The 230686-nt window shown below is 60.9% G+C and carries 191 protein-coding genes and 2 tRNA genes (2 of these 193 cut by a window edge); 97 read left to right on the top strand and 96 right to left on the bottom strand.

Annotated elements, in window-relative coordinates; all coding sequences use genetic code 11:
* From AB4072_RS11395 to trpB, 3 genes are all read left to right on the top strand, one after another.
* Positions 1–77 carry the 3' end of an ornithine cyclodeaminase family protein gene (locus AB4072_RS11395; protein ID WP_441968041.1) on the top strand. The gene continues 877 nt to the left of window position 1, outside the view, so 77 of the gene's 954 nt are visible here — the last part of the coding sequence; the start codon falls outside the window, past its left edge; its stop codon occupies positions 75–77.
* A 9-nt stretch (positions 78–86) separates the two neighbouring features.
* A complete protein-coding gene (locus AB4072_RS11390) occupies positions 87–749 on the top strand; it encodes a phosphoribosylanthranilate isomerase (protein WP_441968040.1) in 663 nt (220 codons plus the stop codon).
* Positions 750–823: 74 nt separating this feature from the next.
* Complete coding sequence (trpB, locus tag AB4072_RS11385) at positions 824–2008, top strand: tryptophan synthase subunit beta (RefSeq protein ID WP_441968090.1); 1185 nt, start codon at positions 824–826, stop codon at positions 2006–2008.
* A 195-nt stretch (positions 2009–2203) separates the two neighbouring features.
* Here the strand turns inward: trpB and AB4072_RS11380 are convergent, their stop codons facing one another.
* Positions 2204–2968: an AAA family ATPase gene (locus AB4072_RS11380; protein ID WP_441968039.1), complete on the bottom strand. Its 765-nt coding sequence runs from the start codon at positions 2966–2968 to the stop codon at positions 2204–2206.
* Positions 2969–3104: 136 nt separating this feature from the next.
* Here AB4072_RS11380 and trpA point away from each other — a divergent pair, with 136 nt between their 5' ends.
* From trpA to AB4072_RS11365, 3 genes are all read left to right on the top strand, one after another.
* Positions 3105–3944, top strand: a complete 840-nt coding sequence (trpA, locus tag AB4072_RS11375) for a tryptophan synthase subunit alpha (RefSeq protein ID WP_441968038.1) — start codon at positions 3105–3107, stop codon at positions 3942–3944.
* A gap of 112 nt (positions 3945–4056) precedes the next feature.
* Positions 4057–4917, top strand: a complete 861-nt coding sequence (gene accD / locus AB4072_RS11370; RefSeq protein WP_441968037.1) for an acetyl-CoA carboxylase, carboxyltransferase subunit beta — start codon at positions 4057–4059, stop codon at positions 4915–4917.
* Positions 4918–4988: 71 nt separating this feature from the next.
* A complete protein-coding gene (locus AB4072_RS11365; protein ID WP_441968036.1) occupies positions 4989–6314 on the top strand; it encodes a bifunctional folylpolyglutamate synthase/dihydrofolate synthase in 1326 nt (441 codons plus the stop codon).
* Between the two features lie 206 nt (positions 6315–6520).
* Here AB4072_RS11365 and trxA read toward each other — a convergent pair whose 3' ends face one another.
* The 12 genes from trxA to AB4072_RS11305 all read right to left on the bottom strand — a co-directional run bounded on the left by trxA (position 6521) and on the right by AB4072_RS11305 (position 24476).
* Positions 6521–6841: a thioredoxin gene (gene trxA, locus AB4072_RS11360; RefSeq protein ID WP_441968035.1), complete on the bottom strand. Its 321-nt coding sequence runs from the start codon at positions 6839–6841 to the stop codon at positions 6521–6523.
* Between the two features lie 184 nt (positions 6842–7025).
* The gene (gene addA, locus AB4072_RS11355; RefSeq protein ID WP_441968034.1) at positions 7026–10466 is read right to left on the bottom strand and encodes a double-strand break repair helicase AddA; all 3441 of its coding nucleotides are present in this window, start codon (positions 10464–10466) and stop codon (positions 7026–7028) included.
* Positions 10463–13609: a double-strand break repair protein AddB gene (addB, locus tag AB4072_RS11350; protein ID WP_441968033.1), complete on the bottom strand. Its 3147-nt coding sequence runs from the start codon at positions 13607–13609 to the stop codon at positions 10463–10465. The genes addA and addB overlap by 4 nt, the downstream gene beginning before the upstream one ends.
* A gap of 73 nt (positions 13610–13682) precedes the next feature.
* The gene (locus AB4072_RS11345) at positions 13683–14405 is read right to left on the bottom strand and encodes a nucleotidyltransferase family protein (protein WP_441968032.1); all 723 of its coding nucleotides are present in this window, start codon (positions 14403–14405) and stop codon (positions 13683–13685) included.
* A 9-nt stretch (positions 14406–14414) separates the two neighbouring features.
* On the bottom strand, positions 14415–15998 hold the full coding sequence (gene tsaE, locus AB4072_RS11340; protein ID WP_441968031.1) for a tRNA (adenosine(37)-N6)-threonylcarbamoyltransferase complex ATPase subunit type 1 TsaE: 1584 nt from the start codon (positions 15996–15998) through the stop codon (positions 14415–14417).
* A 15-nt stretch (positions 15999–16013) separates the two neighbouring features.
* Complete coding sequence (locus tag AB4072_RS11335) at positions 16014–18590, bottom strand: ATP-binding protein (RefSeq protein ID WP_441968030.1); 2577 nt, start codon at positions 18588–18590, stop codon at positions 16014–16016.
* A gap of 317 nt (positions 18591–18907) precedes the next feature.
* Positions 18908–20338, bottom strand: coding sequence for an adenosylhomocysteinase (gene ahcY, locus AB4072_RS11330; RefSeq protein WP_441968029.1), 1431 nt, complete (start codon positions 20336–20338; stop codon positions 18908–18910).
* Positions 20339–20645: 307 nt separating this feature from the next.
* Positions 20646–20966 (bottom strand): HPr family phosphocarrier protein, encoded by a 321-nt coding sequence (locus AB4072_RS11325; RefSeq protein WP_441968028.1) that lies wholly within the window; start codon positions 20964–20966, stop codon positions 20646–20648.
* A gap of 6 nt (positions 20967–20972) precedes the next feature.
* A complete protein-coding gene (locus AB4072_RS11320; RefSeq protein WP_441968027.1) occupies positions 20973–21374 on the bottom strand; it encodes a PTS sugar transporter subunit IIA in 402 nt (133 codons plus the stop codon).
* A gap of 97 nt (positions 21375–21471) precedes the next feature.
* Entirely contained in the window at positions 21472–21921 is a 450-nt protein-coding gene (locus AB4072_RS11315; RefSeq protein ID WP_441968026.1) for an HPr kinase/phosphorylase, read from the bottom strand.
* Complete coding sequence (locus AB4072_RS11310; protein ID WP_441968025.1) at positions 21914–23701, bottom strand: stimulus-sensing domain-containing protein; 1788 nt, start codon at positions 23699–23701, stop codon at positions 21914–21916. The genes AB4072_RS11315 and AB4072_RS11310 overlap by 8 nt, the downstream gene beginning before the upstream one ends.
* A 76-nt stretch (positions 23702–23777) precedes the next feature.
* Positions 23778–24476, bottom strand: coding sequence for a response regulator (locus tag AB4072_RS11305; protein WP_441968024.1), 699 nt, complete (start codon positions 24474–24476; stop codon positions 23778–23780).
* Between the two features lie 254 nt (positions 24477–24730).
* Here AB4072_RS11305 and AB4072_RS11300 point away from each other — a divergent pair, with 254 nt between their 5' ends.
* The 3 genes from AB4072_RS11300 (at position 24731) to AB4072_RS11290 (ending at position 28498) form a co-directional block, all read left to right on the top strand.
* Positions 24731–25468: a HugZ family pyridoxamine 5'-phosphate oxidase gene (locus AB4072_RS11300; protein WP_441968023.1), complete on the top strand. Its 738-nt coding sequence runs from the start codon at positions 24731–24733 to the stop codon at positions 25466–25468.
* Between the two features lie 159 nt (positions 25469–25627).
* The gene (locus AB4072_RS11295; protein ID WP_441968022.1) at positions 25628–27238 is read left to right on the top strand and encodes a phosphoenolpyruvate carboxykinase; all 1611 of its coding nucleotides are present in this window, start codon (positions 25628–25630) and stop codon (positions 27236–27238) included.
* A gap of 165 nt (positions 27239–27403) precedes the next feature.
* Entirely contained in the window at positions 27404–28498 is a 1095-nt protein-coding gene (locus AB4072_RS11290) for an NAD(P)/FAD-dependent oxidoreductase (RefSeq protein ID WP_441968021.1), read from the top strand.
* A gap of 111 nt (positions 28499–28609) precedes the next feature.
* On the opposite strand, the gene AB4072_RS11285 is transcribed toward AB4072_RS11290, so the two are convergent.
* Positions 28610–30025, bottom strand: coding sequence for a sodium:proton antiporter (locus AB4072_RS11285; protein ID WP_441968020.1), 1416 nt, complete (start codon positions 30023–30025; stop codon positions 28610–28612).
* Between the two features lie 178 nt (positions 30026–30203).
* On the opposite strand from AB4072_RS11285, the gene AB4072_RS11280 reads away from it, so the two are divergent.
* Both AB4072_RS11280 and AB4072_RS11275 read left to right on the top strand, forming a co-directional pair.
* Positions 30204–30995: a class II glutamine amidotransferase gene (locus tag AB4072_RS11280; RefSeq protein ID WP_441968019.1), complete on the top strand. Its 792-nt coding sequence runs from the start codon at positions 30204–30206 to the stop codon at positions 30993–30995.
* The gene (locus AB4072_RS11275; RefSeq protein WP_441968018.1) at positions 30992–31582 is read left to right on the top strand and encodes a histidine phosphatase family protein; all 591 of its coding nucleotides are present in this window, start codon (positions 30992–30994) and stop codon (positions 31580–31582) included. Before AB4072_RS11280 ends, AB4072_RS11275 begins: the two co-directional genes overlap by 4 nt.
* A 317-nt stretch (positions 31583–31899) precedes the next feature.
* On the opposite strand, the gene AB4072_RS11270 is transcribed toward AB4072_RS11275, so the two are convergent.
* The 3 genes from AB4072_RS11270 to AB4072_RS11260 form a co-directional block, all read right to left on the bottom strand.
* The gene (locus AB4072_RS11270) at positions 31900–32628 is read right to left on the bottom strand and encodes a glutathione S-transferase (RefSeq protein WP_441968017.1); all 729 of its coding nucleotides are present in this window, start codon (positions 32626–32628) and stop codon (positions 31900–31902) included.
* Between the two features lie 207 nt (positions 32629–32835).
* A complete protein-coding gene (polA, locus tag AB4072_RS11265; RefSeq protein ID WP_441968016.1) occupies positions 32836–35820 on the bottom strand; it encodes a DNA polymerase I in 2985 nt (994 codons plus the stop codon).
* Between the two features lie 83 nt (positions 35821–35903).
* Positions 35904–36365: a MarR family winged helix-turn-helix transcriptional regulator gene (locus AB4072_RS11260; RefSeq protein ID WP_441968015.1), complete on the bottom strand. Its 462-nt coding sequence runs from the start codon at positions 36363–36365 to the stop codon at positions 35904–35906.
* Positions 36366–36453: 88 nt separating this feature from the next.
* Here AB4072_RS11260 and AB4072_RS11255 point away from each other — a divergent pair, with 88 nt between their 5' ends.
* Positions 36454–36873: an ester cyclase gene (locus AB4072_RS11255; protein WP_441968014.1), complete on the top strand. Its 420-nt coding sequence runs from the start codon at positions 36454–36456 to the stop codon at positions 36871–36873.
* A gap of 97 nt (positions 36874–36970) precedes the next feature.
* Here the strand turns inward: AB4072_RS11255 and AB4072_RS11250 are convergent, their stop codons facing one another.
* Positions 36971–38179 carry an ROK family protein gene (locus AB4072_RS11250; RefSeq protein ID WP_441968013.1) on the bottom strand — a complete coding sequence of 403 codons (1209 nt, stop codon included), beginning with the start codon at positions 38177–38179 and terminating at the stop codon, positions 36971–36973.
* A 222-nt stretch (positions 38180–38401) separates the two neighbouring features.
* Here AB4072_RS11250 and xylF point away from each other — a divergent pair, with 222 nt between their 5' ends.
* From xylF to AB4072_RS11230, 4 genes are all read left to right on the top strand, one after another.
* Positions 38402–39448: a D-xylose ABC transporter substrate-binding protein gene (gene xylF / locus AB4072_RS11245; RefSeq protein WP_441968012.1), complete on the top strand. Its 1047-nt coding sequence runs from the start codon at positions 38402–38404 to the stop codon at positions 39446–39448.
* Between the two features lie 171 nt (positions 39449–39619).
* Positions 39620–40936, top strand: coding sequence for a sugar ABC transporter permease (locus AB4072_RS11240; RefSeq protein ID WP_441968011.1), 1317 nt, complete (start codon positions 39620–39622; stop codon positions 40934–40936).
* 12 nt (positions 40937–40948) lie between these two features.
* On the top strand, positions 40949–41740 hold the full coding sequence (locus AB4072_RS11235) for an ATP-binding cassette domain-containing protein (protein WP_441968010.1): 792 nt from the start codon (positions 40949–40951) through the stop codon (positions 41738–41740).
* 190 nt (positions 41741–41930) lie between these two features.
* On the top strand, positions 41931–42683 hold the full coding sequence (locus tag AB4072_RS11230) for an SDR family NAD(P)-dependent oxidoreductase (protein WP_441968009.1): 753 nt from the start codon (positions 41931–41933) through the stop codon (positions 42681–42683).
* Positions 42684–42868: 185 nt separating this feature from the next.
* On the opposite strand, the gene AB4072_RS11225 is transcribed toward AB4072_RS11230, so the two are convergent.
* Positions 42869–43702 (bottom strand): SGNH/GDSL hydrolase family protein, encoded by an 834-nt coding sequence (locus AB4072_RS11225; RefSeq protein WP_441968008.1) that lies wholly within the window; start codon positions 43700–43702, stop codon positions 42869–42871.
* Entirely contained in the window at positions 43624–44775 is a 1152-nt protein-coding gene (locus AB4072_RS11220; protein ID WP_441968007.1) for an OpgC family protein, read from the bottom strand. The genes AB4072_RS11225 and AB4072_RS11220 overlap by 79 nt, the downstream gene beginning before the upstream one ends.
* A gap of 301 nt (positions 44776–45076) precedes the next feature.
* Here AB4072_RS11220 and AB4072_RS11215 point away from each other — a divergent pair, with 301 nt between their 5' ends.
* Positions 45077–45649 carry an NUDIX domain-containing protein gene (locus AB4072_RS11215; protein WP_441968006.1) on the top strand — a complete coding sequence of 191 codons (573 nt, stop codon included), beginning with the start codon at positions 45077–45079 and terminating at the stop codon, positions 45647–45649.
* Positions 45650–45652: 3 nt separating this feature from the next.
* Here AB4072_RS11215 and AB4072_RS11210 read toward each other — a convergent pair whose 3' ends face one another.
* The 4 genes from AB4072_RS11210 to AB4072_RS11195 all read right to left on the bottom strand — a co-directional run bounded on the left by AB4072_RS11210 (position 45653) and on the right by AB4072_RS11195 (position 49029).
* A complete protein-coding gene (locus tag AB4072_RS11210; protein ID WP_441968005.1) occupies positions 45653–46510 on the bottom strand; it encodes a tellurite resistance TerB family protein in 858 nt (285 codons plus the stop codon).
* A 173-nt stretch (positions 46511–46683) separates the two neighbouring features.
* Positions 46684–47211, bottom strand: coding sequence for a hypothetical protein (locus tag AB4072_RS11205; RefSeq protein WP_441968004.1), 528 nt, complete (start codon positions 47209–47211; stop codon positions 46684–46686).
* A 140-nt stretch (positions 47212–47351) separates the two neighbouring features.
* The gene (locus AB4072_RS11200; RefSeq protein WP_441968003.1) at positions 47352–48119 is read right to left on the bottom strand and encodes a sulfite exporter TauE/SafE family protein; all 768 of its coding nucleotides are present in this window, start codon (positions 48117–48119) and stop codon (positions 47352–47354) included.
* A 67-nt stretch (positions 48120–48186) separates the two neighbouring features.
* A complete protein-coding gene (locus AB4072_RS11195; RefSeq protein ID WP_441968002.1) occupies positions 48187–49029 on the bottom strand; it encodes a fumarylacetoacetate hydrolase family protein in 843 nt (280 codons plus the stop codon).
* A gap of 179 nt (positions 49030–49208) precedes the next feature.
* Here AB4072_RS11195 and AB4072_RS11190 point away from each other — a divergent pair, with 179 nt between their 5' ends.
* The 5 genes from AB4072_RS11190 (at position 49209) to AB4072_RS11170 (ending at position 52586) form a co-directional block, all read left to right on the top strand.
* Positions 49209–50042 (top strand): aldo/keto reductase, encoded by an 834-nt coding sequence (locus tag AB4072_RS11190; RefSeq protein WP_441968001.1) that lies wholly within the window; start codon positions 49209–49211, stop codon positions 50040–50042.
* Between the two features lie 89 nt (positions 50043–50131).
* On the top strand, positions 50132–50356 hold the full coding sequence (locus AB4072_RS11185; protein WP_441968000.1) for a hypothetical protein: 225 nt from the start codon (positions 50132–50134) through the stop codon (positions 50354–50356).
* Between the two features lie 74 nt (positions 50357–50430).
* Positions 50431–51201 carry an oxygen-dependent tRNA uridine(34) hydroxylase TrhO gene (trhO, locus tag AB4072_RS11180; protein ID WP_441967999.1) on the top strand — a complete coding sequence of 257 codons (771 nt, stop codon included), beginning with the start codon at positions 50431–50433 and terminating at the stop codon, positions 51199–51201.
* A complete protein-coding gene (locus AB4072_RS11175) occupies positions 51194–51415 on the top strand; it encodes a SlyX family protein (RefSeq protein WP_441967998.1) in 222 nt (73 codons plus the stop codon). Before trhO ends, AB4072_RS11175 begins: the two co-directional genes overlap by 8 nt.
* A 94-nt stretch (positions 51416–51509) precedes the next feature.
* The gene (locus AB4072_RS11170) at positions 51510–52586 is read left to right on the top strand and encodes an AI-2E family transporter (RefSeq protein WP_441967997.1); all 1077 of its coding nucleotides are present in this window, start codon (positions 51510–51512) and stop codon (positions 52584–52586) included.
* A gap of 42 nt (positions 52587–52628) precedes the next feature.
* Here the strand turns inward: AB4072_RS11170 and AB4072_RS11165 are convergent, their stop codons facing one another.
* On the bottom strand, positions 52629–53450 hold the full coding sequence (locus AB4072_RS11165; RefSeq protein ID WP_441967996.1) for an alpha/beta fold hydrolase: 822 nt from the start codon (positions 53448–53450) through the stop codon (positions 52629–52631).
* 703 nt (positions 53451–54153) lie between these two features.
* On the opposite strand from AB4072_RS11165, the gene AB4072_RS11160 reads away from it, so the two are divergent.
* Positions 54154–56475 carry a calcium-binding protein gene (locus tag AB4072_RS11160; RefSeq protein WP_441967995.1) on the top strand — a complete coding sequence of 774 codons (2322 nt, stop codon included), beginning with the start codon at positions 54154–54156 and terminating at the stop codon, positions 56473–56475.
* Positions 56476–56689: 214 nt separating this feature from the next.
* The gene (locus tag AB4072_RS11155; protein ID WP_441967994.1) at positions 56690–58675 is read left to right on the top strand and encodes a calcium-binding protein; all 1986 of its coding nucleotides are present in this window, start codon (positions 56690–56692) and stop codon (positions 58673–58675) included.
* A gap of 303 nt (positions 58676–58978) precedes the next feature.
* Here the strand turns inward: AB4072_RS11155 and AB4072_RS11150 are convergent, their stop codons facing one another.
* On the bottom strand, positions 58979–59209 hold the full coding sequence (locus tag AB4072_RS11150; RefSeq protein ID WP_441967993.1) for a hypothetical protein: 231 nt from the start codon (positions 59207–59209) through the stop codon (positions 58979–58981).
* Between the two features lie 134 nt (positions 59210–59343).
* Positions 59344–59417, bottom strand: a tRNA-Arg gene (locus AB4072_RS11145).
* Between the two features lie 64 nt (positions 59418–59481).
* Here AB4072_RS11145 and AB4072_RS11140 point away from each other — a divergent pair.
* Positions 59482–61023, top strand: a complete 1542-nt coding sequence (locus AB4072_RS11140) for a hypothetical protein (protein WP_441967992.1) — start codon at positions 59482–59484, stop codon at positions 61021–61023.
* Positions 61024–61924: 901 nt separating this feature from the next.
* On the opposite strand, the gene AB4072_RS11135 is transcribed toward AB4072_RS11140, so the two are convergent.
* The 3 genes from AB4072_RS11135 to AB4072_RS11125 all read right to left on the bottom strand — a co-directional run bounded on the left by AB4072_RS11135 (position 61925) and on the right by AB4072_RS11125 (position 65626).
* Positions 61925–62527 (bottom strand): recombinase family protein, encoded by a 603-nt coding sequence (locus tag AB4072_RS11135; RefSeq protein ID WP_441967991.1) that lies wholly within the window; start codon positions 62525–62527, stop codon positions 61925–61927.
* A gap of 150 nt (positions 62528–62677) precedes the next feature.
* The gene (locus tag AB4072_RS11130; RefSeq protein ID WP_441967990.1) at positions 62678–63037 is read right to left on the bottom strand and encodes a hypothetical protein; all 360 of its coding nucleotides are present in this window, start codon (positions 63035–63037) and stop codon (positions 62678–62680) included.
* Positions 63038–63049: 12 nt separating this feature from the next.
* A complete protein-coding gene (locus tag AB4072_RS11125) occupies positions 63050–65626 on the bottom strand; it encodes an FG-GAP-like repeat-containing protein (protein WP_441967989.1) in 2577 nt (858 codons plus the stop codon).
* A gap of 121 nt (positions 65627–65747) precedes the next feature.
* Between AB4072_RS11125 and AB4072_RS11120 the strand changes: the two genes are divergently transcribed.
* Positions 65748–66044, top strand: a complete 297-nt coding sequence (locus AB4072_RS11120) for a helix-turn-helix domain-containing protein (RefSeq protein ID WP_441967988.1) — start codon at positions 65748–65750, stop codon at positions 66042–66044.
* A 15-nt stretch (positions 66045–66059) separates the two neighbouring features.
* On the opposite strand, the gene AB4072_RS11115 is transcribed toward AB4072_RS11120, so the two are convergent.
* Complete coding sequence (locus AB4072_RS11115; protein WP_441967987.1) at positions 66060–67124, bottom strand: hypothetical protein; 1065 nt, start codon at positions 67122–67124, stop codon at positions 66060–66062.
* A 323-nt stretch (positions 67125–67447) separates the two neighbouring features.
* A complete protein-coding gene (locus tag AB4072_RS11110) occupies positions 67448–71599 on the bottom strand; it encodes a HigA family addiction module antitoxin (protein ID WP_441967986.1) in 4152 nt (1383 codons plus the stop codon).
* A 107-nt stretch (positions 71600–71706) separates the two neighbouring features.
* On the opposite strand from AB4072_RS11110, the gene AB4072_RS11105 reads away from it, so the two are divergent.
* Positions 71707–73518 carry a DUF4209 domain-containing protein gene (locus AB4072_RS11105; RefSeq protein WP_441967985.1) on the top strand — a complete coding sequence of 604 codons (1812 nt, stop codon included), beginning with the start codon at positions 71707–71709 and terminating at the stop codon, positions 73516–73518.
* Between the two features lie 78 nt (positions 73519–73596).
* Here AB4072_RS11105 and AB4072_RS11100 read toward each other — a convergent pair whose 3' ends face one another.
* Both AB4072_RS11100 and AB4072_RS11095 read right to left on the bottom strand, forming a co-directional pair.
* Positions 73597–74055 carry a hypothetical protein gene (locus AB4072_RS11100; protein ID WP_441967984.1) on the bottom strand — a complete coding sequence of 153 codons (459 nt, stop codon included), beginning with the start codon at positions 74053–74055 and terminating at the stop codon, positions 73597–73599.
* Between the two features lie 357 nt (positions 74056–74412).
* A tRNA-Arg gene (locus AB4072_RS11095) sits at positions 74413–74489 on the bottom strand.
* Between the two features lie 252 nt (positions 74490–74741).
* Here AB4072_RS11095 and AB4072_RS11090 point away from each other — a divergent pair.
* The 5 genes from AB4072_RS11090 to AB4072_RS11070 all read left to right on the top strand — a co-directional run bounded on the left by AB4072_RS11090 (position 74742) and on the right by AB4072_RS11070 (position 79804).
* Positions 74742–75932 (top strand): substrate-binding domain-containing protein, encoded by a 1191-nt coding sequence (locus tag AB4072_RS11090; protein WP_441967983.1) that lies wholly within the window; start codon positions 74742–74744, stop codon positions 75930–75932.
* Between the two features lie 243 nt (positions 75933–76175).
* Positions 76176–76955, top strand: a complete 780-nt coding sequence (locus AB4072_RS11085; RefSeq protein WP_441967982.1) for an ABC transporter ATP-binding protein — start codon at positions 76176–76178, stop codon at positions 76953–76955.
* On the top strand, positions 76948–77673 hold the full coding sequence (locus AB4072_RS11080) for a branched-chain amino acid ABC transporter ATP-binding protein (protein WP_441967981.1): 726 nt from the start codon (positions 76948–76950) through the stop codon (positions 77671–77673). Before AB4072_RS11085 ends, AB4072_RS11080 begins: the two co-directional genes overlap by 8 nt.
* Positions 77670–78695, top strand: a complete 1026-nt coding sequence (locus AB4072_RS11075; protein WP_441967980.1) for a branched-chain amino acid ABC transporter permease — start codon at positions 77670–77672, stop codon at positions 78693–78695. Before AB4072_RS11080 ends, AB4072_RS11075 begins: the two co-directional genes overlap by 4 nt.
* Entirely contained in the window at positions 78692–79804 is a 1113-nt protein-coding gene (locus AB4072_RS11070; RefSeq protein ID WP_441967979.1) for a branched-chain amino acid ABC transporter permease, read from the top strand. Before AB4072_RS11075 ends, AB4072_RS11070 begins: the two co-directional genes overlap by 4 nt.
* Before the next feature lie 14 nt (positions 79805–79818).
* Here AB4072_RS11070 and iolB read toward each other — a convergent pair whose 3' ends face one another.
* The 4 genes from iolB to AB4072_RS11050 form a co-directional block, all read right to left on the bottom strand.
* Complete coding sequence (gene iolB, locus AB4072_RS11065) at positions 79819–80622, bottom strand: 5-deoxy-glucuronate isomerase (protein WP_441967978.1); 804 nt, start codon at positions 80620–80622, stop codon at positions 79819–79821.
* 157 nt (positions 80623–80779) lie between these two features.
* On the bottom strand, positions 80780–81664 hold the full coding sequence (iolE, locus tag AB4072_RS11060; protein ID WP_441967977.1) for a myo-inosose-2 dehydratase: 885 nt from the start codon (positions 81662–81664) through the stop codon (positions 80780–80782).
* 148 nt (positions 81665–81812) lie between these two features.
* Positions 81813–83660 (bottom strand): 3D-(3,5/4)-trihydroxycyclohexane-1,2-dione acylhydrolase (decyclizing), encoded by a 1848-nt coding sequence (gene iolD, locus AB4072_RS11055; RefSeq protein WP_441967976.1) that lies wholly within the window; start codon positions 83658–83660, stop codon positions 81813–81815.
* Between the two features lie 95 nt (positions 83661–83755).
* Positions 83756–85669: a bifunctional 5-dehydro-2-deoxygluconokinase/5-dehydro-2-deoxyphosphogluconate aldolase gene (locus AB4072_RS11050; protein ID WP_441967975.1), complete on the bottom strand. Its 1914-nt coding sequence runs from the start codon at positions 85667–85669 to the stop codon at positions 83756–83758.
* Positions 85670–85818: 149 nt separating this feature from the next.
* On the opposite strand from AB4072_RS11050, the gene iolG reads away from it, so the two are divergent.
* A complete protein-coding gene (gene iolG / locus AB4072_RS11045) occupies positions 85819–86808 on the top strand; it encodes an inositol 2-dehydrogenase (RefSeq protein WP_441967974.1) in 990 nt (329 codons plus the stop codon).
* A 207-nt stretch (positions 86809–87015) separates the two neighbouring features.
* On the opposite strand, the gene AB4072_RS11040 is transcribed toward iolG, so the two are convergent.
* Positions 87016–87846: a MurR/RpiR family transcriptional regulator gene (locus AB4072_RS11040; RefSeq protein WP_441967973.1), complete on the bottom strand. Its 831-nt coding sequence runs from the start codon at positions 87844–87846 to the stop codon at positions 87016–87018.
* Between the two features lie 313 nt (positions 87847–88159).
* On the opposite strand from AB4072_RS11040, the gene AB4072_RS11035 reads away from it, so the two are divergent.
* The 4 genes from AB4072_RS11035 to AB4072_RS11020 all read left to right on the top strand — a co-directional run bounded on the left by AB4072_RS11035 (position 88160) and on the right by AB4072_RS11020 (position 92255).
* A complete protein-coding gene (locus tag AB4072_RS11035) occupies positions 88160–89098 on the top strand; it encodes a sugar ABC transporter substrate-binding protein (protein ID WP_441967972.1) in 939 nt (312 codons plus the stop codon).
* 78 nt (positions 89099–89176) lie between these two features.
* On the top strand, positions 89177–90316 hold the full coding sequence (locus AB4072_RS11030; RefSeq protein WP_441967971.1) for an ABC transporter permease: 1140 nt from the start codon (positions 89177–89179) through the stop codon (positions 90314–90316).
* Positions 90316–91101 (top strand): ATP-binding cassette domain-containing protein, encoded by a 786-nt coding sequence (locus AB4072_RS11025; RefSeq protein WP_441967970.1) that lies wholly within the window; start codon positions 90316–90318, stop codon positions 91099–91101. Before AB4072_RS11030 ends, AB4072_RS11025 begins: the two co-directional genes overlap by 1 nt.
* A 14-nt stretch (positions 91102–91115) precedes the next feature.
* A complete protein-coding gene (locus AB4072_RS11020; RefSeq protein ID WP_441967969.1) occupies positions 91116–92255 on the top strand; it encodes a Gfo/Idh/MocA family protein in 1140 nt (379 codons plus the stop codon).
* A 269-nt stretch (positions 92256–92524) separates the two neighbouring features.
* Here AB4072_RS11020 and recQ read toward each other — a convergent pair whose 3' ends face one another.
* Positions 92525–94327, bottom strand: a complete 1803-nt coding sequence (gene recQ, locus AB4072_RS11015; RefSeq protein ID WP_441967968.1) for a DNA helicase RecQ — start codon at positions 94325–94327, stop codon at positions 92525–92527.
* Positions 94324–95583 carry a TIGR03862 family flavoprotein gene (locus tag AB4072_RS11010; RefSeq protein WP_441967967.1) on the bottom strand — a complete coding sequence of 420 codons (1260 nt, stop codon included), beginning with the start codon at positions 95581–95583 and terminating at the stop codon, positions 94324–94326. The genes recQ and AB4072_RS11010 overlap by 4 nt, the downstream gene beginning before the upstream one ends.
* A 158-nt stretch (positions 95584–95741) precedes the next feature.
* Between AB4072_RS11010 and AB4072_RS11005 the strand changes: the two genes are divergently transcribed.
* From AB4072_RS11005 to AB4072_RS10995, 3 genes are all read left to right on the top strand, one after another.
* Complete coding sequence (locus AB4072_RS11005; RefSeq protein WP_441967966.1) at positions 95742–96209, top strand: CAP domain-containing protein; 468 nt, start codon at positions 95742–95744, stop codon at positions 96207–96209.
* Positions 96210–96288: 79 nt separating this feature from the next.
* On the top strand, positions 96289–98067 hold the full coding sequence (locus tag AB4072_RS11000; protein WP_441967965.1) for an SLC13 family permease: 1779 nt from the start codon (positions 96289–96291) through the stop codon (positions 98065–98067).
* Between the two features lie 58 nt (positions 98068–98125).
* Entirely contained in the window at positions 98126–98326 is a 201-nt protein-coding gene (locus AB4072_RS10995; protein ID WP_441967964.1) for a hypothetical protein, read from the top strand.
* A gap of 3 nt (positions 98327–98329) precedes the next feature.
* On the opposite strand, the gene AB4072_RS10990 is transcribed toward AB4072_RS10995, so the two are convergent.
* Positions 98330–98914 carry an NUDIX domain-containing protein gene (locus tag AB4072_RS10990; RefSeq protein ID WP_441967963.1) on the bottom strand — a complete coding sequence of 195 codons (585 nt, stop codon included), beginning with the start codon at positions 98912–98914 and terminating at the stop codon, positions 98330–98332.
* A gap of 95 nt (positions 98915–99009) precedes the next feature.
* On the bottom strand, positions 99010–99285 hold the full coding sequence (locus AB4072_RS10985) for a hypothetical protein (RefSeq protein ID WP_441967962.1): 276 nt from the start codon (positions 99283–99285) through the stop codon (positions 99010–99012).
* Between the two features lie 184 nt (positions 99286–99469).
* On the opposite strand from AB4072_RS10985, the gene AB4072_RS10980 reads away from it, so the two are divergent.
* Positions 99470–100423: a DMT family transporter gene (locus tag AB4072_RS10980; RefSeq protein WP_441967961.1), complete on the top strand. Its 954-nt coding sequence runs from the start codon at positions 99470–99472 to the stop codon at positions 100421–100423.
* Here AB4072_RS10980 and AB4072_RS10975 read toward each other — a convergent pair.
* Positions 100368–101342 (bottom strand): hypothetical protein, encoded by a 975-nt coding sequence (locus tag AB4072_RS10975; RefSeq protein WP_441967960.1) that lies wholly within the window; start codon positions 101340–101342, stop codon positions 100368–100370. The genes AB4072_RS10980 and AB4072_RS10975 overlap by 56 nt on opposite strands.
* 192 nt (positions 101343–101534) lie before the next feature.
* Here AB4072_RS10975 and ribA point away from each other — a divergent pair, with 192 nt between their 5' ends.
* Positions 101535–102650 carry a GTP cyclohydrolase II RibA gene (gene ribA, locus AB4072_RS10970; protein ID WP_441967959.1) on the top strand — a complete coding sequence of 372 codons (1116 nt, stop codon included), beginning with the start codon at positions 101535–101537 and terminating at the stop codon, positions 102648–102650.
* 112 nt (positions 102651–102762) lie between these two features.
* Positions 102763–104445 (top strand): L-lactate permease, encoded by a 1683-nt coding sequence (locus AB4072_RS10965; protein WP_441968089.1) that lies wholly within the window; start codon positions 102763–102765, stop codon positions 104443–104445.
* A gap of 65 nt (positions 104446–104510) precedes the next feature.
* On the opposite strand, the gene AB4072_RS10960 is transcribed toward AB4072_RS10965, so the two are convergent.
* The 5 genes from AB4072_RS10960 to AB4072_RS10940 form a co-directional block, all read right to left on the bottom strand.
* The gene (locus tag AB4072_RS10960) at positions 104511–105680 is read right to left on the bottom strand and encodes a M20 aminoacylase family protein (RefSeq protein ID WP_441967958.1); all 1170 of its coding nucleotides are present in this window, start codon (positions 105678–105680) and stop codon (positions 104511–104513) included.
* Between the two features lie 172 nt (positions 105681–105852).
* Positions 105853–107070: a peptide ABC transporter permease gene (locus tag AB4072_RS10955; protein ID WP_441967957.1), complete on the bottom strand. Its 1218-nt coding sequence runs from the start codon at positions 107068–107070 to the stop codon at positions 105853–105855.
* A 448-nt stretch (positions 107071–107518) separates the two neighbouring features.
* Positions 107519–108409: a 3-hydroxyisobutyrate dehydrogenase gene (gene mmsB / locus AB4072_RS10950; RefSeq protein WP_441967956.1), complete on the bottom strand. Its 891-nt coding sequence runs from the start codon at positions 108407–108409 to the stop codon at positions 107519–107521.
* 134 nt (positions 108410–108543) lie between these two features.
* Positions 108544–109701 carry an isobutyryl-CoA dehydrogenase gene (locus AB4072_RS10945; RefSeq protein WP_441967955.1) on the bottom strand — a complete coding sequence of 386 codons (1158 nt, stop codon included), beginning with the start codon at positions 109699–109701 and terminating at the stop codon, positions 108544–108546.
* Between the two features lie 98 nt (positions 109702–109799).
* The gene (locus AB4072_RS10940) at positions 109800–111296 is read right to left on the bottom strand and encodes a CoA-acylating methylmalonate-semialdehyde dehydrogenase (protein WP_441967954.1); all 1497 of its coding nucleotides are present in this window, start codon (positions 111294–111296) and stop codon (positions 109800–109802) included.
* A 114-nt stretch (positions 111297–111410) separates the two neighbouring features.
* Between AB4072_RS10940 and AB4072_RS10935 the strand changes: the two genes are divergently transcribed.
* Entirely contained in the window at positions 111411–112301 is an 891-nt protein-coding gene (locus tag AB4072_RS10935) for a LysR family transcriptional regulator (protein ID WP_441967953.1), read from the top strand.
* A gap of 23 nt (positions 112302–112324) precedes the next feature.
* Here AB4072_RS10935 and AB4072_RS10930 read toward each other — a convergent pair whose 3' ends face one another.
* Entirely contained in the window at positions 112325–113113 is a 789-nt protein-coding gene (locus tag AB4072_RS10930) for a bestrophin-like domain (RefSeq protein ID WP_441967952.1), read from the bottom strand.
* A gap of 268 nt (positions 113114–113381) precedes the next feature.
* Between AB4072_RS10930 and tal the strand changes: the two genes are divergently transcribed.
* Together tal and AB4072_RS10920 are read left to right on the top strand one after the other, a co-directional pair.
* Complete coding sequence (tal, locus tag AB4072_RS10925; protein WP_441967951.1) at positions 113382–114353, top strand: transaldolase; 972 nt, start codon at positions 113382–113384, stop codon at positions 114351–114353.
* A 10-nt stretch (positions 114354–114363) separates the two neighbouring features.
* Positions 114364–114933 (top strand): cysteine hydrolase family protein, encoded by a 570-nt coding sequence (locus AB4072_RS10920; RefSeq protein WP_441967950.1) that lies wholly within the window; start codon positions 114364–114366, stop codon positions 114931–114933.
* A gap of 169 nt (positions 114934–115102) precedes the next feature.
* Here AB4072_RS10920 and AB4072_RS10915 read toward each other — a convergent pair whose 3' ends face one another.
* The 3 genes from AB4072_RS10915 to AB4072_RS10905 all read right to left on the bottom strand — a co-directional run bounded on the left by AB4072_RS10915 (position 115103) and on the right by AB4072_RS10905 (position 119791).
* Positions 115103–116782 (bottom strand): thiamine pyrophosphate-binding protein, encoded by a 1680-nt coding sequence (locus AB4072_RS10915; protein WP_441967949.1) that lies wholly within the window; start codon positions 116780–116782, stop codon positions 115103–115105.
* Between the two features lie 134 nt (positions 116783–116916).
* The gene (amaB, locus tag AB4072_RS10910) at positions 116917–118470 is read right to left on the bottom strand and encodes an L-piperidine-6-carboxylate dehydrogenase (RefSeq protein WP_441967948.1); all 1554 of its coding nucleotides are present in this window, start codon (positions 118468–118470) and stop codon (positions 116917–116919) included.
* A gap of 205 nt (positions 118471–118675) precedes the next feature.
* A complete protein-coding gene (locus AB4072_RS10905) occupies positions 118676–119791 on the bottom strand; it encodes a saccharopine dehydrogenase family protein (protein WP_441967947.1) in 1116 nt (371 codons plus the stop codon).
* 117 nt (positions 119792–119908) lie between these two features.
* On the opposite strand from AB4072_RS10905, the gene AB4072_RS10900 reads away from it, so the two are divergent.
* The 8 genes from AB4072_RS10900 (at position 119909) to AB4072_RS10865 (ending at position 128525) form a co-directional block, all read left to right on the top strand.
* Positions 119909–120337 carry an Lrp/AsnC family transcriptional regulator gene (locus AB4072_RS10900; RefSeq protein ID WP_441967946.1) on the top strand — a complete coding sequence of 143 codons (429 nt, stop codon included), beginning with the start codon at positions 119909–119911 and terminating at the stop codon, positions 120335–120337.
* Positions 120334–121542, top strand: coding sequence for an NAD(P)/FAD-dependent oxidoreductase (locus AB4072_RS10895; protein ID WP_441967945.1), 1209 nt, complete (start codon positions 120334–120336; stop codon positions 121540–121542). Before AB4072_RS10900 ends, AB4072_RS10895 begins: the two co-directional genes overlap by 4 nt.
* Positions 121543–121878: 336 nt before the next feature.
* Positions 121879–123189: a sn-glycerol-3-phosphate ABC transporter substrate-binding protein UgpB gene (ugpB, locus tag AB4072_RS10890; RefSeq protein WP_441967944.1), complete on the top strand. Its 1311-nt coding sequence runs from the start codon at positions 121879–121881 to the stop codon at positions 123187–123189.
* 128 nt (positions 123190–123317) lie between these two features.
* The gene (gene ugpA, locus AB4072_RS10885) at positions 123318–124199 is read left to right on the top strand and encodes a sn-glycerol-3-phosphate ABC transporter permease UgpA (protein WP_441967943.1); all 882 of its coding nucleotides are present in this window, start codon (positions 123318–123320) and stop codon (positions 124197–124199) included.
* Positions 124199–125047 carry a sn-glycerol-3-phosphate ABC transporter permease UgpE gene (gene ugpE, locus AB4072_RS10880; RefSeq protein ID WP_441967942.1) on the top strand — a complete coding sequence of 283 codons (849 nt, stop codon included), beginning with the start codon at positions 124199–124201 and terminating at the stop codon, positions 125045–125047. The genes ugpA and ugpE overlap by 1 nt, the downstream gene beginning before the upstream one ends.
* Before the next feature lie 107 nt (positions 125048–125154).
* Positions 125155–126225: a sn-glycerol-3-phosphate import ATP-binding protein UgpC gene (locus AB4072_RS10875; protein WP_441967941.1), complete on the top strand. Its 1071-nt coding sequence runs from the start codon at positions 125155–125157 to the stop codon at positions 126223–126225.
* Between the two features lie 129 nt (positions 126226–126354).
* The gene (locus tag AB4072_RS10870) at positions 126355–127986 is read left to right on the top strand and encodes an HAL/PAL/TAL family ammonia-lyase (protein WP_441967940.1); all 1632 of its coding nucleotides are present in this window, start codon (positions 126355–126357) and stop codon (positions 127984–127986) included.
* 11 nt (positions 127987–127997) lie between these two features.
* Positions 127998–128525 (top strand): GNAT family N-acetyltransferase, encoded by a 528-nt coding sequence (locus AB4072_RS10865; RefSeq protein WP_441967939.1) that lies wholly within the window; start codon positions 127998–128000, stop codon positions 128523–128525.
* A gap of 83 nt (positions 128526–128608) precedes the next feature.
* Here the strand turns inward: AB4072_RS10865 and AB4072_RS10860 are convergent, their stop codons facing one another.
* The 7 genes from AB4072_RS10860 to AB4072_RS10830 form a co-directional block, all read right to left on the bottom strand.
* Positions 128609–129856 (bottom strand): allantoate amidohydrolase, encoded by a 1248-nt coding sequence (locus tag AB4072_RS10860; RefSeq protein ID WP_441967938.1) that lies wholly within the window; start codon positions 129854–129856, stop codon positions 128609–128611.
* Positions 129857–129907: 51 nt separating this feature from the next.
* Entirely contained in the window at positions 129908–130948 is a 1041-nt protein-coding gene (locus AB4072_RS10855; RefSeq protein WP_441967937.1) for an NAD(P)/FAD-dependent oxidoreductase, read from the bottom strand.
* A 69-nt stretch (positions 130949–131017) separates the two neighbouring features.
* Complete coding sequence (locus tag AB4072_RS10850) at positions 131018–131332, bottom strand: 2Fe-2S iron-sulfur cluster-binding protein (RefSeq protein WP_441967936.1); 315 nt, start codon at positions 131330–131332, stop codon at positions 131018–131020.
* A 257-nt stretch (positions 131333–131589) separates the two neighbouring features.
* On the bottom strand, positions 131590–132303 hold the full coding sequence (locus AB4072_RS10845) for an ABC transporter ATP-binding protein (RefSeq protein WP_441967934.1): 714 nt from the start codon (positions 132301–132303) through the stop codon (positions 131590–131592).
* Positions 132300–133061, bottom strand: a complete 762-nt coding sequence (locus tag AB4072_RS10840) for an ABC transporter ATP-binding protein (RefSeq protein WP_441967932.1) — start codon at positions 133059–133061, stop codon at positions 132300–132302. The genes AB4072_RS10845 and AB4072_RS10840 overlap by 4 nt, the downstream gene beginning before the upstream one ends.
* Entirely contained in the window at positions 133058–134905 is a 1848-nt protein-coding gene (locus tag AB4072_RS10835; RefSeq protein ID WP_441967930.1) for an ABC transporter permease, read from the bottom strand. Before AB4072_RS10835 ends, AB4072_RS10840 begins: the two co-directional genes overlap by 4 nt.
* Positions 134906–135314: 409 nt before the next feature.
* Entirely contained in the window at positions 135315–136514 is a 1200-nt protein-coding gene (locus tag AB4072_RS10830; protein ID WP_441967928.1) for an ABC transporter substrate-binding protein, read from the bottom strand.
* A 191-nt stretch (positions 136515–136705) separates the two neighbouring features.
* Here AB4072_RS10830 and AB4072_RS10825 point away from each other — a divergent pair, with 191 nt between their 5' ends.
* From AB4072_RS10825 to AB4072_RS10815, 3 genes are all read left to right on the top strand, one after another.
* On the top strand, positions 136706–137584 hold the full coding sequence (locus tag AB4072_RS10825) for an SMP-30/gluconolactonase/LRE family protein (RefSeq protein ID WP_441967926.1): 879 nt from the start codon (positions 136706–136708) through the stop codon (positions 137582–137584).
* 4 nt (positions 137585–137588) lie between these two features.
* A complete protein-coding gene (locus AB4072_RS10820; RefSeq protein ID WP_441967924.1) occupies positions 137589–138605 on the top strand; it encodes an aldose epimerase family protein in 1017 nt (338 codons plus the stop codon).
* Positions 138606–138683: 78 nt separating this feature from the next.
* Positions 138684–138869, top strand: coding sequence for a hypothetical protein (locus tag AB4072_RS10815; protein WP_441967922.1), 186 nt, complete (start codon positions 138684–138686; stop codon positions 138867–138869).
* A 3-nt stretch (positions 138870–138872) separates the two neighbouring features.
* On the opposite strand, the gene AB4072_RS10810 is transcribed toward AB4072_RS10815, so the two are convergent.
* Together AB4072_RS10810 and AB4072_RS10805 are read right to left on the bottom strand one after the other, a co-directional pair.
* Entirely contained in the window at positions 138873–140939 is a 2067-nt protein-coding gene (locus tag AB4072_RS10810) for a M3 family metallopeptidase (protein WP_441967920.1), read from the bottom strand.
* A gap of 46 nt (positions 140940–140985) precedes the next feature.
* The gene (locus AB4072_RS10805) at positions 140986–141687 is read right to left on the bottom strand and encodes a dienelactone hydrolase family protein (protein ID WP_441967919.1); all 702 of its coding nucleotides are present in this window, start codon (positions 141685–141687) and stop codon (positions 140986–140988) included.
* Positions 141688–141869: 182 nt separating this feature from the next.
* Between AB4072_RS10805 and AB4072_RS10800 the strand changes: the two genes are divergently transcribed.
* Complete coding sequence (locus AB4072_RS10800) at positions 141870–143870, top strand: AI-2E family transporter (protein WP_441967917.1); 2001 nt, start codon at positions 141870–141872, stop codon at positions 143868–143870.
* Here AB4072_RS10800 and AB4072_RS10795 read toward each other — a convergent pair.
* From AB4072_RS10795 to bcsN, 12 genes are all read right to left on the bottom strand, one after another.
* Positions 143834–144817: a peptide ABC transporter ATP-binding protein gene (locus AB4072_RS10795; protein ID WP_441967915.1), complete on the bottom strand. Its 984-nt coding sequence runs from the start codon at positions 144815–144817 to the stop codon at positions 143834–143836. The two genes, AB4072_RS10800 and AB4072_RS10795, sit on opposite strands and share 37 nt — an antisense overlap.
* On the bottom strand, positions 144814–145830 hold the full coding sequence (locus tag AB4072_RS10790) for an ABC transporter ATP-binding protein (RefSeq protein ID WP_441967913.1): 1017 nt from the start codon (positions 145828–145830) through the stop codon (positions 144814–144816). The genes AB4072_RS10795 and AB4072_RS10790 overlap by 4 nt, the downstream gene beginning before the upstream one ends.
* Positions 145831–145832: 2 nt before the next feature.
* On the bottom strand, positions 145833–146744 hold the full coding sequence (locus AB4072_RS10785) for an ABC transporter permease subunit (RefSeq protein ID WP_441967911.1): 912 nt from the start codon (positions 146742–146744) through the stop codon (positions 145833–145835).
* Positions 146741–147751 carry an ABC transporter permease subunit gene (locus AB4072_RS10780; RefSeq protein ID WP_441967909.1) on the bottom strand — a complete coding sequence of 337 codons (1011 nt, stop codon included), beginning with the start codon at positions 147749–147751 and terminating at the stop codon, positions 146741–146743. The genes AB4072_RS10785 and AB4072_RS10780 overlap by 4 nt, the downstream gene beginning before the upstream one ends.
* 65 nt (positions 147752–147816) lie before the next feature.
* A complete protein-coding gene (locus AB4072_RS10775; protein WP_441967907.1) occupies positions 147817–149418 on the bottom strand; it encodes an ABC transporter substrate-binding protein in 1602 nt (533 codons plus the stop codon).
* A gap of 195 nt (positions 149419–149613) precedes the next feature.
* The gene (locus tag AB4072_RS10770) at positions 149614–151518 is read right to left on the bottom strand and encodes a response regulator (protein WP_441967905.1); all 1905 of its coding nucleotides are present in this window, start codon (positions 151516–151518) and stop codon (positions 149614–149616) included.
* Positions 151515–153242: a response regulator gene (locus AB4072_RS10765; protein ID WP_441967903.1), complete on the bottom strand. Its 1728-nt coding sequence runs from the start codon at positions 153240–153242 to the stop codon at positions 151515–151517. The genes AB4072_RS10770 and AB4072_RS10765 overlap by 4 nt, the downstream gene beginning before the upstream one ends.
* Before the next feature lie 210 nt (positions 153243–153452).
* A complete protein-coding gene (locus AB4072_RS10760; protein WP_441967901.1) occupies positions 153453–155621 on the bottom strand; it encodes a tetratricopeptide repeat protein in 2169 nt (722 codons plus the stop codon).
* The gene (locus AB4072_RS10755) at positions 155612–156688 is read right to left on the bottom strand and encodes a glycosyl hydrolase family 8 (protein WP_441967899.1); all 1077 of its coding nucleotides are present in this window, start codon (positions 156686–156688) and stop codon (positions 155612–155614) included. Before AB4072_RS10755 ends, AB4072_RS10760 begins: the two co-directional genes overlap by 10 nt.
* On the bottom strand, positions 156685–159252 hold the full coding sequence (locus AB4072_RS10750; RefSeq protein WP_441967897.1) for a cellulose biosynthesis cyclic di-GMP-binding regulatory protein BcsB: 2568 nt from the start codon (positions 159250–159252) through the stop codon (positions 156685–156687). Before AB4072_RS10750 ends, AB4072_RS10755 begins: the two co-directional genes overlap by 4 nt.
* A 9-nt stretch (positions 159253–159261) precedes the next feature.
* Positions 159262–161469, bottom strand: coding sequence for a UDP-forming cellulose synthase catalytic subunit (gene bcsA, locus AB4072_RS10745; RefSeq protein ID WP_441967895.1), 2208 nt, complete (start codon positions 161467–161469; stop codon positions 159262–159264).
* 163 nt (positions 161470–161632) lie between these two features.
* Entirely contained in the window at positions 161633–162493 is an 861-nt protein-coding gene (gene bcsN / locus AB4072_RS10740; RefSeq protein ID WP_441967893.1) for a cellulose biosynthesis protein BcsN, read from the bottom strand.
* A gap of 612 nt (positions 162494–163105) precedes the next feature.
* Here bcsN and AB4072_RS10735 point away from each other — a divergent pair.
* Entirely contained in the window at positions 163106–164299 is a 1194-nt protein-coding gene (locus AB4072_RS10735) for a multidrug effflux MFS transporter (protein ID WP_441967891.1), read from the top strand.
* A gap of 14 nt (positions 164300–164313) precedes the next feature.
* Here the strand turns inward: AB4072_RS10735 and AB4072_RS10730 are convergent, their stop codons facing one another.
* Complete coding sequence (locus AB4072_RS10730; protein ID WP_441968088.1) at positions 164314–165213, bottom strand: LysR family transcriptional regulator; 900 nt, start codon at positions 165211–165213, stop codon at positions 164314–164316.
* A gap of 137 nt (positions 165214–165350) precedes the next feature.
* Here AB4072_RS10730 and AB4072_RS10725 point away from each other — a divergent pair, with 137 nt between their 5' ends.
* Together AB4072_RS10725 and AB4072_RS10720 are read left to right on the top strand one after the other, a co-directional pair.
* Positions 165351–166541 carry an acyl-CoA dehydrogenase gene (locus AB4072_RS10725; protein ID WP_441967889.1) on the top strand — a complete coding sequence of 397 codons (1191 nt, stop codon included), beginning with the start codon at positions 165351–165353 and terminating at the stop codon, positions 166539–166541.
* Positions 166542–166612: 71 nt separating this feature from the next.
* Entirely contained in the window at positions 166613–167788 is a 1176-nt protein-coding gene (locus AB4072_RS10720; RefSeq protein ID WP_441967887.1) for a CaiB/BaiF CoA transferase family protein, read from the top strand.
* Between the two features lie 6 nt (positions 167789–167794).
* Here the strand turns inward: AB4072_RS10720 and AB4072_RS10715 are convergent, their stop codons facing one another.
* Positions 167795–168358 carry a TetR/AcrR family transcriptional regulator gene (locus AB4072_RS10715; RefSeq protein WP_441967885.1) on the bottom strand — a complete coding sequence of 188 codons (564 nt, stop codon included), beginning with the start codon at positions 168356–168358 and terminating at the stop codon, positions 167795–167797.
* A gap of 143 nt (positions 168359–168501) precedes the next feature.
* Here AB4072_RS10715 and AB4072_RS10710 point away from each other — a divergent pair, with 143 nt between their 5' ends.
* Both AB4072_RS10710 and AB4072_RS10705 read left to right on the top strand, forming a co-directional pair.
* Positions 168502–169635, top strand: a complete 1134-nt coding sequence (locus AB4072_RS10710) for an efflux RND transporter periplasmic adaptor subunit (RefSeq protein ID WP_441967883.1) — start codon at positions 168502–168504, stop codon at positions 169633–169635.
* Between the two features lie 10 nt (positions 169636–169645).
* Positions 169646–172732, top strand: coding sequence for an efflux RND transporter permease subunit (locus AB4072_RS10705; RefSeq protein WP_441967881.1), 3087 nt, complete (start codon positions 169646–169648; stop codon positions 172730–172732).
* 57 nt (positions 172733–172789) lie between these two features.
* Here AB4072_RS10705 and AB4072_RS10700 read toward each other — a convergent pair whose 3' ends face one another.
* The 7 genes from AB4072_RS10700 to AB4072_RS10670 form a co-directional block, all read right to left on the bottom strand.
* Entirely contained in the window at positions 172790–173242 is a 453-nt protein-coding gene (locus AB4072_RS10700; protein ID WP_441967879.1) for a Fur family transcriptional regulator, read from the bottom strand.
* 132 nt (positions 173243–173374) lie between these two features.
* Entirely contained in the window at positions 173375–173782 is a 408-nt protein-coding gene (locus AB4072_RS10695) for a Fur family transcriptional regulator (protein WP_441967877.1), read from the bottom strand.
* 218 nt (positions 173783–174000) lie between these two features.
* Complete coding sequence (locus AB4072_RS10690) at positions 174001–175176, bottom strand: Gfo/Idh/MocA family protein (RefSeq protein WP_441967875.1); 1176 nt, start codon at positions 175174–175176, stop codon at positions 174001–174003.
* Positions 175177–175182: 6 nt separating this feature from the next.
* A complete protein-coding gene (locus tag AB4072_RS10685) occupies positions 175183–176259 on the bottom strand; it encodes a sugar phosphate isomerase/epimerase family protein (protein ID WP_441967873.1) in 1077 nt (358 codons plus the stop codon).
* Between the two features lie 125 nt (positions 176260–176384).
* Entirely contained in the window at positions 176385–177335 is a 951-nt protein-coding gene (locus AB4072_RS10680; RefSeq protein ID WP_441967871.1) for a substrate-binding domain-containing protein, read from the bottom strand.
* 60 nt (positions 177336–177395) lie between these two features.
* Positions 177396–178394, bottom strand: coding sequence for an ABC transporter permease (locus tag AB4072_RS10675; RefSeq protein ID WP_441967869.1), 999 nt, complete (start codon positions 178392–178394; stop codon positions 177396–177398).
* Complete coding sequence (locus AB4072_RS10670) at positions 178391–179911, bottom strand: sugar ABC transporter ATP-binding protein (RefSeq protein ID WP_441967867.1); 1521 nt, start codon at positions 179909–179911, stop codon at positions 178391–178393. The genes AB4072_RS10675 and AB4072_RS10670 overlap by 4 nt, the downstream gene beginning before the upstream one ends.
* A 269-nt stretch (positions 179912–180180) precedes the next feature.
* Between AB4072_RS10670 and AB4072_RS10665 the strand changes: the two genes are divergently transcribed.
* The 15 genes from AB4072_RS10665 to AB4072_RS10595 all read left to right on the top strand — a co-directional run bounded on the left by AB4072_RS10665 (position 180181) and on the right by AB4072_RS10595 (position 195166).
* Entirely contained in the window at positions 180181–181239 is a 1059-nt protein-coding gene (locus tag AB4072_RS10665) for a LacI family DNA-binding transcriptional regulator (RefSeq protein WP_441967865.1), read from the top strand.
* Positions 181240–181379: 140 nt separating this feature from the next.
* Entirely contained in the window at positions 181380–182480 is a 1101-nt protein-coding gene (locus AB4072_RS10660; protein WP_441967862.1) for an ABC transporter ATP-binding protein, read from the top strand.
* Positions 182473–183609 (top strand): ABC transporter substrate-binding protein, encoded by a 1137-nt coding sequence (locus AB4072_RS10655; protein ID WP_441967860.1) that lies wholly within the window; start codon positions 182473–182475, stop codon positions 183607–183609. Before AB4072_RS10660 ends, AB4072_RS10655 begins: the two co-directional genes overlap by 8 nt.
* 86 nt (positions 183610–183695) lie before the next feature.
* Positions 183696–184529, top strand: a complete 834-nt coding sequence (locus AB4072_RS10650; RefSeq protein ID WP_441967858.1) for an ABC transporter permease — start codon at positions 183696–183698, stop codon at positions 184527–184529.
* Entirely contained in the window at positions 184526–185401 is an 876-nt protein-coding gene (locus tag AB4072_RS10645) for an ABC transporter permease (RefSeq protein ID WP_441967856.1), read from the top strand. Before AB4072_RS10650 ends, AB4072_RS10645 begins: the two co-directional genes overlap by 4 nt.
* A gap of 3 nt (positions 185402–185404) precedes the next feature.
* Positions 185405–186247 (top strand): endonuclease/exonuclease/phosphatase family protein, encoded by an 843-nt coding sequence (locus tag AB4072_RS10640; RefSeq protein ID WP_441967854.1) that lies wholly within the window; start codon positions 185405–185407, stop codon positions 186245–186247.
* A 106-nt stretch (positions 186248–186353) separates the two neighbouring features.
* The gene (locus AB4072_RS10635) at positions 186354–187283 is read left to right on the top strand and encodes a LysR family transcriptional regulator (RefSeq protein WP_441967852.1); all 930 of its coding nucleotides are present in this window, start codon (positions 186354–186356) and stop codon (positions 187281–187283) included.
* A 108-nt stretch (positions 187284–187391) separates the two neighbouring features.
* A complete protein-coding gene (locus AB4072_RS10630; protein WP_441967850.1) occupies positions 187392–187868 on the top strand; it encodes a DUF3830 family protein in 477 nt (158 codons plus the stop codon).
* A gap of 138 nt (positions 187869–188006) precedes the next feature.
* A complete protein-coding gene (locus tag AB4072_RS10625) occupies positions 188007–189041 on the top strand; it encodes an ABC transporter substrate-binding protein (RefSeq protein WP_441967848.1) in 1035 nt (344 codons plus the stop codon).
* 21 nt (positions 189042–189062) lie between these two features.
* Positions 189063–189887 carry an ABC transporter permease gene (locus AB4072_RS10620; protein WP_441967846.1) on the top strand — a complete coding sequence of 275 codons (825 nt, stop codon included), beginning with the start codon at positions 189063–189065 and terminating at the stop codon, positions 189885–189887.
* A complete protein-coding gene (locus AB4072_RS10615; RefSeq protein WP_441967844.1) occupies positions 189880–190683 on the top strand; it encodes an ABC transporter permease in 804 nt (267 codons plus the stop codon). The genes AB4072_RS10620 and AB4072_RS10615 overlap by 8 nt, the downstream gene beginning before the upstream one ends.
* A 1-nt stretch (position 190684) precedes the next feature.
* Entirely contained in the window at positions 190685–191740 is a 1056-nt protein-coding gene (locus AB4072_RS10610; RefSeq protein WP_441967842.1) for an ABC transporter ATP-binding protein, read from the top strand.
* Positions 191741–191760: 20 nt separating this feature from the next.
* Positions 191761–192522, top strand: a complete 762-nt coding sequence (locus AB4072_RS10605; RefSeq protein WP_441967840.1) for a gamma-glutamyl-gamma-aminobutyrate hydrolase family protein — start codon at positions 191761–191763, stop codon at positions 192520–192522.
* Between the two features lie 23 nt (positions 192523–192545).
* Complete coding sequence (locus tag AB4072_RS10600) at positions 192546–193979, top strand: gamma-aminobutyraldehyde dehydrogenase (protein ID WP_441967838.1); 1434 nt, start codon at positions 192546–192548, stop codon at positions 193977–193979.
* Between the two features lie 149 nt (positions 193980–194128).
* Positions 194129–195166, top strand: coding sequence for a D-2-hydroxyacid dehydrogenase (locus AB4072_RS10595; RefSeq protein ID WP_441967836.1), 1038 nt, complete (start codon positions 194129–194131; stop codon positions 195164–195166).
* A 101-nt stretch (positions 195167–195267) separates the two neighbouring features.
* Here the strand turns inward: AB4072_RS10595 and AB4072_RS10590 are convergent, their stop codons facing one another.
* The 6 genes from AB4072_RS10590 to AB4072_RS10565 are packed head-to-tail and all read right to left on the bottom strand — an operon-like array spanning position 195268 to position 200756.
* A complete protein-coding gene (locus AB4072_RS10590) occupies positions 195268–196239 on the bottom strand; it encodes an isoaspartyl peptidase/L-asparaginase family protein (protein ID WP_441967834.1) in 972 nt (323 codons plus the stop codon).
* Between the two features lie 50 nt (positions 196240–196289).
* Complete coding sequence (locus tag AB4072_RS10585; protein WP_441967832.1) at positions 196290–197186, bottom strand: polysaccharide deacetylase family protein; 897 nt, start codon at positions 197184–197186, stop codon at positions 196290–196292.
* Positions 197187–197222: 36 nt separating this feature from the next.
* Positions 197223–197978, bottom strand: coding sequence for an SDR family NAD(P)-dependent oxidoreductase (locus tag AB4072_RS10580; protein WP_441967830.1), 756 nt, complete (start codon positions 197976–197978; stop codon positions 197223–197225).
* Complete coding sequence (locus tag AB4072_RS10575) at positions 197975–198988, bottom strand: ketopantoate reductase family protein (protein WP_441967828.1); 1014 nt, start codon at positions 198986–198988, stop codon at positions 197975–197977. The genes AB4072_RS10580 and AB4072_RS10575 overlap by 4 nt, the downstream gene beginning before the upstream one ends.
* Positions 198988–199683, bottom strand: coding sequence for a creatininase family protein (locus AB4072_RS10570; RefSeq protein ID WP_441967826.1), 696 nt, complete (start codon positions 199681–199683; stop codon positions 198988–198990). Before AB4072_RS10570 ends, AB4072_RS10575 begins: the two co-directional genes overlap by 1 nt.
* Complete coding sequence (locus tag AB4072_RS10565; RefSeq protein ID WP_441967823.1) at positions 199680–200756, bottom strand: GntR family transcriptional regulator; 1077 nt, start codon at positions 200754–200756, stop codon at positions 199680–199682. The genes AB4072_RS10570 and AB4072_RS10565 overlap by 4 nt, the downstream gene beginning before the upstream one ends.
* Before the next feature lie 96 nt (positions 200757–200852).
* Here AB4072_RS10565 and AB4072_RS10560 point away from each other — a divergent pair, with 96 nt between their 5' ends.
* The 7 genes from AB4072_RS10560 (at position 200853) to AB4072_RS10530 (ending at position 208800) form a co-directional block, all read left to right on the top strand.
* The gene (locus AB4072_RS10560; protein ID WP_441967821.1) at positions 200853–202433 is read left to right on the top strand and encodes an ABC transporter substrate-binding protein; all 1581 of its coding nucleotides are present in this window, start codon (positions 200853–200855) and stop codon (positions 202431–202433) included.
* Between the two features lie 65 nt (positions 202434–202498).
* The gene (locus tag AB4072_RS10555) at positions 202499–203473 is read left to right on the top strand and encodes an ABC transporter permease (RefSeq protein ID WP_441967819.1); all 975 of its coding nucleotides are present in this window, start codon (positions 202499–202501) and stop codon (positions 203471–203473) included.
* Positions 203470–204366, top strand: a complete 897-nt coding sequence (locus tag AB4072_RS10550) for an ABC transporter permease (protein WP_441967817.1) — start codon at positions 203470–203472, stop codon at positions 204364–204366. Before AB4072_RS10555 ends, AB4072_RS10550 begins: the two co-directional genes overlap by 4 nt.
* Positions 204363–205382 (top strand): ABC transporter ATP-binding protein, encoded by a 1020-nt coding sequence (locus AB4072_RS10545; RefSeq protein ID WP_441967815.1) that lies wholly within the window; start codon positions 204363–204365, stop codon positions 205380–205382. The genes AB4072_RS10550 and AB4072_RS10545 overlap by 4 nt, the downstream gene beginning before the upstream one ends.
* A complete protein-coding gene (locus AB4072_RS10540) occupies positions 205334–206338 on the top strand; it encodes an ABC transporter ATP-binding protein (RefSeq protein WP_441967813.1) in 1005 nt (334 codons plus the stop codon). Before AB4072_RS10545 ends, AB4072_RS10540 begins: the two co-directional genes overlap by 49 nt.
* 18 nt (positions 206339–206356) lie before the next feature.
* A complete protein-coding gene (locus AB4072_RS10535; protein WP_441967811.1) occupies positions 206357–207877 on the top strand; it encodes a carboxypeptidase M32 in 1521 nt (506 codons plus the stop codon).
* Positions 207878–208017: 140 nt separating this feature from the next.
* Complete coding sequence (locus AB4072_RS10530; protein WP_441967809.1) at positions 208018–208800, top strand: LOG family protein; 783 nt, start codon at positions 208018–208020, stop codon at positions 208798–208800.
* Positions 208801–208828: 28 nt separating this feature from the next.
* On the opposite strand, the gene AB4072_RS10525 is transcribed toward AB4072_RS10530, so the two are convergent.
* Positions 208829–209296 (bottom strand): Lrp/AsnC family transcriptional regulator, encoded by a 468-nt coding sequence (locus AB4072_RS10525; protein ID WP_441967807.1) that lies wholly within the window; start codon positions 209294–209296, stop codon positions 208829–208831.
* Positions 209297–209466: 170 nt separating this feature from the next.
* Here AB4072_RS10525 and AB4072_RS10520 point away from each other — a divergent pair, with 170 nt between their 5' ends.
* From AB4072_RS10520 to AB4072_RS10510, 3 genes are read left to right on the top strand one after another with little or no spacing between them, the layout of a single operon-like run.
* Complete coding sequence (locus tag AB4072_RS10520; protein WP_441967805.1) at positions 209467–210492, top strand: ABC transporter substrate-binding protein; 1026 nt, start codon at positions 209467–209469, stop codon at positions 210490–210492.
* Between the two features lie 9 nt (positions 210493–210501).
* The gene (locus tag AB4072_RS10515) at positions 210502–211245 is read left to right on the top strand and encodes an ABC transporter permease (protein ID WP_441967803.1); all 744 of its coding nucleotides are present in this window, start codon (positions 210502–210504) and stop codon (positions 211243–211245) included.
* Positions 211233–212000, top strand: a complete 768-nt coding sequence (locus tag AB4072_RS10510; protein WP_441967801.1) for an ABC transporter ATP-binding protein — start codon at positions 211233–211235, stop codon at positions 211998–212000. Before AB4072_RS10515 ends, AB4072_RS10510 begins: the two co-directional genes overlap by 13 nt.
* Before the next feature lie 16 nt (positions 212001–212016).
* On the opposite strand, the gene AB4072_RS10505 is transcribed toward AB4072_RS10510, so the two are convergent.
* Positions 212017–212463: an OsmC family protein gene (locus tag AB4072_RS10505; RefSeq protein ID WP_441967799.1), complete on the bottom strand. Its 447-nt coding sequence runs from the start codon at positions 212461–212463 to the stop codon at positions 212017–212019.
* 397 nt (positions 212464–212860) lie between these two features.
* On the opposite strand from AB4072_RS10505, the gene kdpF reads away from it, so the two are divergent.
* Genes kdpF through AB4072_RS10475 form a run of 6 tightly spaced genes read left to right on the top strand, consistent with a single transcriptional unit; the run spans position 212861 to position 220784 of the window.
* Positions 212861–212950: a K(+)-transporting ATPase subunit F gene (kdpF, locus tag AB4072_RS10500; protein ID WP_441967797.1), complete on the top strand. Its 90-nt coding sequence runs from the start codon at positions 212861–212863 to the stop codon at positions 212948–212950.
* Positions 212951–212962: 12 nt separating this feature from the next.
* Complete coding sequence (gene kdpA, locus AB4072_RS10495; protein ID WP_441967795.1) at positions 212963–214672, top strand: potassium-transporting ATPase subunit KdpA; 1710 nt, start codon at positions 212963–212965, stop codon at positions 214670–214672.
* 10 nt (positions 214673–214682) lie between these two features.
* Positions 214683–216740: a potassium-transporting ATPase subunit KdpB gene (gene kdpB, locus AB4072_RS10490; RefSeq protein ID WP_441967793.1), complete on the top strand. Its 2058-nt coding sequence runs from the start codon at positions 214683–214685 to the stop codon at positions 216738–216740.
* A 13-nt stretch (positions 216741–216753) separates the two neighbouring features.
* A complete protein-coding gene (kdpC, locus tag AB4072_RS10485) occupies positions 216754–217353 on the top strand; it encodes a potassium-transporting ATPase subunit KdpC (RefSeq protein ID WP_441967791.1) in 600 nt (199 codons plus the stop codon).
* 48 nt (positions 217354–217401) lie between these two features.
* Positions 217402–220080 carry a DUF4118 domain-containing protein gene (locus tag AB4072_RS10480; RefSeq protein ID WP_441967789.1) on the top strand — a complete coding sequence of 893 codons (2679 nt, stop codon included), beginning with the start codon at positions 217402–217404 and terminating at the stop codon, positions 220078–220080.
* A complete protein-coding gene (locus tag AB4072_RS10475; protein WP_441967787.1) occupies positions 220077–220784 on the top strand; it encodes a response regulator in 708 nt (235 codons plus the stop codon). Before AB4072_RS10480 ends, AB4072_RS10475 begins: the two co-directional genes overlap by 4 nt.
* Before the next feature lie 4 nt (positions 220785–220788).
* Here AB4072_RS10475 and AB4072_RS10470 read toward each other — a convergent pair whose 3' ends face one another.
* Genes AB4072_RS10470 through AB4072_RS10460 form a run of 3 tightly spaced genes read right to left on the bottom strand, consistent with a single transcriptional unit; the run spans position 220789 to position 224596 of the window.
* Positions 220789–222366 (bottom strand): ATP-binding protein, encoded by a 1578-nt coding sequence (locus tag AB4072_RS10470; protein WP_441967785.1) that lies wholly within the window; start codon positions 222364–222366, stop codon positions 220789–220791.
* Positions 222367–222385: 19 nt separating this feature from the next.
* Positions 222386–223063 (bottom strand): response regulator transcription factor, encoded by a 678-nt coding sequence (locus AB4072_RS10465; protein ID WP_441967783.1) that lies wholly within the window; start codon positions 223061–223063, stop codon positions 222386–222388.
* Between the two features lie 48 nt (positions 223064–223111).
* Complete coding sequence (locus AB4072_RS10460) at positions 223112–224596, bottom strand: DUF4153 domain-containing protein (RefSeq protein ID WP_441967781.1); 1485 nt, start codon at positions 224594–224596, stop codon at positions 223112–223114.
* Positions 224597–225163: 567 nt separating this feature from the next.
* On the opposite strand from AB4072_RS10460, the gene AB4072_RS10455 reads away from it, so the two are divergent.
* From AB4072_RS10455 to AB4072_RS10445, 3 genes are read left to right on the top strand one after another with little or no spacing between them, the layout of a single operon-like run.
* On the top strand, positions 225164–226321 hold the full coding sequence (locus AB4072_RS10455; protein ID WP_441967779.1) for a PspA/IM30 family protein: 1158 nt from the start codon (positions 225164–225166) through the stop codon (positions 226319–226321).
* A 12-nt stretch (positions 226322–226333) separates the two neighbouring features.
* Positions 226334–226990 (top strand): OB-fold-containig protein, encoded by a 657-nt coding sequence (locus AB4072_RS10450; RefSeq protein ID WP_441967777.1) that lies wholly within the window; start codon positions 226334–226336, stop codon positions 226988–226990.
* Between the two features lie 24 nt (positions 226991–227014).
* Positions 227015–228715 carry a flotillin family protein gene (locus AB4072_RS10445; protein ID WP_441967775.1) on the top strand — a complete coding sequence of 567 codons (1701 nt, stop codon included), beginning with the start codon at positions 227015–227017 and terminating at the stop codon, positions 228713–228715.
* 61 nt (positions 228716–228776) lie between these two features.
* Here AB4072_RS10445 and AB4072_RS10440 read toward each other — a convergent pair whose 3' ends face one another.
* Together AB4072_RS10440 and AB4072_RS10435 are read right to left on the bottom strand one after the other, a co-directional pair.
* Positions 228777–230309 (bottom strand): UxaA family hydrolase, encoded by a 1533-nt coding sequence (locus AB4072_RS10440; protein WP_441967773.1) that lies wholly within the window; start codon positions 230307–230309, stop codon positions 228777–228779.
* Positions 230310–230337: 28 nt separating this feature from the next.
* Positions 230338–230686, bottom strand: the 3' portion of a protein-coding gene (locus tag AB4072_RS10435) for a GntR family transcriptional regulator (RefSeq protein ID WP_441967771.1). 332 nt of this gene lie beyond the right edge of the window; only the last 349 of its 681 coding nucleotides appear in the window; its start codon lies off the right edge, out of view; its stop codon occupies positions 230338–230340.

The raw sequence follows: 230686 nt of genomic DNA, 5'->3' as shown, positions 1-230686 counted from the left end.
TCAAATCGGTGGGCACCGCGCTTGAAGATCTGGCTGCGGCGATGCTGGTGTGGCGCAAGCTGCCACATACGGCGTAGCATCCGGTCATGACGACACTCATCAAGATTTGCGGGCTCTCCACGCCCGAGACTCTCGACGCCGCTCTCGACGCGGGCGCGGATCTCGTCGGCTTCGTACGGTTTGCCAAGAGCCCGCGTCATGTGAACCTCGATCAGGGTCGCGACCTGGCGCGCCGCGCCAAGGGTCGGGCGGGGCGCGTCGCGTTGGTGGTCGATGCGGAGGATGCGGAACTCGCCGATATCGTCGAGGCGCTCGACCCTGACCTGCTGCAATTGCATGGGCACGAGACGCCGGAGCGCGTCGCTGCGATCCGTGCTCGTTTCGGCAGGCCGGTCATGAAAGCGCTTGGCATCGCTGAGGCCGCCGATCTCGAGGCGATTTCAGCCTATCGCGAGGTTGCGGACCGCATTCTGCTCGATGCCAAGCCGCCGCGCACGGCTGATGCTCTGCCCGGTGGCAACGGTCTTCCTTTCGACTGGCGGCTTCTCGGCGGGCTTGACCCCGCCATTGCCTTCATGTTGTCAGGAGGGCTGAACCCGCAGAACGTCGCCGAGGCGATCCGGCTCACCGGAGCCAGGGCCGTCGACGTCTCTTCGGGCGTTGAAAGTCGTCCGGGTCTCAAGGATCCGGCCAAGATCGAGGCCTTCATCAAGGCCGCCAGGGTGGCCTTGGCCGCCCCTGTTTCATAAGGCGCAGAACCGTGTCAGCTCCGGCTCAAACCAATTCCTTCCGTACCGGCCCCGACGAGCGCGGGCATTTCGGCATGTTCGGCGGCCGTTTCGTCGCCGAAACTCTGATGCCGAACATCCTGGAATTGGAAAAGGCCTATGACGAGGCCAAGGCCGATCCGGCCTTCAAGGCCGAGATGGATGGGTACATGACCCATTACATCGGCCGCCCGAGCCCGCTCTATTTCGCCGAGCGCATGACGGAGCATCTTCGCGAGGTTTCGACGGCCTCCGGCCTATCGGGCGGGGCGAAGATCTACTTCAAGCGCGAAGAGCTGAACCATACCGGCGCGCACAAGGTGAACAACGTCCTGGGCCAGATCCTTCTCGCCCGCCGCATGGGCAAGAAGCGCATCATCGCCGAGACGGGCGCAGGCCAGCACGGCGTTGCCACCGCCACGCTCTGCGCGCGGTTCGGCCTGGAATGCATTGTCTATATGGGCGCGGTCGACGTGGAGCGGCAAAAGCCCAACGTGTTCCGCATGAAGATGCTGGGCGCTGAGGTCATCCCCGTGCAATCCGGCACCAAGACCCTGAAAGACGCCATGAACGAGGCGTTGCGCGATTGGGTCACCAACGTCGCCGACACCTTCTATTGCATCGGCACCGTGGCGGGCCCGCATCCTTATCCGGCCATGGTGCGCGATTTCCAATGCGTCATCGGCGACGAGACCCGGGTGCAGATGATGGAAGCCGAAGGCCGCCTGCCGGATTCGCTCGTCGCCTGCATCGGCGGCGGCTCGAACGCTATCGGCCTGTTCCACCCCTTCCTCGATGATCGGGGAATCGAGATCTACGGCGTCGAAGCGGCGGGTCACGGGCTCGATAAGCTCCACGCGGCCTCCCTCACCGGTGGCCGTCCCGGTGTGCTGCATGGCAACCGCACCTACCTCCTCATGAATGAGGACGGCCAGATCCAGGACGCTCACTCCATTTCCGCCGGTCTCGACTATCCCGGCATCGGCCCGGAACACGCCTGGCTGCACGATGTGGGCCGCGTGAACTACATTTCCGCCACCGACGACGAAGCACTGGAAGCTTTCCAGCTCTGCTCGAAGCTCGAAGGCATTCTCCCCGCCCTTGAGCCGAGCCACGCGCTCGCCAAGGTCATGGAACTTGCGCCGAAGAAGCCGAAGGATCACCTGATGGTGGTGAATATCAGCGGTCGCGGCGACAAGGACATTCCGCAGATCGCGGAGATTTTGGGAGCGAAGATTTGAGGGCTAGCTGAGCCCTCCTCCCCACAGATCTCGGGTGTTCCCGAGATCTGCTTTATCCGGCGCAAGTCGGGAACACCCGACTTGCGATGGGGAGGAGTTGGAGGAGGGGGTGCAAGCGCCAACATCTCAAAACGTTGCGCTCACACCCCCACCCTAACCCTCCCCACTAGGGGAGGGAAAAATGTAGCGACAGCATCAGTCGCCCATCATCGCTTCGATGAACAATTCCGGATCGAGGCAGAATTCTCGCAGCAGACGGAAATGTTGCGTCTCTTCGAGCTTGATGGGTTCGAGTCCGTATTTCGTCAGGCTGAGGAGGCGTGCGCCTGGATAGGCCATCAGAATCGGCGAATGCGTCGCCATGATCACCTGGCACAGGCCTGAATCGTCCATTCGGCGCAGCAGTTTCAGGAATTCGATTTGCCGTGCAGGCGAGAGGGCGGATTCAGGCTCGTCGAAAAGATAGAGGCCTTGCGCTCTGCAGCGCTCCTCGAAGAAGCGCAGAAAACCTTCGCCATGCGAGTGCGAGAGAAAATCCGGTGGAGCCCCGCCCCCTTCGATGGCGGCCGTATCGAGATAGCGCGATACGGAAAAGAAGCTCTCGGCTCGAAAGAACCATCCTTGCGTGACCTTGGGCAGCCAGCTCGCGCGAAGCGCCTGAGCCAATTGTCCGCCCATCGCCTCGACAGCACGCGAATGATCGACTGGTTTATAACCCTTTCCACCCCCGGCTTCGTCATAGCCGGCGAGCGCGGCCACTCCTTCGAGAATGGTCGATTTCCCGACGCCGTTCTCTCCGACGATGATCGTGACGGCGCAATCGAAGTCGATGGAAAAAACACCGCTTTTGAAGAGAGGCAAACAGAAAGGATAGCGCGCCCTGTCGCCGATCCTCTCTTCGTCCAGCCACACGCGCTTCAGATATGGGGCTCGCAATTTCGTCAGGGCAGCCTTGGCCATCGTCGTGAATTGCAATCCTGTCGCGGCATTAACGCCTTGGCGTCTCGATCACGGATAATGATATTTTGTTGCGTGACTATGCAGATTTGCGAGATCGATGTCCACATCCCGACTGGACCATGCTAAAGACCCGCCCATGACACAGCGCATCGAAGCCCGTTTTAAAAAGTGCCGCGCGGAAGGCCGTGCGGCTCTCGTCACCTATGTCGTGGCCGGCGACCCGGATCTCGAAACCTCGTTCGAGATCATGCGGAACTTGCCGAAGGCCGGCGCCGATATTGTCGAGTTCGGCATGCCCTTCACCGATCCGATGGCCGACGGTCCTGCCATCCAGGCGGCGGGCCTGCGGGCGCTGAAGGGTGGGCAGAACACCATCAAGACCCTCGAACTCGTGCGCCGTTTTCGCAAGGAAGATTCCGAGACGCCGATCATTCTCATGGGCTATTTCAATCCGATCTATATCTATGGCGTCGATCGCTTCCTTGCCGACGCCAAGGAAGCCGGGGTGGACGGCCTGATCGTGGTCGATCTGCCGCCGGAAGAGGACGACGAGCTGTGCCTGCCCGCACTGAAAGCCGGGCTCGCCTTCATCCGTCTCGCTACCCCGACGACGGACGACAAGCGGCTTCCGGCGGTTCTCGCCAATACGGCCGGGTTCGTTTATTACGTTTCGATCACCGGCATCACCGGCGCGGCGACCCCCGATTTCGGTAAGGTTTCCACGGCGGTGGAGCGCATCAAGCGGCATACGCCTTTGCCTGTCGTCGTGGGTTTCGGCGTCAAGAACGGCGCGCACGCGGCGGCCATCGCCGAGGGTGCCGATGGGGTTGTGGTCGGCTCGGCTCTGATCGATGCCCTCAAGGGCACGCTCGATGGGCAAGAGCGCGCCACCTCGCGTTCCGTCGAGGCCGTCACCACATTGGTGAAGGAATTGAGCGAGGGCGTGCGGTCCGTGTCGAAGCGGGACGCTGCTTGAAGAATTAAAGACGCGTCATGCCCGGACTTGATCCGGGCATCCACGCCTTAACTGCGTGGGAAAGACGTGGATGGCCGGGGCAAGCCCGGCCATGACGAGAGGATTGAGAATCATGAACTGGATCTCCGAAGTCGTTCGACCGAAGATCAAGACGCTGTTCAAGCGGGAATCGCCCGACAATCTCTGGATCAAGTGTCCGGAGACCGGGCAGGTGGTGTTCCACAAGGATGTGGAGGCGAACCAGTGGGTCATTCCCGGTTCCAACCACCACATGCGCGTCTCGGCCGCTCAGCGCCTCGGCCTGATGTTCGATGGCGGCACCTGGCTCGATGTGGCCCTGCCTGATGCGCCGGTCGATCCGCTGAAATTCCGCGACGAGAAGCGCTACACCGACCGCCTGAAGGATGCTCGCACCAAGACGGGTATGCAGGATGTGTTCAAGGTCGGCTACGGCCGTGTCGAGAGCCTGCCGATGACCATCGCGGTGCAGGATTTCGGCTTCATGGGCGGCTCGCTTGGCATGGCCGCGGGCGAGGCGATCGTGAAGGGTGCCGAGACCGCGCTCGAAAAGAAGACGCCGTTCGTGCTCTTCGCGGCTTCCGGTGGCGCGCGCATGCAGGAGGGCATTCTCTCCCTCATGCAACTGCCCCGCACCACAGTCGCCGTGCGTCGCCTGCGCGATGCGAAACTGCCGTATATCGTCGTGCTCACCAACCCGACCACCGGCGGTGTCACGGCGTCTTACGCGATGCTGGGCGATGTCCAGATTGCCGAGCCCGGCGCACTCATCGGCTTTGCGGGTCCGCGCGTGATCGAGCAGACCATCCGCGAGAAGCTGCCCGACGGCTTCCAGCGTTCCGAATACCTGAAGGATCACGGTATGGTGGACATGGTCGTGCATCGTCATGACCTGAAGGCCACCATCGCGCGGCTTTCTCGTCTCCTCACAAAGACCCCGGCGGTCGCGGCTTAAAGTTTTCGTTGCCGCATGATCTTATCGAAAAACCGGATCCCACTTTTTCGGATCATGTTTGGAGCAGGGCGATGGATTCCTCCGATGCGCTGATCGCGCGCTTTCTCGCCCTGCACCCGAAGACCATCGATCTGTCGCTCGGGCGCATTCAGCGGCTTCTCGCCCAGCTCGGGCACCCCGAGCGGCGCCTGCCGCCGACGATTCACGTGGCCGGCACGAACGGCAAGGGTTCCACCATCGCCTTCATGCGCGCGATTCTGGAAAGCGCCGGGCTTGCGGTTCACGTCTACACCTCGCCGCATCTCGTGCGCTTCCACGAGCGCATCCGCCTCGGCCGTTTTGGCGGCGGGCGTTATGTGGAAGAGGATCGTCTTGTCGAAGCGCTGCGCCGCTGCGAGGCGGTGAATGCGGGCGAGCCCATCACCGTGTTCGAGATCACAACCGCCGCTGCGATCCTGCTGTTTGCTGAAGAGCCTGCCGACGTGCTGCTCCTCGAGGTCGGTCTCGGCGGTCGTTATGATGCCACCAACGTGATCGACCGCCCGGCTGCTGCCGTCGTCACCTCCATCGGCCACGATCACGCCGAATATCTCGGCACGACCCTGGAAGGCATTGCCGGCGAGAAGGCCGGCATCTTCAAGCGCGACTGTCCGGCAATCATTGCGCATCAGGATTATCGCGTCGCCGACGACGTCTTGTGCGCGGCGGCGGAAACTGTCGGCGCATCGCCCATTATTGTGGGCGGGCAGGATTTCTCCGTTCACGAGGAGGCCGGGCGGCTCGTCTATCAGGACGAGAAGGGCCTGCTCGATCTACCGCTTCCCAAACTCGTCGGGCGGCATCAATTCATCAATGCGGGCACGGCCATCGCGGCTTTGCGTGCCGCAGGTTTCGAACGGTTCGAGAGTCAGGCTTTCGAGGCCGGATTGCGCCGGGCCGAATGGCCGGGCCGGCTGCAGCGTCTCTCCAACGGCGTGCTGGAGAGCATCGCACCGGAGGGCAGCGAGTTGTGGCTCGATGGCGGGCACAATGCCGATGGCGGGCGCGTGCTCGCCGCAGCGATGGCGGAGCGGGGCGAGCATAGCGAAGCGCCGCTCGTGCTCATCGTCGGGATGCTTGGCACCAAGGATTCGGAAGCCTTCTTCAAGAATTTTCTCGGCCTCGCGCGCGAAGTGATCGCGGTCCCCATCGCGGGCCAGATCGCGGGGCGTCCGGCGGAAGAGACCGCCGACATCGCGGGAAGCGTCGGCCTCATCACGTCGATCCAGGCGAGTGTGGAAACCGCTTTGGCATCGCTCAACAATTTCGTTTGGGAACACCCGCCGCGCATCCTGATCTGCGGCTCGCTCTATCTCGCGGGCGAGGTGCTGGCGGCGAACGGGACGCCGCCGCAGTAGATGCATCGGATGCCGCCCCTCATCCTGCGGAGCGGCGCAGCCGCGTCTGGAAGGAGGGTCGGAATGCTCTGGAGACGCCTCGTCCTTCGAGACGGCCTGACGGCCTCTCAGGATGAGGCTGCGCTTGGATCTACGCTTGGGCTCTGTGGCAATCAACATGAAAAAGGGGCCTTCCGGCCCCTTTCGTCATTCTATCGGAGGTGAACTCAAGCCGAGGCCTGGATCCATTTCGCGAGGTCGCCCTTGGGCGCGGCGCCGACCTTCTGGGCCACGACCTTGCCGCCCTTGAACATCATGAGCGCCGGGATGGAGCGGATGCCGAGCTGGGAGGAGATCTGCGGATTTTCGTCCACATTGAGCTTGGCGATCTTCACCTTGCCGGCCATCTCGTTTGAAATTTCTTCCAGAGCCGGGCCGATCATGCGGCAGGGGCCGCACCATTCCGCCCAGAAATCCACAACGACGGGTTCGGCCGAGTTCAACACATCCTGTGCGAAGCTCGAATCGGTTACCTTAACGGTCGCCATTACAATCACCTTTGCTGGCTCTTGGAGCAGGATAGTGCTCGCAAGTCCTTGTTATCTCGCATGATATTTCCGACGAATGTCCGCCGGACCATGCCCTAAAAGCGCGACTCAAAAGCAGGAATCGCCTGTCTGTCGAGGCAAGTTAAGAAGCCCCCCGTCCGGAATCAAGCGACCGTCTTTGTCATCACGCCGCTTTGATGAGGCTGAGGGCTGAATCAAGCTCCTGCTCTCTCAACTCGTGAATGACCGGACCGGATGTCCAGATCAGGAAGGCCCGCACCCGCCGCCCCGGATAGATTTCGCGCAACAATTGGCGATACAGCGCCAATTGCGCCGCATAAGCCCGTGGCGTCGCCTCGCCGGCTCTCGGTGGGCGGGCGGTGGTCTTGAAATCGGCGACCAACACCTCAGTTTCGAGCACCGCAAGGCGGTCGATCTGGCCGGAGACCATCACATCGCCGGAAGCGGTCGAGACCTTGCCCGCAATCGGCGCTTCGGCGCGGGAATTTGCGCCAAAGAGCGGATGCAGGGCGTTGTGACTGATCACGCTGAGCGCCTGGGCGATGATCGTCTCGGCGAGCTCGGCCTTCAGGCGCGGCGCTTTCGCCTTCACATAGGCGCGGGCGACAGCTTCCCGGTGCTCGGGGCGCTGGTTCGGCAGACGTTCCAACAGTGCGTGCACGAGCGTGCCGCGAAGCCGGGCATCGGGCGCATAGGGTCCATCGCCTGGCCGTGCCAGCCGGTCGGCCGCACCAAGGGCGCTGGAGGGGCGCAGCGGCGGCAGGGGTTCCGGCTCCGGGGCGACCGGTTGCGTCAGCCAGTCGGGGACCGGTGCGGGATCGGCACGCGCCACATCCGAGGCCTTTGCATGGCCTGCCCGCATGTTGCCGTCACGCCAGACTTCGATGGCACCGTAAGGCGCTTCGTCCTGCTCCAGCGCGCCCGCCTTGCCGACGAGTCCGCGCCGGATCATCTCGCTCCAGGCCTCGTCCGGCGGATTTTTTCTGTTGCCGCCGAGATAGGGAGCGATGACGAGCCGGTCCTTGGCGCGGGTCATGGCCACATAGAGAAGGCGATTGTGCTCCTCCAGACCTTTAGCGTGAAGATCGGCGCGCGCTGTGGCCAGCGCGGCACTGTCCTGCCCCTTGCTGGCAGACCAGACGGGAAGCGTGTCACCCGAGGCGGTCGGAAGCTGGATCAGCGGTGGATCGCGGCCCAGAACTTCGCAGCCGTCGATGACGATCACCACAGGCGCTTCAAGACCTTTCGCGCCATGCACGGTCATGACGCGCACCTCATCATGCACGGCGTCGAGATCGCGTTTGATGGTGTGTGACGCGGATTCGAAACGGTTGAGGAAAATCGTGAGAGAAGGCGTCTCCGCCATCTCCGATTGATGCGCGAAGCTCAGGAAAGCATCGATGGCATCGCCTGCTTCGCTGCCGAGCCGTGCAACGAGTTTTGAGCGACCATTCAGCGGCCCGAGCAAGGTCGCGAAAAAGCCGAATGGGCCATGCGCGCGGGCGAGTTTCCGCCATGCATGGAAGGCATCGAGGCCGCGTCTTGCGGCGTCATCCTGCGATGCATGACGTCCCAATGCCGCGATTAGCGATTCATCGGCGCCGCGCGACGCCGCAATGCGGATGAGATCGTCGTCGGTGAGGCCGACGAGAGGCGATTTCAGCGCGGTGGCAAGTGTCAGATCGTCTTCCGGCAAAAGCGCCGCGCGGCCCGCCGCGACAAGATCGAGCACGGCGATGTGTTCGCCGATGTTGAGACGGTCTGCGCCCGCCACAGGCACGCCTGCTTCCTTCAACGCGCGGATCACCGCTTCAAAAGCAGCGCCTCGCTTGCGCACGAGAATGAGGACATCGCCCGCGCCCCACACGCGACCGGTATCGTCGCCGCGCGTGATCCAGCCCTTGACGGCGCGTGCGATGCGCCGGGCGACGACGACCGGCGGCGCATGCTGTTCGGGCTGGTCTATGGGCAGAACCCACGCCTCCGGCTCTTCCTCGTCGCTCGGGCGCTCGATCGGCCAGAGTTCGACATGGCCCGGAGCGTGCGGACGCGCGCTCTCATGCACCGTGCCGACCGCGTGGTCCTCGAAGGAGAGGCCCTTGAAATTCTGCGGCAGCGCGAAGGTCGCGTCCACGGCCGAGAGAACGGCGGTCGCCGAGCGGAACGAGACGGTGAGGCGCACATCTTCGAAGTGCATCGTCGCATCGCGCACTTTCCGCGCCCAGGCCTGACGGCTCGTTTCGAATTCCTGCGGAGCCGCGCCCTGAAAACCATAGATCGATTGCTTTGGATCGCCGACCGCGAACAGGGTGCGCAGGCGCCTGTCCCGCGCGCCGACGCCGGCGGTGAAGTCCTCCGTGATACGACGCAGGATCTCCCATTGTTGCGGGTTCGTATCCTGTGCCTCGTCCACGAGCACGTGATCGATGCCGCGATCGAGCTTGTAGAGAATCCATCCGGAATCGTCGCGGGAGAGAACGCCGAGCGTCTTGTCGATGAGATCCTGAAAATCGAGTGCCCCGAGCCGCGCCTTGGCACGATCCACATTGCGTCCGATCTCGGCGGCGAGCATGAAAAGCGCGACGGTGCGCTCCATCGCTTCGGCGGCCTTGCGTCGGTTGAGAAGGCGGCCGATGCGATGCATCTCGTCGACGAGCTTATCCTTCAGAACGGGGGCAACGGCCTTCGTGACGAAGCGGTCTTCCGAGCGGAGCGCATCCTCCTTGGTCAGGAAGACCGAAAGATACTTGCCCAGTTTCTCGTCATGAGTGACGGCGTTCGCCGCCGCAATGAACGCGTTCGCCCGCTCCTGGTCGGTGGCTTTCCCGGTGAGCAGCTCTTGCGCGATGGCGAGCCATTGCGAGGGTGCAAGGCCGTCCTCGATCATGGCGCGCTCGATGCTCGCCACATCCTCGCCCGGCGACAAGCCGAGTTCATGGCGAAGGCGCGCGAAGCCCGCCTCCAACCCCTCGGGATGATGCAGGAAATCCTTGCAACGAAGCGCTGAACTCAACACCGCTGCGAGAGCATCGCCGGTCGCCTCGACGGTCACGATGCCGAGCGCCTTGTGAAGCACGGAGCCGGGTTCGGCCATGGCGCGCGCCAACACCCTGTCCGTCTCGTTCGCCAGGAGTTCATCGCTCTGGCTTTCATCGAGGACCGTGAAGCGTGCAGGCACATTCGCCTCGAAGGGCGCGAGGTGCAGAAGGCGTTCGCAGAAGGCGTGGATGGTGTCGATCTTCAAGCCGCCCGGTGTCTCGACGGCGCGGGCGAAGAGTGTGCGCGCGAGACGCAAATGCGAGGCGCTTGGGTGCTCGCCTTCCAGTTCCGTCAATTCCGCGATCAGCGCCTCGTCGTCGAGCGTGACCCAGCGGCCGAGGCGCTCGAAAACTCGGATCGCCATATTGGCGGCGGCGGCCTTGGTGAAGGTGAGGCAGAGGATTTTTCCGGGCGGCGATCCGGCGAGCAGAAGCCGCACCACCCGGTCCGTCAGAACTTTGGTTTTGCCCGCGCCTGCATTGGCGGACACCCAGGCGGATGCTCGCGGATCGGCGGCCTTGCGCTGCGAATCCCTGGTGTGGGTCGGGACGACGAGATCGTTCATTCGCCGCCTCCCTCGCCATTGCTCGCCAGCGACCATTCTTTCACCCGCGCGAGATGATCGTATTCGGAAAAGCGGCGCGCATATTTCGGGAAAGGCCGCGAGACGTAAGCCGCATCGCCTCTGGCATAACGCGCTATCATGCCCTCGAAACGATGGCCGTGTTCTCTCACGATCTCGGCAACAGAACGGGTCTCGTCGCGTCCGGGTTTCAAAGGCCTTGGCGTCAACGGTTCTCGCCCGCCAGAGGTATGGATGTAGAGAAGGTCCGGCGTCTCTCTCGCTGTGGACAGCTTGTCGAACGCGCCCTTCATCAGCATCACTGCCTCTAAGGTGAGCTGCGGCGAGAAGCCTGCGAAGACTTCTTTCACGCCGGGCGGTTGGCCCGTCTTGAAGTCCACGATGACGAAGGAGCCGTCGCGGCGTTGCTCGATCCGGTCCGCGCGGGCGCGCAAGGTGAAGATCGAGCCGTCGGCAAGCGTGATCGGCAGGCGGCCGGAATGTTCGGGATGGATGTCGGCGAGAAGCGGACGTCGCTCCTTCTCCCAATCGACATATGCGGCGGCGAGACGTTCGAAACGTGGCCACCAGATCGCGGCGATTTCGGGAAACGCTTTCAGGGTTTCATCGAAGAGTTCTTCGCCGCGTTCCAAAACGCGCGCCAGGGCATCCTCGGGCAATCCTTTCGGAAATGCCTTCGTGAAATCGCCGAACACCGCATGGATGATCGTGCCGCGATCCGCAGCGCCCGGCGCGGTCGCAATCGCTTCGAGCGCGTCGAGCTTGAGAATGTGACGCGCGAAGATCGAATACGGATCGCGCACGAGCGTTTCGATTTCCGTGACGCTGAGGCTTCGCGGAAAGAGTTTCGGATCCGGCTTTGGCTCGGGGCGCTGGAGTGCGGGCGCGGGCTTTGGCGTATCGAGAACACGCACGAGATGGCGATAACGTTCGCCCGCTTTCGTCATGCTGCTCCACACATCCGGCCCGGTGAAAGCTTTCAGCCGTTGCAGGAAACGCGAGGGCACGGTGGGCGATCCGTCGCGTTTCTGCGCGCGGGTGATCAACACATCGTGGGTGCCGAGAGCCTGCACGAAATCGTGCGCTGTCTGGCCGATGCGCCGCTCCGGCGGCATCAGGCCGACGCGGGCGCGCATGGGCCGGTTGAGGAAAGCATCCGTCACCGTGCGCGGCGGCCAGGTGCCCTCGTCGAGTCCACCAAGCACGATCCTGTCGGCGGTGAGAAGGCGCGCTTCGAGAAGACCGAGGATCTTGATGCGACGGTGGGTGGAGCGCGGAGTCGGGCTCAAGGTCCGCTGTTGGGCCAGCGCCTTGAAGAAGGAAGGATAATCGGCGAAGCGGCCTTCCAGCGCGCCGATTTCGGAGAGGTCGAGATCATCGAAGAGCGCCGCGAGCGCTTCGATGGAGGCATCATCCTCGCTCTCACCGTCAGGGAGTGCCATCAGGGCCTCGACCGTGCGCCTGTGGTCTGCCACCAGCGACATGAGATCGAGGGTATCGCCTTCGTGGAACGCGGGACCGAATTCGTCGAAGGCCTGTTCGACGCGCTGCAAGAGTTCGTCGGCGAGCGCCCAATCCTCCTCGCTCAAGCGAAGGCGGGGTCGCGGCGTGCGGTGATCTTTTTTCTCCCCTCGGCGTGCGTCCAAAGCCGCACGAAGGCCTGCGATTCCGGGGGCGGGTTCCGGCCCCCGCAGCACGCCGATTTCAAGCGCGCTCGCGGCGCGCTCCACAATCTCGCGTGCCCAGCCGAGCCGCACCAGCGGATGTGCGAGAAGGGCGAGCAGATGGATCGGGCGAAGGTTGTCCGCAGCCGCCTCCGCCGTCAGGCGCGCGAGACGGCCCGCCGGTGTATCGGGAAGAGCGACCCCTGCGGAATCCTCCACGCTGACGCCCCATCGCCCGAGTTCGGCCGCGACACGGGCGGCAAGCGCGCGATCGGGCGTGATCAGCGCCGCCGTACGCTCGGGCTCGCTCAGGGTTTCCCGCAACGACACTGCGATGGCGAAGGCCTCTTCGCGCTCGTCCGCCGCCTCTACGACGGTCAGGCCCTCGCAGCCGCCGGTGCTGAGGACAAGACGCTCGGCAGCGTTCATCAGCACCCAGCGATCCGTCGTATCCGGCGGGCGCAAGGCTTCCGAGAGCAGGCGATTGCGGGCTCGCGCGTTCGGGGACATGTCGCCGAGAAGCGTGACGGCAGAGCGCGGAACGCGCAAATGCTTATCCACGAGGCGGCGCAGAACCGCCTGCGGATGGCCGTGAACGGGGTCGGTTTCGCCATCGGAAATATTGCCGATGGTGGTCCAGCTCTCGTCATCGAGATCGGTGTCGAGGCCGGGCAGAACCACCGCCCCGTTGGGCAGGCGCGCGATGGCGGCAATCAGGTTGGCGGTTGCCGGAATCGAACCCGTGGAGCCCGCGACGATCATCGGATTTCGGAGCTTGTCGCGCGTCAGACGCTCGGCCTCGGCTTCCAACAACGCGTTGCGGCGCTGGGCCGGGTCGCTTGCCTTCCGATCCTGCAAAATCTTCGGCCAGTTGTCGCTGACGATCTGCACGAAGCGCCGGGTGATTTCGAAATGTTCGGAATAATCCGTATCGACCGCAAGGTTGAGCGCGTGCCAGTCGATCCCTTCCGTGGTGAAGGAATCCATCAGCGCTTCGAGATCTCCCGCGAGATTGACCGCATCGGCGGGAGACGCGGGAACCATGAAGGGCACTTCCGGCCCGAGACGCAGAAGGCTGCGGTCCACTTGCGCCGACCAGCTTTGGACGAGGCGCGTGAGGATCAAGCGGCGTTCGAGCGCAGGGATCGGGGGTTTCAGTGCGGCAGCGTCGCCAAAAGGCGTGCCTTCGAGTCCGGTGAGTTCGAACTCCGCTTCATCCGCTTCGCCGAGCGGAATGATGCGCGGCAGAAGCTGCGCCCTGCCTTCGCCTCGCTCCGCGAGCAGGGTCACGAGCGCCCGCGCGGCGCGGCGCGTCGGCAGGTAGATGGTGAGATCGGCGAGCGCCGTCGGATCATCGGAAAGGGAGCCGATCAGGCGGCCATCGAGCAGCGCATCGACAAGGGTCGGCAGAAAGGCCGAGCCGGGAGAGATGGAAAAGACGCGCGCGTCAGTCGATGTCATTCAACCTCACCGCAAAAGCATGATCAGAACAAGTGGAAACCGGTTGTTCGCCCGGAACATGCGGAATCAAGTTCTAAGAGTTGGCGGCGAGGCATTCTTCCGCTTCAGCAATCGCCTTCGGTTCGCCAACATGAAGCCATTGGCCGTCGAGTCGCAAGCCGTAGAGCCGATTCTTCGCAATGGCGCGGTCGTAGAACAGGTTCGCGGAGAAAGGCCCTTCTGGCGTATCCGTCACGAGATCGGGTTTGACGATGGAGACGCCGGCATAGACGAACGGCGCGCTCGCATCCGTGCCGCGACGGCGCAGACGGCCTGTCTCCTCCAGATGAAAATCGCCGCGCCCATCATAGCCGATGCTGGTGGTCGCTTCCGCGATCAGCATGAGAATGTCCATGCGCTCCGGATCCCACGCGGAGACGAGGCGCTTGAGATTGGGCGTCTTGCCTTCGATCCAGATCGAATCCGAATTGAAGGTGATGAACGGGTTTTGACCCAGCAGGGGCAGCGCTTTCTTCACGCCGCCGCCGGTTTCCAGAACCGCCTCGCGCTCATCGGAGATAACGATCTGCGGGCGGCTTCGTGTGTTCACATGCGCTTCGAGCATATCCGCGAAATGGTGCACGTTGACGACGACAGGCCCGATGCCCGCTTCCGCGAGACTGTCGAGGGCGAAGTCGATGAGCGTGCGTCCGCCCACCTTCACGAGGGGTTTCGGCATCGTCTCGGTGATGGGCAGCATGCGCTTGCCCAATCCGGCGGCGAGAACGATGGCGGTCTTCGGGGCGGTGTGCGGCAAGTGCGGGGCTCAGGTCGAGGGTGGAGTGTCGTCCGCGACGGGGACGAGCCGGGGCAGGTAGTTCGCGTACCAGGCCTTCAGATTGGCGAGGGCCGGGTGCGCGAGATTGCGGGCGAGATAGGCCTCTATCCGCGGCAGATGCTTCAGGTAATGCGGCTTGCCATCGCGGCGGTCGAGTCTTGCGAAAATGCCGAGGATCTTGGTGGCGCGTTGTGCGCCCATGATGGCATAGGCGCGGGCAAAGCCTGCCACGTTGAATGCGGGATCGGCGGCCCGGCGCTCGCGGGCGTAGAGACCGATCAGCTTCAACTCCAGATCCGGCGGCACGGAGATCCGCGCATCCTGCAGAAGCGAGGCGACATCGTAGGCGGGCGAGCCTAGAACCGCGTCCTGAAAATCGATCAGGCCGACGCGAGCCAGACCTTCGCGCTTCGGCAACCAGATCAGGTTCGGCGAATGATAGTCGCGCAGAACCCAGGTCGTCGGGCCCGAGAGAATCTCCTGCAACGCATCTGTCCAGAGATTGACGAATTCCGCGCGGGCCGAGCCCGAGAGCTGGTTGCCCATGATATGCGGCACATACCAATCCGCCAGAAGCTCCACCTCGATCAGGAGCGCTTCCTGATCGTAGGGCGGGATCGCGTGGTCGATGCCGTCTGCGACGGGCAGAACCTGCGGCAGTGTGGTGCCGTGGAGTTGCGCCAGAACGCGGGTCGCTTCCGCATAACGCTCGGGGATCGGGCCGTTGGCGTCGATGACGGGTTCGCTGCCGAGATCCTCCAGAATGAGAAGGCCGGCATCGAGATCTTCGCCGAAGATCTGTGGTGCGCTGAAACCGAGCGCTCGCAGGGCCTTGTCCATGGCGACGAAGGCGTGGACCGTCTCGGCCAGCTTCGCGACCGTGGTGTAAGGTTTGCCGCGCCGTACGGGCGGCCCCACGGGTCGAGGTGGTGAGATCATCAGAAGCGCGGTTTCGCCGGTCGGCTTCCATAGGCGCTCGTAAGAGCGGATGACGGAGGCATCCCCTTGCATGGGCAAACGCGTCGCATCCGCCCAACCGCTGCGTTCCACGATGGTCTGGAAGGCACGCAGGCGGCTCAACCGCGCTGCGAACGCGCCGGAGCCGGTGAGAAAAGCGATGCGCGCGCCGGAATCGCCGGGGGCGAGGTCCAAGCGGATGTCGAGCCGGTCGGACTTCAGTGCGTCCTCGGCATGTTCCGGCCATTCGACGAGAGTGATGGCATTCTCCGTCGCCTCGTCCCAGCCGAGCTCGAACAATTCGTCTCCGCTGCGCAGACGGTAGAAATCGGCGTGCACGATGGTGTTGCGCGCGCCGTCATAGACCTGCATGAGCGTGAAGGTCGGGCTCGGCACCTCCAATGCCGGATCGGCAGCGAGCATACGAATGATCGAGCGCGCGAAGGTCGTCTTGCCGGCCCCGAGATCGCCGGAAAGCGTCACGAGATCGCCAGCCCGCAATTCCTCGGCCACGGCGCGGGCGAGGCGTTCGGTCGCGGCCAAATCGGCCAGCGGCACGGTCCATTGGGGCTGCAAGCGATATTCCTCTCGTTTCAAAGCCAGTCCATTCGCCATCCGCGCGCGAATCCCTTATTCGGCAGCCAGCGGTGGTACCGCATTCTGGCCGGATCGACCATCCTGCGGCGCTTCCCGGCGTTCCATGGGGAATGTGCACATCACGGTCGTGCCTTCACCAGGGGCTGAGATCAGTTCCACCCGCCCGCCATGCAGTTCCACGAAGGAGCGCACGATGGCAAGGCCGAGGCCGACGCCGCGATGACGCGTGCCGAGCGTGTGGCTCTCAAAACGCTCGAACACCTTCGCCTTGATCTCGGGCGGAATGCCGCGTCCCTGGTCCCGGACCTCGAGCACCACCTCGCCGCCTCCCTTTCGGGCGCGGACGTGAATGGTCTGACCCGGCGCGGAGAAACCGACCGCGTTGGAAAGCAGGTTGAACAGAATCTGGCGGATGCGTTTACCGTCGGCGACGAAGGAGCCGATATCGGCGGGGGCGTCGATCCTCACCTCGATCGAGGCTTCCGCCAAGCGATCTTCGAGACCGCGCATGGCAGCGTCGATGGTCGAGCGGATATCGACGATCTCCGGCATCAGCTCCAGCGAGCCCGTATCGATGGAGGCCAGATCGAGAATGTCGTTGAGGATCGCGAGCAGCGAGCCCGATGAGCGCATGATGTGATCGGCATAGTCGCGCTGGCGGTCGTTGAGCGGGCCGACAGTCTCTTCGCTGAGCAGTTGCGCGAAACCGATGACATTGGTGAGCGGCGAGCGCAACTCGTAAGAAACGTGGTGGACGAACTCGTCGCGCAGGCGCGAGGCGCGCTCCAGCGCATCGTTGCGCTCGGTGAGCGCACGCGCCACGTTCACGCTCGCGGTCACGTCGATGAAGGTGAGAAGGGTCGCGCCGTCGGGCAGGGGCTGCGCGGCGCAATCGAGGGACGAGCCGTCCTGCCGATCCATGCGGCAACTCACGCCCATGCGCGCATCGGCAAGACCCGCGACGGCGCCACGGATGTCGATCCACGGCTCTTCCTGTGGGGCGAGCAGACGGCAGGCGCGGATGATCTTGTCGATATGCGGATGATCGGCGAGCGCGTCCGGCGGCAGGTGCCACAATTCGGCGAAGGCGCGGTTGTGCAGTTTCAGGCGCCCGTCCGTGCCGAACACGGCAACGCCTTCCTTCAAGGTGTTCAGCGTTTCGCTTTGCACGCTGGTGAGCGCGTTGACTTGCGATTCCAATTCGATGCGCTCGCTCACGTCGTCGAAGAGATAGGTGACGCCGCCTTGCGGGTTCGGGTTGATGACCACGCGCAGCGAGCGGCGGTCCGGCAGGTGCCACCAGATTTCGCGGGATTCGACGCTTTGGTAGCTCTTGTGAATCTCGGACTTCCACGCACGGAAATCGGCCTGCTCGGGCAGCTTGCGAGCGGAATGGAGCCGGTCCAGGACTTCACCGTCCGTGGGACGCGAGGCGAGAAAGGCCGCATCGAGATTCCACAGGCGTTGATAGGCCTCGTTTGAAAAGACGAGATGCTGCGATCCGTCGAAAATCGCAACCGCCGTCGGCAACTGATCGAGAGTACGCACATTGGCGTCCATCTGCCGCTGCAGGTCGGTGCGAACGGAATCGAGCTCGGACACATCGACCGCGATGCCCGCGCTACCGCCGCCGGTCGGATATTCCACCACATCGAGCACGGAGCGACGTCCGCCGACGACTGCTTTCACGCGCTCATGAAACGGCTTTCCGCTTGCGCGGAGCCGCTGTGCCTCTCCCCGCGCCTGCTCGCCGATCAACTCGAGCGAGCGGTGAGCGGCATCTTCCATGCTGTCCGCTTCCACGGCGCGAAGGTAGGCTTGGTTCGCCCAGACCAAGCGGCCGGTCTCATCGCGAATCCAGAGCGGATGCGCGATGGAATCGATGAGCAGCGTCATGCCGCGAAGATCGCCCTTCGCGGAGACAAGCTCGGCGCGGGCGAGCAGGAGTTCTGTACGGTCGCCCGTCACATCGCGCAGGCGCAGGATGGCGCTTGCGCCGAAGGTGCGGCCTTCCGCTTCGACGAAAGTGTTGAACAGCGTGCGCGCGGTCACGCGGAAACTCTCGCCGCGTTTTTTAAGCTGATCGAGCGCACGCTCGACGGCGGCGGCATCGGCCGGAGCGAGCCAGTGGCCGAAAGCCAGGGCGCGCTTCGTGGTCGCGCCGTCTCCAGCGATCGACGGATCACCCTCGAAATGGGGTTCGCCGTCGCGCGCCACCCAACTGATCAGGAGCTGGCGGTCCGAACCCATGAGAAGAGTCGCGCGGTCGTCCGCCGCCTGAAGATTTGCGATTTCTGCCCGGAATTTTTGCGTGCGCCTGGCGAAACGTCGACGCTCGCGCAGGAGCACGATGGAAGTGGTGGTCGAGAACGCGACAAGACCCATGACCAGCGCGAACGAAGCTGCGTTCTGCGGATCAAGCGCCGGAAGCGAGCCGATAAACGCGTTGATCTTGTCCATGTAGGGCAGTGTGATCGGCGCCGCGAGCGCGGGGGTGGCGGTCGTGCCGAGAAGCAGCGTGCCGAGAGCGATCTTTGGAGGCAGGCAGACGAGACCGGTCGCCATGACCGGATCGGATGTGTAGCCTCGCCATTCTCCGTGCCCGGCCATGCCGCGCCGCCTCCAAAAAGTTTCGCGCCTGTCGATCGGCGCGCAATGAATCGGCTCCGGCGCCAAAACTGCGCTGGGACACCCTCGTCTACGCATGAACGGAACAACCGGCAGACTTCAAAGCCGACGCGCCGGGCGAATCGCCCTCACCATAGACTACCGGCGACTCCGCCAGGAAGAGGGTTAAGGTCTGTTTAAGACTATTGCCGAAACCGTGTGGAGAACTTGTTGACGAAGGCTGGAAAACCGGTGCGCGGATCAAAAGAAAAAGCCCGGCGCGAACCGGGCTTTCTCGAGATTTGGAGCGGAGCAGGCGCTCAGTAGCGGTAGTGATCCGGCTTGAACGGGCCGGTGTCCTTCACGCCGATATAGGAAGCCTGATCCGGGCGCAGCTTGGTGAGCTTCACGCCGATCTTTTCGAGGTGCAGCGAGGCGACCTTCTCGTCCAGGTGCTTCGGCAGGGTGTAGACCTTCTTCTCGTACTTGCCTGCGTTGTTCCAGAGTTCGATCTGGGCCAGCGTCTGGTTGGTGAAGGAGGCCGACATCACGAAGGACGGGTGACCCATGGCGTTGCCGAGGTTCACAAGGCGGCCTTCCGAGAGCAGGATGATGCGGTGACCGTCGGCGAAGGTGATTTCGTCCACCTGCGGCTTGATGTTGTTCCACTTGAGGTTCTTGAGACCCGCGACCTGGATCTCGTTGTCGAAGTGGCCGATGTTGCAGACGATGGCCCGATCCTTCATAGCGCGCATGTGATCGAGGGTGATGACGTCCTTGTTGCCGGTCGCGGTGACGAAGATGTCGGCGCGGGGAGCAGCATCCTCCATCGTGGTCACTTCATAGCCTTCCATGGCGGCCTGGAGCGCGCAGATCGGATCGACTTCCGACACCAGCACGCGGCAGCCGGCCTGACGGAGCGAAGCCGCCGAGCCCTTGCCCACGTCGCCGAAGCCGGCGACCATGGCGACCTTGCCGGCCATCATCACGTCCGTGCCGCGGCGGATGCCGTCGACGAGCGATTCACGGCAGCCATAGAGGTTGTCGAACTTCGACTTGGTGACCGAGTCGTTGACGTTGATGGCGGGGAAGAGCAGCTTGCCTTCCTTGGCCATGATGTAGAGGCGGTGAACGCCCGTGGTGGTCTCTTCCGACACGCCCTTGATGGACTTCGCGACTTCCGCAAACCAGCCCTTCGGCTTTTCCTTGAGCAGGCGCTTGATGAGGGCGAAGAGGACTTCCTCTTCTTCCGCGCCGGGCTTGTCGAGGAAGGCCACGTCGCCCTGCTCGGCGCGAAGACCCAGGTGGACGAGCATGGTGGCGTCGCCGCCGTCGTCCAAAATCATGTTCGGCACACCGCCGCCATGCCAGTCGAACAGCTTGGCGGTGTAGTCCCAATACTCGACGAGCGTTTCGCCCTTATAGGCGAAGACCGGGATGCCGGCGGCAGCAATGGCGGCGGCCGCGTGATCCTGGGTTGAATAGATGTTGCACGATACCCAGCGCACATCCGCGCCGAGAGCCTTCAAGGTCTCGATCAGCACGGCGGTCTGAATGGTCATGTGGAGCGAGCCGGCGATGCGAGCGCCCTTCAAGGGCTGCTTCGGGCCGTATTCTTCGCGGACGGCCATGAGGCCGGGCATCTCGGTTTCGGCGATCGAGATTTCCTTGCGACCGAAATCGGCGAGCGAAATGTCCTTGACGAGGTAGTCCTTGGCGGTTTCAGCGCCCTTCAAAGCGGCCTGGCTCATGGGATGTCTCTTCCATAATCGTTGACTTGCGGTCTCTCTAACAGAGAGTCGCGGAAGAGGCAATCAAGATATAAAGATATCTTTATATGGCCGGGCGATCAGCGGAGAGGCCTGCCCAGTCTGGCGCCGAAAACCCTCCTCCCCGTGCGGGGAGAAGTTGGAGGTGGGGGGTGAGAGCGCCAACCTTGAATAGGCTAGCGCTACCACCTCCACCCTGGCTCCCCACAAGGGGGGAGGAATACGCGAATAGCGCAGCCCTTCGCTGCTCGGACTTGCAGGCCGCTGGATTCAATGCGTGCGCGTTGGATTATTCGTCCTCGCCGAACCTATTAGCCAGGAGATCATCCAGGGCCTGCAGGCAATCCGAGGCGTCCTGGCCTTTGGCGGTGACGGTGATCGTGGTTCCCTGCGCGGCTGCCAGGGTCAGAAGGCCCATGATGGACCGTCCGCCGACGGTCTCCCCGCAACGGGTTACGGTGACGTCCGAGCCGTAGCGCTCGACCATCTGGACGAACTTGGCCGACGCACGGGCATGAAGGCCGCGCCGGTTGATGATGGGCAATTCACGCGCCAATGCGCCGTCGGGAACAGGGGCTGGGGGACAGTCCTGATCGAACGAATCGGCCATAAACGCTTACTTTCCGGACAGAACGCGCGAAGCGACGTTGATGTATTTGCGTCCCGCTTCCTGAGCGTGAGCCACGGCGTCGGTCAACGATTCCTCATCGCGCACGCTGGCCAGCTTGATCAGCATGGGCAGGTTGATGCCGGCGACGACTTCCACCGAGCCGCCATTCATGCACGACAGGGCGAGATTCGACGGCGTTCCGCCGAACATATCGGTCAAAACAACGACGCCCTGGCCCGAATTGACGCGGCACACGGCGGCCATGATGTCCTTGCGCCGGGTTTCCATGTCGTCGTCGGGGCCGATCGTGATCGTTTCGAGCTGCTCTTGCGTTCCCACCACATGCTCCAGCGCGGCCTTGAATTCCGTCGCGAGCTGCCCGTGGGTGACGAGCACCATACCAATCATAATGTCTCTGGTCCGTTCGCTCCTTGGAGCGGAGCCGCTATTTTGTGCATTGCAACGCCAAGCGCAAGAGCATTGAGACGAAATCTTCATCACAGTGTCACGACCACGTCGTAACACCCTTTAGTCTCGCCAGCACTATATCAAATAGGGGGGTTCCGGTTCGACTTGCAAGCCGGGGCAGCAAGAGGCCGCAGAGCGAAACCTCGGTCTCCTCCTGCTCAGGATAACGGATCGGGTCCGCCAGCGACAGGTCGATCACGAGGCGCAGAACGGCTGATTCCTCAAAGGGAACGGGTATAATTCCAAGGCCGCGCACCTCTATTTTCCCCTCGATGGGCTCGACAGGCCGGGCGACGAGGCGGCTTCCGAAAGGGGCGATCCGGGTGCGGTCGTCGCTGACCAGCCGCGCAAACATGCAAGCTTGGTTTGCAAGGAAAATCAGCTCGCGCGCCAGAGTCGACTTGCCCGTTTTGGGGCCGCCGCGAATGAGAATGCCGGATTCGTTCAGGACGATGCAGCCTGCATAGATGGTCTCGGCCCTATCCATGATTTTGGCCGGCGGCGGGGATGCGGATGATGAAACGCGCTCCAAGGCGCGTCGGCTCTCCGTCTTCGCCGGGCGCGCCCACCCGGTTCTCGGCCCGGATCGTACCGCGATGCGCTTCCACGATCTGGCGCGAGATCGACAAGCCAAGGCCGGAATTCTGGCCGAAGCCTTGCTCCGGGCGGTCGGTATAGAAGCGCTCGAAAATTCGGTCGAGGGCATGAGGCTCGATGCCGGGCCCGCTATCCTCCACAGCCACCTCGACCTCGTTGCGGCGGCGGCGCAAAGTCACCTGAACGGTTGCGTCCGGCGGCGAGAAGGAGCGGGCGTTGTCGAACAGGTTGTTGAACACCTGTCCCAGGCGACTATCATGACCGAAGATCAGGAAGTCATTGCGCCGCGAAGCCGAGCGCGCGATCTCGAGGCGGATCAACGGATCGTGCGCGTGCCGCCGCTCGTTGGCGACCGAGACGACCGTTTCCAGAAGGCGCGCCACGTCGACCACTTCCGCATCCGCTCGGGCGAGTTCGGCATCGAGCCGCGACGCGTCGGAGATATCCGTGATCAGGCGATCGAGGCGCTTCACGTCGTGCTGAATGATCGACATGAGACGTTGTTTCGACTCGTCGCTACGGGCGAGCGGCAAGGTTTCGACCGCGCTGCGAAGGGAGGTCAACGGGTTCTTCAATTCGTGCGCCACGTCGGCGGCGAAGCTCTCGATGGCGTCGATACGGTTGTAGAGTGCCCGCGTCATGTCGCGGATCGCACCCGACAGGTGGCCGATTTCGTCCGACCGATTGGTGAAGTCAGGAATTTCTTGGCGCGACTTCGTGCCCCACCGCACCCGCTCGGCGGCTTCCGCCAGACGCCGCACCGGCCCAGCGATGGCGCCCGCGAGAAGCAGCGAAAGTACGATCATGACGATGGCGGCGATCAGGAAGACCTGCAGCAGGGCCATGCGTTCGGAGGCGATGATGGAATCGATGTCGTTGCCCTGCGTGGACAGCAGAAGCACGCCCTGAATGGAGCGGAAGCGCTGGATCGGCACCGCCACGGAGACGATGGTTTCGCCTCGCGCATTGGTTCTCACTTCGTCCGATTGCTTGCCCAGGAAGGCCTGCTGCACTTCCGGCAGGGACTTGCCGTTGACCGGGCCGATTTCTTCCACCCCCGCGCGCCGTTTGCGGCGGAAAAAGGTACGGACGCTGTTCCAGGTGCGTTCGAAGAAATTCGTGTCTTCGTCCGTCACCGGCGGCAGGTCGAGACGCAGGATATCGCCGCGCGAATACAGTGCGCGGGAATCGAGAAGCAGCGCGCCGTCCCGGTCATAGATGCGCGCGCGCGTTCCCGTCGGCGTCACCAGGCGGCGGAGCAGCGGCGCGACGCGTTCGGGGTTGATGGAGAATTCGAGCGGGAAGAGATTTTCCTCGCCGAATTTCTCCGTCTGCCCCGCCTGCATCTGCAGGAGCTTGTCCGGATCGATGGTGATGTTGTCGGTCTCGACGGTCGCCGAACTCGCGATCGCCCCCGCGATGATTTCACCTTGCGTCAGAAGGCTCTGCACCCGCGCTTCGATCAGGCCCTCGCGGAACTGGTTGAGGTAAAGAAAGCCGATGAGGAGCGCCACGAGCCCGGCAAGGTTGAGCACCACGATGCGCCGCGTCAGGCTCGACGACATCTGCAGCCAGAGGAGGCGGCCGAAGCCTTTCAGGCGTGCCAGACCCCCCCGGGGAGCTGGCTGGTCCTCGCCCCCGGCTTCCACATTGATGAAATCAGCTTTCATGAGCCTTCTTGGCGTTCACGGCGGCCTCGATCAAGCGCATTTCCTTCGCAAAACCGGAGTCCGCTTTGCTCCGGTCTCAGTTTTCCTTGAACCGGTATCCTACGCCATAGAGCGTCTCGATCATCTCGAAATTATCATCGACGACCTTGAACTTCTTGCGGAGGCGCTTGATGTGGCTGTCGATGGTGCGGTCATCCACGTAGACCTGATCGTCGTAGGCCGCGTCCATCAGGGCGTTGCGGCTCTTCACGACGCCGGGACGGGTCGCGAGTGCCTGAAGGATCAGGAATTCCGTAACAGTCAGCGTCACGGGCTCGCCCTTCCAGGTGCAGGCGTGACGCTCGGGGTCCATGGATAGCAGGCCGCGTTCGAGAGCCTTGGAATCGGCTTCGCGCGGAGCTGATTGATCTTTCGGCGCGAACCGGCGCAGAACGGCTTTCACGCGCTCCACCAGAAGACGCTGCGAGAACGGTTTGCGGATGAAATCGTCCGCACCCATCTTGAGGCCGAACAACTCGTCGATCTCCTCGTCCTTGGAGGTGAGGAAGATCACCGGCAGATCCGATTTCTGGCGGAGGCGGCGCAGCAATTCCATGCCGTCCATCCGCGGCATCTTGATATCGAAGATCGCCAGATCCGGCGGGGAATGCTTCAGCCCGTCGAGGGCCGATGCGCCGTCGGTGTAGGTCTGGATCCGATATCCTTCCGCTTCGAGAGCGATGGAGACGGAAGTCAGAATGTTGCGATCGTCATCGACGAGAGCAATCGTCGGCATGAACTCATCCTTATCAACTGAGGCGGCCGCATGCTTTTTGCGGCTGGTGGCCAAAGACGCTGAGCGTCCAACTGTGCCTTTCTCGTGGCATATGTATGGTTCGTTGGCCCCAATCGCCAGTGGGGCGGGGTTATCTTAGGATTTTAAGCGCGGTGCGGCGAGGCGGATACCGGTTTGGCGAAAGATCGTGAATGATCGGCTCTTTCTTGAATCGCGATCATTCTCCAAGCTGAAACCTCAATCGGAGATGAACGATGGACGAGCCGAAAGCGCCTGAGATGAATTTCGACGGCGTCAATCTGGGCAGGCTTTTGCTGCGCAGCATTCGGGCCGGTGCCTTGGGCACCCTCGATGCTACCGGTTTTCCCTTTACGACGTTGGTGACGGTCGCGACCGATAGCGATGGATCGCCCTTGATCCTCACATCCCGCCTTGCCGCCCATACGGGAAACATGGAGCGCGATCCCCGCGTCTCCTTGCTTTTGGCGCAGACCGGGCGAGGCGATCCTCTGGCGCATCCCCGCCTCACGATCATGGGGAAGGCTTATCCGACGACGGATCCGCGTGCCCGCACGCGCTTTCTGGCGCGCAATCCGAAATCGCGGCTCTATGCGGATTTTCCCGATTTCTCGTTCTGGCGCATCGAAATCTTGGGCGGCCACCTCAATGGCGGCTTCGCCCGCGCGGCGAGTCTGAGCACGCAAGACCTCAAGACGGATCTCACCGGAGCCGAGGGAGTTGTCGAGGCGGAAGCCGGAGCCGTCGCTCATATGAACCAGGACCACCGGGAGGCTCTCGAACTCTATGCGACCCGGTTGGCTGGCGGCAGCCCCGGCGCCTGGGAGGCGAGCGGCCTCGATCCCGAGGGCATCGACTTGATTCTCGGCGATCAGACGGCGCGGGTGCTCTTTCCCGAGCGGGCGACGGACGCCATATCCTTGCGGCGTATCCTGAAGGATTTAGCCGGGCAGGCTCGGCGACGCGAAAAATAGAACGAAATGGAATGCCCTGGTTGAACGGCAACGCTCCATGACTTAAAGACCGCCCCATATGTTTCGACAGGGCAAGCGTTGTCCGCGTCGCCTGAACGTCAGAGATAGACCCGGATCGGCGTCAGGCCGATGATGCGGGTGGCCACAAGGGAGGTCTTCGTGGAGAATGTCGGCGTCTTCAACAGCAAACAGGGGTCTGAAACCTTCGGGTTCACCGATCTCCAGCGCGTCTTCTGGAATCTCGAGGCGCCTTCGCTCTACGAGCAGGCCCTGAAGCGGAACGAAGCGCGGCTCGCGCGCGGCGGCGCACTGCTCGCCGAGACCGGCATCCACACGGGGCGCTCGCCGAAGGACAAGTTCGTCGTTCGGGACGCGACCACGGAAGAGACGGTCTGGTGGGACAATAACGGTTCGATCACGCCCGGCAATTTCGATCTCCTGCTGCAGGATTTCATTGCCCACGCCAAGGGCAAAGAATTGTTCGCGCAGGATCTCTATGGCGGTGCGGATCCGACCTACCGGGTCAAGGCGCGGGTCTTCACGGAACTCGCCTGGCACTCGCTCTTCATCCGCAATCTCCTGATCCGGCCGGACGAGGGCGAACTCGCTTCTTATGCGCCCGAACTCACCATCGTCGATCTGCCGACCTTCAAGGCCGACCCGGCGCGCCACGGGTGCCGTGGCGAGACGGTCATCGCCTGCGACTTCACCCGCAAGATCGTGCTGATCGGCGGCTCGTCCTACGCGGGCGAGATGAAGAAGTCCGTTTTCACCTATCTCAACTTCGCACTGCCCAAGGTCAACGTGATGCCCATGCATTGCTCCGCCAATGTGGGCGATGCTGGCGATGTCGCCGTGTTCTTCGGCCTCTCCGGAACCGGCAAGACGACGCTGTCCGCCGATCCGAACCGCACGCTCATCGGCGACGACGAGCACGGCTGGGGCCCGAACGGCGTGTTCAACTTCGAAGGCGGCTGCTACGCCAAGACGATCCGCCTGTCGCGTGAAGCCGAGCCCGAGATCTACGCCACGACGGAACGGTTCGGAACGGTGCTCGAGAACGTGGTCATCGACCCGATCACCCGCGTACCGGATTTCGACGATGCATCGCGCACCGAGAATACGCGCTGCGCCTATCCGCTCGATTTCATCGAGAATGCGAGCACCACCGGCCGCGCGGGCATTCCGAAGAACATCGTGATGCTGACCTGCGACGCGTTCGGCGTCCTGCCGCCCATCGCCAAGCTCACACCGGCCGAGGCAATGTATCACTTCCTCTCCGGCTACACCGCCAAGGTCGCCGGAACGGAGAAGGGCGTCAGCGATCCGGAGGCGACCTTCTCGACCTGCTTCGGCGCGCCGTTCATGCCGCGTCATCCCTCCGTTTACGGCAATCTCCTGCGCGATCTCATCGCCAAGCACCATGTGGATTGCTGGCTCGTGAATACGGGCTGGACCGGCGGCAAATACGGTACCGGCCGCCGCATGCCGATCCGCGTGACGCGCCGGCTGCTTTCCGCTGCCCTCGATGGTTCGCTGTCGCGCGCCGATTTCCGCCGCGATCCTTACTTCGGCTTCGCGGTGCCGACTTCGGTGCCCGGCGTCGAGCCGCATATCCTCTATCCGGTCAAGACCTGGGCCGACAAAGCCGCCTTCGCCGAGACCGCGAAGCGCCTCGTGAACATGTTCAACGAGAACTTCAAACGCTTCGAGGCCTACGTGGATGCGGATGTGAAGGCGGCCGCACCGCAAATGTCGATTGCGGCCTGACACACCAGCTCCCTAGAACTTGATCGTGTCTCTTTGAAACATGATCAAATTCTCGATTCCTTATTGCCGCATGATCCGGGCGAACAACCGGTTTTCACTTGTTCTGATCATGCTCTAGATTGAGTGAACGGCGGCCCCGGGGTCGCCGTTTTCACGAGGTCTCCCATGGATGTTCTCGTTATCGGAGCCGGTGTGGTCGGCCTTGCCATTGCCCGCGCGCTGAGCCAACGCGGTCATGCGGTGATCGTGGCGGAGACGACGGGCGGCATAGGCAATGGGATCTCCTCGCGCAACAGCGAGGTCGTTCATGGGGGGATGTATTATCCCAAAGGTTCGCTGAAAGCCCGCCACTGCGTCGCCGGACGGCGGATGCTCTATGCTTTCTGCGAGAGCCACGGGGTGCCGTTTCGAAAATGCGGCAAGCTGATCGTTGCGACGAACGAGCGCGAAGAAGCCAAGATTGCGGGCATCTATCAGCAGGGTCTGACGAATGGTGTCGAAGGGCTCGTCATGCTGAACGCGCGGGAGGTGCAAGCCCTTGAGCCTGCGCTCGCTTGCAGCGCGGCGATCCTCTCGACGGAAACCGGCATCGTCGACACTCATGCCCTGATGGTGGCTTTGCAGGGCGATCTCGAAGCCGCCGGCGGCGTGGTGGCGTTCAACGCACCCCTGGAGCAGGTGTCGCGCCGCGGAAGCGGTTGGGATGTGCACATTGGTGGGGCGGAGCCCGCGACCCTGTCCTTCGATGCGCTCGTCAACGCGGCGGGCCTCGGCGCACAGGCTTTGGCGCGTGCCGTCGACGCCTATCCGCAGGAGCGCGTGCCGCCGCTCTTTCTTGCGAAGGGCAATTATTTCGGCTGCGCGGGAAAGCCCGTCTTCTCGCACCTGATCTATCCCGCGCCCGTCGATGGTGGTCTCGGCACCCACGTCACGCTCGATCTTGCCGGGCGCCTGCGTTTCGGGCCGGACGTGGAATGGGTCGAGAGCGAGGATTACGTCGTCGATCCGCACCGCGCAGAGAGTTTCGTTGCCTCGATCCGCCGCTATTGGCCGAGCCTGCCCGATGATGTGCTCGTACCCGATTATTCCGGCATCCGTCCAAAACTCACAGGCCCCGGCGAACCCGCCGCCGATTTTCTCATCGATGGTCCGCAAGAGCACGGGCTTTCAGGCCTCGTCCAGCTCTTCGGCATCGAAAGCCCCGGCTTCACATCCAGCCTTTCCATCGCCGAGGATGTGGTGAAGCGGCTTGAAGCCTGACCTGACCAAACGTCATCCCGGGGCTGCGAAGCAGAACCCGGGATCGCGGGACGATCGAGGCGCTTCATTCGGACGACGATCCCGGATCGCCTATGGCGTCCGGGATGACGATTAGGCCCTAAAGAACAAAAGCGTTACGAGCAGAAAAGTCGGAATCAACACCGCGCCCGACCAGAGAAGATAAGCAAAGAAGCTCGGCATCTTCACGCCGCCCTCGCGAGCGATGGCGTAGACCATGAAATTGGGCGCATTGCCGATATAGGAGTTTGCGCCCATGAACACGGCGCCGGCCGAAATGGCCGCGAGCGTCAGAGCGCCCTCCGTCATCAAGTGTTGCGCATCGCCGCCCGCCAGTTCGAAGAAGACGAGATAGGTCGGTGCGTTGTCGAGGAAGGATGAGAGGCCGCCCGTCAGCCAGAAATAAGCCGCGTTGTTCGCGCTGCCGTCAGCATTGGTGACAAGTGCGACGAGCGGCGCGAAGGCACCCGCGCTGCCAGCCTTCAGCATGGCGAGCACGGGGATGATGGTGATGAAGATGCCTGCGAACAGCTTCGCCACTTCCTTGATCGGCCCCCACGAGAATCCGTTCTCCGCGTGAGCGGCTTCCGGCGTCGTGGTGAGAGAAATAACGGTCACGACGATCATGATGAGATCGCGCAAGGCGTTCGCCAGTTCGATGTCGATGCCCAGGATCGCGACGCGGCCGAGATCGACCGTCGCGCTCATGAGGATTGCGGCGATGATCACGCCGATGAGCAGGAAGTTGATGCCGCCGGAGATTCGCAGCGGATTGTCAGGTGTCGGATCGGGGCGTGTGCGCCCTTCGAGCTTGTAGATCACGCAATCGAGCACGAAGAACACGAGCAGCACGAGGCCGCTGGCGAACAGGGTCTGGCCGAAAAGATGCTTCGTCGTCCAGAAGAAATCGACCCCCCGCAGGAAGCCGAGGAAAAGCGGTGGATCTCCGAGCGGAGTGAGTGAGCCGCCGATATTCGACACGAGGAAGATGAAGAACACCACCACATGGGCGTTGTGCTTCCGGTCGTCGTTGGCGCGCAGCACGGGGCGGATCATGACCATAGAGGCGCCGGTGGTGCCGATGACGCTCGCGAGCGCCGTGCCGATGCCGAGAAGCAGCGTGTTGGAGACGGGCGCTCCGTGAATGTTGCCCCGGATCAAAATGCCGCCCGCCACCGTGAACAACGCCAGCAGCAGCAGGATGAACGGGATGTATTCCAGGAAGGCGGTATGCGCCAGAACGCCGATGGTGGTTGAAGCCCCTTCGACGAGGGCAATCGGAACCAGCAACAGGAGCGACCAAAGCGCCGCAATCTTGCCCTGATGATGCTCCCAGGTATGCCCCGCAAAAAGCGGAAACAACGCGATCGAGAGGAGGATGCCGGCGAAGGGAAGCGCCCAGGATAAGCCCAGTGTCCGCCCGTCGAGTTCCGTCGCGCCGGCCGCTTCCGGCATGGCAAGCATCGCGGCGACAATCGCGAGAGCGCGGATTTCAGCGCGGATTTTCATGAATGAGCCCCCTCGTTCATCGGGTTCCCCGATGATTATTTTTGCAGCATTATGGAAAGCAATGAAGCGTTGCAATGGGTGACAATGCCTTGGCATTAACCGCCTGTTCAGCTTAACTGAAACATTATGAACAAGATGATGCACGGTGCTCGATAGCGCCTGGGGTTCAACGAAGCCGATGTGCCGCTTTCTTGCCTACCGGGGCGATCCGATCTTTCTGGCCGATCTGGTTTGCGCGCCCGCCCATTCGCTGGTGCACCAATCACTCCACGCCATCGAGGCGAAGACGGAAACGAACGGGGACGGCTTCGGTATCGGCTGGTATCGTGAGCGGCGGGAGCCGGGGCTCTATCGCGAGGTGCGCCCGGCCTGGTCGGACGAGAACCTGCGGAGCCTCTGCGATCAGGTGCGGTCCAGCTTGTTTTTCGCCCATGTGCGCGCTGCCACCGGCACCGCCACCATGCGGGCGAATTGCCATCCCTTCACCCATGGCCCTCATCTCTTCATGCATAACGGCCAGATCGGCGGTTACAAGAAGATCAAGCGCCGCCTCGAGGCGATGATCCCGGACGATCTCTTCGACACGCGTCACGGCACCACCGATTCGGAGGCCATCTTCCTTCTGGCGCTGGCGAACGGTCTTGCGGACGAACCCGTTGCGGCCATGGCGCGCACCTTGAAGACCGTGCGCGGCCTCATGGACGAAGCCGGCATTACCGAGCCGTTCAAGTTCACCGCCGCCTTCACCGACGGCGAGAGCCTGTTCGCCTATCGATGGTCCAGCGACGCGCAGCCCCCCACACTCTATTTCCGCGAGTCCGACAGCAATCTGCTCGTCGTGTCGGAGCCTATCGACGACAAGGCGAAAGGCTGGCGCGAGGTGCCGAAAGGCTGCAGCCTCGTCGCGCGCGCGGGAAGCCCCGTGACGGTCGAGTGCCTGAACGAGGCCATGAGTCGGTTGGCTGCATGATCTATCTCATCCGCCATGGCGAAACGCTGTGGAACGCGGTCGGACGCTACCAGGGTCAGAAGGATTCGCCTTTGAGCGAACGCGGACGTGAACAGGCCGAGCTCATCGGGCGCCTTCTCGCCCACGAGACCATCGATCTCACGTCGCCGCTTCGGGCCCATGTCAGCCCCCTTGGCCGCACGCAGGCGACGGCCGATCTGATCTCGCGCCATGTCGCGCTCGATCGTTCGGATGAGCCGCGCCTCGCTGAAATCTCCATGGGCTCCTGGGACGGCATGACGCGTTATGAAATCTCCATGGAATATCCCGATGCGTTGCACGGAGCCGACGCGTTCGACTGGTATTTCCGCTCCCCCGACGGAGAAACCTTCGATTCCGTTTGCGGGCGTGTGGCCTCGTGGCTCGCGGATCTCGACGGCCCCATCGTCGCCGTTTCGCATGGGGTGACGGGTCGGCTGATCCGCGGGGTGTATCTCGGTCTCTCGAAGCGAGAAATGCTGGAGCTGGCCGTGCCGCAGGATGGTTTCTACAAACTGCAAAACGGCCGGGCCGAATTGATTGGCGCGGCGTCCGGCAGCATGGCCTGAAGGCGGTCCGCCCTGTGGCTCCGCGCAAAAGCGAAAGGCCCTCGCGATATCGCAAGGGCCTTCCGTTTGGAGCATGAGCAGAACAAGTGGAAAACCGGTTGTTCGCCCGGATCATGCGCATCAAAAGAATCGAGAGTTTGATCACGTTTCAATCTGAAACGATCAAACTCTTGGCTCCTGAAAAAATCAGATGATCAGGAAGTCGGCGGAAGTCATCTTGAGCTTCTTCGGCAGGGCGGCGATCACGACTGCCTTGCCCGCGCCTGAACCGTCGGCATCGTAAGACAGCACGCCCTTCTTCGGGCCTGAAGAAAATATCAATCATCCAGTTCCGGATAGCGCCTGAAAATGCCCTCATCGTTGCGGGGAAGGTGCCGCTTGCTGGCGAGATAAGTTTTAATCCGGGGACGCTCCGCCACAGCGTCATGAAGTGCGGCGACGCGCGGCATATCCGGGATAAGCCGTGTCATGGTGTGGGGGAAGGCGTATGTAAGGCCCTCGACGACCTGGAACAGCGAGAGATCGACATAAGTCAGCGAGCGCCCGACCAGATGCCGGTCGCCAGAGGGGTTGCGCGCCAGAATGCGCTCGAACCAGTTCAAGAACTTCGGCATCCGGTTCTCACGAAAATCCTTCGCGCGCCGCAAAGCTTCTTTCTTCTGATCCTCGTAATAGAGCTCGACCGAAATAGGGTGGTGCGTGTCGTGCGCCTCCGCCACGAGATCGGTGATCGTGAGCTGGATCTGGTGCGTCCAGAGCCTGTCCGCCTCATTCTTCGGCGCAAGGTCGATCTTGGGGCCGAGATAGAAAAGAATCGCCGCCGTCTGGCCGACGATGACATCACCATCTTTCAGAAAGGGTGGTGCGAAAGGCGGGCGCTCCACGTTCTCGTCTTCGAGAATGTCCATGAGTGACGAGATACCGAGCCCCTTCGATTTGGGGCCGCGGGCTACATCGATGTATTCGGCACCCGCTTCTTCCAGCGCCAGCCGCACGAATTCGCCCCGTCCCTGGATGCCTGGCCAATAATAAAGCTCGTAGGCCATGGTGCGCTCCTTGCTTTGGTCTTGCTGCAAGCAACGCCCAAAATAGCAGGAGTTCCGCGTCGAGCAGATAAGCCTTCTTTGCCTATCTCTCCCGACGCGAGCGCATGTCTTCGCAAACAGCGTTGCCGCGTCGGGTATTCATGGCCTGATCGGACGTCGTCAGATCACAATAAAGCTTGATCATGTTTCAGAGAGGCATGATCAGCTCTAATGCGCCTCGTCCCAGTTCTGCGCCGCGCGGGATTCGACGGAGAGCGGTACTTTCAGATGGACAGCGGGATAGGCGGCTTGTGTCATCACGCGTGAAATCACCGGCAAGCTCGCTTCCACTTCCTCGTCGGGGACTTCGAACACCAGTTCATCATGCACTTGCAGCAGCATGCGGGCCGAAAGGCGTTCGGCGCGCAGCGCATCCTCCATCCGCACCATGGCGCGGCGGATGATGTCGGCGGCGCTGCCCTGGATCGGCGCGTTGATGGCCTGTCGCTCCACCGCCGCGCGCTCGGACGGATTGCCCGACTTGATCTGCGGATAATGGCAGACGCGGCCGAAGAGCGTCGTCACATAGCCATGCTCGCGGCAGGTCTTGCGGATGTTGTCCATGTAATCCCGGATGCCGGGGAAGCGTTCGAAATATTGCTTGATGAAGGCCGCCGCATCGGCGTTCGGAATGCCGAGGCGCTGCGCGAGGCCGAAGGCGGAGATGCCGTAGATGATGCCGAAATTGATGGTCTTGGCCTGACGGCGCAGATCCGGCGTCATCTGGTCGAGCGGCACACCGAACATGGCCGACGCCGTGGCCGCGTGAATGTCCTGCCCCCTGGCGAACGCCTCCTGCAGTTGCGGGATGTCGGCGATGTGCGCGAGAATCCGTAATTCGATCTGGCTGTAATCCGCCGAGATGATCTTGGAGCCTGGCTGTGCGATGAAAGCCGTGCGGATCTTGCGACCGGCTTCCGTGCGGATCGGAATATTCTGCAGGTTGGGCTCGGAGGAAGACAGGCGACCCGTCGTCGTTGCTGCAAGAGCGAACGAGGTATGAACGCGCCCCGTTCCCGGATTCATGTGATCCTGCAGCGTGTCGGTATAGGTCGATTTCAGCTTGGCGAGCTGCCGCCATTCCAGGATCCGCTCGGGCAGAACGTGCCCCGCCTGCGCGAGCTCGTCGAGAAGCGTCGCGGGTGTCGCCCATTGGCCGGATGGCGTCTTCTTCGCGCCTGGAAGGCCCATTCTGCCGAAGAGGATGTCGCCGATCTGCTTAGGCGAGCTGACGGTGAATTTCTCGCCGGCGATCTCGTGAATCTCGGCCTCCAGCCGCGCGAGCGATTGCGCGAAATCGCCGGAGAGGCGACTGAGGATCTGCCGGTCCACCAGAATGCCGCGCATCTCCATGCGCGCCAGCGTGTCGACCATCGGACGCTCCAGCGTCTCGTAGACGCTGGTGCGACGCTCGGCAGCGAGGCGCGGCTTCAAGACCTGCCAAAGGCGCAAGGTGACATCGGCGTCCTCCGCCGCGTAGATGGTCGCCCTTTCGATGTCGACCTGATCGAACGACACTTGGCTCTTGCCGGTACCCGCCACTTCCGAGAATGGAATCGGCGAATGGCCGAGATGACGGCGCGAGAGTTCGTCCATGCCGTGCGAGCCCTTGCCCGCATCGAGCACGTAGGAAATCAGCATGGTGTCGTCGAATGGGCGCACCTCGATGCCGTGGCGTTTCAGGACGACCCAATCGTATTTGAGGTTCTGCCCGATCTTGAGGACGGACGGATCTTCGAGCAGAGGCTTGATTGCATCGAGCGCATTCGTCATCGGCATCTGCCCCGGCACCACGCCGCCGCCGAAGAGATCGGTACCGCCGCGATGTTTGAGGGGGATGTAGCACGCCTTGTTCGGCGCAAGCGCCAGGGAGAAGCCGACGAGATCCGCAAGGTTGGGATCGAGCGCGCTCGTTTCCGTGTCGATGGCGACATAGCCCTGTTCGCGCGCCTGGCGCACCCATTCCAGCAAAAGCTGGACATCGGTGATCGTCTCGTAGGCGCTGCGGTCGAAGGCCTGCGAGGATCCTTGCATGGCCCAGCGCGCGGCGAGATCGGCGGGCAAGAAGGCCCCGTCCGCATTCGCGACCGGCGCGGCCGCGGCGTCGGGTGTTCCTTCGCCGGTCGACATTTGCGGGCGTCCGTCCCAGGTAATCGCCTCGCCGCCCGGCATGAGGCGCGAATCGGGCTCGATCACCGCCGGATCGGCCTCATAGAGTTCCGCGACGCGGCGCGTCAGCGCGTTGAATTCCATCGCCTTCGTGAAGGCCAGAAGCTTGCGTGCTTCAAGTTCCGGCAAGCCGAGTTCGTCAAGCGAGACCGGGAGCGGCGCTTCGCAATCGAGCGTCACGAGCTTCTTGGAAAGGCGCGCATTGTCGATGTTGGCAAGAAGCGTTTCGCGGCGCTTGGGCTGCTTGATCTCATCGACACGCGCGAGAAGCGTTTCGAGATCGCCGAACTCCTTGATGAGCTGCGCGGCGGTTTTCAGGCCGATGCCGGGAACGCCCGGCACATTGTCCGAGGTGTCGCCCATGAGGGCCAGCACATCGCCGATTTTTTCGGGCGGAATGCCCTCCCATTTCTCGGTAACGGCGGCCTCGTCCAGATTGCGCTCGGGCCGGTAGCCGGGCTTGCCCTTGGCGCCCGATTCGAAATCGTAGAAATCGACCAGCGGGCCGACGAGCTGCATCAGATCCTTGTCGGAGGAGACGATGAGCACCTTCGCGCCACGCGCCTTGGCCTCCTGCGTATAGGTGGCGATGAGGTCGTCCGCCTCGTAGCGGGCCTGCTCGATAGGCTCCAGGCCGAAGGCGCGAATCGCTTCGCGCATCAGGGGCATCTGAACGCGCAGGTCGTCCGGCGGATCGGGGCGGTGGCCCTTGTAATCCTCGTAGAGTTCCTTGCGGAACGAGCCTTCGGACTTGTCGAGCACGATGGCGAGATGGGTCGGCTTGAAGCCCGCTGCGCCGTCCCGCATGAATTGCAGGAGCTTCGTCACGAACAGGCGCACGGCCCCCGTCGGCATGCCGTCCGAGGTCCGGCTGTTGTATTTCGAGTCCTGGTTCATGGACTGGAAGTAGGCTCGGAAGATGAAGGACGAACCGTCGACGAGAAAGACGTGGTCGCCAGCGGAAACAGGACGGGAAGAAGCCATGGGTCTCGATGGTGCGGAATTGACAGCCAACAGATAGTGATTTCAGCACGCTCTGGCTATGGCGTTGCGATGGCGATTGCCGTCTAGCCGCCACTAACGCCCGGAAAGCGAACCAGTATAGTACGCAAGGTTTCATATGGCCCGGCTCCAAGCTCTCGCTTGAGCTCTTCTTCGATTCGGGCCTTTACGGTGGCGGCGTCCCGGAGAAAATTCTGCCCTTGAGGCGTGAAACTGATGAGGGTCGCTCGCTTGTCGCTGAGGTCTTGGGTACGGGCGACATAGCCGGCCTTCTCCAACTCGCCTATGAGCTGGGAGGCGGATTGTTTGCGCATTCCGGCGCGCTCGGCGATCTCGGTCAGCCGCGTTCCATCGGCGTCGATATGCGGCAGAATGGATGCATGGGCGAAGCTGAGCGCCGGATGCCCCGATTCCTGGACCGCCGCCATCGAGCGCTCATTGAACGCGCGCATGGCCCTCAGAAGAAGGCGCCCCGTATTCGTCTGGCGCAGGCCGTGATCGACAGCTTTGTTGTGAGAGGAGGGCATGGGGACAACTCTCTTGACAATATAGTCAGGCAACTGACTATATTGTCAGTCACCTGACTAGCCGATGATTTAACTTTCAGAGAGACCGATGTCCAACCAAAATGCCGAAAGGCTCATTCGCCATTTCATGACCGTCGCCTGGGACGAGGCGCGGATCGACGACGTCGACGCGCTTGTCACGGCGTCTTATACGGATCATGCCTACAGCGGCGGGATTGAAAGCCTGAAGGCCCAAATCGGCCAGGTGAGGGAGGCCTTTCCGAACTGCCGCCATCTCATCGAAGATTTGGTCGCCGACGGCGACAGGGTCATGTTGAGGGCGCGCCTTCAGGGAAAGCATACGGGACCATTCCGGGGCAATGCTCCGACGGACGCCTCCATCGACGTTCGGGTTGCGCGCTGGTTTCGCCTCGAGGGAGAGAAGATCGCCGAGCATTGGGCGCTGCTCGATACGATAAGCCTTTTCCGGCAGATCGGAGCGGAGATCCCTGCTCCGGCTGGCCGCTAGAGCATGATCGGAACAAGTGGAAACCGGTTGTTCGCCCGATCATGCGGCAATAAGGAATCGTGAGTTTGATCGTGTTTCAAAGAGACGCGATCAAACTCTAAGCCGCTTTCAGCCGCGCCAGTTCCAGATCGAGCTCCCTGAGCGCCTGCATCACCACGCCTTCGGTGAGCAGATCCATGGATGATTCGACCACGTGGATCGTGGACATGGCACGCAGTTCGGGGATCGTCTGGGTTTCCAGCGCCGCCTCGAAGGAGGGGCGCAGGAGATCCATGGCGCGGGTGCCCGGGCCGCAGATCACCACGTGGTCCGGTTCGAGCGTCTGAATCAGGATGCCGACTGCATCGCCCAAGACCTCGCCCGCTTCCCGGAAAAGGTTGAGAAGGGCCGGATCGCCCGCGCGGGCCTGATCGACAATGGCGCTCATGGCCGCCTCGCCGGGGAGGAGGATGCTCGGAGCCGGGCGGTGGTCGATGAGCTGCGCGTCCCGGTGCAGAGCGTAATCGGCCAGGAATGCCTCGATGCAGCCGCGCCCGCCGCAGCGGCATTGCGGACCGCTCCGGCGCAGACGCACATGGCCGAACTCGCTGCCGCCGAAGCGCGCGCCGCGATAGAGTTCGCCCTGGATGAGGAAACCGAGGCCGACGCCGTCGCCGATCATCAGGCAGGCCGTACGCCCGGCTCGCAAAGAGGGATCGCGCTGGGCGATGGCGAAGGCCATGGCGCTGGCGTCGTTCTCCATCAGAACCGGCAGGCCGAGCCTGGTACCGAGCCCCGCAGCCAGCGGCACATCGCGGATGCCGAGAACCGGGCTCCAGGCGACCACGCCGTCCTTGGTGTCCACATAGCCCTGACAGGCAAGGCCGATGGCCTTCACATCGGGTGCGCCGGTCTCCCGTGCGAAGGCGGTGATGACCTCCGCCAGCATGTCCATCACCTCCTCGGCGCCGAGATTGCGCAGGGGACGCTCCACATGGCGGCTCGCGCGGTTTCGACCTGCGCTGTCGACAAGCCGCAGCTCAATACGATTGAAGCCCATCCAGACGCCGATGACGCTGCCCAGTGTTTCGGAGAAGAAGAGCCGTACCTTCGGCCGTCCACGGAACAACCCTGGCGAGGCGTCGCCCGCGTCGTCGGCCAGAAGAACACCCTCTTCCATAAGGTTTGCCGTCAGTTCCGAGACGCTTGCGGGGCTCATGCTGAGCTGGTGGCCGATCTCGACGCGCGCCATCGGCCCTTCCCGACGCAAAGCATCGAGCAGGCGGCGGCGCGCGGTCTCACGAGGAGTCAGGGACGACAACGACATGCCTTCTTTTTTGTTCATTGAACGAAGAAAACAAGTCGGAAGATCGGGTTATTCGACCAAATGCCTAGATGTTTGCCGCTTGAAAGCATCCTGTTCCCGGATAATTAATTCTGTGGTCGAAAAAACTTTTGACGAGGGACCGCCCGTGCCCACGGCGGTTTCCCGGCCATATACAACCAAAGGGCAACGCTAGGGAACGCGCCTGCCCGAGGAGGAAACCCCATGTCGTTCAAGAAGCATGCGATGATCAGCCTCGCCGCTCTCGCCCTTTCGGCGACGGCGGCTCTTGCGCAGGGCAAGGGCCCTGTCGTCGGCGTCAGCTGGTCGAATTTCCAGGAAGAGCGCTGGAAGACGGACGAAGCCGCCATCAAGGCCGCGGTCGAAAAGGCCGGCGGCACCTACGTTTCGGCGGATGCGCAATCCTCGCCCGCCAAGCAGCTCACCGATATCGAAAGCCTGATCGCGCGCGGCGCCAAGGCGCTGATCATTCTGGCGCAGGATTCCGATGCGGTCCGTCCGGCTGTCGAGAAGGCTGTGGCCGAGGGTATTCCGGTGGTCGGCTATGATCGTCTCATCGAAATTCCGCAGGTGTTCTACCTTACCTTCGACAATGTCGAGGTGGGTCGTCTGCAGGCGCGTGAAGTGCTGAAGGCCAAGCCCGAAGGCAGCTATGTCTTCATCAAGGGCTCGGGCTCCGATCCGAACGCCAACTTCCTCTTCGCGGGCGCCATGGAAGTGCTCAAGCCCTCCATCGATTCGGGCAAGATCAAGAACGCCGGTGAGGCCTATACGGATGGCTGGCTCCCCGCCAATGCGCAGCGGAACATGGAGCAGTTCCTAACCAAGAACAACAACAAGGTCGATGCGGTCGTCGCCGCCAATGACGGCACAGCCGGCGGTGCGATTGCGGCGCTTGCGGCTCAAGGCCTTGCCGGTTCCGTTCCGGTCTCCGGCCAGGATGCCGACAAGGCGGCTCTGAACCGCGTCGCCCTCGGCACCCAGAGCGTCACCGTCTTCAAGGACGCGCGCGAACTCGGCCGCAACGCCGCTGAAATCGCCGTGGCTCTCGCTGGCGGCAAGAAGCTCGCCGAAATCTCCGGCGCGCAGAGCTGGAACCAGGGTGCGAAGAAGCAGAACATGACCGCCAAGTTCCTCACCCCTGTCGCGATCACGAAGGATAACCTTGCCTTGGTCATCGATGCCGGCTGGGTCTCGAAGGACGTGGTCTGCCAGGGTGTGAAGAAGGGCAGCGCGAAGGTCTGCGATTAAGTCAACCTCTGTCATTCCGGGGCGAGCGAAGCGAGAGCCCGGAACCCATAAACGCATTGGCTGAAAAGCTCGTTGGACCGTTGCGGGAGGGCCCCTCCCGCAACGGTTATGGGTTCCGGGTTCCGCTTCCGCGGCCCCGGAATGACGGCTTTAACGACTGTAGTTTTTATTATGACCGCACCACCCGTCGCCGCACCACCCGTCGCCACGTCCGCCCCGCCGCCCAGCGTCACGTCCGGATCGTTTCTCTCGAAGCTTGAAATCGATGTCCGCATGATCGGTATGCTGGCGGCACTCGCCGTCATCTGGATCGGCTTCGACATTCTCTCCGGCGGTTTCTTCCTCACGCCGCGCAATTTGTGGAACCTGTCGGTGCAGACGGCTTCCATCGCGGTGATGTCGACGGGAATGGTCCTCATCATCGTCACCCGCAACATCGATCTGTCGGTCGGCGCGATTCTTGGCGTCGTCGGCATGATCATCGGCGTGGCGCAGGTGCAGTGGCTACCCTCTTTCCTCGGCCTCGAGCATTGGCTCACCGCCCCCATCGCCGTTCTGCTCGCCGTTGCTATCGGCGGAGCTATCGGGCTCTTTCAAGGCTGGCTCATCGCCTATCTCGCCATTCCCTCCTTCATCGTGACGCTGGGTGGCTTGCTCGTGTGGCGCGGCGCGGCCTGGTGGGTCACCGCCGGTCAAACGATCGCGCCCATGGACACGCGTTTCAAGGCGTTGGGTGGCGGCGTGGAAGGCGCGCTCGGTGCGGTCGCCACATGGGCCATCGCGATGCTGGCCTGCGGCCTCATCATGGTGGGCTTAGGGCTCGCGCGCCGCCGCCGCATCCGTTTCGGCTTTCCGGTGCGGCCGGTCTGGGCCGACGCGGTGATTGGGGCCATTGCCTGTGTCGCCGTGCTCGCCACTGCGTTCGTCATGAATTCGTATCCGCTTCCCGCCGGCACCGCGCGCCGCTGGGCCGAGGCCAACGGCATCGCATGGCCGGAGGGCGGCCTGTTCGTTCCGCACGGTATCGCGCTTCCTGTCGTGATCGCCATCGTGGTCGGTCTTCTCATGACCTTCCTCGCGCGGCGTCGCCGCTTCGGCCGCTACGTCTTCGCCATCGGTGGCAATCCAGAGGCTGCGGAATTGTCGGGCATCAACACCCGCTGGGCGCTGATGAAAGTGTTCGGCCTCATGGGTGTGCTCTGCGGCATCTCCGCTTGCATTGCGACCGCGCGCCTGAACGCGGCCACCAATGCGGCGGGCACGCTCGACGAGCTTTACGTGATCGCCTCCGCCGTCATCGGTGGCACGTCCCTTGCGGGTGGCGTCGGCACGATTGCGGGCGCCATGCTCGGTGCGCTCGTCATGCAGTCGCTGCAATCGGGCATGGTGTTGCTTGGCGTCGATACGCCCTTGCAGAACATCGTCGTCGGCGCGGTGCTCGTGTTGGCGGTGTGGGTGGACGGGCTCTATCGCCGTCGTTTCAAGTAAAGGGGGGCATCCATGCAGCAAGTTTCCAAGCCTCTCGATTCCAAGCCTCTCGTGGAGATGCGCGACATTTCCATTGCTTTCGGCGGCATCAAGGCGGTCGATGACGTGTCCGTCGATCTGCGTCCGGGCGAAGTGGTCGGACTTCTCGGCCATAACGGCGCGGGCAAGTCGACCCTGATCAAGATTCTCTCCGGCGCTTATCGGCCCGATAGCGGCGAGATCTATGTGAATGGCGAGCGCGCGGAGATCGGCACACCGCGCGATGCCAAGCGCTATGGCATCGAGACGATCTATCAGACGCTGGCGCTTGCCGATAACATCGATGCGGCGGGCAACATCTTTCTCGGCCGCGAGGTGCTGACGCCTTACGGCACTCTCGACGATGCCACGATGGAATCGGAAACGCGCAAGGTGATGGCGCGTCTCAATCCGCATTTCCGCCGCTTCAAGGAGCCGGTGAAGGCGCTTTCCGGCGGTCAGCGTCAATCGGTGGCGATTGCGCGCGCGATCTATTTCAACGCGCGCGTGCTGATCATGGACGAGCCGACAGCGGCTCTCGGCCCCGCCGAGACGCAACAGGTGGCCGATCTCGTGCTGCAACTGAAGAAGGAAGGCATCGGCATCTTCCTCATCAGCCACGACATCCACGACGTGTTCGGTTTGGCCGATCGCGTCAGCGTGATGAAGAACGGCAAACTCGTCGGCTCGGCGAGCGTGAACGACGTCACGCAGGATGAAGTGCTCGGCATGATCATTTTGGGCAAGTGCCCGCCCGGCGCGACACCGGGACCGGGCGCGAGCTGAGAGGCACTGTCTTTCAAGAATGCGCGCCTCTTTCCCCTCCCCCTTGTGGGGAGGGAGGGGGCAAACGCCCACCTTGGACAGCGAAGCGCCAACACCCCCACCTCCAACTCCTCCCCACAAGGGGGAGGAGAGCGCGTGGCGATCAATTCCGAACGTTCGATTGCAGTTACAAGATATAAAGCGAGTCCTTATGACCCAAACCATCTACGGCTCTCTCAAGGGCAAAACCGTTCTCGTCACCGGCGGCGCGAGCGGCATTGGCGAGAGCATTGCAGAGGCATTTCATCGTCAGGGCTGCAAGGTCGGCGTTCTCGATTACAATGCTGAAGCGGGACAGGCCTTAGCGGAGCGCCTCGGCGAGCGCGTGCATTTCGAGCATAACGACGTGCGCGATATTCCGGCGTTGCAGGCGGCGATCAAGCGTACCAGCGCGGCGTTGGGGCCTATCACTATTCTCGTCAACAACGCCGCGCGGGACGATCGCCACACCATCGAAGAAGTGACGCCGGAATATTGGCGCGAGCGTTTCGCTACCAATCTCGACCACCAGTTCTTCGCGGCGCAGGCTGTGCTGCCGGATATGGAGAAAGCGGGCGGCGGCTCCATCATCAATATGGGCTCCACCAGCTACATGGCGAGCGAGGATTCGTTCGCGTCCTACAAGACCGCAAAATCCGCCGTGGTGGGGTTGACCCGCGCGCTCGCCCGCGAACTCGGCGCGCGGCATATCCGCGTCAATTCCATCGTTCCGGGCTGGATCATGACCCAGCGCCAGATCGATCTCTGGCTCACGCCGGAAGGTGAGGAAGAACTGCTCAAGCGCCAATGCGTGAAGCGCAAACTGATCCCTGAGGACATCGCAAAGGTCGCCTTGTTCTTGTCTTCGGACGATGCGGGCGCGATCACCGCGCAGAGCTATCTCGTGGATGGCGGCTGGGTTTGAACGCTCAAGCCTCCGATCGTGAGTTAGGTTCCAAGCTGGAGCTTCCTCAGGAGGCCGTTAGATCGTCGCGATGGGGAGGTGCTTTCAGAGCACGCTGGACCCTCCTTCGAGACGCGGCTTTGCCGCTCCTCAGGATGAGGGTCGAGTGTCCGGGATAATATCAGGTTGAAGGTCTCGCCGCGCGCCTAACGCTTCACGTCGGCCACGGATTTTGCGAGTTTCACCGAGCGCGCCACCATCGTCTCGATCTCGTCCGACAGGCGGCCCGCAAGGCAATCATAGCCTCGGTCGCCCATATGGAAACCGTCGGTCGCGAGCATGGAGCGAAGATCGTCCGACGATCCGCTGTTCCACTGCTTCATCATCGCGTAGCGCGAGAACAGGGAGATCTTGTGCTCCTCGGCGACGTCCCGGACAGTCGCGACAAAGCGCTCATATTGGGCGAGGTCCTTAATGGTCGGAAAGAATTGCTGATCGAGCAGCATCATTTCGACCCCGGCCTTCTCGACGGTCGTCACACCCTGTTCCAACAGGGCGCGGAAGGCGACTTCATCAATGCCCTTGACCGCATCGTTGGTGCCCACCTGCCAGATCACGAAATCCGGCTTGCTCTCTACAAGGATCTCCTTCAGGCGGCCGATGGTCTGGTTGGCAGTCTCGCCGCCCTTGCCCGCGTTGATGACGGTGATCCGTGTCCGCCAGGCCCGCGAAAGATCGTCTTCCAGTTGGGCCGGATAGGCTTGCGCGGGAGACGACGCTCCGTAGCCCTCCGTGGAGGAGGAGCCGATGGCGAGAACCCGGATCGGCTGCTTGCGCATCAGTTTCAATGCCAGGGTACGGAACTCACCCCCGGTGGAAAAAACGGATTGCGTCTTGGGGCAGGCAGAATCCTGCGCCTTTGCGGCGATGGGGGCGCCGCAGCTCAAACTAAGGGCAAGTGCTAGCCTGGCGACACGGACGACAGACCGAGACGTTTTGCGCGGCTTTTGCGCAAGCCGTCGGAGTTGAGCTTGTTCCATTCGAGGTATCGCGCCAGAGCAAGGAGACCGAACACGCCAGTAATCGTGAATACCATGCCGATCATGTGCGGACTAGCCGAGGATTTCACCGCCGTGAGCGTCATAATGACCTGTCCGAGTGCGCTCAAAATCGAGCCGACGGCGAAGACAGGCAACCCGTTCCGGCCAAGCCGCATCAGATCGGGGCCGACGGGGGAGCGCTCCCAGATGCGGCCGATGCGCAACTGCGTCACCACGTAGGCGAGGGCGAGAAAGTGGAGAAGGCGCCCGAGCCCGAGATCCTGCTTGGTCATGTCGAAATGCTCGAAGCTGTTGTCGAACAATCCGGGGGTGAGACTAAGAGCATTGGTCATGACGGCGAAGGACAGAGCGACGGCTCCCACGCATATGACGAAGAGCGTGTGCTGGTAGCGCGGACGGTGACCTGCGAACACGACGCCCGTGACGATGCCGATGGTAAACAGCAATTGCCAGGCGAAGGGATTGAAGAACCATGTGCCTGGCTCCGGCCAGCTCGGCAGGGTCAGCGTGCCGGTTCGCGCAAAGATGTAGATGGCAAAAGAGACCGCGAGCGCGAACGTCGCATGGATGCGCGTCAGGATCAGCGCCACGGGCGCCCACAGCATCAGGGCGATGTAGAGTGGCAAAATGTTGAAATAACCGAGTTGATGACCCAGCACCAGAATGCCGGTGATCCCTTTTGCTGTGTTTCCGAAGACCGCATCGCGCCCATCGGCTTCGATCAGGCCGATGTCGTCACTCAGTTCATAGCCGATGGAAAACAGTGCAATGGCCCCCGCCGTCAGGAGCAGATGCACCTTGTAGAGCTGGAACGACCGCAGAAGGCATCGTTTCGCGATGTCGAGGAGGCCGCTTTGCGCAATCTTCGGATAATACACAAGGGCGACCGAAAGGCCGGAGATGAAAATGAAAGCTTCGGCCGCATCCGAGAAGCCGTAATTGCGCGGCGTCAGATTTTCAACGAGATTGCCGGGAATGTGATTGACGAAAATCGCGATGAGCACGAACCCGCGCCAGAAATCGATGCTCGTTATCCGTTCCGAAGTTTTCATGGTCCCCTCAGACAAGGATGCACAACGCATCCAACGCCAAATCGGCGAAGCGGTTCGATCAATACGAAATCGTGAAAGCCGAAATCGTTTCCGGCGCGAGGCCGCGAATGGAATCAGTGAAACGAATCAGCGTGTTATTCCTCCTCATATCCTCGATGAAGGCGCGCATGGCAATTCCGGGCGCTACCGCAGGCCGCACCCGCAAGTTGAATTGTTGTGACTTCAACCTCAGCGAAGCTGGTTGCATGGTATTCGATAGCCTAATGGGAAAGCTTGACCATTTCAGGGCAGGGACGACGCCGTGACGGCTTATCGGATCAGCAAGGTGACGACGCTTTTCAGCGGGTGGCGCAAGCTTCTCAAACTCGAGATCGCGATGCCTGACGGGCGCGTGATGGAGCGGGAGGTTGGCCATAACGGTCATGCGGCGTCGGTGCTTCCCTATGATCTTGAACGCAGGACGGTCGTTCTCATCAGCCAGTTCCGCGCCGCCGTGATGTATGATTCAGGACCGTCGGCTCTTGTCGAAACCATCGCGGGTCTCCTCGACGGAGAGGAGCCGGAGATCTGCGCGCGTCGGGAAGCGTTGGAGGAAGCGGGCGTTCGCATCGAGATGCTCGAATCCGTCGGCGGTGGCTGGTCCGCGCCCGGCGCGACGACGGAATATGTGCACCTCTTTCTCGCACCCTACACCCAGGCCGACCGCGTTGCGGAAGGTGGAGGATTGGCGGAAGAGCATGAGGATATCGAAGTGCTCGAAATCACCTTCGCCGAGCTCGATTCCATGCTGGCGCAAAATCGCTTTGCGGATCTGAAGACCATCGCGCTCGTGCAAGCGCTGAAGCTGCGTCACCCGGAAGCGTTCGCGACCTGACAGTTACGAACCCGCATCGATCTGCGCCACGACTCGCGGATCGAGCTTCAACGCTCCGGCGAGATGCGCGAGGAAAACGCGCTCCTCGATGGCATTCGGCGTGATCACGCGCCGGGCAGCCATGTAGGCTTGCAGGGCCATTTCCGGCGTCTTCGCGGCTAAGGCCAGATCCGCGACACTTGCCGGGTGCGCGAGTTCCGCCTCTATCAGATGAACGCCCTCGCCATCGATTCCCGCCATTTTCAGAGCGCCGAGAATGCGCGCGCGTTCGCCTTCGTCGATGACGCCATCGGCTGCTGCGGCCGCGATCATGGCGCGCACGATCAGGAGCGCAGTCTCACCCGATTGAGGCGTTTCAGGTGGCGACAATTGAACTGGAGCGGTGAGTACGGGCTGCAGCGTGGCATCGATAATCGGCGGACCGCCACTCTTGTTCATGAAGCGGTTGAACAGAGCGGTGCCTTTGGTTTTCGCGGAAGCGGCCAGTTTGCGACCTGCCTCCGAATTCGCAACCGCTTTCGTTACGCCGAGCACGAGCGCGTTCATGGCGGCATTGCCCTGCGGCGAGCGCAGATAATCCTGCGCCTTGTTGAGAACGAGATCCGTCAGGTCCGTCGGTGGCGCGGCTTTGGCGGGTTTTGGCGGGGGCGCTTCACCTTCTGTCTTCTCGGAAGATAAGGGCGGAGGGCTCGGTTGGTTGGCAATCCCGATCAGGTCGCTGAGAAGGGTGCCCGCGCCCAGCGGATTGGCAGCCGGTTTAGCGTCAGTCTTCTTCTCGCCGGTCTCCGCTGCGGGTTTCTCCGGTGCGGGCGTGCCGGCCGGTGTCCCCAGCGCATCAAGCAGTTTCTTGGCGTCGAACATGGTTCTGGCCCTCGCGAGAGTAAGCGAAATCTAACTAAAATGGCCCGTAACGGACAATGTGTTCGGCAGTTCTAGAGTTTGATCGTTTCAGATTGAAACAGGATCAAACTCTAGATTCCTTATTGCCGCATGATCCGGGCGAACAACTGGTTTCCACTTGTTCTGATCATGCTCTAGAAAAGCATGTTCCAGACAATGCTGAGCAGGCTCCAGATCATCATGACGCCCATGATGTAATAGATCCATTTCGGCATGCCGGAGCCCGGTCGGCGGGAATGCCCGTCAATGGCGGCGATCAAGTCGGCTTGCGCCTGCTGGCCTTTGAGCGCCAACAGAGTAAGGCCCTGAATGGCCTCCGCCTGGGCGTTCAGAAGATCCTTGACATGCGCCCTCTCGGCCTCGGTGTCCGGGGTCTCGTTCAATCGTCCGAGCGAATGGCCGATCTTGGCGATGGCGCCACGCATGGTCTCGAAATTTTGCCCCTGCTCGGCAAGGCGCAAACGGGCCTGCGCCAGCGGATCGGGCATGTTCTTCTCGGCGACGCCCGCCAGATGCTGCATCAATCCATCCGGCCCTTTGGCGATGACCGCGCGCAAGGCCTTGCCCGCCTCGGAGGCGAACGCGGTTTGCGTCGCGCCGACGGCCTTGTTGACGATCTTTCCGGCATCGGAAGTAAAAAGCGGTTCGCGCGGCTGATTCATAGAGGTTCCGGTAGAAAGTGACGTTTCGGAAACTTGTTTCATAATCGAGAAACAGGGAAAGCGCTACATTCTATCGTAAAGAAGGAGGGAATTTCGTTCCCGCCAGACACGATGTGTGTGCCGCAACACCGGATCAAACTCTAGCGCACGAAGAAATAGATCGTCAGGACCGTACCGACGCCGATCACAAGCCAGCGGATCATCATGGGCGGCAGGCGGCGGCCGAAGACGACGCCGAGATAGCCGCCGATCACGGAGGCTGCGCCGACGATGACCATCTCCCGCCACGCGACGAGCCCCGCCGCGATGAAGATGACGACCGCGACGAGCTGGATCAGCGTCGAGCACAGGTGTTTTGCCGAATTGATCAGGTGGAAATCGTCGCCCTCGGTGATGGCGAGCGCGGCAAGCATCACGATGCCCATGCCCGCGCCGAAAAAGCCGCCATAGACCGCGACCGCCAATTGAAAGGCGAGGCCCGTCACCCAGGCTTTCGTCGAAGGGCTATGTCCTTCGTGCCGCGCGATGGAGCGCGCGAGCGCAACGATCTTGGGGCTTGCCGCAAACAACACCGTCGCAAACAGAAGCAGCCACGGCACGAGTTGGCGGAAGGCGGCATTATCCGTCGTCGTCAGGATGTAGGCGCCACCGAGACCCCCGATCAGGCTGACGATGCCGAGCGCCGCGAAGCGTTTGAAATTCGCGGCGAGTTCTCGCCGATAAGCCCAGGCGCTGGCGAGATTGGCGGGCGTGACCGCCACGGCGCTCGTCGCATTGGCGATGACCGGCGGAAGCCCTGTTGCGACGAGGGCGGAGAAGGTGAAGAACGTGCCGCCTCCGGCAATCGCATTGACGAGACCTGCCGCCAATCCGGAGGCGGCGAGAAGCGCGACGGTTGAAAGGTCCATGATTCTTGAACGTTCGAGAAGATAAAGAGGAAGGGCGCGCGAACGCCCTTTGCGGACGAATGTTGCGTCAGCCCTGAACGCAGAGCTGGCGCTGCGTGCCGAGACCTTCGATGCCGAGCGTTACCACATCGCCCGCTTTGAGAAACACCGGCGGCTTCATTCCGAGCCCGACACCCGGCGGCGTGCCGGTGGAGATGATGTCGCCCGGATGCAGCGACATGAATTGCGAGAGGTAGGAGACGAGATATCTCACGCCGTAGACCATGGTCGCCGAGGAGCCGTTCTGCATGCGGCGGCCGTTCACGTCACACCACATCTTGAGGTTCTGCGGATCGGCGATCTCATCTTTCGTCACGAGCCAGGGGCCTGTGGGCCCGAAGGTGTCGCAGGACTTGCCCTTGGTCCATTGCCCCTGCCGCTCCGCCTGGAAGGCGCGCTCGGAAACATCGTTGGTGAGGCAATAGCCCGCCACATAATCGAGCGCGTCGGCCTCACTCACGTACTTTGCGTGGCGGCCGATGACGATTCCGAGTTCCACTTCCCAGTCGGTCTTCTGCGATCCGCGCGGAATCTCGATATTGTCGTTCGGCCCGACGATGGCGCTCGTCGCTTTCATGAAGACGATCGGCTCCGGCGGCACGGTGGCGCCGGTCTCGGCGGCGTGATCGGAATAATTGAGGCCGATGCAGACGAACTTGCCCGTCCCGGCAACGCACGGGCCTAGACGAACGGACGGATCGACAGCGGGCAATGTCGCGGAATCGAGCGCGGCGATGCGCTTCAGGCCCTCCACCGAGAGTGCTGCTCCGGCAATGTCCTGCACATGCGCGGAAAGATCGCGAATGGCGCCGTTCGCATCCACCAATCCGGGCTTCTCCTGCCCGACCGGACCATACCGCAGCAGCTTCATTTCCTGGCGTCTCCCGTGAGGTGTCTTTGATGAGATTCGTTTGGTCGCAGACCGTGACGCTCAAAGCGCAACAAGGGAAGTCCCGTCCGCACTTTTTTCGCGAAAGTCTAACGGTTGACCCTTACATCCTTGCCCTCGTCCGATTTGCCTTCGATCTTCGTGTCGCGCATTCTGGCTGCATGAAAAGCATTGCTTTCCCGAATGGATCTTCGGTCCCCGCTCTCGGCCAGGGCACCTGGTATATGGGCGAGGCCGCCTCGCGGCGCGCCGACGAAGTCGCAGCCTTGAGGTATGGGATCGATTTGGGCATGACCCTCATCGACACGGCGGAAATGTATGCCGATGGCGGAGCGGAAGAAGTCGCGGGTGAGGCCATAGCAGGGTGCCGTGACGAGGTTTTTCTCGTCAGCAAGGTTCTGCCGTCCAATGCCTCGCGGAAAGGCACGGTCGCGGCCTGCGAGGCGAGCCTTGATCGGCTCGGTACGGATCGGATCGATCTCTATCTGCTGCACTGGCGCGGGGGCGTCCCCCTATCCGAAACGCTCCAAGCCTTCGAGACGCTGATGAGCGCGGGCAAGATCCGCTCCTGGGGCGTCAGCAATCTCGATGTCGCGGATATGGAGAAAATCATAGGCCTCAAGGGGGGTGACGACTGCGCCACCGATCAGGTTCTCTACAACCTCAGCCGCCGCGGCATCGAGTTCGATCTTCTTCCGTGGTGCCGGAAGCGCGGCATGCCCATCATGGCCTATTCACCCATCGAACAGGGCCGGATCCTGCGTCATCCAGCCTTGGCGAAGATCGCGGCAAGGCATGGGGCGACGCCCGCCCAGATCGCGTTGGCCTGGGTGCTGCGAGATCCGCATGTGCTGGCCATTCCGAAGGCCGGGCGGCGCGCTCACGTCGCGGAAAACCGGGCGGCGGCCGATCTGGTTCTGTCGCCGGAGGATTTTCACGAACTCGATGCGGCTTTTCCGCCGCCGAAGCGCTCACAACCATTGGAAATGCTCTGACGCGAAAGGCTCTATCCGCCGTGCGGTTAAAACCAATTCCCCTTTGGCGGATCATGCCCTAAGAGCGGCATGATCGTGGAGACCAAGCCGTGCCGGAGATCTTTCGCATCGAATCCATCGGACCCGAGGCCGAGGGTAGCGCCCTCGTTCGCCGGACATTGGTGCGGGTCGATTCCGTCGAAACGGCCAAGAAACGGGCGCTGAAGGTCTTCGAGAGGGCCCGCCAACCGCAGGGCCGGTCGCTCGGCGTGGAGACCGTGCGGCTGGTGAACGGGGCGGGCTACGAGGTCTTCTCGGTGAGCATCCGGGACTGAAGGGAGTTCGGCGCGACGCCAGGGACAGGCCCTCGCGGGTTTCCCGCGCGCCTTTCGGCTGCTAAACCACCGCCATGACCTACAAAGTTGCCGCCCTCTATCAATTCGTTGCGCTGCCGGATTTCCGCGACCTGCGGGAGCCTTTGCACGCGCTTTGCGCTGCCCTCGAATTGAAGGGCACCCTCCTTCTGGCGCAGGAAGGAATCAACGGCACAATTGCCGGCGAGGCCGACCGGATCGACGCCTTGATTGCCGAGCTTCGCGATGGGGCGCTCTTCGGTGGACGTCTCGACAATCTCGAACTGAAGTTCTCGGGCGCACTCGAAATGCCGTTCCAGCGCCTGAAGGTGCGCCTCAAGAAGGAAATCGTGACGCTCGGCGACCGGGACACCGATCCGACGACGGTGGTCGGCACTTATGTGGACCCCGCGGACTGGAACAAGCTTCTCGAAACGCCTGATCTCGTGCTCATCGACACGCGCAATGCCTTCGAGGTCGAGATGGGGACGTTCCAGGGGGCGCTCGATCCGAGGATCGAACGTTTCAGCGATTTCCGCACCTATGTGGAGCGCACGCTCGATCCGAAGACGCACAAGAAGGTCGCCATGTTCTGTACGGGCGGCATTCGTTGCGAAAAAGCGAGCTCCTACATGCTCTCGCGCGGCTTCGAGGAGGTTTATCACCTCAAGGGCGGCATTTTGAAATATCTGGAAGAGGTTCCGGAAGAGCAAAGCCGGTGGGATGGCGCGTGTTTCGTGTTCGATGAGCGCGTCGCTCTGGGGCACGGGCTTGTGGAGCAATCGGGGGCGGCGCCCGCCAACGGAGGCGTCGAAACCCATGAGTGACATCGAGGCCCTGAACGCGCGCATCGACAGGCTCGAAATGCGTCTCACCCACCAGGAGGAGACCATCGAGGATCTGAACAAGACCATCACCGCGCAATGGAAGCAGATCGACAGCCTGACCCGGCAGATCGTCGGCCTGCGCGACCGTGTGCAGGAAGCCGAACATAACGCCCGCGCCTCCTCGCACAGCGAGCCGCCGCCGCCTCATTATTGAACGCGGCGCCGGCATTTCTGCGAATGCCGGGGTTCGATGACATGAGTGCGCGCTGCCCTATCTGAATGCCAAGGTGACCGTTCAGGGGCGTCATATGCAGACCGAAATTCGACCGCCGGTTTCTCCGGGCGATATATCGCGAAAGTCGTTCTGGCTCGGCCTCGCAACGCCGCTGACGGTCATCGCATTGCTGCTCTGCCTGGCTTTCGTCTGGTACAACGCGGGTAGTCTGCTGTTGATCTTCAGCGCGGCCCTTTTCGCCTCCTTTCTCGATGCCTGCACCCGGGCGCTCGCACCGATCCTTCCGCTGAGGCGGTCCTGGCGTCTGGCGCTCGTGAGCCTGATCCTGACCGGCGTCATCGCCTTTGCTCTCGTCCGGGGAATCAGCCAATTGCCTGAACAGGCGCGTTTGCTCATCCGTGTCATGGATGCGCAGATCGACGTGCTGCAACAGAAGCTCACGAGCTTCGGCATCGATGTTCTGGGACCGGAGGGCGGGCGCGATTTTTCTCACCTGCTTCCCGATCCCGCGATTCTGTTCGGCCACGTGCAGTTCGCGCTCGGTACCGCCTCGGGGCTGCTGGTCAATATTGCCGTGATCGTGTGCCTGGGTCTCTTCTTTGCCGCCAACCCGGACGGCTATCGCGAAGGCGCTCTCTGTCTCGTGCCGCTCGGCTATCGCGCGCGCGCCCGCAACGTGTTTCGGGAGATGGGGGATGTGATGCGCGCCTGGATTCTCGGTCAGCTTGTGCGAACGGCCCTGGTCGCGGTCTTTATGTGGCTCGCTCTCTATCTTCTCGGTCTCCCCGGCGCTTTTCTGCTCGGTCTCCAGGCCGGATTGTCGACCGTCATCCCCTATATCGGGCCGTTGGTTGCGGGCATACCGGTGGCGCTCGTGGCGATGCCGCTCGGCACGACGATGCTCATCTGGGCGATGGCGATCTATTTCCTGATCCAAAACATCGATGGCTATGTGATCGGCCCGCTGGTTCACCGGGAAGCCGTGCAGGTGCCCCCGGCCTGGACGTTGGTCGGCATCGTGATTCTCGGTTCCTTCTTCGGCGTGACCGGCATGGCGCTCGCGACACCGCTGCTCGCCATCGCTCGCGTTGCGATAATGCGATTTTATGTGGAGGACTGGCTCGGAGATCGGCAGGCTGTCTCCCCGTAATCTAAAGCGACGGCTTCCGCGCAAGGTCCGCGTCGATCCCATTCAGCTCTTGATGAACGCTAACAAGTCGGCATTGAACTCGTCTCTTCGTGTCTCGGCGAGGCCATGTGGTGCGCCGGGATAGATCTTGAGCGTCGCGCCGGGGACCAGTTTTGACGACAGCATCGCGGCGGCGCCGATCGGCACGATTTGATCGTCATCGCCGTGGGCGATCAATGTCGGGATATCGAACTTCTTCAAATCCTCGGTGAAATCGGTCTCCGAGAATTGTTTGATGCAATCGAACGAGGCCTTGATGCTGGCCTGCATGCTCTGTCTCCAGAAGGAGTTGCGGATCCCTTTGGAGATTTTCGCGCCCTCGCGGTTATAGCCGTAGAAGGGCATTGTCAGATCCTTGAAGTATTGCGCACGGTCGGCGAGGACGCCCGCGCGAATTCCGTCGAAGGCTTCGAGCGGCGTACCGTTGGGATTGGCAGGCGTTTTCAGCATCAGCGGCGGGACGGCGCTGAGGAGCACCGCCTTCGCCAGCCGCGATGTGCCATGACGGCCGATATAGCGGGCGACCTCGCCGCCACCGGTCGAATGGCCGACAAGAACGGCGCCTTGCACGTTGAGCGCGGTGAGAAGTTCGGCAAGGTCATCCGCATAGGTGTCCATGTCGTTGCCTTCCCAGGTCTGGCTCGAACGGCCATGGCCCCTGCGGTCATGGGCGATGACCCTGTAGCCGAGCGTGCCTAGAAACATCATCTGGGCATCCCAGGCATCGGCGGAGAGCGGCCAACCGTGCGAGAAGACGACAGGCTGCCCCTGACCCCAATCCTTATAGAAAATTTCGGTGCCGTCCTTGGTGGTGAAAACGCTCATCGCGCCGATCCTTTCGTTCTCGCTGACCCGACCGGATCGCTCGAAAGCGAGCGCGCCGACGCCGGCTTGTTGAATTGAAAAGACTTTTCCGGAGGCCCGGATTTCACGTCTCCGGATCACATTCCAAGAGATAGAGCGCTCGCATCGGTTGGCAGGGGGCGGCCGAGGTTGCTCGACCCCCGTCGGAAGCACAGGTCAGGTTTGGCGGTGGCTACTCACGAGAATAGGGAAAGAAGGTCGAGCGCTACCGGCTTCCTTTCCGTCTCTCTGAGTGCGTGCCAGGGGCGAGAGCCGGGCATGTGTTTCAGCGCACGATCAAGCTCGGCCACGAAATATTATCGCCCGTGACTGAGAACGGCTTTCTTCATGCAAGAACAAGCACTTAGTTGAAGTCTAGCCAAGCGACGGGAACAACTTGAGTCTTCCCTAACGGCACATCCTCTCCGAACGGAGAGTTGCGAGGTCAAGCTTGCAGCAATATAGCGTAACGTCAATTCTCCGATGAATCAGTGGCCCGAAAGGCTGCGGATCGAGAGAGAAATATCTGAACGAAGACACGACAGGGCAAAGCTCACCCTTGCTTCCGTAGGATCCGGCCAAAGCCGGGTTGTCTACGCCCGCCGGCTCCGACGAGTTCAGGCTTGTCGGATTAAAGAATCACGCAATCATTCTCTGGCGTATTTGCCTTTCAGGAGAACATCAAATGACTATAGAGCAGAACCCGACATTGTGGGGATCGGTTAGCGTCGTCGCGAATGGCGATCTGGATGCCGTTTCGATGCTGCCGAACGGCGGCTACGTGGTCGCCTATCGGTGGGATAAACAGATTTCCTTCCAAATTTATAACGGCAACGGTGAGAAGGTAAGCACCCACTTCGTGGCAGGTCCGACCGATGGCAACATCTCACAATGGCAGCCTCACATTCTCACGAATACGGACGGATCGTTCGTGGTCACCTGGACCGAAGCGCCGAGCGCTGCAAGTGGCGGCCGTGTTCTGAAGAGCCAAGCATTTAACATCAATGGCGAAGCACTGGGATCTGCCGTAACCCTGAGCCAAGCGGCCAATGCCGATGGGGTCCATGTCGCTACCAACGGTCACGGCGGCCGTATGATTGCTTATGTCAAGGAGCAGAGCCCCGACGTTCCCAAGCTTACATTTCTGGAGATCACTGCAACAGGTCAGCGGAATGAAACTGTCCTCAACGTCGATGCCGCAAGCACCAAGGTAAGCTTAGATTGGCTGGGTGACGATATCGGTTACGCGGTCAGCTACAACGTCGGTAACGATCTGATGATCGCAACCGTCAAAAATGGTGCCATCCGTCTGTTTTCAACAGTAATTCCAGGTATCGCCGAATCCGACCTTGTCGCGTTGAAGGATGCAGACGGGAACCTAACCGGCGCGTTCGCCGTGACTTATGTGGATAGTTTTAATTATCAGGTCACAGTTGATACCTTCCATCTAAACACAACGACAAACACCATCGTGCGGGACAGCTCGGTTCCGCTCGCGCCTCGGACGACCGATAGCGGCGGATTGAAGACGAGCATCACCGCGCTTCATAATGGCGGGTATGCTGTTGCGTACAAGGGCCAAGCACCGGATGGAGACCAAAGAGCCGAAATCTATGTGAAGGTTTTCGATGCCGAGGGCCATGCGGGCCCCGCAATCCGGATTCCTCTCAATGGCCATCAGAGCATGCCTGCGATCTCCGAAATGGCCGATGGCCGTCTCTCGGTGTCATGGTATGATCCGTCGCTCGGCGTCGGCTCCGTTGAGACGGTGATTGTGGATGCCCGCGCAGCGGCAGTGACGGTCGTCGGCACAGGCGGGAATGACATCTATGCTCCGTCCAAGCACGAACACGACAACTTCGACGGCGGCGACGGCATCGACACCCTGACCTTCCAGGCCGCCGGCAGCGGCGTAGGGGTCAATCTCGAGACGGGCATCGGGACGGGCGGCGCGGCGGGCGATACCTACACCAGCTTCGAGAAGGTGATCGGCTCCAACTTCGCCGACACGCTCGTGGGCAGCAATGGCGCAAGCACGCTGCAGGGCGGCGCGGGGGACGATTTATACTTCGTCAAGGCCGGCACGGCGCTTGTCGAAGGTGCTGGCGGTGGTACCGACTCAGTTTATACTGACGCGACCTACACGTTGGCCACTCACCTCGAGAACCTGTTCGCCACGGGCGCCAGTGCCATCAACCTCACCGGCAACGAGAGCAACAACCTCATCGTCGGTAACGAGGCGCGCAACCAGCTCAACGGCGCCGGCGGCAACGATACCCTGATCGGCGGCGGTGGCGATGACGTCCTCAATGGGGGCGCGGGTAACGACGTGCTGGACGGCGGCGCGGGCGCCGACGTCATGGATGGCGGTGCAGGCGACGACGCCTACGTGATCGACAACCCCGGCGATGTGGTGAACGACACGGGCGGCGGCATCGACTCGGTGACGGTCAATATCTCGTACGACCTCAACAGGCTCGTCGGCATCGAGAACATCAACGGCTGGGGCTCCGGCTCGATCACGCTGACGGGAACCGCCGGCAACAACGCCATGAACGGCGGCGAGGGGGCCGACATTCTCTATGGCAATGCCGGCAACGACGTACTGAACGGCTTCGGCGGCAACGACCGGCTCCATGGCGGTCTGGGGGCCGATACCCTGACCGGCGGATCGGGCAAGGACATCTTTGTGTTCGACACCAATCCGAAGACGAAAGGCAATACGGATCGGATCACGGACTTCAACGTCCGCGACGACTCGATCTATCTGGAGAACAAATACTTCAAGGTATCACCTGCCGGGACGCTGGCGAAGCCGAAGCAGATGGCGAGCAAGCACTTCTACAAGGGTACAGCGGCGCACGATGCCGATGACCGGATCATCTACGACAGCAAGAAGGGCATTCTCTACTACGATGCCGACGGCACAGGCGCCGCGAAGCAGGTCAAGATCGCCACGCTCGATAAGAGCCTGAAGATGACCGCCAAGGACTTCTTCGTGATCTGACAAAAGCAGAGGGGCCCGTGCAGCTCGCTTAATATTAAATCTGAAAGCGCCTTGTTCCGCAGGGCGCTTTTTTCGTGCCGGTTATCCTGCACACAGAAAGACGAAATCGCGTCCCTGTTCTTTTCTGTCGCTTTCCGGGGGTGGGGAACAAACTGCTTTTCTCTCCATTATTAATACAATATAACATATATAAATGACGGACGTAGGTGCAGCGATGGCTCTTTGGGGATCGAACTTTCTGGTCAATACGTCAACTGAAGGCGCTCAGAACGAGGTTTATGTCAGCGCCCTCGGGAATGGCACCTTCGTTGCCGTGTGGAGCAATAACCTCGGAACATCGCAATCCATCAAGGGACAGATGTTCAATGCCGACGGAACCCGCACGGGCGGCGAGTTCACCATCGATGCGGGCAGCAGCATCATCAGCCCGACACTGACGGTTCTGGCCGACAACCGATTCGTCGTCTCCTGGTACGATGGGGACGATTTCGTCAATGTCGGCTCCAAGATCCAAGCGCGTCTCTTCGGATCCGACGGACAACCCATCGGCACTGAATTCACGCTCAATACACTTCCAGAGGGACGCCGGGACGCACCGTCCGTGACCGCTCTCGCCAATGGCGGTTTCACCGTAACATTTTCGGACTACGAGACAGGCAAGATCCGGACCCGCGCGTTCGATCGTGATGGGCATTCGTCGCCCGAGAGCACAGTGAACGTCACTGATACCGGCCTCCAGGATCTGCCCGCCGCCGCAGGCCTGTTGGATGGCCGCTATGTGGTTGTCTTTGAGGATCGGAGCGCTAGCGCAGACGATCCCTATAACACCATCCGCGGCCGCATCATGAAGGCCGACGGCACGCCGGACTCGCTCGAGTTCCTCGTTCCTTCATCCGGAATGAACAAGACCGAGCCGTCCGTGGCCGCACTCTCCGACGGCCGTTTCGTGGTGACATGGACGGTCCGAGGAGTGTCCGGCAGCACCGTGACAGCTCAAATCTTCAACGCAGACGGATCCAAGTCGGGAAGCGAAATATCAATCGGTGTCGGGTTACCGGGACTTCCATCGAAATCAGACTTGATCGCATTGCCCAATGGCGGATTCGCCGTTGCGTATTGGGCCTATGGCACAAGCGCTGGTCTGGAAGAGATTCGCGTCTCGCTCTTCGACGGTGCGGGCGCCCATATCGGCAGCGATGAGAAAGTTGGACCATTCACGGCGGATGGACGCGTCTTCAGCACGCCCGATCTCGCACTTCTCCCCGATGGTCGCCTCATCGCCTCTTGGGGCGAGCGCCCGAACATTGCGGGAGCTTTCACCGATGCCCGCGCTCAGATCGTCGATTTGCGCACTGAGGCTGCCAATGTTTCCGGCACGGCGTCGGACGATCAGTTCATCGGGACACGTTTCGATGATCACCTGAGGGGAGCGGATGGGCGCGACTTTCTCCGCGGCGAGGCAGGGAATGACCTGCTGAACGGCGGCAGCGGCAACGACACTCTCGACGGCGGCGACGGCAACGACATGCTGGACGGCAGCACTGGGGTCGACGTGATGCGCGGCGGTGCAGGAAACGACGTCTACTACATCGACGATGTCAACGACCAGATCGTGGACAGCTCCGGTATCGACACCGTCTATCTCGCCGTGAGCTACGACGTTTCGCGTCTCGTCGGCATCGAGAACATCATGGGTGTCGGCGCGGTCGCCATCACCCTGACAGGCGATGACAAGAACAACGAATTAACCGGCAACGACGGCGCCAACATTCTGATTGGCGGCAAGGGCAACGACGTGCTGAACGGCGGTGCGGGCGACGACCGCATCCACGGCGGTCTCGGTGCTGATACCCTCACCGGCGGATTGGGCAAGGACATCTTCGTGTTCGACACCAATCCGAAGACGAAAGGCAATACGGATCGGATCACGGACTTCAACGTCCATGACGACTCGATTTATCTGGAGAACAAGTACTTCAAGGTCTCACCGGCCGGGACGCTGTCGAAGCCGAAGCAGATGGCGAGCAAGCACTTCTACAAGGGTGCCAAGGCGCACGATGCCGACGACCGGATCATCTACGATAGCAAGAAGGGCATTCTCTACTACGATGCCGACGGCACGGGCTCTTCGGCGCAGGTCAAGATCGCCACGCTCGATAAGAAGCTGAAGATGACCGCCAAGGACTTCTTCGTGATCTGACCCGGACTCCGGTCTATCCGTAAAGTGCGCGTGAGAGCCGCGTTTCGCGGTCCAACAAGCGCTGAAGGGCCTCGATTTGTTGCTCGGTTTTGGCTGGGATGAGCGCGGTTCTTTGCCGCTCGCTCTCAGCTAGCAGAACCATAATTCGCGTCGGACTGTGCCAGTACCTTAGATACCCGGGTTTCATAGCGTCGCTCCTTTAGCCACCCGATCATTCTACCGAGTCGTTTAAGGGGCGCACCGCACAAGTATGTATTACATATTTTTATTGAATTTCAAATAGTTAGTATTTTGCCCTAACGTTCACAGACGTACCAGGCGCGGACATACGGCCCGTCCCATAACGCCGTTCAAATCATGCCAAAAGGCCCGTTCGATCACGCCAAGCCCTGTGAAGTAGCGGCAAGCCAGATGCGCCTGATCAACTGCTTTCTGCGGCGGGACAATATCGCTTGAGACAAGCAATCCCGACGAAGTGAAAAACAATGCGGCCCAACCAATGAACACCAGCGCGAGAAGGGGTTTGAGCCACATCGCCGTTATTCCTTGTGGAGCCTGACGCCAGGGTTGCGGCCGTTTAAGAACTCAATGCCAACCGCCTCTAGGGCGGTCTGGGGCACTGATCCCTTCCATGCGGGGCAAGCTAGGCGCTGAAACCCTGAGAAAAATGGCGCACCCGACACGATTCGAACGTGTGACCTTTGCCTTCGGAGCGTAATACATAGAGTATTACTTTGCATGCCGTCGGATTTTATTTATAGACAACATTAGATTTAACTTCTTAATTTCTAAGGGAAACAACATGTTTGCTGAATCCCCTTTTTATGAAGCCTCAATTAACCAATAAACACTCCCCAAAATCGACATGGCACACTCCTGGCACACCTAATCAACCTGCCGCCCTGATGCCCAGAACCAGCGCCAAAAGCTCAAAAAGCCGCTCTGTTGAAGAAATGCACTTCCATCAGACTGGGCGATTTCAAATTAAGCCCGGCCTCGCCTTGTACAAAAACTCAAGGTCACGTTTCATTTATGCAGATCATGTCCTCTCGCCCAAGGAGAGGGTTCGCAACTCAACACGAACAGATAGTTATTGGCTTGCCAAGGATATTGCTCAACGGCAGCACAAGGACCTTCTGCACAGAGTGCAACAAGGCGCACCGATCCACATCTCCGGTCCCAGTGTCAGCGACTTGCTCGAAGCATATCTTGAGGGCCTGAACCGAAAGCTGGTTTTGGGCGATAAAAGTGTGAAACCAGAGATTTCCGCCATTATGAGGAATTTAGTTCCTTTTTGGCGCACGATCTCCTTGGGTCAACTTAACCGCCAAACCTTCTACCAGTGGGAGGAATGGCGGAAATCTAAGCATATCGAAGCACCAGTGTTCCGCACCTATAAGAGGGGCACTGCCACGATTACGGCCCCCACGAAGGAGAAGCCGCCGACCGTCAGCACACTGCAAAGGGAGAAAACTTACTTTGTGGGCGCTCTTACATGGGGCAGCAATCAAATTGAGAAGTGGGTCAGTGATGAGGTGGTCGCTGAAATCAGGCACCTCCCTCGCCGTCGATCAAACAAAAAGGCGCAAGCGGAAAACGACTGGAAGCGCGCAGCCCTCACGGACGAGCAAACAGCAATCCTGAATCGCGAGTTTGATGCTTGGGAAGAAAAGGAGAAAGCCCGCGCTTCTAAACGCGGAGAGCAGGGAAAAGGCCGGAATTACGAGCGAAGGCTCATGGCTCATAGGGTCAGATTGATGCTGGCTTCCGGTCTGAGGCCGGGCACTGAGGTTAATGACCTCAAGTGGAAGAACATTCAAACAGCGCGCCTCTCAGACGGTCGAGAGATCATTGTCATTACCCCCTGCGGAAACGGTAAGACAGGCCCAAGAGTGGTAAATTGTCTTCCTGAGTCGGTTAAGGTCATCGCATCTTTGCGCTCTATGCTTACAGAGTTTGGCTTTCCTATTGAAGGCGAGGCATCACTCTGGCCTCGTTTTGGGGGCGGTGTTGTGAATGATATGAACAACAGCTTCAAAGGCGTGATGAGACGGCTTAAATTTGGTCAGGAGCTTAGTTCAGAGCCCCTCTATATTTGCCGCCACACGTATATCACACATCTACTCAAGGCAGGCATTAGCTCGGACATCATCGCGACGAACTGCGGCACATCGGTTGAAATGATCGAGAAGCACTATAAGCATCTCAAGGCAGAAAGCCTGCGCGATGCGTTGGTTCCTCGGATCAACTCACCCCGATTGGGGCGCGAATTAGCACTACCGAGTGGAAGTCCGCACAAACTGGAACTTAGATCGGACGGCACGATGGCGCTGGCAAAGGCAACATAAGCCCTTGGGGCAAAGGTCAAGAAAATTGCTTTTTGCGATGGCTCTATGAGAAGATAAATATAAAGGAGATGCGCTTTCGAAGTAGCTTCTCCTTCATATCACTCAGGAGTTACAGGGGCGACTCCACCCCGAAGCCGCTATCTGGGACAACATACGAGGCATGGCGCATTGCCATAAGCCGCAGACCAGACGCGAGGAGAGTGACCGACCGAGACGGACATCATCGCCCATGATGGCAGATGAGTAACGGCTGCTCGGCAAAGGGCTGAAAGGCCGCTTTGCAAGAAGGCACTTAAAAAGAGGAGAAGTGCGTCCTTAGCTATCTGACGCCTCTCCACATACGTCCGATCCCCGCATTGTCGAGACGTATGAGGGTCGATCTTCATATCGACGACCGTTGGGGCCATTACGAGCCACCCGGAGTACAAGACGCGGAAATGAAAAAGGGCGATAGGCCACATTCCCGCACAATCCCAAAGCTTCATCTACTAGGTGGGTTCGGTCACGAATGGGCTGCTATAAGCTGGTACAGGGCAACCGCCAGCGCTGAGTAAAATCGGCTACGTGGCTAATGCGGAGATATAGACTCAGGCAGGGTCAATCTCATTCGTCTCCTTGTTCTGGATGATTTTTGACCCGTCCAGGACAGGGGGACAAAAGAGAAGCGATCTTGGCAGTGATGGAAGAAAGAGGTCTGAATCAAGATCGCTGATGGCCTGAAATGCGAGCAATCACGAGAGGATCGAGTGATTGAGAGCAATGGAGGGCCAATCAGCGGGTTTAGAGGCATTAGCCTCTAAACCCCAAACTTAGTTTCTGGTCACTGGATTACGGGCTTAAGACTGCCTCTTGGACCATTCGAGGGGTCTAAACTAACTTTGGAAAGTTAGTTTAGACCCAATTATGCGGCTTCTGCCGGTTCCATAGCTTCGCATTGTCCTGCCCTAAGAGCGGCATAGTAGCTAGACTTGCTGATATCCAAAATCCGACAGGTCTCTGGGACAGTGGTGGCTGGATCGTCATGGGCGAGCATCACCTGCCGGATCAGAGCTTCCGTGATCTTGGGTGGTCGGCCAAAGCGAGTTTGGCGCTGCCGGGCGATGGCTCGACCTGCCGCACTGCGTTCGAGAAGAAGATTGCGCTCGAATTCAGCCAGGACAGCCAGCACACCAACGACCATCTTCCCCGTCGCAGTGCTCGTATCGATGTTGTCCATGATCGAAACTAACTTTGCTCCCCTGGCCTCGATCTCCTCAACGATTTGGAGCAGGTGAAGCTGAGAACGGGCAAGCCGGTCGAGGCGGTAGACCGTCGCCTGATCCCCCGAGCGAAGCTGATCGATCATGCGACGCAGTTCGGTCCGATCTCGCTTCGCCCCCGACGCTTTCTCTCGATAGATGTCCCGGTCATCGACCCCGACTTTGATCAAGGCATCGAGTTGAAGGGACCAGTCCTGGTCAGAGGTTGAAACGCGCGAGTACCCGAACTTCCGGCCAACGATCATCCAAAAACTCCCGTGTAGTTCAGAGAAATTCTCGCACGGACTTTCTGCACGTCAAACAGTTTGTGTTTCCGTCGCCCGATCAGCAATCCAGAAACTGAAGACTTGTCGGACTGCTGATTAAGCCGATCTATGGGTCTTAGGCTATGGTTTTCAAACTAACTTTCCGTCGCCATCCTCACGATAGAGGAATGGCTCCCATGGCACATCGTGATCGGGAGTATCCTGAGTCCATTGCTGAGCCAATTCGAGATCGATCTCGGGACCGAGGTTGACCTCGTACTTATCGAGGTCATGCCTGTAGTTCTGCATCCGCAAGGGTAGCTTCGGGCCACTCTCCCACACGATTCCGCCCACCCACTGATAGTCCCGGTATTCAATTGGGAGGTCGCCATAAGTGGAAGCTAGAGTGTTCCCAAGGGCTCTCGACTCACCCCAGAAAATTCCAAGGAGGCTCTTTGTCTCGCGACAGCGTACAATGATGACGCGCATCCGCTCTTCATCAACTGCCAAAGCTATAACTCCTTAAATGATCAAGAAATCCTTGTAGGTCATCAGGAGGCCCTTGGCGAGTTGGGCAAACTTAGTTTGTGCGGTCCGACCCGTGCCGTCTGGATCGTAGTAGAGAGCACCACTCCTCGGGTCGTAGATGATGCGGTCGCTAGAGTCGTGAGCTTTGGTGCCAGCCCAGAAGTAGCCGGACTTCAAGGTGCCGTTTGAGCCGACCTTGGTGAAGATGGCATTCTCCAGGTAAATCGTATCGTACTTCACACTGAAGTCGGTGATCGTATCCACATTCGAGTATTTGTTCAGCGCCGTGCTGAATACGAACTTGTCCGAGCCCAATCCCCCGGTCAGACGGTCGTTAGCGAGCCCGCCATTGATCGTGTCATTCCCGGAGCCACCGCTGATGCGGTTAGCCCCAGCGTTTCCGGAGATCACGTTGTTAAGGCTGTTGCCGTTGAGCGTGATTGCACCGGCTCCGGAGCCATAGAGGCGTTCGACGTAAGACGCCAAGGTCAAGCTGACGCTGCTGTAAATGGTGTCGGCAGCGCCGCCGGTAGAGGTCTCGATCACCCGATCCCCGGCATTGTCCACGTAGTACGTGTCATTGCCGATCCCGCCATTCATCCAGTCTGCGCCTGCCCCACCGTCGAGGACATCGTCTCCTGCTTGGCCGTACAGTGAGTTCGCCGCAGCATTACCGGTGATGGTGTTGTTCAGGTCGTTGCCGATGAGGCTGATCGCATCCGAGCCCTGTGCGACGAGCCGCTCGACAAAAGCAGGCAGCGTATAGCCGACGGTCGTGTACACTGTGTCGGCGTTTCCGACGGTCGCGGTCTCAACCACCTGATCTCCAACGCTATCGACGTAGTAGGTGTCATCGCCGAGTCCGCCTTCGAGGTAGTCGTCGCCTGCCCCGCCATTCAGGACGTTATTGGCGTCGTCTCCAACCAGAATGTCAGCGAACGAGCTACCGAGCAGGTTCTCGATACTGATGTACTGGTCACCAGCCGCATCCCCAGTGTTGGCAGACGAATTGGAAAGATTGGCGGTCACGCCCGCAACGGCTCCGGCGTATGAAGCAGTGTCGCTCCCTAACCCACCATTGAGGGTGTCCGCTCCGGCGAGGCCCATGAAGGTGTCGTTCCCTGCCCATCCAGTAAGGCGGTCGGCCCCAGCCGTCCCGTTCGCTGTAATGGCCGTGGTAAAATCGCTATTGAAGTTGATGTTCGTGTTCAGCGTACCATAGACGCTCGACCGGGTTCCGTCCGAAAGGAAGACGTTATCGCGCAGAACCTGGAAATTCACAGTGCCGCTGGCAGTCACGTAAGGGATGAAGCGCGGGACATTGTCGATCCAGACTCCAGCGGCATTCTTAAATGTGTCCGCCCAGGTCAGGTACTCGTTGCGTACGGCAAGATGCAGGCGTCCCGATCCATCGTTGAGAAAGATCGCATTGCCGTGGCCGGTGTTTAACCCTTCTGCGGCAATAGCGAGGTCAATCGTACCATTGCCGTCGAAATCCCGAACCTGAAGGCTGTAGTCGGCTGTCCAGTTAGAATTGTATTCGGGCAGCCAAGTATCGGTGATATCGACGAAGTTGAAGCTGCCCTTGTTCTGGTAAATGCGGATGGAGGAGGCGTTCTCGCCGAGTGAGTAGTTTGTGCTCAGTGTCAGGATGTCGTTCAGGCCATCCCCATCTAAGTCCGCAATCATGGCGCGGACATCGTGACTATAGGTCTCTTGGAACAACTCACCAGTGCCGAAATCGATGGGCGAGAGACCATCGTGATGGGTCTCGAAGTACGGGGTGATCTTGGCGACCTTTGTGCCGTTCACCATCCCCGTCCCGTCGCCCTTCATTACGAGGATGTCGGCACGCTGGAAATATCCATGCTCGTCAAAGAGAGGGATGGAGGTATCGATGGCGTCTCCGATTACGAAGTCTACATAGCCATCGTTGTCGAGGTCACCAGCCGCTACCGCTGATCCTCCGGGCGAGCGATTAACCGGGTTTGCGTCAGGGGTATTCCAGACAGCAACAGGATTTGCGCCGTTCTGGCCAAGGAAGTACTGGTCCGAGGTGCGAGATGAGCCAGTTGCTGCATCAATCGCGCTATAGGTTGCCGTAACGACATCCATAAGGCCATCGCCGTTGATGTCGGCAAGGTTCGCGCCATGGGCAGCGATGCGGTCATCATAGTCCACGCGCGTATAGCCGGACGCACCAGAAATGAGGAAGGTCGAGCGAGCCGGAGTCACTGGAAAGTCGGTGAAACCGGCAACACCGATGTCGCCTTTCCCATCCCCATTGAAGTCGGCAATGAGCGGTTGCCATGTCCCGGCAATCACAGTGCCGGAAAGGCCGCTAAACTCCGTGAAACCACCCGATGCGTCCTGCTTTAGCACCAAAAGCCGGGTGGCGGCGTTGTTCGGACCGGTCGGGTCGCTGCCATAAGCCCATCCGCCGATCACCATGTCCAAGCGGCCATCTCCATCGAGATCGCCGAAATGGTACCCATTGTTGATCTGGTCACCCGCGAGCGTGGTGAAACGGAAGAGGCCGACCGGGGTTACGCCAGGAGACTTCGTGATCATTGCCCCTCCAGAGATGTCGCCCTTTTATTCTGCTAGGGCTCGGCTTTGTGCCACATATAGCACCTTATAACGTGCAATATATGGCGTCGCAATAAAACGCACGAGCCCGTCACATCCGGACATGGATGTACGGCGGAAACTCGGTGAAAACGTTAGGCTACTGCGCCTGCAAGCTAACCTGACCCAGCAAGAGGTCGCGGATCGGATCGGTGTAGACCGGGCTCACGTCAGTGCTCTTGAAGCGGGAACCCGGAATCCGACAATCCTCAGTCTCTGGCATATTTCTCTAGCGCTCGGGGTCAAAATTACCGACCTCCTCCAGGATTTCCCTTCCCAGTCGGGTGATAGTGCCTTGGCAAAGAAGCGGGCGAGCAAGCGCCGAGGGCCGAGAGCTAGGAAAGAAGAGAGTGCAGGCTAACGGGTGAGGCTCGACTTACGCAGCGCGAGCTACATCAAAAGCAAGTTTATCTGCCAATTCCTCAGCTTCATCGAGAAGGCCGAAGTCGTCTTGGTCAAAATCAAAAACCCCAATCAATTGGGCAACCCGATTAAAATGAGAGCCGTCCGAGAGGCGGCCTGGAATTCGAACGCCCGCCGCACTCAGCTTTTTGATGACGGCCCGCGTAATGACCGGATCGACTGGAAAATTTGAGCGACCGTGAACCGCACGGAATGCCCAGCCTTGGTCGAGCTTCTCAAGCTCAACGAGGCATGGGTCCGGAATGTACTCCAGGAACAGCCTCCTTCCGAGAGCCACCAAAGCAACTTTGGTCTCTAGGCAGTTGCTGAAGCGGCGACCTGTCTCTCGCATAGAGGCGGCATCTGCGATTACAACAAAATCAGAATCGCACAATGATGGCGGATCAATCCAGAGGTAGGATGCGCGGTCAAGCCAGCCGCGTACCCATTCTCCGAGGTTGCCTCCCGCCATATCTTCAAGGGAAGTGGCAAGAACTTCATCACTGACCTCTGGTACGACTCGCTTGATCAACTCGACAGAGCGCTGAAAGTCTTTCACTTGATGTACTGAAGCGAAGCATTCCACCAACTTCACTGACAAATACGGTGGTTCAAGAGCCATCAGGATTGCGAAAATTCGCGGAGGAATACGCCGCATGTGTCGTAGAGGAGAAAGCCGCATGCGGTGTTGAGGTTGCCTATGAAGCTCGACAATGAGACGGTAGTTCTCCTCGGATAAAGGTTCGCCGCCGATCTTCCCGAGAACTCCCGTCAGCCCTTGAGCTTCCGGGTACAAGCTGCGGACGATATCCCGAACCCGACGGTGCAAAATAGTATAGGCAATCAGAGCCAGAGGATCGGTAAAAGCCAAATCCGGCGTGTTGTTAAGAGGGCGAAGACGCGCTGCAAGCAGATCAGGACGCTCCAAATTAAGTTCGTTGAGAGCCAGGGCGATGACTTGCGCACGCAGAGGTGAAGCTGTGATGTAGCGGCGAAGAGTGCCTGGAAATGCCTCGTCGCAGGCAACGATCTTGTCCAAAATCCATCCGTCTACCGGCCTCTGCCGAGATGGAGAAATGCGACGCAGCCCTGGAAGCAAGAGTATCTCCGATACAGTTGCAGACTGACCGACGATCTCACGGAATTGGAATCTGTCAAATAATTTTCGAGCCGAGCACGGGCTTCCGTCCTCGGCTCAGAAGTCTAGCCTTCTTCAAAAATATCTATGAACCCTTATCAGGCCAATGTTTATATAGAGCGCGTATCACCTAAATTATTTGGGCGACCTATTAGGGCTCTTAGTAATCCTCTGTTACGTTAAGTTCGGAATGCACTCTAAGGATATAGGGTCCTTCTGGGCAATTAGCGGAGGCGTCTTCTGATACCAGCCTCCGCGTCTTCTCGGCTCGCTTGGCCCTCATAGGTCTGCGCGAGACTGGTCAGCACTGTGGAGGCCACAAATGGATGGGAGTAATGCAAGGCGTTAGCCCAATCCCGGTATTTTCTAGCCAACTTCCGCTCCTGATCCCCGCCTTCGCCGCGCCAGTGCGCTCCGCGTGCGTTATACAACCCAGTGTATGCGCCTTCTGAAATACTTTCCGATTGAATGTCTTCCATGACATCTCGTACCGGCTCGCATGGCCATATGCCGTCCTGACCTACAGGGGCGCACGAGAAGAGCTTGCCGAGACAAACGTCCCCAATTTCTGATCGACTAAGCTCTGAACAAGCATCTCTGACAGACTTTACCCATTTCGCCAGCAAGGCAGAGTCGAGTTCACCGAGATCATTATGACCAGGGATGCGCTTAATGCCGTCGAGCAACTTGTAGGCTTTATTTGCGAGATGTTCAGCATTCTCTGGATCAACTCTCCATTCCTGCGGATCGTCGTCATGGTCCCGTCGCCTATATCTCCAGACAATCGCCTGCACGAAGAACTCAGGATGAGCTTCGATATATCTCTCAAGGTTGGGAATACCGTAGCTTTCACGTCTACTTCCCGGTCGTGAAAGAACATCAATGAAAGAGAATTCGAGGCTGGCCTTCTGCTCCAATGTGAGTTCTGGGCCCTTGTCGATGAGGGTGAAAGCCTCTTCAATGTGGTATTGATCAAGCTGGTAATGGCCCGGTTTATCCTTGCCATCTTTCAAGCACCCAGAGAGCACCCGGAGCAGAGTCGAACTTGGAATGGCCTCCAGCCCCCTTCGAATGAACGCGAAGGCGGCCCGAGGTCGTTGTGCTACAAGCAAACGCTCAATGGCCTCACTATTCTCCTCATCAGATTCGAGAGGCCAGCCTACTGGAACCTCATTCCAGTATATCTGTCGATAGGTTTCCTCCAGGTCATCAACCAATTGCCATGTGCTTCGGCAAAAGGGTGCAAGTAGCAGAAGCTGAACCATATCTGGGTCTGATACTTGCTCTTTGACTGACTTCAACACACTCACACGTTCCGCCTCATCGGCGATGGAACCCAAGGCTCCAGCGATCAGGTCTTTTGCACCGCCAGATTTTTCGGTTGATGCTAATGGTAGGGCCATTAGGAGGAGGTCGTGCATCTTTGCTTCGGGCAGGATATCTATTGCTAAAAGCCGCCCTATTGTAGACGACGCCTCGCCCATACCAGCGATTTCGAAAATACCGGACAGCCCCCTTTGTTGCATGATCTCCTGAAGAGCCTCGATACGCTTTTGCTTGATGCGCTCTTCACGAAGTCGAAAGTCCATATTTTCATCGAGGAGTTCGTCTGCTGACTCATCCACCCATTGTGTTCGGAATAGCCATTCGTGCTTGGCGAGAAGATCGGTTGGCTCAAGCGCCTGATATGCGGACTTACCTGCTGTAGTCAGTCTCGCAAAGTTCGCTTCCTTGGATCGTTTCAGACCTCGCCTCGACATGACTGTGACGCGGATTCTCTCCCGCACTATTGCCTTGTCTTTATCGGTGGCCCCAGTGCTTGCCCACGCTAGAATTAACTCCCATACCTTCGCTTGATAATCTTCCGAGAGATCGTGCAGATGTTGGATGAGATCACAAAGCATCTCGCGTGAATGATTTTTCCAACTGAGCACTATGGTAGCCATCTCGCGCATGAACGCTATGCTTGGCTCCCATGTGGTGAAAGGCTCGCCGAAGCCATACCCATCTGTACGCCAACGGGGCTTATGGTTGTAGTGGCCCACCCTGTGACCCGTATTCAACTGCTCAATACAGATTTTCCAGGCAACAGCAGGATGCTTTTCCGTAAAAAGTTTGATTACGTTAAGGCGCACGTCGTGACTGGCCGCTGTCTGTGGCATCCAGGCCCTGAAGATAGATAACAAAGAGTTGATTGGCTTATTGACCCAGTTATCGTTGATCTCAACCTGAGCGAGTTGAGCCAGAATAAGAGCAGATCGCGGGAGTGTGTCTGGATTCCAAGCCAGCCCTTCGAGCGCCCAGAGCAGACCGGTTCGAGGACAGCCTCCAAAGAACCCCGTGTCAGCATTGGCAGGGCGCATCAATCCGACCGCAGCAGATTGCTCACTTCTCAAGTCGCGTTCCAGAATTGCTAGAAACTCCTCGGGAGCAACCTCCGCATATGTAGGAAGGTCCCGGTCGTGCGCTTCAAGAGTACGCAATGTCAGTGGGGTCAGGAGATCACGGATGAAACGTGCTGCTAATGCCTCCGCATCTATCCCAAGACGGGGTTTAAAGAGATGATTGCCATGCACGGCGAGCAATACCAGAGTTTCGGATATGCCCTCCCGTAGTGCCGTAGAGATTTCACGCGACTTGCCATAAATCGAAGCTGCCCACCGGGTGTTCTCAGGCAGGTCCAAACTTGGATCGTCCTCGCCTAAAACGATCTTCGCTGTAGCGAAGTATCGAGTTAAATCCTGGACTGTGATTGATCCGGCAATGGCAAATAATAGGTCAATCTTCGAGATTACACCCCGGTACGTCCCAACAGACCAGAGTGGAGCGTCATTAATCTGTGCTAGGCGTTGGCACTCCTTCTCCAGCGCCTCATACGGCTCGTCATCGGCTAGTAGCGTCAATACGGTTTGGTCGGCTTCGTTGTGGGAATTCCACGCGCCAGCCAACAGGAATGGGATCAGCTTCCCGGCGGTTGCATGATCTACAGCCCATTCGGGCTTTCGAACTGCCGGAGTTGTCGAGAGTTGCCGTCGAAGAACCGTGAGCGAACGACCAGAGGCGTTGCTGTACCTAGCAACATCGTCACGATTAAATCCCATACCTTCTAAGGCTGAGCCGAATGCCTCGTGACTCAAGGGCTCAAGTACGATGTGCGGGTCAGGCGCTGCATTTCGCGGATAGACGATGATGGTGTGAACGGAACGAGCAAGAGGTGCCAATTCACGCTCAACATCACGGGTAAAAGCCACAGGAATGAAGCTCTGAGCACCCTGTGCCAATCGGGGAAGAATGCCGGGTTTGTCAAAGACAAGGACACGATCACGGTAAAGTGCCAGTTCCTCGCCGCCTCTATCGCTGAACAACTGGGAGAGAAACGCCAGGGCTTCTTCGACAGAATCCGCTCCGATGATCGTTGGGCCTTCAGGTTCCTTCGACAGACGCGAAACTGCTGTTCTCTTGGCAGCGGAGATTGCGGAGTCGAACAAGTCCGCCACGAGAGGTGGATTGGTTGCACCTGCCCAGTCGGACCAGCACTGATCGAGGGAGCGAACTCCCTCAGATGGACGCATTGTCTCATTCGCGAACCACGCTTGGCCTGACAGTGACTGCTCCAGCCATTGCTCCAGATCGCTGGCGTCATACGCCCGCACGTCCCTCCAGAGCCTCTTAGCCTTCATCTCCTCTACCCAAGCACTCTTTCCTGCCCATCGTCGTGGCGTGACAAACACGAAGGTCGTGTTGTCTCTGTCGGCTTTCTTGGTTGCCTTCACGCTCTTTGTGAAGTCGCCGTCCGCTTTGCCCTTGATATCTACGTTGACGCCAAACTCCCAACCTGAAGTGCCGTCAGGAATCCAAGGTGTGCCTTCAGCGGCCTCGACAAAGCCATCCCATCCAGGCCGCTGAGCATCGTCGTTTCCTGGAAAATCGACTTTCTTCAATCCAACCCCTGTCGAATGGGCGAGGATACGGAGTAGGACTGAAAGGCGCGTACGCGCAGAGATATTCTGCGAGGCCCATGTCTCGATGTCATTCGCTTTTATGGTCAAGAATGGCGGAACGTACGCCTTCGTGTTGGCTGGCGCTCCCTTGGCTTTAGTTTGGGCTGCGTCATAGGCAGCCTGCATGTCTAAAATCGTCTGGGCGGACAAATTAAAGGCGCGCTCAATTCGCGATGCCATTTCCTGCGTAGTGGCAACCTTGCCATTGAGGAAGTTGGAGAAGGCCGGTCGGCTGACACCAACAAGGTCTGCCGCAGCCGTCACGGACATAGCCCTCGGAGTTAGAATAGTGTCCCGGACATATTGGCCTGGATGAATGTGAGAGGCGGCTCTCGATGCTGCTACTTTGTTCTTTGCGCTTGATTTGGCTGACATTGCAACGGGCTTTGATAGAGATCACTGGCCGTAATGTGACACTTTACAGAATGGCTGTAAAGTCATAGATTACAGCAAGAATAAGCCGATTTGAGTTAGAGTAACTTATGAGCACCATCAACGACTCGGGTGAAAACCATGTTGCACCCATAATGCCCACCAGTGAGGCCATCGCAAAGGTTGTCTCATCTGCAATGAAACTGGAGTGCCACACGTACGCCGCTGAATTTCAGGAGCGGCACTCAGGGATGCCGAACTCCGGATGGGATGTCCTGAGTCAAATCTTTCGCTTCCACTTTCACCCAGGTGATCCTGCCGAGCCCTTCCAAGCGATGCTGGTAATGGACGGTAAACGCAGCATGATCCCGGACGACCTCACGTCGGCTCATCTCGACGGGTTGGCCGAGACACTCAGGGTGATCGATGATCCCGAGTATCGAGCACGTATATGCGATGTGCTCTGGCTTCGCCGCCGGGACATCTCTGCGGCTCGCGACGCTGTGAACGCCTACGTGGCTTCAGCTACCCGCCTGGAAGACCCTGAGCATTGGGTTCCTGCCATGGAGCGTTACGAGCGGGCCGTACGGCTGGCCCGCCAGATCGAGCCAAAAGGGGAGCTTCCGGAGCAAGTGCTCGCCCACTTAGAGGCTCGTATTCTATATTATGATGGTCGGGACCCCCTTTATTTCAGTCTCAAGGCTATGAAGCTTCTGGAGGAGTTCCGGTTCGGGAACTTCGGGAGCCTTGCTGAGATCGCGGGCAAGATCGCACAGGCGGCCCGAGCATCAGGAGACAACGAGCGAGCGCGAAGTTACTTTGCCATTCAAGCACGCCTCCTTCGCCGTGCCGGGCGGTCAGAGGATGCAGAAGCAGCCCTTTGCTCTCGCGCTGAGAGCTTTGTGGCGGACGCAGAAGCGCTAGAGGCCGCTGGATCGTTCATTAGCGCGCACCACTTCTGGCAGGAGGCTGTCAAGGCGTTTCGCGAGCGGGCATCCCTCCGCGCCCGTGTGCCAGAGCTTCAGGCGCATCTTGCCGAAGCGGGGCGACAGACGCTCCAGGAAATGAAGACTGCCTCGACGGGTGAAATCGACATTCGCACCGAGGTCGAGCTTGTGCAGAAGCACTTTCGGGGTCTAACTCTGGACGACGCATTCTTCCAATTCGCGATGGCACTCTCACTCCTTGACCCAGTCAAGTTGCGAGAAGACAGTCTCGAAAGGATAAAGGAGTATCCCCTCCAGTCACTGTTCAAGGCTGACATATTCGATGCGGCAGGGCGTAAAATCGCTGTGCGACCGCCCCTTGGCACTGGCGATTCTAAGCAGGAAGAATTGGCCATTGAAGGGTTCATGGACGAGCAAGCTCGCCTACACAGGCACTTTCATGTCCATGCTGTGCTTGCACCCGCCGTACGCGTTATCCGGGATGAGCACATAGTAGATGAGGAGGCTATCGAACCCCTCATCAAAGACAGCGGTTTCATCCCTGAAGATCGCCTCTCGCTCTTCGTGAAGGGGATCGTCGCGGGTTTTCAATTCGACTTCTCGACGGCGCTTCATATCCTCATACCACAGGCCGAGAACGGCCTCCGGCACGTCCTGGAGCAGAATGGCGTCGTGACCCGGAGCTTCGATGCAAACGGGGTCGAAGATGTCTGGTTGCTTGGAAAGATTCTCGACCATGAGAAGCTGCCAGACGCTCTGGGTGAGGACATGCTTTACGAGCTTCGCACGCTGATGGCAGGGCGGCTCGGGCCAAATCTGCGCAACTCTATTGCCCACGGCTTGCTCGATGAGAGATCATTGAATGGAGAAATGGGCTTTTATCTCTGGTGGGTTCTTCTGCGGCTGGCGGCACTGCCTACGAGCGGAATGGCAGCGTTCGCAGAGCGCAAACGAGCATCCAAGAACAAAGGTTGATAAGTCTATCGGCCTGAGACCACTTAGAAAGGCACAGAGATGCCATCTAAGATGAGGAGGGAGTCGCTGGCTCGCCAATCACAGATGCACGAGTTCAACGACCTGAGCTTCGGGCACCAAATATTCCCAGTTCGGGTTGCTAGATGCGAGACAGTCCCAATACGCTTTAGCGCACTGGGCTAATAGGTCTGAAGTCCAGTCAGGATAAGTTTTGAACATTCTTTCTTGTGGAGTCCCAAAGTATTTCTTTTTCAAATGAGCCTTTTGTACGATCCCATACCAGCTATTATCATATTGCTCGACCATACCTAGCGGTTCAAGTTGGTAGACATAATCGCCTTCGACACCGTGGAGACCGATGTCACGATGGTCTGACATGAAGACGGCTGAGCGCCGATTTAGACAGTGCGTAGGACGGTGGGTTTCGAAAGCATCTTCGATCTCAGCAACGTTTCTTGGCAATCCACGCCCACACAGAACTGTACCGATTTGTAACGACACCTTGGAGCGGTGATAGTAGCTCTTCGTGCTGCTCATTGGTTTTGCTTACTTCAGTAATTGGTGATTAAACAAGAAGCGGGTGTACATCAATTATTACTGAGACAAAGCCCGCGCCTTGTATCAATCTTATGGAGCAGGAGGCTGAGATCGATAGCGGGATGATGAGTGGATACAGACAGGAGCGCAGCAGAACTCTAACTGGTAGCCGCTACTCTATATCCTCATCTGAGGTAGGCGGTCACGAGCTTGAACCGTAAAAATTCCGCCCCCGAACCTCTGTTATTCACAGTCCGAGCCGCTTGGACTTTGGCACACTTCTGGCACACCAGATAAAAAGTCACCCCCGCGCGATCTATAGCGCGCCATATAAATTATTGATTTTAAAGAGGTAATTGGCGCACCCGACACGATTCGAACGTGTGACCTTTGCCTTCGGAGGGCAACGCTCTATCCAGCTGAGCTACGGGTGCTTTCGGCGCACGGCCTATGAAATTCACTAGCTGATTGAGGGCGTAAGGGCAACCTTGGAGCGCCAGGCTGCGGAAATTTTCGTGATGAAGCCGTCCCGGCACAGGTCTTCAGGGGCCGCGACCGGAGAGCGGAAGCTCTCGGTTTGTTGACCAAGGTAGGGGTAGTTCAAGGCGGCTGAACCCTTGACAGTCGGGGTCCGCGCCGACTCAATGCCGCGATACAAATTTACACATCTTTTGGGGGAAATCAGAATGCGGTTACCATACGTCATGGCTGGCGCTCTCGCCGGCCTTCTTACGGCTGGCACCGCCTCGGCGGCCGATCTCAAGATTGCGCTGATCGCAGGCAAGACGGGGCCGCTCGAGGCTTATGCCAAGCAGACCGAGGCCGGGTTCATGCTGGGTCTCGAATATCTGACCAAGGGCACCATGACCTGGCAGGGCCGCAAGGTCTCCGTCATCGTCAAGGACGATCAGCTGAAGGCTGACCTCGCCAAGACCCTGCTGGAACAGGCCTATAACGACGATAAGGTGGATATCGCCATCGGCACGACCTCGTCGGCCGCGGCGCTCGCCATGCTTCCCGTGGCGGAAGAGAGCGGCAAAGTTCTCATCGTCGAGCCCGCCGTGGCGGACGCCATCACTGGCGATAAATGGAACCGCTTCATCTTCCGCACCGGCCGCAATTCCACGCAGGACGCCTACGCAGCGGCGGCTGCCGTGCCGGAGACCGGCGACGTCACCATCGCCACGCTGGCGCAGGACTATGCCTTCGGCAAGGACGGCGTGGCGGCTCTCAAGAGCGCGCTTGCCGCGATCCGCCCGAACGCCAAGGTTGCCTTCGAGGAATACGCCCCGCAGAACACGACGGATTTCACCGCTTCCGCCCAGCGCCTCTTCGATGCGTTGAAGGACAAGCCGGGCCGCAAGATCATCGAGATCATCTGGGCCGGTCCGCATCCTCTGCCGAAGATCGCCGATCTGAAGCCTGAGCGTTATGGCATCGAGATCGCACCGGGCGGCAACATTCTGCCCGTCATGAAGCTCTACAAGAACTATCCGGGCATGGAAGGCGCGGTTTATTACTACGCCGATTTCCCGAAGAACCCGATGAACGATTGGTTCGTCGCCGAACATAAGAAGCGCTACGGCACGCCACCGGATTTCTTCACGGCGGGCGGCTTCTCGGCGGCTTCCGCAGCACTGACCGCCGTCGAAAAGGCGGGCGGCACCGACACGGAAAAGCTGATCGCTGCCATGGAAGGCATGACCTTCGAGACGCCGAAGGGTCCCATGACCTTCCGCAAGGATGATCACCAGGCGCTGCAAGTGATGTATCACTTCAAGGTCAAGGCGAACGGCAAAGACGAGAACGACCTGCTCGATCTCGTCGCCACCATTCCGGCCGAGAAGCTGCCGATTCCGGTGCGCAACAAGCGCTGATCCATCTCCGCGACGGGACAGCCGCTGGAGCATCCGATCTGACAGGATCAGGTCGGATGCTTTATCTTATTATCCTTGTCGCACTTTCTTCGCCGAACCGGTGTCTGCTTCGCCGGACGATGCCCTAAAGCATGATCAGAACAAGTGGAAGCCGGTTGTTCGCCCGGGTCATGCGAAAATAAAAACTTGGCGTTTGATCATGTCTCAACGAGATATGATCAAACGATAGAACAAGGGAAGCTCATGGCTTCTTCATCGCCATCGACGCCCGCGCTGGAAACGCGCGGGCTTACGATTCGCTTCGGCGGCCATGTGGCCGTCAACGACGTTTCATGCGCCTTCACCCCCGGCACGCTCACCGCCATCGTTGGGCCGAACGGGGCCGGCAAGACCACCTACTTCAATCTGATCTCCGGTCAGTTGAAGGCGAGCGCGGGCTCCGTTCTCGTGGATGGTCACGATGTCACGCGCCTGCCCGCTTCCACCCGCACGCATCGCGGTCTCGGGCGCGCGTTTCAGCTCACGAATCTGTTTCCGCAACTGACAGCTTTGGAAAATGTGCGCCTCGCCATTCAGAGCCGCGCGGGCGCAGGCTGGTCGCTGTTTCGCACCTGGGACACGCGCGGCGATCTCATCGAGAAGGCGGAATCCGTTCTGGAGACGGTGCATCTCGCCGACAAGCGGCATCTCTCGCCAAAAGCCCTGTCTCATGGCGATCAGCGCAAGCTCGAAGTGGCCTTGCTCATGGCGCTCGACCCCAAGGTCTACATGTTCGATGAGCCGACAGCGGGCATGAGCGTCGACGAGGTTCCGACCGTGCTCGAATTGATCCAGGAAATCAAAAATCGCGGCGACCGCACCATTCTGCTCGTGGAGCACAAAATGGATGTGGTGCGTTCGCTGGCCGATCGCATCATCGTCTTGCATAACGGCACTCTTGTCGCCGATGGCGAGCCCGCGACCGTGATCGCATCCCCCATCGTGCAGGAAGCCTATCTCGGCGTGGAGGCTGCTCATGGCTGATGCGACCCTCGTTCTCGATGGCGTGCAGACGCATATCGGGCCCTACCACATTCTCCACGGCGTTTCGTTCGAAGTGCCGAAGGGCGAATTGACGATGCTGCTCGGCCGCAACGGCGCGGGCAAGTCCACGACGCTGCGGACCATCATGGGTCTCTGGCAGGCCTCGTCGGGCAGAATCCTGTTCGAAGGCAGTGAGATCACGAAGTCTGCGACCCCGGACATCTCGCGCTCCGGTATCGCCTATGTGCCGGAATCCATGGGCATCTTCGCGGGGCTCACCGTGCAGGAGAATCTCGTTCTCGCGGCCCGCAGCGGCGAGATCGACAAGGACAGGCTCGATTGGATCTTGAGTCTCTTTCCGGCGATCAAGCGGTTCTGGGCGCTTCCGGCGGGCAATCTCTCGGGTGGGCAGAAGCAGATGCTCGCCATCAGCCGCGCGATTATCGAACCGCGCCGCCTGCTTCTCATCGACGAGCCGACCAAGGGCCTCGCGCCGGTGATGGTCCGCAGCATGATCGAGGCCTTCAAGGCGCTGAAGGCGGCGGGTGAAACCATCCTTCTCGTCGAGCAGAATTTCCACGCGGCTTCCGTTTTGGGCGACAGCGTCGTCGTCGTGGATGACGGCAAGGTCGTGCATCGAGGCGCCATGAGCGAACTCGTGGCGGACAGCACCCTTCAGCAGAGCCTGCTGGGGTTGAGCATGGATGCGCATCAATGACATCGCAAGTCACCAACACCGACAATGCCCTTCCCGATCTGCCGCGCACCCCGCGCGACTGGGTGCCGCTTCTTCTGGTTCCCGCGCTGATCGTTCTCTCCGCGCCGCTTTTCGGAAATCTCTCGTCCTGGGTCACCCTGACGGTGGCGGGTCTTGCCATGGGCATGATGATTTTTCTCATGGCCTCGGGCATGACGCTCGTCTTCGGCCTGATGGACGTGATCAATTTCGGCCACGGCGTCTTCATCTCTCTGGGCGCTTACGCCACACTCATCGTGCTCGGCCCGCTTGCCGGTTGGGCGCAAGCGGATTCGGTCGCTCTGAATCTCGGATTGCTGGGCCTGTGCATTCTCGTCGCGATGCTGACCACCGGAGTGATCGGCGCGCTCTTTGAGCGGATTATCGTGCGACCCGTGTATGGCAGCCATCTGAAGCAGATTCTTGTCACAGTCGGCGGGCTCATCGTCGCGGAACAGGCGATTCATGCGATCTGGGGTGCCTCGCCCATCACCATCGCGCTGCCTGAGACGTTGCGCGGAGCCTTCGTCTTCGGCGACGTGGCGGTCGAGCGGTATCGCGTCTTCGCCATCGCCATCGGATTGATCGTCTTCGGCATCATGTATCTGGTTCTCAACCGCACGCGCATCGGGCTTCTGATCCGCGCGGGCGTCGAGAACCCGGAGATGGTCGAATCGCTCGGCTATCACATCCGCCGTCTTTTCGTCGGCGTCTTTGTCGTCGGCTCGGCGCTTGCGGGGCTCGGTGGTGTGATGTGGGCGTTTTACCGTCAGACGCTGACGGCGGGGATGGGCATGGAAGTGATGGTGCTCGTCTTCATCGTCATCATCGTCGGAGGGTTAGGCTCTATCGGCGGCTGTTTCGTCGGTTCGTTGCTCGTGGCGCTGGTTGCCAATTATGTCGGCTTTCTCGCGCCGAAACTCGCCCTTGTCTCCAACATCCTTGTCATGGCGCTGGTTCTCGTCTGGCGTCCGCAAGGACTCTTTCCGGTGACGCGCCAATGACGGACGCAGCGCTTTCTCCTTTGCCGACATCCACCCGCGTCCCGACGCAAAGTGGCTTTCTGCGCGCGATCCTTTCCGCCGATACGCCACGCTCGAAGGCGCTCTCGCTGCTGCTGATCGTGATTCTTCTCGGGCTGATCGCGACGCCGTTCGCCTTGCCCGGCAGCCAGCCCATCGGCACCGCCGCGAAGATCTGCATCTTCATCCTGCTCGCGGCAAGTTATGATCTTCTGCTCGGCTATACGGGCATCGTGTCGTTTGCTCACACGATGTTCTTCGGCATCGGCGGTTACGGCGTCGCCATCGCTTTGAATCGCCTCGGCACGACGTGGAGTTCGGTCTTCATCGGGCTGGGCTTGGCGCTTTTGCTCTCGGCCGCGCTCGCTTTCGTCATCGGTCTGGTGTCCTTGCGCGTGCGTGCGATCTTCTTTTCCATGATCACGCTGGCGGTCGCCTCCGCGATGCTTGTGCTCGCCTCGCAATTGTCGGGCATCACGGGCGGTGAAGATGGTATGTCCTTCCAGTTGCCGCCGGAGCTTCGCCCGGCCTATCGCATCACCACGCTTTTCGGTACCGCGATCAACGGGCGACTACTCGCCTATTATCTGGTGCTCTTCGTGGCGCTCGGCATGTTCCTGCTGCTGCTGCGCATCGTGAACTCGCCGTTCGGGCGCGTGTTGCAAGCGATCCGGGAAAACGAGTTCCGCGCCGAGGCCTTGGGCTATCGCGTGGTGGCCTACCGCATCGCGGCCTCTGTCATTTCCGCGTTGGCCGCGACGGTCGCGGGCGCTCTGCTGGCATTGTGGCTGCGCTATAACGGGCCGGATACGACCCTTTCGTTCTCGATTATGATCGACGTCTTGCTGATGGTCGTCATCGGCGGCATGGGCACCATGTATGGCGCGGTGATCGGCGCGACGCTCTTCGTGCTCGCACAAAGCTATCTGCAGGTGCTGATGGCCTCGCTCAGCACGTCGCTGACATCAATTCCACTGCTCGCCAGCCTCACCCATCCCGATCGCTGGCTGCTCTGGCTCGGCATTCTCTTCGTCGCCAGCGTCTATGCGTTCCCAGGCGGTATCGTCGGCCGCCTGAGGAAGTCTTCGTAAAGATCAGCGCCGGATCACACCTGCTTCAGCATCCACTCGTGATCCGGATCGTTGTAGAATTTCCAGACACGCTTCGGCCCGGCCATGACGTTGAGATAGTATAGCTCGTAGCCGTGCGGCGCGCCGACCGGGTGGTAGCCCTTCGGCACGAGAACAACGTCGCCGTCTGACGCGGCGAGCGTTTCGTCGAGGGAGCGATCATCCGTATAAACCCGCTGCAATGCATAGCCCTGCGGCGGGTTGAGGCGGTGATAGTACGTCTCTTCGAGGAACGACTCGTTCGGCAACGCATCGCGGTCGTGTTTATGGGGCGGATAGCTCGACCAGTGGCCCGATGGCGTGATGACCTCCACGACGAGGAGGCTTTCCGCGGGCTCCGTCTCGGGCAGGATGTTGCGGACATGGCGCGTGTTCGTGCCTTTCCCGCGCGTTTCCTGGCCGACCTGGTCGGGGCGGATGACGCGCGCAGGCAATTTACCTGTGCCCGGCGCGGTGCAGAGCGCGACTTCGCAATCGGTCTCGGCGGTCAACGCCCAATCGGACTTGGCAGGCACGTAGAACGACCACGGATCCGGCTCGAAGGGCGATGAACGTCCGCCGATCACGCCGAAATCCTTAGCCCCGGAAGCAACCCGCGCCTTGCCCGAGAGCATGACGAGGCATGCCTCCCGATCTTCCGTCGCCTGCTTCACATTCTGCCCGGCCTTCAGGCGGTAGACCTCGAAGCCGACATAGGTCCATCCGGCGGAAGCCGGGGTGACGGAATGGATGCGCCCATTCGCATCCGGCTTCGAGGGTTTGACCAGGAGGTTCGACATCTGAAAGTCCTCTTGCATCTTATTCCCCTCCCCCTTGTGGGGAGGGGCTAGGGGTGGGGGTGTTGGCGCAACATTGGGAAGGATGCCGCTTGCACCCCCCTCTCCAACTCTCCCCCACAAGGGGGAGAGGGCCGGTTGTGCTTGATCTCGACCGAGTTTACCGCAGCCCGGCTTCCTTCAGGAAGCGGGTGAGGTTGGCGTAGCCCATGGTGGCATATTTGAGCGGGTTCGCCTTCTTCGGGTCCTGCTCGGCCTCGATCACAACCCAGCCGCTATAGCCCGGCAGTTCCTTGAAGACAGACACGAAATCCACCATGCCGTCGCCCGGCACAGTGTAAACGCCTTCGATGACCGAATCGAGGAAGCTCCAGTTGTTGGCTTTCGACTTCTCCATCACGTCCTTGCGCACGTCCTTGGTATGCACGTGGCTGATGCGATCCTTGTAGCGGCGCGCGAGCGCCGCCGGGTTCGCGCCGCCCCAGGTGGCGTGGCCGGTGTCGAGCAGAAGATGCGCCGCGGGACCGGTGGAGCGCATGAAAGCATCGATATCGTTTTCCGATTCGACGATGGTGCCCATGTGGTGGTGATAGACGAGGCGCACCCCTTCCTTGAGGGTCGCTTCGGCAACCTGCGTGACGCGGCGGCCGTATTCGGCCCAGTCGCCGTCCTTCATCACCGGGCGCTGCGAGAGCGGCTTCGAGCGGTCGCCGTGAATGGCGTTCGAGGTTTCCGCGAAGACAAGGACGTTCGAGCCCATCGCCTTCAGCAGGTCGAGATGAGCGCGCAGATGCTTCATTTCCTCATCCGCATCGCGCTTGAGCAATTCGGCGGAGTACCAGCCGGAAATGCAGGCCATGTTGAACGGCGCCAGCGCCTTCTTCAAAGCCTCCGGCTCGCGCGGAAACTTGTTGCCGAGTTCCATGCCTACGAAACCGACCTGCTCGGCCTCCGCGAGGCAGACTTCCAGCGGCGTCTCGCCGCCGAGTTCCTGCATGTCGTCATTCGACCAGCCGATAGGATTGGCCCCGATACGGATCGTCATGTTCTTTTCCTTACCTTGTTCACTCATCCTCTGTCCTCATCCTGAGGAGCAGCCGTGAGGCTGCGTCTCGAAGGAGGATTCAGTACTCTCTGGACCCTCCTTCGAGACGCCGCTGCGCGGCTCCTCAGGATGAGGGTGGTGCTTTCCATCAATCGCCCACGCGCTGCGCGCCAAGAGCGGTTTCATAATTCTCGCGTGCCGCGTTCACCTGCGGACGGGCGGAGACTTCCGGCACCGCCACATCCCACCAATGCCCGCCTTCGTCGGTCGAGATCAGCGGATCGGTGTCGATGAGGATCACGGTGCTGCGGGTGGCGGAGCGCGCCTTCTTCAACGCGGATTCAAGTTCGGCGATGCTCTTCACCTTTATCGAGTCCGCGCCGAGACTCGCCGCATGCGCGGCGAAGTCGATATCTGGCAGCGTTACGTGCTTGGTATGCTGGAGCAGGTTGTTGAAGCTCTCGCCGCCCGTCGCCCGTTGCAGGCGATTGATGCAGCCATAGCCCCGATTGTCGAGCAGTACGACGGTAAGCTTGTGGCCGAGCATCACGGAGATCGCGAGTTCGGAATTCATCATGAGGTAGGAGCCGTCGCCCACCATCACGATCACCTCGCGGCTCGGGTCTGCCATCTTGACGCCGAGACCGCCCGCGATCTCGTAGCCCATGCAGGAATAGCCGTATTCCATGTGGTAGCCGAGCGCTTGCGAAGCCTTCCAATGCTTATGCAACTCGCCGGGCAGGCCGCCCGCCGCGCACACCACCACATCGGTCGGCGACGAGGTGCGCTGCACCGCGCCAATCACTTGCGCATCGGACGGAAGTTCCGCGTTGGTGGGGTCGGTGAAGCGCGCAGACGACGCGAACCAGCGCGTCTTCTCGTCCTTCGCCTTTGCAGTCCAGGCGTCAGGCGCTTTCCAGTCGGAAAGGGCCTTGCTCAATTCCTCAAGCCCGACTTTCGCATCGGCCACGAGGGGCTGCGCATTGTGCTTCGTCGCATCGAAAGCCTGCACGTTGAGGCCGACGATGCGGCGGGTCGGGTTCTTGAACAGGGCCCAGGAGCCCGTGGTGAAATCCTGCAGCCGCGTGCCGACTGCGATCACCACATCGGCTTCTTCGGCGAGTGCATTGGCGGCGGCGGTGCCGGTGACGCCGATGGAGCCGAGATTGGCAGCGTGGTCGTAAGACAAGCTCGACTTGCCGGCTTGCGTCTCGCCGACGAAGAGTCCGTGCTTTGCCGCGAAATCGGCGAGCCCTTTTTCAGCATCCGAGAAAAGCACGCCACCACCCGCAACGATGAAGGGCTTTTTCGCGTTGCGGATGATCTCGACCGCCCTCGCCAGCTCGTTCTCGTCCGGACGAATCCGGCGCGGTGTCCAGATCTTTTCGGCAAAGAAGCTTTCGGGATAATCGTAGGCCTCGGCCTGCACGTCCTGACAGAGCGCGAGCGTCACAGGCCCGCATTCGGCGGGATCGGTGAGGACGGTCATGGCGCGTTGGAGTGCGGGGATGATCTGTTCGGGCCGCGTGATGCGGTCGAAATAGCGCGAGACCGGCTTGAAGCAGTCATTGGCCGAGATCGTGCCGTCCGAAAAACTTTCGATCTGTTGAAGCACCGGATCGGGCAGGCGATTGGCGAAGACGTCGCCGGGGAGCAGCAGCACAGGTAGACGGTTCACATGCGCCACGGCGGCGGCGGTCACCATGTTGGTCGCGCCGGGGCCGATGGAGGTGGTGCAGGCCATCATGCGGCGACGGCGCGAGGCCTTGGCGAAGGCGATGGCCGCGTGCGCCATGCCCTGTTCGTTGTGGGCGCGGTAGGTCGGGAGCTTGTCGCGCACGCCGTAGAGCGCTTCGCCGAGCCCCGCCACATTACCGTGGCCGAAAATCGCCCAGACACCGCCGAAGAGAGGCAACACCTCCCCATCGATCTCGGTCTTCTGCGCGGCGAGGAAACGGGCGAGCGCCTGGGCCATGGTGAGGCGGATCGTGCTCATGCGTGCTCCTAATCGAAGGGCGTCAGCGGAACTGACGCAAAGTCTCAAGTGAGGTCGTTGTCATCGAAGACAAGAAACGGCGGCGGTCAAGGCTGTCAGGCGGCTTTCGCCTTACTGGCAACACGCTGCCACGCATCGACGAGACGTTGGAAGCGTCCCGCCATATCGGCGACCGCGGCTTCATCCGTGATCTCGCCTTTCAGCCAGCGTCGCGCCGCATCGTTGAAGATCGTGCGCCCGACAGCGAAGCCCTTCACCTGCGGTTCCCGCGCGGCGGCGGCGAAGGCGGCTTCCAGCTCGGTCTCCGGCGCTTCGAGACCGAGGAGCACGATGCCGCGGCAGAGCGGATCGTTCTTCGTGATCACCGCGCCGATGGCGTTCCACGCGGCCGTATCCTGCTGCGGCTCGAGCTTCCACCAATCCGGCTTGATGCCGAGATCGTAAAGGCGTTGCAGGATGGTCGGGATCGTATCGGTTTTCAGTGGCCCGTTCTTGCCCGCGATGATCTCGACGAGAAGTTCGCGACCGACACGCTGCGCGGCATCGTAGAGGCGCAAAAGATCGCGCTCTTGCTGCGCCTTCATCTCCGGCGGGTCGTCGGGATGATAGAAGCACAGGCACTTGATGGTATGGCCGACAGGCCATTCGATGAGCTTCGCGCCGAGACTGCCGCCGCCCTCGAAATCGAGCGGGCGCGAGCCGGGCAGTTCCACGGGACGTCCGACCCAGAAGTCGTGGTCGGCGGCGCGGAACAACGCTTCACGGCCATAGGTGCCATCGAGCAGCATGCCGAAGCCGGGACGGCCATCCGCCACCTTCGCGGCCGCCTTGACTGCGAGCACTTTGAAATCCGGAACGCGATCGATGGATGCGCCCACCTCCTTGGCCATCGTTTCAAGTTGCATGCGATGATCGATGGCGAGCGCCATCAAGGTCGAAGGGCCTGGACGGCGCGTCGTTGCCCAATGGATGTGATTGAGATCGTCGTCGAAGCGCAGGGCCTTGTGGCGGCTGCCGTTCTTCAGGAAATGCTGCAATTCCGGGAAAGTCGGGATTTCCGGCGAGCACAGCAGACGCGAGACGGCGAAAGCGCCGCTGGCATTGGCATAGGCGCAACAGGTCTCCAGCGCCTCGTCTTTCAGCCATCCGCGCAAGAAGCCGGAGAGGAAGGCGTCGCCCGCGCCGAGCACGTTATAGACCTCGACCGGAAAACCCGGACCCTTCACACCCTTGTCGAGGGAATCGGGAATGTCGCCTGGAAACACCACGCAGCCCATCGGTCCGCGCTTGCAGACGATAGTGGCCTTGGAGACGGTGCGGATGTTGCGGATGGTTTGCAACGTATCCTCGGAGCCGCCCGCGATATGCAATTCCTCTTCCGTACCGACGATGAGGTCGCAATCGGCCAGAATGGGCTTCAAATGCTCCGTCACCGCGTCCGAGCGCACGTAGCGTGATTCGCCCGCACCATGGCCGAGAAGGCCCCAAAGATTCGGGCGATAATCGACGTCGAATACCACCTTGCGGCCATTCGCCTTGGCGATGCGGATCGCCTTTTTCTGCGCGGTGGCGGTGGTTTCCCGGGAAAAATGCGTGCCGGTGACGACGATGGCGCCGGCAGACGCGATGAAGGTCTCGTCGATATCGGTCTCGGTCAACGCCATGTCGGCGCAATTATCGCGATAGAAGATGAGCGGGAAGGATTCCTCGTCGCGCACGCCGAGGATCACGAGCGCGGTCAGGCGCTTGTCGTCGGTGACGATGCCCTTGGTCGCAACGCCCTCGCGCTCCATCTGTTCGCGGATGAACCGTCCCATGGCCTCATCGCCGACGCGGGTCACGAGGCCGGATTTCAGACCGAGCCGGGCCGTGCCGATGGCGATGTTGGCCGGGCAGCCGCCGACCGCCTTGGAGAAGGAGGCCATGTCCTCCAGCCGCCCACCCACCTGCTGACCGTAAAGATCGACAGAGGAGCGGCCGATGGTGATCACATCAAGGGTCGGCTTCATGATATTCCTCCCACGCGGAAATCGGAGCTCCGTCGTGATTGAGCCTGTTTTGCGGCTCTTGCGGCGATAGAATGTTTATTCTATTAGCATCTTGTGCTGGAACATCAATTCCAAATTTGCCGTAAGCCGGCAAAACAGTCGGGGGAAACATGATCAGGATCGCCGTCTTAGGCGCGGGCCGCATCGGCCGCATTCACGGGCGCAATGCCGCCAACCACAAGGACGCTCGCCTCGTGGCGGTGGCCGATCCGCATGCCCCCTCGGCACAGGAGTTGGCAGCGGCGACGGGCGCCGAAGTCGCGTCCCTCGATGAAATCGTCGAGCGCTCGGACGTGGACGCCATTCTCGTCTGCACCCCGACCACGACCCACGCCGACCTGATCGAGCGCGGCGCACGCGCCGGCAAGGCCGTGTTCTGCGAGAAGCCGGTGGATCTTTCGAGCCTCCGCATCGAGACCTGCCTTGGCGTGGTCGCGAAAGCCGGCACGCCGCTGATGATCGGCTTCAACCGTCGCTTCGACCCGAATTTTGCGTCCCTCCGCAAACGCCTGGCCGATGGCGAAGTCGGTGATGTGGAACTCGTCACGATTCTCTCGCGCGATCCCGGCCCTCCGCCGGTGAGCTACATCGCCACTTCGGGCGGGTTGTTCCGTGACATGATGATCCACGATCTCGACATGGCGCGCTTCCTGCTGCTCGGCGACGAGCCGGTGGAAGTGCATGCGGTCGGCTCCTCGCTGGTGGATCCGGCCATCGGTCAAGCCGGCGACGTGGATACCGCAGCCGTGCTGCTCAAGACCGCCAAGGGCCGCATTGTCCAGATCTCCAATTCCCGCCGCGCCACTTATGGCTACGACCAGCGCATCGAGGTGCACGGCTCGAAGGGCATGATCCGCGCGGGCAACGTCCACCGCACGACGGTGGAAGTGGCGAACGCCTCCGGCATCTGTGCCGATCCGGTCCAGGACTTCTTCCTTGAGCGCTATGCGGACGCCTACAAGGATGAACTCGATGCTTTCCTCACCGCCGTGAAAGCAGGCAAGGCCTGTGAGCCGAACGGCACCGACGGTCTCAAAGCTCAGCGCCTCGCGGACGCGGCGACGGAGTCGGCGCAGACGGGCAAGCCTGTGAAGGTTTGATTCGCTTAAAATATCTTTCGATGGCCGGGCTCGTCCCGGCCATTTTGTTTCGCGCACTTTCGGGCGCTGTCGCAAATCCCCTCCTCCTTGTGGGGAGGGGGTGTCGGCGCGACGTTCCGAGATGTTGGCGCTCACACCCCCCACCTCCAACTCCCCCACAAGGGATGTCGCGCATTTGACAGCGCGGACTGTTTGCAGACGACGCGCTTACCCCTCCGCTCGCTTCTCCGCTGTGCCCACGGCCAGCGCCATGGCGAGGGCGAATGAAGCTGACAGCGAGCGGAATGCGCCGAAATCCGCCTCTGCTACTTCGAGCCAGATGTCGGCGCTCGTCACCAAGGGTGAGAACGCGGAATCGGTGATCGCGACGACGGGAATGTTGCGCCGGGCCGCTACCGCCGCGAGATCTGCGGTGACGGGGGCGTAAGGCGTGAAGCTGATGGCGAGAACCGCATCCTTTTCCGACGCCGTCGCCAATTGCTCCGGGCCGAGTTGCGCGATGTGGTCGATCAGGATGGCGCGGATGCCGAGCTTGCCGAAGGCATAGGCGCAATAGGCGGCGATGGGGAAAACGCGCCGCGCGCCGAGCAGATAAATCGTGTCGGCCTTGGCCAGCGTTTCAATGGCGCGCGCGAATTCATCGAGGCGAACCGATTCACGCATCCGGTCGAGGGAAAGCGCAGCGGCTTCCGCAAAGCCCTCGAGGAGTGCCGCGGCATGATCGTGATGGCTGTCCGATTCACGCAAGGAGCGCAGACGCTCGCGATAATCGGGAAAGCGCTCGCGCAGCCGGTCGCGGAAAATCTGCTGAAGGTGAGAGAAGCCTTCATAGCCGAGGCTTTTGGCGAAACGGATCAGGGTTGAAGGTTGCACGCCCGCATGGTCCGCGATTCCAGCCACCGTGCCGAAGGCAACTTCTTCCGGATGATCCAGGGCGAAGGCGGCAAGCTGTTTCAGGCGCTTGGGCAGAGTTTCGCGCCGACTGACCAAAAGAGCTCGCAAGCCCTCGTAATCCGTAGGAGCCATACCCAATGCCATGTCCGCCTGTTCCCCCATCGTTTCCCCTTCTCCGCTTCGCCCTACCTTAGACGTAGAGAAAGGGATCTTGACACTTTGCGTTGAAAAATGGAATAAAAATTCCAAACTATACAATAAAAGATCTGCTCATTCCGTTTTGGATGGGCGGAAAAGCAGAGGAAACGCCGCTACGCCAAACGATCCGAGTAATCGGATCTCTCTCCTGTTTCCTCCTGCTGCTCAACCTCATCGCGCGGCCTTGCCGCAGCGATCATCGCGACGGGCTTGGTTCGGCGCGATGTTCGAACGAGAGAACCCTTTTGGGAGGAAACTGATGAAGTCGTTCGTTACAGGTCTTGCCGCAGCCGCGGCTCTCACTTTCGGCCTCGCCGCTCCGGCGCTGGCGCAACAGCCCACCCGCATCATCGTCGTCAGTCACGGCCAGGCCAACGATCCGTTTTGGTCGGTGGTGAAGAATGGCGTGGCGGCGGCAGGCAAGGACATGAATGTCCAGGTCGATTACCGCGCGCCGGAAACCTTCGACATGGTCGCCATGGGCCAGCTCATCGATGCTGCCGTGAACCAGAAGCCCGCAGGGCTCATCGTCTCGATTCCCGACGCTTCGGCGCTCGGGCCCTCGATCAAGAAGGCGGTTGCCGCCGGCATCCCCGTCATCTCCATGAATTCGGGCTCCGACGTTTCGAAGGGGCTCGGCGCACTGCTCCATGTGGGTCAGGATGAGGCCGATGCCGGCAAGATCGCCGGAGCGAAGCTGAAGGAAATGGGTGGCAAGGTCGGCCTTTGCGTCAACCATGAGGTCGGCAACGTCTCGCTCGATCTGCGCTGCAAGGGCTTTGCTGAGGGCTTCGGCGGTAAGGTCACGGTGCTCCCGGTCTCCTCAGATCCGGCCGACATCCGCGCCAAGGTCAAGGCGGCTGTGGCGTCCGATCCGTCCATCGACACCGTGATGGCACTGAGCGCGCCGCTCGGCGGCGAGCCCGTGGTGGCCGCGATCAAGGAAACCGGCAAGTCCGGCATCCGCGTCGTCTCCTTCGATATGTCGGCCAACTTCCTGAAGGCGATCATGGCCGGAGACGCCACCTTCGCCATCGACCAGCAGCAATATCTGCAAGGTTATCTGCCGGTCGCGTTCCTCGCGCTTCAATCGAAATACGGCCTGATCCCGGGCGGCAACGTGCCGTCGGGCCCGAACCTGATCACCAAGGATAAGGCGGGTCAGGTCGTGGACTTGTCGGCGAAGGGCATTCGCTAAGTCGTATCGTCGGGAGAGCTCGCGGTCCGGCCGCGGGCTCTCACATTTTTCCCGATTGCGTTTGAAGGGGGCGTCCCCATGACGGATATCAGCCATGCTGCGGGCCACACGCCAGCAGAGGAGATCAAGAAGATTCAGGATGAGCGGCTGAAGGAGGTTTCCTTCGTCACCAAGATCATGCGCCGCCCCGAACTGGGCGCGCTCGCGGGTCTCATCCTCGTCACGATCTTCTTCATCTCCACTGCCGATCCGTCCATGTTCAGCCTCGCGGGGGTGATGAACATTCTCTCCCCGGCGTCGCAGCTCGGCATCCTGGCAATTGCCGCAGCCCTTCTCATGATCGGCGGTGAGTTCGATCTCTCCATCGGTTCGATGATCGCTTTCTCGGGTTTGGTTTTCGGCTCGTTTCTCGTCTTGACCGGATGGCCGCTGCTGCTGGCCATTGCCGCGACATTTATCGTCGCAGCTTTGCTCGGTGGCTTGAACGGTCAGCTTGTCATCCGTACGAAACTCCCGTCCTTCATCGTCACGTTGGCTTTCCTGTTCATCCTGCGCGGCTTGTCGCTCGTCGGTCTCAAATGGGCGACGGGCGGTTCCACACAAATGCGCGGCATTGGAGACAGCGCGGGCGAGGGCATTATCCGCGAGATCTTCTCCGGCAATGCGCTGGAAGGTCTGTTTTCGTGGCTCGCGACCCACGACATCATCGCCAAATTTCCGAACGGCACGCCGACGGTGACGGGCGTTCCCGTCTCCATCGTCTGGTTCATCCTCTTTGCCATTGTCGCCACGTGGCTGCTTTTGCGCACCCGCCTCGGCAACTGGATTTTTGCGGTCGGCGGCGATGCCAATGCGGCGCGCAATTCCGGCGTTCCTGTCGACCGTGTGAAAACCGGCCTCTTCATGTTGACGGCCTGTGCGGCGACGCTCGTCGCAGTGCTCACGGTGCTCGATGCGGGCTCGACCGATTCCCGGCGCGGCTTCCAGAAGGAATTCGAGGCCATCATCGCGGCGGTGATCGGTGGGTGTCTGCTCACTGGCGGCTACGGCTCGGCCATCGGCGCGTTCTTCGGCGCGATCATCTTCGGCATGGTGTCGATCGGCCTCACCTATACCCGCTTCGACTCCGACTGGTTCCAGGTCTTCTTAGGAGCCATGCTGCTCCTGGCGGTGTTGTTCAACAACTTCATCCGCAAGAAAGTGACGGGAGAACGCTGATGGCAACGCAAACTCCGCTCATCGACGTCCGCGACGTCGTCAAGCATTTCGGTTCCGTCATCGCCCTCTCCGGCATTTCCATGACGGTCAATCCCGGCGAGGTCATGTGCCTCCTCGGCGATAACGGCGCGGGCAAGTCCACACTCATCAAGACCTTGGCGGGGGTGCACAAGCCGACGACCGGCGAGTACTACGTCGAAGGCAATGAGGTGAACTTCTCAAGCCCGCGCGATGCGCTCGATGCAGGTATCGCCACCGTCTATCAGGATCTCGCGATGATCCCGCTCATGTCGGTCACGCGTAATTTCTTCATGGGCCGTGAACCTATGAAGGGCGTGTGGCCACTGCGCTATGTGGATTTCGACCATTGCGCGGAGGTGACGCGCGAGGAGATGCACCGGATCGGCATCGATGTTCGCGATCCCAATCAGGCGGTCGGCACGCTATCAGGCGGCGAGCGTCAATGCGTGGCGATTGCCCGCGCGGTCTATTTCGGCGCGAAAGTGCTGATCCTCGACGAGCCGACCTCGGCACTTGGTGTGGCGCAAACCTCGATGGTGCTGAAATACATCCATCAGGTCCGACAAAAGGGCCTCGGTGTGATCTTCATCACGCACAATGTCCGCCACGCCTATGCCGTCGGCGACCGCTTCACTGTGCTCAATCGCGGTAAAACGCTCGGCACCCACGGCAAGGCGGAAATCGAGATCGATGAATTGCAGAATCTGATGGCGGGCGGCAAGGAATTGCAAGCGCTGTCCTCGGAGCTCGGCGGCATGGTTTAAGGGATAAAAACGGCATGGAATCGCTCGGTATTGGCCTAATCGGCACAGGCTATATGGGCAAGTGCCACGCGCTTGCGTGGAACGCGGTCGCCGCCGTCTTTGGTGATGTGCCGCGTCCGCGCCTCGCGGTTCTGGCGGAGGTTTCGCAAGCTTTGGCCGAAACCAAGGTGCGTGAACTCGGCTTCGAGCGTGCGACAGGCGATTGGCGCTCGCTCGTGAACGATCCTGTCGTCGATGTGGTGTCCATCACGACACCGAATGCGTTTCATCCCGAAATGGCGATTGCGGCCTTGGAAGCAGGCAAGCACGTTTGGTGTGAGAAGCCCATGGCAGTGAGGCTCGCGGACGCGGAGCGCATGCTGGCTGCCGCGCGTGTTTCCGGCAAGGTCGGGGCGCTTGGTTACAACTACATCCAAAATCCGCTCATCGGTCTTATGCGTCGCGTGATCGATGAGGGCCAGATCGGTGCGGTCAATCATGTCCGCATCGAAATGGACGAGGATTTCATGGCGGACCCGGAGGAGCTGTTCTACTGGAAGAGCGAGGCGACTTCGGGCCATGGCGCGCTCGACGATTTCGGCGTTCATGCCTTGAGCCTGTTGTGGGTTCTCTTCGGTGGTGTCGCCCGCGTCTGCGGCCATATGACGAAACCCTATGCGGACCGTCCGGTGAAGGGCGGGGGCCGTCGCGCGGTCGAGACCTGCGACATCGCCACGACGATGCTTGAGTTGGAGAACGGCGCGTCAGGCGTGATCTGCCTGAACCGCTCCGCCTGGGGCCGCAAAGGCCGCATCTTCGTCCAGATTTTCGGATCGAAGGGCACCCTCATCTACGATCAGGAGCGCATGAACGAGGTGCAGCTTTATATCGCCGAAGGACCGAAGGAGACGCAAGGTTTTCGCACCATTCTCACCGCGCCGCATCACCCTCCTTACGATAAATTTCTACCCGCGCCGGGCCACGGGCTCGGCTTCAACGAATTGAAGATCATCGAGTGCCGTCAACTGATCGGGCGCATCGGCGGTGAGAAGGGCACGCTGATCGATTTCGAGGATGGTATCCGCATCGAGCGCACGGTCGATGCGATTGCGCGTAGTGCGCATGAGGGACGGTGGATTGAAGTCGCGGCGAGTGTAACGGAGGCGGCGGCTTAAACATCTGCGATGTCATTCCCGGCCGGAGCGAAGCGGAGGGGAAGGGAATCCAGAGCGCTGAGCGTGGGGCGTGGATTTACGCTCGCCGAGATGACACGAGATGCCCCACAGCCTCACCCTGAGGAGGCCGCAGGCCGTCTCGAAGGGCGTGGCGTCTCCAGCATGCACTGGATCCTCCTTCGAGACACGGCTTCGCCGTTCCTCAGGATGAGGTGGAGGATAGCATGATCGCCTTTGGCGTCCGGAATGACGGCGTTGAGTGGTTCAGCCTAAGCCGCATGTTCGCGGATAAGATCCAAAAACGCCTCTGCGTAGCGTTCCAACTTCGCCTGACCGACGCCGTGGACCTCACCAAACTCGCCCCGTGATGTCGGCTTTTTCGCGGCCATGTCGATGAGGCTGCGGTCGGAGAAAATGACGTAAGCCGGAACGCTTTCCTCCTTCGCGAGGCTTGTGCGCAAGCCTTTGAGGGCGAGAAGAAGCGGATCGTCTCCCGGCACCACAGCATGGGCTTCAAGGGCTGCTCGCTTACGGCGGCGTTCGCGCGGTTGCATGAGCACGTCGGAGCGCAGTTCGATCCGCTCCTGCCCGCGCAAAACCGCATCGCCTTTGTCGGAGATGGTCCAGCGGCCGTATTCGGAGAGTTCGAGCGTCACGAGCCCGGCGGCGTAGATCTGGCGCAGGAGCGAGCGCCACTCGGTTTTTGAGCGATCCTTGCCGACACCGAAGGTTTTCAGCTTGTTGTGTCCGAAGCGCAGAACCGCATCCGTTTCCTCACCCATAAGAATGGTGATGAGGTGTTCGGTGCCGAAGCGTTCGCCCGTGCGCGCGATGGCGGAGAGAAGCTTTTGCGCCTCGATGGTGCCGTCGAAGGACATGACGCCGTCAACGCACAGATCGCAATTGCCGCAAGGCTCCGTCGTCTCGCCGAAATAGGCGAGCAGGGTCTGGCGGCGGCAGCGCGGCGCTTCGCATAAAGCGACCAGCGCATTGAGGCGCTGGCGCTCGATGCGCTTCTGCTCGTCGGCGGCATCGCTGTCTTCGATCTGCGAACGGCGCAGGCGCATGTCGTCGAGGCCATAGAGGGTGAGCGTGTCGGCGGATGCACCGTCGCGGCCCGCGCGGCCGATCTCCTGATAATAGGCTTCGATGGATTTCGGCAAAGCCGCATGGGCCACGAAGCGCACATCGGGCTTGTCGATGCCCATGCCGAAGGCGACGGTCGCGACCATCACGATTCCGTCTTCTTGGAGGAAGATGTCCTGGTTCTTCGCGCGTTCTCCTTGAGGCATCCCTGCGTGATAGGGCAGTGCGCGGTAGCCCGCCTGGCTCAAGCTGTCCGCGAGCTTTTCCGTCGCGTTGCGCGAGGAGCAATAGACGATGCCGCTCTCGTGCCGATGCTTGTCGAGAAAGGTGAAGAGCTGGCGCTTGGTCTGCTCCTTCGCCTGCATGGCGAGACGAAGATTGGGCCGATCGAAGCCGTGAATGAACGTGCGCGGCGCGCGCTCGAACAGACGATGTGCGATGTCCTCGCGCGTCGCCACATCGGCGGTCGCGGTCAGCGCGATGATCTGCACATTGCCGAGCCGCTGCCGCACCTCGCCGAGAAGCGCATATTCCGGGCGGAAATCATGCCCCCATTGCGAGACGCAATGGGCCTCGTCGATGGCGAGCAAGTTGACGCCCGAGCGGGCAAGCCATTCCGTCGTGCTCGTATTGGCCAGCCGCTCCGGCGAGGCATAGAGAAGCCGCATGGTCCGGTCGCGCACCGCATCCACCACGCGCCGGTTCTCGGCCGGATCGTTGGCGGAGTTGAGGCTTCCTGCCTCGATGCCGAAATGGCGCAACGCCGCCACCTGATCGCGCATAAGCGCGATGAGCGGTGACACCACGAGGGTCAGCCCTTCCCGCGCCAGCGTCGGCAATTGATAGCACATGGACTTGCCGGCCCCGGTCGGCATGATGGCAAGCACATCCTCGCCGTTCAGAACGGCCCGCACGATGTCCTCCTGCCCCTCGCGGAAGGAGGAGAAGCCGAAGACGTCGTGGAGAATTTTGCGGGGATCGGTCACGGCTGTCGTGTGACCGAGGGCTTGGATTCGGTCAATCCTTTGCCGGCATGGAGACAGGCGAGAACGCCTTTTGCAGCCGCGATGCCGGTGGCAAAGGTCGCCTGCAACAGATAACCGCCGGTCGGCGCTTCCCAATCCAGCATCTCGCCCGCGACGAAAACGCCGGGGAGGCGGCGTAGCATCAGATGCGTGTCGAGTTCGTCGAAAGACACGCCGCCCGCCGAGGAAATCGCCCGGTCGAGGGGTTTCACCCCGGTCAGCACGAGGGGCAGCGCTTTGCTTCGCTGGGCGAGAGCTTTAGGCTCGGATGGGAGCGCCCCGCCTTCGCGCAACAGGGCGATGGCGAGCGGGGAAAGCCCTGCCGCCTTGCGCAGGAAGGTCGAGGTCGATTGACCTTTGTGAGGGGCGCTGAGCTTTTGGGTCAAAGCCTCGACAGAAACGTCGGGCCGGAGATCCGTGAGAAGTGTTGCCTTCCCGTCGCGAGCGATAGCGTCCCGCAGAGGTGCGGATAGGGCATAGATTGCGCCGCCCTCGATGCCGTCCCGTGTGATCATGGCTTCGCCGCGCACGGTCTTGCCGTCGAAGGTCAGCGCAAGGGGTTTCAGCGGTTCTCCGGCGAAACGGTCCTTGAAATAGTCGGACCAGCCGATGGTAAAGCCCATATTGGCAGGCTTGAACGGCGTGACGGCGATGCCGCGCTCGCGCACAGGCTGGACCCAGCGTCCATCGGAGCCGAGACGCGGCCAGCTCGCCCCGCCGAGCGCCAGAATCGTTGCATCCGCTCTTACGCGGACTGATTCGCCCCCGTGGACGAAAACGAGGCGGCCTTCCTCGTCCCAGCCCTGCCAGTCGTGACGAAGCGCGAAGCGCACGCCCTGGCGCTCCAGCCGCGCCAGCCAAGCGCGCAGAAGCGGAGAGGCCTTGAAAGCCTTGGGGAAAACGCGCCCGCTCGTGCCGATGAAGGTTTCTTGCCCCAGGCCTTCGCTCCAGCCTCGTAGGGCCGCGGGGTCGAAGGCTTCGATGAGCGTTTTCAGGCGCGGCATGGCCTCGCCGTAGCGGGTCATGAACCGGGACAGATCCTCGCTATGGGTCAGATTCAGGCCGCCACGCCCGGCCATGAGCAGTTTTCTGCCGACCGCAGGCATGCGCTCATAAACCGTGACCGCAAGACCGGCCTCGCTTAAAATCTCCGCGGCGATCAGCCCGGCCGGTCCGCCGCCGATAATGGCCACGCTGGAGGTTGAAAGGGTTAACATGCGATCAGCTGACGCGGGGCGCTTTTCTGGACGCTTCAAGGCCGACATGCCATTCAACGTCGTGGAACGGGTGGATTCAGGCTCTCTGCATGACCGCCCGGGCCGTCTTTTTCAAGAGGAGCGGCGATTTCACGCCGCCATCATTTTAAGGGGTATTCATGAGACATTTTTCCTTTTGCGTTCTTGTCGCGCTCGCGCTTGCGGGCTGCGCCTCCGAAATGCCGTTGACCGGCACCCACAAGGTTCTCTCGACCTCCACCAGCGAAGCCCATGCGGCGGCGAACCTGATTTCGGCCTATCGCACCTCCAGAGGATTGAGCCCGGTCACGGTCGATTCGCGCCTCAATCAGGCGGCGGTACATCAGGCGCGGGCGGTCGCGGCGGCTGGCAACCTCAGCCACGGCGATTTCAGCGGCCGGATGAAAGAGTTCGGCATTCGCGGCACTTCCGCCGAAAATCTCTCGGCAGGCGGAGCGGATAATGTGGAAAACGTCATCGTTCGCTGGAGAAACTCGCCGGGACACAACAGCAATCTTTTGATACCGGAGGCCCGAAAGATCGGGCTTGCCCGCGTCGTTACCGATGGCGGTTATGGCCGCTATTGGGCTCTGGTGCTCGGTCAATAGAGCACGGCGCGAGAAGCGAATCGGGAGCAAACTTGGCCGTTGCGCGTTTGAAGAGCTTGGAACCTCTTTCAGGCGCGCGATGAATCTTCAACAAGCTCTTGCCTTCGCCACCGTCGCCGGAATGATGGCGCTCTTCGTCTGGGGGCGTTTTCGCTACGACGTGGTGGCGGCGTTCTCTCTTCTCGCCGCGGTCGCCATCGGTATCGTGCCGCCGGATAAGGCCTTTTCGGGCTTCAGCGACGATATCGTGATCATCGTCGCGAGCGCGCTTCTGGTCAGCGCGGCGGTCGCGAAATCGGGCGTGTTGGAAGCCGGCCTCAACCGTCTCGCGCCTTATCTTCGCACCACGCAGATGCAAGTCATCGTGCTGGTCGGCGTCGTCACGGTGCTCTCCGCCTTCGTGAAGAATATCGGTGCGCTGGCGATGATGATCCCGGTGGCGTTTCAGATTGCGCGCCGTACTGGCACGCCGCCATCAAGCCTGCTTATGCCGATGGCGTTCGGCTCGCTTCTCGGCGGTATCGTCACACTCGTCGGCACGTCACCCAATATCATCGTGGCACGCGTTCGCGGCGAACTTTTGGGCCAGCCGTTTCATATGTTCGATTTCACGCCGGTCGGCCTCGGCATTGCGCTCGCCGGCGTGATTTTCCTCGCCTTCGGTTATCGACTTCTGCCGCAGGGGCGAAAGGGCGCATCCTCGATCGACGAAGCGCTCGACATCAAGGATTACGTGACCGAGGCGCGTGTTCCGGCACAATCCGAGATGATCGGAAAGACCGTCGCCGATCTGCACAAGATGGGAGACGAAGAGGCAAAGGTTTCCGCGATCATCCGTGATGAAACCCGCCGGCCAACACCCTTGCCGGATGCCGCGATCCGCGCGGGCGACGTGCTCATCCTGGAAGGCGAACCGATGGCGTTGGAGCGCATCGTGGCGCGGGCCGGCTTGAAGCTGTCCGGCGAGCATCGCAAGCCCAAGACTGACGAGGCAACCGACGAGATCGGCGTGATCGAAGTGGTGATCGGGCCGAACTCCGTGCTCACGGGAATTTCGGCGGAGCGGATCGATCTTTTCGAGCGCTACCAGGTCAATCTGATTGCCGTCAGTCGCAGGGGCCAACGCTTGAAGGAAAGGTTGCGCGATATCGACCTTCATCCCGGCGATGTCATCGCTCTTCAGGGGAACCTCAAGAAACTGCCGGACACGTTGAAGGCGCTCGGATGCCTGCCTCTCGCCGCGCGGGATATTCGCCTCGGCAGCGCGCGACGCAGCCTCTTGCCGGTCGCTATTCTTGCCGCCGCGATGGGGCTCGTCGCCTTCGATCTCGTGCCCGTCGCCATCGCTTTCTTCGGCGCTGGCGTGCTGCTCGTTCTCTTCGGTGCGCTCAATTTGCGCGAAGTGTACGAGACCATCGAGTGGCCCATCATCATCATGTTGGGCGCGTTGATTCCCGTCAGCGAAGCGGTGCGCACGACGGGCGGCACGGATCTCATCGCCGCATGGTTGTCGTCATTTGGTGGGACGTTGCCGCCGACCGGTTCGCTGGTTCTCATCATGATCGCCGCCATGGCCGTGACGCCTTTTCTCAACAATGCGGCGACCGTGCTCGTGATGGCGCCCATCGCCGCGAGTTTCGCATCGAAGCTCGGCTACAAACCGGATGCTTTTCTCATGGCGGTCGCCATCGGCGCGGCCTGCGACTTTCTCACGCCCATCGGGCATCAGTGCAACACGCTCGTCATGGGGCCCGGCGGCTATCGCTTCGGCGATTACTGGCGGCTCGGCCTGCCTTTGTCGATCATCGTCGTCGTGGTCGGCATCCCGCTCATCATGCTGTTCTGGCCGTTGCGCTGAAAGGCGGAACGCATCCGCGTCTCTTTCGTTGACAGAGCATTCACGAAAAGGAGCGCTCATGACGCGAGGTCCCGGCCCTTACGACCCGCAACCGCATAGCCCAAGCCCAAGCCCCGATCACGTTCAGCCCGGTCACAATCCGACCGAAGTGCCCGTTCGTCAGCCGTCCGAGATACCGGGAATCGATCCCAACCGTGCGCCGGAAGGACCGATGAGCGATCCGGATGCGGCGCCCGTCAATCCTGGTCCGCGCGCTTGAGAATCAAGCTCCCATCAACCCGGCGAGCTTAATGTGTTGGAGAAGCATGATCGTCTTGCCGTCGATGATCTCGCCGCGACTGATCATGGAAAGAGCGTTGTCGAGGCTGGTCTCGATGACGTCGATATCCTCACCCTCCTCGCTGTTGCCGCCACCGTGTCCGATCTTGTCGCCGGGCGCGTAGCAGGCGACGAAAAAGACGAGGCGCTCGGTAACGCTGCCGGGACTCATGAACACATCGAAGACACGTTGCGGCTCACGCAAGCGATAGCCGAGTTCCTCTTCCGCCTCGCGTGCGATGCAGGTCTCGGGATCGTCCTTGTCGAGCAATCCGGCGCAGGCCTCGATCAAAGGTTCGGCATGTCCGTTCACATAGGCAGGCAAGCGGAACTGGCGCGTCAGAAGCACGGTGCCGCGTGCAGGGTCGTAGGGCAGGATGACGGCGCCGTTTCCCCGATCATAAGTCTGCCGCACCTGGCTCTCCCAGGTGCCGTCCTTGCGTTGGTAATCGAAGCGGTGCTTTTTCAGAATCGCCCAATCGTCCGAAAGAACCTCGGACGTATGATTGCGAATGCGGGTGTTATTCATCGGGAAGGTCTCCGTTCAACTCGGAGTGAACATGGCCTCTAGGCTGAATGCACCCTCATAAAAATGGAATGGTACTCTTCACCCGCGAGGCTCCGTCAGTTCAGGGTGGATGAAATGATGAGAGCCATGCCGGCAATCGAGGAGGCCAGCGCAACGATCAGCGCCCAACAATGGAGCCGGTCCGGCTCCAGCAGAATCAGCATGGAGCGGGTCCGAACGCTACGCTCTTCCAGCGCGGCATGGCGCTTTCCCTCCGCATTCGCGCCCACGTGAACGAAACGGATGGCGCTTTCCGAAAAATAGCGCTGCCCGGGCCGTTCGGTCTTCCGCGTGGAAGCGGGAGGGCGATGAATGGTGCTGTTCGGGTGCATGCGGGTTTCGAGAGCGCGCCTTGTTCGGGAGCAGTTTGAAACCCGCGGAGTGAATGGGGAGTAAAGCCCTGCCGATATCTGCGATCTCGGTAAATCAAACCTTTCAGGGGGTATCGCAGAAAGCGGGTGGCGTTTCGGTTCGGGATGGGAAAAACCATGAAAGCAAGTGTTTTTGGTGAGCCCCATGTCCTCCTCCGTCCAACCGACCATGAATGCCCGTGATTGGGCGCTTCTTATCGGCCTCTCCATTGTGTGGGGCGGGTCCTTCCTGTTCGTCGGCATCGCGGTGAAGGAATTGCCGCCTTTCACGATCGTCGCGCTGCGCGTGTCCATCGCGGCCATCGCGCTCATCGGTGTTCTTCGCGTCATGGGGGTGGGCTTGCCGCGTGACCGAAAGGTGTGGGCGGCGTTCTTCGGCATGGGGGTTTTGAACAACGTCATTCCCTTCCTGCTCATCGTGTGGGGACAGGGTCATATCGCAAGTGGCCTCGCCTCGATTCTCAATGCGACGACGCCGCTCTTCACGGTGATCGTCGCCCATTTCCTGACATCGGACGAGCGGCTAACCGGGCGACGCCTTGGCGGTGTCGTCTTGGGTTTCATCGGCGTTGCCGTAATGATCGGAGGAGCCGCCTTGCAGGCACTGAATGCGAATGTGCTGGCACAAATCGCGGTTCTCGGCGCGGCCTTGTCCTATGCTTTCGCCAGCGTGTTCGGGCGGCGTTTCAAGGCGATGGGCGTTCAGCCTATCGCCACGGCAACGGGGCAGTTGACGGCGTCGAGCATTCTTCTGCTGCCGTTGGCGCTCTTCGCAGACCGGCCCTGGACCCTCCCTATGCCGCACATGAGCACGTGCCTGGCGATTCTCGGCCTCGCTCTCGTGTCTTCGGCCTTCGCCTATATTCTCTTCTTCAGACTTCTGGCGAGCGCGGGCGCGACCAATACCGGCCTCGTCACGTTCCTCATTCCCGTGAGCGCAATTCTCTTCGGCGTGCTCTTTCTGGGCGAAGTGCTCTCAACCAAGCAGGTTCTCGGCATGGCGCTGATCGGCTCAGGCCTGCTCGTGATGGACGGGCGTGTCCTCAGGGCTTTGGCGCGGCTTTCGGGCGCGCGTCCCGTGCCGCGCGAAAACGGTTGAACACCATGTCCGGCGCGCTGGTGTTGTGGCGCGAGGGAACGAGGCGGCCCGCCCAGACATCCGTGGCGCGGGCACTGCGGAAATTCATGATCGGCTCTTCGCGCCAGGAGCGGGCCTTGTCCTCACGCACAGCGATGCGCGCCACATCGGCGTTGAACTCGGTCACGTACATGGAGCGCAGGGCTGCGAAGGGCTTGTCCTTGACCGGCTGATCCATGGTCACGTCAAGCGTCAGGCGCTCGGTATCGAGGGTCTTGAGGGAAACCGTTGCCGTGCCGCCATTTGCGAAGGTGAGGGTGAAGGTCATGGTTTTGGGGTCGAAGGCCACGTCTTTCAGATTCACCACCGGGCGCTGGTCCATCTCCACCGGTCCGATCAGAAACGAGGAGCCGTAGGCGCTCCAGCCAAGATGCTGCGGCGGTAAGGGGCGAATGCGCCAGTAGCCGTCCGCCGGATAGAGCACGAGCACTTCCTCGACCCGCTCGTTCCGGCGCACCCAGAGCTGCACCATGTGGAGATTGCGCTCGACCCGGTCGCCGATGCGCATGGTCACATCGCTCGGGCGCCAGAAATTGGGGAAGGAGAAGCCCGTCAGCCACATGTCGACGCTCTCGTAGAACGTCACCTTGCGCGGCGGCGGCCCCTTGGAAGTTTCCTCCGAGATATCCTCACAGGCCGTCCAATCCGGCTCCCAGCGGTCCTGCCGCAGGTTGCCCATATAAGCAGGGTGGACTGCCTCAATCTGGAAATTGTGCACCTCAGGCGAGGCGAAGTTGATCGCCACATTGTCCTTTTCCGCGCAAAGGATAGGCTCGCTCGTATTCGTCACATCGACGGCAAGCCCGTCGAGACTGGCGGCCAGGGCCGGCGTGGCGGAGAGCCAGCCTAAGGCGGCGAGGAGAATAAAGGACTGGCGCATCGCGAAGAACAGTCTCAAGGGGCTATGTGTCGAAGGGTGGCCGCACAGATACCCTGGAGCGGTTCCGGCGTCGAGCTTGGGTTTGAAGCTGGCGGGCATTGATGCGACATGGCTGCCATCTCATCTGGGGTTAGGGGTTCGTCCCCTGCCTGTGATAAGGTCCTTTGAGTTCGTCTCTTTTAAGTACGATTGATGACGCGTCTTGTTCTGAACCCATCCGATGATCTCTCGACCGTATCGGTCGAGCGGGTCATCATGGAATTCCGCAGCGCCCGCCCGGTGGTGATCGAGGGCGAAAGCGCGGGTGCGCTTGTGGTTGGCGTTGAAAATCTGGATGCTGGGTTGTGCCGGCGGATCGATGCTGTGTCACAGGGTAAGGCGCATCTCGTCCTGCCCTCGGCCCGACTTCGGCGCCTCGGCCTCGATCGCGACATGCCCGGCGTCGTGGCTCTTCCGGTGGTGGATCACGCGCGGATCGAGAACCTCGCTTTGAAGGTCGAGGGGCGAATCGACGCTCCCGTCAGTCCTGTCAGCCGCCTCGACGAGGAGGCGCTGGAACTCGCCCGTCTTTCCCTTGTCCTGCCAAGTGTCGTCGTCGTGCCGGTGGATGAGCACGCCGACATCGATCCGGCTCTGTTGCGTGTTTCCGGCAAGGCCCTTCGCGCCTATCGCCGCGCGCAGGCGGCCGATTTGAAGATTGTTAGCCGCGCACCCGTGCCGTTGGAAGGTGCGCCGCAGACCGAGTTCGTCGTCTTCCGGGGCGGTGAGGGCCTGCGCGATCAGGTCGCGATCATCGTCGGCGCGCCGGACTTCACGAAGCCCGTGCGGGTGCGCCTGCACTCGGCGTGCCTGACGGGCGATCTCTTCGGCAGCCTGAAATGCGATTGCGGCGATCAATTGCGTGAGACGGTGCGTTTCATGGCCGAGAACGAGGGCGGAATTCTGCTCTATCTCGATCAGGAAGGACGTGGAAACGGCCTCGCCAACAAGATTCGCGCTTACAAGCTTCAGGCGCAGGGCTACGATACCTATGATGCCGACGAGGTTCTGGGCTTCGGCTCGGACCAGCGCCGCTTCGATTTCGCGGCAGCCATGCTCAAGCAGCTCGATGTAGCGGCGGTGCGGCTCATGACCAACAACCCGGAAAAGATCCGCGCCGTCAGCGAGGCCGGGATCGAGGTCGTCTCCGATCATCGGGTCATCGGGCGTCGTACGGCGGAGAATGTGCGCTACCTCGCCTCGAAGCGCGACCGTGCGGGCCACTACATCGACCCTGAAGGCGCGCTCGCCTGCTCCAAGCCCGATTGAGGCTTTCACCTTAAGTCCAATATTGTCACATTGAAGCAGCCCCCTAGCTTCTCAGATGCGGAATGACCGCTTCGGTCTGGCCGCCTCGATTGCGATTGCCGAGGGAACGCTCATGTGGAGCCAGGTTTACGACCCGTTTGGGAGCCCGGTGCTCTCGACGCTTATCGCCACGTTGCCGATTTTGTGTCTGCTCGGGCTCATCGCCTTCGCCAAGGTGCGGGCGCATCTGGCGGCGCTGACAGCGCTCGTGGTGTCGTTGCTTGTGGCCATCGTGGCCTTTGGGATGCCGACAGGCATGGCCTTCAGGGCTGCGGGCTTTGGCGCACTCACCGGCCTTTTTCCCATCGGCTGGATCATCATCAACGTCATCTTTCTCTACCGACTGACGGTGGCGAATGGCTCCTTCGTGATCCTGCAGGATTCGATTGCGGGCATCACGTCCGACCGGCGATTGCAGCTTCTTCTCGTGGCCTTCGCCTTCGGCGCGTTCTTCGAGGGAGCGGCGGGGTTTGGCACGCCTGTGGCGGTAACAGGCGCTATTCTCATTGGTCTCGGCTTCTCGCCGCTCGCGGCTTCCGGCCTGTCGTTGATCGCGAATACCGCGCCGGTGGCATATGGCGCGCTCGGCACGCCCATCGTGACCCTCGGCGCGGTGACGGGTCTTGATCCGTTCGCGCTCGGCGCGATGGTCGGTCGGCAATTGCCGTTCTTTTCGCTCATCGTGCCGTTCTGGCTGATCTGGGCTTTCGCCGGATGGCGCGGGATGTTGCAGATCTGGCCGGCGATCCTGGTTTGCGGGGTCGCTTTCGCGGTGCCGCAATTCCTCGTCTCGAACTTTCACGGGCCCTGGCTCGTGGACGTGGTCGCTTCTCTTGTTTCCATGGGCTGTCTTGTGGCCTTTTTGAAGATCTGGCACCCGGCGCAGATCTGGACCAGCCCGATCCTGCGCAGCGGCAGCGATTCGGTTTCCGCCGGCGCGCCTTCGCCGCTCGGCGCTGCCGCAACGCCGCACCAGTTGAGGAAACACAGCGCCGGCGACGTGTTCAAGGCGTGGCTGCCCTGGATCATCCTGTGCGTTTTCGTGTTCATCTGGGGCACGCAGACTTTCAAGGACGTGGTCAACCCGCTCTACTTTCCGAAATGGGTTTTCGAAGGCTTGCACAATCTGGTGCAGAAGGTACCACCGGTCGTCGCCAAGCCCGCGCCCGAGGCGGCCATTTACGGTTTCAATATTCTCACGATGACGGGAACCGGCATTCTGCTTGCGGCCATCGTCTCCGGTTTCGCGATGAGATATTCCCCGTGGCGTCTCATTAAAGCCTATGCGGAGACGTTCTGGGTCGTGCGCTACTCGCTGATCACCATCGCGGCGATGCTCGCGCTCGGCACGCTCACGCGCTATTCGGGCGTGGATGCCACGCTCGGTCTTGCCTTCGCGCAGACCGGCTTCCTCTATCCGTTCTTTGCCGCGATGCTGGGCTGGCTCGGCGTTGCTTTGACCGGGTCCGATACCGCTTCGAACGTTCTGTTCGGCGGTTTGCAGAAGATCACCGCCGGGCAGCTGGGCTTGTCAGAGATTCTGATGTGCGCCTCGAATTCGAGCGGCGGCGTCATGGGCAAGATGGTCGATGCGCAATCCATCGTCGTTGCCTCCACCGCCACCAACTGGTTCGGTCACGAGGGCGATATCTTGCGTTTCGTGTTCTGGCACTCCATCGCGCTGGCGGCACTCGTCGGCGGCCTCGTCATGCTCCAGGCCTATGTGCACCCGTTCACGGCGATGGTCGTGCAGTAAACGTCCAGACATGCAAAACGCCGCCGGTATGAAGCCGGCGGTGTCTTTTGCTTGTCCGCTGTGCTTCAGCGCGCAGGCATTCCGGTCTCGATGATCTTCGCCCAGAGCGACACGCCGTAGGGCGTCGCGTCGTCGTTGAAATCATAGGCCGGGTGGTGGCAGCTGGCAGTATCGCCGTTGCCGAGGAAGATGTAGGCGCCGGGGCGTTGCTCCAGCATGTAGGAGAAATCCTCCGCACCCATCATCGGCTGGATCGCGGTGTTAACGGCCTTGTCGCCGACAACCGCCCGCGCAACCTTCGCCATGAACTCGGTCCTGTCCGCATCGTTCACGGTCACCGGATAACCACGGACGTAGTCGAGTTGTCCCACCGCGCCGAAGGCGGCACAGACGTTCTCGACGATGCCGCGGACACGCTGCTCGCTGAGGTCGCGAATCTCAGGCGTGAGCGAGCGCACGGTGCCGAGCAGCGTCGCGTGATGGGGGATGACGTTGAAGGCTTCGCCGGCTTTCACCGAGCAGACCGAAACGACGGCGGCTTCGAGCGGATCGACGCTGCGCGAGACGATGGATTGAAGCGCGGTGATCACGTGGCTCGCCACAAGAATCGGATCCACCGAACTATGCGGCTGCGCGGCGTGCCCGCCCTTGCCTTCGATGACAAGTGTGAAACGGTCTGCCGCCGCAGCGATCGGGCCGGGACGGATCGCGAATTGACCGACCGGAATTCCCGGCATGTTGTGCATGCCGTAGACTTCCTGGATGCCAAAGCGCTCCATCAGCCCGTCCTTCACCATGGCGTCGCCGCCCCCGCCGCCTTCTTCCGCCGGTTGGAAGATCATGATGGCGACGCCGTCGAAATTGCGTGTCTCGGCCAGATATTTCGCGGCGCCGAGCAGCATGGAAGTGTGTCCGTCATGGCCGCAGGCATGCATCTTGCCCGGCACTTTGGACTTGTAGGGAACGTCCGTCGCTTCCTCGATGGGCAGCGCGTCCATGTCGGCGCGAAGGCCGATGACTTTCCCCGAGCCGTTTGACCGTCCGCGGATCACGCCGACGACGCCGGTTTGCCCGATGCCGGTGACGACTTCATCGCAGCCGAATGCTTTCAGCTTTTCCGCGACGATGGCGGCGGTACGATGCACATCGAACTGGAGTTCCGGATTCTCGTGAAAATCGCGACGCCAGCTGGTGATCTCATCGGTGAAGTCGGCGACGCGGTTGATAATGGCCATGATGAACCTTTTCTCGAAGAGGCGGACCAGCGAAGCAGAGACAGGGTCTCGTGGTCAATCCGTCAGGCGGGCTAGAGCTTGATCGGTTCAGATTGAAACATGATCAAACTCTAGTTCTTTGATGCCGCATGATCCGGGCGAACAACCGGTTTCCACTTGTTCTGATCAAACTCTAACGTGTCGGCACAAGCGGACGTTCGCGACGGAGAAGCGTCGCCTTGGGGCGTTTCGTGCGAAATTGCCCGCGCTCGATTGCCACGAACATCAGCATGGCCACGACAAGCGCCGTGAACCACCACGCCTGCGCCGTGCCGATGCCCAAGCATCCAAGTGCATAAGCCGAGGCGAAAGTTGCGATGACGCCGGGAACGAGCAGAGGGCGCTCGCTAACCGAGCCGGCGACGGACGCGTAAAGGACGATGGCGCTGGTCGCTGCGCCGATGATGCCGAGTTCGTACCAGATCTCGAACAGGAAACCGGTGGGCGCGCCGGGCGCGAGCAGGCCGGCGAAACGTCCTCGGAGGGCGGTCTCCAACCCGTGCCCGGTGACGAGCCGAACCGGCTCGTCGATGATCACGGAGCGCCAGATCTCAAGCGAGGTCTCGGGGCCGAAGAGGTTCGTCGCTACCGGTCCGAGCGCGAAGGGGATGGCCGGCGCGAGCAGGACCAATCCCGCCATGACGGTCGCTGTAAAACGAACGCCGAAGCCGGGGCCTATTGCCGTCAGCACGAAGATCGCAGCGCCTATAGCCAGGCCTTGCAGAGGCAGAGCGCTGGGGCTGAGCACCGAGGCCAAAGCCACCGCGACGGCGAGCAGCAGCGCTTCCAGATTGCGTCCGCGCGAATGCAGCCATGTCACCGCGGGCCATACGAAGAGAACGAGAAGAATGACCCCGCGTTCGAGGTTCTGTCCGTCGGTGCTGGCATACGCCACGCCACGAAGGGCAATCGCGCTGGCGGCAATGGCGGCAAGAGCGACGCCTACGGAAAGCATGTAGAGATTTGCCGAGCGCATCCGGTCCGGGAGAGCGAGATAGCCGGCAGCGGCCATGATCAGCATGCCGATGAGATTGAACAGGCGCTCAGTCGCCTCGGGTAAAAAGGGTGTCCAGACCAGCGAGAGGGCGGTCCATAGCAGCAGGACGAAGCCCGCCGTGCCGCCCGCGGAGCGCAGGAGGTGCCCAAGATGCTGGCGCGAAAACCGCGAGGTTCCATCGAGCAAAGCGGCCAGCACCAGAAGAATGATCGCGACTGGCCCTAAGATGACAATGGCACGCCTTGCAAAGAGAGCGGCGACAGGCCCCACGAAGAACAGGAGCGCGAAGCCGAGCCGCCGCAAGATCGCGGCAGCGGCGCCGGAAGGGTCAGCCTGGGAAGAAAGGGGGGACATCAGGTCGGGTCATCGGGAGTTGAGAATGTGACGCGAATTTAACGTAATTGAGGTGCGTCTCGAAAGCTGTAGGAGCGCTGCAACACTGGAGCTTGATTGTTTCAGCTTGAAACATGATCAACTCTCGATTCTCTGGTGGTGACTCAAGTTTGGTCTGCGCTCTTCCCTCTCCCTTGCGGGGAGGGGCAGGGGTGGGGGTTGAAAAGTCAGAGCGTTGCCAGTGATCCGATAAGCAGGCTGCTACAGCGCCAGACGTATGAAAGTCTCACCCGGGCGGACCACCCCCACCTTCGTTCCGCAAGGGGGAGGGAAAGCCTGCGCCTTATCCTCATCAAACTGAGTCACGCCCGATTCTTTTGATGCCGCATGATCCAAATGATCCGGGCGAAACAATCGATTTCCACTTGTTGTGATCATGCTCGAGCCTGACCTTATTTCCCTCAGGAAACTATCGCACTTCAGCTCGCCCGCGCAGAAAGTTGATGATGGCGGAGAAATCCTCGCCCCCATGGCCCTCGCCGTTGAAGAGGGCATAAAGCTGGGCCGCCTCCGCGCCGAGGGGCGTCACCGCACCGGAATCAAGCGCCGCGTTCTGCGCGAGCTTGAGATCCTTGAGCATGAGCGCGGCTGCAAAGCCCGGCTGGTAGTTGTTGTTGGCCGGCGAGGTGGGCACGGGGCCCGGCACCGGGCAGTAGCTGGTGAGCGACCAGCATTGACCGGAGGCTGTCGACGCGACGTCGAAGAGCGCCTGATGGGAGAGGCCAAGTTTCTCGGCCAACACAAAGGCTTCCGCGACGCCGATCATCGAAATACCGAGGATCATGTTGTTGCAGATCTTGGCCGCCTGCCCTGCGCCGGCCTCGCCGCAATGGACGACACGCTTTCCCATTTGCGAAAGGATCGGCTGGGCCCTGGCGAACGCCTCGTTCGAGCCGCCTGCCATGAAGGTCAGCGTCGCACCCTTTGCGCCGCCGACGCCGCCGGAGACGGGGGCGTCGAGAGAGGGTAGATTTTGCTCACGCGCCATGGCGTGTGCCTTCCGAGCGCTATCCACGTCGATAGTGGAGCAGTCGATGATCAAGGTGCCCGGCTTCACCTGGGGCAGAATATCGGTCCAGACCGAGAGCACATGCGCGCCCGCGGGCAACATGGTGATCGCCACATCGGCGTTGCGGACGCTGTCGAGAGCCGAGCCGACGACCGTGGTTCCATCCGCCCGCGCTTGATCGCAGGAGGTGGGCGAGAGATCGAACCCGACGACCTCATGACCCGCTTTTACGAGATTGGCGGCCATGGGGCCGCCCATGTGGCCGAGGCCGATGAATGCGATGGTGGTCATGGGTCCCTCCGGCATTATTCCCTCCCCCTTGGGGGGCTAGGGTGGGGGTGTCAGCACCCCGCTGGATCAATCATGGCGCTCATACCCCCATCTCCAACTCCTCCCCACAAGGGGAGGAGGGCATGTTGGCGCTTCTATCGAGACTGGTTTCCTCGTCCCACGAGATCGCGTGCCACAATGAGCCGCATGATCTCGTTGGTGCCTTCCAGGATTTGGTGGACGCGCAAATCGCGCACGATCTTCTCGATGCCGTAATCGGCGAGATAGCCGTAGCCGCCGTGAAGTTGCAGCGCTTCATTGGCCACGTCGAACCCGGTATCGGTGGCCAGGCGCTTCGCCATGGCGCAGAGCTTCGTCGCATCCGGCGTCTTGGCGTCGAGTGCCGAAGCCGCGCGCCAAAGAAACGTGCGGGCGGCTTCCAGTTCCGTCGCCATGTCGGCGAGCCGGAATTGCAGGGCTTGAAAATCCGCGATGCGCTTGCCGAAGGCCTTGCGCTCGGATGTGTAAGCGAGTGTCTTGTCGAGAGCCGATTGCGCGCCGCCGAGCGAGCACGCGCCGATATTGAGCCGCCCGCCATCGAGTCCCGACATAGCGATCTTGAAGCCCATGCCTTCCTCGGAGAGGCGGTTGGCGATGGGCACGCGCACGTCTTCGAAAATCACGGCGCGGGTGGGATGCGCATTCCAGCCCATCTTCTTTTCGAGTGCGCCGAAGGAGAGACCCGGCGTGTCCTTTTCGATCACGAGAGTCGAGATGCCGGAGGGGCCGTCCTCGCCGGTGCGCACCATCGTCACATAGATATCGGAGACGCCCGCGCCGGAGATGAACTGCTTGACGCCGTTGACGACGTAAAAGTCCCCGTCGCGCACCGCGCGGGTTTTCAGCGCCGCAGCATCGGAACCCGAACCCGGCTCGGTGAGGCAATAGCTGCCGATCAGCTCCATGGTGCAAAGCCGCGGTAGGAAGCGTTGGCGCTGCTCTTCCGACCCATACCGGTCGATCATCCACGAAACCATGTTGTGGATCGAAAGATACGCGGAAATGGCGGGGCAGCCCGTGGCCAAGGCTTCGAAGATCAACGCCGCGTCGAGGCGCGTCATACCCGACCCGCCGACATCGTCGCGGGTGTAGATCGCGGCCATGCCGAGAGCGGCGGCCTCGCGCATCACATCGACAGGAAAGTGCTTCTTCTCGTCCCATTCGAGGGCAAAAGGCGCAAGATTGTCCGCCGCGAAGGCGAGAGCCATGTCGCGGATGGTGATTTGATCGTCGGTCAGAGAGAACTGGGTCATGGTCCTAGATCGTCACGACACGAGCGGTTCGGGCACCCCGACTTTGGATCTAGAAACGAAATGGCCGGGAGCGAGCCCCGGCCATTGCAGTTTCGATTTTACTTCATTGTCGGAATAGCGAATTCCGCGCCTTCCTTGATGCCGGACGGCCAGCGGGAGGTGACCGTCTTCGTCTTCGTGTAGAAGCGGATCGCGTCCGGACCGTGCTGGTTCAAGTCGCCGAAGCCGGAGCGCTTCCAGCCGCCGAAGGTGTAGTAGGCCAGCGGCACCGGGATCGGCACGTTGATGCCGACCATGCCGACATTCACACGCGAGGCGAAGTCGCGGGCGGCATCGCCGTCGCGAGTATAGATCGCGACGCCGTTGCCGTATTCGTGGTCAGTCGGCAGACGCAGCGCGTCCTCGTAGTCCTTGGCGCGTACCACTGAGAGCACGGGGCCGAAGATTTCTTCCTTGTAGATGCGCATGTCGGTCTTCACCTCGTCGAAGAGGCAGCCGCCCATGTAGAAGCCGTTCTCGTAGCCCTGCATCTTGAAGTTACGGCCGTCGACCGCAAGCTTCGCGCCTTCCTTCACGCCGAGATCGACATAGGAACGCACCTTGTCGAGATGGGCTTTGGTGACGAGCGGACCGAAATCGGCGGCCGGATCGGTGGAGGGGCCGACCTTCAGGCTCTCGACGCGCGGGATCAGCTTGTGCATGAGCGCGTCGGCGGTGGACTTGCCGACGGGCACCGCGACCGAGATCGCCATGCAGCGCTCGCCCGCCGAGCCGTAGCCCGCGCCGATGAGCGCATCGACCGCCTGATCGAGATCGGCGTCAGGCATGATGATCATGTGGTTCTTCGCGCCGCCGAAGCACTGCGCGCGCTTACCCGTCGCCGTGGCGCGGGAATAGACGTATTCCGCGATGGGCGAGGAGCCGACGAAGCCGACCGCCTTGATGTCCGCATCGTCGAGGATTGCGTCGACTGATTCCTTGTCGCCGTTGACCACGTTGAGAATACCGGCGGGCAGGCCCGCTTCCATCATCAGCTCGGCGAGACGCATCGGCACGCCCGGCGCGCGCTCGGAGGGCTTGAGGATGAAAGCGTTGCCGCAGGCGATTGCCGGAGACAGCTTCCAGAGCGGGATCATCGCCGGGAAGTTGAACGGGGTGATGCCGGCCACGACGCCGAGCGCCTGGCGGATCGAATACATGTCGATACCGGGGCCGGCGCCTTCGGTGAACTCGCCCTTGATGAGGTGCGGGATGCCGGTGCAGAACTCGGCCACTTCGACGCCGCGCTGAATGTCGCCCTTGGCGTCCACAATGGTCTTGCCGTGCTCACGGGCGAGCAGTTCAGCGAGTGAATCGGTTTCCTTGGCGATGAGTTCAAGGAACTTCATCATGACGCGGGCGCGGCGCTGCGGGTTGGTGGCGGCCCATGCGGGCTGGGCGGCCTTGGCGTTCTCGACCGCCTGGCGCAACTCGTCCTTGGTGGCCAGCGCGACCTTGGCGATGACCTCGCCGGTCATCGGCTGGAAGACATCGGTGGTACGGCCCGATTTTCCGGCAACGTGCTTGCCGCCGATGAAATGTCCTACTTCGCGCATGGCGTATTCCTCCGAATTTGTTGGTGCACCGTTGTACCCTTGTCGAAAACGCACTTCTATGGGTGAAATCGAAGCGACGTTGTGCGAAAATGCCAATATGACTAGGGGCAGATCATGAGCCGCTTCGACTGGGACGATCTCCGCTATTTTCTCGCCGTCGCCCGCACCGGGCGATTGACCGTCGCCGCACGGGGTCTCGAGGCGGACCATACCACAGTTTCCCGCCGGATCGCGGCCTTGGAAGGGGTGCTCAAGGCCAAGCTCTTTGAACGCAGCCCGCAGGGCTATGCCTTGACGGAGCAGGGCGAGCGCCTTCTGGCGAGGGCGGAGGGCATGGAAACGCAAGCGCTTGCCGTGGCGAGCGAGGTCGGCGGATCGGATCTTGCGCTTTCCGGCACCGTGCGTGTCGGTGCGCCGGACGGGTTCGGAACCTATTTCCTCGCGTCGCAGCTCGGCGCTCTGGCCGAGCGACATCCGGATCTCACCCTGCAGCTTGTGGCTCTGCCGCGCACCTTCTCGCTCTCCAAGCGGGAGGCCGACATCGCCGTGACGCTCGAACAGCCGACGGAAGGGCGTCTGGTATCGCGCAAACTCACCGACTACCGGCTCAGACTCTACGCCTCGAAGAGCTATCTCGATCGCCACGGTCCCATCACGGAAGCCTCTGATCTTGAGGGCAAGACCCTCGTCACCTATGTGCCGGACCTGCTCTACAGCCCCGTGCTCGATTACTTCTCCGGGCTTGAGAAATATACGCAGCGCCATTTCGAGTGCGCCAGCGTCGTGGCACAGGTCGAAGCCGTGCGGGCGGGCGTCGGCATTGGCGTGCTGCACGATTATGCGGTCAGGCCCTTTCCTGAGTTGCAGCCGATCCTGCCCGATATCACGCATCTTCGCACCTACTGGCTCGTCACCCATACCGAGGTGCGCAGCCTGCGCCGGGTCGAGGAGGTCCATTCCTTCATCCTGGCGCGGGTAAAGGCCAACCGCAGCCTTTTTCTATGAACGGCTACTGCGGCGACCGGCGGTCACGGCCCGGCCTTGGCTCCAAGGTCCCGCAAGACGGCGTGAAGCGCGTCCGGTTGGACCTTCACCGATCCGGCGAAGGGATGTTCGATTGCGACGATGACGAGCAGCCCCGAGAAGATCAAGCAGGACAGCATCCCTGTCATCATGGACTGAACGAGTAGATTCTCGGTGCCGAAAAAGAGCGTGAAGGCAACGGTGAGAAAAGCGCCGCCGAACAACACAAACCAGAGCACGCCCGGAACGGCGCCGGAGGCCAGGACGAGCCGCGTACGGCGGGCCTGGGTAAGAACGTCGAGCTGATGCAGAGCCTCGGACAGAAGAGCCGTCCCGCGGCCGTCATTCGGGCTGAAGGTCAGGAGCGTGGCGTAGGTGTTATCCAACGTGCGTGTTACCGCGAGGCTTGACCCGCTTCGTTCCATGGCCGGCCAATCCTCCTCAATGGTCCTATGGACATAGCGGGTCAGGCTGTCGTGAAGAGCTGCGCCCGGATCGCCCCCTATTTCATGGGCCAGCCGGTAAAGCGTCGCCACGGCTCCGGCCTCCTGGGCGGCCACGGTTTCCGCTTCGGCGAATTTCTGCCAGACGATGATCACGGCGAAGGCAAGCAGCACCGCGAAAAGGACGCCGACTGTCGCGAAGGTGAAACCGGCGACTTCGTTGTTGATTCTGTGGCGTTCAGCGGGGATGCGACGGCGGACAAAGAAGAGGGCGATCATCGCAAGGAGCGTCGGCGCGCCGATGAGGATGGCGCCGGATATCCACAAAGGCCAGACGGTCAGGAACAGCATGTGACAACACACTCCAATCCGGCTCCGGACGATGGCGGCCTTCAATCCCGAAAGCAATGGCCCAGCTTCAACCGCCCAAATCCAATCGCTCGGCCCGCCTCAAATCCCGGCCCTCAGCTCCGCGCAATCGCGTTGGGGCAGAGAGAGAAAGTAGAACAGGGGCTGTGAAGGTCTACCGACATTGGCGCTGGTGCCGGTGCGACGCACTCGCGGACTTCACGTGGCCCGTGAGACGGTCTAAGTCTCTCCCAAACGAACGGAGTTTCCGATGCCTTCCAAGCTCGACCAATTGCGCGCCATGACGGTCGTCGTCGCCGATACGGGTGATCTCGACGCAGTGCGCCGCCTGAAACCCCAGGATTGCACGACCAATCCGACCCTCATGCTCAAGGCGGTCGAGAATCCTGCCTATGCTGCCATTGTCGATGAGGCTCTGGCCTGGGGCGGCAAGCAGGGCGGTTCCCGTGAAGGTGTCGTGGCTGCGATCTGCGACCGGCTTGCGGTCGCCTTTGGTGCCGAGCTTGCAGGCATCGTTCCGGGGCGGGTCTCCACGGAAGTGGACGCCGATCTCTCCTTCGACACTCAGGCCACCCTGGAAAAGGCGCGGGCCATCATCAAGGCCTATGAAGCACGCGGCGTCGGCCGTGAGCGCATCCTCATCAAGATCGCTTCCACCTGGGAGGGCATCCGCGCGGCGGAGGTTCTGCAGAAGGAAGGCATCGACTGCAATCTCACGCTTCTCTTCGCACAAGCGCAGGCGCAGGCCTGTGCGGAAGCCGGCGCTTTCCTCATCTCCCCCTTCGTCGGCCGCATTCTCGACTGGCACGTGAAGGCGGGCGGCGGGCCCTACACGGGCGAGACCGATCCCGGCGTTCTCTCGGTGCGCAAGATCTACGCGTCCTACAAGGCGCAGGGCATCAAGACCGTGGTCATGGGCGCGTCCTTCCGCAATATCGGCGAAATCGAAGCGCTCGCCGGCTGCGACCGCCTCACCATTTCGCCCGCGCTCATCGACGAATTGGCGAATGCGCAGGGCGATCTTCCGCGCAAGCTTTCGACGGACAACGTTGAAAAGATCGCGCCGCTACCGCGTCTCGACGAGAAGAGCTTCCGTTTCGCGCTGAACGAAGATGCGATGGCGACCGAAAAGCTGTCCGAGGGCATCCGTGCCTTCGTGAAGGATCTACGGTCCTTGCGCGCGCTCGTCGCCAAGCACCTCGATACGGCGAAGGCGGCTTGAGCAAACGACCATGACCACAGCGCTCGTCATCATCGACGTTCAAAAGAACATTCTGGCCATTCCAGGCGCGCGTCCGGCCGTTCTCGAACGGTTCGATGAGGTGCGCGGTTGGATCGCGCACCTGGTCGATGAGGCGCGGCGCGCGGATATCCTGGTGATCTTCGTCCAGCATGACGGTGCGCCCGGGCACCGTCTTCAAGCAGGATCGCCCGGGTGGGAGATCTGCGAGGACTTGAACAGGTCGCCCGCCGATACAGTCGTGCGCAAGACTGCGTGCGATTCCTTTCATGAGACGAATCTTCAGGCCGCGCTCGCCGCACGCGATATTCGGCATCTCGTGATCGCCGGTCTCATGACGCAATATTGCGTCGATACCACCTGCCGCCGTGCAGTGGGCCTCGGCTATGACGTGACGCTCGTCGCCGACGGGCACACCACGAGCGACAGCGCTTTGCTGAGCGTCGAGCAGATCGTCGCGCATCACAACGCTGTTCTCGACGGGTTCAACGTCGAATCGGCGGTTCTCACCGTCACTCCTGCGAGCGACGTGAAGTTCAAGAATGGCGGAGAGGCGACTTAAGGTCTCCGACTAAGTCAGCGTATTCTATTAAGCGCGACCTCATCCTGAGGAGCAGCCGCAAGGCTGCGTCTCGAAGGAGGGTCCAGCATTCACTGGAAACGCCTCGCCCTTCGAGACGATGCTTCGCATCCCTCAGGGTGAGGCTCTGACGTCGTGTGCTCGAATCTGCTCAGCCCTTTTTCGCGAAGGCCTGCTCGCGAATCTGCGTGAGCGACATCGAAGGTGTAATCGCTTCCGGGTCGAGAATGCAGTGCAGGATCGCAGGCTTGCCGGAGGTGAGTGCGCGCTCCAGCGCGGGTCCGAACTCTTCGGTCGTCTCGACACGCTCGCCATAACCGCCGAACGCTTTCGCGTAAGCCGCGAAGTCGGGATTCTTGAGCATTGTCGCGGACACGCGGCCGGGATATTCGCGCTCCTGGTGCATGCGGATTGTGCCGTACATGCCGTTGTCGACAAGAACGACGAGGATCGGCAGATCGTATTGCACCGCGGTTGCGAACTCTTGCCCGTTCATCAGGAAATCGCCGTCACCTGCGAACACCACGACAGTGCTGTTCGGCTGAACGCGCTTTGCGCCGACCCCTGCCGGAACGCCGTAGCCCATGGAGCCGGAGGTCGGCGCGAGCTGTGTGCCGTACGATGTGAACGGCCAGAAGCGATGCACCCAGGTGGCGAAGTTGCCCGCGCCGTTGCAGAAGATCGCATCCTTCGGCAGAACCTTGCGCAGGTGGGCCATCACTTCGCCCATTTGCAAACGGCCCGCGTGACGGATCGCGGGCGGATCGCTCCAGGCGAGATAACTGTCATGCGCGCTTCTGGTGCCTTCGCTCCACGGCAATGAGACCGGGGGATGCACGCTTTCCAAAGCCGCCGAGAAGGCGACGGGCGAGGCATTGATCGCGAGATGCGGACGATAGACGCGACCGAGTTCGCTCGAATCCGGATGAACGTGCACGAGTGTCTGTCGCGGCGCGGGAATATCGAAGAGCGTATAGCCCTGGCTCGGCACTTCCGACATGCGACCGCCGACCATCAATACGAGATCGGCTTCCTTGATGCGCGCAAGAAGCTTCGGGTTCACGCCGAGACCGAGATCGCCTGCGTAAGAAGCATGATCGGCTGGAAACAGCATCTGCCGACGGAAGGTGCAGGCGACGGGCAGATCGAAACGCTCGGCGAACCGCACGAAATGCTCGCGGGCACCCGGCGACCAGCGGCTGCCGCCGACGAGCGCGATGGGGTTCTCAGCATTGTGCAGAAGCTTTTGCAGTTCCGCCATCTGGCCGAGCGAAGGATGCGTCTCGATGACTTGATAGGCAGGCGCATCGGGCACGCTCGCCATCTCGGTCAACACGTCCTCCGGCAACGCGATCACGACGGGGCCGGGGCGGCCGCTTGTGGCGACATGGAACGCGCGGGAGATGATCTCGGGGAAGCGCGCCGGATCGTCCACCTCCGTCGCCCATTTGGCGAGAGGGCCGAAGGCGGCGCGGTAATCGAGTTCCTGAAACGCCTCGCGCTCGCGCATACCGCGCTCGATCTGACCGACGAACAGGATCATCGGTGTCGAATCCTGCTTGGCAATGTGGATGCCGGGAGAGGCGTTGGTCGCGCCGGGGCCGCGGGTGACGAAGCAGATGCCGGGACGGCCAGTGAGCTTGCCGTGCGCCTCCGCCATCATCGCCGCCCCACCTTCCTGACGGCAGATGGTGACGTTGATCTTGGCGTCGTGGAGAGCATCGAGCGCCGCGAGATAGCTCTCACCCGGCACACAGAAAATGTGATCGACCCCATGAAGAGTGAGTTGATCGACCAGAATCTGGCCACCGGTGCGGGAACGCGACGTCATGGGATCACCGTGGGGAGAAGGTGTGGAAAAGCGTTGGAAAAGTTTGGGGAGAACCTTGGGATGATCGGAGGATATTCCAAGGAGATGGTGAATGAAAGCGGCCGGTTTCCCGGCCGCTTCACGTCCTGTCGGATTTACGCATCCACATCGAACTTAACGCCTTGCGCCAACGGAAGCGTCTTGCCGTAATTGATGGTGTTGGTGGCGCGACGCATATAAGCCTTCCAGGAATCCGAGCCCGCCTCGCGGCCGCCGCCCGTCTCCTTCTCGCCGCCGAATGCGCCGCCGATTTCGGCGCCCGAGGGACCGATATTGACGTTCGCAATGCCGCAATCCGAACCCGCCACCGAGATGAAGGTCTCGGCCTCGCGCATGTCGAGGGTGAAGATCGACGAGGACAGGCCCGCGCCGACCGCGTTGTGCGCGGCAAGCACCGCATCGAAATCCGAATAGCGCATCACATAGAGAATCGGCGCGAAGGTCTCACGCAGGACGGGACCCTTCTGCTCGGGCATCTCGACGATTGCGGGCTTGGCGTAGAAGCCGCCCTCCGTGCCGTGGCGTCCGCCGCCATGAACCTTGCCGCCGGCAGCGCGGGCTTCGTCAAGTGCACGTTCCATGCCGTCGAACGCGGCTTTGTCGATCAATGGTCCGACGAGGGTGCCCTCGGCGCGGGGATCGCCGATCTTGACGTTGCCATAGACTTTGACGAGGCGCGGCACGAGCGCGTCGTAGACGCTGTCGTGCACGAAGAGACGACGCAACGTGGTGCAGCGCTGGCCCGCCGTGCCCATGGCCGCGAAGGCGATGCCGCGAAGCGCGAGATCGAGATCGGCAGAGGGCGTCACGATGGCGGCGTTGTTGCCGCCGAGTTCGAGGATCGCGCGGGCGAAGCGGCTTGCGAGCTTCGGGCCGACCTGACGGCCCATGGCGGTCGAGCCGGTGGCGGAGAGAATCGGAACGCGATGGTCCTCGACCAAAATCTCGCCGAGTTCACGGCCGCCGAGCAGGAGTTCAAGCAGACCGTCCGGCACGCCACCGAAACGCTTGGCCGCGCGCTGGGCGATGGCGTGGGTGGCAAGCGCCGTGAGAAGGGTCTTCTCGGACGGCTTCCACACGACCGAGTCGCCGCAGACAAGCGCAAGCGCCGCATTCCACGACCACACGGCCACGGGGAAGTTGAAAGCGGAAATGACGCCACAGACGCCGAGCGGGTGCCAGGTCTCCATCATGCGGTGGTCGGCGCGCTCGGTGGCGATGGTCAGGCCGTAAAGCTGGCGCGAAAGGCCGACTGCGAAATCGCAGATATCGATCATTTCCTGCACTTCGCCGAGACCCTCGGAGGTGACCTTGCCGGCCTCCAGCGTCACGAGACGGCCGAGATCGTCCTTCGACGCGCGCAGTTCTTCGCCGAGCAGGCGCACGAATTCGCCGCGGCGCGGCGCTGGGATCTTGCGCCAGGCGAGAAACGCGTCGTGGGCACGGCCGATGGCGGCCTTCGCCTCGGCAGGCGTCGTCTCTTTCACATGAACCAGAATCTCTCCGGTGATCGGGGAGGTGGCCGGGCGACCGGAGGGCGCAAACGCGCTGTCGGGAACGCCAAGGCGCTTCAGAAGGGCGCGCGCCTCATCCGCAACGGAGGCGGAGGCATCGACGGTCTTCAAGGCAGCTTGATCGCGGGCGGACATCAGGAATCTCCCATGGGAAACAGGCGTTCAGGCTCAAAACTCAAGCCCGCCACCTTCGCTTGTCATTAAAACAGGACCGACGGCGGCCTCTTCTGCCACCGTCTTAAAGCATGATGCGGAAAAGTGAGAACCGCTTTTCCGCATGAGTTCATGCAGTTTCAGAAAAGAGCGCGATCCCGTCTCGACGAGATCGCGGCTCAGCTTCTTACGCAACCGCGTCGAGCTTGATCTTGTCTTCGCTCAGGCGCTCGCCCGCATAGACGCGGCCGAAACGGTTGGCGAGGAAGGTGTCGAGATCGATTTCTTCCTGACGGCGGAAGCCCTTCTGCGGCAGCTTGCCTTGGACCAGAAGGTCGAGCATGGCGCAGATGCCGGCGGCGGTCGTTACCTGGATTGCGGTGCGCTGGTTTCCGGCGACCTTCTGGCCATAGATGCTGCGGGCATAGGTTTCCTGCACGTGGCGGCCGTCGCGCTGGCCGGTCACGGTCACGAAGACGATGACCATGTCCTGCATGGTGGCGGGCACCGCCTGCTCAAGAATGTCCTTGAGGACTTCGCGGCGATTGCGCAATTGCAGGTCGTTGAGCAGCACGCGCATCAGGCCGCAATGGCCGGGATAACGGATGGTCTTGTAATTCAGGGCGCGAACCTTGCCTTCGAGCGTCTCACAAAGCGTGCCGAGACCGCCGGAGGTGTTGAAGGCCTCGTAGCGGGTGCCGTCGAGGGAGAACTCTTCGAGCTCTTCCATGGCCGGAACTTCGCGCAACTTGCCGTCGACCACCGCTTCGCAGCGCTCGATATATTCGTTGATGACGCCGTCCGTGCTCCAGGTGAGGTTATAGGACAGGGCGTTCGAGGGGTATTGCGGCAGCGCGCCAACGCGCAGGCGCACCGTGTCGAGCTTGTCGAAACGGCTGGCGATGTCGTGGGCGACGATGGAGATGAAACCCGGCGCGAGGCCGCATTGCGGAATGAAGGCGTTGGAAGCGCCTTCCGCCAGTTCCTTGACCATGCGGGTGGTGGCCACGTCCTCGGTGAGGTCGAAATAGTGGACGCCGGCAAGGCGAGCGGCCTTCGCCACGTGGGCTGTCAGATGATACGGCGCGGCGCTCAGGACAGCATAATGGCCCTTCAGGGCGGACTGGAGCGCGACGGCGTCATTGAAATCGAGCTGAATCGTCTTGATGCCGTCCTTGGCGACGGTGGCGAGAGCCGCCGCCGAGGCGTCGGCGACCGTGACGGCGTAGTCGCCCGTCTCATGAAGCATGTCGGCGATGGTGGAACCGATTTTGCCGGCACCGATGACAAAAATTGAATGCATGAAAAGCCTCCCGGAATGATGGCGTAAGAAAGTCATAAAGCTTTGCAGAACGCCATAGACAGGTTGACGAAAAGCCGAGTACCTTTCGGCGAAACGCCGTCATGATTGGTCATAGTGATGCTCGACGAGACAGATCGTGCCTTGATTGCCCTTTTGAGGGAGAACGCCCGCATCGGTCATGCCGAGGCGGCACGGCGGTTGCGGCTTTCGCGGACCACCGTGCAGGCCCGCGTCGAGAGTCTGGAGCGGCGTGGCATCATCGTCGGATACACATTGCGGCTGGCCGAGGACGTCAGTCGGCGCATGGTGCGCGCTCACGTGACCATCGTGGTCGCGCCCAAGGCCTCCGGCGCGGTTGCGGCGGCGATGCAGCGTATGCCGGAATTGCGCGCGCTTCATTCGGTCGCGGGTGTCTTTGATCTGCTGGCGGTGGTAGAGGCAGAGGATGTGCCGTCGCTCGACGCCGCCATCGATAAGATCGGCGCGCTGGAGGGTGTCGAGCGCACCCAGTCCTCGATTATCCTCTCGACGAAGTTCGAACGATGACCTCTTCTTCTGTTGCAGCAGCCGATGTCGTGATCGTCGGCGGAGCCGTCATGGGCTCTTCCACGGCTTATCACCTTCTCGCGGATCCTAATTTCAAGGGGCGCGTGGTGGTGGTCGAGAAGAACCCGACCTACGAGCTTTCCGCCTCCGCGCTCTCGGCGGCCTCGATCCGGCAGCAATATTCGAGCGCGGTGAACATCCGGATTTCGCTCTACGGCATCCAGTTCCTGCGCAGCATCGGCGAGCGTCTTGCGGTCGATGGCGAGCGGCCCGAGATCGGCCTGCGCGAGGGCGGCTATCTCTATTGCGCGACGGAGGCCGGGGCCGCCATCCTGGCGGAAAACCACGCGCTGCAGACCGCCGAGGGTGCGGATATTCTCTATATGGATCCGTCCTCGCTGAAGGCGCGCTTTCCCTGGCTCAACGTCGAAGACCTGAAGGCTGGCACCTGGGGCCATTCGGGCGAAGGTTGGTTCGATGGCTGGGGACTTCTCCAGGCGTTCCGCCGCAAGGCGCGCTCGCTCGGCGCGGAATATGTGCAGGGCGAAGTCGCCTCCGTGGAGCGGGAGGGCAATCGCGTCGTCGCCGTTCACTTGCGGGACGGAACGCGTATCCCCTGCGGAGCTCTCGTCAATTGTGCGGGCTCTGGTGGGAGTGCGCTCGCCAAGGCGGCGGGCGTGTCGATTCCCGTGCAGGCCAAACGTCGCTACGTCTTCACCTTCACCTGTCGCGACAGGATCGAGAACTGCCCACTTCTCATCGATACCTCCGGCGCCTATGTCCGGCCCGAAGGCGAGGGCGGTTTCATCTGCGGTGCGTCGCCCGAGGCGGATGTGGATCCCGACTGGTATGACGACGATCCTGCCTCGCAGGATATCGACTTCTCCTTCTTCGAAGAATTCATCTGGCCGGCGCTCGCACATCGCGTTCCCGCCTTCGAAGCCATCAAGCCGGGTCGGGCCTGGGCGGGTCCCTACGACATGAGTCTCCTCGATCACAACGCCTTCGTCGGCAGGGCCGGCGAGGTCGAGAACTTTTATCTCTGCAACGGCTTTTCAGGCCATGGCCTGCAGCAGGCCCCGGCCATCGGGCGCGGGTTGGCGGAACTCATCGCGGATGGCCGCTACCGGACGCTCGACCTGTCGGAGCTCAACTTCGAGCGCGCCATTGAAAATCGCCCGCTGTTCGAGCGCAATGTCATCTGACCTCTGTCTGTCGGTTTGCAGGGTAGAGACGACATATTGAACTTTAGGATAATAGGCAGCCCCATTCCATTGGGGCCGCCTTTTCATGGGAACTCTTCAAGCAAGCGCCCGTAAAGCCCATACCGAGAACGAAATTCCCCAAGCTTGGCTGCGCGGGGAATAGGTTCCCAGAGCGCATCGTCCCCAGCTGTTAAATGTTGCATATGAAAAGGGCTTCCATTTTGAAGCCGGCTATGCTTGTCATGATTCCGTCATTGTACTGTCATTCGGCTTTCGCGACAGGATGACCATGAACGACAAGAACATCCCGCCGGGATGACATGGGAGAGACTAACGATGATGAAGAGGACCGTCCTCGCCGCTTTGGCGATCGGGCTCGCCACGAGCACTTCGGCTTTTGCACAGACCGAAATTCAGTGGTGGCATGCCATGACCGGCGCCAACAATGACGTCGTCAACAAGCTGGCTGAGGAATTCAACGCCTCCCAGAAGGATTACAAGGTCGTCGTTGCCTTCAAGGGCTCCTACGCCGACGCCATGAACGCCGGCATCGCTGCTTTCCGCGCTGGCAATGCTCCGCACATTCTCCAGGTTTTCGAAGTCGGCACCGCGACCATGATGGGCGCCAAGGGCGCGATCAAGCCGGTCTATCAGATGATGGCCGAGACCGGCGAGAAGTTCGATCCGAAGGCATATCTGCCGACGATCACCGGCTATTACTCCACGGCGAAGGGCGAAATGCTCTCCTTCCCGTTCAACTCCTCCTCGATGGTCATGTGGGTCAACAAGGACGAGCTGAAGAAGGCTGGCGTCAACGAGATCCCGAAGACCTGGCCCGACGTGTTCGAAGCCGGCAAGAAGCTGAAGGCAGCCGGTCACTCGACCTGCGGCTTCACCTCGGCCTGGACCACCTGGGCGATGATCGAGCAGTTCTCGGCCTGGCACAACCTGCCGCTGTCGACGAAGGCCAACGGCCTCGACGGTTTCGACACCGAGTTGAAGTTCAACTCGCCGCTGCACGTCAAGCATCTCGAGAAGCTGATCGAGCTGCAGAAGGACAAGACCTACGATTACTCGGGTCGTTCCAACACGGGTGAAGGCCGCTTCACCTCCGGCGAATGCGCTATCATGCTCACCTCGTCGGGCTTCTACGGCAACGTGAAGGCGAACGCTAAGTTCGACTTCGCTTCGGCTCCGATGCCGTATTACGCGGACGCAGCCGGCGCTCCGCAGAACTCGATCATCGGCGGCGCTTCGCTGTGGGTGATGGGTGGCAAGTCGGCTGAAGAGTACAAGGGTGTCGCCAAGTTCTTCTCCTTCCTGTCGGACACGGACCGTCAGGCGAAGCTGCACCAGGAATCGGGCTACCTCCCGATCACCAAGGCAGCTTATGAGAAGACCAAAGCTTCGGGCTTCTATGACAAGAACCCCGTCCTCCAGACCCCGCTGATCGAACTGACCAACAAGGAGCCGACCGAGAATTCTCGCGGTCTGCGTCTCGGCAACATGGTGCAGATGCGCGATGTGTGGTCGGAAGAACTCGAAGCGGCTCTTGCTGGCCAGAAGTCGGCCAAGGACGCGCTCGATACGGCAGTCTCTCGCGGTAACCAGCTGCTGCGCCAGTTCGAGCGCACGGTCACCCGCTAAAACTTAAAAAACATACCGAAAATTCATCCCGGGCAGTCTCCGATTGCCCGGGATGATTGTATTAAAAAGGAGCCTCGCAGACAGGTCGGAAACGATCGCTGCCGGCATGACTGGGGGGCTGAGACGATATGGAAAAACGGGCTCATTTTTCGAGCAAGATCGTGCCGTATATGCTGCTTTTTCCGCAGCTCGCGATCACGCTCATCTTTTTTTACTGGCCTGCCTCGCAGGCGATCTGGCAATCGTTCCTTCTGGAAGATGCGTTCGGTCTTTCGTCCGAATTCGTGGGGTTCGAGAATTACCGCCTGCTCTTCGCTCAGCCCGAATACTATAAGGCGATGACGACGACCTTGGTCTTCTCGCTCGCCGTCGGCATTCTGTCTCTCGCCTGCGCGATCCTGCTGGCGACCCAAGCCGACAAGAAACTGCGTGGCGGCGAGGCCTTCAAGACGCTGTTGATCTGGCCCTATGCGGTGGCCCCTGCCATCTCGGGCGTCTTGTGGATCTTCATGTTCCATCCCTCCCTCGGCACGCTGGCGCATCCGATCCGGGCGCTCGGTCTCGATTGGAACCCGTTGCTCAACGGCACTCATGCCATGATCCTTCTGGTGCTTTCCGCAACCTGGAAGCAGATCAGCTACAACTTCCTGTTCTTCCTCGCCGGCCTGCAGGCGATTCCGCGCAGCGTGATCGAGGCGGCGGCCATCGATGGCGCGCGGCCGATCCGCCGGTTCTGGACGATCATTTTCCCGCTGCTGTCGCCGACCACCTTCTTCCTCATCGTCGTCAACATCGTCTACGTGTTCTTCGAGACGTTCGGCATCATCGATGCCGTGACCGGTGGCGGCCCGGCCGGGCAGACGACGACTCTCGTCTACAAGGTTTATGCCGATGGCCGTGTCGGCGGCGATCTCGGCGGCTCCGCTGCGCAATCGGTGATCCTGATGGTCATCGTGATCGCGCTCACGGCCTTCCAGTTCAAATTCGTCGAGCGCAAGGTGCAGTACTGATGGTCGAGAACAGACGTTACAGAAACATCCTCGCCTATTTCGTTCTCGCGATCGGCATCATCATCGTCGCCTTCCCGGTCTATCTCGCGATCCTGGCGTCCACCTTCGATTCGGCGACGATCATCAACGGCAACATGCCGCTGATTCCGGGTGATCAAGCGAGCGAGAATTACTACCGCACTCTTTTCATCGGTTCTTCGCGTTCCACGCGCGAGCCGGTGAGCGTCATGATGTTGAACTCGTTCATCATGGCGATGGGCATCGCCATCGGAAAGATCCTGATCTCGATCCTCTCGGCCTATGCGGTGGTGTACTACAAGTTCCCGTTCCGGCGCGCGGCTTTCTGGATCATCTTCATCACGCTGATGCTGCCGGTCGAAGTGCGTATCTACCCGACCTACAAGATCGTCGCGGATCTGGGTCTTCTCGATACCTATACCGGCCTTATCCTGCCTCTGATCGCGTCCGCCACCGGTACGCTGCTCTTCCGGCAGTTTTTCATGACGATCCCCGATGAGCTTCTGGAAGCCTCCAAGATCGACGGTGCGGGCGCGTTCCGCTTCTTCAAGGATACACTTCTGCCGCTATCGCTCACGACCATTGCGGCACTCTTCGTGATTCAGTTCATCTATGGCTGGAACCAATATCTCTGGCCGCTCCTGATCACGACGAGGGACAACATGCAGACCATCGTGATCGGCATCAAGAAGATGCTCACCACGCAGGACGCGCTGACCGAATGGCAGATTGCCATGACGACGGCCGTGCTCGCGATGATCCCGCCCGTTCTCGTGGTGGTGCTCATGCAGCGCTTCTTCGTGAAGGGCCTGGTCGAGACCGAGAAATAACGCGCGATGTCGCGCACGCCCCGCGCGGTTTCGCGAGGGGTGATTGGGAACAATGGATTTCATTTTGCACCCCATGTGGTGCGAAGCTGATGTGAAGGAATGAAACAATGGCAGGCGTAACGCTTGATACCGTCCGCAAGACTTATGCGGGCAATGTCGATGCCGTTAAGGGCGTGTCTCTCGGTATCGAGGACGGCTCGTTCTGCGTGCTTGTCGGCCCCTCGGGTTGCGGCAAGTCAACGCTTCTGCGGATGATCGCCGGCCTCGAGACGATTTCCGGCGGAACGGTGGATATCGGCGGGCGCGTGGTCAACGAGATCGAACCCTCCGAGCGTGACATCGCGATGGTGTTCCAGAACTACGCGCTCTATCCGCACATGAGCGTCTACGACAACATGGCCTACGGCCTGCGCAATCGCAAAACGCCGAAGGACGAGATCGATAAGCGCGTGAAGGAAGCGGCCCGTATTCTTGCCATCGAATCCTTCCTCGAGCGTAAGCCGCGCGCCCTGTCAGGCGGTCAGCGCCAGCGCGTCGCCATGGGTCGCGCCATCGTGCGCAAGCCTCAGGTCTTCTTGTTCGACGAGCCGCTCTCGAACCTTGACGCCAAGTTGCGCGTGCAGATGCGCGTGGAGATCAAGCGCCTTCAGAGAGCTTTGGGCGTCACCTCGATCTACGTCACGCACGATCAGGTCGAAGCGATGACGCTTTCCGACAAGCTCGTTGTCATGAGCGGCGGGCAGATCGAACAGGTCGGCACGCCATCGGAAGTCTATCGTCGTCCCGAGACGCGTTTTGTGGCGACCTTTATCGGTTCGCCTCCGATGAACATCCTGCCGGGCAAGGTCGAAGGTCCGGGCCGCGTCTCCATCGGCGGCCAATCCTTGTCCGTCTCGGATATGCGCGACGGCTTGACCGCAGGCGCGGATATCGAAGTTGGCCTGCGTCCGGAGGACGTCCGCTCGGGCCCCGGTGGATCGCTGGTGATGAATGTGGATTTCGTCGAGGAACTGGGCGCGACGCAGCTCTTCCACGGCAAGCTCGCCGGAGCGGAGTTCGTGGTTCAGGCCGCTACGGGCCAGATCGCCGCCGACGCGAAGCAGCTTTCTCTCTCGGTCGATCCGTCGAATGTGCATTTGTTCGACCCCACGACCACGAAGCGTCTCGGCAAGGCGTAAGGAACAGACCTGCCGTCATTCCGGGCTCTTTCTACGCTCGCCCCGGAATGACGGCGGATCTCACAGCCTGACGAGTTGCGCCCCGCCGCTCGCGCCGGTATCCCTTTTCTTAAAGTTGAGGGATAGGCCATGGCGGTCAAGATTGACGGGTTGAAGCTGAAGATCCGGGACGTGGCGCGAGTGGCGCGCTCGAACGGCAAGGGGCGGTTCGAGAAGGCCGCTCTCGACCCCCAAGCGCGGGAGCGAATTGCGGCGACGCGGGCCTATATCGACCGCACCTGGATGCATGATGACGCGCCGCTCATGTATGCCTTCAATACGGGCGTCGGGCTGTTCAAGGACCAGCGCGTCCTCATCGCCGAAATGGCGGCCTATCAGCAAAAGACGGTCTATGCCCATGCGACCGGCCTCGGCGAGCCCTTCGCCGAGGATGTGACCCGCGCGATGATGCTGTTGCGCGCCAACGCCTTCGCGTCGAACTATTCCGGCCCGCGCGTCGAACTGGTGGAACGCCTCATCGCTTTCCTCAATGCCGGCCTGCATCCGGTGATTCCGCAAAAGGGCTCAGTCGGGGCCTCCGGCGATCTCGCTCCGCTTGCGCATATGGCGGGCGCGGTCTGCGGTTTTGCGGAAGCCGAGATGATCTACAAGGGCAAGCGTCTTCCCGCACGCGAGGCCATTGCCAAGGCGGGCTTCGATCCCGATTTCGATCTCGGCGCGAAGGATGCCTCCGCGCTCATCAACGGTTCTACAACGTCGCTCGCGCTGGGGGCGCTGGCGACCTTCGATGCGCGCAAGCTTTTAAAGCATGCCGATATTGCCATGTCGCTCTCGTTGGAGGCGATGCGCGGCGAACTCGCGGCCTTCGATCCGCGCGTGCACAAAGCGCGTCCGCATCCGGGACAGGCGCGCGTCGCGCGCAATCTCCTGCGGATCTTGGAGGGCTCGAAACGCTGCTCGCAAGCGGCACGCGACGTGGTGTTCCCGGACGAGCCGCGCCAGCCCGGCACGCCGGCAAGTCCACGTGTGCAGGACGTCTATTCCCTGCGCTGCACGCCGCAGGTTCACGGCCCCGCCGTCGAGGCGGTGGAATATGTGGAGCGCATCATCGGCACAGAAATCAATTCGGCGACCGACAACCCGCTCATTTTCGACGACGGCCTGGGCGGCTATGTATCGATCTCCGGCGGTCACTTCCACGGTCAATATGTGGCGCAGGCCATGGATCTTCTTGGCCTCGCCATGGCCGATCTCGGTTCGATCTCCGAGCGCCGTCTCGCGCGCCTCATCGACCCCACTATGTCCTACGGACTGCCGCGCAATCTTCTGGCGGGCAAGCGCGGACTGAACACTGGCTTTGCCACCGTGCAATGTTCCATGTCGGCTCTGGTGATGGAAAACCGTGGCCTCGCGACACCGGGCTCGGTCGATTCCATTCCCGGCAAGTCGAATGCCGAGGATCACGTGTCGAACTCCACATGGTGCGGCCGCAAGGCGCGCACCATCGTCGAGAACGTGGAGCAGATCGTGGCGGGCGAATTGCTCATGGCGGCACAGGCGCTCACTCTCGTCGAACCCATCGCCAAGGATCACCCGCTCGGCAAAGGCACGCGCGCGGCGCTGGAGGCGATCCGCGGCGTCATTCCGCCAGCCCTCGATGGCGACCGCTGGTATGCGACCGAGATGCGTCAAGCTCTCGATCTCGTGCGCTCCGGCGCGGTGGTCGAGGCCGTCGAGAGCGCTATCGGCACGTTGGAGTGAGCGCATCTTCCATGAGCCGCGTTTCCGTTCAACCTGTTCGGTTCGAGGATGGTGACGAACTCATCACGGCAAACCTCGCGAGCCTTGCGCTGCACGAGCCGTGGGTTTTTCCCTGTCGGGATGGGACTGCCTTCATGGCCTATCTGTCCCGCTGCGATGGCGAGCGCAATATCGGCTTCATCGTCCGTGAGCGCGCGAGCGGCCGCATTGCGGGTGTCATCAATCTCAACGAGATCGTGCGCGGCCTCTTCCAGAATGCCTTCGTCGGCTATTACGGCAGCGTCGGCATGGCCGGGCGCGGCTTGATGCGTGAGGCGCTCGGCGAAGTTGCCACCCTTGCTTTCGGTGCCTTCGGCCTGCATCGGCTCGAAGCGAATATTCAACCGGGGAACCTCGCTTCACGCTCCCTTGCGGAGGGTGTCGGCTTTCGGTTGGAAGGCTATTCCCCGCGTTATCTCAAAATCGGCGGCGAATGGCGCGACCATGAGCGATGGGCGCTTCTCGCGGAAGATTGGGCTGTGGCTAACGCGAGACGTTGAGAAGCGTCACTCAAAGTCGATTGCTTCGCGAAGCGTGGGCTCCGCGACATCGGTCAGCTCAATAATCGGCAATGAGCTTTGGGTCATGATTGAGCGGTGACGATCTTCTTCACGGTTTCAATGAGAACGCACGCGGCGATGTCCGCATCTTCGATCGTGATCGATTCTGCCGGGTTGTGACTGACGCCGCCCTTACAGCGCACGAAGAGCATGGCGACGGGGCAAAGAGATGCCATCGCGACAGCATCGTGGCCGGCACCGGAAGAAAGATGGCGCACAGGGAGATCGAGCGATTTTACGCCGCGCTCGAATTCTCGCATCAGGCCTTGATCCATCGGCGTCGCGGCCGAATCCATGAAAGGTTCGAAGCGGAACGCGACGCCTCGCCGTTCCGCGATGGCGCTGCATTCTTGCACGATGTCGTCGACCATTGCGTGGCGTACAGCGTCATCCGGGGAGCGCGCATCGAGGGTGAAATCGACACGCGCGGGAATGACGTTGATCGCGCCGGGAGCGACCAGCGCCACGCCCACAGTCGCGACGGTGTCGGGATGCTTGGCGCCGATCCGTTCGACGGCCAAGGTCATCTCCGCGACAGCGGCGAGCGCGTCGCGGCGCATATTCATCGGCACGGTGCCCGCATGGCCCGCCTCACCGATCACGGTGGCGCGGGCGCGTGTCGCGCCGTTGATCGCGGTGACGATGCCGACCGACAGGCCTTCCGCCTCCAGAAGCGGCCCTTGCTCGATATGGACTTCGAGATAACCGCGATAGCGGGCGGGATCTCGCGTAAGAGCCGCGATGCCCTCCGGATCGCCCCGGAAGGTCGCCAGCGCGTCGCGTAAGGACACGCCTTGCGCGTCCTTACCGTCGAGCCATGCGGGATTGTAACGGCCGGAGAGGGCATAGGAGGTGGAAAGGTTCGTCGGGAAGCGGGCGTTCTCTTCGTCGCCGAAAGCAATCACTTCGATAGGACAGGAAGGAACGATGCCCTCAGCCTTCAAAGCTTCCGCAACCACGATGCCGAGCACGACGCCGAGATTGCCGTCATAGCGCCCCGCATCCACCACGCTGTCGATATGCGAGCCGATGATGAGGGCGGGTGCGTCGGGGTTTGCACCTTCGAGGCGGCCGATCACCGAGCCGAGCGCATCGATATGGCTCTTGAGCCCAGCCGCGCTCATCATCGCTTGTGTCGTTTCCGCTGCTGCGCGGTGCGAGGGCGAAAGATAGAGCCGCGTGATGCGTCCGGGTTCATCGGAGTGGCGGGCGAGGTCCTCGATCAGCGCCATGACGCGCCGACCGAAGGTGAGATCGGAAATGGGCTTCATGCGGTTAAGAGTTTCAGGAACGCGCGCCCTCCGCAAGAGGGCGCGGTTTCATCAGGCCACGACGCCGAGTTTCTTCTGCAGGCTCGTGGACGAGGTCGTGTATTGGAACAGGAGCCTCTTTCCCGGATAGACGTAGTGGTAGACCTGCTGCGCCGCCAACGCGCCCTCATGGAAGCCGGAGAGAATGAGCTTCAGCTTGCCCGGATAGGTGTTGATGTCGCCGATGGCAAAGATGCCGGGAACGCTCGTCTCGAACTTCTCCGTATCGACCGGGATCAGGTTCTCATGAAGGTTCAGGCCCCATTCGGAGATGGGGCCGAGCTTCATGGTCAGGCCGAAGAAGGGCAGGATCACATCGCACGCGACTTCGAAGGTGGAGCCGTCATCCTTGCGGATCACGACGCTCTCGAGCACGGGCGCTGCGCCCTTCAGTTCGACGATCTGCCCGAGATGCAGATCCATCTCGCTCGACGCCACGAGCGAGCGCATCTTCTCCACCGTATGCGGCGCGGCGCGGAAGGCGTCTCGCCGGTGGAGGAGAGTCAGGCGCTCGGCGAGCGGTTGCAGGTTCACGGTCCAGTCGAGAGCCGAATCGCCGCCACCGACGATCAGGATCTTCTTGTCCTTGAACATCTGCATGTGGCGTACGGCATAGAACACGCCGGTGCCCTCATAGGCCTCGATATGGTCGATGGGCGGCTTTTTGGGCTGGAACGAGCCGCCGCCCGCCGCAACGATCAAGGCTTTGCAGGTGAAGGTGGTGCCGGCATCCGTCTTGACCCGGAACAGCGGAGCCTCGGGCGTGCCGAGAGACTCGACGCTCTCCACCATCTCGCTCAGGTGGAAGGAGGGATGGAACGGCTCGATCTGGGCCATGAGATTGTCGACGAGGCCCTGGCCGGTCACCATCGGGAAGCCCGGAATGTCGTAGATCGGTTTCTCAGGATAAAGCTCGGCGCATTGGCCGCCGATTTTCGGCAGGATGTCGATGAGGTGGCATTTGATATCGAGGAGGCCCAATTCGAATACGGCGAAAAGGCCAACAGGCCCCGCGCCGATGATGACGACGTCCGTTTCGATATTGTCGGTCATGAACAGGCTCCTTCGAGAGGCCCCCGAAAAGCACTTTCTGCCGAGTTTTGCAATGTACCCCTGTGCAGATCAGCCGCCCGTGGGGGCGAGCGTCACCTCTAGCCCGTCAAGCTCGGGCGTCCACAGGATCTGGCAGGAAAGGCGCGAATTGGACCGCGTCATGACCGTGTCGAGCTGATCCTCCTCCTCACCCGTGGGTGGATAGAGCTTGTCCAGCCACTCCTCGGTCACGAAGACATGGCAGGTGGCGCACTCGCAGGCTCCGCCGCACAAGCCCTCGATGGGCAGGCCCCAATCCCGGATGATCTCCATGACGCGCCAACCCTCGATGGCCTCGAGAGTATGACGTTCACCGGCGCGGTCGATCACATGGATGACGCCCATGGGCTAGGAATTCCTTGAAAAGGTTTGGTTTTCAATGAATGGCGCGGATCACGCCGGACGGCCTGCATATCGTCTTTCCCACTCGGCCCGTCAATATGAGCCCTTCCCTTGTCATTCCGGGGCCGCGCAGCGGAGCCCGGGAACCCATACGTGCAGGTTGGAAAAGATGGATCGCAAGCGTGACGTTTTTTCCTGAACTCTCGGCGGGTATGGGTTCCGGGCTCGTGCGCACGCCCCGGAATGACGGGCGGTTGCCGTCACACACCCAGCGTCTCCGCTCGTAGCGCATGGTCGGCCATGAAATCCGCCATGGAACCCTGAAACCGCGTCTCGCCGCGTTCGATGACGCAGGCCCGGTCGCTGATCTGGGCGGCGAAGGCCCAGTTCTGTTCAGAGAGAAGGACGGCAACCCCTTCCGCCTTCATGGCGCGGATCGCCTCGGCCATCATCTGAACGATGACCGGGGCGATGCCTTCCGAGGGCTCGTCGAGGAGAATCGCGTCCGGGTTGCCCATGAGAGTGCGGGCAATGGAGAGCATCTGCTGCTCGCCGCCCGACATCTGACTTCCTCGTCGTCCCTTCATTTCGGAGAGGTTCGGAAAGAGCCGAAACAGCCGCTCAGGATTCCAGGGTGAATGGCCCGGACGTCCGGCCCGGCGGCCGACCTCCAGATTTTCCGCAATGGTCAGATCGGTGAAGATGCGCCGATCCTCGGGCACATAACCGAGGCCGAAGCGGGCGATGCGATAGGTCGGCACTCCAAGGAGCGAGTGGCCGGCAAAGCTCAGCCGCTCGGCTCTTGCGGAAAGCAGTCCCATGATCGCCTTGAGGGTCGTCGTCTTGCCAGCGCCGTTGCGCCCGACCAGCGCCACGACCTCGCCCGCGTGAAGCTGAAGCGAGAGGTCGAACAGCACTTGCGCGCGGCCATAGGATGCGCAGAGCTTCGCCACATCGAGCAAGAGCGTCGTCATACGGACCTCGCGAGCGCGTGGCTGTCGCCGAGATAGGCTTGTCTCACCTGCGGGTCGTTGCGAATCTCTTCCGGCGAACCTGCTGCGATGATCTTGCCGCGCAGCAAAACCAGCACACGATCTGCGTGGCCGAAGACCACATCCATGTCATGTTCGGTAAAGAGCACGCCGATCTTCATCGTGTCCACGATGCTGCTCGTTAGATCCATGAGCGCCGCACGTTCACGCAGGGCCATGCCGGCCGTGGGTTCATCCATCAGAAGAAGTCGCGGCTCTCCGGCCAGCGCCACCGCCAGTTCCAGGCGCTTCACGTCGCCATAGGCGAGCGTCGAGCACGGCTGGTCGGCAATGTCCACCATGCCGACGCGTTCGAGCAGCGTAAAAGCCTCTTCCCGATGAAGTTTGCGCGCGGGGTTCCAGGCGCGTCGGCTTTCGTGGCGATGACTGATCAACGCCATCTGCACGTTCTCGATCACGGTCATGGATAGAAACGTCTGCGCCACCTGAAAGGTACGCCCAACGCCGAGGCGGAACCGCTCCTGTGGCGATGCGTCGGTGATGTCAGTATTCTCGAGAAGGACGCGCCCATGATCCGCCTTCAACTGGCCGCCGATCATGTTGAAGACAGTCGACTTGCCCGCTCCGTTCGGGCCGATGAGCGCAACCATTTCACTGCGAGCGACCGTGAAGCTGACATCTCGCGCGGCGGTGACCCCGCCGAAAGACTTGCTGATGCTTTCCACATTGAGGAGGATCATCGCCGCTCCTCGCGCCAATGCCGCAACGTGCCGACAAGGCCGCGTGGGAAGAGGAGAACCATGGCGATGATGCTGAGGCCCAGAAGCAGCCGCCAATAGGCGGTGAGCGGCATGATCTGATCGCGCAGCGTGTGCAGCACGGCGGCACCGGCGAGCGGTCCGGTGATCGTCTGAATGCCGCCGAGGAGCAGCATGGTGAGCGCATCGACGGAAGTCGGAATGCCGAGCAATGTCGGATCGACGGAGCCGCGCGAGAATGCGTAGAGCCCGCCGGCCAATCCCGCTGCCGCGCCCGCGATGATGAAAGCGAGCCAGCGATGGTGGCGGATACCAAGGCCGATGGCTTCCGAGCGTGCTTGTGAATCGCGCATGGCGCGCAAAGAATAGCCGAAGGGCGCGTCGATAACGCGCTTCAGGAGAAGGATCGCGCCTGCGGTGAACGTGAGGGTCAACAAGTAATAGGCGGTTCGCCCTGCAGCCCAGGATGATGGCCAGATCCCGACAAGGCCGTTGTCGCCGCCCGTCACATCAACCCATTGAAACGCGACCGCATAGAGAATTTGCGCGGCGGCAAGCGTCATCATGGCGAGATAGATGCCGGAGAGGCGCACGATGAATGCGCCGACAGCCATCGCGCCGAGCGCCGCTAGAAGGGGCGCGAGCGGCAACGCGCTTTCCATCGACGCGCCAAGCCATTTGACGCCGAGCGCCGCGCCGTAAGCGCCGAGACCAAAGAAGGCGGCATGACCAAAACTGACGAGACCGCCGACACCGATGAGAAGCTGCAGGCTGAAGGCGAACAGCGCGAAGATGAGGATCTCGGTCGCGACTTTCAGGAAATAGTCATCCGCGACGAGAGGCAGAGCAGCGAGGAGCGCAAGAAGCACGCCTGTGGCTGATGCGCTGTAGCGGTGCGGCGTGTGGCTCGAAATGCCGACCGCATGAGCCCCGCTGATGTTCTCAGGGCGTCCGAACAAGCCGTTCGGGCGAATGGCGAGTGTGACGGCCATCAGGAGGAAGACGATGACAAGCGTGCTCTTCGGAAAAAGCAGAATGCCGAAGGCCTGCAATTGTCCGATGATCAATGCCGCGAGAAACGCCCCCGGCACGCTGCCCATGCCGCCGACGACGGTGACGACGAAACATTCGGCGATGATCGAAAGATCCATGCCGTTATTGGCCGCGACCCGCGGGACCTGCAATGCGCCGCCGAGGCCTGCGAGGAATGCACCGAGAAAGAGCGTACCGGTGAACAGCAGCGCCTGGTTGACGCCGAGCGCGGCAACCATCTCGCGATCCTGCGTCGCCGCGCGTAACCGAACGCCAAAGCGTGTACGCCTCAGGATGAACCAGACGAAGCCGAGCACGATGGGACCGGCTGCGATGAGAGCGAGTTCGTAGGATGGAAACCGTCGCCCAAAGATTTCGACCGGCGCGCGCAAACCCGGCGCGCGTGGGCCCAGAATATCCTGCGGCCCAAAAATCTGCACGACGAGATCCTGCGCTACGAGAACGACGCCGAAAGTGGCGAGCAGCTGGAAGAGCTCCGGTGCAGTGTAGATCCGCCGCAGGAGCAGCACTTCGATCACGACGCCGATGACGCCGACGATCAACGCGGAGACGAGAATGCCGAGCCAGAACGGTGCCGGTCCGTAGGACCATTCAAGCAGACGTGGAATGAGAGTCGCGGCCGTGTAGGCCCCGATCATGTAGAGCGAACCGTGCGCGAAATTCACGATCCGCGTGACACCGAAAACGAGGGTAAGGCCGCAAGCGGTGATGAAAAGGGATGATGCGCTGGAAAGCCCGTTCAGGGCCTGAATGGCGAGGAAGGAGAGATCCATACGCCTTATTCTTCCCGGATGGACAGCGACAACTCCGACAATCCCTCTCCCCCCCGGATCTCGGGCTTGCCCGAAATCCGTTTCTCTTTGTCCAAGTCGGGAACACCCGACTTGGAGCGGGGGAGAGTTGGAGAGGGGGGTGGCACCGGACCGACTGGGCGCGAGGATCGATTCGTTGGTGGTATACCCCCCTCCCTAACCCTGCCCCACAAGGGGGGAGGGGATGGGGCGGTGCATGCGGAGGTTGAGGCTTCCTGTGTCATCGAGGTGTTCCCACAATCTCTCTTCCTCCTTGTGGGGAAGAGTTGGAGACGGGGTATGAGCCTAGGGCCTCAGAATGTGGCGCGAGCATCCCCCCTCCCTAACTCTCCCCCGCAAGGGGGAAGGGGATCGGCGACGTATGCGCTGCTCACTGCTTCCGCACGGCCTTTACTTCCGCCTCGCTCGGCATGAAGGCGGTTCCGTCGTTGTACTTCCAATCCTTCATGCCGCCGGCCGTGCCCTTGAGCACGAGCTTGCCTGTCCAGGCGCCCAGGGAGGCCTGATGGTCGATGCCGCGCATGGTCACAGGCCCCGCGACGGTGTCGAATTTGGCGTTCTCGAGGGACTTGATCAGGGCGTCGGTCTCCACCGATCCTGCGCGCTCGATGGTGTCGCGGATCATGTGGACGACCATGTACCCGAGAAGCGAGCCGAGACGCGGTGTCTCGTTGTATTTGGCGCGATAGGCGTCGACGAAAGCCTTGTGCTTCGGGTCGGCGATCTCGTCCCACGGATAGCCGGTGACGGTCCAGCCCTCCGGCACTTCATCCTTGAGGGGCAGAAGCCATTCGGGTTCGCCGGTCAGCAGCGACAGAACTGACTTCTTCTCGAAGAGGCCGCGCGTATTGCCCTCGCGCACGAACTGGGTGAGATCGGGCCCGAAGAGCACGTTGAAGATGCCGTCGGGCTTGGCCTGCTCCAAGGCCGAGACGGTTGCTCCCGCCTCGATCTTGCCAAGCGCCGGGTATTGCTCGGCCACGATCTCCGCACCAGGGACGCGTTCCTTGATCAGCCGCTTGAACACTTCCGCCGCCGACTGGCCGTATTCGTAGTTCGGCGCGACGATGGCCCAGCGCTTGGCACCTGAAGCCTTGGCCTGCTCCACCAGCATGCCGACCTGCATGTAATTGTTCGGTCGGATGCGGAAGGTGTAGCGGTTGCCTTGCGCCATGGTGATAGCGTCGGTCAAAGGTTCGGCGGCGATGTAGACGATCTTTTTCTGGTTCGCGAAATCGGCCATGGCGACGCCGACATTCGACAGGAACGAGCCGAAGAGGAACGATACACTTTCGCGAGTCACCAACTCTTCCGCGACGCGGGTCGCGTCGCCCGTGGTCGCTCCGTCTTCACGGGAGACGATTTCGATTTTGCGGCCGAGGACGCCGCCCTTGGCGTTGATCTCGTCGAGCGCCAGTTGCCAACCATTCCGGTAGGGCACCGTGAAAGCCGCCCATTTGCCATAGGAGTTCAATTCTCCGATCTTGATCGGCGGCTGCTGCGCATTCGCGGCCGTTGCGCCGAGCGCAAGGGCTATTCCAAGGGACAGCGTACGGAAGATCGGAGTCATGGCTCGTTTCCTGGCCTCAGTTTTCAGCGACATCGTGTAGGGCCAATCGCGCTCTCACGGAAGCCTTAATGCGAGGCATGGAACGAATTCCTCGCCTGCGTTAAGAGTACTTCCATCGGCTTGGTTGAACCCGGCCCGGTTTGCCCGATTTACTGGCAGAGCGAGAGCACGTCGGCGAAAGTGGAGACGACATGAGCAGCCCAACCATCCATCCGCATATGCCTCATGTCGCCGTGCCGAGCGCCTGCGTCCTTGGGGAGGGAGCGCTCTGGGATCACAGAACGGGCACGCTCTACTGGGTCGACATCAAGAACCCCGGAATTTGGCATTACCAGCCCGAAACGGGCAAGCATGGCCGTGTCGATGCCCCTGAGCGGGTCGGCTTCGTGGCACTGACGACCGATACGGACATGGTCGTCGCGGGGTTCAAGTCAGGGCTCTACCGTCTCCATCTGTGGGGCGGGCAGACGCAACCCCTCGCTGCTCCCGAGCCCGACAAGCCCGGCAACCGAATCAACGACGGGCATGTGGGGCCCGACGGTTGCATCTATTTCGGAACGATGGACGATTCGGAGGAAAGCCCCTCCGGGGCGTTCTGGCGCTGGGACGGCAGAAAGCTGACCCGCCTGCGCGACGGCATCGTCATCACCAACGGCCCGGCCTTCAGCCCCGACGGAAAGACCTTCTACGGCATCGATACGTTGGGAAAGACCATTTATGCCCACGATGTGCAGAATGGCGTGCTTGGCTCAGGCCGGGTCTTCGTCCACTTCGAAGACGGTTGGGGTAATCCCGACGGCATGTGTGTCGATGCGGAGGGGCATGTCTGGGCCTGCCATTGGGGCGGTTCGCGCATCACCCGGTTCAGGCCGGACGGCAGCATCGAGCGGATCCTGCCCGTGCCGACCGCACAAGTGACCAAATGCGCCTTCGGCGGTCCCGATTTGACGACGCTCTACATTACCACCGCAGGCATCGGGCATGACCCGACCATCGATCCCATGGCCGGTCATCTCTTCGCCGTCGAGACGGGGATCAAGGGATTGAAGGCAGAGATTTTCCACGGATAGGCTCATGACGGTAGAGCGCTTCGGCTCCATCGGGGGCCAGGATATTCTCGAAGTGGCGCTCCGAAGCGTCGGCGGGGGGGCCGAAGCGCGCATCCTCACCTGGGGCGCTGTCGTCCGGGATTTGATCGTTCCGACGCTTCACGGTCCGCAGCGCGTGGTTCTGGGGCTGAACAGCATCGAGGATTATGTCGCGCACTCGCCCTATTTCGGGGCCGTCGTCGGACGATACGCCAACCGGATCGGGCACGCGCATTTCAAACTCGATGGCAAGGTCTACCATCTCGATGCGAATGAGGGCCGCAATCAGCTGCATGGCGGTTCGAAGGGATTTGGACGGCGCATCTGGTCGCTGATCGATCACACGCCCTCGAGCGCGACTCTGTCCCTGGTCTCTGAGGATGGTGATATGGGCTATCCGGGACGCCTGATCGCAACCTGCACTTATGTTTTTGTCGAGCCCATGACCTTGCGCATCGTGCTCGAAGCCACGAGCGACGAAGCGACGCCGGTGAACCTCACCACGCATGGCTATTTCAATCTCGACGGAAGCGCCGATATTTCATCCCACCACCTGATGATCGCCGCCGACTATGTGACGCCGACACATCGCGATCTGATCCCGACCGGGGAGATCAAAAGCGTCGAAGGCACTCCGTATGATTTCAAGACGCTCCGCCCTATCGGCGCGGCGCAGTTGATGCAGGGGCGGATCACCTACGACACCAACTACGTTCTTCGCCGGTCAGGCGAACTGTCGCATGCTGCAACGCTGTACGCGCTCAAAAGCGGTGTGTCGATGCAGCTCTGGACGACGGAGCCAGGGCTTCAATTCTATGACGGGCATATGATTCACGTTCCCGTCCCCGGGCTCGACGGCGCTCATTATGGCCCGCATGCGGGGCTTTGCCTCGAGCCGCAACGGTTTCCCGACGGCCCCAATAAAGCCCATTTTCCAGCCTGTATCTTGCAACCGGGAACGGTGTCCCGACAGGTGAGCGAACTTCGATTCGCTCACGCTTGAGGAACTCCGAGCCCTATTCGACCGTTAGCTTGGCAGTAAGATACCGCCAAGCTGTCAACAACGAGCAAGGAGTGCAGGATGCCGGTGCTTGACGCGAAAGCCTTGAAGACGGACCCCAGGGGAGCCGCCTATCTGCTGCGCGTTCTGCGTCGCCAGCCCTTGTCCGACGACGTTCCCGCGAAGCTCACCTCCCGCGTTCTGCGGAAGGTGTATCTCGTGCGGTCGAGCTTTAAACTTTCCGAAGAGAACGCGTCGAGCTGCTGAGTTTTAAGCCGCCGGTGTCGCCACAAGCCCGCGCTTGGCGAGAAGTGCGTCGGGCGTTGGCAAACGTCCTCTGAACGCCACATAGGCCTCAGCCGGATCGCGCAAGTTTCCAGCGGCGTAGATGAAGCGCTTGAGCTTTTCCGCCGTCTGCGGATCGAAGGCGTTCCCGCTCTCCTCGAATGCGTTGAAGGCATCCGCGTCCAGCACCTCCGACCACATGTAGCTGTAATAGCCGGACGAATAACCATCACCTGAAAACACGTGCGCGAAATGCGGTGTGCGGTGACGCATGATGATTTCGCGCGGCATGCCGATCTTGTCGAGGGAGGCTTTCTCGAATGCGCCGACATCGAGATCGTCGACCTTGGTCACAGAGTGCAGATCGATATCGACGAACGCGGAGGCGAGATATTCCACCGTCGCAAAGCCTTGATTGAAATTGCGCGCGGCCATCAGGCGATTCAAAAGATCTTCCGGAATCGTCTCACCGGTTTTGTAATGGGTCGCATAGCGGCGCAGAATATCGGGCTGCGAGAGCCAATGCTCGTAGAGCTGCGAAGGCAGTTCGACGAAGTCCGTTGAAACGCTCGTGCCCGCGAGCAATGGGTAGGTCACGTTCGATAATAAGCCATGCAGGGCGTGACCGAATTCGTGGAAGAGCGTGCGGGCATCGTCGAAGCTCAGGAGTGCCGGTTCGCCTTTGCCGCCCTTCGAGAAGTTCATCACGTTGATGATGATCGGGCGAATGTCGCCGGTCAGCTTTTCTTGCATGCGGAAGCTGCTCATCCACGCGCCGCTGCGCTTCGAGGGCCGTGCGAAATAATCGCCGATGAAGACGCCCACATGCGCGCCTGCTTTATCGGTGACCTCCCATGCGCGGATATCGGGATGATAGCGCGGGAAGTCCTTCAATTCCTTGAAGCTCAGTCCGAACAGGCGATGTGCCGTGTCGAACGCTGCTTCGATGATGCGATCGAGCTGGAAATACGGCTTGATGGTCGCCTCATCGAGATCGTGCTGCGCCATGCGCACCTGCTCGGCATAGTAGCGCCAGTCCCAGGCTTCGATGACGATGTTGTCGCCGCGCGCTTGCGCCTGAGCCTGCAGATCGTCCCGCTCGTCCATGGCGCGGGCGCGCGCGGGCTTCCAGACGGCGTTGAGAAGGTTGCGCACGGCATCCGGCGTCTTCGCCATGGTGTCGGAAAGCTTGAAATCGGCGAATGTCTCATAGCCGAGAAGTTTCGCGCGCTCTGCCCTGAGCGAGACTGTCTCGGCGATGATCGCCTTGTTGTCGGTCTTGCCTCCGAGATCGCCGCGCAACGCCCAGGCCTTGAAAGCCTGTTCGCGTAAGTCGCGCTGACTCGAATATTGCAGGAACGGCTCGATGCTGGAGCGCGAGAGCGTAATGATGTGTTTGCCGGGAAGACCGGCCTCCTCCGCCGCCTGTGCGGCCGCTTCACGTAGGAAGGCCGGCAGGCCGGCGAGATCCGCCTCGTTTTCGATCACAAGACGATAGGACGTCTCGTCCGCCAGCACGTTTTGCGAGAATTGCGTGCCGAGTGTCGCAAGGCGCTCCGTGATGGCAGCAAGGCGCGTCTTGCTGTCACCGCGCAGTTGCGCGCCGGCGCGCACGAAGATCGTGCGATATCGGTCGAGGACGCGCGCCTGTTCCGGCGTCAGGCTCAAGCCGTCACGATTTTTGTGAAGAGCGTCGACGCGCGTGAACAGCTTCTCGTTCATGAAGATGCTGTTGCGGTGTTTGGCGAGGAGCGGCGCCATCTCGCGCTCGATGGCCTGAAGTGCCGGATTGGTATGTGATCCGGCAAGGTTGAAGAACACCGCGCTCACGCGCTTGAGTGTGGCTCCGCTCTTTTCCAGGGCCTCGATGGTGTTGCCGAAGGTCGCGGTTTCCGGATTTTCGGCAATGGCCTGAATCTCCGCTTGCTGTTCGACGAGGGCCTTGTCGAAGGCCGGTTTGTAATGCTCCGGCGCGATGCTCTCGAAAGGCGGCAGGCCGAACGGGCTGGTCCAGGGCGTGGAGAACGGGTTGGTTGTGACTGATTCGGCCATGTGGGGTTCGCTTTGCGGCTTGTCGTTCCCCGGGAAGGTAGTGGCCTCACTCCTGGACGGAAAGAGGGGTCTTCGACGGGTTTACTCTTCCGTCGGGCAGATATGTCTGCAGAAACGCGATGACCCGTTGAATGCCATCGGTTAGCGCCTTGCCGCGGAAGCCGTGCCCCTGGCTCGGATAGATGTGGATGTCGTGCGGTATGCCTCGCTGCTTGAGCAGCGCTTCAATGGCATAAGCATTGGCGACAGGCACGATAGCGTCGAGTGCCCCATGGAGGATGAGCGTCGGCGGTAGGCGCGGATCAGCCGTGAAAGCGCCGATAGGCAGCGGCCCGTAATAGGCGATAAGCGCCTTGATTCGGGGATCGGAACTGGCGACGAGGCCCAGGGCGGCTCCGAGTGAAATTCCGATGATGCCGATGCGGTCGGGATCGACCTCCGGCAGTCCCGAAACCCAATCCGTTGCATCCTTGACCGTTTCCAACCAGGGTTTGAAATTCTGGAACAGGGTGGCGAGCGAGGCGTGCCACTCCTCCGTTCGATTGAGATAGTGAATGAGATAGACCCGGTATCCGGCCGCAGCCAGGGCGTTGGCGCCCTCGCGGTATCGCGTATTCGTCTTTGGGCCGTCCGCCCCATGAAGCATGAGCAAGGCCGGGCGCCGGTCCAGGCCTTCTGCCACGATGGCTTCGACCAGGATCGCTGTCTCGCCGCTGACAAAGCTCAGTTTTTGTGTCGTCACCGTCATCGGTGGTTTTATTCTCCGACGGCGGCCGGTAAGTCGCCGCCCCCGAATTAGAAGCATGTTGCAGTGCAAAAAGCGAGGTAAAAGGCCCCGACTGCGGGGGCGTGACGCGGGAAGGATCGTTCCGTGCCGTCGGACGTTGACGGATTGCCGCAGGCTGTTCTGCGGCTCGATCAAGGATACCAATGGCCGCCCGCGACCCCGATTTCGACCCCTCCCTTCGACAAAACCGAATTCCTTCCCCTCAAGTGCCCGGCGTCTCGGGGCTCGTGACCCTGATCGTCACAGCCGGTGTTCTGGTTGCCTTGTATGTGGGGCGGGAGGTTTTTCTGCCGATCACGCTGGCGATACTGCTCGCCTTCGTCATCGCACCTTTCGCCGATATTTTGCGGCGCCTGGGTCTTGGTCGGGTGCCGTCGGTCCTCATCGTCGTTGTCCTTGCGCTCGGGATTCTGTTCTCTCTCGGAAGCATGATCGGCTACCAAGTGGCCGGGCTTGCGAAAGAGTTTCCGACCTATCAGGCGACAGTCAAGGACAAGCTCTCAGGCCTGCGCGAAGGTATGATCGGCAGATTGCCGGGGCTCGTCCGAAGCATTGGCCAGGAGTTGAATAAAGCCACGAAGGAAGAAACGCCCCTAGCGACTCCTCCCTCTTCTGTCGCCCCGCCCGAGCAGAAGCCGCTGCCTGTCGAAGTTCATCAACCGGAGCAGACGTCGCTCGAACTCGTGCAGGATATTCTCGTTCCGGCGCTGAAGCCTTTCGCCACCATCGGCATCGTGTTCGTCGTGCTAATCTTCATCCTGCTGCAGCGGGAAGACCTGCGGGACCGTATGATCCGCCTATTCGGTGCGACGGATCTCCATCGCACGACGGTGGCGATGGACGACGGCGCGCGTCGTTTGAGCCGCTTCTTCCTCACACAGCTTGCGCTCAACGCATCCTACGGCGTCTTCATTGCGTTGGGATTGTGGGCCATCGGCGTGCCGAGCCCTATCCTGTGGGGAATCTTCGCCGCGTTGATGCGCTTCGTGCCTTATATCGGTTCGGTCATCGCCGCCATATTGCCTGCCCTGCTCGCCGCCGCCGTCGATTCCGGGTGGACCATGACGATCATGACGCTGGCTCTGTTCCTGATTTCGGAGCCGATCATGGGGCAGATCGTCGAGCCGCTGGTCTATGGCCAAAGCACCGGCCTCTCTCCCTTCGCTGTGGTCGTGGCGGCAATCTTCTGGACCTGGCTGTGGGGACCTGTCGGTCTGCTGATCGCAACGCCGCTGACCCTCTGTCTTGTGGTACTCGGCCGCCATGTGGAACGGCTCGAATTTCTGGATGTCCTTCTCGGCGACAGACCCGCTTTGTCGCCTGCTGAAAATCTCTATCAACGCATGCTGGCGGGCGATCCCGACGAGGCGCTCGAATCTGCTGAGGCGCTGCTCAAGGAACGCCCGCTCTCGGACTACTACGACGAGGTTGCACTCGGTGCCCTTCAAATGGCGGCGAACGATGCGGCGCGCGATGTTCTGACAGAACTCCAAATGGAGCGGATTACGAACGTGGTGCAAACGCTCATCCATGATCTCGACGCTCATGCCGATACCGAGCCGAAGCCTGATCATAAAGGTACGGCATCCGACGTAATCGCATTGGAAGCGGGGCCCATTCACGGAACCTGGAAAACCAGCGGCGCGGTGATGTGTATCGCCGGGCGCGGTCTGTTCGACGAGGCGGCGGCAGCGATGTTGGCGCAGCTTCTCGAAAAGCACGGCCTCGGATCGCAAGTGGTGCCTGCCGAAGCTGTTTCGCGCATCGCCATCGCAGATCTCGATACGGAGGGCGTGAAAATGGTGTGTGTGTCGTCTCTTGAATTCGGAGGCACACCTGCGCGTTTGCGCTATCTCGTGCGGCGTCTCAAAGTGCGAATGCCCGACGTTCCGGTCATCGTGGGGATTTGGCGCGCGGATGCCATGCCGACGGAAACGGATGCGCTTTGCACGACCCTCGGTGTGGATGGGTGCGTCGTGACCCTGCACGACGGCGTTGCACGGTGCCTCGAACGCGCCAACGAGGACGCGGACGATCGATCGCAAATGGCGCGGCCGGCAGCGAATACCGGCACAGGTGTGGAATCACCCATGCCGGTTCGTAAAGATCAAGCTGTAGGAGCTTCCAAAAACTTCTCCGCGTAATGACAGGCGACCTTTCGCCCATCGAGTTCGCGAAGGGCAGGGCGCTCGGTACGACAGCGATCCGTCACATAGGGACAGCGCGTCGAAAACACGCAGCCCGTGGGTGGATTGAGCGGGGACGGCAATTCGCCCTTCAGCACGATGCGTTCGCGCTTCTGGCCGGAAATGCCGGGTGTCGAGGAGAGCAGAGCCTGCGTATAGGGATGAAGCGGGCGGGCATAGATCCGCTCCTTCGGTCCCTGTTCGACCACGTTGCCGAGATACATGACGAGCACGTCATGGGCGATGTGCCGAACGACGCCGAGATCGTGCGAAATGAAGAGATAGGCAAGCCCCATCTCCGCCTGCAGATCGGCAAGAAGATTCAACACCTGCGCCTGGATCGACACGTCGAGCGCGGAGACCGGCTCGTCCGCCACCACGAGCTTCGGCGACAGCATGAGCGCGCGCGCAATGGCGATGCGTTGGCGCTGGCCGCCTGAGAACATGTGCGGATAGCGATTGTAATGCTCAGGCCGCAAACCCACCTTCGTCATCATCGCGCGCGCGCGTTCCGTGCGATCGGTCGAGGAAAGGCTGGTGTTGATGGCCAGCGGCTCTTCGAGAATGGAGCCGACTTTCTTGCGCGGGTTGAGCGAGCCGTACGGGTTCTGGAACACGAACTGCACCGTCCGGCGCAAGGTCTTGGCCATGCCGGCGGGCTGGTTGACGGCATCATGGCCGTCCAGCGTCAGCGTGCCCTCGGTCGGCTTTTCGATCAGCGTGATCATGCGGGCAAGCGTGGATTTGCCGCATCCGGATTCGCCCACCACGGCAAGCGTCTTGCCGGGCTCGATGGAGAACGACACACCGCCTACCGCTTGCAGATGGGCGGGTTCCTTGAACAGACCGCGTTTGATTTCATAAACGCGCTTAAGGCCTTTGGCTTCAACGACAGGAGCGCTCACGACGCAGTCTCCGCTCCAAGAGGATGATCGGCTTTCATATGAGCTTCCCGGCTCGGATCCCCGAGCGGATAATGGCAGCGAATCTGACCGCCGGCCCAGGAATGCAACTCGGGACGCACATTGCGCGAATGGTCGGTGGCATAAGCGCAGCGCGGGCTGAACAGGCAACCCTTCGGCCGGTCATAGAGGCCCGGCACGACGCCCGGAATAGTGGCAAGGCGCCCGCCTTCGCTCCGCTCGGGGAGAGCCGCGAGAAGGGCCGCCGTGTAGGGATGCTGCGGCGAGGCGAAGAGATCTTCCGCCGCGCGCTCTTCCATGATTTGGCCCGCATACATGACCATCACGCGCTTCGCCGTCTCGGCCACGACACCCATATTGTGGGTGATCATGACGAGACCCATGTTGCGCTCTTTCTGCAGGTTCATCAGCAGATCGAGGATCTGCGCCTGGATCGTCACGTCGAGTGCCGTCGTCGGTTCGTCCGCGATCAGGAGCTTTGGATTGCAGGCGATCGCCATGGCGATCATCACGCGCTGATTCATGCCGCCCGACAGCTGATGTGGATAGGCGGAGAGACGACTTTCCGCTGACGGAATGCCGACCTGTTCCAGAAGGTCGATGGCGCGGCGGCGGGCCGTCTTGCGGTCCATACCTTCATGCAGGCGCAGCGTCTCAGTGAGCTGGAAGCCGATGGTGAAGCAAGGATTCAGGCTCGTCGTCGGCTCCTGGAAGATCATGGCGACGTCCTTGCCCGTGAGCTTGCGGCGCTCGCGGTCGGGCATCGTCAAAAGATCGCGTCCGTTGAAGGAGAGCTTGTCGGCTCTCACCTTGCCGGGGAAGGGAACAAGGCCCATGAGAGCGAGCATCGAGACGCTTTTTCCGGAACCGGATTCGCCCACGACACCGAGAACTTCGCCTTCCTCGAGCTTGAGGCTGACGCCGTCCACGGCGCGCATGATGCCGCCTTGGGTCGGAAATTCGACCGAGAGGTTTTCGATTTCAAGCAGAGCCATGATCAGCGCTTCAATTTAGGATCGAGGGCGTCGCGGAGACCGTCGCCCAGAAGGTTGAAGGCCAGCACCGTGACGAGGATCGCAAGACCGGGGAAGGTCACGACCCACCAGGCGCGGAGCACGAATTCGCGGGCATCGGCCAGCATCGTTCCCCATTCGGGTGACGGCGGCTGTGCGCCGAGACCGAGAAAGCCGAGGGCCGCCGCGTCGAGGATCGCGGTGGAGATGCCCAGCGACGCTTGCACGATGAGGGGCGCGGTGCAGTTCGGCAGGACCTCCTTGAACATCAGACGCAACGTGCCGGCGCCGCTGACGCGCGCGGCGGTCACGTAATCCTTCGATGTCTCGGTGATCACGGCCGCACGGGCAAGGCGCACGTAGTGCGGCAGGATCACCAGGGCCACGGCGAGCATCGAGTTGACGAGGCCAGGGCCCAGCACCGCCACGATGACGATAGCGAGAAGCAGGCTCGGCATGGTCAGGATGATGTCCATCAAACGCATGATGGCGATCTCGGTAATGCCACGCGAGAAGCCCGCCACGAGGCCGAGCACCGTGCCGAGCACAATGGAGATCGAGACGACGATCACGCCGATCAGGAGCGACAAGCGCGAGCCGTAAATCAGGCGCGAAAGGATATCGCGACCGATGGCATCCGTGCCCAGCGGATAGGAGAACGAGCCCCCTTCCTGCCAGAACGGAGGTTTGAGGGCTATGGCCGTATTGGTGAGATACGGCGAGTGCGGTGCGAGCACGTCTGCGAGTAGCGCCACCAGGATGACGCCGGCGATGATGAAGAGCCCGGCGACCGCGCCGCGATTGGCGCTGAAATAGCCCCAGAATTCACGGAGCGGATGAGGCGGCGCTGCGGGTGCAGCCGCAACGCCCGGAGCTTTGATGGTTTCTGCGGTCATCGGTTATGCCTGATGCGCGGATTGATGAGGCCATAGGTGAGATCGACAAGCAGGTTGACGCTCATGACGATCACGCCGACGAGGAGCAGGCCGCCCTGAAGGACGGGATAGTCGCGACGGAAAATCGCTTCGATCAGCCACTTGCCGATACCGGGCCAGGAAAAGATCGTCTCGGTCAGAATCGCGCCCGTAAACAGAACGCCGACCTGCAGGCCGATGACGGTGACGACGGGGATCAACGCATTGCGCAAGGCATGCAGGAAGATGACCCGGAAGCGCGAGAGGCCCTTCGCCTTGGCGGTCCGGATGTAATCCTCGCCGAGCACCTCCAGCATCGCTGAACGTGTCATGCGCGCGATGGTGGCGAGCGGCTGGGTTCCGAGCACGATGGTCGGCAGGATGAGATGTCCGAGCGCCGACAGAAACACGCCTTCATCTTCCGAGAAGAACGAATCGATCAGGAGGAATCCGGTGACCGGTTCGATGTAATAGAGCACATCGATGCGGCCTGAGACCGGGGTCCAGCCGAGCTGAACGGATACCACCAGAATGAGGATGAGGCCCCACCAGAAGATCGGCATAGAATAGCCGGTCAACGATATGCCCATGACCCCATGATCGAAGATCGAATTTCGTCGAACGGCGGCGATGATCCCGGCGGGAATACCGAGCAGAAGCGCGAAAATGATCGCGCACAAAGCCAATTCGACGGTCGCAGGGAAGAGTGTCTGGAACTCGCTGAGCACGGATTCCCGTGTCACGATCGATTTGCCGAGATCGCCATGCAGAACGCGCTCGATATAGTAGCCGTATTGCACGATCAGCGGCTGGTCGAGCCCGAAATCCTTCTTGAGCTGTTCATGGCGCGCAGCGTCGATGCCGCGTTCGCCCGCCATGGTTTCGATCGGGTCGCCTGGCACCAGGCGGATGAGGAAGAAAGCCAAGAACGTGATCCCGATGAACGTCGGGATGACGAGGCTCAAGCGTGTGAGGATGAAGCGGAACATGTCTTTAAAAGGAAAAAAGGCGGAGCGGCTATGAAGCCGCTCCGCCAGAGGCCGATGTGAAAGCCTTACTTACCCTTGATATCCACGCCGTAGAAGGTGTGGCGACCGAAGGGCGAGAGCTTGAAGTCGACGACTTCCTTGCGGATAGGCTTCAGCTGCACGGCGTGAGCAACCGTGAACCAAGGAGCCTGCTCCTTGAAGATCACCTGAGCCTGCTTGTAGAGCTCGGTGCGCTGCTTCTGGTCGGACGTGACCTTCGCCTTGGTGACGAGGTCGTCGAACGGCTTGTAGCAGAACTTAGCGATGTTCGAGCCAGAAACGCCCTTGGCCGAGTCGCAGCCCAGCAAGGTGTGCAGGAAGTTGTCCGGATCGCCGTTGTCGCCCGTCCAGCCCATTTGACCCATCTGGGATTCGCCCGCCTGAAGGCGCTTGCGGTACTCACCCCACTCGAAGGTCTTGATTTCAGCCTTCACGCCGATCTTGGCGAGATCAGCCTGCATAAGCTCGGCGACACGCTTGCCGTTCGGATTGTAGGGACGCTGAACCGGCATCGCCCACAGGTCGGTTTCGAAGCCGTTGGGGTAGCCAGCCTCGGCCAGGAGCTTCTTGGCAGCGGCCGGATCGAACGGATCGTCCTTGACGGCGTCGTTGTACGACCACATCGACGGCGGAATCGGGTTCTTGGCCGGAACGCCGCTCGACAGGTACACCGCGTCGACGATGGCCTTCTTGTCCATGGCCATGTTGAGCGCCTTACGGACGCGCACGTCGTCGAAGGGCTTCTTCTGGGTGTTGTAGGCGAGGTAGCCGACGTTGAGGCCAGCCTGATCGAGGACCGTGACGTTCGGATCCTTCTTCATGGCGTCCAGGTCTGCCGGGTTCGGATACGGCATCACATGGCATTCGCCCTTCTGGAGCTTCGCCCAGCGAACGGATGCGTCCGGCGTGATCGAGAACACGAGGTCGTCGATCTTGGCCTTGCCGCCGTAGTATTCATTGAACGCCTTGTAACGGATGGTGGCGTCCTTCTGATACTGAACCAGGTAGAACGGACCCGTGCCGATCGGCTCTTGGTCGATCTTCTCCGGCGTGCCGGCCTTCAGCATCGCGTCGGCGTATTCCTTCGACTGCACGGCCGCGAATTCCATCGCGAGGTCGGCCAGGAACGGCGCTTCCGGCTGGTTCAGAGTGACCTTGACGGTGTAGGGGTCCACCTTCTCGACCGACTTGAGCAGCTTGGGCATGCCCATGTCGTCAAAGTAGGAGTGGTTCGGGCTCGTGACCTTGAAGAACGGGTTGTCCTGCTTCCACTGACGTTCGAACATGAACACGATATCGTCGGCGTTCATGTCGCGGGTCGGCTTGAAGTTCTTGTTGGTGTGCCACTTCACGCCCTTGCGGAGGTGGAAGGTGTAGACCGTGCCGTCAGCGGAGATGTCCCACTTTTCAGCGAGGCCGGGCTGTACCTGCGTGCCGCCACGCTCGAACTCGACGATGCGGCTGTAAACCTGGGTGCTGGCGTCAAAAGACGTACCGGTCGTGTTCACGCCTGGATAGAAGTTCTCGGGGCTGCCTTCCGAGCAATAAACGAGAGTTTTGGCTGCAAGCGGAGCGGCGGCCAGGAAGGCCGGAACGCAAACGGCAGCGAGAAGCGCTGACTTCTTCATGTCTTTGTCCTCTGAGACGGCACTGGAGGCGGCCGTTCTGAGACAAAGTTAAGGTGCGAAGCCTCGCGAATGTCAATCTATGGGAGCAGAGTTCCGGTTTCTTGGGGAAAAATAAATCATTTCATGCTTACCAAGGCCGGGTTTGGCATTTTTCTGACGAAAATTAGCAAAAACAGCTCAGGACTGTTAGTTGGCTTATTCCACATTTAATGTGTGTATGATAGTGCCCAGCCGAGCCGCGAGATCTTCGCGGCTGAAGGGTTTGGTGAGAATCGGATATCCCTCTGGCATCTTGTCGGGGTCAGCATAGCCCGTCACGAGGAGAACGCCGAGACTGGGCCGGTGGGCGCGTGCGTGATCGGCGAGCTCGAGGCCCGTCATTTCCGGCATGGCAAAATCGGCGACAATGAGATCGATGCGCGAGCTCGATGCCACGATCTGCAGGGCCGCAGCGCCGCCCGACGCTTCAATGACGTGATGTCCCATCTCATTCAAATAGGCGGCCGTGACCGCGCGAACCTGCGCATTGTCGTCGACCAACAGGATGTGAGATTTCGGCGCCCTAAAATCGATCGGCGCATTTTCTTCAGCACCCCTGTCGGCGCGCGCCGAAGCTCTGGAGAGGTAAAGCTCCACGCTCGTACCCGACCCGATCGTGCTATCGATCGTCACCACGCCGCCGGATTGCTGCGCGAGTCCGTAGACCATCGCAAGCCCGAGGCCGGTACCCTTGCCCACTTCTTTTGTGGTGAAGAACGGTTCGAACACGCGAAGCAACACGTCGGGCGGTATGCCTGCTCCGGTGTCGGCGACGGACACGACGACGTAATCGCCCTCCGATAGATCGGCGATCTCCCCATCCTTCACGGAGGCGCTGCGCGTAGACAGGGTGATGGTTCCCCCCTCGGGCATGGCGTCGCGAGCGTTGATGCAGAGATTGAGAATGGCGAGCTCCAATTGATCCGGATCGACCCTTGCCGGAAACAGGCCCCCCGTCAGGTTCCTTTCAATTTTGACCATTCCGCCGAGGGTCCGCGTCAACAGATCCGTCATGCCGACGACGACCTCGTTCACATCCACATTGCGCAGGCTCATGTCGCGCTGGTGGCTGAAGCTGAGGAGACGTTGTGTGAGCGAGGCGCCCCGTTCCGCGGCATAGATGGCATTGTTCAGCAGTCTCGAAAGACGCGGATCGTCGGGTAGTCGACGCGAAGCGAGATCGAGGCTTCCGAGAACCGCCATCAGCAGGTTGTTGAAATCATGCGCGACGCCGCCCGCGAGCGTTCCGAGCGCTTGCATCTTGTCGGTCTGGCGAAGCCGCATTTCCATCAACTTGCGCTCGGTGACATCGCGCTCGATGGTCGCAAGGCTCGTCACCGCTCCCGTTTCGCCGAGAATTGGAATGCGATGGCTGACGATCCAGCGCGACAAGCCCTCGGCACTCTGTTCCTCATTGAGAATTTCGATCGGTTGCGCGGCTGCTATGGCCTCTCGGTCCGCGCTTTCCACCGCGAGAGCTTTTTCGGGAGTGACAAACTCGCCTTCCTTGCGCCCGATGCAAACCTCGATGGAGGCACCGAGACTTTCCGCCTTGCTGGTGTTCAACCGTATGAATGCCCCATCCGGACTTTTGAAGGAAATTTGATCCGTCGAGTTTTCCATCAAACCGCGCAGCAGAGCGCGTTCAGTCTCCAGTTCGCGGGCGAGACGATGCCGCTCATAGGCCGATGCCACCATGCTCGTGAGCGCGATGGGGTCCCAGGGTTTGGGAACATAGGCCATGATGCGGCCTTTGTTGACCGCACTGATGACCGCTGTCAGATCGGCATATCCGGTAAGAAGTATTGTCTGCGCGTCGGTCAGCGATCCGGCCTTGGCGAGGAGCTGATCGCCCGGCATGTCCGGCATGCGCTGATCGGAGAGAATGACGGCGATATCGGGCTCGCGCTTTAATATGGCGAGCGCCTCACCTGAGGATGAGGCGGTCAGAACGCGATAATCGTCCTCGAACAGATCTTCGATCGCCACGAGAATATCGGGCTCGTCATCGACGACGAGGATGGTGCCCCGGCCCAGATTTTCACTGATAAAGGCCTTCATTCGACATTTCGCCGTGGGATCATGATGGTGAAGCGAGCCCCTCCCTCCGGGCCGGTTGTAACGCGGATCGAACCATCATGAGCCTGCACGACGCTATAGGCTATGGCAAGGCCAAGTCCTGTGCCGGTGCCGACGGGTTTCGTCGTAAAGAAGGGTTCGAAGATGCGTTCTCGAAGGTCATGCGGAACTCCAGGTCCCGAATCACCGATGACGATCGTATAGGCTTCGTCGTCGTTTGTGGTCTCGATTTCGATGGTGCCAGAATCCTCGATGGCGTCTGCAGCATTGCTGACGATGTTCATGACGACCTGGTTCAAGAGAGCCGGCAGGCAGTAGAGTTCTGGCGTGGCATCATATCGGCGCCTCACCGCGATACGATTACCGAGTTTCGGTGCGAGGAGGGTCAGCACCGTCTCGATGGATTCCGACACATTGATGGTCTGGAAACTACCTTCCTCGAGACGCGAGAACCGACGCAGGTTCACGACAAGATCCTGAATGCGTTCCAATCCCATTTTCATCGCATTCAAACGTTCACGCGATTTGGTGATTTTGGCGTCGAGCCCAACCTCAGGTGGCACGCGTGCGGCGAATTCGCCCAACAGCTTCTCGACGGTGCCCTGATGAGCAGCAATGAAGGCGAGGGGATTATTGATCTCATGCGCAATTCCGGCGACCAGTTCGCCGAGCGAAGCCATCTTGGCCGCCTGCACCAACCGTCCCTGCGTTTCTCTCAGCTTGTGGTTGGTTTGCTCCAACTCGGTATTGGCTTGGGCAAGTGCGCCGACAAAGGAGGCCCTGGTCTGAGCCGCGACGGCTTCCGCGCGCGCGCGTTCGACGGCGAGTTCGTGTTGCCTCAGTTCCGCTTCGATGCGTGCATTCTCGTCCTGCACCAATTTTCGGCGCACGAGGGCGCGGATACGCACGCGCAGCACATCTTTATCCACCGTCGCTGGAATGACGTCATCTGCGCCTGCCGCAAAGGCTTGGGACAGAACCTGACCGCCTTCGTCGTTGCCGAGCCCGACAATGTAAAAGCTCGGGGCTTCCATATCCGGGAGCGAAGCTGCGCCACGATAAGTGTTTAGCTGCCGACACAGCTCGACGCCGTCGAAGTTGGGGCTGCGGATATTGACGATGATGCAATCCCAGGATGCCGATCGCGAGCTGACAAGATCAACACCCTCCGCCCGATGAGACGCGAGCGTGACGTCGTAACCTTCGCGCGACAAAAGATCATGCAAGAATGCCGGATAGATCGCACTGTCGTCGATGATGAGGATCGAGGTGCGCCGAAAGACGCTGCTGTCGTTCGATTCCGTCGGCGACGGAAGACGTCGACGCAGAAGCGCGCGGATGCGCAGGAGGATCAGATCGTGTTCCGCCGATTTTTGAACATAGGCGTCCGCACCGCTCTCCAAACCTTCCCTTTCCCGTGATCGCTCGCGCGTCTCAGTGAGCATGATGATGGGAATGGCCCGCGTGTGCATGTTGAGGCGCATCTGTCGCGCCAATTCGTCGCCGTTCATGCCGGGCAATTGGTGGTCGGCGATGACGAGGTCTGGCAGACGCTCGCTCAGGCTCTCCAGCGCCTCCTCCGCGGATGCGCATAAGGCAACCTGGAACCCGTTTACGTGAAGGGTTTTTCGAACCTCCAGCGCTTGATCCTCGTTGGCCTCCACAAGGAGAACACGAGCAGCGCGTGCTTCGATCGCCTCTCTCATGCAATGTCTCTCTGTAGCCGTGATCGAGCCGCTGACACCACGCCGGTCTCCTCATGGGTCCTGATGCTCCGCCCATCGAAGCTTGACTTCGATATATGTACGATAGCGTTCAAATCGAGCCCTGAGATTCATCCTTTGGGCGAACTTGAAATTGCTCACCCTCTGGCGCAGCGCAGAATTGCCGATACGGTCCTGCCGTCGCTTGGTCGGCTAATATTGCCTGATCGGCTGCGTGGCCTCGAGAATGGCGTTCAGGCCCACATTGGCGTCATTCGAAAAGCCGGTCCGCTGCACGGCCTGAAACACCTGCTTCGCATCGTCATAGCGTCCGAGTTTGAAATAGGACCAACCACGCAACAGCATCAGATCGTTCTGCTCGGGCACAATCCTGGCGCGTTCGCCAAGGGCGAGGATCACCTCGACAAAACGGCCTGCGCGATAGGCTGCGACGGCTCGTTGAGCAAGAATCGTCGCGCTCAATTCGACTTGACGCCGCGGCTCCTGAGGCGCTTCCGCCGCCGCGATTGCCGCTTGCGAGGTCAGGTCCTTGCGCAGATAGGCCAGCGATTTGCCGTAAGCGGCGTCTTGCCGGGTCCGTCCGTTCCCCCGTTTGATCGCTTGATCGAAAGCCGTTACCGCCTCAAGGGGGCGGTTGAGTTCCATCAGGCACCACCCGAGCGTCACGGCTGCGTCCGGAGAAAGGGCATGGGGATTGCCGGTCCCGGTGCACTTGGCGCCGCGGCCGGCTTGAGTGCGTGGCACATTCGCTCGCGTGGTCGGGACGTCGTTCGGATACCTATTTTCGGCGCGCTGCGTGGGAGCTGCTCTCGGCTGCGGGATAGGTTCGGCACGTGGCTGGACCGCGATGATTTCATCGCGGCTGGGCGTGAGCGGTTGACTCTCCACTGGGAGGCGCGTGCCCGGTCGGCCATCCGCCAGATCGGCGATCTGCTGCGAGCGTGCGCGCCAGGCGTTGGCAATGGAGGCGAACCCCGTGCGATCGTTCAGCCGCTGGTAGGACAGCGCGAGCCCGTAAGCCGAGGGTTCGTCGTCGGGTTTCCAGCTCAGCGCCTTCATGAACCAGTCGCGCGCGGTGCGGAACTGGTTGGTGTTGTAAGAGTACCAGCCAAGCGCCTGGCCGCCATTGCTGAATCTCTCACGCGTGATGACCGGTATGGAGCGTGCGATGATTTCAGGATCGACACGCAATGGCGGGTCTTGACTCAAGAGAGCCGTAATCACGTCGAGATAGACGCTGAGATTGTCTTTCGATTTGTCGTGCCATTCATATGCGATGGCATCGGCGGGAACGAATTGGTTGAGCGCGCGCAAGGAGAGCGCCAGTCCTTCGGCGGCTTTCGCACCACCATCGCGGTCGAGCGCGATCTTGAACCAATCCCGCGCCTTTTCCGGCTGCGCGTGATGGTAATTGTACCAGCCGAGCAGGAGCGCATTGCCCGGCGCGCTCTCACCTTCTGCGAGACGCTCCACAACGGCCAGATCCTCGGGCGCAGCTTTCAGCTTGGGGTCGGTGGAGGCACGCTCGACGCGCTTGCGCGCCAGCTCGTCCCGCACTTCACTGAAATCGTCCTGATCTGTGCCGGTCTTGCGCTCGAATTTCAACAGGTCGAGTATCGGCGCCTCGGGCAGAAGCGACACCGCCTTTTGCAAGGTCGCGAGACGCTCCGAGCGATTGTTACAATTCGACAGGATGTAAGTGTAGACGTCCTTCGTGCGCGAAGCCTGGTTCGTCTTCGAGAAGGCTTCCGCCACGCGCCACAGGGCGTCCACGTTGGCGCAGGTGAGAAGGGTGGGCGTCTCGGTCGCGATGGAGAGCACCGTGCGCCATTGGCTGTTGTCCGACGCGTTGGTGAGGCGGATGCGTGCTTCTGCGACGTCGAGTGCGCTTATCAGATCCGCCGGAGGTTTCCATTGCGGCTCCGACGCCGAGCGATCAGCGATGGCCGCGCGAGCCTCGGCAATGCGGCCTTCGGCATAGAGCGCCCAGATCTTATCCGTCGCCGCATCGGGCTGTGGTCCGCTCGGCGTAGAGAGTTGTGTCAGATCGGTCGGCGGAGTCCAGTTGGGATAGAGTGCACGCAGGCGAGCGATTTCCGCATCCACACGGCGTGTATCACCTTGAGCCGCGAAATAACGCAAGGCCGATTCGTCCACCTGTATCGGCGCCGATTGAGGCGCGGTGGGGCTCGCTCCTGGCGGGTTTGTTGTCGGCGCAGGCGCTTGAGCGGTGAGAACGCCGTTCGTGAGCACGGGCGTCGTGGCTTGCCGAAGATTGGGATTTCCGCCACCGGTCTGAGCGCTGGCGGAGAAGGCCGCGCTGGCGAACAGAGTCGCTATGATGCCACGGATCAAAGGCATTGAGGGTACTTCTCGCCCAGAAACGCCATCGAAAGCAGGTACAGGGTCGACGGATAGTAGAGATTCGGTTCGAACGTCTTCAGCGAAGCCGGCACCGGCGTCTTGTCCATGACGCAAGCCAATGTCGCCGCGAGCGCGTCATAGCCCTGGTCCGTCAGGCGCTCTTTCACCTGGCCGGTCGTAACGTTGACGATTGCGACACCTTCATTGCCGAGCCAGCGCTGCTTCAACGTTTTCAACCACTCCACATCCGACATCCCTGCTCTCAAGAGGTAAAGAGGTATCCTTAACGAGTTGTAACCAAACTCGGGTGGAAAGCCATCGGCCGGCCCAATCTGGCCCTTCTCGCGAATCGAGAGCCAATCCGCCGGCAGGCGCGTTTTCGTTTGGTCGACCTGTTGCAGAAGCGTGATGCCCTCGCGCCAGACGCCGTTCCAATCATATTCGGGTGCCAGGGCGGCAAGCGTCGGAAAGGCTTCGAAAACCCAGTAGGACAGATTGATGATCGGGCCGTCGGGCCGGTCGGCCAAACCGAAGCCTGTTGAGCCGGGCAGGAGCACGGGACGGCCCGTGCCGCGCACGATTGCACTGCGGCCGATAGCTCTCGCGATGCTCTGCGCGGCCTGCACGTAGCGGGAGTCGCGCCAGGAGGCCCCGGCTCTGGCAAGCGCATAGGCGATCAGGATATCACCGTCGGTCGCGTTGTTGCGGTCGGAGACATTGGGCCTCGCGTCGGGATCCCATTTCCACACGGAGAGGCCGTCGTCGCGAATGAGGAACTGGGTGAACGTGAAGGTCCAGATCTGCTCGAAGGTCTTTCTGTCGCCGGCGGCGAAGGCGAGCAGCAGGCCGTATCCCTGTCCCTCGCTGTGGCTGATGTCGCCGTTGGCGTTGTCGATGACACGTCCGGTAGGGGCTACGAAACGGGCGCGGTAAGCGTCCCAATCAGTCGAGGATATCGTGCCTTCGATCTTCAGGCGTCCAAGCTCCGTGCTCCCCGCAGCGTGCATCGACACCACCAGAAAGCCTAAGATGATCCAAAGCCGGGTCAGAGGTCCCGCAATCATGACTTGCGCCCCAGCCGCTTCAGGAGGAAATACGTCGTCCCGCCGAGCGCCGCGCAGCACACCACCAGAAGCAGCGCGTATTGAAGGATGTTGATGGACATCCAGTTCGCCGCGACGAGCCGCAGATTGAAAAGCGAGAACGGCTGCGTCTGCACGAAGGTGAACGATCGCACCGGCTGTGTCTCGATCCAGCCGTCGTCGGCGCCGAGCGTGACGATGCGTCCGGAAACTTGCGGCCAGAGACCGGGTTCCGTCATTCGCGCGGTCGAGTCCGCCAATTCGCTCTCCGTGCGGGCGGTCATGACGGTCCAGGTTCCCTCACCTTCCGAATCGTCTTGCGCCAGAAGCAGCGTCGCGCGCTGAGGCGGCTCGAATGCGGAGCTCGCGCTGTTTTGAAGGGTGAGAGAAGCAACGGACAGGTTGAAGGTCTGCTCGACCCAGGCCTTGAAGGAATCGAGGCGCGTCTGCAGGAACCCGCGACGCGAAAGGGATTCCGACCAGTGTTTGCGGATATCGTCCGTCGAGCCTTGCGCCGCGCGATCGGTCAGACTTCGTTCAGGTGTGGCGTGCTCGCCATCGCTTGCGACGCGCTGACCTTCCGAGCCCGGGGCCGCCGAACTGGTCCGCACCGGCATGGGGGTCGATTGCCAGATCGTGCGGGTTCTCTCCGCCACGCCGACGCGTGACAGCATGCCTTGGGGCAATTGATCGATCGCACCAATGAAGACCGTCGTGGGATCGCCGACGACAGCCGCATTGGCGAAGGTGGCGCGGACGGGTGTGCCCGAATCCCGGGCCATGCGCGCAAGAAGGGTACCCGTAGTGGCGTAGAGAAGCGGGTTCTGTCGCGCGAGAACGAAGGTCGCCGGCACATTCCCGAGAGGAAAGCCGCCCGCGCTCATCGCCGCGAGATCAGGGAGGCGGCCGATACGCCCGAAGGTCGGAAGCTCGAAGCTCGTCGTATCGAAGAGCGCAAAGCGGCTGGTCTCGGAGAGCGTTCCTCCCGGCGGGCATCGGTCATCCGCATCGGTCATCAGCACGGCCTCGAACCAGAGGTCATTGATGCCGGGCCGGAAATTCCGCATGGGGATGCGGATCGGATGACGACGGAAGATATCACCCTTCGCCGTGATGCGCATGGTCGCGCTGATATGGTCGTTTACATAAAGATCGATATGACTGCCGGGTCGCACGGCGGGAGTGTAGGCGGCATCGAGATAGAGCAGCGCCTCGCCATAATCGTTCGCATAAAAATCAGCGGGTAGGTTGATCGCGAAACGTGCCCGAAACCGGCGTCCGGAAAACTCCTGGGTGGGGATTCCGAGATCGGAGAACTTGACTGAGCGCGCCGCCTGAAATGTGGGTGTATCCGGCCACATCCATGAGGCGTTATCCAGGCTGTTGCGCTCGGCGGGCCGGTTGTTGACCATCGCGTTGGCAATCACGTTGATCGCGGTGTCGAGGTCGGCCCAGCCCGGTCCGGAAACGACAAGCGCTGGAGATCCCGCGTCCTGCGTCACGAGTGCAATCGGTTGGCTGATGGCTGCTTCGGGAGGCAGCACCATGATACCGCGCAACTCGCTCGCAGGGCCCAAGAAAACCTTGATCGTTCCGGGCTGAACCCGGCCCGGATCGGTTTCCGAGACCTTCACCACCGGATGCGCGTAGCGGCCCCGTAGCGAAACCATCTGAACGAGGCGAAGCAGGCGATCGCGCATCTCTGGGCGGTAAAGCTTCGGCGCGATGACATGGATCGTGGTCGCGCCGGTCGCGTCGACTCCGACGGCCGGCAAATCCTCGAGACCGCGCAGGAACCGGGGCGTGTTCTCGCCGAAGACGATGGCGGTCGAAGCGGAATCCACTTCCGTCCACAATTCGTAGGTCGCACGCACCGTGCAATCGGTGCGATGGCGCTGGACGACTTCGAGGCGAACGATGTTTTGCCCCGGACGCAGCAGACCTGCGCGAACCGGCAGAATGACCCGCTGTATATTCTGCGCGGATGCGATCGGTGTATCGATGACAAGTTCGCCGTTGATGTGCGCCCGGATGCGCGACGCTTCCGGCATGACCACCACCGCGTTGCGATAGCCGAGAGCGAGGCTCGCGCTCGCTGCCGCTTCGTCCTGTGTCAGATAAATCGCCCAACTGCGGGCATCGACTTCACCATCGAGGCGAACGGTCGCGGACGGCAGAATCGGTTTTTCATTGCGCGGCATGGCGCGCGCGACGGGTGTTGCTGTCGGCTTGACCGCTGGAGGCTGCGGTTGCGCGGGGCGCGGTTGTGCGACGGTTGGGCTCGGCGCAGGCTGCGTGCCTGGGGGCGTCATATTGAATGGGGCGGGTGCGGTGGGTACTCCGATTTGAGAAGGCCGGCGCATGTCGAAGGGCGCGGCCGTCGCGGAGGGAGCCGCTGGCGGTGCTTGCGGACGCTCGGCCTCGACAGGCGGAGCGGCCGGCTTGTCCGGATTCATGCTGAACGGTGCGACCTGCGCCGCAGCGGCCGTGACGTTGAGGATCAGAAGCGCGGGAAGGGTGCGGGTCAGAAAGAGGCGAAACGACACGAGCATCCCCTACTGGGCCGTTGTCGAAGCGGCTGTGGGAGCCGGCGCTACGGGCGGGTTGGAGACGCCGAGCTTTTGCAACCCGAACAGGTAAGCAAGGCCGCGGCCGGTCTGATAAAGTGACACGGCGAGGAACCACAAGGTGCCGCGCAAGACGCCGATATCGTGATGGCGGCGCTTCTGGAAGGCGCTCCACTGGTCGGCGTTTGCGAAAACGAGATCCGCGATCAGCTGATGATGAACAGGCTCCAACGTCTGGAAGCGGCATCCGACCAGGATACCCTTTTCATCCATGCTCATCTTGCGCACGTCGACGGGAAGAGAGTTCGACGTCAGGGGGATGTGCGGCTTGAACTCGACGGTGCCGATCGCGCCTTTCTTCAAACCGTCGAGGGAGGATTGGTGCAGTCTGAAGCGTGCGCCACCGACGGAAACGTCCTCGATCACACCATCAACCGACTGACCGCCCAAAACGAATTTGCACGGGCGATTCGCGAGCACACGATGGCTCTGGCGACGCACTGCGCGCTCGGACACGACGCCGAGCGCACATCCTGCGATGATGAGATTCAGAAGGTTCCACCCGCCGGTCACGAGTGCCACATCCGCCTTGTAGGGTTCGGCCCAGATCCGCACGACGGTTGCGACGACGCCGAGCAGAAGAATACCGAAGATGATGAAGAACGGAGCGCCGAGTTCCGAGATGCGGCTCTGGCTCATGGATTGGTTCTTGGCGGTCACCTTGAAGGTCGGCTTGCCCGGATTGGCGATCACCGAAAGGATCGCGGGCAAGAGGTAAACGCTCTGGATGAACTCATACAAATCCGAGATCCACGGCCAGCGATACCGCCCGTAGAGGTAGTTCTGCATCATGAGATTCACGAGCATGTAGGTCGATGTGTAGGCGAGGAATTCCCCACCGGAGGCTGTGAAGATTTCGAGCGAAAAGAAAAGGTAGCACAGCGGCGAAATCAGAAAGAAGCAGCGCGTGAAGGGGAACAGCCAGAACAGAACGCTCGAGATATAGCAGAGCCGCTGCGGCAACTTCAGGCCGCGTTTGAGCGGCGGAAAGCGGTAGCGCATGATCTGCATCATGCCCTGCGCCCAGCGGGAGCGTTGGCCGATGAAGCTCGCGAAGGTTTCTGGCTGAAGCCCGGCGATCAGCGGCTTGTCCACATAGATGCTGGTCCAGCCACGCGAATGCAATTCGAGCGCCGTTTCGCAATCTTCCGTGATGCTCAATCCGCTGAATCCGCTCGTCTCCTGCAGCGCCTCGCGCCGCAGGACAGCGGCCGAGCCGCAGAAGAAAGCGGCATTCCATTTGTCGAGGCCGCGCTGGATGATGCCGTAAAACATCTCATTCTCGGACGGCATGGTCTGGAACGTACCGAGATTGCGCTCGAGCGGGTCGGGATTGAGGAAGAAATGCGGCGTCTGAACGAGGAAAAGGTTTTTCTCGACCGCGAAATAGCCGATGGTTTCCTGCAGGAAGGATCGTGCGGGCGCGTGATCGGCATCGAACACCACCACGAGATCGCCCGTGGAATGTTCGAGGCCGTTATTGAGATTTCCCGCCTTCGCATGGACGTTGCGCGCGCGCGTCACATAGCGACAATCGAGGGCCTCGCAGAGTTTGTGCAGCTCGGCACGGCGAGCCTTCGCTTCGTTCGCCGTCTGGGCATTGTTGGAATTGCACTTCTCGTCCGTGCCGCCATCGTCGAGAAGCCAGACGGTGAACTTGTCGCGCGGGTAATCCATGGCGCGCGCAGCGGCGAGCGTCGTCGCGAGCAGGCCGCTGTCCTCGTTGTAGCTCGGGACGAAAACATCGACTGTCGGGAGATTGTTGTGATCGAGCTTGGGGGCATCGCGGGGCGGGAGCGGGCTCGATACGACGAAGAGGCTGAGAAACAGCATCATGACGCTGTACATCTCGGCCGCGTAGAGCAGGAAGGCAGGGATGTAGTTGGCGATCTCGGCTATCGGCGGCAGGGTGCTGGTGGTGCGCCAGAAGACATAACGCAGAACGATTGCCGTCCCCAGCGCCAGCGCGACCTGCCGCCAGATGCCCTCCGCGCGGAAAAATTTCAGAACGATCATGCAGGTCACGACGACGAGACCGGCGATCAAATGGGCCTGGAGGCTGATCGGAAGCGCGACGAGCAGAAGAACGATTGCGGAGGCCGCGGCCCAAAAGGCCACAATGATTCCCTGTCTCATCATCCCTCGTTCTCGCTCAATCTTTCTCTACGGCAGGTCTTCAAGCAATTTCTTGCATTGAAAGGGTTTCGCGCCAGTTAATGTTCTTTAATTTGCCTTCTCTCGTTCGACTATAGTCAGTCTTTTCTTTCGCGATTGTTTTGACGGGCTGATGACACCAAGGTCACGGCGGCGGCGGGACAACTGGGAAGCCGAGGCGATCCTCGGTAAGGGAGGCCGGGCGTGTCACGTTTTCGGTCTCGGGTGCGATAACGGGAGGCTTGGCCGGCGCGCGACGGATCACGGTTTGCGGCCGGGGGCTCGGCGGCGGGGCGGTCCGCAAAACGGTTACGCCTGTGGGGAGAGGATAGACGGGGGCATCGATCTGGCCGAGCTGCGGGGAAACCGGGCCGGGTGAACCGTAGGGATTCCAGCCTCTTGCCTCGAAATAGGCCGAAATCGTGTAAGCATACATGGTCCGAAGCAACTGCTCTTCGGTTGCGCCGGCTTCGCAGAGGCGCAGGCGTACCGAGACGATGCCGCTCGTCGAGAAAATCGCGTTCTCCGTGGGCTCGATTAGCTGCCAGGCATAGAGGCAGAGATCGCGAGCGGCGGAGTAACCCAAAGCGTAGCCGAAGGGGCCGTATTTGTTCTGAACGAAGTAGGGTGACGGCCTCATGTCGATTCCGGGGAGCCGGGCGTCCATCTCGACCTGGATCCGTTCCGTCGTGATTCGCCGGATTGTCAAAACGTCGTCGTTTTCCGTCAACGCATCGGGGTCGTTCATCATGCTGACCCAGAAAGCATTCTGGCCCACCCCTTCGGCGGCTGTCGAGAGCGCGACTTCCTGAGAAACGCCGTTCAGAAACTTATTTTCGACGACGGCCACCACAGCCGGTCCACCCGGTGGGGGAACCACGATAGCCTTGATCACCGGGACTTCGGTCGCCAGGGTCTTGAAATGCAGGTCGGAGCGCATCGAGCAGGCGGGCAGCAGCAGGATTGCGCCCGTAACGGCAAATCGTTTCCAGTGCTCGGCAGCCATGACTAGCGCTCGGGAGAGACCACTTCGGGGTGCCGCTTGAGCCTTCGAGAATCTGCTTATGAAGTCGGTTTGGGACCTGGGGAACATATCATTTCGAGAAAAAGCGGCGTGATCGAAGGCGAAGGAATCTCTTGGCGCTGGGGCTCCCGAATTGGTGGCTGACGGGCCTTTTGCCGCGTGGCGGCGTACGTAGCGGAATGCTTGAGAAGATATGGCTAATCATAGTTAACGATGGGTAAAGCGTCGGTACGAAAGAGTTGTGTCAGCCTGAAATTCCTTGGTTTTTCGGGGATTTTTGGGAATCGGACAGCACGGGCATGACGTAGAGTTACGCACCCAATCGCCGATCCGGAAAGGTCGAGGAGATGGCGCCGTGACACATGCGCGTAATGCTGCCGGGGACCGTGCGTTCATGCGTGGAGTGCATAGGCTCGGCTGGCGTGGGACTTGACCTGACTCGGGTGCGGCATAAAGTGCCGCCAGCGACTCGGACCGCCTTGCCCGTCGTGCCATTGCCCGTTCCGGGCGTGTTTTCCTTAACCGTTGCTTCTTCAGTGCTTCCCGCTCTTTGTCGAGCGGCGGGCCGTTTTTGATCCTTTGGACGTTTCCGCGATGAAGACCTCTTTTCTCCGCAATGCGCTCGTGCTCGGCATGTTGTCCGCCATCGGGCCCTTCGCCATCGATATGTATCTGCCGGCCTTCCCGGCCATCGCCCGCGAGCTTCAGTCGGATATCGGCGCGGTGCAGATGAGCCTGATGAGCTTCTTCAGTGCCGTTGCAATCTTTCAGATCATTTATGGCCCGGTCTCGGATCATGTGGGGCGCAAGCCGCCGCTCTATTTCGGCCTGACGCTCTTCATCCTCGGCGCGATCGGCTGCAGTTTCGCGCCCAACGCGGAAGTCTTGATTGCTTTCCGCTTCCTGCAGGGCATCGGCGCCTGCGCGAGCATGGTGATCACGCGCGCCATCATCCGCGATCTGCACACCGGGGCCGAGGCGGCGCGCCTCATGGCGACGACCATGCTCGTCTTCAGCGTCTCGCCGATTCTCGCGCCGCTCGCGGGCAGCGCGCTGACCGAGTTCTTCAACTGGCGCATCATCTTCTGGGCCATCGCGGCGATCGGCGTGGCTGGTCTTGCCGTGGTCGCGCTCCTTCTGCCGGAAACGCGAAAGCCTTCGACGCAGGAGCGCAGCGTCAGTGAGATCCTGCGCACTTATCGTTCTCTCTTGAAGGACTGGCACTTTCTCGGCCTTGTCTTTATCGGAGGCCTCGGTCAGTCGAGCTTCTTCGCCTATCTGGCAGGCTCGTCGGTGGTCTTCATCGAGCATTTCGGCTTGTCGCCCTCGCGCTACAGCCTTGTCTTCGCGTCGAACGCCATCGCGTTCATCGGCGGTGCGCAGTTCAACAGCACGCTCATGCGCCGCTTCGGAGCGCCACGCGTTGTGCTGACTGCAATCTCGATCTTCGCGTGCCTGACGTTCCTGCTCCTGGTCGTGACACTTTCCGGTGTCGATCACGCTGTCGTGCTGTGGGCGATGCTCTTCATGTCCTTCGGCTGCCTTGGCCTCGTCATTCCCTCGACGGCCGTGCTGGCGCTCGAATCGCATGGCCCTATCGCGGGAACGGCCTCTGCCTTGATGGGGACGTTGCAACTTGCGACCGGCGCGCTTGTGATCGTCCTCGTCAGTGCGTTCTTCAATGGAACGGCCCTGTCCATGGTCGTGGCGATCGCGTCTTGCGGCCTGACGGCCTGTGCCTTGAGCTGGAACGTGCTGCGCCGCCCGCGCGTTTTTGCAAAAGCCTAGGGCCCGATGGTGCGCTAACCCATGCGGGTCTTGGCTAGAATCCAGTCGCGGAAGGAGCGCACGAGCGGTGCTTCCGCCTTCGTTTCGGGATAGACGAGGTAGTAGGCTCCGTCGCTGACGAGGCTTTGCGGGAAGAGGATTTCCAACCGCCCGGAGGCGAGTTCGTCGGCGATCAGGAAATGCGGCACGAGCGCCGCGCCGAGTCCCGATACGGCGGCCTGCGCGACCATGGCGAATTGCTCGAAGCGGGGACCACGAAGAGGATTGCTCCCCTCCACACCGCAACTCGCGAACCACTCGGCCCAGGCGGTCGGGCGCGTGCTCTGCTGGAGCAGCGTCGCCCGCGTCAGGTCGCTTGGCGAGCCGATGTTCTCCCGCCGCCGATAGGCTGGGCTGCAGACCGGCACCACTTCCTCGTCCCGCAGGCGCTCGCAAATCGCTCCGGGCCAATGTGGCTGGCCGAAATGGATCGCGGCGTCGAAGGGATCCGTGCCGAAATCGAAAGGGACGAGCCGCACCCCGAAATTCACGGTGACGCCGGGATGAAGCGTAAAGAATTCCGGCATGCGTGGAATGAGCCAGCGGGTGCCGAAGGTCGGCAAAACCGCGAGGTTGAGAACGCCATGAGTTCCCGATAGCGCTATGGCCTGGTGGGTCGCCGTGGAGAGATCGGCCAGCATCGCGCGGACATTCGCCGCATACATGCGCCCCACATCGGTGAGCACCACCCGCTGCCGCGAGCGGCTGAACAGGGAGACGCCGAGAGACTCCTCCAGATGCTGGATCTGCCGGGAAACCGCGCTTTGCGTCAGGTTCAATTCCGCCGCCGCTCGCGACACGCTGCCATGCCTTGCCGTGGCCTCGAAAGCCAGAAGGTTGCCGATACCCGGCAGAAAACCCCGTCGAAACACAATTCATTCCATTTAAGAATAACCTGCTTCGAAGATGTCTCTTTACATCCGCCCTGTCCAGCGCGACTTTGCCCGCCAAATCGAAGGATTGTCGGTCGTTTGCCCCGTTTGGGCAGCCCGATCTTGGAAGAGGTAAAATCATGTCAGTCGCACTCGCGAAGTTCCATTGGGAAGACCCGCTTCTGCTGGACGACCTTCTCACCGATGATGAGCGCATGATCCGCGACACCGCGCGCGCCTATGCTCAGGAAAAGCTCCTTCCGCGCGTGATCGATGCTTACCGGGAAGAGAAGACGGACCGCGCCATCTTCGACGAGATGGGCGAACTTGGCCTTCTGGGTGTGACGCTGCCGGAGGATTACGGCTGCGCGGCCGCTTCCTACGTGGCCTATGGCCTCGTGGCTCGCGAGGTCGAGCGCGTCGATTCCGGCTATCGCTCGATGATGAGCGTCCAATCCTCCCTGGTCATGTATCCGATCTACGCCTACGGCACGGAGGAGCAGCGCAAGAAATATCTGCCGAAGCTCGCCACCGGCGAATATGTCGGCTGCTTCGGCCTGACCGAACCCGATGCGGGTTCCGATCCAGGCGGCATGACCACCCGCGCGGAAAAGATCGACGGCGGCTATCGCCTCACCGGCACCAAGATGTGGATTTCGAACTCCCCCATCGCCGACGTGTTCGTGGTGTGGGCGAAGTCGGCGGCGCACGGCAACGAGATTCGCGGATTCGTTCTCGACAAGGGCATGAAGGGTCTCTCCGCACCGAAGATCGGCGGCAAGCTTTCGCTTCGCGCCTCCATCACCGGCGAGATCGTCATGGATGGCGTCGAAGTGTCGGAAGATGCGTTGCTGCCGAACGTGTCCGGCCTGAAGGGCCCCTTCGGCTGCCTTAACCGCGCGCGCTACGGCATCTCCTGGGGTGCCATGGGTGCAGCGGAGGATTGCTGGCACCGTGCGCGTCAATACACCCTCGACCGCAAGCAGTTCGGCAAGCCGCTGGCGCAGACGCAGCTCGTGCAGAAAAAGCTCGCGGACATGATGACGGAAATCACGCTGGGCCTGCACGCATCCTTGCGCGTCGGGCGTCTCTTCGACGAAGGCCGCCTTGCACCGGAGATGATCTCCCTCGTCAAACGCAACAATTGCGGCAAGGCGCTCGATATCGCCCGGACATCGCGCGACATGCACGGCGGCAACGGCATTCAGGAAGAATACCACGTGATGCGCCACCTCCAGAACCTGGAGACGGTCAACACCTACGAGGGCACGCACGACGTCCACGCATTGATTCTGGGCCGTGCGCAGACCGGGCTGCAGGCGTTCTTCTGAGCATTTTCCGCAAAGGTGGAAAGCAGGTTTTGCGAAAGAAAGTGCGATCATAAAGGACGGCGACTGCAATCATGACGAAGCCGCTTGAGGGACTGAAAGTCCTCGAACTCGCTCGCATTCTCGCCGGCCCCTGGGTCGGCCAGCTTCTCGCCGATCTCGGCGCGGATGTGGTGAAGGTGGAGCGTACCGGTGCGGGTGATGACACGCGCGGCTGGGGTCCGCCCTTCATCGAGGGCGCGGATGGAGATCATCTCTCGGCGGCTTATTTTCATGCCTGCAATCGCGGCAAGCGTTCCATCGAGGCGGATTTCGAGACGCCCGAAGGGCAGGCGCTCGTGCGCAAGCTCGCCGCGCATGCAGATGTTGTCATCGAGAACTTCAAGGTCGGCGGCTTGGAGAAATACGGGCTCGACTACAAGAGCCTGAAAGCCGTCAACCCCCGCCTCGTCTATTGTTCGATCACAGGGTTCGGCCAGAACGGGCCTTATGCGGCGCGCGCCGGCTACGACTTCATGATCCAGGGCATGGGCGGCATCATGGATCTAACGGGTGAGCCGCAAGGCGAACCGCAGAAGATCGGTGTCGCCTACGTGGACATTTTCACGGGTGTCTATTCCGTCGTCGGCATTCTCGCGGCCTTGCGCCGCCGCGATGAGACGGGAGAGGGCGCGCATCTCGACATGGCGCTCCTCGATGTGCAGACGAGCGTTCTCGCCAATCAGGCCATGAACTACCTCGCCTCCGGCGTTTCGCCCCGGCGCATGGGTAACGCGCATCCGAACATCGTGCCCTATCAGGTGTTTCCGGTCTCGGATGGTCATGTGATCGTCGCGGTGGGCAACGATGGGCAGTTCGCGCGGTTCGTCGCTGTCCTCGGTCAGCCGGAATTGGCGCAGGATCCACGGTTCAGGACCAATGCGGACCGGGTTCGCGCGCGCTCCGAGTTGATTCCCGGATTGACTGCTTTGACCTTGAAATTCACGCGCGATGGGCTTCTCGCGGCCTTGGAAAAGGCAGGCGTGCCGGCTGGCCCGATCAACACCGTGGCCGATGTCTTCGACGATCCGCAGGTGATCGCGCGGGGCATGAAGATCGAGCTCCCGGCGCCCGGTGCAAAACAGGGCACGATCCCTTCCGTCCGCTCGCCTATCGTCCTTGACGGAGAGCCGATGGCGGCCGGGCGTCCCTCGCCGCGATTGGGCGAGCATACGGATGCGGTGCTGAACGATCCGTCCTGGATCGGTTGAGGTCGCTTACTCGGCGAACCCCTTGTCCAGAAGGCGATTAACCGCCGTCACGACCTTTTCGCGGTCGACGTCGCCGAAGGGGCTGATGTCGTGCAATTCGAGGCTGCACATTCCTTCAACCGCAAGCCATGCGATGAGGGCCGCGTCGGGGTCTTCCGAAGTCGTCTTGAGATGTTCGAGAGCCTCTTGCAGCACTTGCCGGACAGGTTCCAAAAGCTTCGGGTTTTCGGAGGAGGCCGCGAGCATGCCGTTCGAGATCTCCTTCATTTTGCCCGTGCGCATCTTCAACGCCGCGTTCACACAAAGGCGGGCCTCGAGGTTGCGGCCGCCAAGCTTCGACCGAAGGGCCTCACGCTCGGCTGTCACCTCGTCGATCATGCGCTGGATCATGCCCTGAAGCAGCGCATCCTTCGTGGGAAAATTATAGAGAAGGCCGCCTTTGCTCAGGCCCGCGCGCTCGGCCACCGCGTCGAGCGTCAGGCGGCCTGAGCCGATCTCGCTGACAAGCTCCGCCGCAGCGTCGAGAATCTTCTCGCGCGAACTTTTGCGGCCCCGAATGCAATTGAACATCTAGTACTCTTGCGCCAAACCGTCCAGACGGTATATAAATGACTTCTAGGCATTGGCGTCAATAGAAACTTCAGCTAATGCCAACCTCCACAATCAGAGAGCTATCCGGGCTGGCCGGACCACAGGAATTTCGGAAGATCGAAATGAAGCGCCGCATCGTCATCAGCATCGTATTCATCCTGGCGATAGGGCTTTGCGCCGGCCTGGTATGGTTCAACTTTTTCCGCGCGAAGATGATCGCGAACTTCTTCGCGAATATGCCGCAGCCGGCACAGACGGTTTCAGCGATCAAAGTGGAAGCCAGGACATGGACGCCCGGAATCGACGCCATCGGCACGGCCAAGGCCGCCAACGGCGTGGAACTCGCGGTGGAAACCTCTGGCATCATCAAGCAGATCAACTTCAAACCGAACCAGTATGTGACCGAAGGCACGCTGCTCGCTCAGATCGACGACGCGGTTGACCGCGCCGACCTTCAGGACGTGCAAGCGGCCGTGAAGCTCGGCGAAGCGGCTTATGAGCGCGCCAAGACCTTGACCGCGCGCGGCTACGGCACCGAGGCGTCCTATGACGAGATCGTCGCCAAGTTGGCGACCGCCCGCTCGCGTCAGAATCGCCTGCAAGCCATCATCAATCAGAAAGGTTTGAAGGCCCCGTTCTCCGGAGTCATCGGCATTCCGCGCATCGATGTGGGTCAATATGTGCAGACCGGCACGACTGTGGCGAGCTTTCAGGACCTCGATTCCATGAAGGTCGATTTCACGGTTCCCGAGCAGATGGCCGACAAGATCAAGCTCGGCCAGGAAGTGCGCGTGGGCGTGAACGAGAAGACGCTCAAGTTCGTGGGCCACGTGATCGGCAAGGATCCGCGTGTCGACCCGCAGACCCGCCTCGTGGCGGTGCAGGCGCTTATCGAGAACAACAAGGACCGGGCTCTCCTTCCCGGCCAGTTCCTGCATGTGCGAGCCGTTCTCCCGACGGAAGACAACGTCGTCACGGTGCCGCAAACGGCTGTGATCACAAGCCTGTACGGGAATTATGTCTTCACGATCGAGCCGACCGAGAAGGACGGCAAGACCATCGACATCGTCAAACAGGTGTTTGTGAAGTCCGGCCGTCGTGAGGGCGACGTCATCGAGATTCTTTCGGGCGTCACGCCCGGCCAGCAGGTCGTCATGTCGGGCCAGAACAAGCTTCAGGCCGGGGCCGCCGTGAAGATCGACAACAGCATCGACGTGACGAAGCTCGACGCTTCGAAGCTTGCGAACGGACAATAGGCTTAGCGCCATGAGTTTCACGGAACTGTTCATCCGCCGCCCCGTCCTGTCGATGGTGGTGAGCCTCCTGATCTTGCTGCTTGGCGCTCAGGGGCTGATCAGCCTTCAGGTGCGGCAATATCCCGAAGTCGAGGAAACCACGGTCACGATCACGACCGCCTATGTGGGCGCGAGCGCGGATCTGATGCAGGGCTTCATCAGCACGCCTATCGCCAAGGCGGTATCGAGCGCTGAAGGTGTCGACTATGTCAGCTCGCAAAGCCGCCAGGGTCTGAGCACCGTCTCGGTGCGCATGCGCCTGAATACGGACCCGAACGCAGCTCTGACCGAGGTGACGTCGAAGGTTCAGCAGGTGCGGGCGCAGCTGCCCAGCGATGCCGAAGATCCGGTGATCATGAAGGGCACGGGGCAGACCTTCGCTCTCATGTATATCACCTTCGCCTCGACGGAGATGAACCCCGAGCAGGTGTCGGAATTCCTGACGCGCGTGATCCAACCTCGCTTCGCGACGCTCGAGGGTGTCGGCTCGGCTGAAATTCTCGGCGGGCGCGATTTCTCCATGCGCGTGTGGATCGACCCGATCCGGTTGGCCGCACGCGGCGTGACCGCGGGTGAGGTCGTAGGCGCGATCCAGGCCAGCAACTTCCTCGCGGCACCCGGCAAAACGAAGAACGATTTCGTCGCCTACGCCATCGAGATGCAGACGACCCTGCAGACGCCGGAATCCTTCGGCATGTTGCCGGTCCGCACCAACGGCGACCAGATCGTCCGCCTGCGCGATGTCGCCAATGTCGAATTGGGTCCGAAAAGCACGGACACCATCGTCAGCTTCAATGGCAAGGAAGGCACCTTCATCGGCGTCACGCCGACGCCCTCCGCCAATCCGCTCACTGTGGCTGAGGCCGTCAACAAGGCGATCGACGAAGTTCGCCCGACCTTGCCGAAGGGCATGACGGTCCAGGTCGTCTATGATGCGTCGAACTTCATTTCGGCGTCGATCACGGAAGTGTTCAAGACCATCGGCGAGGCGGGCCTCATCGTTATCGTCGTGATCCTGCTCTTCCTGGGCTCGTTCCGCTCGGTGGTGATCCCTATCGTCACGATTCCGCTCTCGCTCATCGGTGTCTGTTTCGTGCTTTACGCGCTCGGATACTCGATCAACCTGCTCACCCTGCTCGCCATGGTGCTGGCCATCGGTCTCGTGGTCGACGACGCCATTGTCGTAGTGGAGAATATTCACCGGCACATCGAAGAGGGATTGAAACCGGTCGATGCGGCCGTCGTCGGCATGAAGGAGATCTTCGGTCCCATCGTGTCGATGACGATCACGCTGGCTGCGGTTTATGCGCCCATCGGCTTCACGCAGGGTCTCACGGGTGCGCTCTTCCGCGAGTTCGCGTTCACGCTGGCGGGAGCGGTCATCATCTCGGGTATCGTCGCGGTGACGTTGTCGCCGATGATGTCCTCGAAACTTCTGAAGCCGCATGAAAAGAATGCACGCGGTTTCGCGGCCTTCGTGGATCGCAATTTCACCCGGCTCGAGAACTGGTACGCCCGGCGTCTCTCCGGTTCGCTGGATGTCCGCCCGGTGACGCTCGTCATCGTCGCGGCCTTGCTGGCGACGACCGTTTTCATGTTCACCAAGACACCGTCCGAGCTTGCGCCTGAAGAGGACCAGGGTGCCTATCTCGGTCTCGTCAACGTGCCGCAATATGCGACGCCGGAATACACGCAGGCCTTTTCCAAGCAGTTCACCGGCGCTGCCGACAAGATCCCGGAGATCGAAGATTCCTTCATGATCATCGGCATCGATGGTGGCGGCAGCGGTTTCGTCGGCTTCAAACTGAAGGAATGGGGCGAGCGCACGAAGAAGGGCCCGGTCACTAAACAGGAGATTCAAAACCTGCTGAACGACAATGCCGGCGTTCAGGCTTTCGTCTTCGCACCGCCTTCATTGCCGGGCGCCGGCGGCGGTCTGCCGATCCAATATGTGCTGCGCACGATTTCCGATCCGGCGCAGGCCTACGAAGTGGCCGAACAGGTCAAGCAGAAGGCGCAGGCCTCGGGCAAGTTCATCGTGGCCGTCAACTCGATGTCGTATCAGACGCCTCGCGCGCGGATCATCATCGACCGAGACCGCGCGGCGGTTCTGGGGGTGCGGATCAGCGAGATCGGTACCACTCTCGGTGCCCTGGTCGGCGGAGCGCAGATCTCCAAGTTCGATCGTGACAACCGCAGCTACGATGTTATTCCGCAGGTCACGCAGAATGCTCGTCTGAATCCGGAGAGGCTCGGCGAGTATTATGTGCGGGCGGCGGATGGCACGATGGTGCCGCTATCCGCTTTGGTACGGGTTGAGACTAATGCGGCTCCGGCTTCGATCGATCAGTTCAACCAGCTCAACTCCGCGACGATTTCGGCGCTGCCTATGCCGGGTGTGACGACGTCGGAAGGCTTGCAGATCCTGCGGGATATCGCACAGCAGGTCATGCCGAGCGGCTTCTATACGGACTATGCGGGCCAATCCCGCCTCGAGGTCCAAGAGGGCAGTTCCATCGCGATGGCCTTCGGCCTTGCGGTCATCGTCATCTATCTGGTGCTCGCCGCGCAGTTCGAGAGCTTCCGCGATCCGTTCATCATCATGATGTCGGTGCCGCTCTCCATGTTCGGCGCGATGATGTTCCTCTATGTGGGCCTTGCCACATTGAACATCTACACCCAGGTCGGCCTGATCACGCTTGTCGGCCTGATCACAAAGCACGGCATCCTGATGGTGGAGTTCGCCAACGAGTTGAAGCACAAGCATAGGCTCAAGCGCCGCGCGGCGATCGAGGAGGCGGCGAAGGTTCGTCTTCGTCCGATTCTGATGACGACGGCGGCCATGGTGCTCGGCGTTGCCCCGCTCATCTACGCCAGCGGCGCTGGTGCGGCGGCGCGCTTCTCCATGGGTCTCGTCATCGCCTCGGGTATGTCCGTCGGCACGATCTTCACGCTCTTCGTCGTGCCGATGTTCTACACCTTCATTGCGAAGGAAACGCCGGACGCGGCCGAGGAGAAAAAGCCTCACTTGCAGCAACAGGCGATTGCAGCCGAATAAGAAAAAGGCCGGGCATTGCCCGGCCTTTTTCATTTCGTCTATTTGGACGAAATACAATTAGCGAGCGATCTCGCCTTCCACTTCCACGAAGGGCGAAATCGACTTGAAGCCGGCCTCTTCGGCGGCCTTGCGAATCGCATCTCCGACTTCCTTGGAATGGATTTCGACGCTCTGGCCCGTGCGCGAGCAGACGAACATCACCTTGACCGCGCCTACATCGACCTCGCCATGGGAGACGATGTATGAGTTTTGCGTCGCCAGACGGTGAACGAGACCCGCGTCACGAAGGAAGTCGAGGGCCCGATAAATAGTGACCGGGGCAATGCGGCGAGACTTGCTGCTCAACCGTTCCACCAGATCGTAAGCGCCGACCGGGCCGCCGCTTTGCACGAGTTCGCGATAAACGCGCTCGCGCATCGGTGTCATGCGCAGCCTGTTCTCACGGCACACTTCATCCGCTCGTTGGAGCAGATCGCTATCTTCTTTAATCCGATCTTGAGCAATCGCCACGGGACCTCTCCTGCGTTGGAAACCTACCCATTCATATAGGTAAGTAATGGGATCCGCAATGTGGTAGCGTTGCAATTTATACTTGCAGCAATGCAATAACCTTCCGCAAGGAAAGATCAATGTAACGCTATGTCATCTCAATAAGCAGGTCTCACAAAGACCGCGAATTTCAACCGTAGTCTTCTTGGGATGAAATTGGTTTGCTTCGCTCCATCGATCAAGGCGCTCATCGATGGTCGGGTCGCTGAATTCCGTAACTGTTCCGCACGTTTCACAGATCGCGAAGGCCGCCATCTCGTGTGGGTGCGTGTGCTTACACACGACGTAGGCATTCAGGCTCTCCAGCCGGTGGGCCAAGCCCTTCTCGATCAGCTTGTCGAGAGATCGGTATATCGTAGGAGGGGTCACGGCACCCTTGGCGCGCATCTGATCCAGCACCTCATAGGCCGAGAGCGGATTCTGGGCAGCCGCCAGAATCGTGTGAACGCGCTTTTGCGTATCGTTCAGCGAGTCCAGGGAATGATCGTGATGCGCGCCCATGGGGAGGTTACCGGTTCAGGTTGTCATATAGTATATTATACGGCCATTTGAAGGCCGTTGTTCAAAGCTTTCGTGACTGAACATTTCCGCGCTGACAAGCGCTCATCCAAGGCACCGGTATGCCCGCTATGGGTGATTCAGGTCGCCCTGCAACGAATGGGCGACATTTTATCGTGGGGTGCTCGCCAACCGCGAATCGGCCGCAGGACGCGCGTTTGCTAGACCGGAACCCAGGCCGCCTTCCGCTGCGAGGAGCGCACGGCGGCATCGATGAAGCGCACCCCCCGCACCCCGTGCTCGACAGTTGGCGCTTGCAAGGAGTACGGATGCGGGTCGCGTCCCTCGATACGGGCCACGATTTGTTCTGCCACATCGGCATAGATCTGTGCAAAGCCTTCCAGATAGCCTTCCGGATGTCCCGCCGGGATGCGGCAGGCGGCGCGCGAGATCTCGCTGGTGCTCGCACCGTTGCGGCGGATGAGACGCTGCGGCTCGTTCAAAGGGGAGAAGATGAGGACGTTCGGGTTTTCCTGATGCCATTCCAGCCCCGCCTTTTCGCCATAGACGCGAATTCGCAGGCCGTTCTCCAACCCGGCGGCGACCTGGCTGCACCAGAGCATGCCCTTCGCGCCGGAATTGAAGCGCAGCAGCATATGCGCATTATCATCGAGCCGACGGCCTTCGACGAAGGTGTGCAGCTCGGCTGAGAGCGATAAGACCTCATCGTTGGTGATGAACTCGGCGAGATTGAAGGCATGCGTGCCGATATCGCCCACGGCTCCGGCCGGCCCTGAACGCGCGGGATCAGTGCGCCATTCCGCTTGCTTGTTGCCGGTTCCCTCGGTGCGGGTGGCAAGCCAATCCTGTGCGTATTCCACCTGCACGACACGGATGGCGCCGAGTTCGCCCGCTTGCACCATGGCACGAGCCTGCCGCACCAACGGATAGCCGGTATAGTTGTGCGTGACCGCGAAGATGAGGCCGGAGTCGCGGGCGAGTTTTGCAAGCTGATCCGCCTCGCGGCGTGTCGTCGTCAGCGGCTTGTCGCAGATCACGTGAATGCCTGCTTTGAGGAAAGCGCGCGCGGCAGAAGCATGGGCGTGGTTCGGCGTGACAATGGCGACCGCATCGATACCGTCTTTCAAGCGCCGCTCGCGCCGGGCCATCTCATTGTAATCACCGTAAATGCGATCCGCTTTCAAAAGGAGATCCTGGCCCGAATGTAGCGCGCGTTCCGGGTCGGAGGAAAGCGCGCCGGCGACAAGCTCCCAGTGATCGTCGAGCCGCGATGCGATGCGATGCACCGCACCGATGAAAGCGCCGCGTCCGCCGCCCACCATGCCGAGCCGCAAGCGGCGCTTGATTGTCTGGTCCTGTGATCCCGTGATCGACATTGTGTTCTACTCCGCCGCCTTTTGCAGGACATCGAGCCCGAGCATGCGGCGATTGGCTGCCTCATCCGTTCCGCCGGAGGCGAAGTCGTCAAAGGCTTTTTCGGTCACGCGAATGATGTGCGATTGAATGAAGTCCGCGCCTTCGCGTGCGCCGTCCTCGGGATGCTTCAGGCAGCACTCCCATTCCAGCACCGCCCAGGAATCGTAATCGTATTGTGCGAGCTTCGAGAAGATCGCCCCGAAGTCGACCTGTCCGTCGCCAAGCGAGCGGAAGCGTCCTGCGCGGTTGATCCAGCTCTCATAACCCCCATAGACGCCGACACGTCCGCTCGGGTTGAACTCCGCATCCTTGGCATGAAACGCCTTGATGCGTTCGTGATAGAGATCGATGAACGCCACATAATCGAGTTGTTGCAGCAGAAAGTGGCTCGGATCGTAATTGATGCAGGCGCGCGCATGTCCATCGACCGCATCGACGAAGCGCTCGAAAGTGGCGCCGTCGTGAATGTCCTCGCCTGGATGAATTTCGTAGCAGACGTCGCAGCCTGCCTCGTCAAAAGCGTTGAGGATCGGCTTCCAGCGCCGCGCCAGCTCCGCGAAAGCGGTCTCGATGAGACCGTTGGGACGCTGCGGCCAAGGGTACATGAAGGGCCAGGCGAGTGCGCCGGAGAAGGTGACATGCGCGTGAAGGCCGAGCCGCTTCGAGGCTTTTGCCGCCATCAGCATCTGGTCCACGGCCCAGGCCTGCCGCGCGGTCGGATTGCCGCGCACGTCCGGCACCGCAAAACCATCAAAGGCTTCATCGAAGGCCGGATGAACGGCGACGAGCTGACCTTGCAGATGCGTCGAGAGCTCGGTGATCTCAAGACCGTGGCTTTGCACAATGCCTTCGATCTCATCGCAATAACTGGCCGATTCTGCCGCCTTCTTCAGATCGAACAGTCGCGTGTCCCAGGTTGGAATCTGCACGCCCTTGTAACCGAGAGAGGCGGCCCATCGGCAAATTGTGTCGAGCGAATTGAACGGTGCTTCGTCGCTTGCGAATTGCGCGAGGAATAGGCCGGGGCCCTTCATGGTCTTCATCTTCGTCTCCCGAAAGATCCCTCCCCTTTGCGGGGGAGGGATAAGTTTGGGTCAGGAAACCGGGAGGGACAGCATCGTGACTTGCGCCGAGATGTTTGATCCCACCCGGGAGGAGGGAGGTCTCGTCAGAAGGGCGAGTCGGGGTAGTAGAAGTTCTTCGCGTTTTCTTTCGTGATCAATTGGGCATTGAGCACGTATGTGCCGCGCATCGGCGCATTAGTGAAGAACTGCGCGGCGGTGACCTGCATGGCCGTCGAGATCATGCCCGGCGGATATGACACGTTGGCCGGGATCATCTTGTCGCCGTCCATGACGCGCTTGACGATGTCCTTCATGCCGGCGCCGCCGAGCACGAACTTGATGTCCTCGCGCTTGCCTTGACGGATCGCTTCCATCACGCCGAGCGCCATGTCGTCGTCGGAAGCCCAAACCGCATCGATCTTGGGATGCTTGGCGAGATAATCCTGCATCACGCGGAAGGCGTCGTCCCGGTTCCAGTTGGCGTATTGCTTGTCGAGAACCTTCACGCCCGAGCCTTCGAGCGCCTTCTCGAAGTTCGAAACGCGCTCCTCGTCGATCACCGTCGGAATGCCGCGAAACACCACGACATTGCCCTGCTTCAGAGTGTCGGCAACGAACTTGCCCGCGACACGTCCGAATTCGGGATTGTTGCCGGCGACATAAATGTCCTGGATTGAAGGGTCCTTCAGGCCGCGATCGACGACCGTGATGAAGGTGCCCTTTTTCTTCACCTCGCGCACAGGGTTCGTCAATTCGTCGGAGTTGAAAGGCAGAACGACGAGGGCGTCGATCTTCTGGGCCGTCAGATCGTCGAGGGCGTTCGCCTGCGCGGCGCCGTCGGGCGAGGTTTTCACGATCACCTTCAGGCCGGGATAGGTTTTCTCCAGCTGCTTGGCGGCTTCTTGTGCGTGATAGACCACGCCGCCGGTCCAGCCGTGAGTCGCGGCGGGAATCGAGACGCCGATGGTCACATTCTTGGGTTGCGCGAACGCACCGGTCGACAGACCCGCCAGAAGGCCCGCCGTCGCTGCAAGCTTCAATGCCGTACTTCTCATGTTTTCCTCCCAGAGAATTGGCTGAGCCCCGATCCTGTTACCGGTGGGCTCTCACCGGATTCACCGCCCCCGCTGCAGGCTGCGCTGCACCAGCATGGCGATAATGATGATGGCGCCCTGCACCGCGCCCACGAGAAACTCGGAGACGAAGTTTGAGAGCACCATAATGTTCGCGACGAGTTCGAGAATGATGGCGCCGATCACCGTGCCGCCGATGCGCCCGACACCACCCTTCAAGGCCGTCCCCCCGATGACGACGGCGGTGATGGCTTGCAATTCCCACAACAGACCCGTGGTCGGCGTGGCCGAGCCGAGGCGCGGCACGTACACGAGAACGGCGATACCGACGCACAGGCCCTGAATCACATAGACCAGCGTGCGCACGCGCCAGATCGGCACGCCGGAATAGCGCGCGACGTCCTCGTTCGACCCCAGCGCCACCACGTGACGGCCGAAGGACGTCTTGTAGAGAATGAGTGCGCCGATGGCGGCAACCGCGAGAAAGACGAGGATGGGAATCGGAACACCGAGCACATTCCCGAAATAGAGCGGGCGATAAAGTTCCCGCAGTTCGGAATTGCGCATGGTGATGGTGCCGCCCGCCGCGAGCCAGATCACGAGGGATCGGAAGATCCCCATCGTGCCGAGCGTCACGATGAACGGCTCGATGCGCCCGAAGGTGACCGTCAAGCCGTTCGCGAGGCCACAGACGGCGCTCAACGCCAGCGCGGCCAGCATGCCGAGCGCCAGCGTGCTCATATCCGCGCCGCCGACTTTGTTGAGTGTGAGGATCATGACGCCCGCCACGAGGGCCGCCATGGAGCCGACCGAAAGATCGAGCCCACCGCTCGCAATGACGAAGGTCGCGCCCACCGCGATGATGGCGATGAAGGCCGAACGGGTGACGACATTGAGCAGGTTGCCGGCGGTCAGGAAATCCGGATTGATGAGGGATCCGGCGACAACCAGAACGACGAGAGCGATGAAGGGCGAAAGCGCCCTGAGATCGAGATTGAAGCGGCGTGGCTTAGCGCTTGTGGGAAGAGCGGTTTCGGTCATGCTTGGCCTGCGGCGATCCGGGCCGCCCTTTCTTCGTGAACGCCGGTGGCGAGAAAGACGATGGCATCCTCCGACAGATCGTCTCCGGCCACCTCTCCGACGATACGTCCGTTGCGCATCACGAGAACCCGGTGGCACAGGCCAATCAGTTCCTGCATCTCGGAAGAGATGACGACGACCGCGCGACCTTGCGCCGCCAACGTCGCAATGAAGCGGTAGATCTGTTCCTTGGTACCGATATCGACGCCGCGTGTCGGCTCATCGATGATGACGATGCGCGGATCCGCCAGCATCATCTTGGCGAGCAGCAGTTTCTGCTGGTTGCCGCCGGAGAGCTGACCGGCAAGCAGATCGCGCCGCCGCGTGCGGATATCGAAATCGCGGATTGCCGTGTCGAGCGCTTCGTCCTCGGCCTTAACGTCGATGAGGGAGCCGGTTGTGAATTTCTCTAGCGCCGCCAGTGTCAGGTTGACGCGCAAATTTTGCCGCAGAAGAAGCCCTTTGCCTTTCCGGTCTTCCGAGAGATAGACGATTCCGGATGCCATCGCCTCCCGCGCGTCGTGGAAACGAACGGCGTGGCCGTTGAGGGTGGCGCGCCCCTGGCTCGGTCGCAGGCCGACGAGGCCCTCGAAAAGCTCTGTGCGTCCTGCGCCGATCAGGCCGCCGAAGCCGAGGATCTCGCCGCGCTTCAGCGCAAAGGAGGCTTGTTCGACAAAGCCCGGAACGATCATGTTGTCGACGCGCAAGATATCATCGCCCAATGCGACGGCGGATTTTGCCGGGTAGAGCTTCGACATATCGCGGCCCACCATGAGACGCGCCATCTCAAGCGGTTCGAGGCCTTCCACATCGCGCGTCGTGATAAGTCGACCGTCGCGTAGAACCGTCACTCTGTCGGCGATGGCCTTCACCTCACCGAGACGATGTGAGATGTAGAGAACGGCGACACCCTGCGCCTTCAGGCTTTGGATGATCGCGAACAAGCTTTCCGCCTCGATCGGCGTGAGCACGGCAGTCGGCTCATCGAAGACGACGACACGGTTCGGCACCAGAAGCGCCCGCGCGATCTGGACGAGCTGACGCTCGGCAATGGAGAGTTGGCGCACTCGGGCATCGGTATCGATGTTCGTGCCAAGACGGTCGAGGACCGTGCGCGCTTGACGGCGCATTGCCTTGTCGTCAACGAATCCGGCGTGGGTGATCTCGCGCCCGAGAAAGATATTTTGCGCGACGGTCAGATCTTCGGCAAGCAGGATTTCCTGATGGACGAGAACAATGCCATGGCCTTCGGCCTCGACGGGACTCGCGAATTGGATGGGTTGTCCGGCGAAATGCAGCTTCCCCTTCGTCGGCGTGAGATGGCCGGACAGGATACGCATCAGTGTCGACTTGCCAGCGCCGTTCTCGCCGATCACAGCGTGAATCTCGCCCGGTTCCAAATCGAGCGAAATGCCGTTCAGAACCTCGATGGGGCCGAACGACTTGGAAATGTTTTCTGCGCGCAGAACAGAATCCATTGACTGCTCCGGTCCGGACAAAAAGGATCGGTAACGCCTTCACGTATCGTGAAAGCGCTTTGGATGTCGCAAGAAGTCTAGGGTCGGATCAGCTTGAGGGAATGGCGGTCGGCATCTGTTCCTCCTGAATTGTCTTTCTTCGTCCTCTTTGCGGGACTGCGAGCGGCATCGGCATGACGGGTGATCGACAATGCACGATGTAATCGATTACATTCACTTTACCGCAATGTCGGCTTCTGTCAAACAGACCGGCGCGAAGGGTGGGTTCCATGAGTAAGGACGGGCGCAAGACCAGAGGACGTGGCGACGAGATGGGCCGCGCCGCGCGCATCCAGGATGTGGCGAAGCTCGCCGAGGTCTCGACGGCGACGGTCAGCCGGGCGCTGGCCAATCCGAACCTGGTTTCGGAAGAGACGCGCGGTCGCGTGCTCGAAGCTATCGCCAAGATCGGCTATGTGCCGAACCCCGCCGCGCGATCCTTGCGCTCGCAAAAGACCTATATGGTGCTGGTGGTTCTGCCGAATCTTGCGAACACGTTCTTCTCGAAAATCCTGCGCGGCATCGAGGAAACCTTATTCGAGGCAGGTTACGGCATGATCATCGGCGATCTCGACGGTTCGCCGGAGAAGGAAGCACATTTCGCGGGCTTCACTGCCGCGGGGCGTGTCGATGGCGCGATCCTCCTCAACGGTCATCTGTTCGGCCAAAGCCGCAATGCCAAAGGAGTGCCCGCCTCGATCAACATTCCCCTCGTCGCACTCTGCGAGGCGATCCCGGGTGCTGCTATTCCGCAGATCGAGATCGACAACCGTGCTGCCGCAAGACGGATGACGCAGCACCTCGCATCTCTCGGCCATCGCCGCATCGCTTATCTTACGGGGCCTGCCGAGAACGTTTTGGAGAAAGAACGCATCCGCGGCTATCGCGACGGTTTGCGCACCGAGGGATTGGCCTTCGATCCCGACCTCGTCATCAAAGGCGACTACACAGTCGAGTCAGGCGTCGAAGCCGGCCGCGATCTGCTTTCACGCTCCACGCGCCCCACCGCTGTCTTCTGCACGAGCGATGAAATGGCGATCGGCCTCATGCGAACCCTGCACTCGTCCGGCGTGCGCGTACCGCAGGATATTTCGGTGGCCGGATTCGACGATATCGAATTCGCGGCTGTCGCCGATCCGGCCTTGACGACGATTCATCAGCCGCGTCGTGAACTAGGTCAAGCGGCGGCAGCAGCACTCATCGATTTGCTGCAGGGCCGCACGACGCCCGAGCGCATCCGCCTCAAGACCGAGCTCGTGGTGAGAGACAGCACGATCCCATTAGCCTGAGGGCCACGTCTCGGAAGGGGTAATTCAAGAAAGTGTCATGAACCCCGAATAAAAGTCACGCGGCGCTCTTTACGTTGGGTCGGCAATTGTGATTTGCTGGCTACATAAGAGATGCGCCGAAGCGCACGACATCGGGAGGAATGATGACCGTAACCAACTCTGGTTCGGCGGCGATCGATATTGACCATTTGAAGGTCGATTACGGCAGTAACCGTGTTCTGCATGGAGTGAATCTTTCTGTTGCTCCCGGTGAATTCATCGCAATTTTAGGCTCGTCCGGCTGCGGAAAGACCACGCTTCTGCGCACGATCGCCGGTTTCCAAAAAGCGTCCGCCGGCGCCATACGCCTGTTCGGTCGCGATGTCGTGGACATGCCGCCGGAAAAGCGCGGCATGGCGATGATGTTTCAATCTTACGCTCTGTGGCCGCATATGACCGTGCTCGGCAATGTCGGTTACGGGCTGCGGTTGCGCGGCGTCTCCAAGGATGAGATCCGCAAGCGTGTCGCCGATGTCCTGCGCATGCTCAACCTCTCGGGGCTTGAAGATCGCAAAGTCACGAATCTGTCTGGTGGCCAGCGACAGCGCGTGGCGCTCGGGCGCGCACTCGCCATCGAACCCCATATCCTCCTTCTCGACGAGCCGCTCTCAAACCTCGATGCGAAAGTGCGTCTGCAGCTCCGGAGCGAGATCAAGTCACTCCAGAACAGGCTCGGCTTCACGGCAATCCATGTGACGCACGACCGCGAAGAAGCTATGACCATGGCGGATCGCATCGTGGTGATGGATGCCGGCCATATCGCGCAGATGGGCACGCCGAAAGAGGTCTTCGACCATCCCGTCTCGCCCTTCGTGGCAAGCTTCATGGGTGCCGAGAACACACTTGATCTCGATGTGCGGTCATCGGGACCGGGCATCGAAGTCAAGGCGGAACAAGGACAGGCGGTTCACTGGAACGGAGACGTTCCGGTGGGCGCGGTCACCGCGTACTTCCGTGACGATGTAGCATCTCTCGACGATCCGAACGCCGCCATCGACGGCTCCATCGTGCTACCCGGCACAATCACGCAGAGAACGTATCCGGGTGGGCACTATAGGTATGTGGTCGCCATCGGGGACCGTCATTTTACTGTGACGGATGACGACTACCACGAGCTCGATCGTCCAGTCGGCCTTCGCTTGCCGCTGGCGTCGTTACACCTGTTTCCCAGCGAACAATCTCAGGGAGGATTCCATGCGTAAGAGTCTCTTGCTTGCGGGCTTTGCGGCCCTCGCTTTCAGTCAGGCGGCGAGCGCACAGACGCTCAATGTCGCGACTGCCGGCGACCAGAACATGGTCGACTACATCAAGGACTATCTCGGACCGATCTTCGAGAAGAGCCATCCCGGCGTGAAGGTCGTTGCGGTCGGCACCGGTCCGGGCGACGGCGGTTCGCAGAAGATCTACGAGAAGCTCGATGCGCAGAAGAAGGCCGGCTCGGCCAATGCGGATTTCGATGTCATCGTCATTCACCAGAAGGCGGCGGGTACGCTCGTCAAGGAAGAGCTGATCGAGAAATACCGCGACAAGCTTCCGACCGGAAAGCTCGTGACCCGCGACACGGCGACGAATTCTCTCGGCGCGGATGTGACAGGCTACGTCATGCCGATGTTTCATTCGCAAACGGCGCTTGCCTATAACCCGGATCTCGTGAAGAGCGTGCCCGCGTCATATGCGGAACTTCGCGACTGGGTGAAGAAGAACCCGAAGCAGTTCGGCTATAACGGCATCAAGGGCGGCATGTCCGGCGTCGCCTTCGTCACCGGCTGGGTTACAGCCTTCGGCGGCGATGCGGCGAAGCTCGAGAGCGGTCCCTACGACGCGGCCACCAAGGCGACTTGGGACAAGACGATGGCCGATTTGAAGGACTTCAACCAGAACGTCATCATCACCCCCGGCAATGCCGGCACGCTCGACATGCTCAACCGCGGCGAAATCGCCATGGGTCCGGTCTGGGTCGATATGTTCTATACCTGGAAGGCGGAAGGCAAGCTGCCGCCGAACATGCGCCTGAAGCTCGTGACCCCCGGCATGCCCGGCCAGCCGATGTACTACGCGATCCCCAAGAAGACCGCGCAGGAAAAGCTCGCGTCCGAGTTCGTCGCGCTCGCCACGAGCCCGGACGTCCAGGCGGAAGGCATCGTGAAGCGCTTCAACTGGTATCCCGGCATCGACGCGCAGAACCTTGAAGGCAAGCTCGATAAGGCTGCTTGGGATCAGCTCTTCGCCGATATCACGCCGAAGGATCTCGCCGCCAACGGCAAGCCTTTCCCGATCGGCCCGTACTTCAACGACATTCTCGAGACCTACGAGAAGAAGGTCGCGAACTAAGCTTTCGCTCATAATCATGCGGGCGGCTTAAGGGATCTCCTTTAGCCGCCCGTTGCTCGTTCTTGTCAGCGGGACACCAATTCTTCATGACCCGTCCGTCGTTTTTTGGCCTGCTTTTGATCGCGCCAGCTCTGGTGATGATCGGAGCTCTGTTTCTTTACCCTCTGGGTTTTTCGCTTGCCGCCGCCTTCACCGACGGAAGCGGAAATCTGACCCTCGCACATTTCGCGAAGGCGTATGAGCTCTATTCGACGGATATTCTATTCACGCTTTTCATCGTCATCACCTCGACGGTGCTGACGGGTATCATCTCCGTCGTCATCGCAGGTGTGCTGACACTCGGCGAGACACCGTGGCTTGTCGCGATTCTGCGCAATCTTTATCGCTGGCCGCTATTCATTCCCTTTATCGTCGCCGCGCAGTGCATGAGGACTTTTCTCGCCAAGAACGGATTGATGAACAATTCTCTCGTCGGACTGGGGATCATTGAGCCTCTTCAGGCGACGAGCTTTCTCGATTGGCGCGGCATCATCATAACCTTCGTCTGGAAGCAGGTGCCTTTCGTGACCTTGATGGTCGCCGGCGCCATGGCCGCCATCGACCGCGCGACTATCGAGGCCGGGCGCAATCTCGGCGCCTCGCGTCCGCGCGTGCTGGTGGAGCTGGTCCTGCCGCAGGTGGCCCAGACGCTTCTCGTGGGGCTCGTTCTTTCTTTCGTGACGATGCTTTCGGTCCTGTCGGTGCCGATGATGGTGGCCGGTTCGCAACCCACCATGCTCACCGTCGACATGGCGTTTCGGATCAATTCCTACGGCGACTACGCGACAGCGAATGCGCTCGGTGTGATCTCCTATGCAATCTCCGGCATCGCCGCCTGGATTTATCTGCGCCATAACGTGAAGCGCGAGGTGCAGGCATGACCGGCAAAATGCAACTTGCTTCCGCGTCCGCGAGCGTCGAAGCGCTCTCGGTCGGGCGCGTGCGATTCTGGGCTGTAGGATCGACCGTTCTCAAGGCTGCCGGACTTGCGATCTTTGCCTTTATGCTGTTCGGGCCGCTCGTCAATCTCGCTCTCTGGTCCGTCGCCGAGCGCTGGTATACGCCGTACAAGCTGCCGGTCTCTTACGGGACCCGCTATTGGGAGGTCGTGTTCCGGCCGACTGGCGACGCGATGTCTTCGCTGATGACAAGCGTCAGCATCGCGTGTCTCACGGTGCTGGTGGCGCTCGTGATTTCGGTTCCGGCCGGTTACGCGTTGGCAAGACTCAAGCTGCCCTGGCGCACGGCTTTGATGATCCTGTTTCTGCTGCCGCAAGCCTTTCCGTCGGTCGCGATCTACATCAACGTCGCGCGGGTGTTCTACAGCATCGGCCTCACGGGCACGATTGCCGGTGTGGTGCTTGTTCACGCAGCGCACGGCCTCGTCTACTCGGTCTGGATCGCGGCGGCGGCTTTCTCTGCTGTCGACCGGGATCTCGAACTCGCCGCGCGTAATATCGGTGCATCCCCCTTGCGCGCTTTCTTTACGGTGACATTGCCGCTGGCGTTGCCTGGCATCATGGCGAGCGCGATCTTCGTGTTCCTGGAATCGCTCGACGAGTTCACGGGGACATTCTTCGTCGGCGTGCCGCAGGTGACGACCCTGCCGCTTCTTCTCTACAACGCGAGCATGGGTGGCAATTATCAGATTGCATCGATCACGGCGCTGATCCTGCTCGTTCCGTCCGTGTTGTTCATGATCGTGATCGAGCGCTTCCTGAAAGCGGATGTGCTCAGCAAGGTTGGTCAATAAGACATGCTCAGGATTCTGACCTGGAACATCCAATGGGGTCTCGGCGTCGACGGTCGCCGCGATCTCAAGCGCTTGATTGCCGATGCCCGCGATATGGTCGATTTCGATATTCTCTGCCTGCAGGAAGTCGCCGACAATTTCGGAGGCCTGAAAGGGCATGAGGCCGAAAACCAGTTCGCCGAAATCGCGGCTCTTCTGCCCGATTATCAATCTGTCGAAGGCGTGGCGCTCGATGTGCCTGACGGTCGGGGCGGGCGCAGCCGCTTCGGCAACATGGTTCTCTCGCGTCATCCCGTTGCGCAGATCCTGCGCTACACCCTCCCCTGGGAGGCGGCCGCGACGCGAAATATGCCGCGTCTGTTACTCGAAGCTGTGGTCGAGACTCCCGCCGGGCCGCTGCGGGTCATGACGACTCATCTGGAATATTCGTCCGACAAATTGCGCCGCGCCCAGGTCGAGGGCATCCGCGAAGCGCATCGCACGGCCTATGAGCGCACAATTGTGCCGCGTGAGGCTGGGCCCGGCACCTATGCCCTGTTTCCGACTTCGCCCTCCGCCATCTTGACGGGCGATTTCAACATGAAGCCGGGCGATCCGGTGAAGAAGCGCGTGTCGGACGCATTCGAGGTCGCCGCCCCGCGTCTCGTCGATGCCTGGGAAGCGGCGCATCCGGGCGAACCGCATCCTGCGTCGTTCTGCCTCCATGAGCAGTCGAACGGGCAGCCTCATTGCTGCGATTTTCTGTTCGTCACGGAAGATATCGTGCCGAAAATCACGCGGATCGTCTATGACCAAGAGTGTCAATCTTCGGACCACCAACCTGTTTTTCTCGAACTGGCCCTGTGATTCTGGCTGCTGATCGGGCTCCGTGCCGAGTTGACGAGCTTCACAATCCCCTGTTCACCTCGATCAGGCACTTGATTGCCGCTGAGATGTGAAACAAGTTTAGTTCATGAAGCTTGCCAATCTGGAGACCTTCGTCCATCTGGCGCGGCTGCGCCATTTTGGGCGCACGGCCACTCATCTCAACACGACGCAACCCGCGGTTTCGTCCCGCATCGCGGCGCTCGAGCGCGAACTCGGCGTCCAGCTCATCATGCGTGAAGGCCGTGGCTTTCATCTGACGTCCGCAGGCCACGAGGCTCTTCGGGTCATCGAGAACATGCTGGGCGACTTCGATAAGCTCAAGCTTGGGTTTACGGACCCCGAGAACATCGCTCTGACGCTCAGGATCGGGGCTATCGACGCCATCGTTCAGACCTGGTTGCCTCGCCTCTACGAGCGCCTGCGGCAAACCTATCCCGGTTCCCAGATCGAGATTGTGACCGATTCCACGGTCAATCTTCTCAACCACATGAAGAGCGGCGATCTCGACATTACCTTCTGTCTGGATCCACTTCTTGAGGAAGGTTATCGCAGTTTCGTGGTTTGCACTTATGCCATGTCATGGATCGGCAGCCCGAAACTGATCGACAAGGAGCACATCTATACGGTGGCGGAGCTTGGCGCGATGCCGCTGATCACTTTTCAGCGCGGTTCACCACCGTATCGGATGATTGCGCCGTATTTCCAGGACGAGAGCGTCCTCGCCGGCCAGTTATCGAACTCCAATTCACTCCCCACCATGATCCGCTTGGCGATCGACGGGTTCGGGGTTGCCGCCGTTCCGACCGCGGTCGTGCAACGTGAGCTGGCTTCGGGCGAGCTTGCTTCGGTTCGGGTCAGCAAGCCCTTTCCGCCGCTCACCTTCATCGCGAGCTATCATCCGGTGCCAGGCTCTCTGCTCACGGAGCGCGTGGCCGAACTCGCGCGAAGGACGGCGATGGAGTTCTGCGCCGAAATCGATCCCGGTATCGCCTGGGTCGAGAGCATCTATCGATAAAAAAATTCTATCGTTCCTATAGAGAACGATAATTGGACACATAGTTTTTGAGCTGCGACCGTTCGCCCGCAAGATACTGGCGCAAAAGCCGGGAGTGTGGGAAACATTATGTCAAAACGCCGTCTTTACCTAAAGTTTGTCGAGAAGAAAGTTCAAGGCACCATTGAGCTCTACTGGGAGAACGCTCCCGTCACCTGCCAGACGATCTGGGACGCTTTGAAGAACCCGATTCAGGTTCCGGCCGGTCATGCCATGTTCGCTGGTCCCGAGATCATGATGGGTCTTCCCAAGGAGGCGCAGACCTTCGATCCTCTGTCGATCCCGGTCGAGAACCAGACCTGCTTCCCCATCGCGGGCGAACTCCTGTGGTTTTATCAGGCCAAAAACCTCTTCAAGGGCATGACCGACGAGTTCTGGGAAATCGGCATGTTCTACGACAATGGCGGCCGCATTTTCGGGCCCATCGGCTGGACGCCCTGCAACATCCTCGGCCGCATGACCGAGGGCCTCGAAGAGATCGCAGAGGCCTGCCGCAGCATTCGCATGGAAGGTATCAAGACGGTCGAGATCGGTCGTCTCGACTAAGGTATGATCACAAGAGCCTTCGGCTTTTGAAAAGATCGGACCTGCACAAGACGTCTGGAGCGGAACGACACGAGAGGACGCGGCGTCCTTCCGCTCTAGAATAGCGCTCACATCGGCAACGAACCAGAGGGTCGAACAATGGTTGCTAAAGTGTCTAAAGTCGCTGCAATGCTTGCTCTTGCAAGTGCCCTGGCGACGCCCGCCTTCGCGAAGGACAAACTCGTCATAAACTCCTATGGCGGAGCTTACGAGCAGATTCACCGAAAGCTCGTCATCGAACCCTTTCAAAAGAAGTACGATGTCGATGTGCAGGTGATCACGGCCTATTCGGCCGATGCGCTTGCGCAGTTGCGCGCCCAGAAAGCGGCTCCGCAATTCGACGTCATCCACTTCTCCGGCGGTCAGGAAGTCGTCGCCGCGCGCGAAGGCCTGATCGGCCCGATCAAGGCTGAGGAGCTCACCAACGCGAAGGATCTCTATCCGTTTGCGACAGAGGGTCTGGCTCGTGGCGAAGGCCCGGTTCACGCGGTGGCGGCCATCGGCCTTCTCTACAACAAGGACAAGGCTCCCAAGAAGCCGGCCAAGTGGGCCGATCTGTGGGATCCGGCATATAAAGATCACGTTGTCCTGACCGATCTGTCGAACAGCTACGGCCTGCTCGGCTTCCTCATGATGAATAAGATCAAGGGCGGCGACATCAAGAACGCCGAGCCGGGATTTGAAGCCGTCAAGGGCTTGCTCGGCGGCGCCGTTATCGTCTCGACCTCGCCGGAAATGCAGCAGAACTTTGCTCAGAACGACGCCTGGGTCGCGCCCTATGCGCAGGACTATGCCTACACGTTGCGCAAGGCTGGTCTGCCGATCGAGTTCGTGCAAGGTGCGGAAGGAACGCCGGCGGTCTATCTCACCGCCAATCTGGTGGCGAACCGTCCGAACCAGGATCTAGCCAAGAAGTTCATCGATTTCTCGCTCTCGCCGGAAGTGCAGGCGGGTTGGGCTCAAGAGCTGCGCTATTCGCCGACCAACAAGGCGACCAAGCTCGATGAGGCGCTCGCCAAGGAAGTCATCTATGGCGAGCAGGCGGTGTCGGGCCTCATGCGCTTCAACCCGATTGATGTGGACGCCAACCGCGCGTCGATCATCGAGCGTTGGAAGAAGCTGATCGCTCGCTAAGATATAGGCCGGGACTCCTCCATGCGTGATCGTTTCGAAGATCTAGCTCTTGCGAGCCCCGGCATTCTCCTGCTTGCGTTCGCTTTCGTCTTACCCATCGTCGAAATGCTGCGACTGAGCATCGTCGGTCACGATGGCGGCATGACGGCCGAGCATTTCACCCGCTTTCTGACGGATCCGTATTATCTCGGCATCGTCTGGCGCACGATCTATCTCTCGCTGCTCATCACGCTGATCTGCGCTGCGATCGGCTTTCCGCTGGCCTATGTGATGGCGCGTGTCGCGCCATCCTTGCGGCTCTGGCTCATTGTTCTCATCATCCTGCCGCTCATGACCAGCGTCGTCGTGCGCACCTTCGGCTGGATGGTGCTGCTCGGACGTGGCGGTCTTATTCCCTTCACACTCTGGAAGATGGGGTTCGTGGGGCGCAACTTCACGCTCATGCAGACGGAAGCGGCTATCGTCATCGGCATGGTGCAAGTTCTCCTGCCTTTCACCACCCTCTCAATTCTCGGCGTCGTTATGAAGATCGACAGGCGTCTGGAGGAAGCTTCGCGCACCATGGGCGCTGGGTTCCTGGCGACCCTTCGCACGGTGATCTTGCCGCTCGCCATGCCGGGCATTCTCGCCGGATCGCTTCTCGCTTTCACTCTGTCAGTAAGTTCCTTCGTGACGCCCTCGCTCCTCGGCGGCGTTCGCCTCCCCGTCATTGCAGGATCGATCTACGAATCGGCGACGAAGACGCTCGAATGGAATTTTGCGGCTGCCCAATCTGTCATCCTTCTCGTCGGCGTGCTTCTGGCGCTGACCCCGTACATCAAGCTCTCAGGCCGGCGTCATGGTTAAGGGCGTTCCGAACCTTCTTCGCGCCGTCACGTGGCTGTTTGTTGCCGTGACGCTCATCTTTGTGCTTGCACCGCTGATCGTTGTCGCCGGTGTTTCCGTGTCCGAGAGTCAGTTCATCGCCTTTCCGCCGACGGGTTTCTCCCTGCGCTGGTTCAAGGCGGTGTTCGAATCGAGCGCCTATGTCGGCGCGCTTGGCACCAGCCTCAAACTCGCAACCCTCGTCACCATCACGGCGACGATCATCGGCGCAGGGGCTGCGATCTCGATCAACCGCCGTCGGCTGCCCGGCTCCGGATTTTTGTCTGGCCTTTTCCTTTCACCGCTGATCCTGCCGTCGATCATCTTCGCAATAGGCCTGCTCATCCTATGGAGCGCCACGGTTGGACCAGTGTCCTTTCCGGCTTTGTGGATCGGGCATACGGTGATCGCGCTGCCTTACGTCATCCGCACGACGCTCGCTGTGCTGGTCGATTCCGATCCTTTCCTGGAAGAAGCCGCCCGCACCATGGGAGCGAGGCGCTGGCAGCGCATTCTTTATGTGGTGCTGCCGCAATGCGCGCCGGGTCTGGCGGCGGGCGCGTTCTTCGCCTTCAACATCTCCTTCGACGAGGCCGTCGTCGCGCTCTTCCTGCGCACGCCGGATCTCGTGACTCTTCCGATCCAGATCTACAACCAGCTCGAGTTCAGCCCCGATCCGACAGTCGCGGCGGTTTCCACGCTGATGATGGGTCTGACCGTCCTGCTGATCGCGGTCATCGACCGGCTTCTCGGCATCCAACGCTTCGTCGGGAATTGAAATGGCAAAACTGGAACTGATCGACATCGTCAAATCGTTTGGCGCGACGAAGGTGCTGCACGGCATTTCACTCACCATCGAGAGTGGCGAATTCGTCAGTCTGCTGGGGCCAAGCGGCTGCGGCAAGACCACGCTTCTGCGCAGCATCGCGGGGCTTGAGGGCGTCACGGGCGGCTCCATCCGCATTGGCGGAAGGGATGTGACGCAAATGCCTCCGGAGGATCGCGACATCGCCATGATGTTCCAATCCTATGCGCTTCTACCGCACATGAACGTACGCGAGAACGTGCGCTTCCCGCTTCGCATGCGAAAGCGCGGCACCCGCAAGGAGCAGGACGAGCGCGTTCAGGCAGCGCTCGAGACGGTGCAGCTCAGCCACCTCGCGGACCGCATGCCGCGCCAGCTCTCGGGCGGGCAGCAACAACGCGTGGCTTTGGCCCGCGCCATCGTGTCCGATCCGAAGATTCTGTTGCTCGATGAGCCGCTTTCCAATCTCGACGCGCGCCTGCGCGAAGATATGCAGGTCGAACTGATCGAGCTGCATCGCCGGCTCGGCCTCACGACGGTGTTCGTGACGCACGATCAGGAGGAGGCGCTCAGTCTTTCCGACACGGTGGTGCTGATGAATGGTGGCCGCATCGAACAGACGGGCGGTCCACAGGAGATCTATGCCGCTCCGCGCACGGCCTTTGCCTCCGAGTTCATCGGGTCGGCCAATCTCGTACCGGTCCTGATCGGGCAGGGCGATGGCACAGCGCAGGCGAGACTTCCCAATGGCGAATTGATCCCGGTGCCAGCCGATGTGACTACACGTGGCAAGGCGACCCTGTCTCTGCGCCAGGAGGATTTGAAGCTTCTGCCGGCCGGAACGGACGTGCCGGGGACTTTTCACGCAACCGTCGAAACCCAGGTCTTCCTCGGCGCGCGCATCCGTTATGTTCTGCGCCTTGGCGATCTACGGCTGAAATGCCTTGCGCCTGCGACCGATCTTTTCGCGCCGGGTGAGGCCGTGACGGTGCAAGTGCCTGAAGGGCGAGCGCGGATCATCGCAGGCTGAGGAGTGCATTCGAGGTGATCATGCGTCATGGAAAAAGCGCCGCGCGGCCTCTCTTGGGCGTTGTTGCATGCAATCGCCGCCTCGGTGACGAGATCGCGGCGAACGTCATGCAGCGTTATCTGATCGGCGCTGCCCGCTATATGGACGCCTCGCTTGTCATCATCCCGAGCCTTCCCGATTATATCGACGCGCCGCGCATCGCGGCATCGGTCGATGGGATCTTGCTGACCGGAAGCCCTTCCAACATCGCCTCCCACCGCTACGGCGACGACGAGGAGAATGCGGAAGGGCCGTTCGACGAAGCCCGGGATGAGACGGTCCAGCGCATGCTCGATGCGGCGATCGATGCGCAAAAATCGATCTTCGGCATCTGCCGCGGTCTGCAGGAAATAAACGTTGCACTTGGCGGCACGCTGCGCCGCGATCTCGGCGCGAAGCATCATGCACCGTCAGATGCGAGCTTCGAAAGCATGTTCGATCATCGTCATCCTGTTGCGCTGACAGAAGACGGAGTCCTTTCGCGCGCCCTCGGCGACACAAAAGCCGTCGTCAATTCCGTCCATTATCAGGGCATCGACGGGTTGGCTTCGGCGCTATCGATCGAGGCCCGCGCGCCGGACGGCGTTGTCGAGGCCGTCTCCGGCTCCATCGGCGCGTCGCGGATCATCGCGGTCCAGTGGCACCCCGAATGGAAAGCCGAAGCCGATCCGCAATCGCAGGCGATCTTCCAGCTCTTCGGACGCGCCCTTCGCGGCGTCTCCGATATCCCTGCTTCATCCTGAAAGAAATGCATTAGGAACGACCGATGTTCGAGAACGCGCAGGTTTTTATCGATGGCCGCTTCGAGGCGGGTGAGGGCGGCACTGAACCCGTCACCAACCCCTCGACCGGTGAACTGATCGTCGATCTGCCGACGGGGGGCGAAGCGCAGGTCGACCGCGCCGTCGCTGCGGCCGAAGCCGCCTTTCCGGCATGGGCGGCACTGACTCCCCGCGAGCGGTCCCGCGCGCTCCTGCGCATTGCTGATCGCATTGAGGAAGAATCGGCCGTCTTCGCTGAACTCGAATCCATGAATTGCGGCAAGCAGTATCGCTATGTACTCGGCGGCGAAGTGCCGAATGTGGTCGATGTCTTCCGCTTTTTTGCCGGCGCCGCGCGCACCATGCCGGGCGTGCCGACGGGCGAATATCGCAACGGCCGCCACACGAGCATGCTGAGGCGTGACCCCATCGGCGTCATCGCCTCCATCGCGCCCTGGAATTATCCCCTGCTGATGGCGAGCTGGAAAATCGCGCCGGCCATTGCGGCCGGCAACACGCTGGTCATCAAACCTTCGGAGCACACGCCCCTCACACTCCTGAAGCTTGCCGAGATCTTCGCGGAAATCCTGCCACCCGGCGTCGTGAACGTCGTTACCGGGACGGGCGCGACCGTCGGACAACGCCTGATTTCGCATCCGCTGGTACGCATGATTTCACTTACGGGCGATGTCGGCACTGGCCGCAAGATTCTCACAGCAGCCACGGACACGCTGAAGCGCACCCACCTCGAACTCGGCGGCAAAGCGCCCGTCATCGTGTTTGATGACGCCGATCTCGGCAGCCTCATCGAGACATTGAAGGAAGCGAGCTTCTACAATGCCGGACAGGACTGCACGGCCGCCTGCCACATCTATGCGGCGGCGCCCATTTATGACCGTCTCGTCGCGGATCTCGGCCAGGCGGTGAAGGCGTTGCCCTACGGGGAATCGGACGACCCGAAGGCTGAAGTCGGCCCTCTGATCACCGAGCGCCAGCGTGAGCGTGTCGCCGGATTCATCGATCGCGCGCGAGACAACGGCGCGGAAATTGTGGCCGGTGGCCGGGCACCGGATCGGCGTGGTTTTTTCTACGAGCCGACCCTGGTCGCCACGGCGCAGGATGCGGAAATCGTCCAGCGCGAGGTTTTCGGCCCCGTCGTCTCGATCACGCCATTCAAGGACGAGGAGCAGGTGGTTCGCTGGGCCAACAGTTCACCTTATGGCCTTGCCTCGTCGATCTGGACGCGTAATTCCGGCCGCGCGGCGCATTTGGCGGCCGCGCTTCGCTACGGTGTCACCTGGGTCAACACCCATGGCGTTTTTGCCACCGAGATGCCTCATGGCGGCGTGCGAAGCTCCGGCTATGGCAGCGATCTCTCCATGACGGCCCTGACCGAATACACACAAGTTCGACACGTGATGTTTGCCCATAGCCGCTAAAGCGTGATCAGAACAAGTGGAAGCCGGTTGTTCGCCCGGATCATGCGACAACAGGGAATCTAGAGGTTGACGGAGGGCATGACTGCGTGGCTTTGCTGCGTTGTGGGGTGATCCCCTCGCGATGCGTCTGGCAGGAAAGCGACGACCCCATGTCCTCCTTCAAACATATGATTTTCATCACCTCGCCCCTGGAGGCGGAACACGTCGAGCGCATCCGTGCGGTGTCGCCCGAGGTCGAGGTGATCTACGAAGCGGATTGCCAGCCGCCGACCCGCTACATCGCGGATCATGACGGGCGCGAAGGTTTCAAACGCACGCCCTCTCAGGAAAAGCGCTGGCGAGAAGCTCTTGGCCGTGCAACGATTCTCTGGGACTTTCCGGATGACGGGTTAAGCTCGGCGCCTCATGTGCGCTGGGTGCAGACGACGAGTTCGGGCGTCGGCCGTCGCGTGCATGCGCTCGGCCTGGCCGAGACAGACCTTCTGGTCACGACCGCGCGTGGTGTTCATGCCGATTCGCTGACGGAGTTCGTCTTTCTCGTCCTTCTCATGCATGCGAAGGATCTGCCGAGACTCCAAAGCGATCAGGCGGCGCGTCGCTGGGACCGCTATTGCTGCGGGGAGCTCGCAGGCAAGACCATCACCGTAGTCGGCGCGGGTCAGATCGGCGCGCGTGTCGGAGCCATCGCCAAAGCCTTTGGCATGCGTGTGATCGCTTTGGTGAACACTCCCGCGCCGGAGCGTCGCGTCGAGCTTTGCGCGGATGAGGTGCTGGGGCAGGCGGATCTTCATCGCGCCGTTTCCGATGCGGATTATGTCGTTCTCGCGACGCCGCACACCCCGCAAACCGATCGCATGATCAACGCGGCGGCCTTTGCAGCGATGAAGCCGGGTGTCGTTCTGGTGAACATCGCGCGAGGGCTGGTGGTGGATGAGGTGGCCTTGATCGATGCGCTGGCGCGCGGCCATGTCGGTTTTGCCGGTCTCGACGTTACGACGGTCGAACCTCTTCCACCGGGCTCGCCGCTCTGGACCATGCCGAATGTGCTGATCAGCCCGCATTCGGCCAGCACCGCCCCAAGCGAGAACGGCAAGATCACCGATATCTTCTGCCGCAACTTGAAGCACTATCTCGCCGGAGAGACGGCCAAGATGGTCAATGTGCTCGACAAGAAGCGGATGTATTGATCGAGACATCCGCCACGTGTGCGGCAACAGCGGCGTGTTCCCGCGCTACGAGATGAAGCGCGGGAATGAGGCTGATGGAGCTTATTGCGCGTCGAACGCGCTTAAGCCCCGATAAATTCCCGCAGCGGCTCGTCATAGATCGCGGTGCGCAGAACGTTATCTGCGCGCACATAGCCACGATACATTCCGGCGCAGTTGAACGGCAATGAGACCGCGCCTGTTTTGTCGACCGCGATCAGGCCACCGGAGCCATCGGCGGGCGCCAGAATGTCCATGACGACGATCCGTGAGGCATCTTCCAGCGATTGACCCGTATGGCGCAGGCGCGCGGCGATCTCATGCCCGGCAGCGTAGCGGATGAAGATTTCACCGTGTCCTGTGCCTGAAATCGCGCAGGCGTCGTCGGCCCAGGTGCCTGCACCGAAGATCGGGCTATCACCAACACGGCCAGGCGCCTTGCCGGTCATGCCGCCGGTCGACGTTGCCGCCGCGAGGTTGCCGTGGCGATCGCGCGCCACGGCGCCGACCGTGCCGTGCTTTCGCGAATCGTCGTGATCGTCCGCGCCTCGCTCACGGAGGGCGAGCGTGTCCTGAAGAGCTTTCCAACGCGCTTCGGTGAAAAAGTATGACGGCTCTTCGAAGGCGACGCCTTGCGCCCTACAGAAGGCGAGAGCGCCTTCGCCGATCAGCATCACATGGTTCGAGCGCTCCATGACGACGCGAGCCGCCAGCACCGGATTGCGCGGGCCGCAGATTCCAGCGACTGCGCCCGCCGCACGATTGCGGCCGTCCATGACGGCAGCGTCCATTTCCTGCTTGCCGGCCGAGGTATAGACCGCACCGCGACCCGCATTGAACACAGGCTCGTTCTCGAGTTCCACTACCGCCGCAGTGACGGCATCGAGCGCCGCGCCGCCATCCGCCAGCACAGCCCGGCCTGCTTCAAGGGAACGGCGCAGGCCCGCGTGATAGGCAGCCTCGCGCTCCGGCGTCATCGTGCTGCGCAGAATTGTGCCCGCTCCGCCATGGACGGCGAGAACGAAATCATTATCGGGAGAGGTTGAACCGGTCATGGTGTTCTTGGCTTTCCTTGGGCTTTCCTTGGGCTTTCGATGCGCCGGGCTCAGGCGCAGGCTTGCTTGGCATAGGCGGCGATCTCTGCATGAGTCGCGACCCATACGTCCGAACGTTTGGAGATCTCTTCCAGAAGCATTTCGAGAATCCAGATGCGCGAGCGATAGCCGATCACATGCGGATGCATGGTGAGGAGGAAAAGGCCGCCTTCCGCATAGGCGCGTTCGAATTCCCGGTGAAAGATGTCGTAGACTGCCGTCGGTGGCATTTGCGGGCGCAGGCCGTTGAAGCGGTGCATGTTGAAATAGACCGCATCGTCGCGAATCCATTCCACCGGTAGTTCGACGATCCCGGTCGGCGTGCCCTTCTCGACGATTTCATAAGGATCGTCGTCGGCCATGAGGGACGAATCGTAGAGCAGGCCGAGCTCGCGCTCGATGCGCAGCGTATCGGCGCTGAAATCCCAGGAGGGCGTGCGAAGTCCGACGGGGCGGACGCCCGTGATGCGTTCCAGCGTATCGGCGGAGCGGAACATGAGATCGCGCTCGATCTCATAAGGAAGCTGGCTGTTGAGTTCGTGAATCCAGCCATGGATACCGATTTCGTGACCTTCCGCCACCACACGCTGCTGCTCGTCCTCATAAAGAAGCGCACTGACGGCGGGAACGAAGAAGGTCGCCTTCGCGTCATGCTTTGCAAGCACGTTGAGAATGCGCGGCACACCCTGGCGGTTGCCGTATTGGCCCTGTGACATGCGGCCGATGGATTTGCCGCCGTCGCGCAGTTCATTCGTTTCGTGATCCGCATCGAAGGAAAGGGCGACTGCGCAACGAGCGCCATTTTTCCATGTGGTCGGCTTCAGGGAGCGTCCGGCACGCACATGCTCGACTTTTGCGCGCCAGGTCTCCTCCGGCCAGTTCCATGGGGCGTCTTGAGTCTCGCTCATGTCAAATCTCACTTTAAAAACGTGTGCTGTCGCCGATTACGACCGACCGCCATCGACGGAAATGATTTCTCCCGACACCCAGGACGCGGCGTCGGAGGTCAGGAACATCACCATGTTGGCGATGTCCTGCGGAGCGCCGAGGCGGCGGGTGTGGATGGTCTGCACGAGTCGCGCCTGGCCTTCAGGGCCATAGTTCTCCCATTGCCGTTGCGTGTTGGGGTTGGAGAGAACGAAACCCGGCGCGACGCTGTTGACGGTGACGCCGAAGGGGCCGAGTTCAAAGCTCAGTTGCTTGGTCAGACCGACGAGCGCGTGTTTCGACGCCGTGTAAGCCTGAATGCCTGTGAGGCTCGGGCGCAGGCCGGCGCCAGACGAGATATTGACGATGCGCCCAAAGCCGTTGCGCTTCATATGTGGTGCGACGGCTTGCGAGCAGAAGAAAGCGCCATGGACATTGGCCTCGAAGAGAACGAGCCATTCCTCCTCGCTCACGTCCTCGACGGGTTTTGCCACCTGGCCACGGACTCCACCCGCGCAATTGACCAGGATGTCGATGCCGCCGAGTGTGTCGGCCATCTCGGTCATGGTTCGCGCGACAGCGGACCGATCCGAGAGGTCGAGCGTGCGTGTTTGTTGCGCGCCGACTTCCTTAGCGGTGCGAAGGCCGACATCGTCCATATCGAGTGCCCAGACCTGAGCGCCTTCAGCCGCGAGGGATTGGACGATGGTACGGCCGATGCCTTGCGCCGCGCCGGTGACGACGGCGCGGCGGTTGGTGAAGTCGAGTTTCATGGGTTCAACAAAAGATCGAGAGTGGACCAGGATTGTTCGCGGCGATCGTCTTCAATGTCGTGAATGAGATCGACGAGCTTGGAGATGGTGGGCGTCTTTTGCCCAACTTGCGCTGCAAGCGTCGCGATAATCGCGATTTGCGCATCGACTTCGGTCTTGCGTTTGCGCACGGCGAGATCACGCCAGATGCCGGAATGTGTTTTGGCGGTGTGCCGGTTGAACTCGGCCATGGCGGCCACAGAGGTTCGCGCAGCGGCCTCATCGGCTCCGGGCATGAAGGCTTCCGGGACGAAGCCGTTGAACCCGAGCGGTTTCACGCTCCGCGCCTTTGCCACCGCCATCACCTCGCGGCCTAGTGCATGGAAGACGGGGAAATGACGCTCGGAGGCGAGGTTTTCCGACATGGAAGCAGGCGTGAGAGCGGTTGCGAACAACATCGCGCCATACCCGAGCTTCCCCCAGAGATAGCCCCAGATATTGTCTGTGAGCACCGCGTTGGGTTCGAAGATCGAGAGCAGGCGGTGATAATCCTCCACCTCTTTCGTCGCCTTGCCGTCAAGCGCACCAATGGCGACGGCGGCACGGTTGCCGAAGAGAATGCGCCCCGGTTCAAGCCAATCCGCGCCGAAATTGACGAAGCAGCCGACAGTCTTCGCCGCACCGATCTCTTCTGCGATCACGATCTCGTTGAGGCCGTTCTGGGCGGACAACACGGTGCCGTCCTCAGCCAGATGCGGCATGAGCGCCCGCACGGCATCGCGCGTGTGGTGCGCTTTCACAGCAAGAATGATTCGCTTGAAGCGTCCCTTGACGTTCTCGGGTGTCGTGGCGCGCACTTTTTGCGTGAAAGCCTCAACCGGACCTTCGATGACGAGGCCGTCCCGGTTCATGGCTTCCACATGCGGCTCGACGATATCGACGAGAAGCACGTCTTCGCCCGCGCGGGTAAGATAAGCGCCAAGCGTTCCGCCGATGGCACCGGCGCCCCAGATCAGAATTGTGTCGCTCATTACCAGGTCTCGATCAGCGCGCGGGTTTCGTCCAGGGCGACGGACCAGATGGCTTGCATGTCTTCGTCCGGGCGCTGAAAGCGACCGCCGAAATTGCCATCGGTGAGAATTTCGCGAACGCCCTCGGGGCCGAAGGTGCGCATGCGCTCAAGATCGACCATGGGTTTTTGGACATCGGGCTGCTCGATACCGGGTAGGCGTGTCCAGGGAAAATTCTCCATCCAGGAAGCATGCGAGGCGACGGGATCGATGGCCTTTACTTTCTCGAAGGTACGAGGAGCGTTCCACCAATTGTGGAAGCGAACACGACAATCGGAATTCTTGTCCATCCACTCGATGGCGGCAGCCTGCCCCGGTGCGTTACCGCCATGCCCGTTGACGAACAGGATGCGGCGGAAGCCCGTGCGGCGCAGCGAATCGAGAATATCGGTGATGATATGAAGATATGTCTCGGCTCTCATGGTGATTGTGCCGGGATAGGCCATGAAATAGGGCGTGATGCCGTAAGCAACAACCGGAAAGACCGGCACACCGAGAGGTTCAGCTGCTTCAACGGCAACACGTTCGGCGAGGATGCTGTCGACGGAGAGGCTCAGATAGGCGTGCTGCTCCGTGCAGCCGAGCGGCACCACCGCGCGGTCGTCGGTCTTCAGGTATTCCTCGACCTGAAACCAATTCATCTCGCTGATTTTCATGAAGGCTCTTCCTCTTGTTGGGCATTTGCCGAGCGCGCTCGCTCGAGCACGGGCAGCAACGTGGCGCGAATGGCGTGCGGATCCGGTACGTAGCGAAATTCCGTGGCTTGCCGATCAGGCGGTAGAAGCTGTTTGACCTTCGCTTCCGCGCCGCTGGCGTAAATCGCCACATCGACGGATGCGAGAAACGCTTCGAGGTCGGGAGCGGTCAGAAGCCTCACGTCCACATCCGAAACGTGTGGTGCGAAACGCAGCACGCCGGGCTTCATCAGGGCCATGAACTCGGGAAAGATCGACACGATGCCGACGCGGGCCATCGGATCGATCATGGCGAGCTGCGCGCGCGTTTCCTCTGAAGGAATAAAGCTCAGACCCACAACGGGAATGCTGGTCGGAAGCAGGTGCTCCACTTCGCCACGGCGGTGGGCGAGGGTAATGCAGACATCGCATGGTTGCGGAAAAGATTCGCCCGCTTGCAACGCATCGACGGTGGTCACCGTGATGCTGTCCCCAGGCTCGAGATATTCCCGAATCCGGTCGGCATATTGCCGCGTCGTCTCAATGAAATTGCCGACCATGACGAGATGCAGGGGACGCGTTTGCGCACGGCCACGAGCCGCACGCGCATTGACGAGCGAAGAGACGACGGAAGGCGCGAGCCCCAGCTCTTCCGCTTCGTTGAAGAGCGTTTCGACGCGCCGCTGGATCTTGCGCATGGCGGAAGAGCGTAGGCCGTCGCTGGAATGCCCGTCGCCCACATAAGTGCCAGCGCCGGGCTTTGCCTCGATCAGTCCGGCCTCGCGCAATTCGCGATAGACGGTCGCGACCGTCATGTGGGCGATGCCTGCTCGCTCGGCCAACTCGCGCACTGACGGAAGCCGCTGGCCGCTCGGCAGTTCGCCAAGCGCGATGCCGAATTCGATCAATCCACGCAGCTGGATTCCGAGCGGCACCGGTAGCGTGCGGTCGAGCGCAGCCGCGAGATTGGTCAGAATCTTCTCGTCGGGCGTCTGTTCTGTTTTATTATAACAGATGCCGTCAGAAATATCAGGTGATGATGGTGTTTTGTGCACGACGGAGTTGACTTTAATGAATTTGCTGACCTACCGTTCTAATCGACAAGAACACCTTGAACGAAAAGACCGGTCCTTAGCAAGAGGGGATATCTTATGAAACTTAATTTCAAGCTCGGCTCCACACTGGCGGCAGCCCTGCTCATCGGCACGACGCTTGGTGGCGCCGTATCGGCGCAGACGCTGACGATGGGTGTGCGCGCCGGGCCGGACTCGATCGACCCGCATTGGTCGACGCTTGGCAGCCAGGCAGAGACCTTGCGCCACATCTTCGACACGCTGGTGATGGCGGACGAGAACCTGCAGATGAAGCCGGGTCTCGCGACATCCTGGAAGCCGGTCGATGACACGACCTGGGAGTTCAAGATCCGTGAGGGCGTGAAATTCCACGACGGCTCGGAGCTGACGGCAGAAGACGTGAAGTTCTCCATCGACCGCATCCCCGTGGTGACCGGCCCGATGAGCATGACGATCTACACGAAGCAGGTGAAGGAGACGAAGGTCGTCGACAAATACACCCTGCACGTGATCACGAAGGCGCCTGCACCGACCCTGCCGAACGATTTCATCCGCCTCTTCGTGGTGTCGAAGTCCGTCGGCATGGAAGCGCGCAACGAGCAGTTCAATTCGGGTAAGGCCGCCATCGGCACCGGGCCGTACAAGTTCGTCTCGTGGGAACCGAAGGGCGATTTCGTCGTCGAGCGTTTCGACGGTTACTGGGGCGCGAAGCAGCCCTGGGCGAAGGTGATCCGCAAGGAAATCCCGAACGATCCGGCCCGCATGGCGGCGCTGAAATCCGGTCAGGTGGATCTCGTCAATTACGTGCCTGCAACCGACTACGCCGCAATGCAGAAGGACAAATCGGTCGACACCTTCGTCGCCGACTCGGTCTATTATCTCAACCTCACGCCGAACGTGAAAGAGACTTTGCCGAAGCCGGTGAAGGTCGACGGCAAGGAAATCACCGAGAATCCGCTGCGTGATCCGAAGGTGCGCGAAGCGCTCGATCTCGCCATCGACCGCAAGACGCTCGTTCGCGTCGTCCTCGAAGGGTTGGGTCGCCCCGCGAACCAGCTGATGCCGACGAACTTCTTCGGCGGTAGCAAGGCTTTGCCGGAGCGTCCTTACGATGTCGCAAAGGCGAAGCAGCTTCTCGCGGAAGCGGGTTATCCGAAGGGCTTCGAGATCGACTTCCATTGCACCAACAATCGCCTGCCTGGCGATTCCGCTGTGTGTGAAGCGCTCTCGCAGATGTGGGCGCGCGCAGGCCTGAAGGTGAACGCCAACGCACTCAACGGCACCGTGTTTTTCCCGGCGCAGCAGAAGGGTGAGTTCTCCCTGTGGATGAGCGGCTGGGGCACGCTGACGGGTGAGGCGAGCTACACCTACGGCTCGCTCGTGCACACGGCCGATCCAAAGACCGGTCTCGGCGCGTTCAACAAGCAGGGCTACTCCAATGCGGAAGTGGACAAGCTGCTCGAGGAAGGCTCGCGCACCATGGACGATCCGAAGCGCCGCGCTCTCTTCGAGAAGGTGACGGAAGTGTCCATGAACGACCGCGCGCTGATCCCGACCGTGCAGCTGCAGACGGTCTGGGCCGCGAAGAAGGGAATGTTGACCATCCCGTCGCGCGTCGATCAGGAGACGCTGGCCTACGAGATCAAGCCGAAGAGCTGATCGCCATCCAAGGACCGGCCGGGGTCATCCGGCCGGTCCTCCCTCATGACCAAACATAAAAGAGCATGATTGGTTTTTTGATTCAGCGCGTTCTTCAAGCGCTTCTTGTGATTATTGCGATGTCGATCATCGTGTTCCTGGGCGTTTACGCTATCGGGAACCCGATCGATGTGATGATCGATCCAGCTTCCGACCAGGCCCTGCGCGAAGCATTGATCCATCGCTACGGTCTCGATCGGCCTTTGATCGAGCAATACTTCGTGTTCATGAGCAACATGCTGCACGGGGACATGGGCGAGTCGTTTATCTATCGCCTACCCGTCATCGGTCTGATCTGGTCGCGCTTCCCAGCGACGCTGGAGCTCGCGGTGACGGCGATGGTCATCGCGACTTTTCTCGGTATTCCGCTGGGATTGTGGGCGGGTTACAAGCCCGATGCCATTTCGTCCAAAGCCATCATGGCCTTCTCCGTTCTGGGCTTCAGCGTTCCGACTTTCTGGGTCGGGTTGTTGCTGATCATGGCCTTTGCCGTGGAGCTCGGATGGCTGCCATCCGGCGGTCGCGGCCCGACGACGCATGTTCTCGGCATGAACCTGTCCATCACCTCACTCGAGGGGTGGAGCTACATCATTCTCCCGGCTTTCAATCTCGCGCTCTTCAAGCTCGGTTTGCTCATTCGCCTCACGCGCGCAGGCACGGCAGAGGTGATGAGTTCCGATTATGTCCGTTTCGCGCGGGCGCAAGGGCTCTCGGAAGGCAAGGTTGTCGGACTGCACGTGCTCAAGAACATCGCGATCCCGATCGTCACCGTTTTCGGCCTTGAACTCGGCTCGACGTTGGCTTTCGCAGTCGTAACCGAGACCGTGTTCAACTGGCCCGGCATGGGCAAGCTCATCATCGATTCCATTACGGTGCTCGACCGTCCTGTCATGGTCGCTTATCTCATTCTTGTCGTGTTCCTGTTTGTCCTGATCAATCTCGTCGTCGATCTCACCTATGGCCAGCTCGACCCACGCATTCGCGTCAAGGAAGCGTCATGAGCGCCATAGCTGCTGAAACGCGCTGGACGCGTCTTGCCGGGTTCTGGGCGGATTTCCGCCAGAGCCCGACGGCGGTCGCAGCTTTGATCGTTATCGTCTCCGTCATCCTGATGGCGGTGTTCGCGCCGCTGATCGCGCCGCAGGATCCGTACAATCAGGCGACGCTCGATCTTTTCGACGCACGCCTTGAACCCGGCAATGTCGGCTCCGCCGGATACGTGCATTGGCTCGGCACCGATGCGGCCGGGCGCGACGTGTTCTCGGCCATTCTCTATGGCTTGCGTACGAGCCTCATCGTCGGCGTTGCGGCAGGATCACTGGCCCTGACCTTCGGTGCCGTCGTGGGTTTGATCGCGGCCTACTATGGTGGGCGCGTCGAAGCGGTGATCATGCGCATCATCGATCTGCAACTATCGCTGCCCGCGATCCTTCTTGCGCTCGTTCTTGTCGCCATGCTGGGGCAGGGATTGCCGCAGCTCATCGCGGCACTGACGGCGGCGCAATACGCCTATTTTGCCCGCACCACGCATGGCGCGGCAAGCGCAGAGCGCAGCAAGGATTATATCGAGGCGGCTCTCTCGACTCCTTTGCCTGCGCGGCAGGTTCTCTTTCGGCATCTGTTGCCGAACGCCTTGCCGCCATTGATCGTGGTCGCCACGGTGCAGGTCGCCAATTCGATTGCCCTTGAGGCGACACTCTCGTTTCTAGGGCTCGGACTACCGCTGACGCAGCCTTCTCTCGGCTCACTCATTTCGAACGGGTTCCAGTTTCTGCTTTCGGGTCGCTATTGGATCTCGATCTATCCCGGCATCGCGCTGATGCTGACGGTGGTTGCCATCAACCTCGTCGGCGATCAGGTCCGCACCGTGCTCAATCCGAGGCGCAGCCGATGACGGACTATGTGCTGAACGTCAAAGATCTTCGCACGGAGTTTCAAACGCGTGCGGGAACGGTGAAAGCCGTCGACGGCGTGAGCTTTAAGGTCGCACGCGGGCGGATTCTCGGCCTCGTTGGTGAATCCGGCTCGGGCAAAAGCGTCACCGGCTACTCGATCCTCGGCCTCATCGATGCACCGGGCAAGATCGCGGGTGGGCAGGTACTGCTTGATGGAACGGACCTCACACACCTGAAGGGCGAAGCGCTTCGTCGCGTTCGCGGCGCGCGGATCGCGATGGTGTTCCAGGATCCGATGATGACCCTAAACCCGGTTCTCAAGATCGGGACGCAGATGGCCGCTGCTGTGCGCGCTCATGACAAGGTCTCGCGGAAAGAGGCCTTGAAGCGGGCTCGCGACGCTCTCGCCAAGGTCGGCATTCCAAGCCCCGAAGAGCGGCTGGACGCCTATCCGCATCAATTGTCAGGCGGCATGCGCCAGCGCGTCGCCATCGCGACGGCGCTTTTGCATAGCCCCGCCGTGATCATCGCGGACGAACCGACGACTGCGCTCGATGTCTCTATCCAGGGCCAAATTCTCGCCGAGGTGAGGCGTCTGGCCGATGAGACCGGCACCGCCTTCGTGTGGGTGACGCACGATCTTGCCGTCGTCTCGAGTCTCGCGGACGATATCTGCGTCATGTATGCGGGTCGCATCGTGGAGACGGGGCCGGCCGCCGAGGTCATAGCGTCCCCGCGCCATCCCTATACGGCGGGCTTGCTGCTCTCCGTTCCGGCCGAACATCCGCCCGGCGAGCATCTGCCGCAAATTCCGGGCTCCGCACCGTCGATCACCAACCTGCCGCCAGGATGTGCTTTTGCGCCGCGTTGCCCGCGTGCGCAGGCCACCTGCACCACGCCGCCGCCCGTTCGCGATTTTGCAGACGGGCGCACCGCTCTCTGTCATTTCCCCATCGAGTCAGAACAATGTCCTCCGCTCTCCTCGAGATCGACAATCTCTCAAAGCGCTTCGTAAAGCGCCCAAGCCTCGGCGAGCGCATCGCGGGCCTTCTCGGCGCCGGTCGCAAGGCCGAGATCGTGCGCGCCGTGACGGGTGTGAGCCTGTCGGTCGCCAAAGGCGAGGTAATCGGCCTTGTCGGAGAATCCGGCTGCGGGAAGTCGACGCTGGGCCGCATCGTGGCCGGCATCTATGCGCCCAGCGACGGTAAGGTTCTGTTCGAGAATGCGCCCGTCGCCAAGGAGCAGGGACGCCGGACCCAGAAGCTGACGACGCGCGTCCAGATGGTTCATCAGGATCCGTTCGCCAGTCTCAATCCCCGCATGCGCATCGGGGACACGGTTGCGGAAGGTCCGGTGACGCACCGCATCGTCAAGGCAGGCGAAGCAGACACTTACGTGGCCGATCTTCTGGCGCGGGTCGGGCTTGATCCTAGTTACCGCCGGCGTTTCCCGCACCAGTTCTCAGGCGGCCAGCGCCAGCGCATCGCAATCGCGCGTGCTCTGGCCATGAAGCCCGATCTGCTCGTGCTCGATGAGCCTGTCGCCTCCCTTGATGTCTCCATCCAGGCGCAGGTCTTGAACCTCTTCATGGATCTGCGGCGCGACCTCGATCTGACGGCGATTTTCATCAGTCACGATCTCGGCGTTGTGCGTCACGTGTCGGACCGGGTTGCAATTATGTATCTCGGCCGTATCGTGGAACTCGCGAAAACCACCGAGCTCTATGCTGCGCCGAACCACCCCTATACCAAAGCCTTGTTCGAAAGCGTTCCGCGGGTCGGCGTTGGTCGCAAGGATTTTCAGCCCATCGCGGGTGAAATTCCATCGCCTCTCAACCCCCCGAGTGGATGTCATTTCCATCCGCGCTGCCCCCTGGCGGGGCCGCGTTGCCGCAAGGAAGTGCCGGCCCTCACCGCCATCGGGTCCGGCCGGTTCTCGGCCTGTCATCTCAACACGGGCGGAACCGCCTGAACTCGCAAGCGAAGTATCATGATTCAAAATCCGGCCCTTTCGGCCCTCCACGAGCGCGTCGGCACCGTCAACGATGTGCTGAATGCCGCCTCCCTCCTGACCTGGGATTCGCGCACCATGATGCCGACCGGTGGTGCGGAGACGCGCGGCCACCAGATTGCGACTTTGACGCGATTAGCCCGCGACATCCTGCTTGCACCCGAGACAGAGAAGGCACTCGAAACGGCGGAGCGTGCGGTTGAATCAGCGCCGGAAGATTCGGCAGCTCGCCGCGCTGTGAAACAGACGCGTATCGCCTTCGATCACCACAATCGCATTCCTGCATCGCTCATTCAGGAGCGCGTGGCGCTTCGCACCCACGCGCAGTCGGCCTGGATCGAGGCTCGGGCAAAGTCCGATTTTTCGATCTTCGCACCGTTCCTTGAAAAGACGATGAATCTCGCCCGCGCCTATGCTGATGCGGTCGGCTACGGCAAGCATCCCTATGACGCGATGGTCGCGGTCTATGAGCCGACCGAGAGCGCGGAAAGCCTGAAGGTCTTCTTCGATGAACTTCGTACCGGTCTGAAACCGATTCTCGATAAGGCGCGCGCCCGTCCGGCTCCGCGCTCCGACTTCCTTTTCCGGGACTACGCGGAGGAAGGGCAGCATGCTTTCGGCGAGTTCGTTGCAAGAAAGCTCGGCTATGACTTCACCCGCGGCCGTCTCGACAAGACCGTGCATCCTTTCGAGGTCTCGTTTACGCGCAACGACGTACGGATCACGACGCGCTATCGGCGTGACTATCTTCCGGGTTCCATTTTCGCAACCGCTCACGAGACCGGGCATGCGCTCTACGAGCAGGGTGGCGATCCGGCTTTCGTCCGCACGACACTCGCGACCGATCTCATCGGTCTCTATGCTGTGAACGGCACGAGCCTGGGAACGCACGAATCCCAATCGCGACTGATGGAAAATCATGTCGCCCGCAGCCGGACTTTCTGGCAGTTGCACTTCCCCGAATTGCAGCGGCATTTCCCGAGCCAGCTCAGCGATGTCAGTGCGGAAGAATTCTACCGCGCCGTGACGCGCGTCGAGCCGGGCTTCATCCGCGTCGATTCCGATGAATTGACCTATGACTTCCACATCATGCTGCGTGTCGAACTCGAGCGCGCGCTCATGGAAAATTCGCTGAAAGTCGCCGATCTCCCTCAGGCCTGGAATGAGGCCATCAAACGCGATTTCGATCTCGTCGTGCCGGACGATGCACGCGGCGTTCTGCAGGATGTGCATTGGTCGACCGGCTATATGGGCTCGTTCGCGAGCTACACCATCGGCAACGTCATGGCGGCACAAGTCATGGAGACGCTGCGTTCCGAGGATAAGGGCCTGCACGACGCGATCGAGGCGGGCGAATATGCGCGCCTCAATGATGTGCTCGGGGAAAAGATCTGGCGCCATGGCCGCCGGTTCCAGCGCCAGGAACTTCTCACCAACGTGACGGGCCGCACCCTCGAAGTGGCCCCTTATTTGCGCTATCTCGAAGCGAAATACGCATAAGCGGAGCGCCGACGCGCCGACATTTCGTCTTCGATGCGGTTTTGTGCGATAAGCCGGCGGGTTCTATGAACGCCGCCGGCTCATCGCCGCGCAGGCGTCGAGCGGAACGCTTAAGTCGGAACCATCTCGAAGGGCCTGTCATGACGAATTCCCATCCCTCGAATGCCGCGCAAATAGCCTCGCCTTCCTATCGGCTGGCTGCTCTCGACCAGGATTTTCTCCTGGGCGATACGATGCGCGGCGTGCGCTTCCAGCTCGAATATGCCAAGGCGGAAGAGGCGCTCAGAAATTGGGGCGTGCGTTCCACCATCGTCGTCTTCGGCAGCGCGCGCGTGCGCGAGGACGGGCCGGGACGCGAGGCCTTCTGGTACGAGCAAGCTCGCCTTTTCGGCAAGATGGCTTCCGAGCGGGGTGGAGCGCTCACCGTCAACGGCAACGTTCGGGACAACGTCATCGCGACGGGTGGCGGCCCCGGCATTATGGAGGCGGCCAATCGCGATGCGTGCGACGCAGGCGCTCCTTCCATAGGCTTCAACATCACCTTGCCGCACGAGCAGGAGCCGAATGCCTATTCGACGCCCGAACTCACATTCCGCTTTCACTACTTCGCCATGCGCAAGATGCATCTTGCCATGCGCGCGGCCGCACTCGTGGTCTTTCCCGGCGGCTTCGGCACGTTTGACGAGTTGTTCGAGATTCTGACCCTGCGCCAGACCCAGAAAGCGCCGCCTCTGCCTATCGTTCTGTTCGACAAGGCTTATTGGACGTCCGTTCTGAATTTCGATGCGATGATCGAGCACGGGATGATCGCGGTGGATGACCTCAATCTGTTCGCTTTCGCAGGAAGCGCAGAGGACATTTGGGAGAGGCTTCTCGCTTACGATCTACTCACCTATACGAATGGCCGGGAAGAACTGAAATAGGCGAGGTCGCCGCGAGCCAATTGTCGCCTCAGCCCTTCGAGGGCGCCGGAAGGGCGAAGGCTGTCGTTGACTTGATGCGCTGCATGGCAAACCGGGATGTGACGTTCTTCAACGGAATCTCGGCGATCAGGCGTTTGTAGAACTGATCGTAAGCCGCCATATCGGCCACGACGACCCGCAGCATGTAATCTACATCGCCCGCCATGCGGTAGAACTCCATCACCTCCGGCATTGCGGCCACGAATTGCGCGAAACGCTCCAGCCACTCGCCGGAATGGTCCGACGTCTCGATGGAGACGAACACCGTCAGGCCCAGGCCGATCTTTTCCGGCACGACGAGCGCGACACGCTTCTCGATAACGCCGGTCGTTTCCAGGCGCTGGATCCGCTTCCAGCAGGGTGTCTGAGACAGGCCGACGCGATCGGCCAGTTCAGCGATAGAAATGCTGGAATCGGCCTGCAACGCTGTGAGGATTTTTAGGTCGATAGCATCCATTTATCTTTTTCTCCTAGAATTTAGAGAAAAATTCTATCTCATTTGCAATAGATAGAACATTTTTCTTATGAAGCTTTACTGCTTGCATTCAGATAGAAAATTCTTTTCTTAATCTGTCAACGGGCGTCTTCTCCAGATCGGGCGGCGCCGCTTGGCAGGAGATGAAAATAATGGATCGTCGTCGCTTTCTCGCCGCGACCGGGGCGGTTGCCTTGGCCGGTGCGTTTCGTTCGCCTGCCCTTGCCCAGGGAGCTGTCAAGGCGCGCGTCGGCGTCATTCCGATTATCGGTGCTTCGCCGATCTTCGTGGCCGATAAGGAAGGCTGGCTGAAAGAGAAGGGCCTCGAACTCGCCTTCACCACATTCGAGTCCGGCCCGAACATGATCCAGGCCGTCGCCTCTGGCACCATCGACATCTACGTGGCTGGTGTCGCGCCGCTGGCTGTCGCGCGCTCCAAGGGCGTCGATGTGCGCGTGGTGGCCGCAACCGCGATCGCCGAGAACGTCTTCGTCGCGACGCCGAAGCTCGCCAAGTATTTCACGCCCGGCACTGCGTCGGCGGCGGCCTTCAAGGCCTATCGCGTCGCTGAAGGAAAACCTGCGCGCCTTGCCACCCAGCCTGCCGGCTCGGTGCCCAACACCACGCTGCAATATTGGCTGTGGGAGGTCGCGAAGGCGGACAAGGCCGACGTGGAAATTGTCCCCATGGGCATCGACGCGACGCAGCAGGCGGTTCTCGCCGGCGCTGTCGAAGGTGCATCGATCCGCGAGCCCGCCGTCACCATCGTCCAGGGCCGCAATCCGGAGATCAAGCTGGTCGCGCTCGGCGACGAGATGTTCCCCGGGCAGCCCGGCACGGTTGTCGCCGTATCAGGCGCATTCCTCACGAAGAACCCGGAGGCCGTGCAGGCTCTCGTGGACGGTCTCGTGCGCGCCGCCGATCTGATCGCCAAGACGCCTGACAAGGCGGTCGCACCGATCGAGGCTGCGCTCGGCAAGGGCATCGTCGAGAGTGCGACGATCCGCAAGGCGCTCTCTTCGCCCGCAACGAAATTCCTCATCGATCCGCGCGCCATCATCGAACCGGCCCGCGCCATGCAAGCCTATCAGGTCAAGTTGGGATCGCTCGACAAGGAATTGCCGTTTGACGGTCTGTTCGAGTCGAAATTCTTCGAGCGCGCCACCAAGGGCGGTTAAGCCTCACACATGCGTTCCGTTCTTCTCTCATTGATCGGCCTGATCGCGTTCTTGTGCCTTTGGGAGGCCGTGCCACGGCTCGGCCTCGTCAATCCTGCCTTGCTACCGGGACCGAGCGTCATTCCCGCCGCTTTCTTGAAAGAAGTGGCGAGCGGTGCGTGGTTTCAGGCCGTTGCAAGTTCTCTGTCGCATTACGTGTTGGGCCTCGGCCTCGGCGCTGCACTCGGTGTCGCGTTGGGCGTCGCCACCGGCATGTATCGCAATGCGGAGGATTTCACCGCCTGGATCGTGCGTGTTCTTCGTCCCGTCCCGGGTCTCGCCTGGGTGCCTTTCGCGATTCTGTGGTTCGGTGTCGATACGAAGGCGGCGGTGTTCATCATCGCCATGGGCGTGTTCTGGATCGTCTATTTCGCCGCCCATGGCGCGATCCGTTCCGTCGATCGCGATCTCATCGAAGTCGCGGATGCCTTCGGCTTTCGTTCCGGCCGGCAGCGCCTGGTGAAAATCCTTCTCCCGGCGGCGACACCCGGCATCCTTGTGGGTCTTCGCACGGCATTGGGCCAAGCGTGGATGGCGGTGGTCGCCGCCGAGATCTTTGGCGTTTTCGGCCTCGGCCAACGGATGATGCAGGCGTCCAGCCTTCTCTCGACCGATGTGGTGGTCGTCTACATGCTCACCATGGCGGCGCTCTACGGTTTTCTCGATACGGCTTTCGTGGCTTTGCAAGGATGGCTTCTGCGATGGAAAGCGTAGTCGAGATCAAGGATCTTTCGCTGGCCTTCGAGCGTGATGGCCAACGCACGACCGTCCTTGAGCGGTTGAACCTCGATGTCGCGCGCGGCGAGTTTCTGGCGATTGTAGGCTCGTCCGGAGTCGGTAAATCCACGTTGCTGCGCGTTCTTGCCGGTCTTGCGTCACCCGATACCGGTGCTGTGCGTATTGCCGCGGCCAATCCGCAAAAACGTCCTGTGGCGCTGGTGTTTCAGGATTCACGCTTGCTGCCATGGCGGCGAGTCATTTCCAATGTCGGTTTCGGACTTGAGACCGGACGCGTTGCGAGGCACGAGCGTAGGACGCGTGCGCAGGCGGCGCTGGATTTCGTGGGATTGGGCGCACTGGCCAATCGTTGGCCGCATCAACTATCGGGTGGCCAGCGGCAACGCGTGTCTCTGGCGAGGGCGCTTGCGGTCGAACCCGAAGTGCTGCTGATGGATGAGCCATTTTCCGCGCTCGACGCGATCACGCGGGAAAGCCTGCAGGACGAACTCGTCCGTGTCTGGCAAGCGACGGGCAAGACCGTGATCTTCGTCACCCACGATATCGACGAGGCAACTTACCTCGCCGACCGTGTCGTGGTTCTCTCGGGCTCGCCGGGCCGCATCGTCGCCGAACACCGCATTGAGAGTCCGAGACCGCGCCGCCGGCAGGATGCAGCGCTCTCCGGAACAGCAAGAGCTCTACGCTCCGGCCTGACCTCCGATGTCGCGAGCGACGGCGGGATGATCTGAGCGGGACGATTGCTGTTTAAGCCGCCGAAGGCGTCTGCGTTTCCGCCGTTTCGTCGATCACGGTCCAGCTATGGGTGATGGTCGCGGTCGCGCCCAACATAATCGAGGCGGAGCAATACTTTTCCTTTGAGAGATTGATGGCTCGCTCGACCTTGTCGGCGGAAAGCTGGCGGCCGGTCACGCGATAGTCGAGGTGGATCTTGGTGAAAACCTTCGGATCCGTCTCGGCGCGCTCGGAGGAGACGTCGATCACGCAATCGGTCACGGTTTCGCGTCCGCGCCTAAGAATCTGCACCACATCGAAAGCCGTGCATCCACCAAGGCCGATCAAGAGCATTTCCATGGGCCGAATACCGATATTGCGACCGCCATATTCCGGCGCGCCATCCATGACGACCGCGTGGCCGCTCCCCGATTCGCCTAGAAACGCCATACCGTCGATCAGTTTCACGCGGGCTTTCATAAGATGCTCCTCATCTTCTTTGCGAGCCGTTTTAACCGATATAGGCGGTGACTTGTAGCGGTTCTTCGCACCGGGTTGGCCGAGGTAAACGGAATTCAATGCCATCCATCGGAGTGGCTCCGAATTCAGCTCTCTCTGAGGCTTTGCGTTTTGCAACGCGCCCGTAGGGTCGGCGTTTCCTTGATATCAGAGTCGCCGCCCGACCTCTTTATAACGCCCTTATACCCGGCCACGCTCTTCCCTATCGAGCCTTGATGCCGGTCGGTCGTAGGTTTTGCCACCTAACCGCGTGGTGTTGTCATGCTTGATGTCGTCTTTCTCCTGCTGGGCCTCGGCTTCTTTGCGCTCATGGCGCTCTATGTCGCCGCGGCCGAGCGGCTTTGATCGGAGCTCCTCCATGTCACTCGATCTTTTCCTTGGCGGGGCCGTCGCAGTAGGCCTGGCCATTTATCTCGTCATGGCGCTGCTCAAGCCCGAACGGTTCTAAGAGGCCCTTCAGATGACTCTCAATGGGTGGCTCCAGATAGCCGTTCTCTTCTTGGCGGTCCTGCTGGCGGCTGTGCCGCTCGGCGCGTTCATGGCCAAGGTTTACTCCGGCCAGCGCAATCTCCTCACGCCTCTTCTCGCTCCGATCGAGAAGGGCTTCTATGCGCTTGCAGGTGTCGATCCATCGCGTGAACAGGGCTGGCGCTCCTATGCGCTGGCGATGTTGCTGTTCAACGTCGCAGGCTTCGCTTCGCTTTATGCAATCCTGCGCCTGCAAGGCATCCTACCCTTGAATCCGCAGGGCTTCTCCGGCATCTCTCCGGATCTCGCCTTCAACACGGCTGTTTCGTTCGTCACGAACACCAACTGGCAGTCCTATAGCGGTGAGACCACCATGAGCCATTTCTCGCAGATGGCCGGACTGACGGTGCATAACTTTCTCTCCGCCGCCACGGGCCTTGCGCTTGCGATGGCGTTGGTGCGCGGCTTTGCGCGCTCAAAGGCCACAACGGTTGGAAATTTCTGGGTCGATATGACCCGCTCGACGCTCTACGTGCTGCTGCCACTGGCGCTCGTTACCGCCGTTGCGCTCATTGCACTCGGAATGCCGCAGACGCTTCTTGCCTCCGTCGATGCGACCACGATGGACGGCGCGAAACAAACCATCGCGCTCGGCCCGGTGGCCAGCCAGGTTGCCATCAAGCAGCTCGGCACCAATGGTGGCGGCTTCTTCAACGTGAATGCCGCGCATCCGTTCGAGAATCCGACGGCACTCACCAATTTCGTGCAGATCTGGCAGATGCTGGTGGTCTCGGTTGCCGTCGTTTTCGCCTTCGGTCGTCTCGTCGGCGACAGCCGCCAGGCGCGCGCCTTGGTGTGGGTGATGGGGCTGCTTCTCGTGGCAGGCGTCGCGGTGGCCTATGCCGCCGAAGCTTCCGGTACACCAATGCTCCAGAGTCTCGGCATCAATCCGACGGACGGCAACATGGAAGGCAAAGAGGTTCGTTTCGGCCTGGCTCTCTCGGCACTCTTCGCGGCGGTCACCACCGGGCTCTCCTCCGGTGCGGTCAACGCAATGCATGCGAGCTTCACGCCCATCGGCGGACTCGTACCGATGTTCTTGATTCAGCTTGGCGAGATTTTGCCTGGCGGCGTCGGATCGGGGCTCTACGGCATCCTCGTCATGGCGATCATCGCGGTGTTCGTCGCGGGCCTTATGGTCGGGCGCACACCGGAATATCTGGGCAAGAAGATCGAGGCGAAGGAGGTCAAGATGGCGATGCTATCGGTCCTCATTCTTCCGGTCACTATTCTCGGATTTTCCGCCGTGTCTGCCGTGCTTCCGCAGGGACTCGCGGGTCTTCTCAATTCCGGTCCGCACGGACTGTCGGAGATTCTCTATGCCTATTCCTCGACGGTCGGAAACAACGGCTCCGCCTTTGCAGGACTTTCCGCCAACACGCCTTGGTACAACACGACGCTCGGGCTCGCGATGCTGCTCGGACGCTTCGCCTATATCGTGCCGATGCTTGCCATCGCGGGGTCTCTCGCGGCCAAGACGAAGCTCGAAACTTCGACGGGCACGTTCCCGACCCACGGGCCGCTCTTCGTCGGCCTTCTGATCGGCGTCATCCTCATCCTCGGCGGACTCCAGTTCTTCCCGGCTCTCGCTCTCGGTCCCATCGCCGAACAGGTGTTGATGCTGGCTGGAAAGACATTCTGACAGGTGCTCCATGAGCAAACACGCACAGCTTAACGTTTCCATGTTCGATGGACCGATCCTGCGGCAGGCCGTCATCGATTCCGTCAAGAAACTCGATCCGCGTCAGCTGATCCGCAATCCAGTGATCTTCGTCACCGAAGTCGTGGCGCTTCTTGTCACGATCCTCTACCTGCGGGACCTCTTCTTCGGCCACTCGACCTTCTTCACGGGCCAGATCGCGGCGTGGCTTTGGTTCACGGTGATCTTCGCCAATTTCGCCGAGGCTGTCGCTGAAGGCCGGGGGCGGGCGCAAGCCAACACACTGCGTCAGGCACGCACTGATACAGTCGCCAAAAAACTCCACGATCGGAATCGCAGAGAGCTGTTTCAAAGAGTTTCGGCGGTCGATTTGCAAGTCGGCGACCTCGTGCTCGTCGAAGCAGGCGATTTGATCCCCGGTGATGGCGAGGTCATTGATGGGATCGCGTCTGTGAACGAGGCTGCGATTACGGGTGAATCTGCTCCCGTCATTCGGGAATCCGGTGGCGATCGTTCGGCGGTGACGGGCGGAACGACCGTCCTCTCGGACTGGATCGTCGTTGGAATCACAGCGGAAGCCGGTTCTTCGTTCCTGGATCGGATGATAGCACTCGTCGAAGGGGCGGAACGGCAGAAGACGCCGAACGAGATCGCATTGAACGTGCTGCTCGCCGGCATGACCATCGTCTTCCTTGTGGCGGTCGTCACGCTTGCAGGTTTCGGGCGCTATTCCGGTGCGGATGTTCCCGTTCCGGTTCTGGTCGCACTCCTCGTGACACTCATCCCCACCACGATCGGCGGCCTTTTGTCCGCTATCGGCATCGCCGGCATGGATCGCCTCATCCGCTTCAACGTGCTCGCTACGTCGGGCCGTGCGGTTGAGGCGGCGGGCGATGTGGACACCCTCCTTCTCGATAAGACGGGCACGATCACGTTTGGAAACCGCATGGCATCCGAGATCATTCCACTGCCGGGCGTGAGCGAGCGCGAGGTTGCAGAAGCCGCGATGCTGGCAAGCCTGGCGGACGAAACGGCGGAAGGGCGCTCCATCGTGGCGCTCGTGCAGGAAAAGCACGGCCTGCGCGCGCCGACGCAAACTCCGGCGGAAGCCCGCTTCATCGCGTTCTCGGCGACAACGCGCCTTTCCGGCGTCGACCTCGGAGAGCGTCGCCTGCGCAAGGGGGCGGTAGATGCGGTGCTGCGCTTCGCTCAAGGTATCAATGGGCGCGCTGTCACCGACACTGCCTTCGCGGCCGCCGTGGACAGAATCGCCCGCTCGGGCGGAACGCCGCTCGGTCTGGTGGAAGGCGGGCGGCTGCTCGGCATCATTCATCTCAAGGACGTGGTGAAGCCGGATATCAAGGAGCGCTTTGCCGAGCTGCGCCGCATGGGCATTCGCACGGTCATGGTCACTGGCGACAATCCCGTCACGGCAGCTGCTATCGCATCAGAAGCGGGCGTGGACGATTTCATCGCCGAGGCAACGCCGCAGGACAAGCTCAACTACATTCGCAGAGCCCAAAGCGAGGGGCGTCTTGTGGCCATGTGCGGAGACGGCACGAACGATGCGCCGGCTCTCGCTCAGGCGGATGTAGGTGTCGCTATGCAAACCGGAACGCAAGCCGCGCGCGAAGCCGGAAACATGGTGGATCTCGATTCCAATCCGACGAAGCTCATCGAGGTCGTCGGCATTGGCAAGCAACTTCTCATGACACGTGGATCGCTCACAACGTTCTCCATCGCCAACGACGTGGCGAAGTACTTCGCGATCATTCCGGCGCTCTTCATCGCCGCAATCCCGCAACTGGGCGTCCTCAACGTCATGGGTCTGTCGACCCCACAAAGCGCGATCCTCTCCGCGGTGATCTTCAATGCATTGATCATCGTGGCATTGATCCCGCTGGCTTTGCGCGGAATTCCCTACCGACCCTTGAGTGCCGCCACGCAGCTTCGCCGAAACCTGCTCATCTACGGTCTCGGCGGGCTCATTGTACCGTTCATCGGCATCAAGACCATCGACCTCGCCGTCACGGCCATCGGTTGGGCTTGAGAGGAGGCTACCAATGTCACATCTTCGTCCCGCACTCGTCCTTCTCGTTCTTTTCACCGCCTTGACGGGTCTCGCATATCCTTATGCCGTCACAGCCATCGGGCAGGCGGCCTTTCCGACCGAAGCCAATGGCAGCCTTGTGACGGAAAACGGCCGTGTCATCGGCTCCGACCTGATCGGCCAGAATTTTACGTCGGCGCGTTATCTTTGGCCGCGACCCTCGGCGACGAGCGCTGCGGATTCTCAAGATCCGTCGAAGACGATCGACGCTCCCTACAACGCAGCCGCCTCGACCGGCTCGAATCTTGGGCCGACCTCACAAAAACTGGCGGAGCGCTTGAAGGAGGCGATCGAGGCCTGGCGGTCGGCCGGCTTGTCGACTCCGATCCCTGGGGATGCCCTCACCACCTCCGCCAGCGGTCTCGACCCCCATATTTCTCCCGTATATGCGGAGGCGCAGGTGGCACGCATCGCCGCGGCCCGCAATGTCCCGCCGGCCAAGGTGAGACAAGTCGTCGAGAGTTTTATCGAAGGGCGGACTTTCGAGCTTTTCGGTGAGCCCCGGGTCAATGTCCTGCGCGTCAACCGGGCGCTTGACCGGATGGGCTCTTAACGACCTTGCTCGGAGGGCTTACCTTGGGGGCATGGAGATGCCGTTTTCATGGGTGTGAACGACAAGCCTCGCGCTTCACCTGAAGCGCTTCTTGCCCTCGCCAATCGCGAAGGCCGGGGCCGCCTCAAGATTTTTCTTGGGGCGGCTCCAGGCGTTGGGAAAACCTATGCGATGCTGCAGGCTGGACGCACGGCCCGACAGGATGGAACCGATGTGGTCGTGGGCCTTGTCGAGACACACGGCCGGTGGGAGACGGAACAGATGATGCAAGGTCTCGAGATCCTGCCGCGCCTCTCTATTCCTTATCGCGGGCGCATGGTTCAGGAGTTCGATATCGATGCCGCGCTCAAGCGTGCTCCGGCCCTGGTTCTCGTCGACGAATACGCGCATACCAACGCCCCCGGCAGTCGCCATCCCAAGCGATGGCAGGACGTGGAGGAGTTGCTCGATGCCGGGATCAATGTCTGGACTACGTTGAATATCCAGCACATCGAGAGCCTGAACGACGTCATTCAACGCATTACGAAAATCCGTGTGCGCGAAACCATTCCGGACATTACCTTCGACAAGGCGGATGAGATCGTGCTCGTCGACCTGCCGCCGGACGAACTCCTGAAGCGGTTGGCCGAAGGCAAGGTGTACGTTCAGGATACGGCGGTGCGCGCCGCCGATCACTTCTTTCGTCTCAACAATCTGGTAGCTCTCCGTGAGCTGGCCCTTCGGCGCGCCGCCGAGCGGGTCGATAGCGACCTTCTCGTGCGGATGCAGGGCGGAGGCGTCGAAGGGCCGTGGGCGGCCGGCGAGAGAATCCTTGTCTGTGTTGGGCCAGATGAGACATCCTCCATGGTCATCAGGCAGGCCAAGCGTCTGGCGGATATGATCGGCGCACCCTTCATGGCGGTCACGGTGGAAAGCCCGTCCACGCGTCTCGGCGCGCGGGCGAGACGGCGGGTCGATGAGGCCTTGCACCTTGCGGAGAGCCTTGGCGCCGAAGAGGTGAAAACGCTCGTGGCCGTCGATCTCGTGGGAGAACTCCTCCGGTTTGCGAAATTCGAGAACGTGACTCAGATCGTCGTCGGCCGTTCCGGAAGCGGCTGGTTGGCCGAGCTCCTGGGCCGCTCGTTTCCTCATCAACTCCTGCGTGCTGCCGAGGATATTGCGATTCATGTGGTGACGCCTGTTGCGGTGCAGCGTCGTGAAAGGTTGAAAGCCTTTCCCCGCATCGCTCTGTCCCGCGGGTTTGGCATGCCATTTCTCTGGGCAGCGGTGTCCGTGATTGTTGCCGTTCTCATTGGCCGTCTGATGGCAGCGGTGATCCCGCTGCCAAACGTTTCGATGATCTTTCTCCTGGCGGTCTTTTTCTCGGCCGTTCGCTTCGGCATCTGGCCCGCTGTTTTCGCGTCGCTTCTTTCGTTCCTGAGCTACAACTTTTTCTTCATCGCGCCGTTCTACACATTCACGGTCGCGCAGCCGCACGAGCTTCTCGCGCTCTTCATCTTTCTAGGTGTTGCCGTTCTGTCCTCGGCCCTGGCGGGGCGAACCCGCGAGCAGGCGGCAGCGGCGGTCAATCGTGCGCGTGCGACGCGACGTCTGTTCGAGTTCGCTCGGCGTCTTTCAGGACTTGCCGAGCGGCAGATGCTGGCGGAGACCGCGGTTGCGGAAGTGCATCGCGATCTCGGCCTACCGGCCATCATTCTCTTTTCCAAAAACGACGAGCTCGTTCTCACGGCAGCGTGGCCACCCGAGGACGAGCTCGAAACCGCAGCGATGAGCGCGGCGCGGTGGACTTATGAGAGGGATGAGCCTGCGGGCTCGGAGACCGGAACGCTCCCTTCTGTCCCATGGTATTTCTTTCCCCTGCGTGCCTCCCATGGTCGCGTCGGTGTTATCGGTGTCGGTGTTTCTCGCGAGAAAACAGCTTTCGATGCGGAAGCGCGCACTCTTTTTGAGACCCTTGCCGAATTGACGGCAACCGCACTTGAGAGATCCCAACTCGCGCGGGAAATAGCGGTTGCCAAATCAGCTGCCGAGACGGAGAAGCTCCGCAATACCTTTCTGGCTTCGATCAGTCATGACTTTCGCACGCCGTTGGCGTCCATTCTCGGCGCAGCAACCAGCTTGATCGACTATCGCTCAAAGCTATCGGAGGACGTGCAGCGAGACCTTCTCACTCAGATCAAGGACGAGAGTGAGCATCTCGACGGCATGGTGCGCAACCTCCTCGCCATGACACGAGTCGAGGCGGGCGCACTGGAGCTCCGTCGCGATTGGGTCGATCTGCGCGAACTGCTCGACAGAACCGCGGTCGTCGCGAAACGACGCGGCGCCACGCAGCAATTCAGCGTCCATACGCAGGAGGACATGCCGTTTATCGCTGCGGATCTCACGCTTCTGGAACAGGTCCTGACCAACGTCGTCGGCAATGCAGTGCGCTACGCAGGCCCGGATGCCACTATCGCTCTCGATGCGCAATACGACGAGCGCGAGTTGGTGATCAGCGTCACCGATGACGGGCCTGGCATCGCCCAGGAAGTTCTTCCGCATATGTTCGAGAAGTTCATGCGCAGCAAAGGAATCGCTGATGGGGGAGCGGGTCTGGGTCTCGCTATCGCGAAAGGAATCATGGAGGCTCATGGCGGCTCGATTGCGGCTGAAAGCCCGGTTCTCGACGGCCATGGCGCGCGTGTGATTCTTCGCTTGCCGATAGAGACAGGACAATCGTCATGAACCATTTGTCCCGCGTCCTTGTCGTGGACGACGAAGCGGCCATCCACCGTTTCCTGACCCCGGCATTGATGGCCAACGACTACGACGTCATCAAGGCCTTGACCGGAGCCGAAGCGCTGAAGCGCATTGCTGCCGATGCACCGGATATCGTTGTGCTCGATCTCGGCCTGCCCGATCTCGACGGTAAGGAGATCATCAGCCGTGTCCGCGAATGGTCGGATGTCCCGATCATCGTCCTGTCCGCCCGTGACCGTGAGGCTGAGAAGATCGAGGCCCTTGACCGGGGAGCGGACGACTTCGTCAATAAGCCGTTCGGCATTGGTGAGCTGATGGCGCGTCTACGAGCTGCCTTGCGACATCGTATGCAACGAAAGGGAGAGACGCCTGTTGTCCGCGTGCTCGGGCTCGAAGTTGATATCACACGCCGCCGCGTTCTTCGTAACGGCGCAGAGGTGAAGCTGACGCCGAAGGAGTTCGATCTTCTCGCCCTCCTCACACGACATGCGGGGAAGGTTGTGACTCACAAGCAGATTCTCTCCGCCGTGTGGGGCCCAGCCCACGAGCACGACACGCAATATCTGCGAGTCTATGTCGGTCAATTGCGACAGAAGGTAGAGCTCGACTTGAGCAGCCCCGTCATCATTTTGACGGAGCCCGGCATCGGGTATCGCCTGGCGGAATCGGACCAGGGCGGGACGGTATGAAAGCTCAAGCCATTCGGATGCGGATTTCGAACGCTGCACCTTCCTCCGATGTCAGCAGGTCTATGGACCCATCATGAGCATGGAGCATGGCTCTGACGATCCCGAGTCCCATACCTGTTCCGCCGCTCTCGCGACGCGTGGTGAAGAAAGCCTCGAAGATCTTGCCCCGATTTGAGAGCGTTATCCTATCGCCATTGTCGCGAACTGCGACACGGATCTCGCCAGCATTTGCCTCCGCGGAAATTCGAAGCGATGTCGCATTGTGGCGGATAGCGTTATCTGCGAGATGGGAAAGCACGATCGTGGCATTCTCACCGGACATTCCAATTACCTGCTCAAGCCGGCCTTCGGCCTGAATATCGAGCCCTGGAAAAGTGCTTTTGAGCTCTGCGATGACCGTGGAGAGTGAGGCGGTTCCATCGGTCTGCGGATTGTCCGCACGGGCGAGCTCGCGCAATCGATGAAGCATCGTCGTCAGGCGGTTGGTATCGGAAACGATATTGTCGAGGAAGTGCATGCGCTCAGCCCGGGTCATCGTTTTCGATGAATGCACGTCGTCCCGCAGCAATTCCGCCGCGCCTTGAATGGATGTCAGGGGCGTCTTCAGTTCATGCGATACATGCGCCGCGAAAGTCGCGATGTAGTCGGAACGCTCATGAAGGCGCTCAGCCATGTCGATAAAGCTCTGTGACAGGAGCGCAATTTCGCGCGTACCGTAATGGGCAAGCGGCTGCAGCGCTTCGCGCCGGCCGTTCCCCAGTTCCACGGCTCGAGCGACCAACGCATGAATGGGTCTGCTGATGGCTCGAAAAAAGATGAGGCCGATGGCAAGCGTTGCGCCCAGGACGGTCAGTCCGGCAAGGATGAGCTTTCGCTGCTCGCCGTAGACATGCTTGATGATGTTGTTCGGGGTTCGCGATGCGTAGATGACGCCGGCGACCTGCCCTTGGACGACAACCGGCATAGCCGAGAACACTCTGACGCCGGTACCACGGCTGATCGAGTAGAGGGGTGGTGGCGGCTGATCTGTTATGCGGGTGCGCAGAACGGCATGGTAGTGGCCTTGAAGGGCCTGTGCCACCTCGTCCACATGCGCCAGAGATAGCCCCACCTCCTCGCGGCCCGCGATGACGATGCCTTTCGGGTCGAGAATTCTGAAGCCCGCCAGCGTCACGGATTGGGTTCGCAGGGCAACAGGCTGCAATCGCGCGCCGATTTCCGCGAAAGCAGAAGACAAAGGCGCTGATGGTGGCCTTGCCTCTGGCCGCCGTCCTAGGAGGTCGTCGCTCGTGAGGTCGAGCGAGGCCTCGATCGGATGGTAGGTCTCGCCAGGAGTCGAGGGGAGCTCGGGTATGAGGTCTCCTAAGACCAGGCCCGGTGTGGATTCCACTTCGCGGGCGAAGATGGCGGCCAGCACTGCGCTTTGCGCAATGAGTTCGGCCTCTGTCTGGCGAATGAGTTCATTCTCGTAAAGGCGAAAGAAGAACAGCCCGACCAACGGCAGCGTCATAACGGTGCTGAGCACGACGAAGACGATCAACCCAAGTGTCGGACGCCACTTCGCGACGACGCGAACAGTCACGACACGGCCTCACAGGAGCCTAGCTTGAAGTGCCATGCACCGTTTCAATGACGTTGTCGCACCCGGTTGCCGCGAGTTTCGCGCGGATGTTTCGGATATGACTGTCGATGGTACGATCGGATACATGAATCTGGACGTTGTAGGCCGTGTTCATGATCTGCTCGCGCGTGAAGATGAGACTGGGTCTCGCGAGAAGGGTCTTCAGAATGGAGAACTCGATTGCCGTGAGCGCCACGGACGCGCCGCCAAACGCAACCGCGTGCCGGAGTGGGTCGACGGAGAGACGGCCGTGGGACAATGCTTTGCCCTCGGGTTCTTGCCGCTTCGGACGTGCCGTCGTGCGCCGAAGGATGACGCCGATGCGCGCAACCAGCTCACGCGGGCTGAAGGGTTTGGTGACGTAATCGTCTCCGCCGATTTCCAGCCCGAGCACCCGATCGATCTCTTCGTCGCGGGCGGAGAGAAAGAGGATCGGTACATCCGAAGTTTTGCGGATCTGACGGCAGACTTCCAACCCGTCCATTTCCGGCATCCCGACATCGAGCACGATGAGATCGGTTGCGTTCTCTTCAAACTGGACGAGCGCTTCTTTGCCGTCGCGGGCGATGGTGGGCGCCATCCCGGCCTTCTCGAGGGCGAAGCAGATAACCTCTCGAATGTGGGGGTCGTCATCGACGACGAGGATTCGATGCGCCACCCCTGTCTCCTAGCGAATATCGAGTTTTCAAGTATGTGAACGGGATGTCTACTTAGCACTCGTCCGACCTGTGAGATAGTGTTGCAGACGCCAATCGCGGAACGTCCATGCCCGCCAGTCTTCCATGCTTTGGGAATGGGCCAGAAGCAGCTGGTCTCTGCGCACAGTCATGATGCCCGAATAGTGGGCCCCGCGGGCGATATATCGATTGAGAGCAGGAAGGACCTGTGGACCGAGAGAATAGACATAATACGCATCGACGGAAGTGGCGCCCGCCATGACTTCGCGACGATAGGAGAGGTTATAGTTCGCAATGATCGCGGCGAAATTCACAAAGGCGCAGACATAGAGCGTGAGGGCGAGCACAAGTGCATTGGAAGCGATGAGCCACCCGTTTGAACGCCTTAAAGCGATGCGCGCGACGATGAGGATGAGACCCGCAGCCACGAGAAACATCCAGATGAAAGCCGCGATGCGCAAAAGGGTCAGGGAATAGATCGCAATGTAAAGATCGAGGCGCAGGATCGATGAGACCACGAGAAGGACGTTCTGGCCGATCCACAGATAAACCAGCCGTCTGATCGTCGGCGAACGCTCGGCCGTCCCACCGGGCCGCATGGAAATCAATACGAAAGCCGCCGCGAGAAGAGCTGTCACGATGAGCGGATAGGCGCCGCGATGCGCATAAGCCGCGTAGGTCATGCCCGAGGGCAGCGCGACTCCGCCCCAGAGATAGAGCGCATCAAGAATGGATTGGACCGCAAACAGCAGATTGAACAAGACGAGGGATCGCAGGACGGTATCCGCGCCGAAGATCCTGTCGGCTTCTGCTGCCTTCGGGTCTTCTGCCGATGCCGTGGCCGGCTTGACCGCTCGCTCGCGCAATCTGACAGAAATGAAAGGCCAGGCGACGGAAAGCAGGAGGATCCAAACCACTATCCGAAGAATGTCGATATCCCAGCTTAGTTGCAGAGGATCGAAGACTGTCACCCACTCTTCGATAAGTGGGTTGGCCGAGGCGAACAGAGCCACGAAGACGGCTCCCGACAGGATCGGGACAACCCAGCCGATGAGGCTTTTGAGGGGTAGCCACACACGGCCTTCGACGCGCGCTTGCAGGTGGGCTTGAAGAAGATCGGGGATGAATTGAAACGATCCGACGAGAATCAGACGTCGCACCGCGAAAGCCACACCGGAAAGTCCTTTGGACAATCCGCCTGACACAATGACGGCGAACAGCGCCGTGCCGACGATGCCGAACAGGAGCGAGATGACACCGAAGGATTCCACGAGTGGCAAAAGCGCCATGAGGAGAAAGCCTGCCCCCAACGCGAAATCGCGACGCGTGACCTCGCGCGGTCTCATCGCAGCAGCGCCGAGAGCGAGAGCGGTCAAAAACAAAACAGCCGACAAGCCAGCTTCGTGGTCATAGAATAACCAGTCGCCTAGGGCGGTGACGCCAATGGCGAAGGCCAGTTTGGCATTGAAGCCGAAGCGTGCCGGAAGACGCTCGGCGGCGATAGAAACAGTCATGTTACTTTGACCTGTTGTTGGGGTTACGCGGTTGAGATTTCAGCCAATCGCGCGAGCCAATCGGCTTTGTCCTGTGCTGCGGGAAGGCGAGCACGACGGCGGCTGGCTTTGCATCCTCATCGCAAAGCCACCATCCGTCTTTCAGGAGGCTCTTTGGGAGATTGGACTTTGGGTGCAGGCTGAATGAACTCATGCCGCCCAATTTGCCCAACCGCTTTGCAGAAAGGGTTGGGCCTTCTCGCAGAGTTCGAGGATTTTTGTGCAGGCTTTGTGCAGGAGATCCCGTGGAGCTGACGACGGTCGCCTCCTGATCACCACTGAGGTGATCCGTGCGGGCGATCTCAGACGTCTTTCAACCGTTCCTCATACCGGCAAGAGCCTAGCATCTGGGAGCTTCAAGGTTCGGCTTTTGGCCTGATCTTGCTTCCACTGCTGATTGAAGTAACGTTCTAACCTGTCTGGAAGTCTTCGGCCTCTGGAATGGGCTGCCTTAGATTATCGTGTAGCGGAACGAGATAACGAAACTTCCCTCTTGAAGTGACCAAACTAGTCACTTATGTTCTGGTTATGAAATTCAAAGCCTCAGCCCCTTCGTCGGGCCTCCGTTATGCTCTGAACCTGACCGACACGGATCTGGCCGCTATCGCCGATACGTTCGGACAATACAGACTGATGATGGAAATCCTCGAGGACATCGCCGGGCGCGAGGCGATCAAGGCGGACGTCGTGCGCCTTCAGAAGTTGGCCTATGAGAGGATCAGGTCACAAACCGCGCTGCCGGCGCAGATGGTCCTGCTCGGTATTCGTGACTTCGCGGCTCGGCGCACCTCGGGTGTGGAACTACCCGGCATCCCTCTCGACGAAAAGCTTTACGCGATCAAAGGCCCATCGACGCTGACGGTCTCGACAATCCATGGGCGCGTGGCCGTCCATTACGATGTGGCGGGCTATGTCGATGGTTGGAGCGGGTCTGCTCCGGCCCGTCTGCTGCCGGCCGGTGGAAGTTTCGAGATCGTCGTCGGTGTCAAACCCTTCATCCGTCCAGAACAGGAGAAGTCCATGGCTTACGAAGGCATTCTATCTCGGGTCGGTCGTCTGGTCGCAGGGCTCGCTCACGCCACAATCGACAAAGCGGAGCAGAAGGACCCTGTCGCGGTGGTCGAGCAGGCAATCCGCGAGATCGACCGGGAGGCCGAGGCGGCACGTGCGGCGCTTGGAAAACACACCGCCGAGCAACATCGGCTCGAGAGTCGCGTCCGCGAGCTGAACACCGAATTGTCGTCGCTCTCGAGCAAGATCGGTACAGCGCTCGCGCAGGGGCGGGAGGATCTCGCCAAGGTCGGCATCGAACGGCAGATCGATATCGAAGCGCAGATCGCCGCCTTGCAGGTGGCGGGTGCCGATGTGAGCGAGCGGATGCAAGATGCGCAGCGCGCGGTGCAAGCGGTCATCGCCGCCCGCCGCGAAGGCGAGGCTCGCTTGGCGGAACTGAAACGATCCTTTGCGCAGGAGCAGGCGTCTCGCTCCACCGGTATCGGCATGCCTCGGTCGGTTTCGCCCGAGGACAAGGCTCTGCGTGCGCTCGAGGCGATCTCGCGTATCACGGGCGTTCCTGCTTCCGGTGACACTCCCAACGCATCCGAGATGAATGCGTTGGAGCGGTTGCACCGAGATCAAACCGTTGCGGAGCGGCTTGCGGCTTTCAAAGCCAAGACCGACAAATAAGCGGAGTGGGGCATGGAGCTTCTGATCTCGCCGAGTTACCAGCCTTTCACCGTTGCCGGACTCGTCATGGTGGGCCTTGTGGTCATCGAAACGATTTCCCTGGTCGTAGGCTTTTCGTTGAGCGCGATGCTCGATAGCAGCCTGGATTTCGACCTGCATGGCGGCCAGCATGCCAATGTCCCCGAGAACGGCGTTCTGGGCGGCGTACTTGGATGGGTCAATGCGGGCCGCGTGCCTGTCTTGGTTTTCCTTATCACGTGGCTCGCGGCTTTCGCTGTCGCAGGTCTCATGATTCAGGCTGTCGCTGCAACGATCTGGGCTCCATTGCCCGTTCTGATCGCTGCCCCCATCGCGTTCTTTCTTGCTGCTCCTGGGACACGTGTCACGACAAGGCTCGTGGCCTTCATCATTCCGCGCGATGAAACCTATGTGGTGTCGAACGACGATCTCGTCGGGCGCATTGCAGAAGTGATACTGGGGCCGCTCGATCAGGGGCTCGCCGGTCGCATCAAACTGCAGGACGCCCATGGCAACTGGCATTTTCTCATGGCGCGCGCGGCAAAGGATCATGGTCCCATGCAGGTCGGGGCTCAGGTTCTTCTCGTCGATCGCAACGGCTCGACCTTTCTCGCCATTCCCGCTCCAGAACAACTGACACCAACCCATTAACGCGAAATTCTCCGGAGATCTTCAATGCTAAATGGCGTCATTATCCCGGCCGCTCTCAGCCTTATTGCCATTCTCGGCATCGGCGTGGTGATCGGCATTCTCTACAAGCGTTCGACCCGCGATCAGGCTTATGTGCGAACGGGCCTCGGCGGCAAAAAGGTGGTGCTCGATGGTGGCTCCGTCGTGCTGCCGGTGTTCCATTCCATGGCCTGGGTCAATCTCAACACCCTGCGCCTGGAGGTTCGCCGCGGTGAAAGCGACGCTCTCATCACGCGGGATCGCATGCGTGTCGATATCGGTGCGGAATTCTATGTACGCGTTCGCCCGGAAGGCGATTCGATTGCACTCGCGGCGCAGACGCTTGGCGACCGCACCAACGATGCCGATGCGCTGCGCCAGTTGATCGAAGCGAAGTTCGTCGACGCATTGCGCTCGGTTGCCGCGACCATGTCCTTGAACGATCTTCAGGAGAAGCGCACCGAGTTCGTCAAGGCGGTGCAGGAGACCGTCGCGGCCGATCTTACGTCGAACGGGCTTGAATTGGAGAGCGTGTCCCTGACCCGCCTGGACCAGACTGACATCAAGCATTTCAACCCGAACAACAGCTTCGACGCGGAAGGTCTGGCAACGCTCACCAAGATCACCGAGCAGCGCAAGAAGGAGCGTAACGAAGTCGTTCGCGACACCGAAGTCGCCATAGCGGAGAAGGATCGCGAGGCGCTGCAGCGCAAGCTCGAAATCGATCGCAGCTCGCGCGAGGCGGAATTGGCGCAGCAGCGCGACATCGCCAATGCCACCGCCAAAACCCGTGCCGAGCAAGCGGCGAAGGAAGCCGAGGCCCGGCAAGCAGAAGAGACGGCGAGAATCGCATCGGAACTGGCCATTGCCGAGCAGGAGGCAGAGGCGAAGCGCATCAAGGAGAATGCCAATATCGCCGCCAGCCGCGTCGTGCAACAATCGGAACTCGAAGCCAAGCGCGATGTTCAGATCGTCGCCCAGGAAAGCGCGATTGCCGTTGCCAACAAGAGCCGCGAGGAATCCGAGGCGAAGGCCGCTGCGAAGGCTGCGGAAGCTCTTGCCGTGGCCGCCGATGAGAAGGTTACGACGGCGAGAGAGGTCGAGGTCGCCGAGCGTCAAAAGCGCATCGCAGTAATCGCAGCGGAGCAGGAAGCGCAAACCGAAGCCACCAGCGTCACCGTGGCGGCCGAGGCCGAACGAGATGCCGCCGAAAATCAGGCACAAGCCATCAAGACCATCGCTACCGCGAAGGCCGAGGCGGCCAAAATCGAGGCCGAAGGCATTCTTGAGATGGGTAAGGCACAAGCCGAAACCGAGGCTGCCATGAACGACGCGCGCAACAAGCTCTCGACATCAGTGATCGACTTCGAGCTTTCTCGCGACCGTATTCGCACCGTTCCCGCAGCCATCGCGGAATCGGTGAAGCCTATCGAGAAGATCTCCGACATCCGCATCTTCGATACCGGCGGCCTCATCAACGGCAAGTCGGCCTCGGATGGCGCGGGGATCGGTCTCGGCGAGGGGCTGGCCGGGCAGCTTCTGAACCTTCAGGCCAACAAGCCGATCTTGAACAAGATTCTGGCCGAGGCCGGGTTTGCGGGTGGCGAGAACGCAATCGATTCGTTGCTCGGATCGGTGACACCGAAGGATGCAATCAAGGTCGAAGTCGCAAAGAGCGGAACGCCTCTTCCTCAGGCCGACGTATAACGGTCGGCATCGTAACGTGACGGCGGGAGATATCTTTCGCCCTCACCTTGCGACTGCGACGTCACATGGTCGCTCCGATCTGCCACGGAACAAACTCTGCGTCGCCATAGCCCATCTCTTCTGACTTCGTCCGTTGCCCGGATGCGGTCTTGAGGATGGTCTCGAAGATCTCCCGACCTTTTTCCTCGATCGAGACGCCATCGAGAATGTCACCGCAATTGATGTCCATATCGTCGATCATGCGGCGATGGATTTCGCTGTTGGTCGCAAGCTTGATCGAGGGCGTCGGCTTGCAGCCGTAAGCAGAACCGCGCCCCGTGGTGAAGCAAAGAATGTTGGCGCCGCCCGCGACCTGGCCGGTCGCCGAAACCGGATCGTAGCCGGGCGTATCCATGAACACCAAGCCTTTTGTCGCCACCGGCTCCGCATAACGATAGACGTCGTTCAGCTGAGTCGTGCCGCCCTTAGCGGCGGCGCCGAGAGATTTCTCGAGAATGGTGGTGAGCCCCCCGGCCTTGTTACCGGGCGAAGGGTTGTTGTTCATCTCGGCGTTGTTGCGGGCGGTGTAGTCCTCCCACCAATCGATCAATCCGAGAAGCTTCTCGCCGATTTCGCGTGTGATCGCTCGGCGGGTCAGAAGATGCTCGGCGCCGTAGATTTCCGGTGTTTCCGAAAGGATCGCCGTTCCACCGTTCCGCACGAGCAGATCGACCGCTGCACCGAGCGCCGGGTTGGCGGTGATGCCGGAATAACCATCCGAGCCGCCACATTGCAACGCCAGCATTAACTCGGATGCCGGCACGGTCTCGCGCTTTGCCTTATTGGCGATCGGGAGCATGTCCCTGATGGCGGCAACGCCCGCCTCCACTGTCTTCCTGGTGCCCCCGACATCCTGGATTGTCATCGTGCGGAAGGTGTCACTCTCGCTGATTCCATAGAGCTCCTTCCAGCGACCGATTTGAAAGACCTCGCAGCCGAGGCCGACCATCAACACGCCAGCCATGTTGGGGTTGGAGGCATAGCCCCACTGGGTGCGCTTGAGGACTTCGTACCCTTCGCCCTTCGTGTCCATCGCACAGCCGGTGCCGTGAACGAGAGGGATGACGCCATCGACATTCGGATAATCGTCGAGAAGCCCGGAACGCTCGATCTCCCTGGCGATGAAACGAGCGACCGAGGCCGAGCAGTTCACGCTTGTGAGGATGGCGAGATAATTCCGCGTCCCGACCTTACCATTCGCACGACGGAAGCCCTGGAATGTCGCCTGCGCTTCGCCCGAAAGGATAGCCTCAGACTTGGCGCTTTCCGCGAACCGATAATCGCGAGGAAAATCATGCATTCCCACATTGTGCTCATGCAGCCACTCGCCAGGTTCAACGTTCTTCAGAGCGAAGCCGATGATCTGCCCGAATTTGAGAATGGGCTCACCTTGTTGAACAGCGGCAATCGCCATCTTGTGGCCGCGCGGCACGCGCTCGCGCGCTGCAATCCCGTGGACGAGCGATCCGACTTCGATGGGCTCGACCGCCACGACTAGATTATCCCGTTCGTGAAGACGCACGGTGCGCGGTGTAGAGGCGGGCTTGTCCAACATGTCTATGTCCTCAGCGCGCCGGGAACGCTCATGCGCTCAGCATGGTCGGCGAAGACTCGGATTCCGGCTCGAAAAGATCAGGATGCTGTGCAGCGAGTTCCGGCAGTGAGCGCAGAATTTCACTCAGGTGTTGACGCATCGCCTGCTCAGCCGCCACGGGATCGCCGGCTTTGATGGCATCCACGATGAGGAGGTGCTGCGCGACGACGATATGCCGTGGAGTTGCCTGTGCCATATCGAGAAAGCGCACCCGATCCATCTGAGGCTTCACGTCCTCGATCATCTCCCACGCTGCCGGGCGGCCCGCGGCTTCGGCTAGGAGACGGTGAAACTCTTCATCGAGTTCCAGGAATTCTTCCGTCGTTCTTGCACGTTGG

This window comes from Microvirga sp. 2MCAF38, assembly GCF_052115485.1.
GTDB lineage: Bacteria > Pseudomonadota > Alphaproteobacteria > Rhizobiales > Beijerinckiaceae > Microvirga.
The sequence above is the reverse complement of the archived record's forward strand: the minus strand, read 5'-3'. Positions and strand labels throughout refer to the sequence as shown.

Excerpts from the sequence above, each read along its gene's own strand:
- AB4072_RS11390 (WP_441968040.1), top strand. The coding sequence starts at position 87 with ATGACGACACTCATCAAGATTTGCGGGCTCTCCACGCCCGAGACTCTC.
- trpB (WP_441968090.1), top strand. The coding sequence starts at position 824 with ATGTTCGGCGGCCGTTTCGTCGCCGAAACTCTGATGCCGAACATCCTG.
- AB4072_RS11380 (WP_441968039.1), bottom strand. The coding sequence starts at position 2,968 with ATGGCCAAGGCTGCCCTGACGAAATTGCGAGCCCCATATCTGAAGCGC.
- trpA (WP_441968038.1), top strand. The coding sequence starts at position 3,105 with ATGACACAGCGCATCGAAGCCCGTTTTAAAAAGTGCCGCGCGGAAGGC.
- accD (WP_441968037.1), top strand. The coding sequence starts at position 4,057 with ATGAACTGGATCTCCGAAGTCGTTCGACCGAAGATCAAGACGCTGTTC.
- AB4072_RS11365 (WP_441968036.1), top strand. The coding sequence starts at position 4,989 with ATGGATTCCTCCGATGCGCTGATCGCGCGCTTTCTCGCCCTGCACCCG.
- trxA (WP_441968035.1), bottom strand. The coding sequence starts at position 6,841 with ATGGCGACCGTTAAGGTAACCGATTCGAGCTTCGCACAGGATGTGTTG.
- addA (WP_441968034.1), bottom strand. The coding sequence starts at position 10,466 with ATGAACGATCTCGTCGTCCCGACCCACACCAGGGATTCGCAGCGCAAG.
- addB (WP_441968033.1), bottom strand. The coding sequence starts at position 13,609 with ATGACATCGACTGACGCGCGCGTCTTTTCCATCTCTCCCGGCTCGGCC.
- tsaE (WP_441968031.1), bottom strand. The coding sequence starts at position 15,998 with ATGGCGAATGGACTGGCTTTGAAACGAGAGGAATATCGCTTGCAGCCC.
- AB4072_RS11335 (WP_441968030.1), bottom strand. The coding sequence starts at position 18,590 with ATGGCCGGGCACGGAGAATGGCGAGGCTACACATCCGATCCGGTCATG.
- ahcY (WP_441968029.1), bottom strand. The coding sequence starts at position 20,338 with ATGAGCCAGGCCGCTTTGAAGGGCGCTGAAACCGCCAAGGACTACCTC.
- AB4072_RS11325 (WP_441968028.1), bottom strand. The coding sequence starts at position 20,966 with ATGGCCGATTCGTTCGATCAGGACTGTCCCCCAGCCCCTGTTCCCGAC.
- AB4072_RS11320 (WP_441968027.1), bottom strand. The coding sequence starts at position 21,374 with ATGATTGGTATGGTGCTCGTCACCCACGGGCAGCTCGCGACGGAATTC.
- AB4072_RS11315 (WP_441968026.1), bottom strand. The coding sequence starts at position 21,921 with ATGGATAGGGCCGAGACCATCTATGCAGGCTGCATCGTCCTGAACGAA.
- AB4072_RS11310 (WP_441968025.1), bottom strand. The coding sequence starts at position 23,701 with ATGAAAGCTGATTTCATCAATGTGGAAGCCGGGGGCGAGGACCAGCCA.
- AB4072_RS11305 (WP_441968024.1), bottom strand. The coding sequence starts at position 24,476 with ATGCCGACGATTGCTCTCGTCGATGACGATCGCAACATTCTGACTTCC.
- AB4072_RS11300 (WP_441968023.1), top strand. The coding sequence starts at position 24,731 with ATGGACGAGCCGAAAGCGCCTGAGATGAATTTCGACGGCGTCAATCTG.
- AB4072_RS11290 (WP_441968021.1), top strand. The coding sequence starts at position 27,404 with ATGGATGTTCTCGTTATCGGAGCCGGTGTGGTCGGCCTTGCCATTGCC.
- AB4072_RS11285 (WP_441968020.1), bottom strand. The coding sequence starts at position 30,025 with ATGAAAATCCGCGCTGAAATCCGCGCTCTCGCGATTGTCGCCGCGATG.
- AB4072_RS11280 (WP_441968019.1), top strand. The coding sequence starts at position 30,204 with ATGTGCCGCTTTCTTGCCTACCGGGGCGATCCGATCTTTCTGGCCGAT.
- AB4072_RS11275 (WP_441968018.1), top strand. The coding sequence starts at position 30,992 with ATGATCTATCTCATCCGCCATGGCGAAACGCTGTGGAACGCGGTCGGA.
- AB4072_RS11270 (WP_441968017.1), bottom strand. The coding sequence starts at position 32,628 with ATGGCCTACGAGCTTTATTATTGGCCAGGCATCCAGGGACGGGGCGAA.
- polA (WP_441968016.1), bottom strand. The coding sequence starts at position 35,820 with ATGGCTTCTTCCCGTCCTGTTTCCGCTGGCGACCACGTCTTTCTCGTC.
- AB4072_RS11260 (WP_441968015.1), bottom strand. The coding sequence starts at position 36,365 with ATGCCCTCCTCTCACAACAAAGCTGTCGATCACGGCCTGCGCCAGACG.
- AB4072_RS11255 (WP_441968014.1), top strand. The coding sequence starts at position 36,454 with ATGTCCAACCAAAATGCCGAAAGGCTCATTCGCCATTTCATGACCGTC.
- AB4072_RS11250 (WP_441968013.1), bottom strand. The coding sequence starts at position 38,179 with ATGTCGTTGTCGTCCCTGACTCCTCGTGAGACCGCGCGCCGCCGCCTG.
- xylF (WP_441968012.1), top strand. The coding sequence starts at position 38,402 with ATGTCGTTCAAGAAGCATGCGATGATCAGCCTCGCCGCTCTCGCCCTT.
- AB4072_RS11240 (WP_441968011.1), top strand. The coding sequence starts at position 39,620 with ATGACCGCACCACCCGTCGCCGCACCACCCGTCGCCACGTCCGCCCCG.
- AB4072_RS11235 (WP_441968010.1), top strand. The coding sequence starts at position 40,949 with ATGCAGCAAGTTTCCAAGCCTCTCGATTCCAAGCCTCTCGTGGAGATG.
- AB4072_RS11230 (WP_441968009.1), top strand. The coding sequence starts at position 41,931 with ATGACCCAAACCATCTACGGCTCTCTCAAGGGCAAAACCGTTCTCGTC.
- AB4072_RS11225 (WP_441968008.1), bottom strand. The coding sequence starts at position 43,702 with ATGGAACAAGCTCAACTCCGACGGCTTGCGCAAAAGCCGCGCAAAACG.
- AB4072_RS11220 (WP_441968007.1), bottom strand. The coding sequence starts at position 44,775 with ATGAAAACTTCGGAACGGATAACGAGCATCGATTTCTGGCGCGGGTTC.
- AB4072_RS11210 (WP_441968005.1), bottom strand. The coding sequence starts at position 46,510 with ATGTTCGACGCCAAGAAACTGCTTGATGCGCTGGGGACACCGGCCGGC.
- AB4072_RS11205 (WP_441968004.1), bottom strand. The coding sequence starts at position 47,211 with ATGAATCAGCCGCGCGAACCGCTTTTTACTTCCGATGCCGGAAAGATC.
- AB4072_RS11200 (WP_441968003.1), bottom strand. The coding sequence starts at position 48,119 with ATGGACCTTTCAACCGTCGCGCTTCTCGCCGCCTCCGGATTGGCGGCA.
- AB4072_RS11195 (WP_441968002.1), bottom strand. The coding sequence starts at position 49,029 with ATGAAGCTGCTGCGGTATGGTCCGGTCGGGCAGGAGAAGCCCGGATTG.
- AB4072_RS11190 (WP_441968001.1), top strand. The coding sequence starts at position 49,209 with ATGAAAAGCATTGCTTTCCCGAATGGATCTTCGGTCCCCGCTCTCGGC.
- trhO (WP_441967999.1), top strand. The coding sequence starts at position 50,431 with ATGACCTACAAAGTTGCCGCCCTCTATCAATTCGTTGCGCTGCCGGAT.
- AB4072_RS11175 (WP_441967998.1), top strand. The coding sequence starts at position 51,194 with ATGAGTGACATCGAGGCCCTGAACGCGCGCATCGACAGGCTCGAAATG.
- AB4072_RS11170 (WP_441967997.1), top strand. The coding sequence starts at position 51,510 with ATGCAGACCGAAATTCGACCGCCGGTTTCTCCGGGCGATATATCGCGA.
- AB4072_RS11165 (WP_441967996.1), bottom strand. The coding sequence starts at position 53,450 with ATGAGCGTTTTCACCACCAAGGACGGCACCGAAATTTTCTATAAGGAT.
- AB4072_RS11160 (WP_441967995.1), top strand. The coding sequence starts at position 54,154 with ATGACTATAGAGCAGAACCCGACATTGTGGGGATCGGTTAGCGTCGTC.
- AB4072_RS11155 (WP_441967994.1), top strand. The coding sequence starts at position 56,690 with ATGGCTCTTTGGGGATCGAACTTTCTGGTCAATACGTCAACTGAAGGC.
- AB4072_RS11150 (WP_441967993.1), bottom strand. The coding sequence starts at position 59,209 with ATGTGGCTCAAACCCCTTCTCGCGCTGGTGTTCATTGGTTGGGCCGCA.
- AB4072_RS11135 (WP_441967991.1), bottom strand. The coding sequence starts at position 62,527 with ATGATCGTTGGCCGGAAGTTCGGGTACTCGCGCGTTTCAACCTCTGAC.
- AB4072_RS11125 (WP_441967989.1), bottom strand. The coding sequence starts at position 65,626 with ATGATCACGAAGTCTCCTGGCGTAACCCCGGTCGGCCTCTTCCGTTTC.
- AB4072_RS11120 (WP_441967988.1), top strand. The coding sequence starts at position 65,748 with ATGGATGTACGGCGGAAACTCGGTGAAAACGTTAGGCTACTGCGCCTG.
- AB4072_RS11110 (WP_441967986.1), bottom strand. The coding sequence starts at position 71,599 with ATGTCAGCCAAATCAAGCGCAAAGAACAAAGTAGCAGCATCGAGAGCC.
- AB4072_RS11105 (WP_441967985.1), top strand. The coding sequence starts at position 71,707 with ATGAGCACCATCAACGACTCGGGTGAAAACCATGTTGCACCCATAATG.
- AB4072_RS11100 (WP_441967984.1), bottom strand. The coding sequence starts at position 74,055 with ATGAGCAGCACGAAGAGCTACTATCACCGCTCCAAGGTGTCGTTACAA.
- AB4072_RS11090 (WP_441967983.1), top strand. The coding sequence starts at position 74,742 with ATGCGGTTACCATACGTCATGGCTGGCGCTCTCGCCGGCCTTCTTACG.
- AB4072_RS11085 (WP_441967982.1), top strand. The coding sequence starts at position 76,176 with ATGGCTTCTTCATCGCCATCGACGCCCGCGCTGGAAACGCGCGGGCTT.
- AB4072_RS11080 (WP_441967981.1), top strand. The coding sequence starts at position 76,948 with ATGGCTGATGCGACCCTCGTTCTCGATGGCGTGCAGACGCATATCGGG.
- AB4072_RS11075 (WP_441967980.1), top strand. The coding sequence starts at position 77,670 with ATGACATCGCAAGTCACCAACACCGACAATGCCCTTCCCGATCTGCCG.
- AB4072_RS11070 (WP_441967979.1), top strand. The coding sequence starts at position 78,692 with ATGACGGACGCAGCGCTTTCTCCTTTGCCGACATCCACCCGCGTCCCG.
- iolB (WP_441967978.1), bottom strand. The coding sequence starts at position 80,622 with ATGTCGAACCTCCTGGTCAAACCCTCGAAGCCGGATGCGAATGGGCGC.
- iolE (WP_441967977.1), bottom strand. The coding sequence starts at position 81,664 with ATGACGATCCGTATCGGGGCCAATCCTATCGGCTGGTCGAATGACGAC.
- iolD (WP_441967976.1), bottom strand. The coding sequence starts at position 83,660 with ATGAGCACGATCCGCCTCACCATGGCCCAGGCGCTCGCCCGTTTCCTC.
- AB4072_RS11050 (WP_441967975.1), bottom strand. The coding sequence starts at position 85,669 with ATGAAGCCGACCCTTGATGTGATCACCATCGGCCGCTCCTCTGTCGAT.
- iolG (WP_441967974.1), top strand. The coding sequence starts at position 85,819 with ATGATCAGGATCGCCGTCTTAGGCGCGGGCCGCATCGGCCGCATTCAC.
- AB4072_RS11040 (WP_441967973.1), bottom strand. The coding sequence starts at position 87,846 with ATGGCATTGGGTATGGCTCCTACGGATTACGAGGGCTTGCGAGCTCTT.
- AB4072_RS11035 (WP_441967972.1), top strand. The coding sequence starts at position 88,160 with ATGAAGTCGTTCGTTACAGGTCTTGCCGCAGCCGCGGCTCTCACTTTC.
- AB4072_RS11030 (WP_441967971.1), top strand. The coding sequence starts at position 89,177 with ATGACGGATATCAGCCATGCTGCGGGCCACACGCCAGCAGAGGAGATC.
- AB4072_RS11025 (WP_441967970.1), top strand. The coding sequence starts at position 90,316 with ATGGCAACGCAAACTCCGCTCATCGACGTCCGCGACGTCGTCAAGCAT.
- AB4072_RS11020 (WP_441967969.1), top strand. The coding sequence starts at position 91,116 with ATGGAATCGCTCGGTATTGGCCTAATCGGCACAGGCTATATGGGCAAG.
- AB4072_RS11010 (WP_441967967.1), bottom strand. The coding sequence starts at position 95,583 with ATGTTAACCCTTTCAACCTCCAGCGTGGCCATTATCGGCGGCGGACCG.
- AB4072_RS11005 (WP_441967966.1), top strand. The coding sequence starts at position 95,742 with ATGAGACATTTTTCCTTTTGCGTTCTTGTCGCGCTCGCGCTTGCGGGC.
- AB4072_RS11000 (WP_441967965.1), top strand. The coding sequence starts at position 96,289 with ATGAATCTTCAACAAGCTCTTGCCTTCGCCACCGTCGCCGGAATGATG.
- AB4072_RS10995 (WP_441967964.1), top strand. The coding sequence starts at position 98,126 with ATGACGCGAGGTCCCGGCCCTTACGACCCGCAACCGCATAGCCCAAGC.
- AB4072_RS10990 (WP_441967963.1), bottom strand. The coding sequence starts at position 98,914 with ATGAATAACACCCGCATTCGCAATCATACGTCCGAGGTTCTTTCGGAC.
- AB4072_RS10985 (WP_441967962.1), bottom strand. The coding sequence starts at position 99,285 with ATGCACCCGAACAGCACCATTCATCGCCCTCCCGCTTCCACGCGGAAG.
- AB4072_RS10980 (WP_441967961.1), top strand. The coding sequence starts at position 99,470 with ATGTCCTCCTCCGTCCAACCGACCATGAATGCCCGTGATTGGGCGCTT.
- AB4072_RS10975 (WP_441967960.1), bottom strand. The coding sequence starts at position 101,342 with ATGCGCCAGTCCTTTATTCTCCTCGCCGCCTTAGGCTGGCTCTCCGCC.
- ribA (WP_441967959.1), top strand. The coding sequence starts at position 101,535 with ATGACGCGTCTTGTTCTGAACCCATCCGATGATCTCTCGACCGTATCG.
- AB4072_RS10965 (WP_441968089.1), top strand. The coding sequence starts at position 102,763 with ATGTGGAGCCAGGTTTACGACCCGTTTGGGAGCCCGGTGCTCTCGACG.
- AB4072_RS10960 (WP_441967958.1), bottom strand. The coding sequence starts at position 105,680 with ATGGCCATTATCAACCGCGTCGCCGACTTCACCGATGAGATCACCAGC.
- AB4072_RS10955 (WP_441967957.1), bottom strand. The coding sequence starts at position 107,070 with ATGTCCCCCCTTTCTTCCCAGGCTGACCCTTCCGGCGCCGCTGCCGCG.
- mmsB (WP_441967956.1), bottom strand. The coding sequence starts at position 108,409 with ATGACCACCATCGCATTCATCGGCCTCGGCCACATGGGCGGCCCCATG.
- AB4072_RS10945 (WP_441967955.1), bottom strand. The coding sequence starts at position 109,701 with ATGACCCAGTTCTCTCTGACCGACGATCAAATCACCATCCGCGACATG.
- AB4072_RS10940 (WP_441967954.1), bottom strand. The coding sequence starts at position 111,296 with ATGCGCGAAGTAGGACATTTCATCGGCGGCAAGCACGTTGCCGGAAAA.
- AB4072_RS10935 (WP_441967953.1), top strand. The coding sequence starts at position 111,411 with ATGAGCCGCTTCGACTGGGACGATCTCCGCTATTTTCTCGCCGTCGCC.
- AB4072_RS10930 (WP_441967952.1), bottom strand. The coding sequence starts at position 113,113 with ATGCTGTTCCTGACCGTCTGGCCTTTGTGGATATCCGGCGCCATCCTC.
- tal (WP_441967951.1), top strand. The coding sequence starts at position 113,382 with ATGCCTTCCAAGCTCGACCAATTGCGCGCCATGACGGTCGTCGTCGCC.
- AB4072_RS10920 (WP_441967950.1), top strand. The coding sequence starts at position 114,364 with ATGACCACAGCGCTCGTCATCATCGACGTTCAAAAGAACATTCTGGCC.
- AB4072_RS10915 (WP_441967949.1), bottom strand. The coding sequence starts at position 116,782 with ATGACGTCGCGTTCCCGCACCGGTGGCCAGATTCTGGTCGATCAACTC.
- amaB (WP_441967948.1), bottom strand. The coding sequence starts at position 118,470 with ATGTCCGCCCGCGATCAAGCTGCCTTGAAGACCGTCGATGCCTCCGCC.
- AB4072_RS10905 (WP_441967947.1), bottom strand. The coding sequence starts at position 119,791 with ATGCATTCAATTTTTGTCATCGGTGCCGGCAAAATCGGTTCCACCATC.
- AB4072_RS10900 (WP_441967946.1), top strand. The coding sequence starts at position 119,909 with ATGCTCGACGAGACAGATCGTGCCTTGATTGCCCTTTTGAGGGAGAAC.
- AB4072_RS10895 (WP_441967945.1), top strand. The coding sequence starts at position 120,334 with ATGACCTCTTCTTCTGTTGCAGCAGCCGATGTCGTGATCGTCGGCGGA.
- ugpB (WP_441967944.1), top strand. The coding sequence starts at position 121,879 with ATGATGAAGAGGACCGTCCTCGCCGCTTTGGCGATCGGGCTCGCCACG.
- ugpA (WP_441967943.1), top strand. The coding sequence starts at position 123,318 with ATGGAAAAACGGGCTCATTTTTCGAGCAAGATCGTGCCGTATATGCTG.
- ugpE (WP_441967942.1), top strand. The coding sequence starts at position 124,199 with ATGGTCGAGAACAGACGTTACAGAAACATCCTCGCCTATTTCGTTCTC.
- AB4072_RS10875 (WP_441967941.1), top strand. The coding sequence starts at position 125,155 with ATGGCAGGCGTAACGCTTGATACCGTCCGCAAGACTTATGCGGGCAAT.
- AB4072_RS10870 (WP_441967940.1), top strand. The coding sequence starts at position 126,355 with ATGGCGGTCAAGATTGACGGGTTGAAGCTGAAGATCCGGGACGTGGCG.
- AB4072_RS10865 (WP_441967939.1), top strand. The coding sequence starts at position 127,998 with ATGAGCCGCGTTTCCGTTCAACCTGTTCGGTTCGAGGATGGTGACGAA.
- AB4072_RS10860 (WP_441967938.1), bottom strand. The coding sequence starts at position 129,856 with ATGAAGCCCATTTCCGATCTCACCTTCGGTCGGCGCGTCATGGCGCTG.
- AB4072_RS10855 (WP_441967937.1), bottom strand. The coding sequence starts at position 130,948 with ATGACCGACAATATCGAAACGGACGTCGTCATCATCGGCGCGGGGCCT.
- AB4072_RS10850 (WP_441967936.1), bottom strand. The coding sequence starts at position 131,332 with ATGGGCGTCATCCATGTGATCGACCGCGCCGGTGAACGTCATACTCTC.
- AB4072_RS10845 (WP_441967934.1), bottom strand. The coding sequence starts at position 132,303 with ATGACGACGCTCTTGCTCGATGTGGCGAAGCTCTGCGCATCCTATGGC.
- AB4072_RS10840 (WP_441967932.1), bottom strand. The coding sequence starts at position 133,061 with ATGATCCTCCTCAATGTGGAAAGCATCAGCAAGTCTTTCGGCGGGGTC.
- AB4072_RS10835 (WP_441967930.1), bottom strand. The coding sequence starts at position 134,905 with ATGGATCTCTCCTTCCTCGCCATTCAGGCCCTGAACGGGCTTTCCAGC.
- AB4072_RS10830 (WP_441967928.1), bottom strand. The coding sequence starts at position 136,514 with ATGACTCCGATCTTCCGTACGCTGTCCCTTGGAATAGCCCTTGCGCTC.
- AB4072_RS10825 (WP_441967926.1), top strand. The coding sequence starts at position 136,706 with ATGAGCAGCCCAACCATCCATCCGCATATGCCTCATGTCGCCGTGCCG.
- AB4072_RS10820 (WP_441967924.1), top strand. The coding sequence starts at position 137,589 with ATGACGGTAGAGCGCTTCGGCTCCATCGGGGGCCAGGATATTCTCGAA.
- AB4072_RS10815 (WP_441967922.1), top strand. The coding sequence starts at position 138,684 with ATGCCGGTGCTTGACGCGAAAGCCTTGAAGACGGACCCCAGGGGAGCC.
- AB4072_RS10810 (WP_441967920.1), bottom strand. The coding sequence starts at position 140,939 with ATGGCCGAATCAGTCACAACCAACCCGTTCTCCACGCCCTGGACCAGC.
- AB4072_RS10805 (WP_441967919.1), bottom strand. The coding sequence starts at position 141,687 with ATGACGGTGACGACACAAAAACTGAGCTTTGTCAGCGGCGAGACAGCG.
- AB4072_RS10800 (WP_441967917.1), top strand. The coding sequence starts at position 141,870 with ATGGCCGCCCGCGACCCCGATTTCGACCCCTCCCTTCGACAAAACCGA.
- AB4072_RS10790 (WP_441967913.1), bottom strand. The coding sequence starts at position 145,830 with ATGGCTCTGCTTGAAATCGAAAACCTCTCGGTCGAATTTCCGACCCAA.
- AB4072_RS10785 (WP_441967911.1), bottom strand. The coding sequence starts at position 146,744 with ATGACCGCAGAAACCATCAAAGCTCCGGGCGTTGCGGCTGCACCCGCA.
- AB4072_RS10780 (WP_441967909.1), bottom strand. The coding sequence starts at position 147,751 with ATGTTCCGCTTCATCCTCACACGCTTGAGCCTCGTCATCCCGACGTTC.
- AB4072_RS10775 (WP_441967907.1), bottom strand. The coding sequence starts at position 149,418 with ATGAAGAAGTCAGCGCTTCTCGCTGCCGTTTGCGTTCCGGCCTTCCTG.
- AB4072_RS10770 (WP_441967905.1), bottom strand. The coding sequence starts at position 151,518 with ATGAAGGCCTTTATCAGTGAAAATCTGGGCCGGGGCACCATCCTCGTC.
- AB4072_RS10765 (WP_441967903.1), bottom strand. The coding sequence starts at position 153,242 with ATGAGAGAGGCGATCGAAGCACGCGCTGCTCGTGTTCTCCTTGTGGAG.
- AB4072_RS10760 (WP_441967901.1), bottom strand. The coding sequence starts at position 155,621 with ATGCCTTTGATCCGTGGCATCATAGCGACTCTGTTCGCCAGCGCGGCC.
- AB4072_RS10755 (WP_441967899.1), bottom strand. The coding sequence starts at position 156,688 with ATGATTGCGGGACCTCTGACCCGGCTTTGGATCATCTTAGGCTTTCTG.
- bcsA (WP_441967895.1), bottom strand. The coding sequence starts at position 161,469 with ATGAGACAGGGAATCATTGTGGCCTTTTGGGCCGCGGCCTCCGCAATC.
- bcsN (WP_441967893.1), bottom strand. The coding sequence starts at position 162,493 with ATGGCTGCCGAGCACTGGAAACGATTTGCCGTTACGGGCGCAATCCTG.
- AB4072_RS10735 (WP_441967891.1), top strand. The coding sequence starts at position 163,106 with ATGAAGACCTCTTTTCTCCGCAATGCGCTCGTGCTCGGCATGTTGTCC.
- AB4072_RS10725 (WP_441967889.1), top strand. The coding sequence starts at position 165,351 with ATGTCAGTCGCACTCGCGAAGTTCCATTGGGAAGACCCGCTTCTGCTG.
- AB4072_RS10720 (WP_441967887.1), top strand. The coding sequence starts at position 166,613 with ATGACGAAGCCGCTTGAGGGACTGAAAGTCCTCGAACTCGCTCGCATT.
- AB4072_RS10715 (WP_441967885.1), bottom strand. The coding sequence starts at position 168,358 with ATGTTCAATTGCATTCGGGGCCGCAAAAGTTCGCGCGAGAAGATTCTC.
- AB4072_RS10710 (WP_441967883.1), top strand. The coding sequence starts at position 168,502 with ATGAAGCGCCGCATCGTCATCAGCATCGTATTCATCCTGGCGATAGGG.
- AB4072_RS10705 (WP_441967881.1), top strand. The coding sequence starts at position 169,646 with ATGAGTTTCACGGAACTGTTCATCCGCCGCCCCGTCCTGTCGATGGTG.
- AB4072_RS10695 (WP_441967877.1), bottom strand. The coding sequence starts at position 173,782 with ATGGGCGCGCATCACGATCATTCCCTGGACTCGCTGAACGATACGCAA.
- AB4072_RS10690 (WP_441967875.1), bottom strand. The coding sequence starts at position 175,176 with ATGTCGATCACGGGATCACAGGACCAGACAATCAAGCGCCGCTTGCGG.
- AB4072_RS10685 (WP_441967873.1), bottom strand. The coding sequence starts at position 176,259 with ATGAAGACCATGAAGGGCCCCGGCCTATTCCTCGCGCAATTCGCAAGC.
- AB4072_RS10680 (WP_441967871.1), bottom strand. The coding sequence starts at position 177,335 with ATGAGAAGTACGGCATTGAAGCTTGCAGCGACGGCGGGCCTTCTGGCG.
- AB4072_RS10675 (WP_441967869.1), bottom strand. The coding sequence starts at position 178,394 with ATGACCGAAACCGCTCTTCCCACAAGCGCTAAGCCACGCCGCTTCAAT.
- AB4072_RS10670 (WP_441967867.1), bottom strand. The coding sequence starts at position 179,911 with ATGGATTCTGTTCTGCGCGCAGAAAACATTTCCAAGTCGTTCGGCCCC.
- AB4072_RS10665 (WP_441967865.1), top strand. The coding sequence starts at position 180,181 with ATGAGTAAGGACGGGCGCAAGACCAGAGGACGTGGCGACGAGATGGGC.
- AB4072_RS10660 (WP_441967862.1), top strand. The coding sequence starts at position 181,380 with ATGATGACCGTAACCAACTCTGGTTCGGCGGCGATCGATATTGACCAT.
- AB4072_RS10655 (WP_441967860.1), top strand. The coding sequence starts at position 182,473 with ATGCGTAAGAGTCTCTTGCTTGCGGGCTTTGCGGCCCTCGCTTTCAGT.
- AB4072_RS10650 (WP_441967858.1), top strand. The coding sequence starts at position 183,696 with ATGACCCGTCCGTCGTTTTTTGGCCTGCTTTTGATCGCGCCAGCTCTG.
- AB4072_RS10645 (WP_441967856.1), top strand. The coding sequence starts at position 184,526 with ATGACCGGCAAAATGCAACTTGCTTCCGCGTCCGCGAGCGTCGAAGCG.
- AB4072_RS10640 (WP_441967854.1), top strand. The coding sequence starts at position 185,405 with ATGCTCAGGATTCTGACCTGGAACATCCAATGGGGTCTCGGCGTCGAC.
- AB4072_RS10635 (WP_441967852.1), top strand. The coding sequence starts at position 186,354 with ATGAAGCTTGCCAATCTGGAGACCTTCGTCCATCTGGCGCGGCTGCGC.
- AB4072_RS10630 (WP_441967850.1), top strand. The coding sequence starts at position 187,392 with ATGTCAAAACGCCGTCTTTACCTAAAGTTTGTCGAGAAGAAAGTTCAA.
- AB4072_RS10625 (WP_441967848.1), top strand. The coding sequence starts at position 188,007 with ATGGTTGCTAAAGTGTCTAAAGTCGCTGCAATGCTTGCTCTTGCAAGT.
- AB4072_RS10620 (WP_441967846.1), top strand. The coding sequence starts at position 189,063 with ATGCGTGATCGTTTCGAAGATCTAGCTCTTGCGAGCCCCGGCATTCTC.
- AB4072_RS10615 (WP_441967844.1), top strand. The coding sequence starts at position 189,880 with ATGGTTAAGGGCGTTCCGAACCTTCTTCGCGCCGTCACGTGGCTGTTT.
- AB4072_RS10610 (WP_441967842.1), top strand. The coding sequence starts at position 190,685 with ATGGCAAAACTGGAACTGATCGACATCGTCAAATCGTTTGGCGCGACG.
- AB4072_RS10605 (WP_441967840.1), top strand. The coding sequence starts at position 191,761 with ATGCGTCATGGAAAAAGCGCCGCGCGGCCTCTCTTGGGCGTTGTTGCA.
- AB4072_RS10600 (WP_441967838.1), top strand. The coding sequence starts at position 192,546 with ATGTTCGAGAACGCGCAGGTTTTTATCGATGGCCGCTTCGAGGCGGGT.
- AB4072_RS10595 (WP_441967836.1), top strand. The coding sequence starts at position 194,129 with ATGTCCTCCTTCAAACATATGATTTTCATCACCTCGCCCCTGGAGGCG.
- AB4072_RS10590 (WP_441967834.1), bottom strand. The coding sequence starts at position 196,239 with ATGACCGGTTCAACCTCTCCCGATAATGATTTCGTTCTCGCCGTCCAT.
- AB4072_RS10585 (WP_441967832.1), bottom strand. The coding sequence starts at position 197,186 with ATGAGCGAGACTCAAGACGCCCCATGGAACTGGCCGGAGGAGACCTGG.
- AB4072_RS10580 (WP_441967830.1), bottom strand. The coding sequence starts at position 197,978 with ATGAAACTCGACTTCACCAACCGCCGCGCCGTCGTCACCGGCGCGGCG.
- AB4072_RS10575 (WP_441967828.1), bottom strand. The coding sequence starts at position 198,988 with ATGAGCGACACAATTCTGATCTGGGGCGCCGGTGCCATCGGCGGAACG.
- AB4072_RS10570 (WP_441967826.1), bottom strand. The coding sequence starts at position 199,683 with ATGAAAATCAGCGAGATGAATTGGTTTCAGGTCGAGGAATACCTGAAG.
- AB4072_RS10560 (WP_441967821.1), top strand. The coding sequence starts at position 200,853 with ATGAAACTTAATTTCAAGCTCGGCTCCACACTGGCGGCAGCCCTGCTC.
- AB4072_RS10555 (WP_441967819.1), top strand. The coding sequence starts at position 202,499 with ATGATTGGTTTTTTGATTCAGCGCGTTCTTCAAGCGCTTCTTGTGATT.
- AB4072_RS10550 (WP_441967817.1), top strand. The coding sequence starts at position 203,470 with ATGAGCGCCATAGCTGCTGAAACGCGCTGGACGCGTCTTGCCGGGTTC.
- AB4072_RS10545 (WP_441967815.1), top strand. The coding sequence starts at position 204,363 with ATGACGGACTATGTGCTGAACGTCAAAGATCTTCGCACGGAGTTTCAA.
- AB4072_RS10540 (WP_441967813.1), top strand. The coding sequence starts at position 205,334 with ATGTCCTCCGCTCTCCTCGAGATCGACAATCTCTCAAAGCGCTTCGTA.
- AB4072_RS10535 (WP_441967811.1), top strand. The coding sequence starts at position 206,357 with ATGATTCAAAATCCGGCCCTTTCGGCCCTCCACGAGCGCGTCGGCACC.
- AB4072_RS10530 (WP_441967809.1), top strand. The coding sequence starts at position 208,018 with ATGACGAATTCCCATCCCTCGAATGCCGCGCAAATAGCCTCGCCTTCC.
- AB4072_RS10525 (WP_441967807.1), bottom strand. The coding sequence starts at position 209,296 with ATGGATGCTATCGACCTAAAAATCCTCACAGCGTTGCAGGCCGATTCC.
- AB4072_RS10520 (WP_441967805.1), top strand. The coding sequence starts at position 209,467 with ATGGATCGTCGTCGCTTTCTCGCCGCGACCGGGGCGGTTGCCTTGGCC.
- AB4072_RS10515 (WP_441967803.1), top strand. The coding sequence starts at position 210,502 with ATGCGTTCCGTTCTTCTCTCATTGATCGGCCTGATCGCGTTCTTGTGC.
- AB4072_RS10510 (WP_441967801.1), top strand. The coding sequence starts at position 211,233 with ATGGAAAGCGTAGTCGAGATCAAGGATCTTTCGCTGGCCTTCGAGCGT.
- AB4072_RS10505 (WP_441967799.1), bottom strand. The coding sequence starts at position 212,463 with ATGAAAGCCCGCGTGAAACTGATCGACGGTATGGCGTTTCTAGGCGAA.
- kdpF (WP_441967797.1), top strand. The coding sequence starts at position 212,861 with ATGTCACTCGATCTTTTCCTTGGCGGGGCCGTCGCAGTAGGCCTGGCC.
- kdpA (WP_441967795.1), top strand. The coding sequence starts at position 212,963 with ATGACTCTCAATGGGTGGCTCCAGATAGCCGTTCTCTTCTTGGCGGTC.
- kdpB (WP_441967793.1), top strand. The coding sequence starts at position 214,683 with ATGAGCAAACACGCACAGCTTAACGTTTCCATGTTCGATGGACCGATC.
- kdpC (WP_441967791.1), top strand. The coding sequence starts at position 216,754 with ATGTCACATCTTCGTCCCGCACTCGTCCTTCTCGTTCTTTTCACCGCC.
- AB4072_RS10480 (WP_441967789.1), top strand. The coding sequence starts at position 217,402 with ATGGGTGTGAACGACAAGCCTCGCGCTTCACCTGAAGCGCTTCTTGCC.
- AB4072_RS10475 (WP_441967787.1), top strand. The coding sequence starts at position 220,077 with ATGAACCATTTGTCCCGCGTCCTTGTCGTGGACGACGAAGCGGCCATC.
- AB4072_RS10460 (WP_441967781.1), bottom strand. The coding sequence starts at position 224,596 with ATGACTGTTTCTATCGCCGCCGAGCGTCTTCCGGCACGCTTCGGCTTC.
- AB4072_RS10455 (WP_441967779.1), top strand. The coding sequence starts at position 225,164 with ATGAAATTCAAAGCCTCAGCCCCTTCGTCGGGCCTCCGTTATGCTCTG.
- AB4072_RS10450 (WP_441967777.1), top strand. The coding sequence starts at position 226,334 with ATGGAGCTTCTGATCTCGCCGAGTTACCAGCCTTTCACCGTTGCCGGA.
- AB4072_RS10445 (WP_441967775.1), top strand. The coding sequence starts at position 227,015 with ATGCTAAATGGCGTCATTATCCCGGCCGCTCTCAGCCTTATTGCCATT.
- AB4072_RS10440 (WP_441967773.1), bottom strand. The coding sequence starts at position 230,309 with ATGTTGGACAAGCCCGCCTCTACACCGCGCACCGTGCGTCTTCACGAA.